This window comes from Thioalkalivibrio sp. ALE9 (genome assembly GCF_000377445.1).
In the GTDB taxonomy this organism is placed as follows: Bacteria; Pseudomonadota; Gammaproteobacteria; order Ectothiorhodospirales; family Ectothiorhodospiraceae; genus Thioalkalivibrio.
The window spans coordinates 1-223,577 of record NZ_KB898125.1 but is presented as its reverse complement, the minus strand read 5'-3'; the positions used below and the strand labels follow the sequence as shown (position 1 = coordinate 223,577).

Sequence of the window (223,577 nt, the reverse complement as noted above, 5' to 3'; positions counted from 1 at the left end):
TGTTCCGCCGTCAGCGGCCGACCCTCGCCCGGTTGCCCCGTGCGCTCCGCCTTGAGTTGATCGACCCAGCGGCGAACGGCCGTCTCGCCTAGATCCTGATCCCGGCATACGACCGAGACCTCCAGACCGTCATCGACCACCATCCGGGCCACGCGCTCCTTGTATTCGCTTGAAAAACTTCGGCGCTTGCGTGCCATGGTTGTTCTCCTCGTCCAGGGGGTATCGTCCCACCTAACGAGGTGTCCACGGAAATTAGACCAGCTCAGTCAACACCCCATCGGCCAGAGGGCTGGCCTCCTACGCGTCGGGGTGCTCGCCCAAGACCTTGGCAATCGCCCGGATGCGTTCGCGCTGTAATGCCTCGCCCAGGGCCTTGCCCTTGTAGCCCTCGGCCATCAGGGCTTGCGGTTGCACGGCCTGCGCGGCGGCCATCGCGCGGCGTACGGCATCGGCCTGCGGGTAGGGCTTGTCTTCCCAGCCGGTGCGCCCGCGGAAATCCGCCTCCACCGCGAGCAGGAAGGGCTCGACGTTTTCCGGGCGGCGCAGGACGTCCAGTCCGTCGACCAGCTTCATCACGGTCTTCGGGCGCAGTTCGAACACGCGATGGACCAGGCCGTGGTAGCGCGCCACGCGCACCGCGAGGTCGCGGTAGCGATTGGGGATGCGCAGGCGTTCGGCCAGGGCGCGGATCAGGTCCGCCCCGCGTTCCTCGTGCCCGTGGTGACTGGGCAGGATGTCGGGGTCGGTCGTGCCCTTCCCGAGGTCGTGCACCAGCGCGGCGAAGCGCACCTCCGGGGCGTCGGACAGGCGGGTCGCCTGGTCCAGGACCATCAGCGTATGCACGCCGGTGTCGATCTCCGGATGGTAGCGCTCGGGCTGGGGTACGCCGAACAGCCGCTCGATCTCCGGGAACAGGATAGCGAGTGCCCCGGCCTCGCGTAGTACCTCGAGGAAGCGCCGCGGTGCGGGGCTCTTCAGGGCCTTCTCGCATTCTGCCCAGACGCGCTCGGGGACCAGCGCGTCGACCTCGCCGGAGGTGACGAGCTCGCGCATCAGGGTCAGCGTGTCGGGGGCCACCTGGAAGCCCCAGGGCGCGAGCTGGGCGGCGAACCGGGCCACCCGCAGCAGACGTACCGGATCTTCGGCAAAGGCCGGGGAAACGTGGCGCAGCCATCGGGCTTCCAGATCTTCCCGTCCGCCATAGGGGTCGATCAGGCGGCCGTCGGTGTCCTCGGCCATCGCGTTGATGGTGAGATCGCGGCGTTCGAGGTCGTCCTCCAGGGTGACCTCGGGCGAGGCATTGAACTGGAAGCCGTGGTAGCCGCGCGCGGTCTTGCGCTCGGTGCGCGCCAGCGCGTATTCCTCGTGGGTCTCGGGGTGCAGGAAGACCGGGAAGTCGCGTCCGACCGCGCGAAAGCCCGCGGCCTCCATCGCCTCCGGCGTGGCACCGACGACGACGTAGTCGCGTTCCGTGAACGGGCGTCCCAGCAGGCGGTCGCGAACCGCACCGCCGACGAGATAGGTCTGCATGGCGGCCCCGGGTTCGCGATCCGGGTCAGCCGCGGCCCGATCCGCGGTTGAGAGTACGCAGTTGCTGCATGCGGGCCTCACGCCCGGCGCCGCCGCCACCCAGATAGCTGGGGGCAATGGATTCGAGCCGGGTCGGGCAGGGCAGTTGCTGCTCGCCGTCGCAGACCGAGTCGATGGTCAGCGAGGCGAAGTTGTCGCGCGACAACGGTTTGCCGGGCACGAATTCGAGCACGCTGGCCTGCAGCTTGCCGGCCCAGTCGGGCAGGCCGATCACCGGGCGCCGGTGACCGGAGACGCGTCCGACGTAGCGCACCAGCTCGGCCAGGGTATAGGTCTTCGGGCCGCACAGTTCAAAGCCCTGCCCGAAGGTATCCGGGTCGTCGAGGGCCTCGACGAAGTGCTCGGCCACATCGCCGACATACACCGGGGCGAAACGCGCCCGGGCGCGGGCCAGGGGCATCATCGGCGAGAACTTCAGCAAAGTCGCGAAGCGGTTCAGGAAGGAATCCTCGGGGCCGAAGATCACCGACGGGCGAAAAACCGTGACCGCCAGGGATTCGCTGGCGAATACCGCCTGTTCCGCCGCGCCTTTGCTGCGCAGGTAGTGGCTGGGGGCGTCGTCCATGTCCGCCTTGAGCGCGCTCATCTGCAGGAAGCGGCGCACGCCCTGGGCCTCGGCGGCCGCCAGGGCCTTCTCGGTCAGCTCGGTATGGGCGGTGCGGAAACCGGCGCCGCTGTGCCCGCGCTCGTTGAGGATGCCGACCAGGTTGATCACCGCGTCCTGCCCCGCGAACACGCGCTCCAGGGTGGCGGGGTCATGGGCGCTGCCTTCGACCAGATCCACCTCGGGGTTGACCAGGAGATCGCGGTGGCGATGCGGACGGCGGGACAGCACGCGGACCTTCAGGCCGCGATCAATCAGTCGGCGAATGATGTGGTGGCCGACGAAGCCCGTGCCGCCCAGCAGGCAGACATTGCGAATCGAATCGATCGACATGGTGGCAAGGTCCTTCCGAAAGCGAATGCGGGACGTCTTATACTCGGGTGACCTGCATTGTTCAAACAAGCCCGTATTTCGGGCCCTGACGCCGAGGCACCGATATGCCCGAACTGACTGCGATCAATCCTGCCACCGGCGAGACCCTCGCGCGCTACCCGCGCATGAACGAGGAAGCGCTGGAGGCCGCATTGTCTCGTGCCGCGAGCGCGGCGCCGGACTGGGCGGCGCGCCCCGTGACGGAGCGCGCCGCGCGCCTGCGCGATCTGGCCGGCGTGCTGCGCGAGGAACGCGAGACCCTGGCGACCACTGCCACACAGGAGATGGGCAAGCGCCTGGCCGAGGCGCGGGCCGAGGTCGACAAGTGTGCCGCCGCCTGCGAGTACTACGCCGAACACGGCCCGGATTACCTGCAGGACACCATGATCGCCTCGGACGCGAGCCGCTCGTTCATTGCCTGGCAGCCGCTGGGGACCGTGCTGCTGGTGATGCCCTGGAATTTTCCCTACTGGCAGGCCTTTCGCCAGGCGATCCCGGCCACGCTGGCCGGCAATACCGTACTGCTCAAACATGCCTCTAACGTTCCTGGCTGCGCCGAACACCTGGAGCGGGTGTTCCTGGCGGCCGGGTTCCCCGAGGGCGTGTTCCGCAATCTGCCGGTGGGCTCCGACGCGGTGGAAGGCATCATCACCGACACCCGCGTGCAGGGCGTCAGCCTGACCGGATCCGAGGGGACCGGCCGCGCGGTTGGGGCGGCTGCAGGCAAGGCGCTGAAATCCTCGGTGCTGGAGCTGGGCGGGTCGGATGCCTTTGTGGTGCTGGCCGACGCGGACCTTGACCATACAGTCGAGCAGGCGGTGCGGGGGCGCTTCCAGAACAACGGCGAGACCTGCATCGCCGCCAAGCGCTTCATCGTAGAGGAGGCCATCGCGGATGCCTTCGTGGAGCGCTTCCGGGCCGCTATCGAGGCCCTGGCCATCGGCGACCCGATGGACGAGGGCACGAACATCGGCCCGCTGGCGCGCGACGACCTGCGCAGTGAGCTGCACGATCAGGTCACCCGCAGCGTGGCCGCCGGGGCCCGCCTGGTCGCCGGCGGCGCGCCGCGTGTCGGCGCCGGCTACTTCTACCCGCCGACCCTGCTGGATGGCGTGGAACCCGGCATGCCGGCCTTCGACGAGGAGACCTTCGGCCCGGTTGCAGCGGTCACCCGGGCGCGCGACGCGGACCATGCCGTCGAGCTCGCCAACCGCTCGCGCTTCGGCCTGGGCGGGAGCGTCTGGACCGCCGACCCGGCCCGCGGCGAGGCGCTGGCCCGGCGGCTGGAATGCGGCTGCGCCTTCGTCAACGGCATCGTCAAGAGCGACCCGCGCCTGCCGTTCGGCGGCGTGAAGGACTCCGGCTACGGCCGCGAACTCTCCGAACTCGGCATCCGCGAGTTCCAGAACGCCAAGACCATCTGGGTCGCTTGATTTGCCCCGCCCGGGGGAGGATCCGCGTCTCCCTAGTGGGCCGGCGCGGTCCTCGGCCGCGCGCGGTAGAGGCCCAGTTCGAGCCGGTTGTGGGGGTCGGCCTGATCACGCTTGGCGATGATGCGGGCGACCAGGGGCTCGTCGCGGTCGAGGAGGTCGGCGGCGAGCTGGTTCTGTTCGCGCGGCAGGTAGCCGAGCTGGTGGTCGATCCAGTCGATGGCAACGGCCTTGTCATCGTGCGGGTTCAGCCGCTCGCGGCGCAGGGTCAGGGCCTGGCCGCGCTTCAACGCATTCCACAGCTTCGGGGCGTCGTGGTGGCGGTAGCCGGCCAGCGGGATGGTCTGCAGCAGTTCCTCGGTGGTGGCGGTGGCGTTGTAGCGGCCGCGCTGGGCGTAGTAGCCGCGCAGTACGGGGGTGCGGCGAGCCTGGCGGTTGGGGGTGTTCGATTGCATGGTCGCGCTCCATCTGGGGGGTTGCGACCTTTGTAGCACCGGGGGTGGCTCACAGAATGAGCCACCCCGGCTAATCGTGTCTTGCGGGCCCCGGGGCGGCCTCCCAGTGCACGGGGTCGCCCCGCCGGATGGTGCCCGGCTCCAGTGGCCGCAGGCAGATGCCGCTGTCCTGGCGCAGGGCGCCGGCGAGGTTGTAGCCGACCACCTGGTTGAGCCAGCCGCAGGGCGGGCGCGGCCGTGTGATGGCAAAACGCACAACACCGATGCGCAAGGTTCCCGCGCGCGGGCTGCGCCGGAGGCCGCTCACCACGAGGTTGCGGCGGTGGTCGCCGGGCGTCGGGGTCGCGGGCTGGTGCAGGCGCCGCGCCCGCCGTGTGGCGCGGTCCAGCTCGGCGCTGCAGATGAGGGTGACGGGGCAGGATTCCACCGTGTGCCAGTGGCCCTGCCCGGTGGCGTAGCGGTCACCGGTCAGGCCCGCTTCGGTGACCTCCACGGCGGCGCACTCGTGCATGGGTGCGCCGGCGCGATCAGCGATCCAGATCGCTTCCAGCCGGCCGGAGACGGTGGCGGCTTTGCGGCGGGCCAGCCAGCGGCGCAGCATCAGGATGAAGCCGCGTATTGCGCAGCGGCCTCGCGCAGCGTGGTGGCGACACGGGTGCGCAGGCTTTCGGGGGCCAGGACCTCGACCCCGGGACCGTGGCGCAGGATCTCCTGGATCAGCTCGGTGGGATCCCCGAAAGGCACCCGCAGGTGGTAGTGGTCGCCCTCGAAGTGGCCGGTCTGGTCCGGGTGCCAGGTCTCGTCCGCGACCCAGCGGGCGTGTTCCGGGGTGAAGCGTAGCACCGCCCATTCCTGTGCGGGGCCGGTGAAGATGCCGAAGGCCGCGCCGGTGTGGGCATCCAGGGTCGCTTCGTCGATGTCGTGGTAGGGGCCATCGGTCGCCCGGGTGGACCGGATGCGTTCCAGCGCGAAGGTGCGCAGGGCCCGGGCCTTTTCGCACCAGGCGATCAGGTACCAGTTGTCGCGGTAGTACAGCAGTCGCTGGGGATGCACGACGCGTTGGGTGGCGGAGTCGCGGGCACGGCCGTGGTACTCGATCGCGATCGGCTGTTCGTCCAGGGTCGCGGCGGCTACGGCCTGAAAGCCGTCGCTGCGGTTGCTGCGCTGGGCCAGGGGCTGGATGCGGATGCGGCGGCGCACGGCGTCCGGCTGGTGCCCGCCGCTGGCGAGCAGCTCCCGGATACGCTCCTTTAATGGCCCCAGTGTGGGCGCCAGCAGACCCGGCTGCACGTCCTCCAGGAGCTGCTCCATGGTCAGGAGCGCGAGCAATTCGGATTCGTTGAACCATAGCCCCGGCAGCTCGAAGGCCGGGACATCCTGTGCGTAGCGGTAGCCGTTGGCCTCCGCGTCGTACTCGATCGGTGCCTGCATGAAGTCGCGCATGTACTCGAGGTCGCGCTTGATGGTCGCGCGCGAGACCTCGAGCGCCTCCATCAGGTGCGCCAGCGACGGCGGCTGGCGCGCCTGGAGCAGGCGGTGCAGATGGAAGATCCGCTCGGCGCGGTTCACGAAGTCAATGCAGGGGTGGACATTTCCGGAACGCTACGTGGAGAACCTGCCCCTTGGCAATGTCACGGGTTTTTTTCGTCGGCTGCGCCGCTCCGGGGCCCTGAGCACAGGTCATTCGTCGAGAGCGGCTGCGAGCGGTGGCGGGCTCGCAAGATGCCCCTTCCGGATGGGGATTGCGGTTGGGACGGTCGTCGCCGTCCGCAGGCCGTTTCATGGACGCGGGCATGTCCGGCCGAGGCGCCGGTGGTCTGCGCTGGACGGTGATACCTTCGAGGCAGGCCTCCAGGATGAGCTCGCGGATCGTTTCGTGGGCCTGGTCGCGGGCCTGCGGTCCGCAGCAATCCGCGGGGGCGATGATCCCCGTCTCCAGCAGATCGCGGAGTTCCTGGCCGCGCCATTCGGCCACGATCCGGCGCGACGGCTCGTCGATGATCCGGAGCGAGGGGTCGGGGTTTTCCAGCCATGCGTCGAGCGTGAACATTGTGCCTCCTAAGAAATGAGAACCATTCGCATTCATAGTCGTCGAGGGAGAGGCGCGAGTCAAGCATTGAATGCGAGCGATCATGAAGATCGGTGGATTTTGTGGGCCGGTCCGCTTTCTCCGGCCCTGCCCGGGGCCGAGGACCGAGGGCCGTCAGTGTCTCCTCGGGGGAGCCTCACGGACTGACTCTGCCAGACGCGCAGCAGATCCGTCCCGGGTCCGACGGGCTTGCGGGTCAGGGGTGGTCGAGTCGTACGAGCAGGCGCTGTTGATCTCCCGCAACCGGCGGCGAGCGATGGACGGCTCCAAGCCCCCCGCACGTAGGTGAACGTTCGCCTTTCATGAGGATCACGGATCCGCTCTCAAGTGCCAAGGGCGGATGGCCTGCAAGAACGCCCTCGTTGTCGCCGCAACGGAGCCGGTCGCGGTTCAGGAAACGGTCGTCTGCATATTCGGTTCCGGGGCCGGTGTAGCTGCAGACCATCCGCAGCACGTTGTTGTCCACGTGAAACAGCGGGCATGGCTGGTGGGCCAGCACTTCGAGCTGGAGGCGGACACTGATCGCATGCGCGACGACGGCAAAGTTGTGCGCCAGGCGCTCCAGATCGTATGCCAGACGATGAACCCTGAACGGTGCCCGGTCGATGGCGCCGTGCAACCGTTCGCGCACCTGGTCCGGTCGGCAGTGGATGTCCAGAATCATCCCGGGGCCGCGGGACAGCAGCGCCCGGGCCTGGTCCCGGAGTTGCGGATCCAGGCTTCGGCGCCAGATCAGCGCGTTCACATCGTGGCGGTGAATGCCCTTGAGCTCGGCGGCGCGGTCGACGAAGCGGTGCCTTGACGGCGCGCGCTCGACCGGGTGCGACGTTCGCGCAGTGTTCATGCGGTTACGTCCGGGCGGGACTCTCGGGTTTCCGGGGCATCCACCTCGGGTTCGGCGGTCTCGGACCCCAGGCGCCAGACCGGGAAGGGATCCGCGTAGCTCAGCCAGCGTTCCGGGCCTTCCAGCATCTCGTCGTCGGTGAGCAGGCAGGCGTCGAGACGTTTGCGCATCGCATCCGCGTCCATGTGGATGCCGATCAGTACAATCTCCTGGCGTCGGTCCCCGAATCGGTCATCCCAGACCGGCGCGATCGCCGTCTCCCACCAGTCTTCGTGGGTGGGGCGCTGCTCCGGGGATACGGCAGCCCACCAGAACCCGGCAGCGTGGTGGGTCAGCGCCCCGCCGGCCTGAGACAATGTGCCGGCCCAGTCGGGGCGCGAAGCCAGCCAGAACCAGCCCTTGCTGCGGATGATGCCAGGCCATTCCTCGTGCAGCAGGGCAAAAAAGCGTTCCGGATGAAATGGCCGATTGACGCGGTATACGATGCTGGAGATGCCGTATTCCTCGGTCTCCGGGGTGTGGCCACCCAACATCTCCTGGGCCCAGCCGGCGGCCTGGGACGCGCGGTCGAAGTCGAAGCGTCCGGTGCCCAGCAGGGACTCCGGCGCGACCTGGCCGTGTGTGGTTTCGATGATTCTGGCGTCCCGGTTAAGGGCGCGCACGACGCTGCGGACGGTATCCAGTTGTTCCGGCGACGGGCGATCCACCTTGTTCAGGACAATGACGTCCGCGAACTCGATCTGATCCACCAGCAGGTCAACGACGGTACGGTCGTCTTCCTCCCCCAGGGATTCGCCGCGGTCGCCCAGAAAATCGCTGGACGCGTAGTCCTGCAGCAGGGCACCTGCATCCACCACCGTGACCATCGTGTCGAGGCGGGCGACATCGTCCAGGGACTGGCCGTCTTCGTCGCGGAAGGCGAAGGTGGCCGCGACCGGCATGGGCTCGGAAATGCCGGTGGATTCGATGACCAGGTAGTCGTACTGCCCGGATTCGGCGAGGCGGCGCACCTCCACCAGCAGGTCGTCCCGCAGCGTGCAGCAGATGCAGCCGTTGGTCATCTCGACCATGCGGGCATCGGTACGTGTGACGGCATCCTGGCCGCCGCGCACCAGGGCGCTGTCGATGTTGACCTCGCTCATGTCGTTGACGATGACCGCGACGCGCAGCCCCGACTGGTTGTGCAGGATGTTGTTCAGCAGTGTGGTCTTGCCGGCGCCGAGAAAGCCGGAGAGGACGGTGACGGGCAGGCGTTTCATGGTACCTCCAGGGAATCGGGATGCCCGGGCGTCGGAATGTGCCCGGATGGAAGGGTTGGGCAGGCTCAGCGCACGAACACGTGTTCGGCCTTTTCCTGGCGTTCCTTGACCTCGATGCAGAGGGTCGCCGTCGGGCGGGCCAGCAGGCGGGGCAGACCGATCGGTTCGCCGCTCACCTCGCAGTAGCCGTAATCGCCGGTTTCGATGCGATGCAGGGCCGCATCGATCTTTCGCAGCAGGCGACCTTCGCGCTCCTGCACCCGCATCGACAGGAGGCGCGACTCCTCCATTGCCGCGCGGTCAAGCTCGTCCGGGGTGCGTTCGTTGTCGCGCAATCCGTCCCGGGCGCCCTCCATGTCAGCCAGGATCTCGTCGCGCATTTCGAGCAGGCGCTCGCGGAAGTACGCGAGCTGGGCCTCGTTCATGTAGGCCGCGGCAGGCATGGCCAGCAGTTCGTCGCGGGTCATGGGGTTCCGTCGGTTGCGATCAGGATGTTATACCATAACGTTTCGATTGCGCCCCGACAACACGGATCGGCCACCGTCCTGTGATGGGGTCGACCCGCCTGCAAAAAGGTGTCTTATGTCCTCTACCTGTGTGTCTCCGGCCTCGCCGGATACGGAAACCTCCGCGACCGATCCGCTACCGGATATTGCCGCGTCGGCTGCTACGCACGCCTCTGCGCTCGACTGGGTGGGTATGGAAGACATCACCCTTCCGCTGTATCTGACCGGCCAGCCAGTGATCGCCCGGGCAAGCGCGGGGGTGAGCCTCGACGACGCGGGCGCGCGCGGTATCCATATGTCACGGCTCTACGGGGCCCTGCGACAGCTGGAGTCTCGTGAGCTGGACCTTGCGCGGCTGTGGGGCGTGCTCGAGGCGTTTCTGGCTTCGCACGATGGCCTGTCCAGCGTGGCCGAGGTCCGTCTGGCCGGGGAGCTGCCGCTGGAAAGGCCGGCCCTGGTCAGTGCGGCTGCGGGCTGGAAGCGCTACCCGTTCCGGATCGCTGCACGGAGCGAGTCCGGGGTGGTGTCCCTGGAGCTGGAGGTTCAGGTGGGCTATTCCTCCACCTGTCCCTGCTCCGCGGCCCTGGCGCGGCAGGCGATCCAGGAGCAGTTCGACCGCGACTTCCCGCGAGCGGCTGTGGATGCGGCAACCGTGCGCGAATGGCTGGGCTGGGCCGAGGGGATTGTCGCGACCCCCCACAGCCAGCGCAGCGAGGCAACCGTCACGGTCGGTCTGGACCCGCTGGTATCGACGCTGCCCCTGCCCGATCTGATTGATCGCGTGGAACAGGCGCTGGGTACCGCCCTGCAAACGGCGGTAAAGCGCGTGGACGAGAAGGCCTTCGCGCTCGCCAACGGCCGCAACCTGATGTTCTGCGAAGATGCCGTACGGCGCCTGGACAGCACCCTGCGCCCGGAGTACTCCGCCCGCGGCTATCGCGTCCAGGTCCGTCACCGCGAGAGCCTGCATGCACACGACGCCGTCGCGCGTCTCGCGCGGATGCACGGCTGACGCCACCGCATTCGTCGTTCCAATCCATGGTAGTCGATCGCGCTTGACACGCGAACGCGAATCGTTATCATTCCTAACTGTAGTCGGTGACCGGCGATGTGGCCGTGTCTCTCGGGACTTCCAATTCGTTGTCTAGCCAGCCGCTTTTGCATGCCAGCCAGACCACCTTGATTCAAAGGTTGTGGCTGATGCGAAACAAGCAAAACCTACTTAATCGCTCGATGGGCGTTGCCCTGTTGGGCCTCGGCCTGATCTCGCCCGTGACAGCGGGCGAACAGGAGGGCCCGCTGCAACTCGAACCGGTTCGCGTCTACGCCGACCGGTTCGGAGAGACGCACAATGAGGGTTCCCCTCAGGCCTCGGTGAAATCCCGCGAACCCTTGCAGCAACAGCAGGCACGTTCCCTCGATGACGTGCTACGAGGCATGCCCGGTGTCACCACCAGCGGTGGCCCACGTACCACGGCGATGCAGCCGGTCATCCGCGGTCTGGGAGACGAGCGGGTGGTCATACGCCAGGACGGTGCGCGCCAGAACTTTCGTTCCGGGCACCGCGGCCGGGTGTTCTTTGATCCCGAGATCCTGCAACAGGTCGAGGTGCTACGGGGACCCGCGTCGACCCAGCACGGTAGCGGTGCGCTGGGCGGGGTGATGAACCTGCGGACCCAGCGCGCAGATGACTTTCTGCACCCGGGTGAAACGCGTGGCGGTAGGGTCACGGGCGGTTACCGGGACCAGGGGCAGGAAACCCTGCTGGCCGGTACCGCAGCGACCCGGGGCGAGCGATGGGGCCTGCTCGGAAGCATTGCACGGCGCAACTCCAGCGACTTCGCCGATGGTCGCGGCGACGATGTGCCGAACACCGCCGACGACATCCTCTCCGGGTTGCTCAACGCGTCATTTCAGCCGCATGAACAACACCGGTTCGAACTGGGCCTGAGCGGCTATCGCAACGACCACGAGATCCCCTCGGCCGCGAACACTGCAAGCGAAGACAACATCGTTGCCCGGAATACCCGCAGCGACACCCAGACACTGGCTTACGAATGGCGCCCGGACGCGGCCTACGTGCGCGAGCTGGATGTTGTTGTTTACCGGACCCGCGTCGACCTGGACGAGACCCGCCTCGAAGACGGTCGGCATGACGAAACCGCGCTGACAACACTGGGTGTCGATACCACGTTTCGCCAGGGCTTTGCGACAGGAGCGGTCGACCATCTTCTCGTGCTGGGAGGCGAGTTGTACAGGGATGACCAGTCGGGTGCGCGCGATGGCCAGGACCGACCACAGTTCCCGGACGCCGAGCAAACCGTGGCCTCCGCGTTCGTGCACCACAGGATGCATCTCGGCGAACGCCTCGAACTCACGCCTGGAGTACGTATTGATCGCTTCACTCAGAAGGCCGCGGGGCAACCGTCACGCAGCGAGTCCGAGACCTCGTGGCAGCTGGCGGCGCGCTACGCACTGAGTGACCGTATTGACGCCTACGCGACCTACGCCGAAGCGTTTCGCGCCCCGTCGCTGACAGAACTGTATGTGGGCGGCCAGCATTTTCCCGGGAATTTTTTCGAGCCGAATCCGGAGTTGCGTCCGGAAACCGCACGCAACTTCGAGGTCGGTGCGACCTACGAGGGGCGCGGCATATTGCGCGACGGGGATCGCCTGCAGGCACGAGCCTCGGCGTACGAGAATCGACTGAGCGACTTCATCGAACAGCGCGTCGTCTTTGATGCGTTCTTCCCCGTGCCGATCGGCCGGACGTTGACCGAGAACGTTCAACAGGCACGCATTCGCGGACAGGAGCTGGAGGTCGCCTATGAGGCCAGTGCTGGCTATCTGAAGCTCGCGGGCTCCCGCCTGCGCGGGATTGATCGCGATCAGCGCACACCGCTGGGGGGTATGCCGGCAGACCAGCTGTCGCTGGAGGCGGGCACGAGCGCATTGTTGGCGGAATGGCTTCTGGGCGGACGGATAACGGCCGTGCGCGCTCAGGACCGTGTTCCGGAGGATGGTGCGTCTACTCCGGGCTACACATTGTTCGATCTATTTCTCAGCTGGCACCCGCAGCATTTCCAAGACGCGGTTCGGGTCGACCTCGGTGTCGACAACCTGACGGACCGTACCTACCGCAATCACTTGTCAGCCCTCAACAGCCCTGGGCGCAACCTGCGCCTTCAGGCGACATACCGCTTCTGATCCCGGGAGGATTGCCATGAATGCCATTACCCCTTTGTATCCACTTCAGGAATCCGCTTCCGAAGCCGCGGTGGAGATCGCGCAGCGTTGGCGGGATTTGAAGGACGCCGAGCCTCACCTTCGAGCGCGCGACGCGGCCGACCGTTTGGGTGTGTCCGAGGCGGAGCTGGTCGCCGCCCGCTGTGATGGGCGGGACATCGTTCGACTGCGCCCTGCCTGGGCGGATTTGTTGTCGGAGCTCGAGTCTTTGGGTCGGGTGATGGCCCTTACCCGCAACGATCATGTCGTGCACGAGAAGCACGGTGAATACATTGGGGCAAAGGTGTTCGGGAACATGGGCTTGCTGGTGAATCCGGACATCGATCTTCGACTGTTCCTGGGTCAGTGGGATCATGTGTTCGCGGTCACCGAGCTCACCCGCAGCGGAGTGCGTAACAGCCTGCAAGTATTCGGGGACGACGGTTTGGCGTTACACAAGATCTACGCTACGGACCGAACAGACGATGCCGCCTGGTCACGATTGATTGGTCGGTTTCGTGCTGCGGATCAGTCGCCGGGCGTTCGTGTGGCGCCGACCCACGCGATTCCCACGGATCCGCCCGATCAGGCCGTGGATGTGGGGGCTCTGCGTGCGCGCTGGGATGGGCTGAAGGACACGCACGACTTCGTCGACCTGCTTCGGCAATTCGGCGTGGGCCGAATGCAGTCGCTCCGCCTGGCGGGGCCGGAGCGGGCCTATCCAGTACAGCGGGATGCGGGACGCATTGTCCTGGAGTACGCCCGGGACGATGCATTGCCCATCATGGTCTTCGTGGGCAACCGTGGACTGGTTCAGATCCACACAGGGTCGGTGTCGAAACTCGTATCCGCCGGGGAGTGGTTCAACGTGCTCGATCCCCGGTTCAACCTGCATGTTCGCATGAGCGCCATCCATTCCGTATGGGTGGTTGCGAAGCCGACGGTGGATGGGCCTGTCCACTCGCTGGAACTGTTCGACGAGCAGGGAGCGCTGTTGATGCAAGTGTTTGGCGAGCGCAAGCCGGGACGTCCTCAGGATCCCCGCTGGCGTGCCTTGCTGGGCGTCCTTGAGCCCTGCAGCGTTAACGAGACCGGCCGTCATGTCTCGTCGTGAGATCCTCCGTTCATTGCTCGCGCTGCTGGCCCTCCCGGCGACCGGAGCCACGGCCGGCCCGCCGGATCAACGCCTGGTGTCGATAGGCGGGGGCGTGACCGAGACAATCTATGCCCTCGGAGAAGGCGGTCGACTGGTTGGTGTGGACACGACCAGTACCTACCCGAAGGCCGCTCGCGCGCTACCGACCGTGGGGTACCAACACACGCTGCCGCTGGAGGGGATCGCAGCTCTCAAGCCCAGCGCCCTGCTGCATGATGGCTCGGCTGGACCGGAGCGCACCCTGCGTCGGCTCGAGCGGCTGGGTATTGACGAGATCGTGCTGCCCGGAGAGCCGAGCCTCGAGGGATTTCGCGCACGCACCCTGCGGCTGGGCGACCTGTTCGGGCGCAGGCTGGAGGCGCAGAACATCATCGACTCGGTCGAGAAAGAGCTTGACGACGTCCGCCGTACGGCCCCCTCCGAGGCGCCTCGGGCGGTATTCATGATGTCCCATGGGGAGGGAGCCTCTGTGGTCGCCGGGCGCGACACCAAGGCGGATGCACTGCTGCGGCTGGCCGGGGCCCGCAACGTGTTTACCGAGTTCGAGGGGTATCGGCCCGTCTCGGTTGAAGCGCTCCTGCAGAAGCATCCCGATGCCGTCCTCACCACCGGCAGCGCCGCCACCGGAGACGTCTTGCGGGGAATTCCGACTCTTGCAGGTGACACGTTGTTCTGGCTGGGTTTCGGGCCGCGGCTGGGGCGGGCCGTATCCGAGGTGGCGGCGTTTCTTCGGGACGCCGTGGCCACTGACACAGGTCGTTCCTCGCCGATCTCATGAGTGCGGTACTGGAACGTGAGGGGGTTGCGGTCGACGGTCAGCCGTCGACCAGCAGCGCGAACCCGGGATCGCGCCAGACTCGCGCGCGCTATGTGACCCTGGCGCTGGTCCCGGCGCTGGGGCTCGTCATGATGATTGGTCTGCTCACCGGCGCCGTGGCGACCTCCCCGCGGGATCTTCTCGCCCTGCTCCCGGGAACCGGAGGCGACGAGTGGACCCGCTACGTGCTGCTGGAAGTGAGGCTTCCGCGTGTGATTCTGGGCGCCCTCGTGGGGGCGGCGCTGGGCGCCAGCGGTGCGGCGTTGCAGGGGCTGTTTCGCAACCCGCTCGCCGATCCCGGATTGATCGGCGTTGCCGCGGGCGCGGCGTTCGCGGCGGTGGCGGTGATCGTGCTCGGGGGCACGGTGCTCGCCCCGCTGGTGGGCTGGCTGGGCATGGCGGCGCTGCCGGTGGCGGCGTTCCTGGGCGGGTTGGTGACTACCTTGATCGTCTACCGTCTGGCCAGTCACCAGGGGCAGACTGCCGTGGCGACCCTGCTGCTGGCGGGTATTGCCATCAACGCGATCGCCGGCGCCGGCACGGGATTGCTGGTGTACATGGCCGATGACCAGCAGCTGCGTACGCTGACATTCTGGAATATGGGGTCCCTTGCCCAGGCGGAGTGGGCGTCGCTGGCCGTAGGGACGGCCTTGGTTGTCCTGGCGTTTATGGCCCTGCCGCTGGCCGCTCGCGGGTTGAATGGCATGATGCTGGGCGAAAATGTGGCGCGTCATCTCGGGTTTTCCGTGCACCGCCTGAAGCTGCTGGTCATCGTCATGGCCGCGCTCGCGGTTGGATCCGCGGTTGCTCTGGCAGGCATCATCGGCTTTGTCGGGCTGGTCGTGCCGCATATCCTGCGCATGGCGATCGGACCCGACCATCGTTACCTGCTCCCGGCCTCTGCCTTGGGTGGTGCCATGCTGCTGGTCATGGCCGATGCCGCCGCCCGGGTGGTGGTCGCCCCGGCCGAACTGCCAATCGGTTTGCTGACCGCGCTGGTTGGCGGCCCGTTCTTCCTTTGGTTGTTGCTGCGCATGCGGGGGCGTTTGGGGTGACCGCCACGGCTCAAAACATCAAGCGTCCCGCGGTCGGCGTGCTGGAAGTATCCGGGGTCTCTGTTCAGGGGCATCGTGGCTGGCGTTTGCAGGATGTCTCGCTGAGCCTGGTGCCCGGTGAAGTCCATGCGGTCATGGGTCCCAACGGAGCCGGCAAGAGCACGCTGCTTTCGGTGCTGTCCGGAACCCTTGAACCGGAGGCCGGCGAGATCCTCTTCGAGCACCAGCCTTTACAGGCCTGGTGTCCCCGGATACTGGCGCGTCGTCGCGGCATCCTGCCGCAGGAGAGTTCTGTCAGCTTTCCCCTGACCGTGTGGGAGGTGGTCGCCCTCGGTCGTCTCCCGCATGCCACGCCGCTGGAGGATCCTGACATCGTGCGTCGCGTCATGCGCCGCATGGACGTTCATCATCTGGCCGCGCAGCGCTATGGCGACTTGTCTGGAGGGGAACGTCAGCGGGTGCAGATGGCACGCGTGCTGGCACAGGTCGCCCGCCCGGTGACGGATCCCTCTGCACCTGTCCTGCTTCTCGATGAACCGTCTTCGGCCTTGGATCTCCGGCACCAGTTCGAGCTGTTCGAGCGGATGCGCGATGAAGCGCTGACCGGCAGCGCCATCCTGGTCATTCTCCATGATCTGAATCTGGCGGCCCGCTATGCGGATCGTCTGACGTTACTACACGATGGTCACGTTGCGGCCCAGGGATCTCCCGGAGAGGTTCTGGACGCCGCAACGCTGGAGCGGGTCTGGGGCGTTCGTGCGCGGGTCACGCCGGTTGATGCGGGTGCTCCGTTGCATGTGCATCTCCTCGGGCCGGCCGACGCCGGTCTCGGGGCAGGTTCGCGTTGACGCTCCGGACCCGGTCTTGACGGCGTCCCCGGTAGTGCGGTTGCTTAATCAACTGCATGTGCCCTCGCGGGTCTCCCGCCCACGCCAGGAACTTTCCCCCTTTGGGCGAATTCTTCACAACGCAGCACTCCCTCACCAACCTCTGTTGCGTCCACTGGCCCGCTTGATCATTACGCGAACGCATTGAACACCTGGGCGAGCTGCGGCGTGGCGCTGCCTGTCCCGCCATATGTTGTTTGCAAGGTCCCGGGATCCGATCACCCCGACTGTGCTGAATCGACCCGCGAGGCCGCGATAACGATGGCGCTCTATCGGGGGCATGCCTTCGCGCACAAAAAAGCCGCCGGATTGCACATCCGGCGGCAATGCTAACGGAGGTTGGAGAGACCAAAGGCAGGAAGTCACCTTTCGTCCTGGCGACACACAGCTGTCCGGGCTGCGCATCTAAATGCGAATCATACGCAAGTGCATTTACATGTCAAGCCTTGGCCTGTGACTTCTTCTCGGTTGCGGGCTGCTGGTCACGCATGGCGCGCGCGGCCTCAACCATTGCTTCCAGCGCTGGACGGACCTCGTCCCAGCTGCGGGTCTTGAGTCCGCAATCGGGATTGACCCATAGCCGCTCGACCGGGATCCCGCGTGCCGCCTTTTCCAGAAGGGTCACCATCTCCTGTACCGTCGGGAGGCGCGGAGAGTGGATGTCATAGACACCCGGCCCGATCTCGTTGGGGTAGATGGATCGCTCGAAGGCATCCAGCAGTTCCATGTCCGAGCGGGCGGTCTCGATGGTGATGACATCGGCATCCAGCGATGCGATGGCCTCGATGATGTCGTTGAACTCCGAGTAGCACATGTGGGTGTGGATCTGAGTCACGTCGGCTACACCGGAGGTGGCGACGCGAAAGGCGCGCGCAGCCCATTCCAGGTAGCGATTCCATTCGCCTCGTCGAAGCGGAAGCCCTTCCCGAAACGCCGGCTCGTCGACCTGGATCACGCCAATGCCAGCGGCCTCGAGGTCGGTGATCTCGTCGCGCAGCGCCAGGGCGATCTGCAGGGCAGTGGCCTCGCGTGACTGGTCATCGCGCTCGAAGGCCCATTGCAGCATGGTCACCGGCCCGGTGAGCATGGCCTTGACCGGCTTGCTCGTGAGGGACTGGGCGTAACGTGTCCAGTCGACGGTCATCGGACTGGGCCGCTGCACATCGCCGTAGATGATGGGGGGTTTCACGCAGCGCGATCCGTAGCTCTGAACCCAGCCGTGCCGGGTAAAGGCATACCCGTCGAGTTGCTCGCCGAAATACTCCACCATGTCGTTGCGTTCGGGCTCGCCGTGCACCAGCACGTCCATGCCGATGTCTTCCTGGAAGCGGATTACGCGAGCGATCTCCTGGCGCATGGTGCGCAGGTAATCATCCCGGGTTAGCTCACCTCGGCGGTAGTCACGGCGCACCCGGCGAATGGTCTGCGTTTGTGGGAACGAACCGATGCTGGTGGTCGGGAATAATGGGAGGTCGAGTGAGCGTTGTTGCAACGGTGCACGCTGTTCATAGGCCAGGGCACGGCGGGCGTCATCCGGGGACAGTCCCGCCACCCGTTCCCGAACTTGCGGAATGCAAGTACGACCGGCGTTCTGGCGGCTGCTATGCACGCGCCGACTGTGTTCCAGCTCTTTGGCAACTGCCGCGCGTCCCTCGGTCAAGCCGCGCTGGAGGGTCGCCAGCTCCGCCAGTTTCTGGCGCGCAAAGGCCAGCCAGCCGCGTACCTCCGTGTCCATGCTGGTTTCCTGTTCCACGTCAACGGGCACGTGCAGCAACGAGCAGGAGGGGGCGAGCCACAGGCGAGAACTGCCGAGGCTGCTGACGGCGGGCTCCAGAGTGTCCAGGCCGGCCTCCAGATTGGTGGCCCATATGTTGCGTCCGTCGATGATTCCCAACGACAGAATCTTGTCCTGCGGCAGCCGGGCCACCAGGGTCGAAACCTCCATCGCGCCGCGCACGGCATCCACGTGGAGCCCCGCTACCGGTAGTTCCAGTGCCAGGTCGCGCTGGCTGCCAAGGGCGCCGAAATAGGTCGTGAGCAAGAGGCGTGGCCCGCCACGGTGGAGACGGTCGTAAGCCGCCCTTAGCGCTGATTGCCACTCGACGGGCAGATCCAGTGTGAGGATGGGCTCGTCGATCTGAACCCAAGAAACCCCCTCTGCGCTGATCCACTCCAGGAGTTCCTGATAGGCCGGGACGAGCCGGTCAAGCAGTTCCAGTGGCTCCCCGTCATCCTTCATCTTCGCCAGGTACAGAAAGCTGACCGGCCCCAGCAGGACGGGCTTGGGCTGCAGACCCATCTCGCGCGCCTCCCGGATCTCCGTTCGTAGTCTGTCCGGAATGGCCGCAAAGGATTGTTCGAGGGTCAGCTCCGGGACCAGGTAGTGGTAGTTGGTATCGAACCACTTGGTCATCTCCAGCGCCGGCACATCGGGCAACGCATCGTTGTGAGAACGACCGCGAGCCATGTAGAAAGCTAGGTCCAGCGGGTGCTCGGCCGCTGCGGCATGGAAGCGCTCCGGCAGAACGCCCAGCGTCAGCATCATGTCCAGCACGTGGTCGTAGAAACTGAAGTCGCCGACCGGGACCTGTTGGATGCCAGCTTCGCGTTGCCAGGCCCAATGACGCTGCCGTAACTCGCGGCCCGAGGTTTCCAGTTGATCACGGCTGATATTGCCGCTCCAGTAGCGCTCAAGAGCCGTCTTCAGCTCGCGACGGGCGCCAATGCGGGGAAAGCCAAGGTTATGGGTGGTGATCATGGATCTATAGACTCCGGGTTGAACACGGCGTCCAGTCTCGTCATGCTTGATGCATGAGTAAAACGATATTTATTCACAGGAACCATGAATCCCACTCATGATCTGTCGGGAGTACTCGAGCTCCGGCATCTGCGGGCGGTTTGCGAGATCGTGCGGTTGGGGAGTGTGACTGCCGCGGCTGATAGCCTCTGCGTAACTCAGTCGGCACTGTCGCATCAGTTGCGCCAGCTTGAAGACCGACTGGGTGTGACCCTCTTCGAACGCCGAACGCGTCCGGTGCGATTATCGGCTGCCGGAGAACGTCTAGTGCAGGCGGCTGACCGGGTGTTGCCCGAGGTCACCGCCGCGCAGCGTGATGTCGTGCAGATCCGCGACGGCGGACGTGGCCGGCTGTTTCTGGTGCTGGAGTGCCACAGCTGCTTTCAGTGGCTGATGCCGGCGGTAGGTGCCTTTCGACGGCACTGGCCGGAGGTGGAGCTGGATCTTACCCTTAGCCATGGATTCACGGCACTGGACGCCCTGCGCAACGGCGATGTGGATGCGGCCGTTGCGGTGGACCCTGTGGATGACCCTGAGCTCGAGTCGGTGCACTTGATGGAGTACGAGAACCTGCTGGTGGTGCCGGCCGGCCACCCGCTCGCTGAACGCGCCTGCCTGGAGCCCGAGGATCTGCGCGGTGAGACCCTGATCACTTATCCGGTCAGCGAGGAGCGCCTGGATATCTATCGGCGCTTTCTGCACCCGGCCGGGGTGGCGGTCCCGCGCCGGACGACCGAGGTTAGTGCGATGCTGCTGCAATTGGTAGCGAGCCGCCGTGGTGTGGCGGTTTTGCCGGATTGGGCCCTGCCCGAGCTGGAGGCGGGGCTCAACGGGGGAGAGAGTGAGCCTGTCGCGACCCGGCGTGTCCGGCTTGGTCGCGACGGCCTGTGGAGCAACCTGGCCATCACGATGCGCCGCGCAGACCGGGAGCGTCCTCACATACTGGATTTCGTCGCTACGGCGCGCGACACGTTGCGCCAGACCCGAGGATAGACGGCGGGGCCCGTGCTACGGCCCGGACGGCACTGACTGAGAGGTGCCTGCCGCGTCGGGCAGGCTGCGATGCCGGTCGGCCATCGGCTCGGCCGTGATCAGGTAATCCGCCCCGTGCCGCAGGCCCTCCTTGCTTCGGGCCAGCGGCAGGGCGGTTTCCCGCAGCGCCTCGATCTTCTGGTGCATGGCCTTTGCCAGGCCATCGTCATTGAAGTGCGACAGCTGGCGCAGGCACAGGTCGAGCTGGCCGTTGACGAAGCGCTCGCGGTAGTGAATCGGGAAATAGCGGACATCCAGAACCCGGAAGCCGGCGATCCCGAGATGGCGCATGACCCAGGACGAAGGGTATTCGCGATAGGGGCGGTTCCCCGCGAGAAGCAGGCAGGCATCCCGCAGGCGGCCGATTTCGCGCACGATGCGGTCGGACTCGGTCTTGGGTTCGGTCAGTACATAGGGTTCCACGCCGACGAGATACAGCCGCTCGCCCACGTGGGGCCGCAGCCGATGCAGCGCGCGGTCCTGCCAGTAGGGCGAGAAGCCCTCGATTGCTCCGATGAAGTAGTCGAGCAGGACGGTGTCGAAACGCTCGCCAAACAGGAGCTGGTCGGACATCCAGTTGCCGACGAGGATGCGATCTTCGCGTCGCCGGCCTTTTCCTGCTGCCTTCTTCACCGTGTTCGCCATCTCCTGCGAGGCCGTGACGGCGGTCCAGCGCTCGGTCTCCAGCGCACAGATCCATTCGATGGATGCGCGTCCGGTGCCGGCATCGAGCACACTTCCCCAGGGTCGGTCGCCCTGCAGCTTCTCGATCGCCTGGAAGATCGGCGAGTGGGTGCCCTGACGCTTCGGCCCGCCGGATGGGGGTACGCCATGGGAGGGTAGCTTCGAGGTCATGGTTCTGCTCCGGGGTGACCTTTTGATCGTTTCAGGGACGTGACATTGCGAGCAGACGTGCCGCCAGGGCGAGGCCGACATTGACCAGGACGAGTACCGGCGCAAACGGCTGATCCAGCGGCAGGCTGACGCTCCAGGCGACCAGGAAGCCCGCGAGGGCCAGGGCCTGGGCCCACAGGAACAACCCGCGCAGATTGCGTGCGAGATAGGCGGCACCCCAGGCGGGCAGGAGCAGCGTGGCGAGGGCGGCGGGCAGCCCCAGTACCATGCTGCCCAGCACCACCGCGGCCACCAGCCAGGCGACCTCCGTGAGGCGCAACCACGCGCGCGGGCTGCGCGTGCCGGGGACGTCGGGGGCGAGCTGTGCGTGTCGCCAGACGTGGTACAGCCCGGGCGCGAGCACGAGGCTGGCCAACCCGAGCACGACCACTGCCCATAGTTCGCGGGGGCCGGCGAAATACAGCTGGCCCTCGGCCCAGGCGGCCGCGGCGAGGCTGGCCTGCGCGAAATTGGCGGCCAGCAATGTCACCGCCGCCAGTCCGGCCAGAAAAACGGCCAGCGGCAGGCGCTCGCGGTCGGGGCTGCGTTGCAGCAGGGCCATCACTCCGGCACCGAGTGCCAGGGCCACGGGCAGCACCGGCCAGTGGACGACCGACGCCAGGACGCCCCCGGCCGCGGCCCACTGCCCGAGTGCCAGGGCCTGCCAGACCGAACCGCGCAGGAACAGCCCGGCTCCGGCCAGCGCAAGTACAGCCGTGACCAGCAGCCCGGAGACAAACGGTACGAACAGCAGGTCACCGAGCATCGAGGTAGTCCGTCAGCGGGTGGTTCTCGGCCCCGACGGCCTGCAGGAACTCGTCGTCGTGGCTTGTCATCACCAATGTCGTATCGGCCGGGAGAGAGGCAATCAGGTCGACCGCATCGCCGCGCACCTCGGCGTCTAGGTGGTTGGCGGGCTCGTCCAGAAGGATCAGGCGTTCCCCTGATGGCCGGTCGGTGCTGCTGTGCAGGGCCGCAGCCAGACGCAGCAATTGCCACTGGCCGCCACTCAGGCGATCGAGCCGGCGATCCAGCAAGGCCTCTACCCGGGGTTGATCGGGCGGGGTGGCGCCCATCGCCCGGAACCAGTCGTGCCCGCACAAGGGCCAGGGGTCCCGCCGGGGGTGGTCCTGCGCCAGCAGGCTGACACGCGTCGCGGGGCCAAGCTGCAGGGTGCCTGCGTGTACCCGAGCCTGGCCGGTCACGGCCTTCAGCAGCAGCGACTTGCCGATGCCGTTCGGGCCGGTCAAGGCCCATCGGGCCCCGGTGGGTACCTCGAGGGACAGCGGGCCCAGCACCGGACGATCAAAGCCGAGGTGTACGGCCTGTGCGTGCAGGACGGTTAGGGGGAGGTGAGGGGGCATGCAGACTCGAACGCGTTGGGAGGGCCTGAATGATATCGGGCCCGGAAAGCTTTTTCCGGGCCCGATCGTGATGAAGGTGTTTCGCCCTGGGTTAGCGTTGAGGCAGCGTTTGCGCCCAGGTGGTCATCAGTTCCAGGTACCCGTCCAGGCTCGAGTCGGCCGGCGGGTCCAGAGGGACGGCATGGCTCGGCCAGCCCAGGTTGCGTTCGAAGAATTCGGCGCCGCGCGGCGGCTGGAATTCGGCGTACAGGACGGTGCCCTCGGTGCCTTCGAGATCACTGACCAGGCTGCGCAGGTGGCGCGCGGTGGGCGGGATGCCCGGGGCCGGCTCCAGGTAGCCGACGATCTCGACCGGCAGCCACTCTTCCAGATAGTCGAGGTCCTCGTGGTAGACCACGATGCGTTGCTCCGGCATGACCTGCTCGGCCAGTGCCTCGGCGTGCGCGCGCAGGCGTTCGGCCGTGCGGTCCGCTCGCTCCATGAAGCTGTCGGCATGGTCCGGGCGCAGTTCGCCCATGCGCTGGCCCAGCGCGAGGGCGAGTTCGGCCATGCGCAGCGGGTCGGCGTTGAAATGCGGGTTGCCCTCGGCATGTACATGCCCCATGTTCGGACCGTCCATGGTGATCGAGCGGCGCAGTTCGACCATGTCCGCCCCGCGGAAGTGGCCCGGTTGTCCAGAGTTGATGGCGCGGTTGCTGGCGCCGCGCTGCGCGGCCGGAAGCCAGCCCTCCTCGAGGCCAGCGCCCAACTCCAGCAGCATGTCGGCTCGGCGCAGGGCCGCCATGAAGCTGGGGCGGGCGTCGAGGTAGTGAGCATCGCGGTCCGGCGGTGCGAGCACACGGACCTCGGCCTCATCGCCGCCGATCTCGCGGGCGATGGCACCGAGGCTGGACGTGGTGGCGACGATATTGAGGCCGGCGACCGCCTGGCTGGGTACCAGTAATAGGGCTGCCAGGGCGATCGTTGCCATGCCCGTGAACAATCGGGTGGTGTTAGAGCGAATCATGCGAAGAAACATGCAGGACTCCTTGGAAAAGGGTTGCGTGTCTGGTGTGTCCTGAAGCCGGCGTATCCGCCGAACATCGGGAGGTGCGTGGGTCCGAGCGGACCCACGCGAGCGAACATCAGAAGCGGTGTGCGCCGTGCGCGCCGAGGGCGACATTCAGTTGCAGCATGAACTCCAGCCCGCGGTCGCGGCGGTCGTGGTCATCAATGAAGTCGTTCTGCGATAGCTGGGCGCGCAGGAACACCGGCTCCACCGGGCGGAAGGTGACCTGGGCGCTGTGCCGATACGAGGTGCCAAAGGACTCGACCTCGAAGTAGTCGTGGCCGTGATGGTGGCTGCCTTCGACCGCGTCATTGGTCAGACCCAGTGCCTCGGTCCGCAGGCCGGCTTCCCAGCGTGGCGCAAATCCGTAAACGGCTTGCAGGTAGAGGCCGTCCTGCTTGGTGGTGAGGCTGCTGGTGCGTTCCCAGTGCATGTGGCTGTGGTGGCCATGGCCGTGCTCGTGGCCGTCGTACTGATCCAGGCTCTGGCGCATGTAGAAGTATTCGCCCTGCAGCGTCCAGTCCCCGTGGCCGTAGGCGCGCCCGGAACTGTACTTGTATACGGCATCCAGTCCACCGAACCAGGCATCACCCTCCAGGCCATGGGCGTGATTGCCGTGATCCTCGGCAATACCGGTCTGGGCCACATAGCCCCCTGAAACCCCGAATTGCACGGCGTGATCGGCTCCAAGATTAGGGCCGAACTTGGCAAAAGCGGTGGTCACGCGCGGTCCGCTCTTCTCCGAGACCGGGAGGTCGCTATCAAAAGCAGCTATACCTTCGTCCTGGTCGCCCTGAAGCAGCTCGACACCCAACTGGGTATACATTTCCGTTGGTGCGACCCAGGTGGCCTGCACGCCGGTGTCTTGCAGGCCGTGGTCGCCAAACAGGTATTCGTTGACCAGCGGGCGATCGACGAAGTCCCAGTCGTGGCCGTGGCGGCTGTTGATGTACCCGATGTCGGACAGGAACTTACCGGCCTTGATCTGGAAGCCGCCAGGCAGGGCACGGGTGGTCAGAAAGGCCTCTTCGACCTCTACATGATCCTCGTCGAAGCCGACCATCAGTACGCCGTCGAAGAGGTCGCCCAGGTTGGCCTCGAAGACCAATTCGCTGTGGCCGAGGTTAAAGCCGTCGTCGAAGCCGTGGTCATGACCATGATCGTGGCCATGGCTATGGCCATGGTCGTGGCCGTCGTCGAAGCCCGCCGGGTCTTGGTTCCCTCGGGTCATTTCGTTGTAGTAGATGCCTTCCAGTATCAGCGAGACGTCCAGCCCCCAGGAACGGTCTTCGGACTGGGCGCTCCATTGCGCGGCAGCGGCCCCGGGGGCGGCGAGGGTCAGGGCGGTGAGTCCGGCAAGGACGGGGCGGGCGTATGGGGCGCGGGACATGTCGAGCTCCTTGTTGCACGGCAGACTGCAGCCAGGATCAGTGGGTCCGCCGATGGAGGTGAGTTGTTATAGCGTAACATCAAGACGTGAACGTTATACAATAACAACCCTGGATTCAACCCCGTTCCAGCCAGTCAGCTTGTGGCGGATCGGTCTCGGGGGAGGCCCGCGCGGGCGAACGCCGCGCGCCAGGGCTCCAGCTTTTCGGTCAGGTTCAGGCGGGCGTTGGCGGGGCTGGTGGAGGGCAGCCGTAGGGCCTCGACGCCCAGGGCGCGGGTCTCGCGGATGCGCCGCGCGCTCTCGGCGCCGTTGTGGATGATCACGCGCAGGCCCGGGGCCTCGCGGGTCAGGCGGGCCAGATCGTTGGGGACCGGTTCGCGGATGGCGCTGTCCAGGCTCCCCTCGCGCGAGCAGGCCCCGTAGACGTCCCAGAGGCCCACGCCGTGGTCGAGCAGGCGCTGGATGCGCTCCGGGTAGTCCAGCTCCGGGAAGGGTTCGCCGAGGATCTGCCCGGCAATGGGCCAGAACTGGTTGCGCGGGTGGGCGTAGTAGGCCCGGGCCTCCAGCGACGCCACGCCGGGAAAGCTGCCCAGCACGACAAGTCGGGTATCCGCTCGCAGGATCGGCGGGAACGCTTCAAGGGTGGCTGAGCCTGCGGTCACAGGAAGGTGGAAGCGAGCGGGCTGAGAGGGTGGGGCGGTGTCAGGCGCGGTCCTGCTGACTCCGACGGCAGTCGCCGCACTGGCCGTGCAGTTCCACCATGCGCGACTCGATGGCGAAGTCCTGTACCTCGGCTTCCTCTTCCAGTGCGCGGCTGGCCGGTTCCGGGGTGTGGAACTCGGTGATCTGGCCGCAGCCGTCGCAGATCATCAACGCGGATTCGTGGCGCTCCCCGGGATGCGAGCAGGCGACGAATCCATTGAGGCTCTCGATGCGGTGGATCAGCCCCTGCTCCAGCAGGAAGGCCAGGGTGCGGTAGACCGTCGGCGGCTTGATGCTGTGATCGTCGGAGGACAGGGCGTGGATCAGGTCGTAGGCCTTGATCACGCCCTCGGTGCGCAGGATCTGTTCGAGGATGCGCCGGCGCTGCTCGGTCAGGCGCGCACCCTGGCGGGCACAGACGCGTTCGGCGTCGGCAAGGGCCTGTTCGATGTCCGGCGTCTGGGTCTCGGCGGCGGCAGTCATGCGCCTAGCATAGCCCAAACACTCATCGCGTCCGTAACCGCCCTGGGCATCAGGCGCATTCGGCATCGGTCGCGGGCTCCGGGTCGGGCTGTTCGGGGCGCGTGGCGTCGGGACGGGCGAAGATCTCGGCGGACCAGCGGGCGCGGTCGGCCGCCGGTTCGGTCTCGCGCGCCACCATGTGCGCGTCCACGGCCGTGATGCGGTGGTCCAGGCCCTCGCCATTGGCGATCTGGATGGCGAGCCCCGGGCGAGCATTGAGCTCCAGGATCAGCGGTCCGCGGTCGGCGTCGATGACCACGTCCACTCCCAGGTAGCCGAGCTGGCTCAGCTCGAAGCAGCCCGCGGCGAGCTCCATCAGCTGGCCCCAGTCAGGAATCTGCAGACCGACGATGCTCTGCTCGCTGTCAGGGTGTTCGCGGCAGGGCTTGTTGTAGCGCACCCCGCCGATGGTCCGGCCGGAGCCCAGGTCGATGCCCGTGCCGACCGCGCCCTGGTGCAGGTTGGCCTTGCCGTCGGAGTCCTGGGTCGGCAGGCGCATCATCGCCATGACCGGGTAGCCGCGATAGACGACCGTGCGGATGTCCGGCACGCCCCGGTGCGAGACCGCGTCGAACACCGAGGAAAAACGCACCCGCTGTTCGATCATGGCGACGTCCGGGCGCCCGCCCAGGCTGTACATCCCTGACAGGATGTTGGAGATGTGGTCGTCCAGCTCGCTCAGCTCCATGGCGCGGCCGCCCGCCCGCCGCGGCCGGTTGCTGCGCCAGCCCTCGATCACCAGGATGCCGTCGCCCGCGGCGCCATGCGCTGGCTTGATCACGAAGCCGTCTTCGTACTCCCGCAGCTGGCGGCGTACGTCGCGGATCTGGCGGTGGGTGCGCACGACCCCGTAGAGATCGGGCACCGACAGGCCGGCATCCAGGGCCAGTTTCTTGGTCTGCAGCTTGTCGTCCACCCGTGGGTAGAAGCGCCGGGAGTTCCAGGCCGCGATGTAGCGGGCATTGCGGGCGTTCATGCCCACGATGCCCTGTTCCTTCAGCAGCTTCGGGCGCACGAAGCGCGGGAACCAGGCCGGCATCAGTCGGGCCTCCGCATCGCGTCCTGGATACGGCCGAAGCGGAACAGTTCCGTCAGGCGGTAGCCGGTGTAACGCCCGAGCAGCAGGGTCACGGCCAGCAGCACCAGCAGCAGTTCCGGGAACACGAACAGCAGGTGCTCCAGCTGACGGTTGGCCATCAGGCCGTAGGCGGCGGCCGCCACGACCAGGCTGCCGATGCCCTGGGTAATGGCGTCGGCCGGCCCGTGCTCCTCCCATACGACCGACATGCGCTCGATGGTCATGGCGAGGATGACCATGGGGAACAGCGACAGCGCCAGGGCCCGCTCGAAGCCCAGTTGATGCGACAGCACGCTGATCCCGAGCATCAGCATGATGACCACGCTGACGACCGCGGCCAGACGGGGCACCAGGAGCAGCCGCAGGTGCTCCAGGTAGAAGCGCACGGCCAGGCCCAGTGCGACGATCAGGGTGAACAGGATGATCCCCGCCAGCAGCTGGGTTTCGCGGAAGGACAGCGCGATCAGCACCGGCATGAAGGTGCCGAAGGTCTGGATGCCGATCACGTTGCGCAGGAACACGATGATCATCGCACCCAGAGGCACCATCAGCAGCACGCGGTAGGTGTTCTGCGTGCCCAGCGGCAGGTTCAGGGTGGAGAAGTCGAGGATGCGGGTGTCCAGGGTGTCGCCGAAGCGCTGGATGGTCGCCAGGGCATCCTGCACCCCGCGCGAGACCGCGAACCGGACCTCGGCGGCCTCGCCATTGGATACCTCGAGCAGCGGGGCGCTGCCGTGCGACCAGACGACTACGTCCGCGGGATACTCGATCTCGCCGGTCTCCGGGTCGATGGGGACCCAGCGCCGGGTGTTGTGGACCTCCAGCCAGGTCTGCGGCTCGATGTCGCGGCGGCCATCGACCAGCCGGAGGGCCGTCACCTGGCGCGCGGGGATCCGCGCGGTGGCCAGCAGTTCGATCAGGGTCTCGGTGCGGCGCGTGCGGTTGTCGTCGCTCTCGATGAACACCGCCGCGTTGGATGCGGGGGCGGCGTTGGCGAGGTCATTGACCAGCACCGAGGCAAAGCTCTGGATATCCGAGGAACGGCCGCGTACGTCGTCGATCAGGGCATCGGCGGCGGAACGGAAGGGCTCGGTCCAGTCGGGTACGGCCACCGGCCCGGGGTACTCCGACTCGGAGCGGTCGTTGCCGTCGCGATAGAGCGTGGCGCGGTAGTAGAGGACCTGTTCACCGCGTGGCTGGCGCGTTGTCCACTGGGCCAGGCGATCCTCGGCCTGGGTAATGGAGTTCAGGCCGTAGCCGCGCGAGACGAAGCCTTCGTCCAGAATGGAGAAATTGGGCAGGCGATGCGGGATGCGCAGCTCCACCGTGGCTGCGCCGCCGGTGGGCTGATAGCGCACCCGTGCCTCCACCTGCCAGGTCTCGGCGGTGGCGTCCGGCTGCAGGGGCATGCCCAGCGCGCTGACCTTGTAGGCGAAGACCCCGAGCCCGACCGCGCTCAGCAGCACGATCAGGATCGGCAGGTGAAAGCGCTTCACTGGTCATCCGCCGCGCAGTCGGGCGCGCGCAGGTGTTTCTCGCCGGAATCGACCAGGATATGGCCGGCCATGTGGCTGCGACCGATCAGGGCCTGATAGGTCAGTGCCGTGCGGTCGATCAGGCTGGTGTCGGCGGTCAGGAGCTGGTTGCCAATGCAGAACTCCATGCGCACGACCGGGCGCTCCTGCGACTCGCCGCTGTGGCGCCGGATACGGACGATCCGTTCGATCGGGCGCTCGAGGGTGATGCGGGCGTCCTCGTCTTCCGGATCGATGATCTCGAAGCGGATCCAGTCCTCGCCGTCCTTTTCGAAGCGCTCCTTGTTCAGTGCGTTCAGCGAGGAGGAGGTCGCACCCGTGTCCATGCGTGCCTCCAGTACGACGTCTTCCTCGACGATCTGTACGTCCTCCACCGTGCCCAGGATGGCCATGGACGGGCCCGATTCGTGGGCCACGGCGGATTGCGCGAGGAACGCCAAGCCGAGCAGCATGGTCGGCAGGATGGAGTGGGTTAAGCTGGAACGACGGGCGGCTGGGGCAGTCACGCAGTCTCCTGAAGGTTACAAAACATCGAAGTCTAGCTGATCATAGTGGTTCACCCCTGTTAAGGGGTTCACAAACCCGCGGCCGTCTTCGTGCCGGCCGGTCACCGCAGTCCAGGAGTCGCCATGCACTGGGTAGTCGATCTCGCCGACCTGACCATGAACGATGTCGCGAAGGTGGGCGGCAAGAATGCGTCTCTGGGGGAGCTGCTCGGACAGCTGGGCGCGGCCGGGGTGCGCGTGCCGGGCGGGTTTGCCACCACCGCGGATGCCTATCGCGCCCTGCTGGCGAAGGACAGTCTGGATGAACGGATCAAGGCGCGCCTGGCGGATCTGGATATCGACGACATCGAGGCGCTGCGCGCCGCCGGGCGCGAGGTGCGCGGCTGGATCGAGCAGGCCGAACTGCCGGCCGAGCTGGAACAGGCGGTGCGCGAACACTACGCGCAACTGGGGGACGAGGTCCCGGTAGCGGTGCGCTCCTCGGCGACCGCCGAGGACCTGCCCGAGGCCTCGTTCGCCGGGCAGCAGGAGACCTTTCTCAACGTGCGCGGCATCGATGCCCTGCTGCAGCGGCTGCGCGAGTGCTTTGCCAGCCTGTACAACGACCGCGCCATTGCCTATCGCGTGCACAACGGTTTCGCCCATGACGAGGTCGCGCTGTCGGCCGGTATCCAGCGCATGGTGCGCTCCGACGTCGGCGCCAGCGGTGTGATCTTCACGCTGGATACCGAGAGCGGCTTTCGTGATGCGGTGTTCATTACCGGGGCCTGGGGCCTGGGCGAGACGGTGGTGCAGGGCGCGGTGAATCCCGACGAGTATCAGGTCTACAAGCCGGCGCTGGCGGCCGGCAAGCGCGCCATCATCGGCCGCACCCTCGGCACCAAGGCGGTGCGCATGGTGCTGACCGGGGATGGCACGCGCACCGAGGACACCCCGGAGGACCTGCGCCAGCGCTTCTGCCTGTCGGATGCCGACGCCGAGCAGCTCGGGCGCTTTGCGGTGGCGATCGAGCAGCACTACGGCCGGCCGATGGACATCGAGTGGGCGCAGGACGGAGAGACCGGCGAGCTGTTTATCGTGCAGGCGCGCCCGGAGACCGTGGAGAGTCGCGTCGAGCTGGGCGCGGGCGAGCGCTACGAACTGGCGCCGCACGAGGCGGAGCCGCTGGTCACCGGCCGGGCGATCGGCGCGAAGATCGGGGCCGGTGTCGTGCGCGTGCTGGATTCCCCGGATGCCATGCACACCATGGAGGAGGGCGACATCCTGGTCGCGGACATGACCGATCCGGACTGGGAACCGATCATGAAGCGCTCCGCCGCGATCGTCACCAACCGCGGCGGGCGTACCTGCCACGCGGCGATCATCGCCCGCGAGATGGGCATCCCGGCGGTAGTGGGCTGCGGCAATGCGACCGAGGTGCTCTCCGACGGGATGCAGGCGACCGTCTCCTGCGCCGAGGGGGATGATGGTCACGTGTATCCGGGCAAGCTGGAATACCAGGTCAAGAAGACCGACATCGGCGAACTGCCGGAGCTGCCGGTCAAGCTGATGCTCAATGTGGCCAACCCCGGCCGCGCCTACGCCTTCTCGCAACTGCCACACGCGGGGATCGGCCTGGCGCGGCTGGAGTTCATCATCAACGGCACCATCGGCGTGCATCCGCTGGCGCTGCTGGACTACGCCGAGGACCCGGATCGCCTGGATCCCGAGGTGCAGGAGCGCATCGCCGAGCGGCTGCATGGATTCGACGACGGCCCGCGCGAGTTCTTCGTGCGCAAGCTGCACGAGGGCATCGCGACGCTGGCGGCGGCCTTCGCGCCGGAGCCGGTGATCGTGCGCCTGTCGGACTTCAAGTCCAACGAGTACGCCCACCTGATCGGGGGGCGCGGCTACGAGCCGCAGGAAGAAAACCCCATGCTCGGCTTTCGCGGGGCCTCGCGCTACCGCTCGGAGACCTTCCGCCCGGCCTTCGCGATGGAGTGCGAGGCCCTGCGGCGGGTGCGCGACGACATGGGACTGGACAACGTGCAGATCATGGTCCCGTTCGTGCGCACCCTGACCGAGGCCGAGGACGTGATCCGGGTGCTGGACGAGGAGGGGCTGCGCCGCGGCGAGAACGGCCTGAAGGTCGTGATGATGTGCGAGATCCCCTCCAACGCGCTGCTGGCGGCGCGTTTTCTCGAGCATTTCGACGGCTTCTCCATCGGCTCCAACGATCTGACCCAGCTGACCCTGGGAGTGGACCGCGACTCCGGACTGGTGGCGGAGTCGTTCGACGAGCGCGACGATGCGGTGAAGGCGCTTCTGAGTATGGCCATCCGGGCCGCCCGGCGCGCCGACAAGTACGTCGGTATCTGCGGCCAGGCCCCGTCCGACTATCCGGAGCTGGCGGCCTGGCTGATGAACGAGGGCATCGAGTCGCTGTCGCTGAACCCCGATTCGCTGTTGTCCACCTGGGAACAGCTCGCACAGGGGCGGGAGCCCGGTAATGGCTGATGCCGCCGCCCAGTGCCCGCAGGTCTACCTGGTTTCGGACGGGACCGGGATCACCGCGGAGACGCTGGCGCGCTCGCTGTTCACCCAGTTTCCGGATGTCGACCCGGCCTGGCACCGACTGCCATTCGTGCAGACCCCCGGCCGCCTGGCCGGCGTGTTCGCCCGGGCCGAGGCCGGTCCGCAGCCGGCCCTGGTGGTCGCCACCCTGGCGAATGCCGACCTGCGGGCCGATCTGCGCCATTGCCCGGTGCCGGTGATCGATGTCTTCGGCGAGCAGGTGGAGCGACTGGAGGGCCTGCTGGGGGTCGCGTCGCAGTCCGTGTCCGGACGGGCCCATGGCATGGGCGACGTCAGCCGCTACGACCGCCGCATCGAGGCGCTGAACTACACCCTGGCCCATGATGATGGCCTGGCCACTCAGGATCTGTCGGTCGCCGACGTCGTGCTGCTGGGGGCCTCGCGTTCCGGCAAGACACCCACCAGTCTCTATCTGGCGATGAACTACGCCCTGTTTGCCGCCAACTACCCGCTGGTCCCGGAGGACCTGCACCAGGGCGATATCCCGCACATGCCCGAAGGGCTGCGGGGGCTCGGCGGTCGACTGGTGGGCCTGACCATTACGCCACAGCGCCTGGCGCAGATTCGCGAGGGGCGCCGTCCCGACAGCCGCTACGCGAGTCTGGCGCAGTGCCGGGCGGAATGCGTGGCGATCCAGGAGTTCTTCGACACCTGGCGGATCCCGCACCTGGACGTGACCGAGCTGTCGATCGAGGAGATCGCCACCCGGGTGCGCGACTGCATGGATGCCCGCCGCGGCGGCTGAGCCGCGCCGGCAAGCCGCACCGGACGCGTCACAGCTTGGCATCCCGCCGGGCTTGCCGGAGAATGGGCGCGGTTAACTCGCTGCACCGCAAGGAGCCCGCATGCCCGCCGCCGGAACCGGACAAGAGATCGCCATCTTCCTCGTCAGCGTTGTCTTCGGGATCTACATCATCCTGCTGATCCTGCGGACGATCTTCGGCCTGGTGCGGGCCGACTACTACAACCCGATCTCGCAGACCATCGTGATGCTGACCGATCCGCCACTGCGGGTGCTGCGGCCGGTGATTCCGTCCGTGGGACGGGTCGATCTCGCCGCGATCGTGCTGATGATCGTGCTCAAGTTCATCGAGATCTGGTTGCGCGTGCTCATCGTTGGCGTGGACGTGGGGCTCGGGCTCATCCTGGCCGTGGCGATCCGCGAGCTGCTGACCACCGTGATCTGGGTCTTCATCATCGCGCTGATCGTCGAGGTGGTGATGAGCTGGATCCAGGCCGGGGGCGGCGGCGCCGCCAACAACCCCATCATGCGCCTGGCCGGGGCGGTGAACCGTCCCATCCTCGGCCCGCTGCGCCGGGCCCTGCCGAACACCGGTGCGATCGATTTTTCGCCGATGATTGCCCTGGTCGGGCTTTATATCCTGCTGATTATCGTCCGCTCTTTCTGAATCCGCCGAGCGGGGGTCGGCACGCGCGCCGCCACCCCCGGTTTCAATCGCAGCAAAAGCGGCTAGACTCGAAGACAGGGGTACCTGAGAGCCTGTCTCCGCAGGGCCCCGCTTTCCCCATCAGGCAAAGGAGTCAGCCATGGCAAGAGTGCATCGGGTCTTCACCGGCTTTCTCGTCGCTTTGGCGGCGGTCGCTCTCGGCAGCTCGATCGCATCCGCCAACGAGGCGGAATTCGACAAGTACGTTGTCCACTACAACGTGATCAACACCACCTTCCTGTCGCCGGAGGTCGCGCGGGCTTATGACGTGCGGCGCAGTTCCAACCGGGCGATGGTCAACGTCAGCGTGATGGAGCGGGGCGAGAACGGTCTGCAGGCGGTCTCCGCCGAGGTCACCGGGTCGGCCACCAACATGAACGACCAGATGCGCAACCTGCGTTTCCGCGAGATCCAGGATGGTGATGCCATCTACTTCCTGTCGGAGGTGACGGTTCGCAGCGGCGAGACCCTCGACTTCGCGATCGATGTCGCCCCGGCGGGCAGCGAACGCGTGCTGCCGGTGCGCTTCTCGCGCGACTTTTTCGTGGACTGAGCCCCGCCCGGGGCCTTCCGAATGATCCCCCGCCCGCCCGGGCGGGGGATCACATCGCCACACTCAGCAGCATCCAGACCCCATACAGCGCGACCCCGCCGCCGGCGATCCGGCGGACCCAGGGGCGGCGCACGAAGGCCGCCAGGCGTGCGGCGAACACCCCCATCAGCAGCAGATTGGGCAGCGTGCCCAGGGCAAAGGCACCCATCAGCGCGGCGCCCTCCAGGGCCCCGCCGGCACCCAGTGACCAGGCCAGCACGCTGTACACCAGCCCGCAGGGCAGCCAGCCCCACAGCCCGCCGACCACCAGGGCCTGCCCGGCGTGGCGCACTGGCAGGAAGCGCCGCCCCAGCGGTTCGATGCGCCGCCACAGCACCCCGCCGGCCTGTTCGAGGCGCGCGAGGATCGGCCACCAGCCGGCGAGATAGAACCCGAGCAGGATCAGGAAGACCGCGGCGAAGCCCTGCAGGATCGCCTGACCGGCCGGCAGGCCGCCCAGCAGACTGGCCCCCAGCCACCCGGCCAGGGCCCCGGCAACGACATAGCTCGCCATGCGCCCGAGGTTGTAGGCCAGCAGCAGGTCCAGCCCCGGCCCGCGGCGACCGTGGCCCATGGAGATTGCGCCGACGATGCCGCCGCACATCCCCAGGCAGTGCACGCCGCCGAGGATGCCCACCGCCAGCGCGGCCAGCAGGGTACCCGGGTCACCCATCAGTGCGTGCCCCGGTCAGTCCGGATCGGCCGCATCGCCCAGCACCTCGTGCTTGGTCCGGATGAAGGTGGCGTGCGGCACGTAGAGCAGGTCCGCGAGGTGCCGGATGACCGCCTCCTGACGCTTGTGCAGGTCGCGGTTGGCCCAGGCGGCGCGCCACAGGGCGCGCAGGATGTCGGCCTTCTGCTCGGCATTGAAGGCCGCATTGACCTCGCGCACCATCGGGTGGATGGAGATCAGCGCGTCGCTCTCCTCCTGTGCGATCTCCAGCAGCGCGTCGGCGGTGTCGCCGTCGAGCCGGAACAGTTCGATCAGGCTGGCGCGTACCGATTCGAGCTCCTCCGCGTGCAGCTCGAAGTCGGCGCGGCAGACCTCCATGATCAGGGCCGCGGCGGCGCGCTGCAGGCGCTGTTCGGGATCGCCCTCGGCGCGATCGCTGCGTTCGGCGCCCAGCAGGCGCTGCCAGTGGCTGCGTAGTTGTTCAATCACCGCGTGGTCTCCGTCTACTCGCGCTGTGCGGTATGGTGCCCGAATGGAATCCGTTCGGCCTGAATCCCCCGATCTCCTCCTGCTCTCCGGCGGCATCGAGAGCAGCGCCCTGCTGGCGCAGTGCCATGCAGCCGGCAAGGTGCTGCGCGCCGTCTGGGTCGACTATGGCCAGCGCAATGCGGCCCGCGAATGGGCGGCGGTGGAGCATCTGGCCGGGGTCTACGGCGCGACGCCCGTCGCGCTGGACCTGCAGTCCCTGCGCGCGGCCTTCACCCGGCGCAACGACTGGGTCGGCCATGTGCCGTTGCCCCAGCGCAATCTGCTGGTGCTGGCGCTGGCGGTCAACCTGGCCGAACACCACGGTGCCGGGCGTATCCTTTTGGCCCTGAACCGCGAGGATCAGGGGCATGGGCCGGGTTCGCAGCCCGGGTTCGTGGAGCAGGTCTCGGCGCTGGCCGGGACCCTGATCCCGCGCCTGCAGGTCGAGGCGCCGCTGATCGAGCAGTCGAAGGCGGAGATCATCGCCACGACGGATCCGCTGGGGATCGACTGGCGCCGCACCTGGAGCTGCCTTCTGGCACAATCGCGCCACTGCGGGCGCTGCCCGCAGTGCCAGGCCCGGCGCGCCGCGTTCGCCGCGGCCGGCATCCCCGACCCGACCGACTACCGCGAAGCACCCCGATGACCGATGCCGCCATTCCCCGCCATGTCTCCGAGCGTCTGGAGATCGCCATCCTCACCGGCGAAACCCTGCAACTGAACTGGGCCGAGCCCGGTTCCAGTCAAGCCTGGTGGGGCAAGGTAACGCCCCGCGAAGTGCGCGAGGCGGATGGTTATCATTGGCTGGATGGCGAGTGCGAAGGCCGGCCGGTGCAGATCCGCCTGGACCTGATCCGCAACCTGCCGACCCCGGTCAAGTAGCCGCCGAATCGCCGGCCCTGTCTCTCGTGGCGGGCAGGCCGGACATCAGATCCGCGAGCGACTCCAGCAGCACGAAGTCCTCCGAGTGCATGGGCTCGCCGCGCTCGTCCGGGTATCGCATGCCGCGCAGCTCTGCGATACCCGCCCCGGCGGCGCTCGCCAGCGCCAGCAGGTTGTCGTCCACCAGCAGGGTGCGCTCCGGGTCATGGGGGGCGACCCGCTGCAGGCGCTCCCAGAACGCGGCCTCTTCCTTCGCGCAATCCAGATCGTGGGCGGAGACGATGGTGTCCAGATGGTCGCCGATGCGGGTGAGCTGGTGCTTGAAGGCGTAGACCTGCGGATGGGCATTGGTCACCAGCACCCGCCGCCGGCCGGCACGTTCAAGGGCGGCCAGCAACGCATTGGCATGCGGTTTCAGGGCGATATGATGGGCCAGTTCGCGTTTCAGGCCCAGGATGTCCAGCCCGGTGAAGCGCGTCCAGTGATCCACGCAGTACCATTCCAGCTTGCCGCGCACCCGCTGCATCTCGTCCTCCAGGCGGCGGCGTGCGCATTCCGGGTCGTCCGGCTGGCAGCGGATGTACTCCCGCGGGATCAGCTCGCGCCAGAAGCGGTTGTCGAAGTGCAGGTCGAGCAGCGTGCCGTCCATGTCGAACAGCACGGTGTCGATGCGACTCCAGTCCACGGCGAGCGCGGGGGCGTGCGGATTTTTTTCGGGGTTTTGCGGGTCCACAGCAGACGGCCACATGATCGAGGGGATTGGTTATGGCTCTCATGGTACCCCAGGTGCGGTTTCTGCCCGCGCCCCTTCTTGCCGCGCTTCTGGCCCTGCCGGGCCCCACCCTGGCGATGGACCCGGATGATCCGGACTACGATCCGCTTGAGGATGATGCCCTGTGGGGCGAGACGGTCTCCCCGGACCAGACCCAGACGACCAGTCCGGAGCTGACGTTCCTGCTGGAGGAGCCGGACCGGACGCCGCATCACCACCAGAATCAGATCCGCATCACGGCCTCCTCCCTGGAGGACGGATGGGCCGATCTGCGCCAGTGCCACAACGATGTGGCGGCCATTCGGCGCATGGTCATTGTGTACAATGAGGCGACCATCGACGAACTCCAGGTCGAGTCCACCCGCAACATCGAATCCGCGCGCGCCGAGGGCGATCGTGTGGATCTGCGCGGGGTGGAGAAGGACGCCGAGGTCTGTGTGACCGCGCGCATGAAGATCGTCGAGCACGAGGGGGACGGCGTCTATCGCCTGGAGAACGGCCCGTTCGTTCGCCGCTTCCTCGACGGCTATTTCCCGATGCGCGTCACCATGGCCGTGAGCTGGGGTGATCTGGATCTACGCCTGGCGGAGACCGAGCCGGCCGAGCAGGACGGGTTCGAGGTGGTGACCTCCGATCACGGGTTCATGTTCGACACCCTGTTCGAGGGCGAACTGCGGACCCTGGTGCGTCTGCGCAACAGCCACTGACCGCCCGGGAGGGCGCATGAGCCGAGACAAGCCGGATGTCCAGGGGCGACGCACGGTCGCCAGCAGTCGCCTGTTCGAGGTGGAAGAGCTGGACCTCGAGTTCAGCAATGGCGCGCGCACCTGCTTTGAGCGCCTGGTCAGCCGCGGCCATGGTGCGGTGATCATCGCCCCGGTGCAGGCCGACCGGACAATCCTCCTGATCCGCGAATACGCCGCGGGCACCCACCGCTACGAGCTGGGTCTGCCCAAGGGACGGATGGAGGCGGGCGAGGACATCCTGGCCGCCGCCAACCGGGAGATCATGGAGGAGGTGGGGCATGCCGGACACCGCCTGACCCACCTGGGCGCGCTGACCGTGGCGCCCGGCTACATGGCCCACCAGACGCATCTGGTGCTGGCCGAGGATCTCTACCCCGAGACCGCGGAGGGCGACGAGCCGGAGGCGATCGAGGTGGTGCCCTGGTCGCTGGACCGCCTGACGGAGCTGGTTGCACGCGAGGACCTGACCGAGGCGCGTTCCATTGCCGCCCTGTACATGGTGCGCGACTACCTCGACGGATAGAGGCCTCCTGGCGCGCGCCGGTGTTCCCCCGGGGCCGCAACCCTGCCAAGCTAGGGGGAATGTTCCGGGAAAACGGGAGTTCCCCATGCATGCTCCGCCGAAGGATGCGGCCCTGACTGCCCTGATGCACGAGGTTTCGAGCCTGGCCGACGCGGCCGGCCACGCCATTCTCGAGCTCTACGAGACCCGTTTCGCGGTCACCGAGAAGGCCGACCACTCGCCGCTGACCGAGGCGGATCTGGCCGCCCACCGTATCCTGGTCGGCGGGCTGTCGGATATCGACCCGGACTGGCCGGTGTTGTCCGAGGAGGGGCAGGACGTGCCCTTCGCGCGGCGTCGGCAGTGGCCGACCTACTGGTTGATCGATCCCCTCGACGGGACCCGCGAGTTCGTGAAGCGCAATGGCGAGTTCACCGTGAACGTGGCGCTGATTCACAACCACGAGCCGGTCCTGGGCGTGGTCTGGTGTCCGGTGCTCAAGCGGCTGTATGCCGGGCACCGCGACGGGGTGGCGATCCGGCGGGACGAAGACCAGGCCCCGCGCACGATTGCGGTCGCCAGCGAGCGCATCGGCACGGATCATCCCGTGGTGGCGGGCAGCCGTTCACACGGGGCGGAACGCCTGAAGCTCGCGCTGGACCGGCTGGGCCCGCACGAGCTGGTCAGCATGGGCAGCTCGATGAAGCTGTGCCTGGTGGCCGAGGGCGCCGCCGATATCTATCCGCGCCTGGGGCCCACCAGCGAATGGGATACCGCGGCGGCCCATGCGGTGGTGCGGGCGGCCGGCGGCCGGGTGACCGACCTCCAGGGCCAGGAGCTTCGCTACAACACGCGCGAGAGCCTGTTGAACCCCGAGTTTCTGGTGTGCGCCGGCAACCCCGACGGCTGGCTGCGCCGCCTGGGATTGCCGGAGGCCTGAGGGAAACTCTAAGCGCGCGCCGCCGCGTCAGGCGGCGCCGTTGGTGCGCGACGGGGCGACCGGCTCCGGCGTGATGTCCCAGATCTCGCGGGCGTAGTCGCGCACCGTGCGGTCGATCGAGAAATACCCCATGCGTGCGACATTCAGGATGGCGGCCTCGGCCCAGGCGGCGCGGTCGGCGTACAGGGTGTCCGCCCGCGCGCAGGCCTCGGCGTAGGCCGCATAGTCGGCGATCACGAAGAAGGGATCTTCCTGGCGCAGGTAGCGACCGAGGTCGGCGTGGGTGCCCGGGTCGTTGCAGGTGAAGAACCCGGACTCGATCATCTCGACTGCGGCGGCGAGGCCCGGCTGGCCGGCCAGTATGGCCTCCGGGGGCGGGCCGTGGCGGCGGTGCTCGACGACCTCGTCGGCGGTCATGCCGAAGATGAAGATGGAGTCCTCGCCCACCGCGTCCCGGATCTCGATGTTGGCACCGTCCAGGGTGCCGATGGTCAGGGCGCCGTTGAGCGCCAGCTTCATGTTGCCGGTCCCGGAGGCCTCGAAGCCGGCGGTGGAGATCTGCTCGGAGACATCCGCCGCCGGGATGATGATGCTCGCCGAACTGACCTCGTAGTTGGGGAAGAACACGCACTTCAGGCGGTCGCCGATGGCCGGGTCATGGTTGACGATGTCGGCGACCTCGTTGATCACCTGGATGATGCCCTTGGCCCGGGCATAACCCGGCGCGGCCTTGCCGCCGAACAGCACCACGCGCGGCGGGATGTCCTCGCCGGCGCGGATGCGGCGGTACAGGTCCACCACGTGCAGGAGTTTCAGCAGCTGGCGCTTGTACTCGTGGATGCGCTTGATCTGCACGTCGAACATGACGTCCGGGTTCAGCTCCACGCCGGTGCGCTCGCGCACCAGGTCCGCCAGGCGCTGCTTGTTCGCGCGCTTCACGTCCATGAAGGCCTTCTGCAGGTCGGCGTCGTGGGCGTAGGGTTCCAGCGCGCGCAGGCGATCCAGGTCGTACTGCCAGTCGTCGCCGATGCGCTGGCCCAGCAGTTCGGTGAGCGCGGGGTTGGACTGGATCATCCACAGGCGCGGGGTCACCCCGTTGGTGACATTCACGAAGCGCTCCGGCCACAGGTTGTAGAAGTCCTCGAACAGGGTCTCCTGCAGCAACTGGGTGTGCAGCGCCGCCACGCCGTTGACGCGGTGCGAACCCACCACCGCGAGGTGGGCCATGCGGACCCGGCGGCCGTGTTCCTCGTCGATGATGGACAGCCGCGCCAGGCGGTCGTTGTCGCCCGGATAGCGGTGGCGTACCTCCTCCAGGAAGCCATGGTTGATCTGGTAGATGATCCCCATGTGGCGTGGCAGTACGCGTTCCATCAGCTCCACCGGCCAGGTCTCCAGGGCCTCGGGCATCAGGGTGTGATTGGTGTAGGCGAAGGTGCGCCGGGTCAGTTCCCAGGCGCGTTCCCAGGGCAGCTCGTGCTCGTCCATCAGCAGGCGCATCAGCTCCGCGACGGCGATCGCCGGGTGGGTATCGTTCAGCTGGATCGCGACCTTGTCGGGCAGGGCGTCGAGGCTGTAGTCCAGAGCCAGATGGCGCTCCATGATGTCCTGCAGCGAGGCCGAGACGAAGAAGTACTCCTGTTTCAGGCGCAGTTCCTTGCCGATCGCGGTGGCGTCGTTGGGGTACAGGACCATCGAGATGGTCTCCGACTCCGCCTTGTCCGCGACCGCGCGGATGTAGTCGCCTTCATTGAAATAGCGCAGGTCGAAGTCGCGGGTGGCCTTGGCCGCCCAAAGGCGCAGGTTGTTCACGTTGCGCCGGCCATAGCCCGCGGTGGGGTAGTCGTAGGCCATGGCCAGGACTTCCTCGCCGTCCTCCCAAGTGTAGCGGGTGGAGCCATCGGGGTGATGGTGCTCGACCACGTAGCCGTAGAAGTGGATCGGATACTTGCGGTCCGAGCGCGGGAACTCCCAGGGGTTGCCGTAGCGCAGCCAGTTGTCCGGGTGTTCCACCTGATGGTAGGGCTCGAACTGCTGGCGGAACATGCCGAACTCGTAGCGGATGCCGTAGCCGTAGCCGGGGTAGCCCTGGGTCGCCAGGGATTCCAGGATGCAGGCGGCCAGGCGCCCCAGCCCGCCATTGCCCAGGGCCGCGTCGTCTTCGAGGTCCAGAATGGTGTCGAGGTCGACGCCGAGATCGGCCATGGCCTGGCGGGCCGGCTCGAGGATGCCCATGTTGCGCAGGTTGGCCTCGAGCATGCGCCCGATCAGGTATTCCAGCGACAGGTAGTAGACGCGCTTGACGTCCTCGTCGGCGAACTGCCGGCGGGTCAGCAGGCGGCGCTCCACCATGCGTTCGCGGATGGCGAAGGCCAGGGCCTCCATCCAGTCGCGTTCGGTGGCCTGGCGCGGGTCCTCGCCGACCACGCGGACCACGGCATCGCGGATCGACTGCCGCAGACCCTCCACATCGTTGGGAAGGTTGGGCAGGTGGGTCACTTCGGGGGCGGCCATCGGGCGGATCTCCAGAAAGGGGGTAGAAGCGCCGCTGCCTGGAATTATCCTTCCCGGGCGACGGCGCGATAGCCGATATCTGTTCGGCAGTATATATCGTCGAAATGAATCTGGTGTACGGCCGCGTAGGCCTTTTTCTGCGCGCTCTTCACGTCGGCTCCGAGGCCGACCACGCAGAGTACGCGACCGCCGGCGGTCACGATGCGACCCTCGGCATCGCGGGCGGTACCGGCATGAAACACGTGGGCGTCGGGATCGGCCTCCACGGCCTCCAGGCCGCTGATGACGTCGCCCTTGCGGTAGTCCCCCGGATAGCCCCCGGCGGCCAGGACCACGCCCAGCGCTACGCGCGCATCCCAGCGGGCCTCGACCGCGTCCAGACGCCCGTCCAGCGCCGCCTCGACCAGTTCGCTGAGGTCCGATTCCAGGCGGCTGAGGATCGGCTGGGTCTCGGGGTCGCCGAAGCGGCAGTTGAACTCCAAGACCTTCGGGTTGCCCGCAGCGTCGATCATCACGCCGGCATACAGAAAGCCGGTGTAATGTTCGCCGTCGGCGGCCATGCCCTGCACGGTCGGTTCGATGACGTCGTGCAGGATGCGCGCATGCAGCGCATCGGTCACCACCGGGGCGGGTGAATAGGCCCCCATGCCGCCCGTGTTCGGGCCCTGGTCGCCGTTGTCGCGCGCCTTGTGGTCCTGCGAGGAGGCCAGCGGCAGCACGTGTTCGCCGTCCACCATGCAGATGAAGCTGGCCTCCTCACCGGTCAGGAATTCCTCGATGACCACGCGGTTGCCGGCCTCCCCGAAGGCGTTGTCGGCCAGCATGTCGTGCACCGCCGCGCGGGCCTCGTCCTCGGTCTGCGCGAGGATCACGCCCTTGCCGGCGGCCAGGCCGTCGGCCTTGACCACAATGGGCGCGCCTTGGGTGGCGATGAACTCCAGCGCGGCCTGTTCGTCCTCGAAGCTGCCGTAGGCGGCTGTCGGGATGTGGTGGCGGTGCATGAAGTCCTTGGCGAAGCTCTTGGAGCCCTCGAGCTGCGCGGCCTTTGCCGTGGGGCCGAAGCAGCGCCGGCCGGCGGTGCGGAAGGCATCCACCACGCCGGCGACCAGGGGTGCCTCGGGGCCGACCACGGTAAACGCGATGGCCTCGCGTTCGGCCAGGGCCAGCAGCGCGTCGATGTCGGTGACGCCGACGTCGATGTTCTCGCACTTGGCCTCGCGCGCGGTGCCCGCGTTGCCGGGGGCCACCAGGACGCGCTCGACGCGCGGCGACTGTGCCAGCTTCCAGGCCAGCGCATGCTCGCGCCCGCCGTTGCCGATTACCAGTACGTTCATCGGGACCTCAGTGGCGGAAGTGGCGCATGCCGGTGAACAGCATGGCGATGTCGTGCTCGTTGGCGGCGTCGATCACCTCCTGATCACGCATCGAGCCGCCCGGCTGGATCACCGCGGTGATACCGGCCTCGGCTGCGGCGTCGATGCCGTCGCGGAACGGGAAGAAGGCATCCGAGGCCATCACCGAGCCGGCGACCTGCAGGCCTTCGTCCGCGGCCTTGATGCCGGCGATGCGCGCGGAGTACACGCGGCTCATCTGGCCCGCCCCGACCCCGATGGTCTGCTGGTCGCGGGTATAGACGATGGCGTTGGACTTGACGTACTTGGCGACCTGCCAGGCGAAGCACAGGTCCTTCATCTCCTGCTCCGACGGCGCGCGCGCGGTCACGGTCTTCAGTTCCACATCGGCCAGGCTGCCGCGGTCCGCATCCTGGACCAGCAGCCCGCCGCCGATGCGCTTGTAGTCCAGGCCCGGGCCAACGCCCGCCGGCGGGATCTCCAGTACCCGGACGTTCTTCTTGGTGGCCAGCGCGCGCAGCGCGCCCGGCGTGATCTCGGGGGCGATCACGACCTCGACGAACTGGCGGCTGACAATCGCATGCGCTGTGTCGCCGTCCAGCGGGCGGTTGAAGGCGATGATGCCGCCGAAGGCCGAGGTCGGGTCGGTCTGAAAGGCGCGCTCGTAGGCCATCAGCTGACTCGGCGCGACCGCCACGCCGCAGGGGTTGGCGTGCTTGACGATCACGCAGGCCCCGGCCTCGAACTGGCGCACACATTCCCAGGCGGCATCGGCGTCCGCCAGGTTGTTGTAGGACAGCGACTTGCCCTGGTGCTGGCGGTAACTGGCCAGGGTGCCGGGTGTGGGCTGCGGATCGCGGTAGAACGCGGCGCGCTGGTGCGGATTCTCGCCGTAGCGCAGGGTCTCGACGCGCTCGAAGGTGGCGTTCAGCTGCCCGGGGAAGGGCGCGGCCTCGCCGTCCTCGTCCAGGGCCGACAGGTAATTGCTGATCGCAGCGTCGTAGCGCGCGACGTGATCGAAGGCCGCGACCGCCAGGCGGAAGCGCAGGGACTGCGGGACCTCCCCGTGGTCGCCGATGGCCGCAACGATCTCGCCGTACTGGTCGGGGCTGGTGGCCACCGCCACGTCACGGTAGTTCTTGGCCGCCGCACGCAGCATCGCGGGCCCGCCGATGTCGATGTTCTCGATGGCATCCTCCAGGCTGCACCCGGGTCGGGCCACGGTCGCCTCGAAGGGATAGAGGTTCACCACCAGCAGGTCGATCGGGGGGATGTCCTGCTCGGCCATCACCGCGGAGTCGATGTCGCGCCGCCCCAGCAGGCCCCCGTGGATGCGCGGGTGCAGGGTCTTGACCCGGCCATCCATGATCTCGGGGAAGCCCGTGTGCGCGGAAACCTCGGTCACCGGAAGGTTGTTTTCGGCCAGCAGGCGGGCCGTGCCGCCGGTGGACAGAAGCTCCACGCCGCGCTCGTGCAGGGCGCGGGCAAGCTCCACGACGCCGGTCTTCTCGGAGACCGACAAAAGGGCGCGCTGGATGGGGCGGCTGGGGGTCATGCGGGGCCTCGGGATCGCTGCAAAAACCGCCATTATATCGAACGCGTGACGCCCGTGGAGGCGGCTTCGACCCGGCCGCGGCACAGCGGGAGGGCTGGGGCTCAACTTGTAATTTTTGCGCAAAACCTTCAGGGTATAAAAACGATTTCGGACACAACGCCCGCGTTCAGACGCAGCGCGAGGCGCCGTAAACGATCCCCGAGCCAGGCGGGATGGGCCCGCCAGACCACGGCTCGGCATCCGGGTAATGAAGAGCCCTCCGGATGTGCAGGATGAACCGGCCAGGCCGGTAGCGGGCGCTGCGAACAACGCGCCCGTTGCATTGCTACCCGAACACCAGGCCTGGCCTGGGCGGATCGGGCGAATGGCGAGACCGCCGGGACATGCGGGGGTCGCGGTTCTCTGCGTTTGCGGGGTGTTGTGCCGACGGATCGGCCGCGGGCCGTCCGTTCACGCTTACGACAGCAGCAAAAGCCAAGAGGAACCAGCATGGCAGCGAACATCAAGAATGATCAGGATTTCGGTGACAAGCCGACCGAACGTCGCGATACCGAGAACTACCTCAACGAGTACACCACCGGTTTCGTCGACAAGTGGGACGACCTGATCGACTGGGACAACCGCGCCAAGAGCGAAGGCACCTTCTTTATCGAGGAACTGAAGAAGCGTGGCGCCAAGCGCGTGCTGGACGTGGCCGCCGGTACCGGTTTTCACTCCGTACAGCTGCGCGAAGCGGGCTTTGACGTGGTGACCGCCGACGGCGCCCCGGAGATGCTCGTCAAGGCCTTCGAGAACGGCCGCAAGCGCGGGCACATCCTGCGCACCGTGCAGGCCGACTGGCGCATGCTCAACCGCGATATCTACGGCCGTTACGACGCCGTGGTCTGTCTGGGCAACTCGTTCACCCACCTGTTCAACGAACATGACCGCCGCAAGGCCCTGGCCGAGTTCTACTCCGCCCTGAACCATGATGGCGTGCTGATCCTCGACCAGCGCAACTACGACACCATCATGGACCACGGCTACTCGTCCAAGCACACCTACTACTACTGCGGCGACGACGTGCAGGTGCAGCCGGCCCATGTCGACGAAGGCCTGGCCCGCTTCCAGTATCGCTTCCCGGATGGCTCCGAGTACTTCCTGAACATGTTCCCGCTGCGCAAGGCCTATGTGCGCCGCCTGATGCGCGAGGTCGGTTTCCAGAAGATCGAGACCTACGGGGACTTCCAGGAGACCTATCGCGAGACCGATCCCGACTTCTTCATCCACGTTGCCGACAAGCGTTATATCGAGGGCGAGGAACGATGAGCGAGAACTACTCCGACGTCGTCGAGACGGCTCGCGACTATTACAACAGCGAGGACGCCGACACCTTCTACAAGATGGTGTGGGGCGGTGAAGACCTCCATATCGGGCTGTACGAGTACAAGGACGAGCCGATCGGCGACGCCAGCCGGCGCACGGTCGCCCATATGTCCGACCTGCTCGGCGAGCCGCAGCCGGAATGGCGCGTGCTCGACATGGGTGCCGGTTACGGCGGTGTCGCGCGCTATCTGGTGGAGAACTACGGCTGCGAGGTCACCGCGCTGAACCTGTCCGAGAAGGAAAACGAGCGCGACCGCGAGATCAACAAGGCGCGCCACCTGGACCACAAGATCACCGTGGTCGACGGCAGCTTCGAGAAGGTCGACGAGCCGGACGCGTCCTATGACGTAGTTTGGTCCGAAGACTCGTTCCTGCATAGCGAGAACGAAAACAAGAAGAAGGTGATTCAGGAGGCCGCTCGAGTACTGAAGCCGGGTGGCTGGCTGATCTTCACCGATCCGATGCAGACCGACGACTGCCCGGACGGCGTGCTGGACCCGATCCTCGCCCGCATCCATCTGGATTCGCTGGCTAGCCCCGAGTTTTACCGTGAGGCGGCCAAGGCAGCGGGTCTGGAAGAGGTCGGTTTCGAGGAGCATTCCAGCCAGATCGCGACCCACTACGGCCGCGTGAAGCAGGAGCTCGAGTCCCGCGAGGACGAGCTGAAGCACTACATCTCGCAGGACTACATCGACCGCATGAAGCAGGGCCTGCAGCACTGGGTCGATGGCGGCAACTCGGGCTACCTGACCTGGGGCATCTTCCGCTTCCGCAAGCCGGCCCGCTAGGTCGCGCTTGCGAAGCAGGGACCGGGGGGCTGGCCGCCGTCAGGCGGGCAGTCGCCTCCAGACCCCGTCCATGCGGCCTTCGAGCGGCTGGAAGCGGGTCTTGTATTCCATCTTCGGCGCCTGGTCGATCCAGTAGCCGAGGTAGACATGGGGCAGACCGAGGCGGTGCGCATGCGCCACCTGGGTCAGGATCGCGAGGGTGCCCAGGCCGCGGCGCGGCTGATCCGGATCGAAGAAGCTGTACATCGCCGACAGCCCCTGCGGGGTGCGGTCGGTGACGGCCACCGCGACCAGCGTGCCGGCCTGGCGGAATTCGATCAGATCCACCGGGCCGTTATGGTGGGCCAGCATCCCCGTGTATTCCTCGCGCCCCATCTGCTCCATGCCCCCGCCCGCGTGGCGGGCGGTCTGGTAGCGCGAGAACAACGGCATGTGCTCGTCGAGATCGGCGGCGGGCCCGGTGCCCGGCTGCTCCGGCGGGCGCCGGATCGCCACCACGAGATCCTGATTGCGGTCCAGGCAACGGCGCTGGCTGCGATTCGGGCGAAAGCTCGCGACCGGAATGCGTACCGGCACGCAGGCGGCGCATTCGGGGCAGTGATGCCGGTAGACAAACTGACCGCTGCGGCGAAAGCCCTCGGCCAGTAGCTGGCCGAAGCGGGCACCGCCCAGGCTGACCGCGGGGTCGACCAGGAGGCTCTGCATCTCGCGGTCGTCCAGATAGGGGCAGGCCTGCGGGGCAGTGATGAACCAGCGGATCGGATGTTCCTGCATGGCGCTATCGTGACATCTCCGTGCACGGGCGCAAACAGGGGCATCCCAGACCGCCACGAGATACCAAAGAGCCTGCCGGAAGGGTGGGCTCCACGGCCGGGATGGAACCCCGGCGTGTACACTCATCCCATTCGAAACCAATGGTGTACGGCACATGACGGCAACACGAAACGATATCGAGAAGGCGCTGAAAGAGCGCATCCTGATCCTGGACGGCGGCATGGGGACCACCATCCAGCTGTACAAGCTGGAGGAGGCCGACTATCGCGGCGAGCGCTTCAAGGACTGGGAGTCCGACCTGAAGGGCAACAACGACCTGCTGTCGCTGACCCGTCCGGACATCATCGAGCAGATCCACAACGACTATCTCGAGGCCGGCGCCGACATCATCGAGGCCAACACCTTCAACGGTACCCGCATCGCGATGGCGGACTACCACATGGAGGACCTGGTCCCCGAGCTGAACCGCGAATCCGCGAAGCTCGCGCGCAAGGCCGCCGATGCCTGGACCGAGAAGACCCCGGACAAGCCGCGCTTTGTCGCCGGTATCCTCGGCCCGACCAACCGCACCGCGTCGATCTCGCCGGACGTGAACGACCCGGGCGCGCGCAACGTCGATTTCGACACCCTGGTCGAGGCCTACAAGGAGGCCGCCGAGGCTCTGGTCGAGGGCGGCGTGGACCTGCTGCTGATCGAGACGGTGTTCGACACCCTGAACGCCAAGGCCGCGATCTTCGCGGTGAAGACGCTGGAAGACGAGCTCGGCAAGGACCTCCCGATCATGATCTCCGGGACGATCACCGATGCCTCCGGCCGCACCCTGTCCGGCCAGACCACCGAGGCCTTCTGGAACTCGGTGCGTCACGCGAACCCGGTCTCCATCGGCCTGAACTGCGCGCTGGGCGCGAAGGAAATGCGCCAGTACGTGGAAGAGCTGTCGCGCATCGCCGATACCCACGTCTCCGCGCACCCCAACGCCGGCCTGCCGAACGAGTTCGGCGACTACGACGAGTCCCCGGAGCAGATGGCCGAGGACGTCGGTCCGTGGGCCGAGCAGGGCATGCTGAACATCATCGGCGGCTGCTGCGGCACGCTGCCGGAGCACATCCGCGCGATGCGCGAGGCGGTGGAGAAGCATCCGCCGCGCAAGGTGCCGGAGATCGCCCCGGCCTGCCGCCTGTCCGGCCTCGAGCCGTGCAACATCACCGACGACTCGCTGTTCGTGAACGTCGGCGAGCGCACCAACGTGACCGGCTCGCGCAAGTTCCTGCGCCTGATCCAGAACGAGGAGTACGACGTCGCGCTGGAAGTCGCGCTGAACCAGGTCGAGGGCGGCGCCCAGATCATCGACATCAACATGGACGAGGGGATGCTGGAGTCGCAGGACGCGATGGTCCGCTTCCTGAATCTCTTGGCTGGCGAGCCGGACATCGCCCGCGTCCCGGTGATGATCGACTCCTCCAAGTTCGAGATCATCGAGGCCGGGCTGAAGTGTGTGCAGGGCAAGGCGGTGGTCAACTCGATCTCCATGAAGGAGGGCGAGGAGAACTTCATCCGGCAGGCCGAGTTGTGCCGCCGTTACGGTGCCGCGATCGTGGTCATGGCCTTCGACGAGGACGGTCAGGCCGACAACGAGCAGCGCCGTGTCGAGATCTGCACCCGTGCCTACAAGCTGCTGACCGAGAAGGTCGGCTTCCCGGCCGAAGACATCATCTTCGACCCGAACATCTTCGCGGTCGCGACCGGTATCGAGGAGCACAACAACTACGGTGTGGACTTCATCGAGGCTACCCGCCGCATCAAGAACGACCTGCCGCACGCGCTGGTCTCCGGCGGCGTGTCCAACGTGTCGTTCTCCTTCCGCGGCAACGAGCCGGTGCGCGAGGCGATCCACGCCGTGTTCCTGTACCACGCCATCAAGGCGGGCATGGACATGGGCATCGTCAACGCCGGCCAGCTCGCGGTCTACGACGACATCGACGAGAAGCTGAAGGAAGCGGTCGAGGACGTGGTCCTGAACCGTCGCGATGACGCGACCGAGCGACTGCTTGACCTGTCCGAGGAGTACAAGGGCCAGGGCGGCGGCAAGAAGGAGGAGAACCTCGAGTGGCGCGAATGGGAAGTCACCAAGCGCCTCGAGCACTCCCTGGTCAAGGGCATCGACACCTACGTGGTCGAGGACACCGAAGAGGCGCGCCAGCAGTACGACCGCCCGATCCAGGTGATCGAGGGTCCGCTGATGGACGGCATGAACGTCGTCGGCGACCTGTTCGGCGAGGGCAAGATGTTCCTGCCGCAGGTGGTCAAGTCCGCCCGCGTGATGAAGAAGGCCGTGGCCCACCTGATTCCGTACATCGAGGCCGAGAAGACCGGCACCGAGAACAACGGCAAGATCCTGATGGCCACGGTGAAGGGCGACGTCCACGACATCGGCAAGAACATCGTCGGCGTCGTGCTGCAGTGCAACAACTTCGAGGTCATCGACATCGGCGTGATGCAGCCGGGCGCCGAGATCCTGAAGGCCGCCAAGGAGCACGATGTCGACGTCATCGGCCTGTCCGGCCTGATTACCCCCTCGCTGGAGGAGATGGCCAACTTCGCCGCCGATCTCGAGCGCGAAGGCATGACCACGCCGCTGATGATCGGGGGCGCGACCACCTCGCGCGCCCACACCGCAGTCAAGATCGAGCCGAACTACTCCGGCCCGGTGGTCTGGGTGAAGGACGCCTCGCGTGCGGTGGGTGTGGCCCAGAGCCTGATCAGCCCCGAACTGCGCGAGAAGTACGCCGCCGAGATCCGCGAGGAGTACGAAAAGCTGCGCGTGCAGAACGCCGGGCGCAAGAAGAAGACCCAGTGGGTCACCCTGGAGAAGGCGCGCGCCAACAAGCCGCAGATCGACTGGTCGAGCTATACCCCGACCAAGCCGAAGGCGCTGGAAACCGACAAGCTGCCGGGCGAGCCGACCGTGCTGCACCCGCATGGCGACGGCTCCGTGCTGCTGCGCTTCGACGACTACGATCTGAACGAGGTCGCCGAGTACATCGACTGGACGCCGTTCTTCCACTCCTGGCAGCTGCACGCCGCCTACCCGCGCATCCTGGATGACGAGAAGGTGGGTGAAGAGGCGCGCAAGCTGTTCAAGGACGCCCAGGAGATGCTGCAGCGGATGATCGACGAGAAGTGGGTCACCCTGCGGGGCGTGGTGGGCTTCTTCCCGGCGAACACCGTCAATGATGACGATATCGAGGTCTATACCGACGAGAATCGCTCCAAGGTGCTGAAGAAGCTGCATCACCTGCGTCAGCAGACCGAGAAGCGCCGGGGTCAGCCGAGCCACTCGCTGGCCGATTTCGTGATGCCGAAGGAGGCTGGCGGTCCCGACTACATCGGGGCCTTCGCGGTCAGTGCCGGTGGCGATGTCGACGCCAAGGCCGCGGAATTCGAGAAGGCCAACGACGACTACCACTCGATCCTCGTGAAGAGCCTGGCGGACCGCCTGGCCGAGGCCTTCGCCGAGTGCATGCATCAGCATGTGCGCCGCGAATTCTGGGGCTATGTCCCGGACGAGTCGCTCGAAAACGAGGACCTGATCGAGGAGAAGTACCAGGGTATCCGCCCGGCCCCGGGTTACCCGGCGTGCCCGGAGCACACCGAGAAGTCCACCCTGTGGGAGCTCCTGCAGCCGGAAGAGAACGCTGGCATGACGCTCACCGAGAGCTACGCCATGCTGCCGGTCTCGGCCGTGTCCGGCTGGTACTTCGCACATCCGGAGTCGCGTTACTTCGGTCTCGGCAAGGTCAACCGCGACCAGGTCGAGGATTACGCGAAGCGCAAGGGCATGTCGTTCGAGGAGGCCGAGCGCTGGCTCGCGCCGAACATTGGCTATGACGACAGCGACGAGGCCAAGGCGGAAGCCAAGGCCGAGCGCGAGGCCCGGACCGCGTAACACCCCGGTCCCGTCTCCGGGCCGACCCGTGCGAGCGGGCGGGTCCGGCAAACTGCGAGCCCCGCATCAGGGAATCCCCGGTGCGGGGCTCGCTTTGTCTGGGTGGCCGCGCCAAACTGTTCGGGTCCGCCCGCAACCGGAGTTCGTGCATGTCCGCCCGTGAACCCGCGATCGACGCCCGACCGGCGATGTTCCGCAATCACCCGTTCGGTTTCATCCTCAGCCTCGTACTGATCCCGGCTTTCGGACTCGGCCTGCTGATCCTGCTGTGGTGGTATCTGCAGACCCGCTCGGTTCGGCTGCGCATCGATGCCGACCAGGTGCATCTCGAGCGCGGTCTATTGTCGAAGTCGCATGTGGATCTGGATATCGGCCAGATCCGCACGGTGAAGGTGGACCAGAGCTTTTTCGACCGCATCTTCCGGGTGGGCCGAATCGCGGTGTACACCACTGGCGACAACCCGGAGTTCCGGGTCACCGGCATCCCCGACCCCAACCGCGTGCGCGAGTACGTGCGCGGTCGCCGCGAGGCCCTGGCATGAGCCGGAGCGATCGCTCCGACAGCCGCCTGGCGCTGCGCATCCTGCTGGGCACCTCGGCGCTGGTCGCCCTGCTGGTGGCCCTGCTGGTGCTGGCGGCGGCGGTCTCCCTGCCGGGGCTGTCGGACTGGGTGGCGCTGACCTTCGACGACGGTATGGGCCTGAAGAACGCCGCGCTGGTCGCGGCCATCGTGTCGGTCCTGATCTCGATCGTGTTTGCCCTGGCCGCCGGCGAGGGCCTGATCGGGGAGCTGCAGTTCATGATCCCCGGCTTTTTCCTGTTCTTCGTCTTCTTCTGGCTGATGCTGGCCTGGATCTTTTGATCCCGGCCGGTGCACCGTGCATCCTGCGTTTCCTTCTCAACCCCCGGAGCCCCGAGCGTGACGACCGACGCGGACAACGAATCCAATCCCCAGCACCACCTCACCCTGCGGCCGACCCGGATCGAGGACTACGAGGACATCCGCGAGATCATGGAGCGGGTCTACCACGACCTGGACGGCGCCTGGAGCGAGGCACAGTTCCGCTCCCAGGTGATGCGTTTTCCCGAGGGCCAGATCTGCATCGAGGACAACGGCAAGGTGGTGGCCGCGGCGATCAGCCTGATCGTCGAATACAAGCGCTTCGGCGATCACCACAACTACTGGCAGATCACCGGCAACGGCTTCCTGACCACCCATGACCCGGACGGCGACACGCTCTACGGCGTGGATATCTTCGTGCATCCGGACTATCGCGGGCTGCGCCTGGGGCGGCGGCTGTACGATGCGCGCAAGGAGCTGTGCGAGAAGCTGAACCTGCGGGCGATCGTCGCCGGCGGGCGCATCCCCGGCTACGAGCAGTACCGCGACGAGCTGACCCCGCAGCAGTACGTGCGCCGGGTGAAGAACCACGAGATCACCGATCCGATCCTGACCTTCCAGCTGGCGAACGACTTTCACGTCCGCAAGATCATCACCAACTACCTGCCGGACGACGAGAAGTCCGGGGCCTACGCCACCCTGATCGAGTGGCTCAACATCTACTACGAGGAGAAGGAGAAGCTGATCGGCGGTAGCCGCTCGGACGTGCGCATCGGCGTAGTCCAGTGGCAGATGCGCCCGACGGTGGATCTCGATGCCCTGTTCCAGCAGGTGGAGTACTTCGTGGATGCGGTCTCCGGCTACCGCGCGGATTGCGTGCTGTTCCCGGAATTCTTCAACGGCCCGCTGATGGGGGCGTTCAATCAGGACTACCCGGCCGAGGCCGTGCGCCGTCTGGCCGAATACACCGAGGCGGTGCGCGAGGAGATGGTGCGCCTGGCGCTGGCCTACAACATCAATATCGTGGCCGGGTCGATGCCCGAATACACCGAGGATGTGCTGCGCAATGTCTCCTACCTGTGCCGCCGCGACGGCACCTGGGACCGCCAGTACAAGGTCCACGTGACCCCCGACGAGGTCTCCTACTGGGGCCTGCAGGGGGGCGACGAGGTACACGTCTTCGATACCGACTTCGGCAAGATCGGCATCCTGATCTGCTACGACGTGGAATTCCCCGAACTGCCCCGGGTGATGGCCGATCATGGCCTGCAGATCCTGTTCGTCCCCTACTGGACCGACACCAAGAACGCCTACCTTCGGGTGCGGCGCTGTGCCCAGGCACGCGCCATCGAGAACGAGTGCTACGTGGTGATGTCCGGCTCGGTGGGCAACCTGCCCAAGGTCGAGAACATGGACATGCAGTATTCCCAGGCGGCGGTCTTCACCCCGTCCGACTTCGCCTTCCCGCATGATGCGGTGGCGGCGGAGGCGACCCCGAACACCGAGATGACCCTGATCGTCGATCTTGACCTGGACAACCTGAAGGAGCTGCGCAACCACGGCTCGGTGCGCAACCTGCGCGACCGCCGACGGGATCTCTACTCGGTCAAGTGGAAATCCAAGCCGGTGTAGCCCGCGCGGACAAAACGTGAACGCGTTCCGGTTGCCCGTTGGCTGCCACTGGCATCGGCGCGCCCGGCAACTTAGTCTTGTGCGTACAGGGAGGACCGGACTCGGCCAGAATGCGGCGGGTGACCGGGGTTCGCGCCGTCGCCAGGCGGGCGCCAGATAGTCAGGGGACAGCATGAGCGACCAGATTCCGGATCCGAAACGCACCGCGATTCTCGTGGTGGATGACTCCAAGGTCATCCGGGTCGCGTTGCAGCGTATCCTGCAGGACCAGCACACGGTCTACGAGGCCGCCGATGGCGAGCAGGCCCTGGAGCTGCTGCAGCAGTATCCGGATATCGGCCTGGTGCTGACCGATCTCTCGATGCCGGGGATCGACGGCCAGGATTTGCTGCTCCGTGTGCGTGATGGCATCGAGAATGTCCCTGCCGATCTCCCGGTGGCGATCGTGACCGGCCAGGAGAGCGACGAGGCCGCCAGCGACGAATGGCGTTCGCTGGGCGCCAGCGCCGTCCTGATGAAGCCGTTCGTGCCGACCCGTGTGCGCGAGGTGGTGGCCGAACTGCTGCCGCCGCCCCCGGAGCCCGCGAGCGCCGGCGCGGACACCGATCCCGCCGAGGCCGCGGCGCTGCGCGAAGAGGTCGAGCGCCTGCGTCGCGAGCTGATGCTGCGCCAGCAGTCCGCCAACGAGCGCGAGGCGCAGAAGGAACTGGAGCGCCTGCGCAATGCCCTGGGCGAGGCCCGCGATGAGTCCACGGCGGCCTTCCAGCGCGCCGAGGAACGCGAGCGCGAGATCGAGACCCTGCAGGCCCGGCTGGAGGAGACCGAGACGGCGCTGGCCGAGGCGCGGGCGCGCGACGAGGAGGCCGCGGCCGCCGGCGAGCAGGCCGAGGCCCGCGAGGCCGAACTGGCCACGCTGCGCGCGCGGGTCGAGGAGCTGGAGGCCGAGGAGGCCGGGGCACCCGCGGCGGCCAGCGAGGCGACCGAGCAACTGCGCAGCCGGGTGCGCGAACTGGAGGGCGAGAACGTTCGCCTGGATCATGACCTGGTCGAGCTGGAGCGCCAGCGCGACGCGGTGCAGAAAGAGCTGCAGGAGGCGCGTGCCGAGGCCGATCGCCTGCGCCGCGAGCGCAATCAGCAGTGCGAGCGGGCGGCCGCCGCGGAGAAGGCCCAGGCGGAGGCGGAGCAGCGCTGCGCGGACACCGGGGACTCGGCGGCGGATCTGGGCGAGCGCCTGGTAGCGCGCGAACAGGAACTGGCCGAGTCTCAGCAGCGCAATCAGGAGCTGCGTGGCCGTATCCGCGATCTGGAACACGCCCTGACCGGACACAGCACCACGGCGGCCGCAGAGCCCGAGCGCCCGGCCGATCCCGAGGGGTCGGTCAAGGCGGAGCCGGAGGACCGCCTGCGCGCGCCAGCGTCAGACACGCCGCACAGGCGTTCCGAGCGCCTGGGGCGCCGGCGCTGGTTCCGGGTGGCCTTCGTGGGAGTGCTGGCGGTTGTGGTCGCCCTGGGTGTGGCGATCTACCTGCGTGGATACTGACGTCGCCGGAGGGCCCGGCGATTCGATGAGTTGTTGGGAGGTGGCGGGCCCGGGTGACCCGGGGCCCGCCGGGGGCATTTCCTACTGGTGGCGGTCGCGCAGTACGCCCAGCAGATGGTTCCAGGAGTCGTGGTCCGCGCGGGCGTCATAGCCCACCGGCATGCCGAATTCCTCGGCAATGGCGTCGGCCCCGGGGTTGGTGAAGCTGTGCTTCACCCCGGAGAATTCCACCACGGTGTAGCGCGCCTCGGCATTCTGCATCTCGTCCTGGAAGCCGGCGATCTGTTCCGGCGGGATCATCGGATCCGCGGTGCCGGTGAAGCTGAGCAGTTCCGCCGTGACCTTGCCGGCCTCGGCCGGGTGCTCGGTCCCCAGGCCGCCGTGGAAGCTGGCCGCAATGTTCAGGTCCATCCCGGCGCGTGCAGCCTCCAGGGCCACAGTGCCACCGAAGCAGTAGCCGACCGCGGAGGGTGCGGCATCGGCCGCCGCATCATGCGCGCGCAGCCAGTCGTAGGCGGCCTGGAAACGGCCCAGCATCAGATCGCGGTTCTCGCGGATCTCGCCGGCGAATTCACCGGCGGTGGAGGGGTGGTCGGCCAGCTTGCCGCTGCCGTACATGTCCAGGGCGAAGGCCGTGTAGCCCTCGCGGGCGAGTTGCTCGGCGCGGTCGCGGGCGTAGTCGTTGTGGCCCCACCACTCGTGGATGACCAGGACCGCCGGATGCGGGCCGTCGCCTTCGGGGTAGGCGAGGTAGCCGGTCATCTCGTCACCGTCGTGGTCGTAAGCGACCTCTTCGGTCTGGATGCCGGCGAAGGCGAGGCCGGGCAGGAGTCCGGCCAGCAGGACGGCGAGCGGCGCGAAAGCGGGTTTGGCGAACATCGAACACCTCCTTGATCGTCGAATCGACTCTCGATAGACCCGGACCCTCGAGTATGGTTCGTTGCCCCGCCGGGTTACAACGATCGGGACAGCCGCTACAGTAGAGACGTCCGGGCCGTGTCAGCGCGCCGGCCCGGGAACAGGACGAGTGGGGCGAAGCGATCGGCGCTTCGCTCCGGCAAGAGGATCCATCCATGTCCGAGCGTTCCGCCAACGATTCCCTGGAGGCCCGGGTCCAGTCGGCCGACAAGCTGCTGGCGATGCCGCAGGTGGTATTCGAGGTCGCGCGTCTTCTGGAGGACGACAACGCGACCGCGGTCCAGATCGCGAACAGCCTGAGCCGCGACCCCGGCCTGGTGGCCCTGGTCCTGCGCATCGCCAATAGCCCCGCCTACGCCCCCGCGCGGACCATCGACTCGGTGGACCGCGCGATCGCGATGCTGGGGCGCGATGCCCTGCAGCGCCTGGTGGTGGCCAGTGCGATCACCCGCGCGACGGCCAGCATCCCCGATCAGGAACGCCTGCCGCTGGAGGTCTTCTGGCGGCATTCCGCCTACTGCGCGGTGATCGCGCGTCAGCTGGCGATGCGGGTGCTGCCACGCCAGGCCAGCGGGATCTTCCTGGCCGGTCTGCTGCATGACCTGGGCAAGCTGCTGCTGTTCTCGCAGTCGCCGGAATCGGCCCATCGGGCCTTCCTCTCCAGCCTGGATGTCGGCGACGGGCTCAGCCCGCAGGGCGCGGAACGTGCCCAGCTGGGGTTTGATCACGCGGAGCTGGGCGGGGCCCTGGCCGAGCACTGGGGACTGCCGGAGCTGCTGGTCGATTGCCTGGCCGGTCATCATCAGCCCATGCAGGCGCCGGAGCGCCACCGCACCGCCGTGATGCTGGTGCACCTGGCCAATACCGGCGCCCATCTGGCCGAGATCGACTCGCGCGACTGGGCCGACGCCCCACCGGTGGACCCGGCGGTCTGGGAGGCCCTGCACCTGGCCCCCGAGGTCCTGCTCTCCGCCGTGGAGGAGGCCCAGCACGAGGTGCTGGCGGTGCAGGACCTCTGCGATCCGGCGCACGACGCGGAGCCGCGCGCGTGAGAGCGTGGTGTGAACCCGCGCCGGCCTCCGGGGTCGGAAGCATTATGTCGATGTCCGCCTGTATCAACCCGGGTCTGCGCGTGTGGTTCGCGGCCGGCTTGCTGTTCCTGCTGGCGGGCTGCGCCGGGGTGCCGGCGACGCTGGCCCCGTTGCCGGCCGCGGCACCGGATCGCGAGCAGGTGCTCGCCGACCCCGAGGCGGTGAAGGGCGAGGTCGTGGTCTGGGGCGGAGTGATCGCGGCCATCGAGAACACCGACGGCGGCACCCGGCTGGAGGTGGTCGCCCGCGAACTGGATCGCCAGGGCCGCCCGCGGGAGGCTGACCGCTCCCCGGGGCGCTTTCGCGCGGTCAGCAGCGGGTTCCTGGACCCCCAGGTCTACGCCGAGGGCCGCGAGGTCACCGTACGCGGCGTCATCCAGGGCATCGAGGAAGGCAGTATCGGTGACTACGCCTATACCTTCGTGACCCTGCAGGCGGATGCGGTGTACCTGTGGCCGCGCCGGCCGCCGCCGTCCGAGCGGTATTATCGCGACCCGTTCTACGACCCCTTCTACGATCCGTTCTACAGCCCCTGGGGCCCGCGTTACGGGGTCTACGGGCGTTATCACCCGCATCCGTGGTACTGGTGAGTATGTCCCGATTCCGGTTTCCCCTGGCAGCCCTGCTGCTGCCCCTGTTCCTGATCGCCTGTGCCTCCGGCCCGCTGGAGGCGCCTGACGACCCGTCCGTGCAGGTCGAACCGCGGGCCGTCACGGCGGACAGCCTGCCCGCCGACGAGCAGGTCTGGGGCGGCGTGATCGCTCGGGTGGACAATCGCGCCGAGGCCACCTTCGTCGAGGTGGTTGGCTACCCACTGACTCGCCAGGAGCCGCAGACCCGGCAGTCCACCACCGGGCGCTTCCGCCTGCGGGTGGACGGTTTCGCTGACCCGGTGGACTATCGCGCCGGTCGCCGCATCACGGGCGTAGGCACGGTTACCGGCGTCGAGGAAGGGTGGATCGGTGAACTGGACTACGTCTTCCCGGTGCTGGATGCCCACTCGGTGCATCTGTGGCCGGAGCCCGACCCGCCGCGTTCATCCGGCGGCGTGCGCTTCGGCATCGGGATCGGTATCGGCCTGTAGCGCGGGACCGGGTCGTCCCGGCGCGCGGGCACAACCATTCGAATTTGTCTGGGAGGTTCCATGCGAGCAGTGGTGTTTGACGAACCCGGCACCGCCGAGGTCCTGCGCCTGGACGAGGTGGCGGAACCGGCGTTGACGGCCCCCGACCAGGTCCGTGTCCGGATGCTGGCCGCCGGCGTCAATCCGGTGGATACCAAGGTGCGCGGCGGCGGCATGATCGTCCCCGGCGCCCCCCGCAACACCCCCGGTTGCGATGGCGTCGGCATCGTCGAGGAATGCGGCAGCGCGGTACACCACGCGCGGCCGGGGCAACGTGTGGCCTTCTGTTTTGGCGGGGTCGGCGCCGATCCGGGTACCTACGCCGAGCAGGTGGTGGTGCCGGAGGCCGCGGTGGTCCCGGTGCCCTCGGCGGTGTCCGATATCCAGGCCGCGGCCCTGCCGCTGACCTGGCTGACCGCGTGGGAGGCCCTGTTCGAGCGGGCCGATCTGCAGCGCGGACAGAGTGTGCTGGTGCATGCGGCGGCCGGTGGCGTGGGCCAGATGGCGGTGCAGATCGCGCGTGCGGCTGGCGCCCGGGTGCTGGGGCTGGTGCGGCGCGACGAGGCCGCCGCCATTGTCACGGCCCTGGGCGTGGATGTCGCCGATCTGCGCAAGCCGGACGCCGGGGAGGCCATTCGCCGGTACACCGATGGCCAGGGCTTCGATGTCGTGCTGGATACCGTGGGGGGCGAGACCTTCCGCGAGGGCCTGGCCCAGGTGGCCTATGGCGGCGACCTGGTGACCCTGCTGGCACCCCCGGCGGATGTCGACTGGAACCCCGCGCGGTTGCGCAACCCGAGTATCAGCCTGGAACTGATGCTGACCCCGATGCTGGAGAACGATCGCCGGCGCCTGAAGCACCAGGGGACCCTCGTGGCCGAGGGCCTGGCCCGGCTGGCCAGCGGGCGGTTGCAGGTCAATGTCGAGGACACCCTGCCCCTGGCCGAGGCGGCCGAGGCCCACCGCCGCATCGAGGCCGGCGGCCGCCGCGGCAAACTCGTCCTGCGCATCCCCGAGTAGGTGTTGGATTTACCACGAAGCACACGAAGGCACGAAGAAAGACAAAGGGCGGATTAACCACGGAGGGCACAGAGTTCACGGAGAAAGGACCGGTGCTTTCAGCTGCGTTGGTTCGGTTCCGCTGTGAGTCTTATGTCCGGTGACCGGCCGCCCTCCAGAGGGCGTTCTCAACCCAAGTAATGCCTTTCTCCGTGTCCTCTGTGCCCTCTGTGGTGCAAGCGCCCTTGACCTTGCCCTTCTTCGTGCCTTCGTGCCCTTCGTGGTGAGATGAATCAGCCCTTGCTAGCCGCCGAAGAGGTGGCTGAAGACGCGGGCGCCGCCGATGTAGGTGCCGGCGGCGGAGCCCAGGGTCGTCAGCAGGAAGACCAGCAGCACGCGCGAGACGCGGTTGCGCCACCAGCCGCGCGGGGTGGTGGTGTCCTGGCGCAGGCTGGCGAAGTCGGAGACCCGGGGCTTGCGCAGGAACAGCTCGGCCGCCGCCGCGACAAAGCCCACCCCGATGGTGGGGTTCAGCGAGGTCAGCGGGGCGGCCAGGGCGGCGGTGAGCACGGTCAGTGGGTGGGCCAGCGCTACGATCGCGCCGATCGCCGCCAGGCCGCCATTGATCAGGACCCAGTCGGTGACCATCTGCACCCCGATGTCCGGGTTGCGCGAGAAGCCGATGGCGAAGCCGGCCAGGATGACCCCGATCACCACCCACGGGATGACCTTCGGCCAGCGCGCCTTGGGCGGGGCCTGGTCGAGCGCCTCGAGGATCGCGTCTGGCGGGGTCAGGTGATCCTCGGCCTGTTCGGCAATCCCGGGCAGGTGCCCGGCCCCGACCACCGCGAGGATGCGGCGGGTGTCCGGGTTGGCCGCGAGCCGGCGCAGGTGGGCGGCCATGTAGTGGTCGCGCTCCTCGATCAGCGTGCGGTAGAGATCCTCGGACTGCTCGGCAAACTCGCTGAAGGTGGACTCCAGCATGTCGCCTTCCTTGAGCCGCTCGATCTCCGATTCGTCGATCTTCTCGCGCGACAGCACCGAGCCGAACAGGCCGCCGATCAGCCCCATGCGCTCCCACCAGCGTACGGCGCGGTAGGTGCGGCGCAGGGTCAGGCCGATGTCGCGGTCGATCAGGGCCAGCGGCAGGCCGCGGTCCAGGGCGCCGTCCATCGCCGCGCGCATCTCGGCCCCCGGCTCGATGCCGTACTGGTCGGCCAGGCGTTGTTGATAGGCGCCCAGCGCCAGGCTGGCGGCGATCATCGGGGCCTGGCCCTTGCGCATCACGCTGAACAGGTCCATGCGGCCGATGGCATCGGGATCCAGCATGGCTCGCTGGCGGCTCTCGCACAGCTCGATGGCGACGCTGTCGAAGGCGCCGGTGTCCACCAGCGCGCGCACCTTGTCGGCGCTGGCGCGCGAGACGTGCGCGGTCCCCAGCACCACGACCTCGGTGTCGCCCAGCTGCAGGACGCGGTGGGGTTCGTCGGCGATCAGTTCCTGGACGGCGGGATTCATGCGTGGCGGGCTCTTGCTCCGGTGGGCGGGCGTATTCTACGGCGAATGCGTGCGGCCCGCAGCGCCGGAAGGGGGCGTTGCGGGGAGGTGGTCAGGGGGCCTCGGGTTCGGCTTGCGGCACGTCGGCGGGCGGGGTCGCCTCGTCGGTCGCGGGCAGGGGTTCCGGCACGCGCAGGCTCTCCAGGCGCTCGATTACCCGCAGGGCGCGCTCGTGGGCGGTGATCAGTCCGGCGTGGTCGGGGGCCAGGTCGAGCCCTTCCTGCCAGTGCTCCAGGGCCTCTTCGATGCGCCCGGCGGAGTAGTGCCCGCGCCCCGCTTCCAGCAGTTCCTCGGCGCGTGCGTCGCGGCGTTCGCGCCATTCCTCGCACAGCACGCGGTGCGCCCGCTGCGCGGCCTGGTCCGGGCCGGAGGCGTCGGCATCGGGGGTGATCTCGCTGCGGCACCAGCGCGCGGCCGTGGCCAGGTCGTCGGCCTCCAGGGCCTGGCGCAGGCGTGCGTTGATGGTGGAGCGCGGGACCTCGTCCTCGACCGCGGGGGCCTCGGCCTCGCGCAGTTCCTGCTCCAGTTCCGCGATGCGCCGCGCGCGTTCCGAGGCGGGTGCCAGGTTCTGGGCCAGGCGCAGCAGCTCCAGGCGTTCCTCACCCTCGGTATCCGCGGCGTAGCCGTCCAGCGACCGGGCCAGGGGGTCGCGGCGCTGGGCCAGGCGGTCGGGATCGTCCGGCAGCTGTTCGCTGCGCCGCACCAGCGGACGCATCACCTCCAGCAGGCGCAGCTGCTGGACCAGGGCGCGGGCCTCGAGGATGTCGTGGCGTTGTTCCAGGGTCTGCAGGCCGACTTGCCGCTGGCGCTCGAGTTGCTCGATGTACTGGCGCCGTTCGCTGGCGGGCGGCAGCTTCTGCTCGGCGTCCTCGAGGATCTCCAGGGCGCGGGCCACGGCGCCCTCGGCCGAGGCGGCGCGCGCCTCGTCCATGGCCGCGGCCGCGGCGGTCTCGGCCGCGCGCTCGATTTCCTCACGGCGCTCGGTCCATTCCGCTTGCGGTTCCGGCTCGTGCTGCTCGATCAGCTCCAGGGCGCGCTGGTAGTCGCCGGCCTCCAGCGCGCGCTCGATGCGCTGCTCCGGCGGGGCGAAGGGGTCCAGGGCCGCGCAGCCCTGGACCAGCAGGACCGCCAGCAGGATGCCCGCGAGCGGGAGGAGGCCGCCGCGTGTGGTCATGCGCGGTCCAGGACCCGGGTGACCGGAACGGCCTCGCTGACGCCGTGCAGCTCGTGGGTGCCCCAGTCTTCGGTGCGGAAGTGTCCCTTCACCTGCTCGTGCTCCATGAATGCGGCGGTCGTGACCAGCCCGCCGGGGGGCGCGACCGTGACCAGGCGGGCGGCCAGGTTGACGGTGTCGCCGACTACGGTGAACTGCATGCGGTCCTCGGCCCCCATGTTGCCGGCCAGCATCTCGCCGGCGTTCAGGCCGATACGGAATTCCACCCGGGGCTCGCCCCGACGTTCGCGCTCGGCATTGATCGAGGCGACGGTTTCCAGCAGGGCCAGGCCGGTCTGCACAGCGGTCAGACGGTGGTTGCCGGCGTCCGTCCCGAGGCCGAAGACCGCCATGGTACAGTCGCCCATGTACTTGTCCACCGTGCCTCCGTGACGGGCAATGCATTCCGACATCGGGCCGAAGAATTCGTTGAGCATCCGGCCCAGGGCCTCCGGGCTGCAGCGCTCTGACAGCGCCGTATAGCCCTGGATGTCGGCAAACAGGACCGAGCCCTCCACCGCGCGCCCGCCCAGCTCGACCCGGTCCAGGTTCTCCAGGATGTCCTGGGCGATGGCGTCCGATACGTAGCGGCGCAGGGCGGCCTCGACCTGGTCCTTGCGCAGCAGGTCGCGCGCCATGTCGTTGAAGGCATCGGTCAGCTGGGCGATCTCGTCCTGGCGCACCATGGGCAGGGGGTTGCCCTCGGCGTCCATCGGCCGGAAGCGCGAGCGCATGCTCTCGGCCAGGCGTTCCAGCGGCCGCACCAGGCGCTTGCTGATGTCGATCGCCAGCAGCAGGCTCAGCAGGAAGACCCCGATGGCCGTGGCAATCCCGGCATTCAGGGTGTTGCGGATGAGTTCCTGCATGGGCGAGGTGTCGATATAGGCCTCGATGTAGCCCACCTGCACATCCTGGAAGAGGACCTCGCGGCGGTACGGTTCCACCGTGGGCGCCAGGGGCCACACGCCGTCGGTGAGAGACTGCTCCGGCGGGGTTCCGGCACGCGCGACCTGGCCGCGATCGATCGCGTAGGCGGCGATGGATTCGACCCGCCCCTCCTCCACCAGCGAGTTCAGCAGGGTCTCCAGGGTCAGGTAGTCCTCCGCCAGCATCAACTCGGCCGAAGTGCGCGCGACCGGCGCCACCGTGATCTCGGCCTGGGCGCGAATCTGGTTGTCCAGCACATTGCTGACCTGGTTCAGCACCACGGCCGACAGGGTCACGATCCCGGCCAGCGTAAGCCCGGCGATGGCCGCCACGATCTTCCATGCGATCGGCAGATAGCGGGGCGTGAAGTCGGCCCCGCCGACATTCAGGCGGGGGCTGACACCGCGCTTGCGCCGCCCGATCACGAGGCATCCTCGCGTGGTGCGAGCCAGGGGGCCAGCCAGGCCCGCCAGTCGGCGAGCAGGGCGGAGGAGCGGGCCGCTACCGCGGAACGCTTGGCCAGGGAGCGACCGAACACCGGGCGGCCCCCGAGGTCGCACATGGCCCCGCCCGCGCGGGCGAGCATCAGTCCGCCGGCCGCGCTGTCCCAGGGGGCCTGTCCGCCATGCAGGTACAGATCGGCGCGCCCGGCCGCCAGCCAGGCCCACTCCAGGGCGCAGGCCCCGAGGTTGCGTTGCGACCGGAACGGGGCATGGCTGGCCAGTTCGCGCGCCAGTGGGGCGTCCAGCCGCTTGTAGTCGACCAGGGCGATGGCGCGTTTCAGCTCCGGGACCGGCGGCCGCCGGGCCGCCGGCGGGGCGGCGGCGTTGAGCTCCAGCGCGGTGTTCTCGGTCGCGGTGAACAGTTCGTCGCGGACCGGGTCGTAGGTCGCCCCGTGGGTGACCCGGTCGCCTGCAATGCGGGCGATGGAGATGGCGAAGAAGGGCATGCCGCCGGCGAAATTGGAGGTGCCGTCGAGCGGGTCCACCAGCCAGAAGGCCGGGGCGGTCTCCAGGACCTGTGCCTGTTCCGCGCGCGCCTGCTCCTCGCTCAACACCGGTTCGCGCTGCCCGTGCAGTCGCAGCAGCTCGCGCACCCGGGCGTCCACCGCGTGGTCGGCCTCGGTGATCACGCTGCCGTCGGCCTTGTAGTCCACGTCGATGCCGGCTTCGAAGCGCGGCAGGAGTTCTTGCTGTCCGATGACGCGCAGACCCCGGGCGAGATCGGAAAAGGGGATGGAGGTGGCAGTCATGCAGCCCTGGCAACGCCGATTGCGGAGTGAGTGAGCCGGATGCGGCCCGGTCGGCCCGGGCGAACTCGGCTACGAATGTGCTTATCATACCGGTCCATGACCGGCTTGATCATAATCCTCGCCCTGGCACTGGTCGCGTTCTACGTGAATGACACCTGGCGGGCCAACGAACGGGCCCGTCGGGTGGGGCGCCAGGCATGCGAGCGGGCGGGGGTTCAGCTACTGGATGCGACCGTCGTGCGCATCGGTCAGCGCCTCACATGGGGCGAGCGCGGCCTGGCCCTGGAGCGGCGCTATCGCTTCGAATTCTCCGCCGACGGGGCGGGTCGCCACCCCGGCGAGATCTCGCTGGAAGGCCGGCAACTGAAGCGTGTGACCCTCGACTGGCCGGATGGCGGGCGGGAGTTCCAGGGGCCGGAGCGCGACGACCCGAGCGCGGGTGGCGCGGCGTGACGCTCAACGAACTGCGTTATGTGGTGGCCGTCGCCGATGCCCGTCACTTCGGGCATGCGGCCGAGGCCTGTCATGTCAGCCAGCCGTCGCTGTCGGTCGCGGTGCGCAAGTTCGAGGAGGAGCTGGGGGTCACGCTGTTCGAGCGCGGCCGGGGCGAGGTCACCGTGACGCCGGCGGGCGAACAGGTCCTCGCGCAGGCGCGGCGCGTGCTGGCAGAGGTGGAGCAGTTGCGTTCGGTTGCGGTGCAGAGCCAGGACCAGCTGTCCGGCCCCCTGCGGCTGGGGGCGATCTACACCATCGGGCCTTACCTGCTGCCGGAGCTGATCCCGGCGCTGCGCGAACGTGCCCCGAACATGCCCCTGGTGATCGAGGAGAACTACACCGGCCGGCTGCGTGAACGGCTCAAGCAGGGCGAGCTGGACGCGATCATCATCTCGCTGCCGTTCGAGGAGCCTGGGGTGGTGACCCTGCCCCTGTACGACGAGCCATTCATGGCCGTGCTGCCGGCGGCGCACCCGCTGAAGGACAAGGATCCGCTGCGTCTGGAGGATATGGCCGATGCCACGCTGCTGATGCTGGGCGCGGGCCATTGCTTCCGTGACCAGGTGCTGGAGCGCTGCCCGGACTGCCAGCGGACCGTAACCGCGGACGGCAGTACGCCACGCAACCTCGAGGGCTCCTCGCTGGAAACGATCCGCCACATGGTGGCCTCGGGGATGGGGGTCACCATTCTGCCGTGTACGGCGGTGGGGGCGGATCGCTATGCCCAGCGCCTGCTGGCCGTGCGGCGTTTCGAGGATCCGGCCCCCAGCCGCCGGGTGGCCCTGGCCTGGCGCGCCAGTTTTCCGCGCCCGGAGGCCATCGAGGCCCTGCGCCGGGCGGTGTTGTCGACCCCCCTGACCTGCGTCGATTTCATCCAGCCCGGCTCGGGTCAGGGCAACCCGGATTGACCCGCCCGCGGCGGGCGGATGTCAGTTGCCGGCCAGTACGCGGTTGCGGCCGGCCTGCTTGGCGGCGTACAGGGCCTCGTCGGCGGCTTGGTAGGCCGACTGCAGAGTGGTATTGGGCCCGATGCCGGCCACGCCGATGCTGGCGGTCACCTTGACCGCGCCATCGCTCTCGAGCGTGGACTGGTCGCCTGCCGTGGCGGCGGTTCGCAGCGCGCCAATGGCCAGGCGGATGCGCTCGGCGCATTCCATCGCACGGCTCAGGTCGGCACCGGGCAGGACCGCCAGGAACTCCTCGCCGCCCATGCGCACGCACAGGTCGGATTCCCGGGTGGTGCTGCGCAGGGTCTGCGCGACCAGACGCAGGATGTCGTCCCCCACGCTGTGGCCGTATTCGTCGTTGATCTGCTTGAAGTGATCGAGATCGATGGCCAGCACCGACAAGGGCCGCCCCTGGCGGCGGCAGTCGGCCAGCCAGCGGGCGCCCTGTTTCTCGAATGCGCGGCGGTTGCCCAGGCCGGTCAGCTCGTCGGCCTCCAGGTTCTCGTTCAGGCGCTTGAAGCGCAGGGCATTGGCAAGCGCCGGAGCGGCCAGGCCCAGCAGGGCCTCGATCAGTTGTTGTTCGTCGTCGCTGAAGCGGCGCCCGCGCATCAGGATCAGCGAGCCCATGGTTTCGCCGTTCGCGCTCATCCCGTATTCGATGCGATGGCGATCCTCGTCGCCGCCGGACCAGGTCTCGTCGCTTTCCTGCAGGATGAAGAACCAGCCGCTGTGGTGAACCTGGGCATGCAGGTGTTCCTGCAGACGGGCGAGGACCGTGCCCAGCTCCAGGCTGGATGACAGCGACTGGACAAACGCCAGGGCGTCAAAGGGGGTGCCGGCATCGCCGGTGGTCTTGCCCTTGGCGGATACCAGTCGCAGGTTGTGGGCGTTCCCGTCGCGGTTCATGGCTGTCTCGCTCGCAAAGATCCTGGGGTCGAAGGTAATGCGAGATCCATGCCATCGATCAAAACAATCGTCGAAACAGTGACTTGTTTGTCCTTTTGGTGTGCGAAAGACGGAATTCCGTCGGATTTTTGCCGCTTCCGGCAGGTGATGGCCGCCCGGACCGGCAAGGGGCGGCAATATCCTGACGCTAGGCGCCTCTCGGATTTGGGCGATCGTCGCGAGCGTTGTGGGAGATCAGTCCCAAATCCGACAGGCTTCTAGTGTCGGCCGCCGAGTCCCGGGCCATGACCGGACTACATGAGCGCGCCCTTCGCTTGCCCTACACTGCGCGGCATGATTCGACTTCAAGATATCGAGTTGCGCCGTGGCCGACAGGTCCTCCTGCAGCATGCCAGTCTGACCGTGCACGCCGGCTGGCGGGTGGGCCTGACCGGTGCCAACGGGTCCGGCAAGTCCAGTCTGCTGGCGGCGCTGCAGGGTGAGCTGAGCCTGGATGCCGGCGAGATCGACCGGCCCGCCGACTGGGTGGTGGCGCACCTGCCGCAGGAGGTCCCGGGGAGCGCGCGTTCAGCCGTGGACTACGTGCTGGATGGCGACGCCGAGTTGCGCGAACTGCAGACACGCCTGGAGCAGGTCGCCGACGGCGCCGAACAGGCGCGCCTGTATGCGGCCCTGGATGCGATCGACGGCTGGACGGCGGACGCCCGGGCGCGGCGGCTGCTGGCGGGGCTGGGCTTTGCGCCGGCCGATGCCGACCGGCCGATGAGCGACTTCTCCGGCGGCTGGCGCATGCGCCTGGGGCTGGCGCGCACGCTGATGACGCGCTCCGATCTGTTGTTGCTGGACGAGCCCACCAACCACCTCGATGTCGAGACCATCCTGTGGCTGGAGGACTGGCTGGCGCGCTACCCGGGGACGGTCATCGTGATCGCGCATGACCGGCGGTTTCTGGATTCCGTCTGTACCCATATCGCGCACATCGAGCGCGGGGGCATCGCGCTCTATGCGGGCAGCTATACCCATGCCGAGGCCAAGCGCGCGGAGGCGATCGCCCAGAGCGAGGCGGCGGCCGCGAAGGTCGCGGCCGAGCGCGCCCATCTGGAGGATTTCGTGCGCCGCTTCCGGGCCAAGGCGAGCAAGGCGCGCCAGGCCCAGAGCCGCCTGAAACGCCTGGAGCAGCTCGACGAGGTCGCCGTGATTCGGGCCGCACGGCCGATCCACCTGGAGATCCCGACCCCCGAGCGTCTGCCGGACCCGCTCCTGGCGCTGGACCATGCCGAGGTGCGCTCCGGGGACCGCACCCGCCTGCATGCGACGAGTTTACGTCTGCGGCCGGAGGACCGGATCGGTGTTCTGGGGCCCAATGGTGCCGGGAAATCGACGCTTCTGACCCTGCTGGCCGGCGAGCTGGCGCCCACCGCCGGCGAGCGCCGGGTCGAGCCGAGCCTGAAGGTGGGCTATTTCGCCCAGCACCAGAGCGAGCAGCTGGATCTGGGCGCCTCGCCCCTCGTGCATCTGCAACGCCAGGATCCGCGCGCCGAGGAACAGCGGCTGCGCAACTTTCTCGGTGGCATGGGCTTTCCCGGGGAGAAGGCGGATGCCCCGGTTGGCCAGTGCTCGGGCGGGGAGCGCGTACGCCTGGTGCTGGCGCTGCTGATCTGGCAGGCGCCTTCCCTGCTGTTGCTGGACGAGCCCACCAACCACCTGGATCTGGATATGCGCGAGGCACTGGCCGAGGCGCTGGAGAACTATGCCGGCGGGCTAGTGGTCGTGGCGCATGATCGCGAATTGCTGGCGCGGGTGTGCGACCGTTTCTGGCGCGTCGAGGACGGCCATCTGAGAGATTTCGACGGGGACCTGGATGACTACGCCCGGGAACTGCAGGCGCGCGAGCGCGAGGCCTTTGCCGCGAGCGAACCCGGCACCGGTGAATCGGCAGCCCGCAGCGCCCCGGCCCCGTCGCAGAAGGAGCGGCGCCAGCAGGCCGCACAGGCACGGGCGGCGCTCAAGCCGCTGAAGCAGCGCGCGGACCGCGCCGAGCAGGAATGCACCCGGGTGCAGGAGCGCCTGGAGGCCCTGGAGGCGGAGATGGCCGATCCTGCCCTTTACGAGGGAGAGGCGGCGGATCGCCTGGCGCAGCTGACCCGCGAGCAGGGGGAGCTGCGTGCCCGGCTGGAGTCGCTGGAGGGCGAGTGGATGGAGGCGCTGGAGGCCCTGGAGGCGGCGCAGGCCGAGCCGACGGAGTGAGAAGCGATTCAAAGACCAACCCTTGAGATCGGGTATTGCGAGGTCTATACAGGAGGGGAATGCACCGGAACGAGGAGTGACCCCATGAATGCACAGGAACTGAATCGTCGCTGTGTCGAGCTCTTTCACCACCCGGATGCAAAGCTGCATTGCTGGCACCCGCGCATGTTCTGGGAGACCCACATGCTGGAGAACCCGAAGCCGGAAGACCTGCAGGAGCCGAAGGTGGATCTGCGCGAACTGGAGGTGATGCTGGCCGAGGCCGCGCACGAGCCCTCGCAGTGCGCCGAGGAACTGGAGCAGGAGGAGCCGGGCCGGGCCACGCTGATCCGTCACATGATGGAGCGCGGCGAGATGCCGCTGCTGCACCGGCCCCACTGATCAGCGTTTTCTGAATGGCTTGGGCCCCCAACGGGGCCCGGGACTCCGGATGCGGCGTCCCGCTTGCCGACCCCGGTGGTCCCGACTGCCGGGGTCTTTTCGTTCGGGGTATCCGTCCGGACCTTCCGGGGCTACTACTGGCGGATGAAATCCGAGAAATACAGTGCGGCGATCCGCGGGGAGCCGGTGATCTCTTCGAGCAATTCGTTCAGCTCGTCCGTGGCCTGGTTGCGCAGATCCTCCCGGGCGCCGCTGCCGGTCAGGCTGTCGGGGCTGCGGCCGCCGAGGATGTGGATCAGGCGGTCGCGTACGGCGGGGATGTGTTCGCGGATGGCCCGGGCATCTTCCAGATTGTGGCCCTCCAGCTGGATGGAGGCCTGCAGGTAGCGTCCGCGATCGGCGGCCTCCATGTTCACGACCACGGGTTCCAGGGTCACGTAGTGGCTGTCCAGATCGTCCACGGCAAGAGCCAGGGGGGCAAGCAACAGCAGGAGAAGCCCCGACAGGGTCGGGGGCAGGAAACGAAGGGGGCTCGAGGTCATGGTGCGTGCTCCGGGGCGGTTTGCGTGCTGGAGGCGATCCAGTCGCCGCGTCGATGCGGCTCCTGACCGAAGTATGCCACCAGGTGATCATAGATGGCGGGCAGCCGCTCGCGCAGCCGCGCGGGCTCGAAGAAGAAGGACTCCACCGCGACCGCCAGGAATTCCTCCGGGGCCGTGGCCGCGTACGGGTCCAGCGGCAGAGCCGACTCGTCGACCGTGCCGGCCTCCACCGCCTCGACAGTCTCCACGAAGCGGTCGAAGGCGCGGGAGAAATCCTCGGTCCAGGCGCGTGTGGACTGTCCGCGGGGGAGCGGGGGGAAGCCGTTGACCTCGCCGTTGCCGGCGTCCAGCACATGGGTCATCTCGTGGACGACCACGGCGCCGTCGCGTTCGACATCATTCCACGACAGGATCACCGGCCCGCGCTCCCAGGCCTCGCCGGACTGGGGCATCGCGCCCTGATGCACGATGCCCGCCTCGTCTACCCACTCGTGTTCCGGCACGAAGGTATCCGGATAGAGGATCAGCGTGCGCCAGTCCCGGTACGGCGCCAGGCCCAGCTCCAGGATCGGGAGTGCCGCGTAGGCCGCGATCACCTGGCACTGCCACGGCTCGGGTTCCGCGGCGATCCCGATGAATTCCTTCTGCGCGAGGATCTGCCCGATCAGTTCGCGCAGCCGGGAGCGTTCCTCCGGTGTGAGGCGGGCGATGAACGGCACCCGCTGGCGCAGGGCCTCCCACTCGTCGTTGTCGAGGTGGACCGCCTCTGGTTCCAGTCCGGCGAACGGTCCCAGCAGGCGGCGGAACAGGCCACGCAGCGGGAATTGCGGTGTCGAGTTCATCGCCCGATCGTCGCATGTTTGGCCGTGTCGCGTCCGCCTGCGGCAAAGGCTTGCCGGTGGCGGTTAAGGATTGCCGCTGAGCGGCCGTTAACCCTCTCGGGAATCCGTCCCGTTGAGGAACATCCATGCATATTGCCGATTATTCCATGCAGTTCTCGAGCCAGCGCCTGGCGCTGGAGGCTACCCGGCGCGAGATGCGCCTGACGGTGCGCGAAGGGGGCGGGGCCGCGCCCCCGGCGGAGCCCCGCCAGGGCGCCGGGCTGCCTGGACTTGTGAGCCCGGGCCGGGGCGAACGGCCGGACCCGGCCTCCGTTGCGGCCCTGCGCGCGCCCTTCGTGGGCGTGGCCCCGGCGGACAGTGAGCTGACGTCTGTGGACCAGCTGCGCACCGAACTGCTCCGGCTGATCCTGGAACGTTTTACCGGGCGCGAGATCCGCGTCGTGGCCCCGGCGGACCTCCGGCCCGACGCGAACGCGGATGCGAACCCGCCGGCATTCCTCGAACCGCCCGCAGCCCGGCCCCCGGGCGCCCCGCGTGCGCCGGGCGGCCTTGCCGTGGCCTGGTCGGTGGAGCAGACCCGGGTGGAGATCGAGCGCACGGCCTTCCAGGCCCAGGGGCGGGTGCAGACGGCCGACGGCAAGACCATCGAGATCGACATTGCCCTGACCATGAGTCGCGAGTTCGTCGAGCACACCCGTATTCAGGGCGGTGTCGATGGCGAACTGCATGACCCGCTGGTGATCAATTTCGATGCCCCGGCGGCGGCATTGACCGAGACCCGTTTCGAATTCGACCTGGACGCCGATGGCTCACCGCAGCAGGTGGCCTTCCTGCAGCCCGGAAGCGGTTTTCTGGCCCTCGACCGATCGGGCAGCGGGCAGGTCGATGATGGCTCCGAGCTGTTCGGGCCGCTGACCGGGGACGGCTTCGCCGAACTGCGCCGCTTCGATCACGACGGCAATGGCTGGATCGATGCGGCGGACCCGGTCTATGACCGCCTGCGCGTCTGGACCCGCGACGCCCAGGGCCGCGATCAGTTGCTGGCCCTGGGCGAGGTGGGGGTGGGGGCGATCTACCTCGGACATGTCAGTACCCCCTTTGACCTGCGCCATGGCGGTGACAACAGCCTGCTGGGCCAGGTGCAGTCGACCGGCGTCTGGGTGGCCGAGGATGGCCGCAGCGGCAGCGTGCAGCAGATCGATCTGACGGCCTGACGGAACGCGGAGGCTCGTTCCTGCGTCGAGGGTTGCATAACGGCTACTCTGTGCTTTCGTCCACTCCCCGCGAGCGACCCGGCGCATGCGATTCGAGACCCTCTTGTGTTGGCGGCGGTCGGACCGACCGCCCCTGAAGCGCCCGCTGCCCGCCACCTGCATGTCGCGGGGGGGCGGCCGCCTGTCCCTGCTCATGATCCTGGCCGTGGGACTGGCCGGCTGTGGGGGCGAGTCTTCCGAAGCGGCTGACGAGCCCGCTGGCGAGGCGGCGACCCCGATCGCGGCGGTGGAGATGCAGCCGCGGGACCTCTCGCGTGAACTGCGACTTTCCGCGCGGGTCGAGCCGCGGGCGCGGGTGCGCCTGGCGGCTCGTACGGATGGCGTGGTCAAGGCGGTCCATGTCGAGGAAGGCGACCGCGTCGGGCAGGGCGATATCCTGGTCGAGCTGGACGTGGCCGAGGAGCGCGCGGAGCTGGCGCGTGCCGTGGCGCACGCCGAGGAGGCGCGGCTGGAGTACGCCCGCAGCGCCGAGTTGCGGGACGAGGGGATTGCCAGCCTCGCCAGCTACGAACGGGCCCGCGCCGCGCTGCGTTCGGCCGAGAGCGAGCAGGCCTTGTGGCAGGCGCGGGTCGACTACGGGACGCTCGCTGCCGGCCGCGACGGCGTGATCACCGAGCGGATGGTGGAGCCTGGAGAGGCCGTCGCGGCGCGCGATGCGCTGCTGGAGCTGGTCGATATTACTACGCTGGTGCTGCGACCCGGGGTGTCCGAGCTGGACGTGCGCGACCTGGTCGTGGGCCAGGACGTGCCCATTCGGCTGGATGCCTTTCCTGATACTGACTACGTCGCCGAGATTCGTCGCATCTTCCCGGCGGCCTCGCCGGATTCCCAGCAGGTGACGGTGGAGATCGCGCTGCCGGCCGAGGCCGCCGACAACGGCGTGCGTCCGGGTAACCTCGCACGCATCCGCATGACCGTTGATGAGCGCCCGAACGCCCTGGCGGTGCCGGCCGCGGCGATCGGCGAGGACGATGACGCGCGCTATGTGTACGTGGTGGTGGATGAACAGCTGGAACGGCGCACGGTCGAGACCGGTGTGACCCGGGGCCCCTGGACCGAGATTACCGAGGGTCTGGAAGAAGGCGAGATCGTGCTGGCGACCAATCCGATCGACATGCGCGAGGGTCAGCGGGTGCGCATTGTCGGCTGGCGGGGCTAGGGCATGGCCGATGCGGGGGACTCCCAGCGCCCACACGGGCGGGTGACCAGCTTCTCCATCCGCCGGCCGGTCGCGATCATGGCGCTGGCCTCGGTGGTGATCGTGCTGGGCATGTTCTTTGTCGACCGCCTGCCGGTGGACCTGCTGCCGCATGTCGAGTACCCGCACATCCGGGTCACGGTGAACCACCCGGGCACCGCGCCGGAGGTCATGGAGGAGCAGGTCACACGAGTGCTGGAGCGCAATCTTGCGGCGACCGAGAACCTGACGCGCATCTACAGCCGTGCCTCCGAGGGGCGCACCAACGTCAACCTGCTGTTCGAGTACGGGACCAATCTCGATCTGGCGTTGCAGGATGCGGCGCGTCACCTGGAGCTGGCGCGCACCCAGTTGCCGGATGATTTCGAATCCCTGCGCCTGTACAAGTTCGACCCGTCGCAGGACCCGATCTGGGAGGCGGGCTTCTCCTCCACCGTGCGTTCCGAGACCGCAGTTCGCGACTGGGTGGAGCACGAGCTGGCCCCGCAGTTGATCGCCATCCACGGGATCTCCTCGGTGGAGGCCTCCGGCGGCCAGCAGCGCGAGCTGGAGGTGATCCTCGACCAGGAACGGGTGCGCGGCTACGGCCTGTCGCTGGCCGCGATCAGCGAGAAGCTGGCGGACGAGAACCGTGAGGTGGCCGGTGGCTGGGTGACCTCCGACACCTTTGATGTGATGGCCAAGACCGAGGGCCTGTTCACTTCCGAGGCGGATGTGCGCAACGTGCTGATCCCGCCGCCGGGGCCGCAGTCGGCGCATGTGCGCCTGGGCGAGCTGGCCGAGGTGCGCGACGGCCACCGCGAGCAGCGCCTGTTCATCCGCCTGGATGGCACCCCGGCCGCGCGCGTGTCGGTGTTCAAGCTGCCGGAGGCCAATACCGTCGAATCGGTGGATGCCGTGCGCGGGACGCTCCAGCAGCTGGAGCGTTCCGGGTTTATCCCCGAGGACATCCAGTGGGAGGTGGTCAGCGACTCGGCCCCGTTTATCCGTGGCGCGGTGTCCTCCGTGGGCACCGCTGCAGTCCTCGGTGGCGTGCTGGCGATGCTGGCGGTGTTCCTGTTCCTCGGCAGTCTGCGCAAAAGCTTCATCATCGGGCTGTCGATCCCGATCGCGCTGATGGCGACCTTCGCGATGATGGGGCTGGGCGGATTGACCCTGAACATCATCAGCCTGGGCGGGCTCGCGCTGGGCGTGGGGCTGCTGCTCGACAACGCGATCGTGATGCTGGAGAACATCTACCGCCATCGTGACAAGCTCGGGAAATCGCCGGAGGAGGCTGCCCATGACGGGGCGGGCGAGGTCGTGTCGGCGGTCACCGCCGGCACGCTGACCAACCTGGCCGCGGTGCTCCCGTTCCTGCTGATTACGGGTATCGGCGCGCTGATTTTCCGCGAGCTGATCCTGACGCTGTCGTTCGCGATCATCGCCACACTGGCCGCGGCGATTACGCTGGTGCCGATGCTGGCGGCCCTGCTCGCGCGCATCCGCTGGGAGAGCGGGCTGGACCGGACCTGGCTGCTGCGCGGCTTCGACCGCGGGGTGCAGGGTCTGCGCCGACGCTACCGGCGCCTGCTGCCGAAGGTGCTGCGGGCGCGCTGGGTGGTGCTGGGCGCCGCCGGGGTCCTGCTGGCCGGCGCGGTGCAGGTCGGCGGGGAGCTGGGCACCGAGTTTCTGCCGCAGGTGGACGATGGTCAGGTCAGCGTGCGCATGGTCCTGCCGCCGGGTACACCGCCGCACGAGACCGATGCCGCCGCCCGCGACATCGAGGCCGCACTCGAGGAGCTGCCGCATGTCGAGAGCGTGTTCGCCATGGTCGGCGGGCATCTGGGGGGTGGCGTGGTCAACGAGCGCCCGGGGACGTCCAATCTCACGGTGCAGCTCACCCCGGCCGGACAGCGTGAAATGACCGCCGGGCAATGGGTGGCCGAGGCACAGGCGGCGATGGACGAACTGGACCTGCCCGGGGCGCGGATTACCGTGCGCCCGCCGCGTATCGACGGGTTGCAGTTCAGCGTGACTGGCGACGACCTGTCGATCGGCGTGGTGGGGGCGGATCTGACCGAGATGCGCACCATCGCCCGCGAGATCGCGGGGCGCCTGGAGGGCATCCGGGGCCTTGAGGGCGTCGAGGTCGGGCGCGAGGACCAGAGCCCGATTCTGCGCGTACACGTGGATCGCGAGCGCGCGGCCGCGCTGGGCCTGCAGGTGGGCACGGTCGGTCAGGCGATCCGCGATGCGGTGGAGGGTGCGGTACCGACCCAGTATGTACGCGATGACCGCGAATACGACTTGCGCGTCCGCCTGCCGCGCGAGGATGTACAGGACACGGCCACACTGGGACGGATGATCCTGTTCCGTGATAACGGCGATCCCGTACGGCTGGCCGACGTGGCCGAGTTCGAGATCGGCGAGGGGCCCGCCCATATCGAGCGCGAGAACCAGAGCCGGGTGGTGCGGGTGAACGGCGATATCAATACCGAGGTCAGCGACGTCGGTTCGGTGATGGCCGAGGTCGAACAGCGTCTGGCCGAGGTGGAGGTACCCGAGCACTACAGTCTGCTGATCGGGGGCGAGTGGGAGACCATCCAGGAGACCCAGCGCGAGATGGCCACCGTCGTGGCGCTGGCGATCTTCCTGGTGCTGGTGGTGCTGGCGGTGCAGTACGAGCGTCTGGCCAACCCGCTGGTGATCGTGGCGGCGGCCCCGCTGTCGCTGATTGGCGTGGTCGCGATCCTGTGGGCCACGAATACGCCGGTCTCCGCGCCGGTGATGATCGGGGCGATCCTGCTGATCGGGGTGGTGGTCAACAACGCGATCCTGCTCGTCGAGTACATCGAACAGGGCCGGCGGCTGCGTGACTTGAGTCCGGCACGGGCGGTAGTGGAAGCCGGCGCGCTGCGCCTGCGTCCGATCCTGATGACCACCCTGACCACGGTGCTCGGCATGCTGCCGCTGGCGATCGGCCTGGGCGAGGGTGCGGAGATCATGCGCCCGCTGGCGCTGACCGTGGTCGGCGGCCTGATCGCCGGGATGATCCTGACGCTGCTGGTGGTGCCCTGCCTGTACCTGGTGGTGAACCGCGCCGCGGAGCGCGTAAAGGGAACGCTGACAACCCGGTCACGTGAGCCCTCGGATATGGGGGCGATCAGTTAGGATGCCCGGCATCCGGAACATCACGAACGACGAGGAGAACGGGATGAGACGCGTAATCGGAAGTGGCGCAGTGCTGTTGGCGATGCTGGCGGGAGGGGTACCCGCGCAGGCCGACGAACTGCATACGGTCGAGCAGCTGAGTCAGGCGCCGGCGGAGCTCGAGGGCGAAGAAGTGCGCCTGGAGGGCATCGTCGGGCGGGTGAACGAGGACATCATGGGCCGCAACTTCATCCACTTCGTGGACGGCACGGGAAGCGAGGGTGATTACATCACCATCACCTCCACCGAGCTGCCCGAGGTGGGCGACCGCGTTTCGGTCACCGGAACGCTGATCCTGGATCGTGACTTCGGGGCCGGCTACACCTATCCCGTGATCATCGAAGGCGCCTCGTTTTCCGAGGAATAGCCGCATGCCGTGATGGTGCATGTTGGAGGACTCCGACATGCACCCTGGCCGCACAAGGGAGTGCGGCTTTCAGACGTCCCATGGAGGGGAGGCGATGTCCATCAAGAACCTGCTGTTACGTTTCATACTGCTCTATTTCTCGCTGACGATCGTCGCGATGTTCGCAATCGCCCATTTCCATCTCGAGCAGTTCGGTACAACGATCGGAATGGGGATTCTGGGCCTGGCGGTGGCGTGGCCCTGCGAGGCCTTTGGACGCAGGAACGGCCGCTATCTGTCGCGCGCCGAGAAGTGGCGGGTGATTGCCGTCATGGTCGCTGTGCTCCTCGGTACGCAGCTTTCCCTGGCCTTCCTGGTGCTGTGGGCCGACGGCACAGTACTGGACAGTTTCATGCTCGCGGTCCTGGGCGTTGTCGCGTTGTTATATGCCGGCTTTGTGGTAGCGATGGTCAATCTCACCGGACGCCACCTGCGCAAGCGCGGTTTGGTCGGGGGAGAAACCGCGGGATAGCCCTACGGCCGGTCAGTCGCCCAGGTGGCGCTTGAGCCACTCGAGGCGCTCCTCTGGCCAGTCCGCGGCCGTGACCGCATGCCAGGCGTCGATGTAGTGCTCGGTGGCGTAGACATGGCCGTAGCCGCGCGGGGCAGCATCGCCGATGGTAACGTCTACCGCCAGTTGCAGCATGGTGACCACCGGGTACCACGTCAGGTCCGCTGACACGTCCGGGCCGCGCGGGTGCTGCATCCACTCGGGCTTGCGGTACAGCGCCTGGGGCTCGAAGAAGGTGACCGGGTCACTGGCGTACTGCAGGTAGACGATGCGCATCGGGCCCCATTCGGCGCCGGGGATATCCAGGTGGTTCTCCTGGTTGGTGAAGCGCACCACCGAGCTGTCGCGAAAGCGCGGCAGCCAGGCCGGGGAGTCCGGCTGGCGCTGGCGCGTGATGTCGCGCCAGGTCTCGCTACGAAACGGCGGGCCGGCCCACAGCGCGCCGGAGAACGGATCGCCGATCACGTCGTACAGATCCGCGGCGCGCTCGGAGTTCAGCGCGCCCAGACTCAGGCCGTAGAGGTACAGCTCCGGGCGGGCGTCCGCCGGCAGCTGCTTCCAGTAGCCGTAGATCTCCGCGAACACCGCCTGGGCCGTCTCGTGGCCGTACTGCGACTCGGCCATCAGCGACAGCCAGCTGGGCAGGTAGGAGTACTGCACGGCCACGGTTGCAACATCGCCGCCGTGCAAATACTCGACCGGCTGGATCGCGCGGTTGTCCACCCAGCCGCGCCCGGTGGGGGTGGCCAGCACCAGCACCGAACGGTCGAAGGCATTGACCCGCAGCATCTCCTGCAGGGCCAGCCGCGCGCGTTCCTCGATGGTCTCGGCGGCATTCAGGCCTACGTAGACGCGGATCGGGTCCAGGGCCTCGCCCGCGGCGAAATCGCGGATTGTGCTGGCATCCGGTGCCTGTCCGACGAAGCGCTGTCCCTGGCGCCCGAGCCCTTGCTCCCAGCTGACCAGCGAGGCCGGGCTGCCCGTACGGAACGTCGCCGTCGGTTGTTCGACCCCCGGGTATTCGCGCACGTCGAACTGCTGGAAGCTGCGGTCCGCGGTGCGCAGGCCGTATTCCAGAATCACCCCGTCAATGACCGCCCAGAACACCCCGGCGGCGACCAGCACACCGATCACGTTCGACAGCCGGCGCGGGATGAAACGGCGCAGATGGCGGGCGAGAAAGCGCACCAGCAGCTGAAACAGCCGTCCGACCGCCAGGGTGGCGGCAAACACCGCCGCCGCGATCAGCCCGAGTCGGATCGGGAAGCCGCCGTCTACCGGCTCCTGCTCCATCAGGGCGCGGATGCTGTTCTGCCACTCGGTGGCCTGCCACAGGAAGATCAGCACGATCAGCACGGCGCCGCCCCCAGCGATGACCACCAGGGTGTTGTGCGTGCGCTCGCCGAATTCCGGCAGCTCCAGATAGGACCACAGCCAGTGGAAGAACACGCCCAGCCCGTAGCCGGCCGCCAGCGACAGTCCGGACAGGATGCCCTGTACGTCGTCGGTACGCGGGATCAGGCTGGGGGTCAGCGACGCGGCAAAGAACAGCGTGGCCAGGATCAGCCCCGGGATCGACAGGGTCCCGAGGATACGGGTGGCCCAGCCGGGCCAGATGAAGCGCCGCAGGCGGGTTTGCAGGCGGGCGACGATGGACATCGCGTGAGCACTTCCTTGATGAACAGAAGGGCTTATCCTGTTCGCCCGCTCGGGCGGGTTCAAGTCTCCACCGTGAGCGCCGGCCTGCTTTGGAACCTACTGGGCGTTGTCGCCCGGGCTGCCAGCGTCGGCGTGGCGAAAGCGGAAGCAGCCCTCGACCATGCGCAGGGCCACGCCGAACAGCGCGACCTGCAGCAGGAGCCCGCCGGTGGCGGCGCCCAGTGCGAGGCCGGTGGCCAGCCCCAGGGCCATCAGCAGCATCAGCAGGGTGGCGGCGAGGCGGCTGCGCAGCCAGCCGCCGACCAGCGCCAGCAATGCCACGAGTGTGCCTTCGAGCATCGTGGGCATGTGCTGCACCAGCACGCCCAGCATCACCACGATGACCCCGGCGAAGACCAGGACCCAGCCGGCCACCCGCGCCAGGCGGCGGGCCTGCTCGGTGTCATGGATGGATTGCAGCAGCAGGAGCAGGTCGGCGCCGGCCCCGGCCCAGTGGCGCGATCGCGATTCGTTCATGTGACCACGGTACTACAGCGCCATGACGCCCGGGTGACAGGATTGGCGCGCGGTTATCGCCGGGTCAGTATCGACTCGAGATCGAAGGCCTCGGTCGCGGTTGCCCCGGACTCGGCCTGTTGCACCGAGCCATGGTCCGACCAGTGCAGCAGGCTGAGGTGGCCCGAGCGATCTTCCACCAGGGCCGTGCAGTGCTCGACCCAGTCACCGTCGTTGCAGTAGAGGATGTCGCCGAACGCCTGGACGTTCGGCTTGTGGATATGGCCGCAGATGCAGCCATCGAAGCCGCCCTTGCGCGCGGCGGTGACGGCGGCATGCTCGAAACGCTGGATGTATTCCCGCGCCGCCCCGCTCACGCGGGTCTTGAGCCAGGCCGACAGGGACCAGTACGGATGCCCGAGGCGGCGTCGGATGGTGTTCAGGTAGCGGCTGCCGCGCAGCAGCAGGTTGTAGCCAAGATCGCCCAGGGCGTGCACCAGGCGGCTGTGGCGTACGAGCCCGTCGAACTCGTCGCCATGCGTTACGCGGAAGCGCCGGCCATCGGCGGTCCAGTGCACCAGTTCGCGTTCGATGCGCACGCCGCGGATCTCCGAACCGACAAAGCCGCGCACCAGTTCGTCGTGGTTGCCGGGGATGTAGATGACCTCGACTCCGTGCAGGGCGAGCGACAGGACCTGCTCGACCACCGCCGCCTGGGTCGCGTCCCAGAAGATGCGCCGGCGCATGGCCCAGATGTCGAATACATCGCCGACCAGTACCAGGCGATCGCAATTGACTTGGCGCAGCAGGTCCAGCAGGTAGTCCGCGCGGCACTCCCGGGTGCCCAGGTGCAGGTCGGACAGGAACAGGCTGCGGCAATCCAGGGTGGCCATCGCGGGCTCCCGCTCGGGGTTTTGCCGAGCATCGCGCATCCGGATGACGTCGCCATGGCGCTGCAGTGACGATTGCGTGATCCGCGGGTGTTAGCCTAGGGCCAGAGGACCAGCAGCCAGATCAGGGTGGCGTTGGCAAAGCCCAGCAGCACGGCGGCCGATCCCATGTCCTTGGCGCGGGCGGCCAGCCTGTGGCGTTCCGGACCGAAGCGGTCCACGGTGGCCTCGATGCCCGAGTTCAGTACCTCGATGATCAGGATCAGGATCAGACTGCCGAGCAGCAGTGCGCGTTCCACTCCGGTATTGCCAACCACCAGCGAGAGTGGCGCCAGGATGACCACCAGGATCAGTTCCTGACGAAAGGCCTCCTCGTGGCGAAAGGTGGCGCGCAGGCCTTTCCAGGAGTACCCAAAGGCCCGCAGGATGCGGGTGATGCCGGTAGCGCCGCCGTTGGCCATGGTCGCTTGGTCCGCTGGAGTGGGAAGGGCCGTCAGCGAGGACGGTCGGCCGCGGTATGCGGGGTGCCGAGCGCGTCGGCCGGGCTCAGCAGATCCTGATACACGGTCAGCAATTGTTCGGCCATACGCCGCTCGCTCCATTCCCGCGCCCATGCGGCGTGGGCTGCGCGCATGGCGCGCTGGCGTTCGGGATCATCGAGGACGCGGGCGACCCGCTCGGCAAACACCGCGGGCTCCTCGGGAGCGACTTCGGCACCGGATGCGTCGGTGAGGATGTCGCGCGTGCCCAGGCGCGCCGTGGAGACCACGGGCAGCCCGCAGGCCATGGCCTCCAGCAGGACCAGACCCTGCGTCTCGGTTGCGGAGGCAAACACGAATGCATGCCCGGCGCGGTAGCAGTCGACGAGCGATGTCTCGCGGTCCAGATACCCGCACCAGTGCAGGTTGTCCTCCAGGCCCATCTGCGCGGCCTGGCGCTGCAGGGCAGCCCGGGCCGGTCCCTCGCCCGCGATCAGCAGCAGGACGCCGGGGCGACGCTCGCGCAGGTGCTGGAGCATCTGCAGCAGAAAGCCGATGTTTTTTTCGAAGGCGATGCGCGACACATGCACCAGCATCTCGCGGCCGGGTGCGATGCCCCGCTCCGCCCGGAACAGGTGGCCGTCGCCTCCGGTCCAGGCCTGTGGGTCGATCCCGGTGGGCAGGCGCACGATGGGCGTCTTGATCCCGTACTCCAGCAGGGCCTGGTGCAACGCGGTCGACGGGGCGATCACCCGGTCGACCGCGTTGCACTGCGCGCGCGAGATGCGCCGCGCCAGCCCCCGCAGCCATTTGGCGGGCAGCCACGGCAGGTAATGCTGCAGATACTCTTCGAAGAAGGTGTGGTAGGTCTCGATGACCGGGACCTGCCAGTCGCGTGCCAGCTTGAGCCCGGCGTAGTGCGCCACGAAAGGGGTGTGGACATGGACCACGTCGGCCCGCTCGATCCCGGCTTCCCGCAGGGAGCGGCGGATGAGGCGAGGCTTCAGGATGCGATCCTCCGGATCCACTACCAGGTAGCGCGACGGGATGCGGATCAGGTCCGGGTCCTGCGGGTCGGGGCCGGGGTGCGCGCCCAGTCCGGGATAGGCCGGCACCACCAGCGTGACGCGATGGCCCAGTTGTCGGAGCTGTGCGCGGAAACTGGCCAGCGAAGTGGAGACCCCGTTGATCCGGGGGAAGTACACGTCGCTCAGCATCAGAATGTGCACGGCTGCACCTTGGGACGAGACTCAAGTTCCGGAGTGTGGACCGGGGGTGTGACGAGGTGATGACGACATTGCGACGGAAAGGTTGCGCGCGCAGACCGCCGGTTCGGGTTTCGGGCAATGTCACGTACCCCCGCCCGATGCGCCTTATTCGGTCGTAGAGGGCTCGGACGATCGCCCCTGTTGCAGCTCGCGCAGGCGTTCGGTGATGCCGGGGTGGTCGAATTCACGCGCGCCGATGGCGCGATAGGCGATGCGGCCCTCGGGGTCGATCACGAAGGTGGTGGGGATGCCGCGCACCGGCCAGGTATCGATCGCGCTGGCCGCGCGGTCCAGCAGCAGGGGAAAATCCACCGGGTAGTCGGCGGTGAAGAAAAAGATGCGATCGGCGTCCTCGCCGACGTTTACCCCGAGTACCACCAGCCCGTCGGGGCCCAGTCCCTCCCATAGTCGCTGCAGGGAGGGCAGTTCGTCCCGGCACGGCGGGCACCAGGTCGCCCAGAAGTTCACGACCACGACGCGGCCGCGGTAGTCGCGCAGGTCGTGTGCATGACCGTCGAGGTCCTCCAGTGTCAGGGGAGGAGCGTCCGGGCGTGGCTCGATCGCGGTGAGGGACTCGGTCGCGGCCGGGGCGGTCATGGCGGCCAGAATCAACAGGATCAGGAGGGTCGCGAGCTTTGGCATGGCGATCATCCTCCCGCCTCGCCGGCGCAGCGCAGGTCGGGCAGCCGCGCCTCGTGGAGCTCCCCGGCCGCGCGCCAGCGCAGGGTCAGATCAAAGGGCGTGCCCGGCGGATGGTCGAACAGGATCATGCCCATCAGCCAGTCGCCGGGTTCGAAACGGTGTTCGCCGGGGAACAGGGCCCAGCGAAAGGCGATGCGGGCGGCTTCGGGGGCCTGCCGTCGGGCCCAGGTTGCCTCCCAGTCCCGGTTCGGGCGCGGGCGGATGAGCCCCTCCGGCCCCTGGCTGCTCCAGTCGTGGAGATTGACCTCGATGGGGGTGTGTGGGCGGTTGTTGCGCAGGATCGCCTGGAAGACGCAGTGCGCCGCAATGAGATCGGCATGTTCGGTCTCGAAGCCGCGTCCCAGGAAGAACGCGCGGGTCTGATCGGGCAGCAGCTGCGCAAGCTCCAGCGAGACGCCATCGCCCTGCCACGTCCAGGTGATCAGGCCGCTGGAGGCGTCCGTGCGAGCCTGCACGGTTTCCGTGGCGCTGGCCGGCGCCATGGGCGTGGCCAGCGCCAGAAGGGCCAGGACGCGGATCAAGGTCTCGCGGGCAACCGATCCATTGGGACCGGGCCGCCTACGGTCCGCCGAGGACATGATCGAGCAGCGCCTCGAAGGCCGGTTCGGCGTTCTTCGCCGCGCGCTCCAGGCTCGGATGCGGCTGCAGGGTGGTCATGAACTTCGGGTGCAGCATGGACAGTTTTGTGTTGCCGTTCTCTTCGTACAGACCGATATGGCCGCAGGGCATCATCGCGCCGACGTGCAGGCCGGCATCCAGGATGTCGGGCCCCAGCGGCAGGTAGCAGACCTTCAGGGCGGTGATGTCGCCACCGGCCAGGCCGAACTCGGCCAGGAAGATCCAGTCCTCCTCGTTCTCCGCATACTCGCGAATGGCCCGGGCCAGGTCCTCGCGGGACTGTTCGCAGTCGCGGATGATGAAGTGATTGTCGGGCTCGGACGCCGCCAACGGGGCGGCCAGGCCCAGCGCAAGGGCGGCGGTGATGGCCAGTGCCAGGGTCGTGATCGGGTGTTGTGCGCTCATGGCAATGCCTCCTTGGGTTGTTATCGGGTGGCCACGTACCAGTTGTTCTGCAGGTCGTGGGCCAGCTGGTGTACGCGGATGTCGCGGAAACCGGCGCGCTGCAGGTAGTCGCGGGCTAGCGGTTCGCCCCACATCGCACCGAGCCCGGGGCCGCCCCGGGCGAGCGATACCGGCATGCAGTGCATGCAGGAGACGGTGTAGAGAAAGGGTGCGAGCGGGTGATCGAGATCGCCCTGGATCTGTCCAGAGCCGCGGATGTCCTGCATCAGGTAGATCCCTTCGGGTACCAGCGCGCGATGGATGCCGCGCAGGACCCCCTGGGGATCGGCCTGGTCGTGGATGGCGTCGAAGGTGGTGATCAGTTCGAAGCTCCGGGCCTCGAGACGGTGCCCCATCTCGGCGGCGTCGGCCTCGATGAACACGACGTTGTCTAGCCCCTCCGCTTTTGCCTCGGCGCGGGCGCGCGCGATGGCCTGTGGCGAGAGATCCAGTCCGGTGAATTCGCTGCGAGGGTAGCGCCCCGCCAGGTGGTTGATGATGCGCCCGCTGCCGCAGCCGACATCCAGCACGCGGATGCCGCGCTCGAGATGGTCGGTCAGGCCCGGCACCAGCGGCAGGATGGCGCTCTCCAGCGAGGACAGGACGGACTGGCCGCTGTCCTCGGCCATGACTTCGTGGAAACGTGTGTAGCGTTCGTAGGGCACGCCGTCACCGGTCTGGAACGCGGTGGCAATCGCATCCTCCACGGCGCCCAGCACTGCGATGTACTGGGCGAACACCGCCAGGTTGTCGGCCGCGGCGGCGCGGGTGAGGCACGTGGCATGCGCCGGCGGCAGGGCAAACCGTGGCCCGGCGGGTTCCACCGTGACGATCCCCGCCGTGGCCATCGCGCCGAGCCATTCGCGGACATAGCGTTCGTTCAGGCCGCTCGCTGCGGCGATTGCCTCGGACGTTGACGGGGGTCGCCCGCGCAGGGCATCGAACAGTCCGGTCCGGTGCCCGAGCGAGAGCATCAGGCACAGCGCACCGTGATTGAGGACCTCGACCAGGTGGCCGGCAAAGGCCTCCACAGCCTGTGGTGACGCAGGGTATTCCGGGTCGGACGGCATGCGGGTGACCTCCGCGATGGCGCCGGGGGTTGGCTTTACCCGGAGCCTAGGCCGTGCGGTGATCCCCCGCGGTCACGGGCTTGCGGTGCGGGGGCGAATCTTGCGGTTGTGCGTCAGGGTGTTTCGGGGCCGTCCGCGCGGGTGATTGGCGGCTCCCCGTACTGATCACGGTAGGCGCCGGGTGCCATGCCGAAGGCCTGCCGGAAGTGGCGGGCCAGTTGTTGCGGGGTGTAGCCGGTGGCCGTCGCGATCTCGCCGATGCTCGCGTGCGACTCGGTCAGCAAGGCGCGCGCCCGCTCCAGACGCAGCTGGGTCAGGTAGCGGTGGGGCGGCTGGCCGTGGGTCTCGCGGAAGGCGCGGGCGAAGTGCCAGGGGGAGAGGTCGCACAGCGCGGCGAGTTCAGCGAGACGGATCGGCTGGTCGAGGTAAGTCTGCATGTAGTCGATGACCTGTGCCGAGCGGTGCGGTGCGAGGCCGCCCCGGCAGCGGTCGGCCGGGGCGGCCTGGCTGGTCAGGCGGGCCAGGCGCACCACCAGTGCGGCCATCATGCTGTCCACGAACACGTGTGCGGCGGGGTCCTCGCGACCCATTTCCTGCCACAGACACTCCAGGCCCTGGGCGATCAGCGGGTCGCTGTGGTGGCGGTTGTGAACGGGGCCGAAATCCAGCGGGTCGTCGGCGGGCCGGTCCAGGCAACGGCGGGCCAGGTCGGCGGGGATGGCGATAAACCGTACCCTCGCCGCGTCCGTGACCCGGCACCAGGGCGTGGCCCCCGGGGCCACGGCCACGAAATCGCGGGTGCGGGTGTGTCCCGAGAAGCGCCCGGCGCCGAGATCGCAGACGTAGCGGAATGGGGCCCCGGACGACTGGCTCAGGACCAGGTCATCGGAGGCCGGGGTGTGGAACAGGCCCGGTGGCTGACGGGTCTCCAGCATGGCGACCGCTGGCGAGGCAGCCGCGCGGGTCTCGCGCAGGTGCGGTCCCCCGTTCCCGCGGGCGTAGTGCTCCAGCATGTTCGGCCATGGTTGCGGCATTTTCTCACCCCGCATGTCCTGTATAGGCCATGCCGGTGCCGCCTGCCAGATTCAGCGGTAGACGCGAACCTCCTGGGCCCAGCCGTCCACGCCGCGATTGGCACAGAACGCCTGGACGTGGCCGTCGGCGTAGCGGATCTCGACGTTGAAACCAGCCCCGGGCGGGTGGTTCAGGGCCACCCGCCGGTGCTCGCCGGGCGCGATCTCGCCCTCGCGAATGCTGGATTCGGACAGGTCGTGCCCGAAATCGAAGTGCACCGCGCGGATGGTCGTGTCGCTGTCATTGTGCAGCGTGACCATCAACGCGCCCTCGGTCGGGGGGCGCTCCACGCCCCAGTGCATCAGCCCCGCACCCATCGCGAGTCCGAGCACGAACAGCCCGGTGGCAGGGGCGCGCAGGGCGTCTACCAGGATCTCGTCCCAGCTGCGGCGTTGTGTGTCCGGTTCCATGCGGCGCCCGATGTCTTGTGTATAAGAAAAACCTAATTTAATAGGACCGGCAGGGCAAGGTCATCCGCGCCTTGCGTGGGAGCCGTCTCCTGATCGGCGTTGCGCGGTTTTCGGGTGCCGGTCGACGGTGCATGTGACCCCGCAGGCGCATTCGGGTATGTTCGCCGGGTTTGATTGGAGCAGGACAGCACGCCCGTGGGAACCGACGAACGCAATCTGCAGGGACTGGTCGCGCAGCTGGCGGAGCGCCTGGCGGGCACCGGCCTGCACGGGCGCATTGGCCTGGAGAAGGAGACCCTGCGCGTCGGCCCGCAAGGGTCGCCAGCCCTGACCCCGCACCCGGCGGCGCTGGGTTCGGCGCTGACCCACCCGAATATCACGACCGACTACTCCGAGGCCCTGCTGGAGCTGGTGACCCCGCCGTTTGACGATGTGCGCGAGACGCTGGGCTTCCTGCATGACCTGCAGGCCTTCGCCGCGGCCAATGTCGGCGACGAGACCCTGTGGTCGACGTCCATGCCCTGCGTGACCGCCGATGACAACGCGATCCCGGTCGCGCAGTACGGCACGTCCAACGCCGGACGCATGAAGACCGTCTATCGCGTCGGGCTGGGGCACCGCTACGGACGCAAGATGCAGGTGATCGCCGGGGTGCACTTCAACTATTCCCCGCGCCCCGAGTTCTGGCCGGCGCTGGCGGAGGTGCTGGGCGAGCAGGATGACCGCGCGTTCCGCGACGAGCGCATGATGGGCATGATCCGCAACCTGCTGCGCTTCGGCTGGCTGGTGCCATATCTGTTCGGGGCCTCGCCGGCCGTGTGCAATTCCTTCCTCGAGGGCCACGGCGCGGTGCTGGAGGACTTTGACGACGACACCTCTTACCTCCCGCATGCCACCAGCCTGCGCATGGGTGACATCGGCTACACCAACCGCAAGGAGGCGGACACCGGCATCAAGGCGGACTACAACTCGCTGGGCGGCTACGTCGACTCGCTGCGCTGCGCGATCAATACGCTCAGCCCCGAGTGGGAGCGCATCGGCGTGAAGGTCGACGGCGAATACCGCCAGCTGAACGCCAACATCCTGCAGATCGAGAACGAGTACTACTCCACCGTGCGCCCGAAGCAGCCGCTGGAGCGCTTCGAGAAGCCCACCGATGCGCTGGAGGCACGCGGGATCGAGTACGTCGAGCTGCGCTCGGTGGACATCAACGCGCAGCACCCGCTGGGGGTGGACGAGACCCAGCTGCGCTTTCTCGAGGTGTTTGCCCTGACCTGCCTGCTGCAGCCCAGTCCTTTGCTGGCGGACGGCGAACTCGACGCGATCGACCGCAACCTGCTCGATGTGGCGCATTACGGCCGCCGCCCCGGCCTCGAGCTGCGCCGGCAGGACGAGCAGGTACTGCTGCAGGACTGGGCGCGCGAACTGCTGGCCCTGATGCGCCCGGTCGCCGCGATCCTCGACCAGGAACTGCCGGGCGACCCCTACCGTAGAGCGCTAAGCGAGCAGTGGGGCAAGGTCGAGCAGGCCGACCTCACGCCCTCGGCGCGCATGCTGGAGGACATGATGGCGCGCGAGGAGGGCTTCTACCGCTACGCCAGCCGCCTGTCCGCGCAGCACCGCGAGGCGTTTCGCTTCAACGGCCCGCTGCCGCGCGCCGAGACGCTGGAGGCCCTGGCGCGCCAGAGCCTGGCGGAGCAGGCCGCGATCGAGGCGGCCGATACCCTGGACTTCGATACCTTCCTTGCCCGCTACTTCGACGGCACGCTGCGCGCCTCCTGAGGGAGACGCTGATTTAATCGCACGTCCGCGTTGGTGCCCCCTGTTTTCCGAGACAAGGCGCGTCGTGCAGCGGGTAGTGGTTCTACCCGCAAGCGGCGCAACGCAGGATCGGGGAACAGGGGGCACCACCCCCACAAGCCATTGAAAGCAGGGGCTCGGCCGCTTTTGCGCGGGAACGGCGTTGCGGTTCCCTTGTGCAGAATGACTGCACGGCAGTCACCGCGCCTTGTTCGCACGCAAAAGCGACTCGAGCGCGGACGTGCGATTAAATCAGCGTCTCCCTGAGCGGCCTATCCCTCAGTCGGTTCGGTATTTTCGAACTATCGGGCGGAAATAACGCGATTTATTTTCGATTTTATCGACAGGATAATCGACCCTATCATCCGTAACCGTGGCGGCTGGACCGCTGCAGAGGGAACCCCATGAGTCTCCTGATCAACGGCGAACTGCGCGAAGGCTGGCTGGAAGAGGAGTCCGACGAGAACGGCGAGTTCGTGCGCCAGGACCAGCAGTACCGCAACTACGTGACCGCCGACGGCTCCGCGGGTCCCCTGGGCGAGGGCGGCTACCCGGCCGAGTCCGGGCGTTATCACCTGTACGTCTCCTATGCCTGCCCCTGGGCGCATCGCGCGCTGATCCTGCGCAAGCTCAAGGGCCTGGAGTCGCACATCGGGTTGTCGGTCGTGCACCACTACATGGGCGATGCCGGCTGGTCCTTCGATGACTGCGACGGCTGCACCGGTGACCGGGTGCACAGCTCACGCTACATGCACGAGCTCTACACCCGCACCGATCCGAAATACACGGGTATCGTAACCGTGCCGGTGCTGTTCGACACCCAGACCGACCGGATCGTGAACAACGAGTCGGAAGACCTGGTGCGCATGTTCAACAGCGCCTTCGACGGCATCACCGGCAATACGCTGGATTTCTACCCGGAGGACCTGCGCGAGGAGATCCACGCGGTCAACGAGCGCGTCTACGAGAATGTGAACAACGGGGTTTACCGCTCCGGGTTCGCGACCAGCCAGAAGGCCTACGATGCCGCCTGGGATCGTCTCTTCGAGACCCTCGACTGGCTGGAGGAGCGCCTGGCACGCCAGCCGTTTCTGGTGGGCGACCGGATCACCGAGGCCGACTGGCGGCTGTTTACCACGCTGGTGCGGTTCGACCCGGTCTACTACAGCCATTTCAAGTGCAATAGACAGCGCATCATCGACTTCCCGGCGCTGTCGGCCTACCTGCGCATGCTCTACCAGCGCCCCGGCGTGGCCGAGACCGTGCGCATGGATCACATCAAGGCGCACTACTACGGCAGTCATCCGATGCTGAACCCCAGCGGCATCGTGCCGAAGGGCCCGGTGATCGACTACACCCGGCCGCACGATCGTCCCCTGGGCGATCTGCCGGCCGCGCTGCGGAACGCCGGTGAAACGTGACGGTCGTTACACTAGGGAAACACTGATTTATCAGCGATTCCGTGCAGTCGCTGAAAAAGCCAGGACTGCTGTATTCAGCGCGTCTAACGGAACGTACAACCCTGGCCCGGTCAGGGGGCACCGCACTGTCCCCTGACCGGGCCGCATTCATGTAGGGGCATCGACAAGTGAAGGCGATTGGCGGGTTTCTGGGACTGGTCCTGGTGGTGGCGGTCGTCGCTGCTGCCTGGTACGCGTTTGGCCCGGAAGCGGGGGATGACGTGGCCAGCGACGCGCCTGCCGCCGAACGCGACGACCGCACGCCGGTGCGCGTTAGCGAGGTCGTCCCGCGCACCTTCGAGACCGTTGTCGAATCCCTGGGTACGGTGCAGGCCAACGAGTCCGTGGTGGTCACCGCCAGCGTCACCGAGCGCGTGGTCGAGGTCCTGTTCGACGACGGCGACACGGTGGAGGCCGGGGATGTCCTGGTCCGTCTTGATGCCGACGAGGAGCGCGCGGCCCTGCGCGAAATCCGTGTGCAAGTGGACGAGGCGCGGCGGGAGCTGGAGCGCGTGCGCGACCGCGTGGCCGATGGCGTGGTCACGCAGCAGCAGGTGGACCAGCAGCGTTCGCGGCTGAACGAGGCGGAAGCACGCCTGGCGGCCGCGGAGGCGCGTGTGGCCAACCGCGTCATCCGGGCCCCGTTCTCCGGCCGTCTGGGCCTGCGTCAGGTCAGCGCTGGCTCCCTGGTCAGTCCGGGGACTGCGATCGTTGAACTCGATGACGTCTCGGTGGTGAAGGTCGATTTCGCGGTACCCGAGCGGCACACCTCGGCGATCCACCTGGGCCTGGAAGTTCAGGGGCGCAGCGCGAATGGCGAGTTCGCGGGGCAGGTCGCGGCTGTCAGCAACCGTCTGGACGTGGCGACCCGCACCCTCACCGTGCGTGCCCTGATCGAGAATCCCGACCTGTTGCTGCGCCCCGGCATGCTGGTGAACATCCGCCTGCCGCTGGACCCGGTCGAGCGCCTGGCCGTCCCGGAGGGCGCGATCCGCCAGGTCGCCGACCAGCACTTCGTGTTCCGGCTGCGTGACGACGACACGGTCGAGCGGGTGCGCATCCGTATCGGGCGACGCGATCCGGGGCATGCCGAAGTGCTGGAGGGCCTGGAGCCGGGGGATACCGTCGTCTCCGAGGGCGTGTCGCGGGTGCGCGACGGCCGCGAGGTACGCGTGCTGCCGCCGCGTGCGCCGGATAATGGCGAGGCCGGGGACGGGGCATGATCATCTCCGATGTCGCCAATCGCCGGCCGGTGCTGGCGATTGTCTTCAATCTGCTGCTGATCACCTTCGGTCTGATCGCCTACGACAGCCTGCCACTGCGCGAATACCCGGACGTGGACCCGCCGGTGGTCACGGTGGACACCATCTACCCCGGGGCCAGCGGCGAGATCATCGAGCGCGAGGTCACACAGCGGATCGAGGACCGCATCGCCGGGATCGAGGGGATCCGGTTTATCCAGTCCTCCAGCGAGGACGGCCGCTCGCGTATCACCATCGAATTCAACCTAAGCCGCGACATCGACGCCGCCGCGAACGACGTGCGCGAGGCGGTTAGTCGCGTGCTGGGCGACCTGCCCGACGAGGTCGACCCGCCCGAGGTGACCAAGGCGGACGCCGATGCCAACCCGATCCTGTGGCTGAACCTCTCCAGCACCACCATGGATGCGCTGGAGCTGGCGGACTATGCCGAGCGCAACCTGATTGATCGCCTGTCGGTGGTGGACGGCGTCGGGCTAGTGCGCCGGGGCGGCGCGCGCAGCTACGCGATGCGCATCTGGGTCGACCGCGAGGCCCTGGCCGCGCGCGAGCTGACCGTCACCGACATCGCCGATGCCCTGCAGCAGGAGAACGTGGAGCTGCCGGCCGGGCGTCTCGATTCGCTGGAGCGCGAGTTCACCGTGCGCGTGGAGCGCCAGTACCGCACCCCCGAAGATTTCGCCGGCCTGGTGCTCAAGCGCGGGGAGGGTGGGCAGCTGGTGCGCCTGGGCGACGTGGCCGAGGTCAATATCGGGGCGGATACCGAGCGCAGCGAGTTCCGCGGCAACGGCGAGGACATGATCGGGCTCGGCATCATCCGCCAGTCCAACGCCAATGTGCTGGAGGTCGCCAATGGCGTGAAGGCCATGGCGGACCGCCTGCAGGACTCCCTGCCGGAGGGCACCTCGCTGGTCACCACCTACGACGAGTCGGTCTTCATCGAGGGGGCGATCCGCGAGGTCTACATCACCCTGGCGGTCGCGACTGCCGCGGTGGTGTTCGTGATCTACCTGTTTCTGGGCAGCTGGCGGGCGACCCTGATCCCGGCGGTGACCGTGCCGGTCGCGATTACCGCCGCGTTCATCGGTATCAGCCTGTTCGGGTTTTCGGTCAACCTGCTGACGCTGCTGGCGCTGGTGCTGGCGGTCGGACTGGTGGTGGACGACGCGATCGTAATGCTGGAGAACATCCACCGGCGCATCGAACGGGGCGAGCCGGGGCTGCTGGCGGCCTACCGCGGTGCGGGCCAGGTCGGGTTCGCGATCGTGGCGACCACCTCGGTACTGATCGCGGTGTTCGTGCCCCTGGCCTTCCTCGACGGCACGGTGGGCCAGCTGTTCACCGAGTTCGCGATCGCCATGGCCATCGCGGTCTTCTTCTCCAGCATTGTGGCGCTGACCCTGGCGCCGGTGCTCTCCGGGCGCCTGATGCACAAGGGCGATGACCAGACCGGTGCCGCCCACTACATCGGCCGCGGCTTCGCGGCGCTGGAGGCCGGTTACGGCCGCGTGCTGGCGAGCGGGCTCAAGGGGTCATGGCTGGTGGTGCCGCTACTGGCCGCGGTGCTGGCCGGGGCCTGGTATCTGTTCGACGAATTGCCCGAGGAGTTCGCGCCGCAGGAGGATCGCGGGTCCTTCTTCGTCCTGGTCGACGGACCCGAGGGGGCGAACTTCGAGTACATGAGCCGCCAGATGGCCGAGGTCGAGGCCCGTATCCAGCCGCTGATCGAGGACGGTCCGATCCGCCGCGCCCTGGTGCGTACGCCACGCGGCTTCGGCGGCTCCGAGCTGATGAATAACGGGTTTGTGATCGCGATCCTGGAGCACTGGGACGAGCGTGACGTGTCCGGTCAGGAGGTGATCGACGAGATCCGCGGCATCATCAACGAGATGCCCGGGGTAGAGGCGCGCGTGGTCATGCGCCAGGGCCTTTCGCGCGGTCGCGTCGGACCGCCGGTGCAGTTCGTGATCTCCGGGCCGGACTACGACCAGCTCGAGGAGTGGGGCGAAATCATGCGCGAGGCCGCCGAAGGCATCGAGGGCCTGACCCGGGTGGATCTCGATTACGAGCCTACCCAGCCACAGCTCAACGTGCGTCTGGATCGCGACCGGGCGGGCGACCTGGGTGTGTCCATGCGCGATGTCGGCCGTACGCTGGACATCGTGCTCGGCGGGCGCGACGTGACCACCTTCGTCGATCGCGGCGAGGAGTACGACGTGATCATCGAGGGCCTGGCCGATCAGCGCCGCACGCCGGGCGATATTGACAACCTCTACGTGCGCTCCAGTTCCGGTGCCATGGTGCCGCTGTCCAGCCTGGTCACCTACGAGGAACAGGCCGGTCCGTCCTCGCTGGAACGCTACAACCGCTCGCGGGCGGTCACCCTGACCGCCGGGCTGCGCGACGGCATGACCCTCGGCGAGGCGCTAGACGCGCTGGACGCGAAGGCTGCCGAGCTCCTGCCGGCCGAGGCGGGCATCGACTACAAGGGCGAATCGCTGGATCTGCGCACCGGCTCGGAGGCGATCCTGTTTGTCTTCGCGCTGGCCCTGCTGGTGGTCTTCCTGGTGCTGGCGGCGCAGTTCGAGAGTTTCGTGCACCCGTTCGTGATCATGCTGACCGTGCCGCTGGCGGTGGTAGGTGCTCTGATCGGCCTGACCGTTACCGGCCAGACGCTGAATATCTACAGTCAGATCGGCATGGTCATGCTGATCGGCCTGGCGGCGAAGAACGGCATCCTGATCGTCGAATTCGCCAACCAGTTGCGCGACCGCGGGCGTGATTTCGACGCCGCGATCATCGAGGCCGCGCGCATGCGGCTGCGGCCGGTGCTGATGACGGCGCTGACCACGGTTGCGGGCTCCATTCCGCTGATCCTGGCCTCCGGGCCGGGCGAGGAGACGCGCTTCGTGATCGGGGTGGCGGTGTTCTCCGGTGTGCTGTTCGCGACGCTGTTTACGCTGTTCGTGATCCCGGCGGCCTACAGCCTGGTCGCACGCGGCACCACCTCGCCGCTGGCGACCACGCGCCGCCTGCACGAGCTGGACGACGAGATCGACGATGTCGACGGCGAGCGCCGCGGGGCCCGCGCCTCCACCGCGCCGCGCGCCGAACCCTGATCACTCGGTGCCTGCTGCCTGCCCTGTTGAGGCTGGTCCTGGTTCGTCATCCGGTGTTTACGGTGCCTTCGGTCCGCCGCCTGCCGTGCGCTGACTCGCCAGCGCGCCGCGAGGTCCTTTCTTGCTTGCCCAAGAAAGTACCCAAAGAAGGGCACCCGGATTTCGCCCGGGAACCTTGCTCCAGGGCTCTCGGGCCGGCGGCGCTGAACTCGCTACGCTGCGCTTCGCTCAGACATCCAGCGCCCCGAATTTATAGAAAACGGGCCGGCCCGAGAGCCCTTCCGCAAGGGGCTCTATACGGGAGGGAAAGGTCAAAACAGAAGGCATCCCAACGCCACGACACAACAACGGCCCTGCCGCCTGAACCCCCCCGGCGCCCGCACCGCGGGCGCGGCACGCTATGGCCGAAGGCCGAGCGTGCCCAAGATGTGCGAAGACCTAGCCTTCATCCACTGGCAAGACCGTCGGGACAGCCGTTGTCTTGACCTTGAGCCCCCCGTTGTCGTCGCGCCGAGCGGAGAGGGTTTTCGCGGGACGATTCAAAATAGAAACGGGGGCGCTGGATGTCTGAGCGGGGCCGAAGGCGCAGCGAGTTCAGCGCCGCCCGCGAAAAGCCTCGGAGCGAGGGAAACCCCGGCCCGCACAGCGGGCCGGGGTCGCGGCAGTCGGGCGTGTTTCTTGGGTACTTCTTTGCACGAGCAAAGAAGTACCTCGCGGCGCGCTGGCGAGTCAGCGCCTGGCATGCGGCGGACCGGAGCCACCGCAAACACCGATGCCGAACCAGGACCAGCCACCGCAAGGCATGCGGCGGACCGGAGGCACGTAAACACCGGGAGACGAACCAGGACCCGCCAATCAGCGATAGCGAAGCCTTCAGCGTTCGTGGCGGCCGTGTGGCGAGGTCAGGCGCGCGCCGGGGCGCGGGCGTCATCACGCCAGAGCCAGAGGATAGCGACGGTCAGTACCGCGATCACCGGCAGCATCGCGAGATTCATCCCGTCCCATCCCAGCGGTCGCAGCAGCGCCCCGGCCAGCAGCGAGCCGGCCGTGACCAGCGTGAAGATGGTCAGGTCGTTCACGCCCTGGACCTTGCCCTTCTCGGTGGCCGTATGCGTGGTCGTCAGCAGCGTACTGCCGCCAATGAACAGGAAATTCCAGCCCACCCCCAGCAGGAACAGCGCCAGCCAGAAATGCGCCAGCGTCTCCCCGTGCGCGGCGATCGCCACGCTGAACAGAACCAGCGCATTGCCGAGCGCCAGGATGCGCGTGATCCCGAGGCGGGTGATCAGATGGCCGGTCACGAACGAGGGGGCGAACATCCCCAATACATGCCACTGCATGACCAGGGCGATCTGGCCCATGTCAAAGCCGGCGTGGCGCATGGCCAGCGGCGTCGCCGTCATCAGCAGCACCATGACCGCATAGCCCAGCGCGGCGGCGGTCAGCGCGACGAGGAAGCGCCCTTGCGGCAGGATCTCGCGCATTGGCCGGGCCGGCCCGCGTTCCTCCGGCGGTGGCGCCGGCACGCGCAGCCAGGCCAGCAGCGTCATCGCCAGCAGCGCCAGGGCGCCGAGGACCAGATAGGGGCCGGCCTCCGGCGTGCCCGGCAACAGGGCCTGGGCGTGGTGGGCGTTCCACGGGCCGAGGAAGGCGGCCACGACGCCGCCGGCCATCACCAGCGAGATCGCGCGCGGGCGGAAGGCGGGGCTGGCGACATCGGCGGCGGCAAAGCGGTAGTACATGGCGAAGGCCTGGTAGGCCCCCAGCAGAAGGTTGCCCAGTACGAACAGCCAGAAGGCCTCGGCGAAGACGCCGGCCGCGGCCAGCACGGCGCCACCGACTCCGCCCACGCTGGTGCCCAGCAGGAAGCCGGTGCGCCGCCCGAAGCGCTTCATGAACAGCGAGGCCGGCAGGGTGGTGACCAGCGTGCCGACCATCATCGCGGCGACTGGCAGGGTGGCCAGGGCCGGATCGGCCGCCAGGCGTTCCCCGACCACGCCGCTCAGGGTCATCACCGTGACCGCGGCGATCAGGAACAGGGCCTGCCCGAGGGCAAGGATCAGGACATTCGCGCGCTCGCGCGGGGTGGTCTGGCCGGGCATAGGAGTCCCTTCAAGGATCGTCCGGGCCGTCATGGCCCGGGGGCGATGCTGGTGTCAGTCGCGTGGATGAAAGTCGAGGACCGCCGAGTTGATGCAGTAGCGCAGCCCGGTCGGCGCCGGGCCGTCGGGAAAGACATGCCCCAGGTGCGAGTCGCAGCGCGCGCAGCGCACTTCGGTGCGTTCCATGCCCAGGGAACGGTCGCGGTGTTCGTCGACGGCACTTTCGTTCACCGGCGCGGTGTAGCTGGGCCAGCCGGAGCCGGAGTCGAACTTGGCGTGCGAGTCGAACAAGGGGGCACCGCAGGCGACGCAGTGGTAGGTGCCGTCGGCCTTGTGGTTGTTGTAGGCGCCGGTGAAGGGGCGCTCGGTACCGCCTTCGCGGGCGATGCGGTATTGTTCCGGCGTGAGGCGTTCGCGCAGTTCGGCGTCCGTCGGGCGATCGGATTGACTCATGCAACCTCCGGGTCGATAGGATTGTCTGCCAACAGACGAGGGTCTGTGGTGATGGGACCCCGAGGAACACCCCGGGTTCTGGGCCCGGACCGAAGACAAGACCGCTGGAGGTGGTCGTGGGCTGTCCCGATTGCGAACGTATTGACCTGCTGCCGGCGGCCTCCGGCACCCTCTATCTGGCGCCGGTTCTGGCGCATACTCGCGCGGCCCTGCGTCAGCGCATGGTAGACGAACGGCTGCCATGTGCCGAGCCGACCTCGGGGATCCTGGCCCTGCCAGTGAAGGGTGCCGGCGGGCTGGGCGAGATGCTGGTGCGCCTGGAGCAGGCCCTGAGCAGCTCGGAGCAGGCCGGTTGCCGCGCGACCTTCGTGCCCGAGGGCGAGGACTTCGGGCTCGGGCATCTGCAGGATACCCACCTGCTGTCCACGCTGATCGCCCGGCACAATGCCCGCGATCTCTCCGCGATCCTGGCCAACGATGCCCTGGACTTCCACTTCCAGCCCATCGTGCACGCGGCCGATCCAGCCGAGGTCTTCGCCTACGAGGCGCTGGTGCGGGCCTCCACGCCGGGTGGCGACCCCATCCCGCCACCGGAGCTGTTCAAGACGGCGCGCAATGCCGAGTTGCTGTTCCATCTGGATCGCTCGGCGCGCATCAATGCGATTCGCCGGGCCAGCGAGCGCGGGATCGGCAGCCGGTTGTTCATCAACTTCAACCCGACCGCGATCTATGACCCGGCCTTTTGCCTGGAGACCACAGTGCGCGAGATCAATTCGCGCCCGGCCGGCCGTGCCGGGCCCAGTGGTTTCGTGTTCGAGGTGATCGAGAGCGATCAGGTCAACGACATCGAACACCTGTCACGGATCGTGGAGCGCTACCGCCGGGCCGGGTTCCAGGTGGCACTGGACGACCTGGGGGCCGGCTACGCCTCGCTGAACATGCTGTCGCAGTTGCGCCCGGATTTCGTGAAGATCGACCGCGAACTGGTCAGCGGTATCGATGGCGACATCTACCAGCAGAAGATCCTCGACAAGATCGTGGAACTGGCCCGCGACCTGGATATTCAGGTGGTGGCCGAGGGGATCGAGACCGCCGACGAATGGCGCTGGCTGAAGGACCGGGTCGACTATTGTCAGGGTTACCTGTTCGCCCGGCCGGCCGCCGAGCCGCCGATGCCGCGCCACCCCGAGTCCGCCTGAGCGCCGCGTGGAGGGGGCCGTGACACGTGCACATCGGGCCCGCTTTCCATAGACTCGGGGTCATGAATCAGCTCCCCCCCGACGCCCGGAATCCGACGCTCGAATCCGCCTATCAGCTGCTGCGCGATGCCGAGGTGCGCTATCGCGGGCGCACGGTCGGCACCGTGGCGAGCCTGGACGAGCGGGCGCCGGCGGAGAACTATGCCGACTGCTTTATCCGCGACTTCGTGCCCTCGGGGCTGGTCTATCTGCTGAACGACGAGCCCGAGGTGGTGCGGGACTTCCTCGCGCTGATCCTGCAGATCCGCGATACGCAGGAGGAGATCGAGGGTCACCGCCGGCTGCCGCGAGTGATGCCGGCGAGTTTCCGGGTGTTCACCGACGAGAACGGCCGCGAGGCCCTGGCCGCGGACTTTGGCGACCGGGCGATCGGACGCGTCGCCCCGGTGGATTCCATGATGTGGTGGGTACTGCTGCTGCGCGCCTACCAGAACCGCACCGGCGACCACGAATTCATCAAGAGCGCGGATGTGCAGCGCGGCATCCGCCTGATCCTCAGCATCTGTCTGCAGGACCGTTTCGAGGTCTTCCCGACCCTGCTGGTGCCGGACGGCAGCTTCATGATCGACCGGCGCATGGGGGTGTTCGGCCACCCGCTGGAGATCCAGGCGCTGTTCTACGGGATGCTGAAGGCCTCACTGGCGATGCTGGAGCCCTGCGACCGGGATTCCGAACTCCTGTGCGAGCAGTCCGCGATCCGTACCCGGCAGCTGTCGGACTACATCCGCCACTACTACTGGCTGGATCTCGAGCGGTTGAACGATATCCACCGCTATCGCACCGAGCACTTCGGCCACGAGTCCGAGAACGCGCTGAATATCTACCCCGAGAGTATCCCCGACTGGCTGGTGGACTGGATCCCGTCGGAGAGCGGCTACCTGGTCGGTAACCTCGGGCCGGGAAGGATGGATTTCCGGTTCTTCAGCTTCGGAAACTTGCTGGCGGTGCTGTTCGGGCTGGCCGACGAGCACCAGTCGCGCTCGATTATGCAGACCTTCGAGCAGCGCTTCGAGGACCTGATCGGGACCATGCCGGTGAAGATCTGCTATCCGGCGATGGTTGGCGAGGAATGGCGTCTGCTGACCGGGTCCGACCCCAAGAATACTCCGTGGTCCTACCACAACGGCGGCAACTGGCCGGCGTTGCTGTGGGCGTTCACCGGGGCCGCCATGCGGGTCGGGCGGCCCGACCTGGCGCGCAGTGTGCACGCGGTCGCGGCCGAGCGCCTGCATCGTGACCACTGGCCGGAGTACTACGACGGGCGCCACGGCCGCCTGGTCGGGCGCCGCGCCAACTATCGCCAGACCTGGTCGGCCACCGCCGTGCTGGTCTCCCAGGGCCTGATCGACAACCCCGAGACCCTGAGCCTGTTCGACAGCCCGGAACCCGAGGTGCCATGAAAAAGACCCAGAGCAAGTCTCGTGATGGCGAAGGCCTTTACCTCGTCCTGATCAGTGTCCACGGTCTGATCCGCGGGCAGGACCTGGAACTGGGGCGCGATGCCGACACCGGCGGGCAGACGCTCTACGTGGTCGAACTGGCGCGGGCCTTGGCCCGCCACCCGCAGGTGGGCCGGGTGGACCTGCTCACCCGCCGCGTGGTCGACAGCAAGGTAGCCGACGACTACGCCGAGCCCGAGGAGGATCTGGGCGACGGGGCCCGGATCGTGCGGCTGGACTGCGGCCCGCGGCGCTACCTGCGCAAGGAAAAGCTGTGGCCCTACCTCGACTGTTTCGCGGACAACGCCCTGGGGCATATCCGCGGCGTGGGCCTGCGCCCGGACGTGATCCACGGCCACTATGCCGATGCCGGACATGTCGCGGTGCAGCTGTCGAACCTGCTGGGCGCCCCCATGCTCCAGACCGGCCATTCGCTGGGGCGGGTCAAGCGCGAACGCCTGCGTGAGAGCGGGATGTCGGATGCCGACATCGAGGCCCGCTACAACATCTCCACCCGGATCCACGCCGAGGAAGAGGCCCTGGCGCATGCGCATCGGGTGATCGCCAGCACCCGCCAGGAGATCGGCGAACAGTACGCCGCCTACGACAACTACCAGCCGGAACGCATGGAAGTGATCCCGCCGGGTACCGACCTGGCGCGGTTTCATCCGCCGAAGCGCGGGGAGCGCAAGCCGGCTATCTGGGCCGAGATCCGCCGCTTCCTGCGCTACCCCGACCGGCCGCTGATCATGGCGCTGTCGCGCGCCGACGAGCGCAAGAACATCCGCGCCCTGGTCGAGGCATACGCCGGGAATGACTGGCTGCGCGAGAACGCCAACCTGCTGATCGTCGCCGGCAACCGTGACGACATTGCCGACCTGGACAAGGGCGCGCGGGATGTCCTGACCGACCTGCTCCTGCGTATCGACCGCCATGACCTTTACGGCCAGGTGGCGTATCCCAAGCACCATGACTCCGAGGACGTGCCCGACCTTTACCGCCTGGTGGCCTCCAGCAAGGGGGTGTTCGTGAACCCGGCGCTGACTGAGCCCTTCGGCCTGACCCTGATCGAGGCGGCCGCCAGCGGCGCCCCGATCGTGGCCACCAACGACGGCGGGCCGGAGGAGATCATCTCGCGCTGCCACAACGGCCAGCTGATCGACCCGCTGGACCCGGAGGGGATCGCCGACGCCATCCAGGGCATCCTGGCCGACCGGCCGCGCTGGCAGCGCTACTCGCGCGCCGGCCTCAAGGGCGTGCGCCAGCACTATTCCTGGGACGGCCACGCCGAGAAATACGTGAAGCTGGTGAAATCGCTGACCCGCGAGGTGCGCCAGGCGCACCATCACGAGCGCCGGGTCTCCGGGCATCTGGCGCAGATGGATCGCGCCGTGATCACCGACATCGACAACACCCTGCTGGGCGACGACAAGGCCACCCGCGCCTTTGTCGCCTGGCTCAAGCGTAACCGCAAGCGGGTCGCCTTCGGCGTGGCCACCGGGCGGCGCATCGACTCCGCCGCGGCGATCCTCGAGGAGCATGGGGTGCCGACGCCGGATGTCTGGATCACCTCGGTGGGGAGCGAAATCCATTACGGCACCAAGCAGACCGAGGATCGTGGCTGGGCGCGTCACATCAGCCATCGCTGGGAGCCGGACCGGCTGCGCGACTGCCTGCGCCAGGAGAAGAATCTGGTCCTGCAGCCGGATGTGGACCAGCGGGCGTTCAAGGTCAGCTTCTTTGCGGAACCCCCCGGGAGTCTGGACGCGGAGACCGTGGAGACGCGGCTCTACCGCGAGGACCTGCACGCGCGGGTGATCTACTCCCACGACCGGTTCCTCGACCTGCTGCCGGTGCGGGCGTCGAAGGGGCTGGCGGTGCGCTACCTGTCCGACAAGTGGGGCATTCCGCTGGAGCACGTGCTGGTCGCCGGCGATTCCGGAAACGACGAGGATATGCTGCGCGGCCGGCTGCTCGGCGTGGTGGTGGGCAATCACCAGCCCGAACTGGAGAGCCTGCGGGGCTTCCAGCGCATCTACTTCGCCGGGGCCACCCACGCCCGCGGCATCCTCGAGGGGATCGAACACTTCGATCTGCTCAACCGCTGCGAAATCCCCACCGCCACCGAGCCCGACGAATAGACCAACTTTTTCACCACGAAGCACACGAAGGCACGAAGAAGGTCAAGGGCGAAAAACCTTTATCACCACGGAGTACACAGAGGACACAGAGAAAGGACGGTTCGGGTGAAACATTTGCGGGGATACGGCCACGCGCTGGAACGGGGTTGAATGCCGCGGAAGTCATCTATGCTGCTGGCGGCCTTTCGATTTTCTCCGTGAACTCCGTGTCCTCTGTGGTAATTAGCCTTTGACCTTGACCTTCTTCGTGCCTTCGTGTGCTTCGTGGTGATATTGATCAGGGGACCGGGAGGAGCAGGGCGATGCCGGTGAGGACGGTGACGACTTCGAAGGCGCGCTTGACCAGGCGGTTGCCGTAGCGCTGGGCCGCCCAGGCGCCGAGGTAGCCGCCGACGAAGCTCCCCACCAGAAGGGCCGGCAGCCAGTCCCACTGCACGGTGCCCAGCGTCCCGAGCATCAACGCCCCGGCGCCGTTCCAGACGAGGCCCACCAGGACCATGGTGTAGGCCACCGCCTGGGTGTAGCTCATGCCGTACCAGCGCACCAGCCACAGGGTGACCATCAGTCCGGTGCCCGAGGCGAGGGATCCGTTCAGCACGCCGATCAGGAACAGCCCGGCGGCCCCGATCAGGGCGTGGCCCCAGGAAAAGCCGATGGTGCGCACCGTCTGCCCCAGTTGCGGGCGGCGCCAGGAGTACCAGCCGAGGCCGATGGTCAGCAGGCCCAGGGCGATCTCGCCGGCCCGTGGCGGGATGCCGAGCACCAGCCAGGCACCGATTAACACCCCAGGCAGACCGGCCAGCAGGATAATGCCTAGGCGCGCGGGCTCGAATGTGCTTTTCTTGAGGTGGCGCAGACCGGCGCCGGCGCCCAGCGCCACCGAGGCGATCTTGTGGGTGGCCAGCGCCACGGGGTAGGGAAGCCCCAGAAAAATCAGGGCGGGCAGCTGCAGCAGGCCCGCCCCGCCACCCGCCAGGGCGGAGAAGCCGTTGGCGACGATGGCGATCAATGCGAGTCCGAGGTGTTCGAGAATGGTCATTTGGGGTGCGTGCAACCGGAAGCGGGAAGGCCTGTGGCAATCGTGGGTGGCCGCGGTGCTGCTGCTGGGGCTGGCGGTTCCGGTACAGGCCGACATCTACCGCTGGGTGGATGATGACGGGACCGTACACTACTCCAGCACCCCGCAGCCGGAGACCAGCCAGCGCGAGCGCCGGATTTACGACTCCGAGGGCCGCATGCGCGAGATCCTGCCGGCCCCGATGAGCGCCGAGGAACGAGCGCAGGCCGCCGCCGAGCGCGAGCAGGCGGAACGCGACCTGGAGGCGACCCAGCGCGCGCGCCAGGACCGTGCCGCGCGCGAGCAGCAGCTGCGCCGTGCCTATGCCTCGCTGGACGAGATCGAGGAGCTGCGCGAACGCCGCGAGCGCTCGATTGCCGGGAATATCCAGCGCAGCGAGGCGCAGGAAAAGACGCTGTTGCGCGAGCGCGAGCGTATCCGGCGGCAGCTGGACGGCGCGAACGAGGGTTCTCCGCTGGCCGACCGTTACCGCGCGGAACTGGAGGAGCTGGACGCCCGTATCGCCCGGGAGCGCCAGTACCGCCGAGGCCAGCGCGACCGGCTGTCCGCGATCCACGAACGCCTGGACCTGGATCGCCGCGACTTCCAGCAGCTGGTCATGAACGGCCGCGAATAGCGGTCGCAGGCATTAATCGTTCTCCTAGCGGCTGATCAGCGTCCCTACGCCCTGGTCGGTCAGCAGCTCCAGCAGGACCGCGTGTTCCACGCGGCCGTCGACGATATGCGTGGCGTTCACCCCGCTGCGCACGGCATCCAGCGCGCAGCGGATCTTCGGGATCATCCCGCCGTGGATGGTCCCGTCGCGGATCATCTCGTCCACCTGCGGGGCCGACAGCTTGGGCAGGAGTTCCCCGTTGCCGTCCAGCACGCCCGGGGTGTTGGTCAGCAGGAAGAGCTTTTCCGCATCCAGCACCACCGCGAGCTTTTCCGCTGCGGTGTCGGCATTGATGTTGTAGGCCTTGCCCTCGCGGTCGAAGCCAATCGGCGCGATCACCGGGATGAAATCGCTCTCGTCCAGGGTATGCACGATCGCCGGGTCCACGCCTTCGACCTCGCCCACATGGCCGAGGTCCACGGTCGGCTGGCCCTCGGCCGCGCCATAGTCGCGTAGCGGGGTGGCGCGGATCATCTGGCCGTCCTTGCCGGTCAGCCCCACCGCGCGCCCGCCGAAGCGGTTGATCAGCGAGACGATCTCCTGGTTCACGATCCCGCCGAGCACCATCTGCACCACGTCCATGGTCTCGCGGTCGGTCACCCGCAGGCCGTTGACGAACTCCGTCTCCTTGCCCAGACGCTTGAGCAGCTCGCCGATCTGCGGGCCTCCGCCGTGGACGACCACCGGGTTCACGCCGACCTGCTTGAGCAGCACGACGTCGCGCGCGAAGGAGGCCTTCAGGTGGTCCTCGGTCATGGCGTTGCCGCCGTACTTGATCACGATGGTCTTGCCCGCGAAGCGCTGGATATAGGGCAGCGCCTCGATCAGGACATGGGCTACGGAATGGGCCGTTTGGGTATCCATGCTGGGTCCGGTTGTCGATCTTTGCAGCGCGGCAGTTTAGCACTGTGCCCAAGAACCGCGGAGGGCGCGCCTTAAAAGATCCGTACCATCAGTATGATTTGACCGGCCGCTAGTACGAGGGTATAAAGCTGCGCGTCATATATATCAACTGAGGCGACACATGCTATCCACCGAGCAAAAAGCGATCATTCAGCAGACCGTACCCATTCTGGAGGCCGGAGGTGAGGCCCTGACCGGGCACTTCTACCGGATCATGCTGCGCGACCACCCGGAGGTTCGGCCCCTGTTCAATCAGGCCCATCAGGCCAGTGGCGAACAGTCCCGTGCGCTGGCGAATGCCGTCTTGAACTATGCCCGCCACATCGATCAGCTGGAGTCGCTGGGCCCGCTGGTGGGGCAGATCGTCAACAAGCATGTATCGCTGCAGGTGCAGCCGGAGCACTATCCGATCGTTGGCGGCTGCCTGCTGCAGGCGATGCGCGAGGTGCTGGGCGAAGCGGTGGCGACCGATGCCGTGCTGGACGCCTGGGCCGCGGCGTACCAGCAGCTGGCGGATATCCTGATCGCCGCGGAGGAGCAGGCCTACGCCGCGAACGAACAGCAGCCCGGGGGCTGGCGTGGCGCGCGCCCGTTCCGTGTCCAGCGCAAGGTTCCGGAGAGCGAGGAGATCACCTCGTTCTATCTGCAGCCGGTCGACGGGCAACCGGTTCCGCCGCACCAGGCGGGACAGTATCTCGGCCTGCGTCTGATGATCGAGGGCGAGGAGCTGCGGCGGAACTACTCGCTGTCGGCCGCCGCGAATGGCGAGACCCTGCGCATCAGCGTCAAGCGCGAGCCGGGCGGTGTCGCCTCGACCTTCCTGCATGACCGGGTGGATGCGGGCGACATCCTTGACGTGTTCCCGCCTGCCGGAGACTTCGTGCTGCGGCCCGCGGACCGGCCGGTGGCCTTCGTGACCGCGGGCGTGGGTATCACCCCGGCGGTCGCGATGACCGAGGCGGCGCTGGCACAGGGCCGCGAGGTCCACTTCGTGCACTGCGCGCGCCACGGCGGCGTGCACGCGTTTCGTGACTGGCTGAATGCTCAGGCCGAGCGCACCGCGAAGCTGACGCAGCGCTACTGCTACAGCGAGCCGCGCCCCAGCGATGCCCCGCACGCGGAGGGCTTTCTGAGCCGCGAGCAGCTCGCCGAGTGGCTGCCGGACAGCCGCGAGGTAGACGTGTATTTCCTTGGGCCCAGACCCTTCATGCAGCAGGTGCGCGCCCATCTGCGCGGGATGGGTATTCCCGACGCGCAGGTGAACTACGAGTTCTTCGGTCCCGCCTCGGCCCTGGAGTAGCGCCTCCTCAGCCCCGGCCCGAGGAGCCGAAGCCGCCCGCGCCGCGGGCGGTCGCCTCGAAGTCCTCGACCACGCGGAATTTCGGTTGGGCGACCGGGACGATGACCAGCTGCGCCAGGCGTTCGCCGACCTCCAGGGTGTAGGCGTTCGCGCCCCGGTTCCAGCAGGAGACCATCAGCGGCCCCTGGTAGTCGGCGTCGATCAGGCCGACCAGGTTGCCCAGCACCAGGCCGTGCTTGTGGCCCAGCCCGGAGCGCGGGAGGATCATCCCGGCATAGCCCGGGTCCTCGATATGGATCGCGAGCCCGGTCGGGATCAGTTCGGCGGCGCCCGGCTCCAGCGTCAGCGGGGCCTCGATCATCGCGCGCAGGTCGACGCCGGCCGAGCCGTCGGTGGCCGGGGCGGGCAGCGGGAAGTCCGCGCCCATGCGCGGGTCCAGGATCTTCAGGTCAATCTCGGGGGCGGGCATACGGGGTCCTTGTCCGTTTCGCATTCGATCAGCGTTGTTCCAGGCGCTCGACGATCAGGTCGATCAGCGCCCGGGCCAGCTGGGTCTTCGGCTGGCTGGGGAGTTGGCGCTCGCCACCCTCCCAGAGGCACAGCAATTCGTTGTCGGGGGTGCCGAAGGCGCGGCCCTCGCCGACCCGATTGGCGGCGATCAGGTCGAGTCCCTTGGCGCGGCGCTTGGCCTCGGCATGTTCGCGCAGGTGCTCGGTCTCGGCTGCGAAGCCGACCAGGAACGGGCGCCGGGGGAGGGAGGCCGCCTGTGTTGCCGCCTCGGCCAGGATGTCCCGGGTGCGCTCCAGCGCCAGGTGCATCACCGGGTCGGATTTCTTGATCTTCTGTGCCTGCGGCTCGGCCGGGCGGTAGTCGGCCACGGCCGCGGCCGCGATCAGGATGTCGGCCTCGGGCAGGCGTTCCATCACCACGGCGTGCATGGCGGCGGCCGTCTCCGTGGCGATGCCCGCGACGCCCGTGGGTACGGCCTCGGCTGTCGGGCCATGCACCAGAGTCACGTGTGCGCCCGCGTCGCGCGCCGCCGCGGCCAGGGCAAAGCCCATGCGCCCGGAGCTGCGGTTGCCGATAAAGCGCACGGGATCGATCGGCTCGAAGGTGGGACCGGCGGTGATCAGTACGTGGCGCCCGGCCAGCGGGGCGTGTGCCGGTTGCAGCAGCTCCCGCGCGATCGCGGCGGGCTCGCGCATGCGGCCCTCGCCCTGCTCGCCACAGGCCTGGTCGCCGCTGTCCGGCCCGATCAGGGCCACGCCACGCTCGATCAGGGTCGAGACGTTCGCCTGCGTGGCCGGGTGGGCCCACATCCGATGGTTCATCGCCGGTGCCAGCGCGACCGGCGCGGTGGTGGCCAGCAGCAGCGTACTCAGCAGCTCGTCCGCCAGGCCCTGGGCGTAGCGGGCGATCAGGCTGGCGCTGGCCGGGGCGACCACGATGCGGTCGGCCCAGCGCGCCAGGGCGATGTGGTCCATGCCGGATTCCGCCTCGGCGTCCAGCAGCTCGGTGCGTACCGGCGCGCCGGAGAGGGCCTGGAAGGTCAGCGGGGTTACGAAGGCGCGGGCGCCGGCCGTCATCACCACGCGCACCTCGCAGTCGGCGCGCTTCAGCTCGCGCACCAGCTCGCAGGCCTTGTAGGCGGCGATGCCGCCACTGACACCGACGAGGATCCTTGGCTTGGAATCGTGTTCCGTCATGCGGCGGATTCTACCCCTTAAGGAGACGCTGATTAATTCGCACGTCCGCGCTCGAGTCGATTTTTCTCGATGACAAGGCGCGGCGAGCGAAGTGTAGCCGAGCTACATAAGCGAGCCGCAACGCCGTCAGCGGGCCAAATCGGCCGAGCCCCTTCGGGGTTGGTGCCCCATTTTCCCCGATCCTGCGTTGCGCCGCTTGGCCGTAGAGTGACTACGGCACTGCGCACCGCGCCTTGTCTCGGAAAAAATGGGGCACCAACGCGGACGTGCGAATTGATCAGCGTCTCCTTAGGTCTTTTCCTGGCGCGCGGAGACGCCGGCGGTCAGGGCATAGCGCATCGCGTCCTCCAGCGACAGCTCCAGCGGTTCGATGCGTTCGCGCGGGAGCATCAGGGTGTAGCCGCCGATCTGGTAACTCATGGGCATGTAGACCGCGACTGTGTCGGGGCCGCCGAGACTGTCCGGAAGACCCGCGAAATCTTCGCGGGTGACGAAGCCGACCAGCTTGAAGTCGGTGCCGGGCAGCTGCACCAGCACGGCCTGGCCGAATTGCTCGTGGATGTCGCCGGAGACCAGGCGCGTGACGTCGCGCACGGTCCCGTGGATGGTCTTGACCACCGGGATGCGCTGCATCAGCCCTTCCAGCCAGTCGAACAGCCAGCGGACCACGTAGGCCTGGAGCAGTACCCCCACGCCGAAGAGCAGGCCGATGCCGGCCAGGATCCCCATGCCCGGGAAGTACAGCAGATCGGGCAGGATGGCCTGCAACAGTCCTCCCAGCACCTCCTCGGCGGTGCTCCCCAGCCACCACAGCAAGGCCAGCGTGATGGCGGCCGGGAGGATGGCGGCCAGGCCGGTCAGGAAGGTTCGAGAGATTCGGCGCACAGCGGGCTCCGTGCAGGGGTATGCTCGGATGCTAACGCATTCGTGCTCGTGGCACGTCGACGACGGGAGCGGGGCGGGGGCGGCACTTTGGCACGTCCGCGCAGTCTATCGAGCGAGGCCGCCGGCACGTCGCCGGGTATGGGGAGTGACGAGATGCAGCGATGGAAGGGAATGAGCCTTTGGCCCCTGGTCCTGGCGATGATGGTGATGCCGCAGGTGGGGCTCGCCGGGTCCTCGGCCGCGGCTGCACCCGGGGACTACGCGATGACCCCGGAGGAGGTGGCGCCCGGGGTCTATGCGGTGATGACGCCGGCGCGGGATTTCCCCAGTCGCGAGAACCTGGGCTGGAACGCGAACATGGCGTTCGTGGTGACCGGTGACGGGGTGCTGGTGTTCGACACCGGCTCCTCCGAGACGATGGGTGTGGCCCTGCGCGAAGCGATCGCCGGGGTCACCGACGAGCCGGTGCGCTGGATCGTGAACAGCCACAGCCATGGCGACCACTGGCTGGGCAATGCGGCCTTTGCCGCGGAGGCGGAGATCATGGCCGGCTCGGCGGCGATTGCGCGCATGGAGGACGAAGGCGAGGGCTGGGTCGAGAACTTCCGCGAGATGACCGAAGGGGCGACTGGCGATACCACGCTGCGGTTGCCCGATACCGCAGTCGATGAGCGCATTACCCGCGACCTCGGCGGGACCGAGGTCGAGATCATCCCGTCCGGGGGCGCCCATTCGCCGGGTGATCTGAGTGTCTGGCTGCCACGGCAGCGCGTCCTGCTGGCCGGGGATGTGGTCTACAGTGATCGCGCGCCTTCTGTGTGGGATGGCGATGTCGCGCAGTGGATCGATCTTCTGGACGAGCTGATCGCACTGGAACCCGCCGTGGTCGTCCCCGGGCATGGCCGTCTCGAGGATGCCGCGACCCTGGAGCGGCTGCAGCGCTATCTGGTCACGCTGTGGGATGCCATTGAGGAAGGCGTGGAACAGGGACTGGCCGACTTCGAGACCGTGCCCCTGGTGCGCGAGCGGATGGGCGATCTGGTCGAGGCCTATCCGGGGTTCGAGGACAAGATCGACCGTTCGGTGGCGACCACCTACCCGGATGTCGAGGCGGCGGTGTTCTGAGACTGCCCGCGGGCGGCTTCAGAACTGCCAGGTGGCATGCAGCGACCCGAACTCGGCCGCGCCCTTGGCCTGGCCGCTGAATTCGCGCGAACGCCACACGTGGGTGTAGCCGATCCGCACGCCGCCCACATGAAAGACCGCGCCGGCGGTGAGTTCGCCAACCAGCGGGTGCTTGTCCACCGAGGGGCCGTCGCGGAACAGTGGGCCGTCTAGGAACAGGTCGTAGGCCATCAGGCGGGTGTCGACCCCGGCGAAGAAATAGCCGCCAACCCTGCTGGTCGGTTCGAAGGTATGCGACCCGGACAGGGCGGGGTTGATCCGTGTCGGGCCGTAGTCGCGCGGGAGGTTGCGCCCGGCCCGCATGATCGCCCCGGCGTTGGCGAAGGTGAACGGGCTGCCGACGGTTGCGCCCCAGTGCGGGGTCAGATCCCAGCCCCAGCCGCTCGCGGCATGCCGCGTGTAGCCCCGTAGCTGGCGCTCGTAGCCCACCATCAGGGTCGGTTCGTTGCCAATCTGGTCGTCCCAGCCCCGGGGTTGCGGAGCGCTGGACCAGCTGTGGACCTCTTTCTGGGTGCGATCTGCCAGGGAGGCCGGCCCCACGGTGCCGAGGGTGACCTGCAGGCGGTCCAGGCGGTCGCCGTGCTCCTCGGCCAGGCTGAAGTTCAGGTACAGCCAGCCCGCGTAGGGGCGGTCGTCCGGGTCCGCGGGCGAGCGTTCGATGTCCTCCGGCGTGTACATGTTCTGGCCCAGGTGGATGGCGGATTTCAGCCTTCCACGCTCCTCGCGCTCCACAAAATAGGGCAGGAAGTCGGCCACGCTTCGCAGCCACGAGGGGACCTTTTCCCCGCTGCGGGTCCAGCCGATGCGCACGCCGTTGGTGTAGTAGCGGTCCTCGCCGGCAAAAAGGTCGTTCTCGAACTCGAAGTGCAGGGCATCCACGCCGGTTTCCGCGCCGGCGGTCGGGCCTGCGGCCGCCAAGCCAAGGGCTGCCGCGGCCAGCAACGCCCGCATCCTGCGGTCGGGTGACCGTCCTCGAGGGGCAATGGCGTTCCGGTATGATTGGCGCATGGACCTCTCCAACCAGATCATCTTCCTGGCCGCGATCGTGTTGCTGGGGAGCATCCTGTCGAGCGTGATCACCTCGCGGCTGGGGGTGCCCCTGCTGCTGGTGTTCCTCGTGATCGGGATGCTGCTGGGCCCGGAAGGCCCGGGCGGTCTGGTCTTCGAGAATATCACCCTTGCGTATCTGGTCGGCTCGGCCGCCCTGGCGATCATCCTGTTCGACGGCGGGATGCGCACACCGGCCCGCAATTTCCGGATCGGGCTGAAGCCGGCGCTGGGGCTGGCCACCGTCGGAGTGCTCGTGACCTCCGGCCTGACCGGGCTGTTCGCCGTGTGGTGGCTGGGCCTGTCCTGGCTGGAGGGCCTGCTGCTGGGGGCGATCGTAGGCTCCACCGATGCCGCCGCCGTGTTCTCCCTGCTGCGCTCGCGCGGGCTGGAGCTGAAAAGCCGCGTCGGGGCCACGCTGGAGATCGAGTCCGGCTCCAACGATCCGATGGCGATCTTCCTGACCATCGTGCTGATCGAACTGCTGCTGATGCCCGATCAGCAGTTCGGTCTGGTGGTACTGGTCGAGTTCATCCAGCAGATGGGCCTGGGTGCGGTGCTGGGCGTCGGGGGCGGCCTGGCCCTGCTGGCCCTGATCAACCGGGTGCCCATGGCCGCCGGGCTTTATCCGCTGTTCGCGATGGCCGGGGCGCTGGCCATCTTCGGGCTTACCGGCCTGGTCGGCGGCTCCGGGTTCCTCGCGGTGTACCTCGCCGGCCTGCTGCTGGGTAACCGCCCGCTGGAGGCCTCGCAGAACATCAAGCGCTTCCACGACGGCATCGCCTCGCTGGCGCAGATCGGCATGTTCCTGATGCTGGGCATGCTGGTGACCCCCTCGGGGCTGCCGCCGGTGGCGCTGGACGCAGGGCTGGTGGCGGCCGTGCTCATCCTGGTCGCGCGCCCGCTGGCGGTCTGGATCTGCCTGTACCCGTTCCACTTTCCCTGGCGCGAGCAGGTTTTCATCGCCTGGGTTGGCCTGCGCGGGGCGGTGCCCATCATCTTGGCACTGTTCCCGCTGCTGGCCGGGCTGGAACTGGCCGGCCACTTCTTCCATGTCGTCTTCTTCGTGGTGCTGATCTCGCTGCTGGTGCAGGGCTGGACCGTCGCGCCCTCGGCGCGCTGGCTGGGCCTGGAGCTGCCACCCACCACGGCGCGGGTGCAGCGCACCGAGCTGGATATCCCCGGCCAGCAGGAGATGGAACTGGTGGGCTATCGCCTGGCAGAGACCACGCCGGTGGTGCGCGAGGCGTGGTCGAACTTCCGCCTGCCGGGCACCGCGCGGGTGGTGGCTCACCTGCGTGACGGCAAGCTGCTGGAGACGCTGGAGTTGCTGGACCTGCACGCCGGCGACCACCTCTACATCATGGTCGCGCCGGCGGACCTGCCGGACCTCGACCGCCTGTTCGTGCCCAAGGACGAGGTGCCGGAGCGCCTCACCGAACGCAGCGTGTTCGGCGAGTTCGCGCTCAATGGCGATGCCCAGCTCGGCGCGGTGGGCATGGCCTACGGCGCACCGGTCCCGCCCGAGCGCCAGGGCGACACCCTCGAGGCCTATCTGCGCCGTGAACTCCAGGCGGAGCCGGTCGTCGGCGACGCCGTCGATCTCGGCCCGATGCGCCTGGTCATCCGCGAAATGGACGGCCCCCGCATTACCCGCGTTGGCCTGAAACTGCTGAAGTAAGCAGGGCCCGGGTGGGCTACTTCTCCAGCATGGCCTTGAGGCCGGCGAGGTGGGCGCGGGCGGTGAGTTGCTGGGTCTCGGGGTCCGGCGGTTTGGCGTCCGGCCAGTCGAGGTGTTCCTCGGGGAGTTCGTCGAGGAAGCGCGAGGGTTCGCAGTCGATGGTCTCGCCGTAACGGCTGCGTTGCTGGGCGTAGGTGATCAGCAGGGTCTGCTGGGCGCGGGTCAGGCCGACGTAGGCGAGCCGCCGCTCCTCCGCGATGGAGTCGTCCTCGACGCTGACCCGGTGCGGCAGCAGTTCTTCCTCGAAGCCGACCAGGCAGACATGCGGAAACTCCAGGCCCTTGGCGGTGTGCAGGGTCAGGAGCTGCACGGATTCGTTACCGTCCTGGGAATCGCGGTTGCGGTCGAGGATGTCCATCAGGCTGATGCGGTTCACGATGTCGGCCAGGTCCATGCCCTGATCATCCTCCGCCTCGTCGTCACCGTATTCGGCGCTGGTGTTGCCGCCGCCCATGCGCCCGACCCAGTCGATGAATTCGCGCACGTTGTCCATGCGCCGGGTGGCGGCACGCGGGTTGGGGCTGTTCTCCAGTAGCCAGGACTCGTAGTCGATATCCTCGATCAGGGCGCGCAGCAGGGCGTCCGGGGCCTCCTCCGCGCCACGGCGCTGGAAGCCGTCCACCCAGTCGGTGAAGCGTTCCAGCCGCGCCTGTGCGCGGGCATCCATGTATTCGGACAGACCGGCGCCGCGTGCGGCCTGCAGCAGCGAGGCCCCGCGCTGGTTGGCGTAGTGGCCGAGCTTTTCCAGGGTCGCCGGGCCGATCTCGCGGCGCGGCACGTTGACCACGCGCAGGAAGGCGGTGTTGTCGTCCGGGTTGGCCAGCAGGCGCAGGTAGGCGACCAGGTCCTTGATCTCGGCCTTCTCGAAGAACGACTGCCCGCCGCTCAGGCGGTAGGGGATGCCCTGTTCGCGCAGGAGCTTCTCGAACAGCCTGGACTGGTGGTTGCTGCGGTAGAGGATGGCGAAGTCGCCCCAGGTCGCATTCAGGCGAAAGCGCCGGCGCATCAGTTCGGAGACCACGCGCGCGGCCTCGGTGTCGGCGTCGGAGCAGCCGATCACCTCGATCTTCTCGCCCTCGCCGAGCGCACTCCAAAGACGCTTCTCGAACACGTGCGGGTTGTTGCCGATCAGCGCGTTCGCGGTATGCAGGATGCGGTTGGTGGAGCGGTAGTTCTGCTCCAGCTTGATCACCTCCAGGCGCGGGAAGTCCTGCTGCAGGCGCGCGAGGTTCTCCGGGCGCGCGCCGCGCCAGGCGTAGATCGACTGGTCGTCGTCACCGACCACCGTCAGGCCGTCACTGACCCCGATCAGCAGGCGCACCAGCTGGTACTGCGCGGAGTTGGTGTCCTGGTATTCGTCCACCAGCAGGTGGCGGATGCGGTCCTGCCAGCGGTTGCGCAGTTCCGGGTCGTCGCGCAGGCAGTCCACCGGGCGCTTGATCAGGTCGTCGAAGTCCACTGCGTTGTAGGCGCGCAGGGCGTCTTCGTAGCGCGGGTAGAGGTTGGCCGCGGCGATCGCCTCCGGGGCGTCGTTCCTCTGGCTTGCCTCGTGCAGCGCCTCTTCCGGGGTCATCAGGTCGTTCTTCCAGCGGCTGATGTGGCCAATCAGGGCGTCGACCTCGGAGCCGGTATCGTCGCGGTAGGTGATCTCGCGCAGCAGCTGCCGGCAGTCACCGGGGTCGAGGATGGAGAAGCCGGGGCGCAGCCCCGCCGCCTGCAGCTCGCGACGCAGGAAGTTGAGCCCGAAGGTGTGGAAGGTGGAGACGTTCAGGCCCCGGGCCTGTTCGCGTGACAGTCGCCCCTGGACACGTTCGCGCATCTCGCGCGCGGCCTTGTTGGTAAAGGTAATCGCCACGATCTGGCGTGCGGCGAGGCCGCGCCGCTCGATCAGGTGAGCGATCTTCTCGGTGATCACGCGGGTCTTGCCGGAACCCGCCCCGGCCAGGACCAGCAGGGGGCGGTCCGTGGTGGTCACGGCGGCCTGTTGTTGGGGATTCAGTTCGGACACCGGGGCGGTCGATTCCTTCGCAGCGGGGCGCGTAAACTAACCCACGATCCCCGATTCATAAAGACAGCAGCGGTGAGGGTAATCCATTGACCAACGGACCGCGTGCCGCGGCATCCGCCGCGGGCCGGGAGTCGCTCCCGATATTGACCCAGTTCGACTTTCATCAGCACCTGATGGATGTCCCGGGGCCGGCGGTCATCCTGTTCACGCGCCAGGGCTGCGGGGCCTGCAAGGTCATGGGGCGGGTCCTGGCGGAATGGCAGGCGGCGGGGGATGCGCCGGCGCTGTTCGAGGTGGATGCCGAGACCGATACCGCCCTGGTGCGGGAGTTCGAGGTCTTCCATCTGCCGGCACTGTTCGTGTTTCAGGCGGGGGCCTATCACGGTCGCCTGGAAGCCCCGCCGCGCCTGCCCCTGTTGCGCGAGGGGCTGGCGGCCGTACTGGCCCAACCGCCCGAGGAGGCGCCGTGAAATCCCCGCACGCCGAAACCGTCACGCCGGACCGGGACTGGTACCCGCCAGCGCAGCGCCTCGACAGCCCGAACCAGGATGAGCGTCCCCCCGGTCAGCAACCGGAACTGATCGTGGTGCACGCGATCAGCCTGCCGCCGGGCGAGTTCGGTGGAGGGCACGTCGCCGAGCTGTTCCAGAATCGTCTGGATCCGGATGCCCACCCCTACTTTGCCGAGGTCGGCGGCCTGCGCGTCTCCGCCCATGTGCTGATCGACCGCGAGGGCCAGGCGACCCAGTTCGTGCCGTTCTCCCGACGCGCCTGGCATGCCGGGGTGTCGCGGTGGCAGGGGCGCGAGCGCTGCAACGACTTCTCCATCGGGATCGAACTGGAGGGGACCGACGAGGACCCCTTTACCCCGGCGCAGTACGCCGCGCTTGCGCAAATGATTGGCTGGGTCCGCGCCCGCTGGCCGGGTATCGGGCCGCATGCGCTGGCCGGCCACAGCGATATCGCCCCGGGACGCAAGACGGATCCGGGCCCCCATTTCGACTGGGCGCGCCTGCGGCAGGAACTGCACGAGGTGAGCGCATGATTGTGGACCTGCTGCGTCACGGCGAGCCGGAGGGCGGCCAGCGTTACCGCGGCCATGGCTGCGACGACCCGCTGAGCGCGCGCGGCTGGAGCCAGATGGAGCGGGCGGTCCGGGGCGAGGAGGAGTGGCAGTATGTGGTCAGCTCGCCAATGCAGCGCTGCCGCGCGTTTGCCGAGCACTACGCCTCCACACAGGACCTTCCGTTGATCCTGGAGCCGCACCTGCGCGAGATCGGTTTTGGCGACTGGGAGGGGCGTACGCGGGTCGACCTGCAGCGGGATCGACCGGAGGAATACTGCGCCTTCTATGCCGACCCGGTGCACGCGCGCCCGGCCGGTGCGGAGCCGCTAACGGCCTTTCGCCGCCGGGTCGAGGCCGGTTTCGATGGGGCCTTGCGGCCGCTGCAGTCCGAACGGGTGCTGATGGTGGTGCATGCGGGGGTTATACGCGCGCTGGTCGGCTGGGTGCTGGGCGTGCCGGACGACCGCCTGTACCAGCTCGATTGCGAGTACGCCAGCCGCACCCGGCTGCATCGGCATCCGACCAGGGGCTGGCGGCTGCTTTACGCCAACCGGGTCTAGGCCCGGTTGTTAGCCGGCCTGGCTGCCGCGCTTGGGGACGGCCTTCACCGACAGGTAGTAGTCGTTGTTCAGGACGTCGATCAGCCGGTCGATGTTCGGATGCTTGCCCGGGTTGGCGCGGGCGTCGTCGGCGTGGCTGCCGTACAGCAGCAGGCCCGAGTTGGCCGCCTTGGGCCCGATGCCGCCGTAATCCAGCGCCAGCTGGTAGTAGATCTGCAGCGACAGGCTCTGGCCGTCCACGTTCTCGATGGTCGCGGTGGGGTTGTAGTCCTCGCCAAACAACTCCAGGCGTTCGATATTGCTGACGTCGGGCAGCTTCTTGGACATGTTCCGGCTCCTCGAAAGAATCGCGGCATTATCGGGGCATGACCCGGCGGCGACAACCAACCCGCGAAGGCGGCAGGGTCGCCCCGGGTCAGCGGCGAATAGGGCGCATGTTAAGCTATGGCCTTTTTTCGAGGGGACACGAACATGTCGCGAAGCGCGTTCATGGAGGCCGCCCAGGCCGCCGCTGATGCCGCCGAGAAGGTGATCCGCCACTACTACGAGGCGGGTGTCGACGTCGAAACCAAACCCGACGACACCCCGGTGACCCGGGCCGACGTGGAGAGCGAACAGGCGATCCGCCAGGTGATCCGCGAGCACTTTCCGGACCACGGCTTCTATGGCGAGGAGACCGGGCAGTCGGACATGGACTCCGACTATGTCTGGCTGATCGACCCGATCGACGGGACCAAGAGCTTCGTGCGGCGCTACCCGTTCTTCTCAACCCAGATTGCGCTCATGTTCAAGGGCGAGCTGATCCTGGGGCTGTCCAACGGCATCCAGTTCGGCGAACGGGCCTGGGCGGAGAAGGGCCAGGGCGCCTTCCTGAACGGCAACCCGATCGCGGTCGAGAAGACCGTCGATCTCGGGCGCGCCTCGCTGTCCACCGGCAACCTCAAGTCCCTGGCGCAGAGCCCCGAGGGGTGGACCGCGCTGGGCGGCATTATGGCCGAGGTCAACCGCACCCGCGGCTACGGGGATTTCTACCACTACCACCTGCTGGCACGTGGCAGCATCGACCTGATCATCGAGTCCGACGTCAACATCCTGGACATCGCCGCACTGGCGGTGATCGTGCGCGAGGCGGGCGGCGTGTTCACCAACCTCTCCGGTGGCGAGCTCGACCTGAAGACCGCGAACGTCCTGGCCGCGGCCACTCCGGAATTGCACCGGACGGCCCTGAACCGTCTCGCCTGGAAGGACTAGCGGCGGGCTGATTGAACCACTGAGGACACAGGGGACACCGAGAAGGGCGGTCTACAGGAAGACGGGAAGATTGGAAGGGGAAAGCCGCGATTGGCTGCAGGCTGGCTGGTGATGCCGCGCATTTCGGGGCGATTATTGGCCAGGCCCTGCATCAGTAACCCGTTGGTTCTTCCAGCTGGCCGTAAATGGTATCCGTCTCGGAAACCGAAGGCATTCTTCCGGCCTTCCTGGCTTCCTTGCTTCCTGTGACCAGAACCGAACGTCAGGTCGCGGCGCCGTTCCCGTTGCCGTTCCCGTTGGCCTCCACCAGCCCGTGGGCGCGCAGCTTTTTGCGCAGGGTGGCGCGGTTGAGCCCGAGCAGGGCAGCGGCGCGGCTCTGGTTGCCCCCGCAGCGCTCCAGCACACTGGCCAGCAGGGGGCGCTCCACCTCGTTCATGACCAGTGCGTAAAGGTCGTGGCTGCTTTGCCCGTCCAGGGTCTCGAAATACTGATCCAGCGCTCGCCGGACCGAGTCCGCCAGCACACAGTCGGACGGGAGTGTGGCCGCAACCGATGCTTCCTGGACGTCCGGGTCCTGTTCGAGTGGCATGTTCACGCTCATGCAGCCTCGCTTGCGATTCCCGTCAGGTGGGCGCGCAGGCGCCGCAGTTGTTCGCTGGCCGTGGGGGCGGCGAGAAGGTCAGCCCGGGCCGCCCGGGTGCGGGCCTCGTCGAGACCCAGACCAAGAAGATACCAGCCCAGGTGCTTGCGCGCGATACGCACACCCTGCGGTTCGCCGTACTGGGTGTGCAGGCCGGTGACGTGTTCCTCGATCAGGGCCAGGCGCGCGGCCAGGGCCGGTGCCGGCGGGATCGCTTCGCCGGCCAGCGCGGCGCGGATCTGACCCGGCAGCCAGGGCTGACCCTGGGCGGCGCGTCCGATCATCACCCCCGCCGCGCCGGTGGTATCCAGTACCCGCATCGCCGTGTCCGGGTCCGTGATGTCGCCATTGGCGAGCACCGGGATGGAGACCGACCGGACGATGCGCGCGATCGCGGTATGGTCCGCCTGCCCGCGGTAGGCATCGGCCCGGGTGCGTCCGTGCACGGTCAGCATCGCGATGCCGCAGGCCTCGGCAATGGATGCGATCTCTTCGCCGTTCATTCGCTCGCGGTCCAGGCCCAGGCGCATCTTCAGCGTGACCGGCACGGTGACGGCCTCCGTGAGCGCCTGGAGCAGTTCGCGCACCCGCTCCGGCTCGCCCAGCAGGGCCGATCCCGCGGCCTTGCTGCAGACCTTCTTCGCGGGGCAGCCCAGGTTCAGGTCGATCACGTCGGCGCCCCGGCGCACGTTCTCCCGCGCCGCCTCGGCCAGCGGCTCGGGTTCGTTGCCCAGCAGCTGGACGATGCGCGGGCGCGGCTCCTGACGGTGGTCCAGCCGGTGGCGGCTCTTGTCGCTGGCCCACAGCCGGGTGTTGGAGGTGACCATCTCGGATACCGCCGCGCTGGCGCCCAGGCGGCGGGCCAGCAACCGGAACGGGCGATCGCTCACGCCGGCCATGGGGGCCAGGAACACGACGGGGTCCGCGAAGTGATGGATTCCGAGCTGCATCTGGGGCTGACGATTGAATCGGGGAAGCCGGGGAGTCTAGCACCTCGAGGCGCCCGCCGCCGGTGGTCAGCGTGCTCGCGCCCCCGGGGTGTGCATGAATCCGTGCTGCCCTTGAACGAGTTGCGGGTCCGGGGTGTCGGGCATAGGTCAGCGGGGCTGGATCTGGATGCCCGTGATGCGGGCATGGGGGCTGGCGAGGCTCAGGCGCAGGGTGGCGGGTTTGTGGGGGGGCATCGGGGCGTCCGCGTCGGTGTAGTCGTTCGGGGTCAGGCGCAGAGCGCCATGGCGCGTGTCCAGCTGGTCGCTCAGATGGATGTCGAGGACGGGCCAGGCCTGCCGCACCGGGCTTTCCAGCTGGAACTGGACGTGCAATGTGCCATCGATACTGGCGAAGAAGTCCGGTGTCGATACCCGGATGCGCTCGGGCGCGCGCAGCGGGTTCCAGACCGGGCAAGGGAGGGTGGCGCACAGCTGGGCGCGAGTCTGGTCCAGGTAATGGTTATGACCCGGTGCCACGGGCGGGAAGGCCAGCAGTTGCGCGCCCAGCAGAACGCTCAGGCCGGCGGCCACGAACAGCCCCGGCCAGACACGGCGTCGGGCGGGGGCGGCCAGGTCCAGAGGGCCCGGGTGGCGTTCGATGTCGATGGCGGTGGCGATGACCGGCGCACTCTCGATCGCGCGGGTGCGAGCGGGCTGCGCGGGAAGGAGCCCCTCCCCCAGGACGCGTTCGCCGGCGCCGCCGATCTCGAGGGCCGGGAACAGATCGAACTCGGCGCCGCAGTTTGTGCAATGCACCCGCCGCTGGCGGATCTTGGACCCGCGGGCGAGGGCGTGGGTGACGCCGCATTGCGGGCAGCGGGCGAGCATGTCAGCGTCCGGATGGCCGTATCTGCGTCCGGTCGAGCGAGAAGGACGGTACCGGCGCGACGATGCCCATGGGTTGGCGTGTTCCTAGGGAAACACTGATCAATGTACACATTCGCGCTCGAGTCGCTTTTGCATGCGAACAAGGCGCGGTGACTGCCGTGCAGTCATTCTGCACAAGGGAGCCGCAACGCTGTGCGCGCGCAAAAGCGGCCGAGCCCCTGCTTTCAATGGCTTGTGGGGTTGGCACCCCAGGTTCCCCGATCCTGCGTTGCGCCGCTTGCGGGTAGAACCACTACCCGCTGCACGACGCGCCTTGTCTCGGAAAACCTGGGGTGCCAACGCGAGTGTGTACATTGATCAGTGTTTCCCTAGCGCCGGCGCCCGCCGAGCAGGGCCCAGCCTTCGCGGCAGTCCTCGACGCCAATGTCAAAGGCATCGGAATAGGCCGCGATGACCTCGTCCGCCTGGCGTTCCAGCAGACCGGCCAGCAGGATACGCGCGCCGGGTTTCGCGGCCCGCGCGAGCTCCGGGGCCAGGTCGATCAGCGGCTTGGCCAGGATGTTGGCCAGCACCAGATCGTATTCCGCCGTCGGGACCGGGTGGTCGGTCAGACCGGTTTCCAGTCGCTCGGGCGGGATGGCGTTGGCATCGGCATTGCTGCGCGTGGCCTGCACCGCCTGCTCGTCGATGTCGATGCCCAGCGCATGCCGGGCGCCCAGCTTCAGGGCCGCGATGGCGAGGATGCCGGAGCCACAGCCGTAGTCCAGCACCTCCTGATCCCGCGGCGGCTGCTGGGCCAGCGCGGCCAGGCACATCGCGGTGGTCGGGTGGTTGCCGGTGCCGAAGGCGAGGCCGGGGTCCAGGCGCACGAAGGTGCCCTCCTCGATGGCCGGCTCGTCCTCCCAGGACGGCACGATCCACAGCGAACTGCCGCAGTGAATGGCGCCGAGGCCGTCGAGGCCGGCGCGCACCCAGTCCTGGTCTTCGATGGGCTGGACCTGGATCGCCTCGGGGGCCTGTGCCTGGCGCTCCAGCGCGGCGGCGGCGAGGTCCGCCTGGGTGGTGTCCGGGAATACCGCCTTCAGGCGCACAGTGGACCACAGTGGGTGGGTGCCCAGTGGGGGTTCGAACAGCGGCTCGTCGGCGGCGTCGAACAGCTCGACGCTGACCGCGCCGAGTTCAAAAAGCGTGTCTTCCAGCGGCTCGGCCTGTTCCGGGCTGATCTGGCATTCGAGTTCGGCAAGGCTCATGGCGTCAGGCTCTGGTGGTTGCGGAAAGGGCTCAGGCCTGTGCCTTCAGCTTCTTCTCGAGGTAGTGGATGTCGGTCTCGCCGCGCTGGAAATTGGCGTCGATCATCAGGTCGTGATGCAGGGCGACGTTGGTCTGGATGCCGTCTACCACGATCTCGCCCAGGGCCCCGCGCATGCGGGCCAGCGCGATCTCGCGGCTGTTCCCGTGGGCGATCAGCTTGCCGATCATCGAGTCGTAGTAGGGCGGCACGGCGTACCCGTTGTAGATGTGGGTATCCATGCGGATGCCCGGCCCGCCCGGGGCGTGGTACTGCTGGATAGTCCCGGGGCTGGGCATGAAGGTGCCGGGGTCTTCGGCATTGATGCGGCACTCGATCGCATGGCCGCTGATGTGCACATCGTCCTGGGTGTAGCCCAGCGGTTCGCCGGCGGCGATGCGGATCTGCTCGCGCACCAGGTCGATGCCGGTGACCTGCTCGGTGACCGTGTGTTCGACCTGCAGGCGGGTATTCATCTCGATGAAGTAGAACGCCCCGTTCTCGTACAGGAACTCGAAGGTGCCGGCGCCGCGGTAGCCGATGTCCTGGCAGGCGCGGATCAGGCGTTCCGCCATGGTCTGGCGCTGTTCGTCGCTGATGCCGGGGGCCGGGGCCTCCTCGATTACCTTCTGGTGGCGGCGCTGCATGGAGCAGTCGCGCTCGCCCAGGCATACGGCGTTGCCGTGGGTGTCGGCCAGGATCTGGAACTCCACGTGGCGCGGGTGTTCCAGGTATTTCTCCATATACAGGGTGTCGTTGCCGAAGCCCTGCTGGGCCTCGTTGCGGGTCAGCGAGATCGCGTTCAGCAGCGCGCCCTCGGTATGCACCACGCGCATGCCGCGACCGCCGCCACCGGCGGCGGCCTTGATGATGACCGGGTAGCCGATCTCGCGCGCCAGGGCCAGGTTGGTGTCCGGGTCGTCGCCCAGGGCGCCGCCGGAGCCGGGTACGCAGGGCACGTTGGCCTCCAGCATTGCCTGCTTGGCGGAGACCTTGTCGCCCATCAGGCGGATGGTCTCGGCGCGCGGACCGATGAAGGAGAAGCCGGAGGACTCCACCCGCTCGGCGAAGTCCGCGTTCTCCGACAGGAAGCCGTAGCCGGGGTGGATCGCGCCGGCATCGGTGACTTCGGCCGCGGCGATCAACGCGGGGATGTTCAGGTAGCTCTCGCCGGAGGCCGCGGGGCCGATGCAGACGGATTCGTCCGCCAGGCGGACATGCTTCAGGTCGCGATCGGCGCTGGAGTGTGCGGCGACGGTGGCGATACCCATCTCGCGGCAGGCGCGCAGGACCCGCAGGGCGATCTCGCCGCGGTTGGCGATCAGAATCTTTTCAAACATGCTCGGACCTGTTGGCAGGGAATCGGAGGGTTCAGCCGATGATGAACAGCGGCTGGCCGTATTCCACCGGGTTGCCGTTCTCGACCAGGATGTCGCGGACCGTCCCCGCCTGGTCGGCCTCGATCGGGTTGAGCATCTTCATCGCCTCGATGATGCACAGGGTCTCGCCGACCTCCACGGTCTGCCCGACCTCGACGAACGGCTTCGAGCCCGGGCTGGGTGCGCGGTAGAAGGTGCCGACCATGGGGGCGGTGACCCGGTGACCGTCCATCTCCGGGGTCGCGTCCGCCGCGTCGGCCGGGGCGGCTGCGGGCGGTGCGCCGGCTGGTGCCGGTGCCGCGGCGGGCAGAGGGGCCGGGGCCGGTGCGGCGACGGCGGTGCCGCTGGCCGAGCGGGTGATGCGGACCGACTCCTCGCCTTCGTGGATCTCGATCTCGTGGATGCCGCTCTCGTCGAGCAGGTCGATCAGTTTCTTGACCTTGCGAATGTCCATGGAAGCCTCTTATTCCTTGATAGCCGCGAGCGCCGCATCGAGCGCCAGCCGGTAGCCAATGACGCCGAAGCCACTGACCAGACCGGCGGCGACATCGCTCAGACGCGAGGTCTGGCGAAAGGGCTCGCGGGCGTGGATGTTGCTGATATGGATCTCGTAGAACGGGATGGCAACACCCAGCAGGGCATCGCGCAGGCTGACACTGGTGTGGGTCAGGCCACCCGGATTGATCAGGATGCGTTGCACGCCCTCGCCGGGGGCGGCATGGATGCGGTCGATCAGGTCGCCTTCATGGTTGCTCTGGAAGCAGTCGAAGGAGGTGTCGGCCTGTTCCGCCCGAGCCCTCAGGTCGGTCTCGATATCCGCCAGGGTCTGCGCGCCGTAGCGCTCCGGCTCCCGCTGTCCCAGCAGGTTCAGATTGGGGCCGTTGAGCAGCAGTATGGACGCCATGGCAGGGGGAATCGGTAGCGATCCTGTCGAGAATGGACGCGATTGCACCGAAAAATGACGGTGCGACGAATGTTCGGGATTTTGCCGCAGGAGGGGTGGGGGTGTCCAGCGCGGAGGGTGCCTTGGGCGCGCCGGTACCGCGCCCGGCGCGGTGCCGGCGTGCGGGTTTCGATCAGTCGGCGGTCAGCGGGAACAGGGTCAGTTCCACCCGGCGGTTCTGCTGGCGGCCCGCCTCGGTGTCGTTGGTGGCGACCGGCTGGTGCGGTCCGAAGCCGATGGTGTGCACGCGCACCGGCTGCACACCGCGGCGGATCAGGGCCTGCCCCACGCTCTGGGCGCGGCGCTCGGAGAGGTCCATGTTGTATTCGACGCGACCGGTGCTGTCGGTGTGGCCGGCGACTTCGATGCCGGTCTGGTCGAACTCCTCCAGGACCAGGGCCACCGAGTCCAGTACATCCTGGAATTCCGGCTTGATGTCGCTGCGGTCGAAATCGAAGGTGATGTTGCTCGGCATGTTGAGGATGATGTTGTCGCCGTCGCGGGTCACGCTGACGCCGGTCCCGCGCAGCTGCTCGCGCAGGGCATCTTCCTGGCGGTCCATGTAGTTGCCGATGGCGCCGCCGGCCAGGGCACCGATGCCGGCCCCGATCATCGCGCGCTGGGTGCGGTTGCGGCTGCTGGTGACGCTGCCGAGCACGGCACCGGTGGCCGCGCCGATGCCGGCCCCGATGGTGGCGCGCGAGACGCGTTCTTCCCCGGTGTATGGATCGGTGGTGGTGCAGCCCATCACCAGGACCAGGGCACTGGTGGCGGCCAGGGCGAGGATGCGTTGCATGGCGGTTCTCCCGTGTTCGTGTGATCCGCAAGGCAGCGGACGTGATGAATCCCAGCTTGCGGTCCGCGGGGTGAACCGTCCATGAATCCGGAGAATGGGTGGGCTATTGGCCGTCGATTTCGTGACGCAGTTCGCTCAGCACCGGGGCGGTTTCGGGGTGCACCCCGCGCCAGATCGCGAAGGCCTCGGCCGCCTGTTCCACCAGCATGCCGAGCCCGTCGCTGCCGTTGCTGCAGCCCGCCGCCTCGGCCCAGCCAAGGAAGCGCTGGGCGCCGGCCCCGTAGACCAGGTCATAGGCCAGGCTGTCCGCTTGAACCAGATGGGCGGGGAGGTCCAGCGCGTCCTCGCCAAGACCGGTGGCCGTAGCGTTGACCACCAGGTCGAAGGGGCCCTGCGGCAGGGTGTCCAGGCCGCAGGCGGACAGCCGGGTGGCCGGGGCGATGTCGCGGAAGACCTCGACGAGCCCCTCGGCGCGGGCCACGGTGCGATTGGCGATGACCAGGGCCTCGGGGCCCCCCTCCAGCAGCGGCTGCAGCAGGCCGCGGGTAGCCCCGCCGGCGCCGAGGATCAGGATGCGCTGGCTGCGCACATCGAAGCCGAGGCGGTCGAGGTCACGGCAGAAGCCGATGCCGTCGGTATTGTCGCCGTGGATCCGGTGGTCGCTGTCGCGCCACAGGGTGTTCACCGCGCCTGCATGCCGGGCGCGGTCGGTCGGCACCCGGGCCAGGGCGAAGGCCTCCTCCTTGAACGGCACGGTGACGTTGAGGCCCTTCAGCCCCTCGGCAAACCACCCGTTGACCTCCTCGGCGAACTGCCCCGGTGTCCCTTTCCGGGCCTCGTAGACGAGGTGCTGGCCGGTCTGTTCGGCGAACAGGGTGTGGATGCGCGGGGACAGCGAGTGGTGGATCGGATTGCCCACCACGGCATAACGATCCGGGCGCGGCTCGCTCATCGCGCCGCGTCCTCCGCCAGCCATTCGGCCACGGCGCGCGCGTAGTAGGTGAGGATCCCGTCGGCCCCGGCGCGCTTCATGCCGGTCAGGGCCTCCAGCACGCAGGCGCGTTCGTCCAGCCAGCCGCGTTCGGCGGCGGCCTTGAGCATCGCGTACTCGCCGGAGACGTGATAGACGAAGGTCGGGCGCTGGAACTGGTCGCGGATGCGGCGGACCACATCGAGATACGGCATGCCCGGCTTGACCATCACCATGTCGGCGCCCTCGGCCAGGTCGAGCGCGACCTCGTGCAGGGCCTCGTCGCCGTTGGCCGGGTCCATCTGGTAGGTCTCCTTGCCGCCCTTGCCCAGATTGCCGGCCGAGCCCACCGCATCGCGGAACGGCCCGTAGAAGGCCGAGGCGTACTTGGCGGAGTAGGCGAGGATGCGCGTGTGCACGTGCCCGCCGTCCTCCAGCGCGGTGCGGATCGCGCCGATGCGTCCGTCCATCATGTCGGAGGGGGCGACCACGTCGGCGCCGGCCGCGGCATGCGACAGCGCCTGCTTCACCAGGGCCTCGACGGTGATGTCGTTCACAACAAAGCCGTCGTCGTCGATGATGCCGTCCTGGCCGTGGGTGGTGAACGGGTCCAGGGCGACGTCGGTGATCACGCCGAGCTCGGGGTGGGCCTGCTTCAGTGCGCGTACCGCGCGCTGGGCCAGGCCCTCGGGGTTCCAGGCCTCGGCGGCATCCAGGCTCTTCTTCTCGCCCGGGACCACCGGGAACAGGGCCAGGGCCGGGATGCCGAGGCGCACGGCCGCGGCCGCCTCCTCCAGCAGCAGGTCGATGCTGACGCGCTCCACGCCGGGCATCGACGGCACCGCCTCGCGTACCCCCTCGCCCTCGGTGACGAAGACCGGCAGGATCAGGTCGTCCGCGCGCAGGTGGTGCTCGCGCATCAGGCGGCGGGAGAAGGCGTCGCGGCGCATGCGGCGCGGACGGCCGGCGGGATAGGGGGCGATCGGTGCGGTCATGCGGGTCGTCCTTGTTGGTGGGTCAGCCGGCGGACTCGGTCAGCCAGTCGCGCGGCTTCAGATAGCGCTCGTAGAGTTCGGCCTCGGGCGTACCGGCTTCCGGCTGGTAGTTGTATTCCCAGCGCACCAGCGGCGGCAGCGACATCAGGATCGACTCGGTGCGCCCGCCCGACTGCAGGCCGAACAGGGTACCGCGGTCGTAGACCAGGTTGAACTCGACATAGCGCCCGCGCCGGTAGAGCTGGAACTGGCGCTCGCGCTCGCCGTATTCGGTCGCGTGGCGACGCTCGACGATCGGGCCGTAGGCATCCAGATAGGCATTGCCGACGCTCTGCATGTAGCCGAAGGCGTGCTCGAAGCCGCCCTCGCTGAAGTCGTCGAAGAACAGCCCGCCGACGCCGCGCGGCTCGTCACGGTGCTTGAGGTGGAAGTACTCGTCGCACCACTTCTTGTGCGCCGGGTAGAGGTGCTCGCCAAACGGGCGACAGGCAGCCTCGGCCGTGCGGTGCCAGTGGATGCAGTCCTCGTCAAAACCGTAGTACGGGGTCAGGTCGAAGCCGCCGCCGAACCACCAGATCGGCGCCTCGCCGGGCTTCTCCGCGATGAAGAAGCGCACGTTCGCGTGCGAGGTCGGTACATACGGGTTGTGCGGGTGGATTACCAGCGACACGCCGGTGGCCTGGAACGAGCGCCCGGCCATCTCCGGACGGTGCGCGGTGGCCGAGGCCGGGAGGTTGTCGCCCATCACATGGGAGAAGTTGACCCCGGCCTGCTCGAAGACCCGCCCCTCGTGCATTACACGGGTGCGGCCGCCGCCGCCGGCCGGGCGTTCCCAGGCGTCCTCCTCGAAGCGGGCCTGGCCGTCCAGGCCCTCGAGGCCCTGGCAGATGCGGTCCTGCAGGCCCTGCAGGTAGTCGATCACGCGGTCGATGGAGACGTTGTCCTGGCTCATGCTGCGTCCCGGTTGATCAGTTGTCGGTATGGGTGTCGGGTTCCGGCGCGCCCCGGAGCCAGGCCCCGGTGCGGGCGTCGCGGATCGCGCTGGGTGCGGTGCGCCCGCCACATTCTGCCTGCAGGATTGCATCGATGCCGGCCCCGAGTTGTGAGGCAACGCAATCCCAGCTGCGGCAGGGCTCCGCGCCCGCGCGGTTGGCGCTGGTGGAGACCAGCGCGCTTTCGGCGGCCGCGCACAGCGCGCGCGTCCCCGGATGGGCGGTGACGCGTACCGCGAGGCTGTCGTGTTCACCGCGCAGTAGCGGCGGGCAGGCATCGGTGACGGGCAGCAGCCAGGTGGTCGGCCCCGGCCAGCTGGCGTCGATCTCGGCGTGGTGCTCGGCCGGCAGCGGCGCCAGCCAGGGCGCGAGGCGCTCCAGCCGGTCGGTGACCACGATCAGCCCCTTGGCGGCCGGGCGACCCTTGATCTCGAGGATGCGATCGATCGCCCGGGGGTTGTCCGGGCGGCAGCCGAGACCAAAGACTGCCTCGGTGGGGTAGGCGATCACGCCGCCGTCGCGCACGCACTGTGCGACGGGTTCGATCTCGGGGGATAGCAACGGGGCGTTATTCGGATCCACGGTCGCCGGAGGGCTGGGCACTCAGGCGGCTGTCGCCGGCGTTGTCACCGCTGTCGGATTTCGCGCCACCGGACTTGGCGGTCGTGGCCTTTTTCGCCGGGGCCTTCTTCGAGGTGGTCTTCCTGGCGGCGGTCTTTTTCGTGCCCGTCTTGCTGGCGGCCTTCTTGGTGGTAGCCGCCTTTTTCGTGGTCGTCTTCTTCGCGGTCGACGATTTGGATGCGGTCTTCCCGGAAGATTTGGCGGTCGACTTGGACGCCCCCTTGCGGCCGCGGCCCTTGCGTTCCGGGGCGGCGGCGATCAGTTCCTGGCACTGCTCCAGTGTCAGGGACTTGGGATCGGTCTCCTTGGGGATCTTGGCGTTCTTGTTGCCGTCGGTCACATACGGTCCGTAGCGCCCGTTCAGCACCTGGATGCCTTCCTCGTCGAAGCTCTTGATGAAGCGCTCGGCGTCCTTTTGCTTCTTCTCGGCGACGATCTCCAGCGCGCGTGGCAGCTCGATGGTCCAGACGTCGTCGTCCGGGCCGAGGGAGGCGTACTTGGAGCCGTACTTCACGTACGGTCCGAAGCGGCCGATGTTCACCATCACCGGCTCGCCCTCGGGCGTCTCGCCGAGGTCGCGCGGCAGCTTGAACAGCTCCAGCGCCTCGTCGAGGGTGATCTTGTCCATCTTCTGCCCGGGCAGCAGGCCGGCGAAGCGCGGCTTCTCCTCGTCGTCCTTGGTGCCGATCTGCACGATCGGGCCGAAACGGCCCAGGCGCACGCTGACCGGGCGCCCGCTCTGCGGATCGGTGCCCAGCTCGCGTGACTGCACGGCCTCGGCGCGGGTGACGTTCTCTTCCTTCTCCTTCACCCGGTCGCGGAAGTCGCCCCAGAAATCCTCCAGCACCGGGACCCAGTCCTTCTCGCCGCGCGAGATCGCATCCAGCTCGTCCTCCAGCTTCGCGGTGAAGTCGTAGTCCACGTAGCGGTCGAAGTGCTGGGTCAGGAAGCTGTTCACGATCCGGCCGGTATCGGTCGGGATGAAGCGCTTGCCGTCCATCTCCACGTACTCGCGTGACTGCAGCGTGGAGATGATGCTGGCGTAGGTCGACGGGCGGCCGATGCCGTATTCCTCCAGCGTCTTCACCAGGCTGGCTTCGGTGTAGCGCGGCGGCGGCTCGGTGAAGTGCTGGTCGGCGGTGACCTCTTCGAGCTGGACCGTGTCGCCCTCGGCCATCTCCGGCAGGCGCTTGTCCTCGTCGTCATCCTGCGCGTCGTCGCGGCCTTCCTGGTAGACCGCGATGAAGCCGGGATCGACCAGGGTGGAGCCGGTGGCGCGGAACTGGTGCCGGCTGTCGCCCGGGACCAGATCGGCGGCCACGGTGTCGAAGGTCGCGTGGATCATCTGGCAGGCGACGGTGCGCTTCCAGATCAGGTCGTACAGGCGGGCCTGGTCGCTGCTCAGGCGCTCGCGCACCTCGTTCGGCAGACGGCGCACCGAGGTCGGGCGGATGGCCTCGTGGGCCTCCTGCGCGTTCTTCGACTTGGTCTTGTACTGGCGCGGGCTGTCGGGGACGTTGTTGGCCCCGTAGCGCTCCTCGATCAGGCCACGAATCTCGCCGATCGCCTCGCCGGCCAGGGCCACCGAGTCGGTACGCATGTAGGTGATCAGGCCGATCGCGCCGGAGCCCAGATCGATGCCTTCATATAGTTGCTGCGCGGTGCGCATGGTGCGCGATGCGGTGAAGCCCAGCTTGCGCGAGGCCTCCTGCTGCAGGGTCGAGGTGGTGAACGGCGCGGCCGGGTTGCGGCGGCGCTGCTTCTTTTCGACCTTGGCGACGCGCAGCTCGCCATTCGCGGCGTCGGTCAGACGCTTCTGGGCGTCGTGCGCGAGCTCGGCGCTGTTCAGGTCGAACTGGTCCAGCTTGTTGCCGTCCAGGTGGGTCAGGCGCGCGGTGAACGGCTGGCTCTGGCGCTCGACCTTCGCATCCAGGGTCCAGTATTCGCGAGGGACGAAGGCCTCGATCTCGTTCTCGCGCTCGCAGATCATGCGCAGCGCCGGGCTCTGCACGCGCCCGGCGGACAGGCCGCGCTTGATCTTGCGCCACAGTAGCGGGGAGAGGTTGAAGCCGACCAGGTAGTCCAGCGCGCGGCGCGCCTGCTGGGCATCGATCAGTGGCTTGGCCAGGTCGCGCGGTTCCTCGATCGCCTGCTGGATCGCCTTCTTGGTGATCTCGTGGAATACGACGCGATGCACGCCGCGATCGTCCAGCAGGCCGCGGTCACGCAACACCTCGTAGAGATGCCAGGAGATCGCCTCGCCTTCACGGTCAGGGTCAGTCGCAAGGATCAGGTCGTCGGATTTTTTCAGCGCCTTGGCGATCGCCTCGATCTGTTTCTCGCTGCGCTCGATCACGTCGTACTTCATGCGGAACCCGTTCTCCGGGTCCACCGCGCCCTCCTTGGGCACCAGGTCGCGCACATGGCCATAGGAGGCCATGACCTGGTAGTCCGGGCCGAGATACTTCTCGATGGTCTTGCCCTTGGCGGGCGACTCTACGATGACGAGGTGCTTGCTCATGTCGCTCGGGACCGTCTCCGTGGCAGCGGGTTCCGTATCGGGGCGATCGCGGTCGTATGGCAGCGACCGGGTTCACGGGCGCTAAAGACTAGAGGAGGAAATGCCCGTTGGCTACCGCGCGCTTTTCGCAAGACGGAGAAATCAGTGCAGATAATCCACGGCCGCGGGGCCGGCATCGTCGCGCATGACCTCTTCCAGGCGGGAATAGGCGATCGCGTCGTCGGGCTGGTTGAACAGCACCATCAGCACCACCCAGCGCAGCTGGTCGAGGTCGATCTCCTCGGCGTCCAGCTCCATTACGCGGTCCAGCACCAGCTCGCGGGTGCCGGCGGTCAGCAGGCCGTTTTGCTCCAGGTGCAGCAGGAAGCCATGGGCCTCGGTATCCAGGCGTTTTTGCTCTTCCGGGGCATAGATCCGCTGGGCGGCGCCGTCGCCGCCGCGCCCGGCCAGGGGGGCCTCGCTCATCAGGCGGTCCAGCCAGCCCAGAGCGCGGTCGATCTCGCGGCGGGCAAAGCCGGCCTCCACCAGGTGGCGTTCCAGCTCCGAGCGGTCCGGCTCCTCGTCGGATTCCTCGTCGATGGTGTGCTCGAAGAGATACATGAGCACATCCAGCACATTCTCGTTCATGATTCGGGGGATCCTGCGTCGAGGCGCTGGTAGCGCCCGTGGTCGAGGGCGGCCACACGGCCATGGAGTTCAAGCAAAACCAGCATGGATGAAAGCTGTTCGATGGTCAATTTGGTGCGTTCGCGCAGGGTTTCCAGCGGGACCGGGTCGAATCCCATCGCGTTCAGTACGCGTTCCTGCTCCGGATCCAGCGGGTCGGAGGCGGGTTCGGCCGCGGCCGGAGGCGCATCGGGCGCGACGCCCAGCCAGTCCGCGAGGTCATCCAGGATCTCCTCGGCCGACTCCACCAGCTGGGCGCCATCGCGGATCAGCCGGTGGCAGCCGCGGCTGGTCGGGCTCAGCACCGAACCGGGGACGGCATAGACCTGGCGCCCCTGTTCGGCAGCCAGCCGTGCGGTGATCAGGGATCCGCTCTTCAGCGCCGCCTCGACGACCAGGGTCGCCAGTGACAGGCCGCTGATCACGCGGTTGCGCTGCGGGAAGTTCCGCGCCAGCGGCCGGGTATCGGTGGGCCACAGCGAGACCACCAGGCCATGGTCCGCGATGCGGTGCGCCAGGCGCCGGTGCTGGGCGGGGTAGATGCGGTCGGGCCCGGTGGCTACGACCGCGATGGTACGCCCGCCAGGCGCGGCCAGGGCGCCTTCGTGGGCGGCGCCGTCGATGCCCCGGGCCAGGCCGCTGGTGACCGTCAGCCCGGCCCCGGCCAGCTCGCGGGCGAATTCCGTGGCCAGGCGCTCGCCCTGCGGGGTGGCCTCACGGCTGCCGACGATCCCCACCTGCGGGCTGCGCAGCAGCTCGCGCGCGCCGTTCAGGTACAGCACCGGGGGCGGGTCGGGGAGTTCCGCCAGCAGGGGCGGGTAGTCGGGGTCGTCCAGACACAGCAATGTGTGCCGGGGGTCGGCATCCAGCCAGGCCTGGTCGGCCTGCGCCCCGGCCTCGCGGGCTTTATGGGCGGTGGTGTCCAGCTTGAGGTCGACGCCCGCGCGCTGCCATTCGGCCGCGGGGGCGGCCAGGGCGTTGCCCGGGGAGCCGAAGGCCTCGACCAGTTGCAGCAGGCGCCGCGGGCCGAGGCCTGGGGTGTTGATCAGTTGCAGCCAGTCCTCGTGCGGGGCGGCTGTCGCGCCGGCATCACGCATGCAGCCTGGCCGCAGGCCCGGTCAGGGGGTACGAACCTTGTCGCCCTCGCGCAGGGTGCGCTCGGCCTCGGTCACCAGCACATAGGACACCTTCTCGAAGGTCTGGAAGACCATGACGGTGCCGACTTCCTCTTCCGGCAGGGTGACCACCTCGTTGGCGCGATCGCTGATCGGGTCGCGGACCTCGCGCCCGGCGGTGAAGGCGGTCAAGACCTGGCCGTTCTCGATGCCGTCGCGTTCACCACGGTTGATGATGGCGGCCTGCAGCTGGCCGATCTGGCTGATGGCGTCGAACAGCGAGATGATCGTGCCCTCGGTACCAGCCGGCGGGCGCCCGATGTCGAACAGCATGTCCTGCTCTTCGGCGTAGGGGACCAGGCGGTCACCGCGGATGGCCTCGCGCTCGCCCTTGCGGATGTCGGCGCGGGCGACGTTGCCCGGCTCGATGATCTCGGCCTCGCCCACCGGCAGGGTGGCTACGCCCAGGTCCTCGCCGGTGTCCGGATCGGTCAGTGCGCCGTCGTGGCGAACGATGTGATAGAGCTCGTAGCGTTCGGTGTCCTCGGCGTTGCGCACGTACACCCGGTCGCCCGGGCCGAAGATCACGCGCTCGTCCTGCGAGGCGAGGATGTAGGGGGCGTTCTCCAGGGTTTCCTCGTCCAGCACCTGCGGGCGGAACATGAACGACTGCAGGGTGGAGATCGGGGAGACGTCCTCGTCGCGCTCCACCACCCGTGCTTCCGGCGACAGGCGATGCGTCGGGCGCACCCGCGGCCCGCCGTCGACCGTGATGCGCGGCCGGCCGTCCACGTAGTGGATGCTCAGCACGTCACCCGGATAGATCAGGTGGGGGTTCTCGATCTCGGGGTTGACCAGCCAGATCTCCGGCCAGTACCACGGGTCCTGCAGGAACATCGCGGAGATGTCCCAGAGGGTGTCGCCCTTCTTCACGACGTAGCGTTCGGGCGCGGATTCGCGGATCTCCGGCTCGGCCTCGGGGGTCGAGCGTTCATCCTGGGCTTCGCGCGCCGGGCGGGCTTCGGCCTGCGCCGTGCCGGAATCGGAGGCGGTCGTTTCGCCGCCGCCGTTCTCGGGTGTGGCCGCGCAGGCGCCCAGCAACAGCGTTACACTGAACAGAATGCCCGGCAGAACGAAGGTCGTGGTGGCCCTGGTCTTGTACATTTGGTGTCCCCTGTCAGGTCCGCGCGCTCCCCGAGCCTTCCTGTGGCCCGGCCCCCAATCGGATGACGCAATTCCGCGGATATTGCGGTCCAACGTTAGCAGAATTGCGACATCTGTACAGTACAAAGTTTGAGGTTTTTTCATGGCCAAGCGTGAAATCCTGCACTTCCCCGACCCCCGGCTGCGGCTGAAGGCCGAGCCGGTCGCCGAGGTGGACGACGAAATCCGCACCCTGGTGGACGACATGTTCGAGACCATGTACGCCGCGCCCGGCATTGGTCTGGCCGCCACTCAGATCAACGTGCAAAAGCGTGTGCTGGTCGCGGATGTCTCCGAGGACCAGAGCGAGCCGCATGCCCTGATCAACCCGGAGATCCTCGAGACCTCCGGTGAGGAGGAAATGGACGAGGGCTGTCTGTCCGTGCCCGGCTTCTACGAGAAGGTGCAGCGCGCCGACCGGATTCGCGTGCGTGCCCTGGGGCGTGACGGCCAGCCCTTCGAGCTGGACATCGATGGCCTGCTGGCGGTGTGCATCCAGCACGAGATTGACCACCTCGACGGCAAGCTGTTTGTCGATTACCTGTCCAGCCTGAAGCGCAGCCGCATCCGAAAGAAGCTGGAGAAGCAGGGCGGGCGCTCCGGAGCCGGTGACAAGACCGCGGTCCCCGCGGTCTGATGGGAGTGGCGGACACGGACGTCGAGTCCCTGCGCATTGTCTATGCCGGGACGCCGGATTTCGCGGTTCCCGCGCTGCAGGCCCTGATCGACGGCGGGCATGCCCCGGTCGCGGTCTATACCCAGCCGGACCGACCGGCGGGGCGTGGGCGCAAGCTGCGTCCGGGCCCGGTCAAGCAGGTCGCCGAGGCCGCCGGCCTGCCGGTGGTGCAGCCGGAGAGCCTGAAGTCCGCCGAGGCCCAAGCCGAACTTGCCGCCTGGCGCCCGGACATCCTGATTGTCGCAGCCTACGGGCTGATCCTGCCCCGCGCCGTACTCGCGATCCCGCCGCTGGGCGGGCTCAATATCCATGCCTCGCTGCTGCCGCGCTGGCGCGGCGCGGCGCCGATCCATCGCGCGATTCTCGCGGGGGACGAAGAGACCGGTGTCTGCCTGATGCAGATGGCCCCGGGGCTGGATGCCGGCCCGGTGCACGCCTGCCGTCGCGTCCCGATCACACCGGAGACCACCACCGGTGAGCTGCACGATGTCCTCGCCCGCGAGGGGGCGGAGCTGCTGGTGGAGCAGCTCCCGACGATTGCCGCGGGTGCCTCCGCACCGTGGCCCCAGGATGATGCGCAGGCCAGCTACGCCCGAAAACTGGAGAAACAGGAGGCCTGGATGGACTGGTCGCAGCCGGCCGCGGCCCTGGATCGACAGGTGCGGGCCTTCAACCCCTGGCCGGTGGCGCAGGCCGGCTGGCAGGGGCAGGCGCTGCGGGTCTACGCGGCGACCCCGCTGGAGGTCGCGGCGAATGCAACGCCCGGAACGATCATGGATGCCGGGCCGGAGGGCGTGGATGTGGCCACCGGCGACGGCATCCTGCGCCTGCGGACCGTTCAGCTGCCCGGCCGCCGCCCGGTCGCGGCGGCGGACTGGGCCCGCAATGCGGACCTGCCCGGCCAAACCCTGACCGGGGCGGTCTGATGGCGGGCAAGCCGAAACGCGTGGTGCCCTCGCGGGTGGATTCGCGCTCGCCGCGTCAGCGCGCGCTGGAGGCGGTGGAGCGCGTAGTGCTGCAGGGGCAGTCGCTGACCCGGGCGGTGGAGCTGGTGACCGAGGGGCTGGCGGCGCGCGATGCCGCCTGGGTGCAGGCGCTCGCCTACACCACCTTGCGCTGGTACCCGCAGCTGGCGGGGCTGGTCGATGGCTTTCTGGATCGGCCGCTGCGCAAGAAGGATGCCGTGATTGGTGTGCTGCTGGCGCAGGGACTGGCCGAGGTGCTGCATTTCGGGACGCGCGATCACGCGGCGGTGCGGGAGACCGCCGAGCTGGCGCGCGAGATCCATCGCCCTGGCGCGGTGGGCCTGATCAACGCGGTACTGCGCCGCGCCCTGCGCGAGCAGGACGAACTGGCGAGCCGGATCGAGGGCGACCCGGTGCTGCGCTATGCGGTCCCGGAATGGCTGCTGGAGGCGATTCGCGATGCCTGGCCGGAGGACTGGGAGACGCTGCTGGAGGCCTCGACCCGCCCCGCGCCGATGACCCTGCGGGTCAACCTGCACCGTGGCAGTCGCGAAGCGGCGCTGGAGGCCCTGTCCGCCGCCGGTATCCCGGGGCGGGCGTACCCGGCGCTGGCCAGCGCGCTGACTCTGGATGCCCCGGTCGATGTGGCCGCCCTGCCGGGGTTCGCTGACGGGGCGCTTTCGGTCCAGGACGCCTCGGCGCAATGGGCCGGGCCGTTGCTGGGGCCGCGGGCCGGCGAACGGGTGCTGGACGCCTGTGCGGCACCCGGCGGCAAGACCGGGCATTTGCTGGAACACGCGGGTGGCGATCTGGATCTGACCGCGCTGGACAACGACCCCGAACGCCTGGAACAGGTGCGCGAGAACCTCGACCGGCTGGGCTATGACGCCCGCCTGGTCGCGGCGGATCTGGACGCCACCGATGACTGGTGGGATGGCGAGCCCTTCGACGCGATCCTGCTGGATGTTCCCTGTTCCGCCACCGGCGTGATCCGGCGTCATCCGGACATCAAGACCCTGCGCCGGGCCGATGACATCCCGCGCCTGGCGGCGGAGCAGACCCGCCTGCTGGCCGGCGCCTGGAAGCTGCTCCGCCCGGGCGGCCGGTTGCTGTATGCCACCTGTTCGCTGCTGTCGCCGGAGAACGAGGCGGTGGTCGCCCCGTTCGTCGCGGCGACCGCGGATGCCCGCGCTCGGCCGCTGGAGGGCGAGTGCGCCATCCCCGGCAGCAAGCCCCGCGCGGCAGGTGTATCGCTGCCGCTGGGGCTCGAGGACGGAGACGGTTTCTATTACGCGCTGCTGGAGAAGCAGGCCCCCTGATGCCGGGGCGTTCATCGTGGCGGGGCGGGCCCCTGACGGCACTGTGCGGGCTGCTGGCCCTGCTGGCCCTGCTGGTCCTGGTGGCGCTGCCGGTGACGGCGAGCGCGGTGGAGATCCGCGCCGCGAATCACATGTGGCTGGATGATGCCACCGTGCTGGTGCGCCTCGATATCGACATGCGCCTGCCCGCGGTGCTGGAGGACGCCCTGGCCAACGGCGTGACGCTGGAGTTCGAGGCGCAGACGCGGCTGGAACGCGGCCGGCGGGTCGGGCGCGATACCCTTGCCAGCGAGACGCGTCGCGTCCAGCTGCAATACTTCGCCCTGAACCGGCACTATCTGGTAACCGCGGTGACCGACGAGCGCATGGACCTGAAACCGACCCTGGGGGATGCCCTGGACCTCGTCGCCCGGCGGCTGGGGCGGCTGCGTCTGGACGAGGTTCCGGATGCGGTGCGCGAGAATCCCGGCGAGTTCGATCTCGCGGCGCGGCTGACGCTGGTGTATTCCGCGCTGCCGCTGCCCCTGCAGCTGGATGCCGGTTTGCGCGGTGATCTGACGACCCGACAGGAGTGGCGGCGATGGTCGCTGGATTAGGGAAGCGCTGGTCAACGTACACGCTCGCGCTCGAGTCGCTTTTGCGCGCGCAAAAGCGGCCGAGCCCCTTGGGGTTGGTACCCCGGGTTCCCCGATCCGGCGTTGCGGCCCTTGCCGGTAGAATGGCTACCGGCTGCGGACCGCGCCTTGTTTCGGAAAACCTGGGATACCAACGCGAGGGTGTACGTTGACCAGCGTTTCCCTAAGAGGCTTCCCGTGGGGGCTCCTCGGCATCGGGCTCCTGTTCGCGCTGCTGCTGACCTCGCTGGTGGTGATGGGCGATGCGGCCCAGAACCAGGCGCGCTTCGAACAGGTGTTCCTGTGGCTGCTGGTGTTCCATGTGGCCGTGCTGGTGGTGCTGGGCGGGCTGATTATCTATCAGCTCGTGCGCATGGCGATCCAGTATCGCCGCGGGGTGCCCGGCAGCCGCCTGACGCTGCGCCTGGTGGCGGTGTTCATGCTGGTGGCCGTGCTGCCGGTGTCGGTCGTCTACTACTTCTCCTTCAAGTTCCTGAACGAGGGGGTGGATTCCTGGTTCGACGTGCGCGTGGAGTCGGCGCTGGAGGATGCGCTGGAGCTGTCGCGCTCGTCGCTGGATCTGCGGGTGCGCCAGCTGGCGACCGAGACCCAGGAACTGATGAGCGACCTCGAGGGGGTCTCGGAAGGCCTGGTTCCGCTGGCGCTGAACGACTATCGCCGCCAGGTCGGGGCGCAGGAGTTGACGCTGGTCGGTTCCAACAACCGCATCATCGCCTCCAGTACCGACAGCCCGATCCGCCGTCTGCCGACCCCGCCGGGCTCCGACATCCTGATGCGGGTGCGCCCGGAGCAGCCGTATTCGCGCCTGGAGCCGCAGTCTGACGGCTCGTTGATCATCCGCGTGGTGGCGACCACCAGTAGCCGCCGTCCGGGCTCGGAGAATCGCATCCTGCAGGGCATCTACCCGGTGGATCCGCGCATGAGTGCGTTGTCGCTGCGGGTCCAGGACGCCTTCGCCGATTACCGCGAGTTCGCCTACCTGCGCGGGCCGATGATCCAGGGCTTTGTGTTTACCCTGTCACTGGCGCTGGCGATCTCGCTGATGGCCGCGCTGTGGGCCGGACTGCTGGTGGCGCGGCGCATGGTGCGCCCGATCTCCGATCTGGTGCAGGGCACGCGCATGGTGGCGCAGGGCGACTACAGCACGCGCCTCGCGGTGCAGCGCGCCGACGAACTGGGCTTCCTGGTGCAGTCGTTCAACACCATGACCCGTACCCTGAACGAGGCGCGCGACGAAGCCGAGCGCAATCGCCGCCTGCTGGACGCCGAGCGCGCCTACCTGGAGAGCGTGCTGCAGCATCTGCGCTCCGGCGTGCTGGCGCTGGATGGCAGTCTGCGCCTGCGCACGGCGAACGCCGCGGCCAGCGAGATCCTGGAATGCGACCTGCAGGGCGCGCGCACCCGGGTGATGTCCGAGCTGGGTGACGAGTGCCCGTTGGTCGCACAGTTCTTCGAGGCGATCAGCGACGCCCTGGTGCGCCAGGAGGCCGAATGGTCGCGTCAGGTGGTCGTCTTTACCCGCAGCGGGCGCAAGGTCCTGATGACCCGCGCGGTGTGGTTGCCGACCTCGGGCTCCAGCCGCGGCCTGCACGCCATCGTATTTGACGACATGACCGAGTTCCTGAAGGCCCAGCGCGACGCGGCCTGGGGCGAGGTGGCGCGGCGCCTGGCACACGAGATCAAGAACCCGCTGACGCCGATCCAGCTCTCCGCCGAGCGCCTCTCCAGGCGCCTGGGCAAGGTGCTGGAGGGAGCCGACCGCGAGGTGCTGGACCGTGCCACCGGCACCATCGTGCAGCAGGTGGAGGCGATGAAGACCCTGGTCAACGCCTTCCGCGACTATGCCCAGGCGCCGCAGCTGGAGCGCGCCTCGGTGGACCTGAACCAGCTGATCCGCGATGTCTGCGAGCTGTACCTCGACCAGGACGGCCGCTCGCGCGTGGATGTCACGCTGGATGCGGAACTGCCGCGGATCCATGGCGACGCCGGGCGCCTGCGCCAGCTGCTGCACAACCTGATCAAGAACGCGCTGGAGGCGGGCGAGGGCCACGAGGACATGGAGGTGCATGTGGCCACTGCCTACCTTGACGACCCGGCGGGTCCGCATATCGAGCTGCGGGTGACCGACACCGGTCCCGGCATCAAGCCGGAGTTCCTCGAACGCATCTTCGAGCCCTACACCACCGACAAACCGCGTGGAACCGGTCTCGGTCTGGCGGTCGCACAGAAGATCGTGGAGGAGCATGGCGGCATGATTGAGTGCCATAATGCGGAATCCGGGCGGCATGGGGCGGTCTTCCGCATCCGCATTCCGGTGGAGCATGGTCCGGTGGTTCACGAGGAGCCCGAATGAGCGAAGCCTACATACTCGTGGTCGACGACGAGCCGGACATCCGCATGTTGCTGCAGGATGTGCTGGAGGACGAGGGCTACCAGGTGGCGCTCGCCGGCTCCGTGGCCGAGGCCAAGGCCCAGCGCCGCAGCCGCCGTCCCGATCTGATCCTGCTGGATGTCTGGATGCCGGACGGCGACGGCATCTCGCTGTTGAAGGAGTGGAGCGACGACGAGGGCCTGCCCTGCCCGGTGGTGATGATCTCCGGCCATGGCAATGTCGAGACCGCGGTCGATGCGACGCGGCTCGGGGCCTACGACTTCATCGAGAAGCCGCTGTCCATCGACAAGCTGCTGATCACCCTGAACAACGCCCTGGAGGCCGCGCGCCTGCAGCGCGAGAACGTGGGCCTGAAACGCCATGCCGGCACCGTGCACGACCCGGTCGGCAGCAGCGCCACCATGGTGAACCTGCGCGACCAGGTGCAGCGCATGGCGCAGCACGATACCTGGGTGCTGATCACCGGCGAGCCGGGGGTGGGCAAGCAGACCTTCGCGCGCCTGCTGCATGCGCGCAGCGCGCGGCGCGAGAGCCCGTTCATCGTGGTCTCGGTGGGTTCGCTGTCCGGCGAGGAGGCGATCGCCGAGCTGTTCGGCAGCGAGCAGGGCGAGCATGTGCGCTACGGCCTGCTGGAGCAGGCGGCGGGCGGCGTGCTGTTCCTCGACGAGGTCGCGGAGATGGACCTGCAGACCCAGGGCCGGCTGCTGCACGCGCTGGATACCCAGCGCATCACGCGCATCGGCGGCAACCAGCCGATCAGCGTGAATGTGCGCGTGATCGCGGCCAGCCAGTACGACCTGGCCGAGGCGGTGGAGCAGGGCCACTTCCGCGAGGACCTCTACTACCGGCTCAATGTCCTGCCGCTGGCGATCCCGCCGCTGCGCGAGCACCCGGAGGATATCCCGGAACTGCTGGAATGCCACATGCGCCACCTGCACCAGCAGGAGGGCCTGCCGGTGCGCGCCTTCCAGCGCCCGGTACTGGAGCGGCTGCAGCAGTACCACTGGCCCGGCAATGTGCGCGAACTGCGCAATCTGGTGCAGCGGCTGATGATCCTGGGCTCCGGCGACGAGATTACCCGCGACGAGGTGGAGCGCACCCTCAGCGGGCAGCCGCAGCGCGCGGAGGAGGTCGGCGAGGGCACAGTGGCCATCCCCGACCTGCCGTTGCGCGAGGCGCGCGAGCAGTTCGAGCGCGAGTACCTGCAGCAGCAGCTGGAGCGCTCCGAGGGCAACATGACGCGCCTGGCGGAACGGGTGGGGCTGGAACGCACCCATCTGTACCGCAAGTTCAAGGCGCTGGGGATCGACCCCAAGCGCGTGAAATCCGATAGCTGAATCCGCTCCGGGACGGGAGGCGCATGAAGCACATCATCATCCTCGGGGCCGGTCAGGTCGGCCAGTCGCTGGCCGAGGCGCTGAGCGCCGACGGGATCGACATCACCGTGGTCGACTATCGCTCCGAGATGCTGGCGGATCTGGAAGACCGCTACGACATAAAAACGGTACACGGCTTCGCTGCGCACCCGTCGGTGCTGGAGGCGGCCGGGGCGCGGGACGCGTCCATGCTGATCGCGGTGACCAATTCCGACGAGACCAACATGGTCGCCTGCCAGGTGGCGTCCACGCTGTTCAATATCGAGACCAAGATCGCCCGGGTACGGGCGCGCGACTACCACGAGACCCCGGCGCTGTTCGCCCAGGACGCGATGCCGGTGGACATGCTGATCTCGCCCGAGGCGATCGTGACCAGCCACATCCAGCGGCTGATCGAGCACCCCGGCTCGCTGCAGGTGCTGGAATTCGCCGAGGGCCGCGTCTCGCTGGTCGGCGTGCGGGCCTACTACGGCGGGCCGCTGGTCGGCCACGAACTGAAGAACCTGCAAAGCGACATGCCCGGGATCCATACCCGGGTGGCCGCGATCTTCCGCAAGGACCGGCCGATTCAGCCGGATGGTTCCACGGTGATCGAGGCGGACGACGAGGTCTTCTTTGTCGCCGCCAAGAAGAACATCCGCGCGGTGACCTCGGAGCTGCGCAAGCTGGAGAAGCCCTACAAGCGCATCCTGATCGCGGGCGGCGGCAACATCGGCGAGCGGCTCGCCGAGACGCTCAGCAAGCGCTACCGGGTCAAGGTGATCGAGCGTGACTCCGAGCGCGCCGACCACCTGGCGCGGACGCTGCCCAGCAATGTGCTGGTGCTGCACGGGGACAGCTCGGATGACCGCTTCCTCGAGTCCATCAACGTTGAGCACAGCGATGTGTTCTGCGCGGTCACCAACGACGACCAGGCGAATATCTTTGCCGGGATGCTGGCCAAGCGCTGGGGCGTGCGCAAGGTGATGTCGCTGATCAATCGTCCCAGCTACGTGGACCTGCTGCAGAGCGGGACCATCGATGTCGCGATCTCGCCGCAGCAGGCGACCATCGGGGCGTTGCTGGCGCGGGTGCGCGAGGGCGGCACCGCCACCGTGCATACCCTGCGGCGCGGCGCGGCGGAGGCGATCGAGACGGTGGTCAACGGCGATGCGCGCACCTCGCAGGTGGTCGGTCGCCGGATCGAAGAGATCGACTTCCCCGAGGGAACGAGCCTGGGCGCGGTGGTCCGCGAGGAGGAGGTCATCATCCCGCACCGGGACACGGTCATCGAGGCCGGCGACCATGTGATCCTGTTCGTGACCGACCGGCGCAAGGTGAAGCAGGTCCAGCGCCTGTTCCAGCCTACGGCACTGTTCTTCTAGGCGGGAGGCGCAGATGCTTCATCTTGCCTCCACCGCCCGGTTGCTGGGTGTTCTGCTGACGCTGTTCAGTCTGGCGATGCTCCCGCCGGCGGCCATCGGCTTCCTGTACGGGGAGGCCACCGCGCTGGTGTTCCTGCAGGCCTTTGCCCTGCTCCTGCTGATTGGCGGGCTGCTGTGGGCCCCGCTGTACCGGATGCGTCAGGAACTGCAGGCGCGCGACGGCTTCATCCTGGTGGTGCTGTTCTGGCTGGGGCTGGGCATCGCGGGCGCGACCCCCCTGTTCCTCGATCCGAGCCTGCAGATCTCCTTTACCGACGCGGCCTTCGAGTCGATGTCCGGGCTGACCACGACCGGGGCCACGGTGCTGAGCGGGCTGGACGACCTGCCGCGCTCGCTCCTGTGGTATCGCCAGCAACTCCAGTGGATGGGGGGCATGGGCATCATCGTGCTGGCGGTGGCCATCCTCCCGCTGCTGGGCGTCGGCGGGATGCAGCTGTTCAAGGCCGAGACCCCGGGGCCGATCCGCGACAATAAACTCACCCCGCGCATCGCCGAGACCGCGCGCAACCTCTGGTACATCTACCTGGGCCTGACCGTGGCCTGCGCGCTGGCCTACTGGGCTGCCGGCATGGATGCCTTCGATGCCGTCGCGCATGCCTTCTCCACCGTGGCAATCGGCGGGTTTTCACCTTATGACGCCAGCATCGGTCATTTCGATTCGGTGGCCATCGAGATCGTCGCCATTGCCTTCATGGTGCTGGCCGGGATGAACTTCGCCCTGCATTTCCTGGTACTGCATCGGGCGACCTGGAAGCCCTACCGGCGCGACGAGGAGCTGCGCGCCTATCTGCTGGTGCTGGGTTCCGCAACGGTGCTGGTGGTTGCCTTCATGCTCTGGAGCGGGTTTACCGATCAGCTCGGGGATGCGCTGCGGCGCGGGATCTTCCATGTCGTGTCCATCGCGACCACCACGGGCTATGCCACGGATGCCTTCTATCTGTGGCCCGGTTTCCTCCCGGTACTGCTGATCTTCCTGTCGTTCATCGGCGGCTGTACCGGCTCCACCGGCGGCGGCATGAAGGTGGTGCGCGTGCTGTTGCTGGCCAAGCAGGGCCTGCGCGAGATCAAGCGGCTGATCCATCCGCATGCGCGGATCACGGTCAAGGTGAACGGCAAGGAGGCACCGGACCGCGTCGTGCAGGCGGTGTGGGGCTTTCTCGCGGCCTACGTGATGGTATTCGTGGTGATGATGCTGGCGCTAATGGCGTCGGGGCTCGATCAGGTCACGTCGTTTTCCGCGGTCGCGGCCACGCTGAACAACCTCGGCCCCGGGCTGGGTGAGGTCGGGCCCAATTTCCAGTCAATCAACGATTTCAGCAAATGGGTTCTCGTGCTCGCCATGCTGATGGGGCGGCTGGAAATCTTTACCGTGCTGGTGCTTCTGTCGCCCGCCTTCTGGCGGCGTTAGCCTGAACGCATCGTTTGACCGGCGGCGCGGGAGGTGCCCCATGAGCGACATGATCGAACGTTTCCAGAACATGCTCGATGGCGGACAGGACTCCGCCATGTTGCGTTTCTCGCTGGGCAACGCCCTGGCGACCGACGGTCAGCTCGAGGCCGCCGTTCCGCACCTCGAGCGCGCATTGGAACTGGACGGCGGGTACTCCGCGGCGTGGAAACTGCTGGCGAAGACGCTGGTCCAGCTCGAGCGCCCCGAGGCGGCGCTGTCCACCTGCGAGCGCGGCATTCGCGTGGCCACGGAGAAGGGCGACCTGCAGGCGGTGAAGGAGATGGAGGTCTTCGCCAAGCGCGCCCGCAAGCAGCAGGCCGCCACGGACGGGCCGGGCGACGGCTCCGGGGGCGCATGAGCGCAGCCGACGACGATCGAAGCCGGAGCGAGGACGCCGGCGCCTACCAGGCCCCGCTGACCGCGGCCCACTTCGCCCCGCGCTACTGGGGCAGCTGGCTGCTGCTGGGCCTGGCGTGGGTGCTGCAGGAATTGCCGCGCCCGGCCGTGCGTGGCCTGGCCCGTGGCCTGGGCCGGCTGATCCGGCGCTTTGCCGGGCGCAGCCGCGCGGTGGCCGAACGCAACCTGGAGCTGTGCTTCCCGCAGCTGAGCCCCGCCGAACGCATGCAACGCCTGGAGGCCTATTACCGCTACCAGGCACAGACCGTGCTGGACTATGGCCTGTTGTGGTTCGGCAAGCCGGGGCAGCATGCCGCGCGTATCCGCATCGAGGGCCTGGAACATTACGAGCGCCTGAGCTCGGCCGGCATCCCGGTGATCATCCTCGCGCCGCATTCACTGGCGCTGGACTACGGCGGCGTGCGCATGAGCCAGATGTTCGATGGCGTGTCCTTCGCCAAGCCGATGAAGAACCCGGTGCTGGAGTGGATCAACCACCGCAGCAGGACGCGCTACTCCGGCGACATCTTCGCCCGCGATCAGGGCCTGCGCCCGGCAATCCGCCAGCTCAAGCGCGGGCGGTTCTTCTATTACCTGCCGGACGAGGACCTGGGCGCCGAGGGCGCCGTCTTCGTCGACTTCTTCGGCGTGAAGAAGGCCACGCTGACCGCGCTGGCCCGTCTGACGCGCATGTCGAAGGCCGCGGTGCTCCCCAGCTTCGCCTGGTACGACCCCGCGGCGGATCAGTACGTGATGCGGCTGTGGCCGCCGCTGGAGGACTATCCCGCCGGCGACGACGAGGCGGATGCCCGACAGATGAACGCAGCCGTGGAACGCGGCATCGAACAGGCCCCCGCGCAGTATCTGTGGTCCATGCGCCTGTTCCGCACCCGCCCCGCCGGCGAGCCGCGCCTGTACCCCGACCGCAAGCGCTGATCACGCGGCGATGCCCGAGGGCGATACGATCCACAAGCTGGCGGCGGCGCTGCGGCCCATGCTCGAGGGGGTGGCGCTTGGCCGGGTCGCCACCCGAGCGCGCCGGGGGGATCCGTTACTGGAACATGGCGTGATGACCGCGGAGGCCGTGCAGGCCCGGGGCAAGCACCTGCTGCTGGACCTGGAGGCGGCGGACGGGCGGCGCTGGCAGTTGCGCAGCCATCTTGGGATGTACGGGACCTGGCACCAGTATGCGCCGGGCGCGGCGTGGCACAAGCCGGCGGCCGGGGCGTGGGCGGTGCTGGGCCTGCCGGATCGCGTGCTGGTCTGTTTCCACCCGCGTGAGCTGCAGTGGCGTCCGCGCGCGGACGGCGCACGGGACGTTCCCCGGCTGGATGCGCGGGTGGGCCCCGACCTGCTGGACCCGGCGATTGACCTGGATGCGGTTGTTGCCAGGGTACGCGATCGTGCCGATTCAGCCCGCCCGATCGTGGATGTGCTGCTGGATCAGTCCCTGGCGGCGGGGATCGGCAACATCTACAAGTCCGAGGTGCTGTTCCTGCAGGGGTGCCATCCACTGCGTCCTCTGGCACAGGTGCCGGAGGCCATGCTGCGCGGGTTGTACCGCGATGCCGAGCGCCTGCTGCGGCGCAATGTGAAGCCGGGGCCGCGGATTACCCGTGAGCGTGCGGAGGCGGGGGCGTTTCTGAACGTCTACGGTCGTCGGGGTGAGCCCTGTCACCAGTGCGGGGCACCGGTCGAATATGCCCGACTGGGCGAGCACCTGCGTGCGACCTACTGGTGTCCGGTCTGCCAGCCGGGGAACCCGTAGGCCCCCGCGGCATCCCAAAAGGATATGAATGATGCACGGCTCCTGGCCGTGCCGCCCAAGTCTCCAGCGGTATCCCGCCCCGCAGGCATCGCATTTTCCAAGGAGGTGAACCATGCAGACGCGCACGATGAAGACGAGCCGCCTCACCCTGGCGCCCGTGCTGGCCGGTCTGGTGATGGCCTGTACCGGATCCTCCGGGGTCTCGGCCGAGGGGCTCGGTGCCGGGGAGCACGGCCTGCAAGCCAGTGTGCTGCATGAGGGGCTTAATCACCCCTGGGCCATTGCGTTTCTGCCGGAGGGCGGGGCCCTGATCAGCGAGCGCCCGGGCACCCTGCGCTGGTTCGAGGACGCCGGGTCCTTCGACGGCCGGGGCGAGTTGGTGTCCGGTGTTCCGGGCGACCTGCAGGCGCGCAATCAGGGCGGCCTGCTGGACCTCGCGCTGCATCCCGACTTCGCCGAGAACCGCTGGCTGTACTTCACCTATTCCGCAGCCGTGGATGGCGGGCTCACCACACGCCTGGCGCGCGCACGTTTCCAGGACGGTGAGCTTCAGGGTGTGGAGACGCTGTTCACGGCCGAGCCGGGCGTCTCCGGGGGGCGCCACTTCGGCAGCCGCATCGTGTTCGATGACGCGGGCTACGTGTATATCAGCGTGGGGGATCGCGGCCAGCGCGATCATGCCCAGGACACCTCGACCCATATCGGCAGCATCATCCGGCTGCATGACGACGGGCGCGTCCCGGACGACAATCCGCTGGTGGATGATGCCGATGCCCGCCCCGAGATCTGGGCCTGGGGGGTGCGCAACCCGCAGGGCATGGTGATGGACCCCGAGACTGGCACCTTCTGGCAGAACGAGCACGGACCGCGCGGGGGCGACGAGGTGAACATCATCGAGCCCGGGCTGAACTACGGCTGGCCGGTCATTACCCACGGCCGGGAGTATGCCGGCGGGCAGGTCGGCGAAGGCCTGACCGAGAAGGAGGGGATGGAGTCGCCCCTGCATCACTGGACGCCCTCCATTGCCCCCTCGGGCATGGCGATCCTGCGCGATCCCGCCTTTGCCGACTGGGACGGCGATCTGCTCGTGGGCGGGTTGGCTCATCAGACCCTTCGTCGGCTGACCTTCGAGGGGCGCGAGCTGGTCAACGAGAGCGAGGTGCTGCCGGATTTGAACCGCCGCGTGCGGGACGTGCGCGTCCACGATGGGGCGATCTACGTGCTTACCGACCACAACCCGGGGGAGCTGATCCGGCTCGCCCCGGCCGACTGACGGAGCCGCCGATGTTCGCCTTTTCCGAGCCGCGCATGCCGACCCCCGAACAGGCCCTGCCCGGGCGCGACGAGCCGATGCCGGTCCCCGAGCGCCACATGGTTCTGGGGACGCCTCTGGCGCCACCGTATCCCGAGGGTATGCGGGTGATCCACTTCGGCATGGGTTGTTTCTGGGGTGCCGAGCGGTTGTTCTGGCAGCAGGAGGGCGTGTATTCCACCAGCGTGGGCTACGGCGGGGGCTACACCCCGAACCCGACCTATCGCGAGGTCTGCAGCGGCCAGACCGGGCACACCGAACTGGTACGGGTGGTGTTCGACCCGCGGAAGGTCTCGCTGGACGCCCTGTTCCGCATCTTCTGGGAGGGGCACGACCCGACCCAGGGTATGCGCCAGGGCAACGATGTCGGCACCCAGTACCGCTCGGCAATCTACACCACCGACCCTGAGCAAACCGCGGCTGCCGAGGCCAGCCGCGAGCGTTTCCAGGCCGCGCTGGACGCCGCCGGGCGTGGGGCGATCACCACCGAGATCGCCGAGGGCCCGGCGCACTACTTCGCCGAGGACTACCACCAGCAGTACCTCGCCAAGGTCCCGAACGGCTACTGCGGCCTTGGCGGCCTGGCCGTGCCCTATCCCACCTAGGTCGAAAGGCGTTTTTTACCACGAAGCGCACGAAGGCACGAAGAAAGGCCAGGTCAAAAGCGATTCACAGGAAGGTTTTAAGACCGGAAGAAGGCTGATGCGACGGCCTCCAGCAGCACGTTGATATGGTGCCTTGAGCGACCGTCACGCACTCGACCCTTCACCTGCAAACCTTCTCTTCTTCCAGACTTCCTGTGAATCGCCTTTCTTCGTGCCTTCGTGTGCTTCGTGGTGAAATCAGGTCTTAGTGTCTGCGGGTGGCGGCCTGGATGAGGGCGCGGAACAGGCGCTGGTGGCGGCGTTTCTGTGGGAGGTATTCGGGGTGCCACTGCACGCCGATGCACCAGTCGTGTTCGGCCTCGATGGCCTGGACCACGCCGGTCGATTCGCGTCCGGCGATCTTGAGGTCCCGCCCCAGGTCATTGACGGCGTGGTTGTGGAGCGCGTTCACGTGGAGCGTCGTGTCGCCCAGGATGTTGGCCAGAAGGCTGCGCGGGTCCAGCTCCACCGGCTTGACCGGCAGCAGGCTGCGGGCCTGCGGGGTTTCCACGTAGAACTCGGCCAGGTCGCGATGCAGGGTGCCGCCACGTACCACGTTGACCAGTTGCATCCCGCGACAGATGCCGAGGATCGGGCGGTGCTCGTCCAGCGCGCGATGGATCAGGGCCTTCTCCAGCCGGTCGCGGTCGGTGTCCAGTACACCGCCATGGGACTGGAACAGCCGGCGCAGTAACCACAGGGCCGGGTAGAATAGATAGCCGATCAGGCGCTGCGACAGGCGTCGCTCCGCCTGCCGGATGGCAGCCGCATCCGGTCCCTCGGGGAGGGTCTCGCCGTAGAGCTCGGGATCCACATCCGCCCCGCCGCCCACCACCAGACCATCGAAGCGCCGGTGACCGCGCGGCTTGCCCGGGCGCAGCCGCAGCGGACGGCCGCCGGCGCGCCAGACCGCGAGCGCTGTAAACAGCCAGGCGGGCCCGCCGCCCTGGTCGGGTCCGGTAATGGCGATCACCGGGCGGCGTGGACGCGGCGGTGCGGTATCGGCCACGGTATCGGTGGTCGTGCGGTCGGGCTCAGAACCAGTCACGGAGGCGCTGGCTCCAGTCGTCGGCCCAGCGGCCCAGGGCCTGGCCGGGGCGTTCCAGATATTCCCGCGACAGGCGCTCCAGGCGTTCCGGGTCCGCCGCCAGGCGCTCGACCTCGACCCAGCCGTTGAACGGCCGCGCGAGGCTCCAGTCCGGGTCGTCGATCTCGCAGTTCGGCAGGCGATAGTGGAAGGCCGGCCGCGGCTTGATCAGTTCGTGCTCCACGGGGGCCGCGTCGATCCGCCCGGGGTCCAGGTGGGCGAACAGCGGCAACAGGTCCAGCGGGCGGTTGCGGGTCGGGTTGTGCGCCAGGTAGGCGTCGATCAGGCCCTCCCGGTCGGGACGAAAGTCCGGGTCCAGCACGTAGCGTACAAACGGGCCGGGGAAAGACCGAATGTAGGGCGACAGGCGCCGCGCCAGGTCGATGGCGCCCGCCGCAGTGAGCACTTCCACCATCAGCAGGAAACTGCGCAGGACTGCCAGAAGCCACTCGGCATCGGTGCGGTGCACCTCGATATTGATCTGCAGCCCGAAGGCATAGAGAAACGAGCGTTCGGTACCCAGTGCGCCGGCCTGCTGCAGGGCGGCGCGCACCCGGTCCAGGCGGGGAAGGTCAGCCGTCGCGATCGGCGGCGCCACGATCTCGTGCGGGACCAGGCGGCCCGCGGCGTCCGCGAGCCAGCGCTCCAGCGCGGCCTCGTCGGAGTCGTCCAGCTCGATGCCCAGGCGCGCGAGGTGTTCGCGGTAGCCGCGGTCCTTCAGTACCCGGGCGTCCAGCTCCAGTTGGAAGTCGCCGACGTCCGTGTCGCGTACGTGGAAGACGAAGGCGTTGTCCGATTCGACGTGGCCCCCGAACTCGCCTTTCACGGTCTCGGCCATCGTCTCCAGCGACACCCCGGCCATCTCGATCTCCACGCCGATGCGTCGGGGCTCGCCATCCGGGTTGGCGGGCCAGGGGAGTTCGTGAAAGGGCTCGCTCATGCGTGTCTCGTAGTGATCGGGAGGCACCATGATAGCGGCTCGGTGTACCTCGTGCGGCCCGGGCAGTAGGATAGGCGCCGACCCACAGGAGCCCGCCGAACCCATGGATCGAATCTATCTGCGCGACCTCGAGATTGACGCCGTTGTTGGCGTCTACGACTGGGAACAGCGCATCCAGCGCCGCCTGCGATTCGATATCGAACTGGCGGCCGATACCCGCATCGCCGCCTACTCCGGCGAGATCGGCGACACCGTTGACTACGAGGCGGTGGCCAACGCCGTGCGTGCCATCGTCACGCGCGAGCCGCATGCCTTGCTGGAATCCCTGGCCGAGGAGATCGCCGAGGCCCTGATGGCCCAGTTCGGCACGCCGTGGCTGCGCATCAAACTCGGCAAGCCCGGTGCCGTGCCCGGCGTGCGCGAGGTCGGCATCGAGATCGAGCGCGGCAGCCTTTCCTCGTAGACCCGCGCCGGCCACGGGGCGCTGTCCCGGCCGGCGCCATCCCCATGCCGTGCTGTGTCGTCGCGAGGCGACGTGGCGATCCGCAGGGCAGGGAGGTGTTCGCCGTGCGTCCCGCATGGCCGCGTGTGCGCTCGCCGCGCCTGTCCCAGCCCCGATTTGCCTCTCCGACCCCGCCACTTGCCGAAGGACTGAACCTTCCTGAATCCCGGACATGGTTCACAGTCCTCGGTCTCCGCACGTTTTTGGTGCGTGTGCACTTTTAGTGCGCACCAAATAAAGGCAAAAGCCCGTGGTTGGGCCGCAACAGGTGTTGCGAAAAGCCGATTTTGCTCCCTTTTGGTACTTGGCACAGCCCGTGCAAGGACCGGGTGTCGACTACGCGACACTCGATTGACCAATCTGGGAGATGACCAACATGAAGAAGTTCACCCGTTCCGCGCTGGCCGCTGCTGTCCTCACCGTAGGCTCCACCGGTGGCGTCGCCTTTACCTCCACCGCCGCCGCGGAGCTGTCCGTGAACATCGGCGCGGTGTCCAATTACTACTTCCGTGGTTTTTCCGAAACCGACGACGGTGCTGCCGTTCAGGGTGGTATCGATTTTGAGCACGACTCCGGCTTCTATGTCGGTACCTGGATGTCCAATGTCGATTTTGGTGATGACACCAGCTACGAGCTCGACCTCTACGCCGGCTTTGCCGATGAGTTCGCCAATGGGTTCGGCTACGACGTCGGTTACATCTATTACGCCTATCCGGATGCCCGAGACGATACCGGTTCCCTGAGTGCCGACTTCGGCGAGATCTATGGTGAAGTCAGCTTCGATACCGGCGTTGTGGGACTGTACGGCGGTATGGCCTACGTCGTTCACGACAGCGATGACTCGGCCCTGGAAGACGACGACATGTACTTCTACGCCGGCCTGGATGTCCCGTTCATGGACGTCTACAGCGCCGGCTTCCTGGTAGGTCGCACCCGCTTCGACGATTCCAGCCTGGACAACTACACCCACTACACCGCCAGCCTGACCCGCGACGCGGGCGACTGGGGCGAGTTCAGCTTCAATCTCGAGTATGTCGACGAGACCGACGAAGACCTGGGCGCCTGGGTGGGCTGGTCCAAGACCTTCTGATTCCGCATTACCGCCTAAAGCAACAGCGGGTCCGCCAGGTGGCGGGCCCGCCCACAGGAGTCTGACATGAAGATGATTACCGCCGTAATCAAGCCGTTCAAGCTTGATGATGTTCGCGAGGCGATCTCGGAGATCGGCGTACAAGGGATGACCATGACCGAAGTAAAGGGTTTTGGTCGCCAGCGCGGTCATACCGAGCTCTATCGCGGTGCCGAGTACGTGGTCGATTTTCTGCCCAAGGTGAAACTGGAAGTGGCTGTCGACGAGAACTTGGTCGATCAGGTGGTCGAGGCCATTTCCAAGTCTGCCAGCACGGGCAAGATCGGCGACGGCAAGATCTTTATCACACCGGTGGAGCAGGTCGTGCGTATTCGCACGGGCGAGACCGGCCCGGAAGCCCTTTAAGGCCTCCGTCTTCCATCGAATGAGGAATTTCAATCATGGAAATTGAACAGCAAGTTGTCGAACTCGCCTACGCAATGGACACCTTTTACTTTCTGGTGGCCGGCGCGCTGGTGATGTGGATGGCCGCGGGCTTTACCATGCTCGAGGCCGGGATGGTTCGCACCAAGAGTGTGGCCGAAATTGCAACCAAGAATATCGCCCTGTATTCGATCGCCAGCATCATGTACATGCTGATCGGCTACAATATTATGTACAGCGACGGCCTGAGCTCCATCATCCCGGGCCTGGGCTTCCTGATCTCGGGCGACAACGCGGTCGCGGACGTACTGGGTAGTGGTGGCGACATCTACTACTCCGATCGTGCCGACTTCTTCTTCCAGGTCGTGTTCGTGGCCACCGCGATGTCGATCGTGTCGGGTGCCGTGGCCGAGCGCATGAAGCTGTGGGCCTTCCTGGCCTTCGCGGTCATCCTGACCGGCTTCATCTACCCGATCCAGGGCTTCTGGAGCTGGGGTGGCGGGATCCTCGACCAGATCGGCTATCTGGACTACGCCGGTTCCGGCATCGTCCACTTCACGGGTGCCGCTGCCGCGCTGGCCGGTGTGCTGCTCCTCGGGGCGCGCAAGGGCAAGTACGGCAAGGATGGCCAGATCAACGCGATCCCGGGCTCCAGCATGCCGCTGGCCACCCTGGGTGTGCTGATCCTGTGGCTGGGCTGGTTCGGCTTCAACGGTGGTTCCGAGCTGAAGGTCTCGGACATCGAGTCGGCCAATGCCGTGGCCGCCGTGTTCGCCAACACCAACCTGGCCGCGGCCGGGGGTGTGGTCGCCGCGCTGATCACCACCCGTCTGGTGTTCGGCAAGGCTGATCTGACCATGGCGCTGAACGGCGCGGTCGCGGGCCTGGTGTCCATCACCGCCGAGCCGCTGATGCCCAGCCCGTTCCTGGCGATGATCATCGGTGCCATCGGTGGCGTGATCGTGGTGTTCTCGATCGTCGCGCTGGACAAGCTGAAGATCGACGACCCGGTCGGCGCGATCTCCGCGCACGGTACCGCCGGTATCTGGGGTGTGTTCGCGGTGCTGCTGTCCAACCCGGATGCGACCTTCGTCGCTCAGCTGGTGGGCCTCCTCGCCATCTTCGTCTTCGTCTTCGTGGCCAGCCTGATCGTCTGGGCCATCCTCAAGGCGGTAATGGGCATCCGCCTGAGCGAAGAGGACGAGGATGTGGGCGCCGACATCGCCGAGTGCGGTCTCGAGGCCTACCCGGAGTTCACCGGGAAGCAATAAACCCTCGTTAACCTGAACCGGGGTCGGGCCACAGGCCCGGCCCCGACATCGTCTCCTCCGACGCCGACAAGACAGTCTCCCAGGACTTGGATGTTGGCCTTTGGGCGCCCCTCACCGGGCGCCCTTTTTTTGGTTCCAGAGCGGTGGGAGCGGGCCCGCCCGCGATGCCCCTGCCCGCGCCGTATAGTGCGATCAACATCCGCAGAGGCAACCCGTCACGGCGGACCGTTCGTCTCGCAGCAAGTAGGCCCTGCCCGTCCGGCCATTCATCCCGCCGCCCCGGCTTCGGTTACGATCGCCATTTCGCCGCACCGGAACCCTGTCGCATGGATCGCCTGCTGGATGTTCGCCAACTGAAAACCGCCCATCTGGGCCCGCTGGATCTGGCGCTTCAGCCCGGGGAGCTGGTGCAGGTCACGGGCGCCTCCGGTTCCGGAAAATCCCTGCTGCTGCGGGCCCTGGCCGATCTTGACCCCAACACGGGGGAGGTGATGCTGAACGGGGAACCGCGAGACGCCATGGCACCGGTCGACTGGCGCCGGCGCGTGGCGTACGTACCGGCGGAGACCGCCTGGTGGGGCGAGCGAGTGGACGAGCACCTGCCAGTGGACTTCGCGCGCGCGGCGGCCCTGCACCTGCTGGAGCAGGTCGCGTTGCCGGAGGCCTCTCTAGGCTGGGAGGTCGAGCGCCTCTCCAGCGGCGAGAAGCAGCGCCTGGGGCTGGTGCGCGCGCTGCTGAACCAGCCGCGCGTCCTGTTGCTGGACGAGCCCACCGCCAATCTGGATCTGGAAAACACCAAACGCATCGAACGCGCGGTACGTGGGTATCTCGCCGAGGAAGACGCGGCAGCGCTTTGGGTCAGTCACGACACCCTGCAGCGTCAGCGCCTGGGCGGCCGCATCCTGACCATCGCCAACGGCAAGCTGGAGGTGACCACGTGGAACTGATCTCGCTTTCCGCGCTGGATTTGTCGCTGGCGGCCTTGCTGGTCGTCGCGCTGGCAGTGCTGACCGTCTGGGCACGCATGGGTCTGGGGCGCAGCCTGCTGATCGCCGGGGCGCGCACCGTGATCCAGCTGCTGCTGGTCGGGCTGATCCTGCAGACGCTGTTCGACCATGCGCAGCTCGGTTGGGTGGCCTTGATGGCGGTGATCATGCTCGCTGTGGCCGGCTACGAGGTGATGGCACGCCAGCAGCGCCGCTTCGCCGGTCTGTGGGGCTATGGCATCGGTGCCGTGACCATGTTCATCTCGGCGTTCGCGGTCACCGTGCTGGCGCTGACCACCATGGTCGGCCCGACCCCCTGGTGGGAGCCGCAGTACGCGATCCCGCTGCTGGGCATGCTGCTCGGCAACACCATGACCGGCATCGCACTGGGGCTGGACCGCCTGACCCAGACCATCTGGCGTGAGCGCCGCACAATCGAGGGCCGGCTCGCGATGGGGGCCTCCTGGAGCGAGGCGGTGACGACCATGCGTCGCGAGGCCGCGCGCTCCGGCCTGATGCCGACCATCAATGCCATGGCTGCCGCCGGCATCGTCAGCCTGCCGGGCATGATGACCGGCCAGATCCTGGCCGGCGCCCCGCCGGTTGAGGCCGTGAAGTACCAGATCCTGATCATGTTCCTGATCACCGCCGGTACCGGCTTCGGCACCCTGGGTGCGGTCTGGTTCGCCTCCCGCCGCCTGTTCGACACCCGCGAACGCCTGCGCCTCGACCGCCTCAAGGCCGGCCGCCACACCTAGTCACGAGCTCAATGCAGCCTACGGCGTGTGTGGCGCCCGTCATCGCGTGGCGTGCAGCGCCGTGACGATCTCCGTGGGTGGCCCCGGCGTTGGCCCGGGCGAGCGTCGGAGGTTTTGTTACGAGATGGCCACGGCCCCTGACGGGGCCTCGCCATGACGTTGAAAAGTACTGTCATCGCGAGGCGTGCAGCGCCGTGACGATCTCCGTGGGTGGCCCCGGCGCTGGCGCGCGATCAGGCGAACAGCTTGCGACGGAAGAACTCCGGGGTGGCACCAGCGGCGCGGTGGATCGCGGCGTTGTAGTAGTGCGTGATAAACGGCAGCTCTTCGGCGGCCTCTTCGCGCAGGAAGGACACCGGGCAGTCCTTCGCGGCGATGGTGCAGGTCCACCAGCCGGAGGGGTAGGTGGCCTGGGGGAAGTGCAGGGTCAGGGCGTCGATGAAGTTCGCCGCGCGCAGGCTGTCGTGCATCGGGCGGATGATGCTGTCGGTGTGCAGTAGCGGCGATTCGCTTTGCTGCACCAGCAGGCCGTCCGGGCCCAGGGCCTTCACGCAGTCCTTGTAGAACGCGGTGGAGAACAGGCCCTCGGCCGGGCCGACCGGATCGGTGGAGTCGACAATGATCACGTCGATGGAGCCGGGGGCGGCGTCCTTCAGGTACTGCACGCCGTCGTCGAACAGCAGTTCGGCGCGCGGGTCGTTGTTGGCATCGCACAGCTCCGGGAAGTACTGCTCGGACAGGCGGGTGACGCGCTCGTCGATATCCACCTGCACGGCGCGCTCGACCTCGTCGTGCTTGAGGACCTCGCGCAGGGTGCCGCAGTCGCCGCCGCCGATGATGACCACGTTCTTCGGGGCGCTGTGCGAGTACAGCACCGGGTGCGACATCATCTCGTGGTAGATAAAGTTGTCGCGGCCGGTGAGCATCACGCAGTCGTCGATCACCATCAGGTTGCCGAAGGCCTCGGTCTCGTAGATCTCGATCTTCTGGTACGGGGTCTGTTCCTCGTGCAGCTTCTGTTTGATGCGCAGGGACAGCGCCATGTCTTCGTGCGGTTCGCTGAACCAGTTGTTGTCGAGTGCCATTGGGCGGCTCCCCTTGCCGGTGCGGTGGACGGTATGATGCGCCGCTATGATAGTGCCCTGTATCCTGCGGGCAACTCTGTTCTTCTCGTCATTGCGAGGAGCCGTAGGCGACGAAGCAATCTCCTGAACGAGGGCAGTGCGCTTGGTTGCCCTGATCGCCCCTGGTGTTCGGGTGGAGATGAAGGCGATTGCCACGTCGCTTCGCTCCTCGCAATGACGGGGCTTTCCTAGCTTTTGAAATCCGGGAACACCATGACCGTCACGCCCTGGAATCTGGATGAGGCCCGCACTACCTACGGGATCGACCACTGGAACGGTGGCTTCTTCGAGGTGAACGCCGCGGGCAACGTGGCGATGCGACGCGCGGACTGGCCGGAGCACCCCGGCGTGGATCTGTACGAGCTGGCGGGCCGCCTGCGCGAGGAGCATGTGGGTCCGCCGGTGCTGGTGCGGTTCCAGGATGTGCTGGACGGGCGCGTACGCCGCCTGGCGCGGGCCTTCGATACCGCCGCGCGCGAGCTGGAGTACGAAGGCGCGTTCACCGCGATCTACCCGATCAAGGTCAACCAGCAGCGCAGCGTGGTGGACCAGATCCTGGCGGCCGGCGATCAGCCGGATGCCGAGGGGCTAACCCCGCGTGTGGGGCTGGAGGCCGGCAGCAAGCCGGAGCTGATGGCCGTGCTGGCGCAGTCGCGCCCGGGTGCGGCGATCATCTGCAACGGTTACAAGGACCGCGAATACGTGCGCCTGGCGCTGATCGGGCGCCAGCTCGGGCATCGCGTGTACATCGTGATCGAGAAGCCCTCCGAGCTGGAGGAGGTGATCCGCCAGGCCGAGGCCATGCAGATCGAGCCGCTGCTGGGGCTGCGCGTGCGCCTGGCCTCGATCGGCAAGGGCAAGTGGCAGAACACCGGCGGCGAGAAGGCCAAGTTCGGCCTGTCGGCGGCGGACGTGCTGGGCATTCTGGAGCGCCTGCGTGGCCTGGGCTGGCTGGACCGGCTGCAACTGCTGCACTTCCACATGGGCTCGCAGATCGCGAACATCCGTGACATCCAGAACGGCATGGGCGAGGCGGCCAGCTACTTCGCCGCGCTGACCGAGGCCGGGGCGGCGCTGCGGGTGGTGGATGTCGGCGGTGGCCTGGGCATTGACTACGAGGGCTCGCGTTCGCGCAACGAGTGCTCCATCAACTATTCGGTGGAGGAGTACGCCCTGAACATCCTGCGTCCGCTCCAGCGCATCTGCGAGGAGCGGGGGCTGGCCATGCCGGAGGTCTTCAGCGAGTCCGGCCGCGCCCTGACCGCGCACCACGCGGTGCTGATCACCAACGTGATCGATTGCGAGCCGGCTCCGGGGGATGGCGATGTCCCGCCCGCGGAGGATGGCGAGCTGCCCGAGATCGCCGCCATGCGCGCCTTGCTGGAGGACGGCGAGCGCCCGGCCTCCGAGATCTATCACGATGCCGCCTATGGCCTGGCCGAGGTGCAGACGCGCTTTGCCCGCGGGATGCTGTCGCTGGTGGACCGTGCCCGCGCCGAGGCGATCTACTTTGCCCTGTGCCAGCGCCTGCTGGCGCGGCCCGAGGCCCTGCCGGCGGAGGTGCACGCGGAGCTGACCGACAAGCTGGCGGACAAGGTCTTCTGCAACTTCTCCGTGTTCCAGTCGATCCCGGACACCTGGGCGATCAACCAGATCTTCCCGATCATGCCGCTGCATCGCCTGGACGAGCGGCCCACTCGGCGCGCGGTGCTGCAGGATCTGACCTGCGATTCCGACGGCCACATCGAGCACTACGTGGAGCGCGAGGGCACGCACACCACGCTTGCCCTGCACCCGTGGAACGACCGCGAGCCGTACTATCTCGGCATCTTCCTGGTCGGCGCCTACCAGGAGATCCTGGGCGATCTGCACAACCTGTTCGGGGACACCGACACCGTAAACGTGGAGCTGCTGCCGGAGGGTGGCTACCGACTGGTGGACCCGGAACGCGGCGACACCGTCGACGAACTGCTCTCCTATGTGCACTTTGCCCCGGATGACCTGCGCCGCGCCTTCCGCGCCAAGATCGACGCCGCCGGCCTGCGTGGCGAGGCTGCGGGGCGGCTGCTGGCCGAGCTGGAACAGGGCCTGACCGGCTACACCTATCTCGAGGACTGAACCCATGCAGTGCTACGTCTACCGCGCAACCCGTCGCGCCGATACCTATGTCTACTTCCCGGAGAAGGACGATTTCTCCGACCTGCCCGAAGGCGTGATGCGCGCCCTCGGCACCCTGGAGTTCGCACTGGAGTTCGATCTGACACCCGAGCGCACCCTGGCCCAGGAAGATCCACAAAAGGTCCTCGCTAACCTCAAGGAGCAGGGCTTCCACCTCCAGTTCCCGCCCCCGGAAGACGAACCCGAGTCCTGACTCTCCGCGCAGCCATGCGCCGCCGAGGTGCTTTGATTACCCCCTGACGGTCATCCCGGAAACCGCGAAGCGGTTATCCGGGATCTCATGCGGTGGGGGCTGCCCGGGCTTCGGGGGCTGTCCAGCCTCGGTCATCCCGGCTCTTCGCTGCGCTGCGGCCGGGATGACCGGGGCGGGGTGGCTGCAGGCGGGGTGCGTTGAGCCAGCAGCGGATGGTGGGCTTCAATCTGGCCTCCACGGCGCCCATGGTGATACATTGTTATAACTTCGGCCGGTTTGTGGGGAGGCCATGAAAACAACTTTGCGACAGATCGGAAACTCCCGCGGCGTTCTGTTACCTGCGACACTGTTGCGCCAATGCGGGATCCGCGACGAGATCGACCTGCGGCTCGAGGGTCACCGGATCGTGATCGAACCGATTACCGAGCCGCGCGCCGGCTGGTTCGACCACTACGACATCGATCAGGACGATGCACCCGAATGGTCCGACGCGCCCTGGGCCGAGGATGCCGAGGAGTGGGAATGGTAGGGCGTCGCGCACCGGTTCGCCGCGGCGACGTCTACTGGGTCAACCTGGACCCTACCGTTGGAACGGAGATCCGCAAGACCCGTCCTGCATTGATTGTCTCCCCCGACGACATGAACGCAGCCTTGCCACGGGTTCTGGTGGCCCCGATCACCAGCAAGGGGCAGCCCCTTGGATGCCGGCCGGAGGTCGAGCTCGCGGGCCGCCCGGCCCGTATTCTTCTGGACCAGATCCGCAGTGTGGACAAGCGGCGTCTGGGGTCCACGCTTGGCTCGATCGAACTCGCAAGCTGGCATCCGCAACTCCTGGAAATGTTCGTCTGACGTTTGTGAGCTGCCATCTGACCAGGCCCTGGGTCGTGCGCGTAGAACAGGACGTTGGTATAGACGAAGACCTTATCGCTCATGCAGCGCGTCCCGATCCGGGCGTTCGCCGCCGAAGTGGCAGCCCTTGTCCAGGGCAGCCAGGGCCGCGCGCTTGGAGCGCTCATACCGTTCGGATCGTTCCACGATGTGCTCCAGTTCCTCCGTCAGCAGCCGGCAGACCGAAGTCGAACGACGGGCTGCGATGACCTTCAGTTCGGTCAGTACCTGCTTGTCGAGGGACAGGGTAATGTTCTGTTTCATGTTGAATCCTCATGGCTCACGTAAAAATGCGTAGCACGAAAACTACGTGCATTCAACGGAGGCCAGTGTGCTGTCAGCGATCAGGTCGGGGGGGGTGCCGTACTGGCTTGGCCACAGGGCTCAGGTGGCCGGTAGTTCCGGGGCGGAATCGCTTTGGCTGGGGGCCGCGGGGAGGCGCGAGGGCGGAGCCTGCGCATAAAACGCGGGAGTCGCAGCGCGGTCACGCATAAGTCTGTATAGTGTCGGCCCTTTTGCCAGTATCCAGAGTTTGTATTCCATGACCGAGAAGCTTCGCAACATCGCCATCATCGCCCACGTTGATCATGGCAAGACCACGCTGGTCGACCAGCTCCTGCGCCAGTCCGGCACCCTCGACAAGCGTGGCGATCACGGCGAGCGGATCATGGACTCCAACGCCATCGAGAAGGAACGCGGGATCACCATCCTGGCCAAGAACACGGCCATCGAATGGCAGGACTACCGCATCAACATCGTGGACACCCCCGGACACGCCGACTTCGGTGGCGAGGTCGAGCGCGTGCTGTCGATGGTCGACTCGGTGCTGCTGCTGGTGGACGCGGTGGATGGCCCGATGCCGCAGACCCGCTTCGTGACGCAGAAGGCCTTCGCGATGGGCTTCAAGCCGATCGTCGTGGTCAACAAGGTCGACCGCCCCGGCGCGCGCCCCGACTGGGCCGTGGATCAGGTGTTCGATCTGTTCGACCGCCTTGGTGCCACCGACGAGCAGCTCGACTTCCCCATTGTGTTCGCCTCCGCGCTGAACGGCTTTGCCGGGCTGGACTCCAGTGTCACCGAGGGCGACATGACCTGCCTGCTGGAGACCATCGTCAAGCATGTCGCGCCGCCGAACGTGGACGCGGATGGCCCGTTCCAGATGCAGGTCTCCTCGCTGGACTACAACTCCTATCAGGGCCTGATCGGCATCGGCCGCGTGAAACGCGGGCGCATCAAGCCGAACACCCCGGTCAAGGTGGTGGACCGCGAAGGCGGCGTGCGCAACGGCCGCATGCTGCAGATCATGGGCTTCCACGGCCTGGAGCGGGTGGAGGTTCAGGAGGCCCGGGCGGGCGACATCATCACCTTCACCGGGATGGACAAGCTGTTTATCTCCGACACCCTGTGCGATCCGAACCACGTGGAGGCGATGGAGCCGCTGACCGTCGACGAGCCGACCGTCAGCATGACCTTCCAGGTGAATACTTCGCCGTTCGCCGGGCGCGAGGGCAAGTACGTCACCTCGCGCGTGCTGCGCGACCGCCTGCAGGAAGAACTCAAGCACAACGTCGCCCTGCGCGTGGAAGAGGGCGAGGACCCGGACAAGTTCAAGGTCTCCGGCCGTGGCGAACTGCACCTGGGCATCCTGATCGAGAACATGCGTCGCGAGGGCTACGAGCTGGCCGTCGCGCGCCCCGAGGTGGTCATCAAGGAAGTCGACGGCGTGAAGCAGGAGCCGTACGAGTCGGTCACCGTGGACGTCGAGGAGCAGCACCAGGGCACGGTCATGGAGAAACTCGGCGAGCGCCGAGGCGAGATGACCAACATGGTTCCGGACGGCAAGGGCCGCGTGCGCCTGGACTTCATCGTGCCGTCGCGCGGCCTGATCGGCTTCCAGACCGAGTTCATGACCGCCACTTCCGGTACCGGCATCCTGCACCATATCTTCGACCACTACGGCCCGTATCAGTCCGGGGCGGTGGCCTCGCGCCAGAATGGCGTGCTGATCGCCAACGCCGCCGGCAAGGCCCTGGGCTTTGCCCTGTTCAACCTGCAGGACCGTGGCAAGCTGTTCATCGGCCCCGGCGAGGAGGTCTACGAAGGCATGGTGATCGGCCTGCACTCGCGCGAGAACGACCTGGTCGTCAACGCGCTCAAGGCCAAGCAGCTGACCAACATCCGTGCTGCCGGGACCGACGAGAACATCCAGCTGACCCCGCCGATCCGCATGACGCTGGAGCAGGCCATCGAGTTCATCGACGACGACGAACTGGTCGAGGTGACCCCGGAAAACCTGCGTATCCGCAAGAAGTTCCTGCTGGAGCACGAACGCAAAAAGGCCTCCCGCGCCGCCGCAACCGCCTGAAGCTAGACCCAAGGCGGAATCAAAAAGCGCCCGGCCGGATCGCATCCGCCGGGCGCTTTTTTACGTCCTGCCCTCTGCCGCCATCCCGGAGCCCGCGCAACGGTTATCCGGGTTCCCCTGCGCCGGGGATTGCGCGGATCCCGGGGTATGTCCAGCGCCGGAGATCCCGGTTCATCGCTGCGCTGCAGCCGGGAGGACGGTGCGGCGTCTGGAAGCAGATGGGCGTCCCTTCCGTTGCCCGCCAGCTGTAGGAGGCGAGCCCTCTCGCCGATCAGGTGCGTCCAGCGCCCCATCGCCCAGAGGGCCGGGCTCCTGCGGGAGACGAGGGCTGCAGCGGCATGTGACCAGGAGGGCTGTTCGAGGAGACGGGTGTCCTCTTTCTTCCAGTTATCCGGGGTCTCCTCCGGCTGGATCGTGCTGCACGAGGTGATCTGGCCTCCGCTCTCATCCGGTGCTATGGTGTTTTGGTGTGCACGATTCAGCCCGTCTGGAGGGCTTCGATGAGCCGATTAACCATCACCCTGGACGACCAGCTGCATCAGGCCCTGAAAGAGGCGGCGGCGCGGCAGCAGCGTTCCATCGCCTCGATTATCGAGGAGAGCCTGGTCTATCGCGGGATTCGTACCCGTAGCGAAGCGCGGCAATTAGTGGCCTCGGCTCGGAAGCGCGCAGCGCTAAGCGAAGAAGATGCCATGGCTCTAGCGCTGGAGGAGACTCGTTCCGAGCGCGGCCGATGAAGCCGTGGACGCTGGTGGTTGACACCAACGTCGTGGTGGCGGGGCTTCTGTCCAGTGCGCCACGCTCACCCGTGTGCCGTGTCCTGGACGGGATGCTGGCGGGACATTTTCCTTTCCTGACTTCGCCTGACCTGATATCCGAATATCGCAGGGTTCTCTTGCGGCCGTCGCTGGTTCGGCTGCATGGCCTTTCGGACTCGCATATCGATGATTTGGTGACCGAACTGGTCGCCAATGCGATCTGGCGTGAGCCGAGCCCCACATCGATTTCGGCTCCGGATGCCGGAGATGCTCACCTGTGGGATCTGCTGGCTTGCCACCCGCGCAGCATCCTGGTGACGGGCGACAAGCTGTTGGTCCAACGGCCATTTGCGCCGGGGCGTGTCGTTACGCCCGAGGCGGGCCTTGAGCTGTTTGAAACGAGCTGATTAGGTGCGCGGGCGCGGTTGTCTGGGGCGCGAGTGGAGTTTGCTATTTTGGGATCGTGATCTCGGGTCCCCGGGCCACGCGATTCTAAACAGCTTCATCCTGGAAACAGCGAAGCGATTATCCGGGGCCTCCATGGGCTTTCGGCGCGTTCGCGGAAGGCGCGGCTGTAGAGTGGCTCCGAACAAAGCTTGTGCGCCAGCTACCAGACCCAACGTATCGGAAAGCCGCGTAAGGCCGAGGAAAACAGCAGGGATGGAGACGAAAAATAAATCTGTCCCCGTTTCCGCTGATAAGCCTACCAACAGTCATCGGCCGGGGTGCGCACACCTTGGTGGTTGACGGTCATGGTGCTGCAGTCTCCGGAGGTCACTCGGCCGCTCTGTCCGGTGGCGGTTATTGTGAATGAGCTTGCATTGGAATTGACGCTCAGCCCGTAGTAGCCCTCTGGCGACTCGTTTGCAATGTTGCAATTCGCGTAACTCATGTTGGATGTATAACAGCGCTCCATGCGCTGCGCTGCTTCCAAAAGGCCTGTTTTGCCATCGGAGATCTGTGCCCTTTCTGCGTAGATCCCGTATGCGGGGAAGGCAATGGCCGCCAAGATCGCGATGATCGCAACCACGATCATGAGTTCGATCAGTGTGAATCCCGTGCGGGTACCTGGACGGGGCATTTTCGTCTCCTTCTTTTCGCGATCGCGGTTTTTTGATCGCGATGTTCGATTCGGCCGTGCTCCCGCAGGGGGGCACGGCCGGCTGGTTAGCGGATTTGAATCCACGAGCGCGGCCGTTGGCCGGCCGTTCCGGGACCACCAATTTCGTCCAGTGAGTCTCCTTCCAGGACGTCGGTGCCACCGATCACTCGGGTGATGCCCCCATCCGGGCTGCGAACGATGGTGGGGGTACCGATAATGCCGCGGCCGGGGTCCACTGCGCTGACCGGCACTTGCTCGCCATTGATCGTGATGGTTTCGCTTTCGTCAAACAGGCCGTCACGGTTGAGATCGAACACGGGATCGTTTGGTCGGCTACCCGTGGCCGCATCGAGCGCAACGATCGACGAAGTACCTCCACCGGCGCAGGGGTCATCGGACGGGGTCAGGGTTACGAATTCCACGCGTCCCCCAATGATCTGGGCGCGCTCGACCACGCGCTCGCCCCGGGGATTGGGATAGTCGAGGTCGATGTACCACCCGTCATGAACGTCGGCGTCGAAATTGTCACCAGTGGTGGTCGCGCGAACGGAAAACCCGCCGATCGATCCCGAACCGATAAATTCGTGGCGCAAGAGGTTGTTTCGGCTGACCGGGGTGGAGATGCCATCGAAGTCTCGGATGCCATAAAAGCTCTGAACTGGCGCGGGGTTCGGCACTTGGTTGTCTGCGTTCTCCAGGTATTTTCCGGTTCCGAAAAGCACAATCGAACCACCATTGGGGTGGCTGCCGACCGTGGGGCGCGCGGTGATCGGCTGAGTCTCGTTATTGGGGCCCGTCGCCAGGAAGAGCGGGTCGCGGTTATTACCCTGGCCAAAGGCCACATCCCACTGGTTGCTGTTGCTGCTGCTCAGGTCAAACTTCCACAGGTTGCCCTTAAGGTCCCCGGCAAATCCGTCCCGGATGATGCCTTCTGCATTGGCGCGGAACGTTGCTTCCGAGAGTCCATTGCCGCCGATGGCGCCGGTTTCGACCTCGGTAATGGCTCCCGATGCCAGGTTGGCGATCATCAGCACGGCCTCGTCGTCATTGCTGCCATAGCCGTTGGCAAAGAGTACCGACCATTGACCATTGGCCGTGCGGGCGACTGTTGGTGCCCCAAACGTATAGCCGAGTGCGTCCAGATCATCTCCAGTGAGTTCCCACAGGATGTTGTCGGCCGAAAAGTCGGTTGGGTCCGTGACATCCAGGGCGTAGAGACCGCGGGCGCCAGCGCCCAGCGTACCAATCAGAACGGTGCGCCAATCGCCCCCAATCTGGGCATGGGCGATCGTTTGCTGGCCATCCACGAAGAATCGATGGCTGTAGTCCGGATCGGCCAGGTTCGGGAGCTTGTCGAAGATTGCGTTCGGGACGTAGGCGAACAACTCTTCGCCGGTTTGCGCGTCGAAGGCATGCAGCATGCCGGCGTTTCCGCCCACGTAGACCACTTCCGGCACATCCTGGTTGTCGGCACGGAACTGTGAGTAGCCAGACAGCTGCGAATATCCGAAATTAAGGGCTGGCCCCTGGAAGGCGGGGTTGGAGTTGACGAAGTCGCCCAGCGGGGTCGAGCGGTTGCGCAGGTCCCCGCCGTTCTGGATTTCGTTGCTCTGGTCCCCGCGCAGATAGGCCAGCAGATCCGGATCGTCGTTCAGAAGGCCCTTCTGTGTGTCACTTAGCCCTTGGTCACCACCCACGCTCTCCCAGGTGAAGCGGATGCCCTCATTGCCGTCGTGCGAGAAGATGTTTCGCTGAGCGGCGCTCGGCAGCATGCTGGCAGCGCTCCATTGCTCGGTGAAGGTGCCCTGACCGAATATGAAGTCGAAGGCCGTCAGGTCGCCCGACCAGTCATTCGAGTTGAATGACGCCTGGAACAGAAGATTCGTGCCGTCCGGCTGGTAGCTGGTCGAGGCAGCGGCGACCGACGAAGCACTCCCGGTGGCCTGCGCGATGATCGCCTCGAAAATCTCCGTCATTGCGGCATCAAGGCTGCTTTCATCCGTTGCGTCGAATGCGGTTCCGGTGCCGCCTGCATCCGCCAGTAGGTTGAGCGGGTTGGCAGGCATTCCGGGAATGCCGGACACGCCAGGCGGTAGCGCAAACCCAACGATATAGGTGTCTACGCCGGTGTCGTTATGGAAGTTCGCAACCGCCCCTCGGGCGTCCTCGAGTGCGCCAGGCAGGTCCGTGCCCAGGCTTGTGCCGTCGGCGGATACGGACGGTAGACCGTCTGTAACCCAGATGGCGGCGTTGATGTCGCAGCTTTCCGGGATGTCTGGAGTATTGATGTTGCCCTGGTTCGAGCCAAAATTGGTCGACTGGCCGAGGAAGTAGTCACGGGCCGTCTGCATCGTCCCTTCCAGTGGCGTCAGGCCGGAGGCGATAAGGGGCCAGTCGGGGTCGGTCATCGGGTTGCCCGTGCCATCCCAGTCGTGGCGCTGCGGCTGCAGCTTGGCGCGGATTGCGTCCCAGTGGTCTGTGTCGACGTTGCCTTCGCTATCGAACCCACCGATCGGTACATGCAAATAACCTAGCCCCGGCGCTTCGGTGTTCCGCCATTCCAGCTGGTTCATCTGCAAGAAGGCCGCGCGTTGCCCCCAACTTGTGATGTTCCTCTGCCGTTGGCTATCTACAAGAAATACCTGAAAGGCTCCGATCCGATCGTCAAACCACAACAGGCTATCGGTGTCCTGCCTCTGTCCGGATCCGGACTGTATGGTCGAATACAGATCCATATTGTCGAAGTCGGCCGTCCCCGAACCTGTACGCCACAGATACAACGTCTCGTCACCTTCCGGCGTTCCCGAGGTGCCGTCCGATGATGTGTCCCACCAATAACCCGGAATTCCGTCGTTGAAGAACATCCAGATGTTGTCATCGGTGGGGTGAGGCACTCGGAATCGTTTATTTGGCGAATCCCATGCCCCTTCAAACGAAGGATCGTAGAAACCAGGATCATCTTGCGTGCTGTAGCGGACGTCGATCGCTCGCTCGACCAGGCGCCAGCGCACCGTGCCGCCCGAGTTGAAGTCATCGCGGGTGTTGCTTGCCGGCATCTGTTGGTATGACATCAGGCCCAGATTGATCTGTCCCTGATAACGGTCCAGAAGGTCCAGCCCCACGCGCTTTACGATGCTTCCCTTGCTGTTCGGGTTGCGTGCACCTGCGGGACAAAGGTCCAGCGAAGGGTCCCGGCTGTAGTCAATATCCGGGTCGAGATCCGGACCAGGCTGGCAGAGAGGGTTGTTGCGGTCCATCGCCAGGCGGCCATCGGGGCTCTCCTGCATGCTTTCGGACGTGTCCGGGATAAAAAGGATGTTCGGCGGGAGCGCGGAGTCCTGCAGAAACAGCGGGGTGTTGGCCAGGTTGATGCCATGCGCCGTGCCCGAGAAGCTCATCATGGCCGCTGCGACTGCAATGGCGACCTTGCGGCGCGACAGGCGTGGCGAGCGGGAGAGGCTTTTATTCAAACGATGTGAGGCCATGGTGTTGATCTCTCGTGTCAAGTTCGTTCCCGGTTGGGCGCGGAATCAGTTCGACCGGACGACGGCTTGAAGAATTACAACCGCATCCTCCGTACCCCCGACGCCCTTCGAGGTGATCCTGAATGCTTCGCCGAACGTCTGGGCGCCAAAGTCTTCGGGACAGACCTGGCCCGGCGGGCAGGACGGACCGGATATATCGAGCCGTTCGATGAAATAGGCAAAGCTCTGTGTCGTACTCACGTCGAGTTCTTCGTCCCATTTTTCGGCGTTGGCGGGCGCGAAATCGACTGGGTTCTGGGCATTGTTCAGGTTTCTCGTGGCATCCCGGAGTCCGCTTTCGGCTTGCTGAAAGGCAATGTTGCGGTCGTGCATGTTGCCCGCCATGCGTTCCTGAAGGACGGTGTTCTGCATGCCGGCAACGGCCAGAATGGTGATTACCAGAAGCAGGATCAGCGCCACGATCAGGGCGGAGCCCGTCTGCCGGGTGCGATCAGGTTTCCGGTGGGGGAAAAAGGAAGGGGCCATGGTCATTCCGTCCTTGCGACTCACTCGAGGAGGTTGCGTGCGGCAATGGTGGTGGTGAACGTCTGGTAAAGACGCCGGTCGGGAGCGTCGAACAGGTTGCCGCCGAAGTAGAGGTTGGAGCGTGCCTCCTCCACGACGTTGTCTTCCGAACCATTGTTGACCAGGAGGTGCACGCGAACGGCCGCTGCGTTTTCCCAGTCTCCTGTGGTCATATCACCGGAGGCTACGTAACGGTCCACGCGCGCATTTCCATTGTCGTCGAGGCCGTACTCGATGCTCATGTCGTAGACGCCTTCAGCGACTTCCCGGGGGTCCGCCGCAGGCGAAAGGCTCTGCCGGAAAAGGCTTGTCCGGTTAGGGTCGGAGGTGCTTTCGCCTACGAAGTAGGTGGTACTCGACAGCGTTAACAATTCAATCGGGCCCACGAACTCGGTGTAGTTTGCCGAAGAGGGTGGCAAATTACCCGGGCCGCCCGGGCTCTGGGAGCGGTTGAGGTTCGCAGCATTTTCGTTGGCATTGTGCTGGAATCGCTCGCAGCTGCCTCCCGTCCTGTCGACGACGAGGACGACTGTGCCCATCGGGATGCCCGCTTCTGCCCCATCGAGGACTATGGGGGGAACGTTGCCTGAGCCATTACCAGCCGCAACGAGATCGCGGTCGGAAGTCCCCATCCGGTTAATTGTGAGTACGTCACCCCGAACGTATCGGTCGGGCAGTGTGCCAGGTGGTGCGGTGAATGCTTGTACGTTGTCGTGTACCGATGGATCGTAGCCGGCGTCATTAACGTTGAGCAGGTTGTTGATGTTTCCACCCGGGCATCCGGCGTAGCCTGCCTGCCGCGCGTCGCGCGCAATGCGCTCGATCGCGAAACGGCCTGTCTCCTGAACGCGGGACATGGCCTCCTGGGTTCGATAGGTCTGCTGGGTGCTGATGAATATGCTGATGGTGCCCCCGATCAGGAGCAGCCCGATCAGCATGGCGACCATCAGTTCCACGAGCGTCAGGCCGCGTACAGTGGTGACCCGGTAGTGCATTCGAGCGGGGCGAGCATTCATATCTCGGTCCTGGTGACGAATTCTTCGACTTCTTCACTCTCGTCTTCGGCGAGGCGATCATTGTCCCAACGGATGCGGATGACGAATTCATCCCCGCTGCGACTGATCTGGGCGCGGCCACTGGGGAGACCGCAGGCAAGGGCCACGCGCCACTCGGTGATGTCGCGTTCTGCCAGGCTGCCCGTGAGGCTTGGCAGGTCGGCAGCGTCGTTGGGGCATGTCACCGCGTCGTACTCGCCGACGTAGGCGTTGTTTAGGGCGTCCTGCCGGTTCGCCCGCATGCGGTCCGTGATGTCATACGCCAGATTGGTCGCTTGAGAGCGAAGTTGGGAGCCATGGTTGGCTTGAAGGGCATTCGCTTGCAGGGCAGCTACGCCGATCAGCCCGATGGACAGTACGAGCAGTGCTACCAATACCTCGATCAAGGTGACGCCGATGGCTCGGCGCTTCGAGTGCTTTGGCGGGATCGGTCTGGCCATTGGAAGATCCTGGTTGGGTCGTCGGCGGTCTTGGCGTGTCAGCACGAGATGCGTTGCACGGACGATCGGCCGCCCGGGCCGACGTAGATTTCGCGGGCGCGTTCGCCTCCGGAGCAGTCCTCGGGTTGAATGACGAAGGCGAATTCGGCGTCATCGTCGTCCGTGTCCATCCGCCCACCGAGGGCATCGAATGCGAGGAAGTCATCGTCCCCGGAAGCGATGATCGTTACCCGCACCGGCAGTTCGGCCCACTCGCGGAGCAGGTCTCCGCCGCAGCCCTCACTGCGAACGACCTGCCAGCCGTCTGCCCATCCGTCACCCAGCGGACATACGGATACCGGCAAGCCTCTCCTGACGGCTTCGCTTCGTGCATAGTTGAAGGCGGTGGTCAGCTCGTTGGCTGCGGTAGTGACACGGTTGTTTTCGATAATGAATCGAAAGCTGGGCACGGCGATCGACACCAAAATCGCAAACACCGCGATGGTGACCATCAGTTCGACGAGTGTGAATCCGTGGGGTCGGGTCATTGGGGTCAGCCGTTCGGGGTTTCCGTGACTCTAGTGATAAGCACGGGGCGGTGGTACTGCAAGGCCCGATCAGTTTAGTGGTCGAATCGCGGCCACGAGCGGTGTCCTCCGCCGTGGCGTCGCCGCCATACTCAACCGGAAGTCCGCCGGGTGGAGCCCGGCCTCAGGTGCAGTCGGTAGTGGCGACTCGGGGGCGGCCGGCGCTACTGATGACGATGGCTCGGCCTTCATCTCCGCTGGAGCAGATCGAGACGGTGCCCATCAGAAGGGCCCCCGATAGGCGTTCGGACTGGCCGAGGGCGTTGTAGGAGATGTGCTGGCTGACGGGCTGGTTGCCGGACACGGTGACATTCGCGCCGGTCCAGGCATTGCCCACGCGCAGGATATGGTCCGGCGCGGTTGGCTGGTCGGTTCGGCCTGGATTGGCGAAGAGGATCCAGCCGGCGTCCCAGGGGGTGCCTGTGCAGGTGGCGCCATCCGTGGAGGTGCACAGCGTGACCAGGCTACCGCGGCGGATGGCCTCGCTGCGGGTCATGTGCAGGGTGGTCAGGAACTGGTTGGTTGTGGTGGTGAGCCGGGTCTGTTCGACGAGGTTGCCGAAGGCGGGTGCCCCGATACCGAGCAGGATCGAAGCCACCAGCAGGGTGACCATCAGCTCCGCCAGCGTGAAGCCACGCGAGCAGGACATGTTCGACTCCTCCCTGAGTCCAAACAAGGGGTGGAGCGTAAAATGCCTGTTTAACCGGTGCAAGCGGCACTGCGCGAGGGCGAACCTCGGGCGTTGGCGCTTGCCTACAGGATGGCGGCGCCGTTGGCAGGGCGCGCTATCGTGTTGACTGTACTGCTGGGTAGTTCGAGCCGCCGGTTGAGGTGGGTGGCGAAGGGGCGCTTGGGTTCAGGCAGGCGATTGCTTCGCTTCACTCGCAATGACGGGCTGCAGCTGGCAGTGGCGGGGTGTCGCGGCTGCTGCGAAATTGAAGGTGTTGGAGGTGAGCAGGCCCATGGTAAAGGATGTGCAGCGGATGGATCAGGCGGATCTGCTGGATCTGCAGCAGCAGGCGGCGCGTGCGGCAAGGCTAGCCGTCACGTTTCGCGACGAGGCCCGCTCTGGGGCGCCGACGCCGGAGCTGCAGGTGATCCCGCCCGGCGAGTTCGAGATGGGTTCGGATGCCTCGGAGTACGGCCATCAGCCGCACGAGGGGCCGCGCCGCTACGTGGCGCTGGAGCGGCCCTTCGCTCTGGGGCGCTACGCGATTACGCGCGAGGAGTGGGAGGCGTTCCAGGCGGCGACGGGCTGGGAGCCCTGGGAGTGGCTGGTGTGGCCGAGTACTCCGCGCATGCCGATCTTCAATATCAAGCCGGATAGCATCCAGCAGTACCTGGACTGGCTGAGCGAGGAGACGGGCAAGCGCTATCGCCTGCCGACCGAGGCGGAGTGGGAATACGCCTGCCGGGCGGGCACGCGCACGCCGTTCGCGTTCGGCGAGGTGGTGGGGTGCCGCGACGTGCACTTCAACTCGTTGTTCCCCTACGAGGAGCGGCGCCAGCGGCGCAAGTGGTACATCCCGGCGTGTTTCCCGCTGTCGCGGCCGCTGGATGTGGGCAGCTTTCAGCCCAACCTCTGGGGGCTGTACGACATGCACGGCAATGTGCAGGAGTTTACCTCCACGCCATGGCATGACAACCATGCCAGCCTGCCGCGCGATGGCGTCTACCGTCGCGATCCGGACAACGAGTGGGTGGTCACCAAGGGCGGTTCCTGGTTCGATGCCGCCGTGAATACCCGCAGCGCCGCCCGGCGCCGCCGCAACATCGACGAGATGGATACCAACCTGGGCTTCCGCGTCCTGCGCGAGCTGGAGGCGTAGGCCCCGGGCTGGCGGTGGCAGGGGCTTCGCGCGTAAGGCGCGCCCCCTGCGGGGAACGGTTCGGCGCTGCGGCGAGGCTTGGGTCTTGTGTAGGAGCCCAGCCCTCTGGGCGATGGGGCGTAGGCCGGGCCCGATCGGCCAGAGGGCTGGCCTCCTACAGTGGGGCGCTGCCCTGTTCCGGTCGGAACAGGTGGATCTCCAGGCCCTCGATGTTCCGATAGTGCCGATCGTTGGCCGTGACGAGTGGCAAGCCCAGCTGTGTGGCGGTCGCCGCAATCAGCGCATCGGCCATCTGCATGTTGTGGCTGAGGGCGTAGGTCTCGACAAGAAAGGTCGCCCTGTTCGAGATAGCTTCGCTTACCGGCTGGATACGTGCATCCCAATACTGCATGGCCTGGCGAAGCGCGCGGAATTCGGTCTGGTCGCGCAGGCCCTGGATGAGCTCCATGTACGTTACGGCGGACACCGTAAATCCGGGCGAGCGGTCGAGCCATTCGCCGGCTTTCTGATTCCCGCGCAGATTCCAGATCAGGACATCCGTGTCCACTAGGGAAACACTGATCAATGTACACGCTCGCGCTCGAGTCGCTTTTGCGTGTGAACAAGGCGCGGCGACAGCCGTGCAGTTATTCTGCACAAGGAAGCCGCAACGCCGTTCCCACGCAAAAGCGGCCGAGCCCTTCGGGGTTGGCACCCCAGGTTCCCCGATCCTGCGTTGCGCCGCTTGCGGGTAGAACCACTACCCACTGCGCGACGCGCCTTGTCTCGGAGAACCTGGGGTGCCAACGCGAGCGTGTACATTGATCAGTGTTTCCCTAGCCTTACTTGAAGTTCCTGGATTGCCGGATCCGGCGGATGTGTTCGTCGACCGAGCCTTGCTGGTCCCGCCAAAGCCCAAACAGAGGATTATGGTCGGCGCGCGTTTGCGGGGCCGAGGTGCTTCGGTATGGGACCAATTTGGCGCGCAGGCGACCTCGATACGTGATTTCGATTTCCTCGCCCCGGTCCACGGCGGCGAGCAGTTCGCGGCTGTGCAGGCGCATATCCTTGGTGGTGGCTTCCATGACGGCCCCCCTTAGTTACACTTTAAAGTGTAACTTGTGCGCGTTGGGAGTCAACAAGCTGGGTTGCTGGCCACGGTCATTTTGATGCGTTTCGCTGCGCTCAACCGCATCCTACGGGGGGCTTCCTGGGTGTAGGGTGCACTGAGCGAAGCGAGCTGCGCCATTGGTTTGCTGCTTACCGTTAAGCGTTATATCCTGTACCCATGATCAGAAGCTTTCGGTGTAGGGAAACCCGGGCGCTGTTCGAAACCGGAAGGAGTCGGCGTTGGTCCGGTATCAGAGCGATTGCGGAGCGCAAGTTGGTCCAGCTTCAAGCGGCGGAGACGCTGCAGGATTTGCGTTCGCCGCCGGGTAATCGGCTGGAGGTCCTGTCTGGAGATCGCGAGGGACAGCACAGCATTCGCATCAACGCCCAATGGCGTATCTGTTTCCGGTGGACGGACGAGGGTGCTGAGGACGTGGAGATCGTCGATTACCACTGAAGGGTTCCCGAAGGAGGTTAGAGCATGACTACAAACGGTATGCGGCCCATCCATCCAGGCGAAATCTTGCGCGAGGAGTTTCTTGCTCCGCTAGGGCTCAGTGTGAACGCGCTTGCCGGGGCGTTGCACGTGCCGACGACGCGCATGAATGACATTGTGCGCGAGCGCCGGGGCGTCTCTGCCGACACGGCCATGAGGCTGGCGCGTTATTTCGGTACTTCCGAGCGTTTCTGGCTGAACCTGCAGGTTGAATACGAACTGAGGCGCGCCCAGATCGAACTCGCTGACCGCGTGCGCAGCGAGATCGAACCTCGCGCTGCGTGACCACGATTGTGTTGGGTCGCTGAGCGCAGCGAGCCGCGCTGTTGGGCGCTGGGGTGGCTTACAGCCAGCGGGCGAGCCACAGGCGCAGGCGCAGTTCCAGAGGCGGGGCGTAGCCTTGCTTGCGGAAGACGATCTCGCCGTCGGGGTTGATGATGAACGTGGCCGGGACGCCGCGAACGTTGTAGCGCGCGGCCAGGGCGCCGTCCGGATCGTTGATCACGGCCAGTTCGCGCTCGCGTTCGTTCAGGTGCTCCAGCACCTCCTCCGGCGTGCCGGACTGCATGGCGACCGTGAGCACCGGGTGGCTTTGCGACAGGCGCACGATCTCGCCTTCCTCGAGGCGGCAGATCGGGCACCAGGTGGCCCAGAAGTGCAGCAGCATGGGTTCGTCCGCGTAGTCGGCGAGCGTTACCGGCGTACCATCCAGTAACTGGGCCTCGAACTCGGGTGCCGGGCCCTCGACCATGTCGCGCGCCATCCAGGCGCGCACGACCAGAAAGATCACCAGCGCCAGGCCGATCTGGATGCCCCAGGACAGCGCGCGGCGGCGGCCGGAGGGCTTCGGGCGTTTCGGTTTCTCGGGCGTGGTCTCGGTCAACGGATCATCTCGGCTTGTCCGGGGCGAGCGCGGGTGCCGCGTTTTTTCGGGCCCTTGCGCACCGCGATGCGTACCAGTTCGTCCTCGTCGTCCATCAGTCGTTCCCGCTGGGCCTCGGTGAGCAGCGGGTTGCGCGCGACGAAGTAGCGCAGGTTGGGGTCGCGATCGTTCACGCAGGCCTCGACCTGGTCCGGGGTCAGGTCCGGGCGTTTGGCGCAGTTCAGGCGTACGGTCTGGTTGGGGTCGGCCAGGAGCAGCGCGACTTCCTCCGGCGTCAGGTCCATACGCCGGGAGAAGTACGCCTTCACCTGGGCGTGCTGGTCGCGGACCAGCAACGGTCGCCAGCGCTCGTCAAGCGCTCCGGAGAGGGCCAGGTCCATGCGCTCTTCGAATGACAGCGCCTTGTATTGGCGGGTGAGCTCGTCCATCGGGAGGGCATTATAGGCGCGCTGCTTGGGTTACGCGGGCACGCCCCCACAATTTGCAGGAACGACAGCACGCCGGGGCCTGTCGTACCATAAGCAGACGATAATCTTCTCCGACTGCTTCGGAGAGCGAGGGATCATGAACGCACCCGTAGCCGACAAGCCGCTTTACCACGTGCCGAGCACGGCCCACGTGACGGCTTCGCTGCACGCGTTGACCGATGCCCAGCGCGACGAGCTGGTGCGCCGCATCAAGCGCCTGCTGATCGAACGCAACGCGGTGCTGGTGGCCCATTACTACGTGGACGAGTCGCTGCAGCGGCTGGCGGACGAGACCGGTGGTTGTGTGGCCGACTCCCTGGAGATGGCGCGTTTCGGCAAGGAGCACCCGGCCGAGACGCTGGTGGTCGCCGGGGTGCGCTTCATGGGCGAGACGGCCAAGATCCTGAGCCCGGAGAAGCGCGTGCTGATGCCCACGCTGGAGGCCGAGTGCTCGCTGGATCTCGGCTGCCCGGCCGACGAGTTCGCGAAGTTCCGCGCCCAGTACCCGGACCACACGGTGGTGGTGTACTCCAACACCTCGGTGGACGTGAAGGCGCAGGCCGACTACGTCGTCACCTCGAGCATTGCCGTCCCGCTGGTCGAGCACCTGCGCGACCAGGGCAAGAAGGTCCTGTGGGCCCCGGACAAGCACCTGGGCGACTACATCCGCCGCACTACCGGCGCCGACATGGTGCTGTGGGACGGCTCCTGCGTGGTGCACGACGAGTTTCGCTCCTGGGCGCTGGAGGACCTGCGCGGCCGCCACCCCGGTGCTGCGGTGCTGGTGCATCCGGAGTCCCCGCGCGAGGTGATCCATCAGGCCGATGTGGTTGGCTCCACCAGCCAGCTGATCGCGGCGGTGAAGGAGCGCCCGGAACAGGAATTCATCGTGGCGACCGACAAGGGCATCTTCTACAAGATGCAGCAGGCGGCGCCGGGCAAGACCCTGATCGAGGCCCCCACCGGCGGCCACAGCGCCACCTGCACCAGTTGCGCCCATTGCCCGTGGATGGCCATGAACGACCTGGTCTCGCTGGCCGACACGCTGGAAGACACCGCGGAACCCGCGAAGAACGAGATCTTCGTCGACGAGACCGCGCGCCAGAAGGCCCTGGTGGCCACGCAGCGCATGCTCGATTTCGCCGCCGAACACCGCAAGGCCACCGCCGGCGACGCCTGACGAGGTGTCTTGTAGGAGCCTGCTTGCAGGCGAAGCCCCTGCCCGCGCCCGACTCTGGCGAACATGACATTCGCGGACCCGTTTGCTCCAGCATTGGTCCGATAACGATACACTTCGTCGATACATTCTCTGGTCGTCTGCGCAGGAGGCCATCATGAGCGAGTTGCAACGCATCACCTTTGATCCGGAAATCTGCGGTGGACGCCCTTGCATCCGCGGCACCCGGATGCGAGTGCGGGATGTCCTTGACCTTCTGGCGGCAGGGGCCTCGCGGGAGGAAATTCTGGAGGACTACCCCTACCTGACGGGCGAAGACATTACCGAGGCGTTGCGGTTTGCCGCGCGTCAAACGGATCACCCTGTTCTTCACGTCGCCTGAATGCGCTTCCTGGTCGACGCTCAGCTGCCGCCGGCCCTTGCGCGTTGGCTCGTTGACCAGGGTGTTGCGGCCGAGCATGTTGCGGATGTCGGACTTCTTGAGGCTTCCGATAAAGAAATCTGGGCGGAAGCTCTCCGAACGGGGGCCGTCATCGTGACCAAGGATGAGGATTTCGCCGTGTGGCGCTCCGCGGACTCGGGGGCCTATCCAGCCGTCGTCTGGCTTCGAATCGGAAATACCCGGAAAGCGGCCTTGCTCGAATGGTTCAAGCCGCTTCTACCTCGCGTGCTCCGGGCGCTGGAGAACGGCGAATCGCTGATCGAAGTCGACTGAGCGAGCGGCCCCTCGCTGAGCGAGTCCTGACACCACGTCTACTCAGGTGGAGTTGAAGTTAGCGGTCGTTCAGCCAGGCGGCCCACTGGGAGTGGGTAGAGACGTCCACGCCGTCGGCCTTCGCGGCCTGTTGCAGGTGGGTCTGCAGGTCGGCCATCAGTTCGGAATCCATCAGATCGGGCTCCAGGGTGAGCTGCGCATGCAGCGTGCTGTAGACGAGCTTGAGTTCATTTACCGGGTACTGCGACCAGTCGAGGTGGGCCATGGCGTCCGTTCTCCGTTTCCATCAGTTGAGTTATAGCCTGAGGGTGGCCTGCGGTGCCATTCAAAAGCACTTGCCAGGGAAACGTTGATTAATGTACACGCTCGCGTTGGCACCCCAGGTTTTCCGAGACAAGGCGCGGTGTGCAGCCGGTAGTGGTTCTACCGGCAAGGGCCGCAACGCAGGATCGGGGAACCTGGGGTGCCAACCCCGAAGGGGCTCGGCCTCTTTTGCGTGGGAACGGCGTTGCGGTTCCCTTGTGCAGAATGACTGCACGGCAGTCACCGCGCCTTGTTCGCACGCAAAAGCGACTCGAGCGCGAGCGTGTACATTGATCAATGTTTCCCCGGGGTGCGGAGATGTTTAAGCGCCGGGCACGTCTGCTGGTGGCGTCGGAACGCCCGGACGGGCGTGCCGCGCGCGTGGCGGAGCTGGCCGCGGCGGCCGAGTTCGAGGGCTGGATCGAGGTACGTCCGGCGCGCGCGATGTGCGCGCTGACGGATGATGACCTGGCCTGGGCCGATTTGCTGGTGGCGGTCGACACCGCCGCCGCCCGCGCCATGCCCGAACATCGGCCCGCGACCTGCCGCCCGAAATACTGGCGCTTGCCCGCCGAGACCGGCGCGGAGCTGGATCTGCAGGCCTTGGAGGCCTTGCGTTGCATGGTTGGCGGGATGCGTATGCTGGCGCGGGTGGATGCCGAAGACGCCTGAGGGCTTGCGTCTGTCCGTCCCGTCCGGGGCACTGGAAGTCGCCGACATGGCCCCGCATCCCGGCCGTAGCGAAGCTAAGAGCCGGGATCTGCGGTAGTTGCTGTGGCCTGGCGTATTGAGATCCCGGATAACCGCTGCGCGGTTTCCGGAATGACGACGAGAGGGATGGTCGGGGTGCCCGGGCGTGATCGCGAGGGATGCGCCTGGGGTTGTCCCGGCCGATCGCCACGGCGCTACGCGCCTCGCGATGACTGTGTTGCGCGTAGTTCGTGTCATGGCGAGGCTCCGTCAGGGGCCGTGGCCATCTGCGGACGCAACCGCTGAGGGTTGCCTGGCTCGGCGTCGGGGCTGTCCACGCGGCTCGCTGCTGCACGTCACGCGATGACGGGTCAGTTTTCCCTGTGGCCTCCTAGTCGGGGGTGTAGGGCGTCGGTGCGCGGGCGTGCAGCTGGGCCAGGTGGTCTTCGTAGAGGGTCCAGATGCGCGGCGCGATGGCGCCGCGTGTACCGGGGTAGGTGAGGCGGTCGGGGTTGAAGCTGATCAGGCGTTCGATCTCGGTGCAGCGCAGCTCCTCGTTGATCACGTTGAAGATCAGGATCTGCGTGCCCCGGTCGGCGATGGGCAACAGGGCGCCGATGATGCCGGTGTCGTTCAGTCCGGGCTCGCCGCGGGCGTCGCCGAGCTCGGCGGGGGGGCGCACCAGCGTCCCCAGCAGTTCCTGGTAGGCCTGATCACAGGCGTAGCAGATCTCGGGCGCGCGCAGCCCCTGCACCCGGGCGCAGGCCTGCTGCACGGTGGTGTCGGGCAGGGCCATGCGCTCCGGTGGAATCGGGATGCGGTTCGATTCGCCATTCGGCAGCAGGCGCGGTACCGCCTCCTGACAGGACGGGCATCGCCAGGTGGCGATGCGGGGGCCGTCGATTACGTTGCTGGGAGACATCTGGCGACCCTCATCCGGGGGTTCGGGGCGGCATGCGGCGCGCGGTAGCGAACGCCTGGGTTGCTGGCTGATGAGGGCGGGGCCATTCGCGGGCAGGCTCGCTCCCACAGGGGCGGGCCCACCGGTCCAGCCCCCTGGGTCGTCCTCGTTTCAAGCGGGCCTCCTGTTCAGCCGAAGTAGTCCGGTTCGTTACCGGGGCGCCACTTGATATTGCAACCGAGGCTGGGGTGCTGCGGCTCCGGTGCCGGCTGGCCGGCGAGCAGGGCATCGCTGGCGGCGCGCAGGTCGCGGCCGGTGACCGGGGTGTCGGAACCGGGGCGGGTCTCGTCGAACTGGCCGCGGTAGAAGAGCTTGCGCTCGGCATCGAACAGGTACAGGTCCGGGGTGCAGGCCGCGTGGTAGGCCTTGGCGACGGACTGGTCCTCGTCGAGGCAGTAGGGAAAGTTGTAGCCGAAGCGACGGGCGTCGTCCTTCATCTTGTCCGGGGCATCGTCCGGCACCGCCTGGATGTCGTTCGAGTTGATCGCGATTACCGCGATGCCCTTGTTCGAGTATTCGCGACCGTAGCGCGCGAATTCGTGGCGGATCAGCTGCACGAACGGGCAGTGATTGCAGATGAAGGCGATCATGTAGCCTTTCGCGTCGGGGAAGCTGTCGAGGCTGACGTTTTCGCCGGAGACGACGTCCGGCAGGGAGAAGTTGGGTGCCTCGGTACCGAGTTCGATCATCTGCGAGGGGGTGCGGGCCATGACTGCTCCAGTGGTCGGATTTGCGACAATTATACGGCGTTGGCCGGGGATGCTTGAAACCTTCCCACCGCGACCGCAATCTTTGAACAATACCTGAGCAATGGAGTAGGGAATATGGGCTGGGTGACCGGTGTCGTACGGGAGCGCAAGCAGTGGACGGACCGCCTGTTCTCGCTGCGCGTGGATGCCGAGGTCGAGCCGTTCAAGGCGGGGCAGTTCAACCGCCTGCGCCTGGAGATCGACGGGGAGATGGTGGGACGGCCGTATTCGTACGTGAACGCCCCGGGCGAGACCCCGCTGGATTTTTACCTGATCACCGTGCCGGACGGCCCATTGTCCAACCGCCTGGTGCAGCTGGAGCCGGGTGATCAGGTGGAGCTGATGCCGCGCGCGACCGGTTTCTTTACCCTGGACGAGCTCCCCGACAGTCGCGACCTGTGGCTGTTGTCCACCGGTACCGCGCTGGGTCCGTTCCTGTCCATCCTGAAGACGGACACCCCGTGGGAGCGCTTCGAGAATATCCGTCTGGTCCACGCGGTGCGCCAGGCGGAGGAACTTACCTACCAGGACACCATTCGGGAGTTTCAGGAGCGCGACGCGAAGCGGTTTCAGTACATCCCGTTCGTCAGTCGCGAGCCGTTCCCCGGGGGGCTCGAAGGGCGGGTGCCGGCCGCGATCGCCGAGGGCCGGCTGGAACACCACGCGGGCCTGAAGATTACCCCGGAGCATTCGCAGGTGATGCTGTGCGGCAACCCGGCCATGGTGCAGGACACGACCGCGATCCTGAAGGAGCGCGGCCTGGCGAAGAATCGCCGGCGCAAGCCGGGGCATATCACCACCGAGAACTATTGGTAGGCCCGGGGCTTTTTGGATTCGGGCCGGCCCTCTCGCCCTGCGCTCGCGAAGATCGCCCAAACTCGACAGGCTCCCGGGGCCATGTTGTAGGAGGCCAGCCCTCTGGCCGATGGGGTTTTGCCGGCGCCTGATCGGCCAGGGGGCTGGCCTCCTACGGGCTGTGGCTTGCGCTGGGGCTAGTCCAGCAGGTTCGCCGACCAGGCGCGGATCAGGCCCGCCACGTAGCGGGTGTGTTCCGGTCGCGAGAGCAGGTGGTCGGCCTGGTGCAGGGCGACGAAGCTCTTGGGGTGCTGCGCCTGCTGGAAGATCTTGCGGGCGTGATCCACGCTGACCACCGTGTCGCCCGGTGCGTGCAGCAGCAACAGCGGCCGCTGCAGGGTGTCGAGTGCGTGGTCCAGGGTCGGCTCCTCGATCGACTCGATGAAGGCGCGGCCGATCTCCACGGGGCGTCCGCCGATGTTGATCCGGGCGGAGCCCTCACGCCGGATCTCGTCGGCCGTGTCCCCGAACAGGTGGGCGACGTGGCCGGGCCGGCTGGGGGCGGCAATGGTGACGACGCCGTCCAGCGTCTCGCGCTGCGCGCCGACATGGATCGCCATGGCCCCGCCGAAGCTGTGACCGACCAGCAGGTTGGTGTGCCGCCCGGTGAAGGTCTCCAGCGCCTCGAGCGCCGAGTGGAGGTCCTCGCAGTAGGTCTCCAGCGTGCTGTCGCGGAACTCGCCCTCCGAGTCACCCAGGCCCATGAAATCGAAACGCAGGGTGGCGATGCCTTCCTCGGCGAGGGCGCGCGCCAGCCGTACCGTCGCCGGGAAGTCCTTGGAACAGGCGAAGCAGTGCGCGATGCAGGCCTGACCGCGAATGGCATCGGCCTCGGGTGCGACCAGTACGCCGCCCAGACGGGGGCCACGCGGGGTCTGGATGGTTAAGGGGGTGTTGTGGATCGCCATCGAGCAGGCTCCTGAAGGGCGGCTATGGTCCCGCCGGGGACGGTCTGCGATCATACGGGTTTGAGGATCCGAATGGCCATGCGGGATTCTTCCGCCATGCGGCCACCACTTCACGGGACCACTGGGGGCCGGCTTGGAAACCGAAAGTCAGATTCGCGCACGCTTGGCCGAGCTGGAGGCCGAACACCGCGCCCTGGATTCCGCCATCGGCGTGATGCACGAGCAGGCCGCACCCGACATCTTCGCCATCCAGCGCCTGAAGAAGCGCAAGCTGCAACTGAAGGACGCGATCCAGCGCCTGCGCAGCCGGCTGATCCCCGACCTCAACGCCTGACCCGCCTTATTCACCACGAAGCACACGAAGGCACGAAGAACGGCAAGGTCAAGATCGGTTAAACCACAGGGGACACAGAGCGCACAAAGAAGGGCAGGATTTTCAAGCTCTATCAGGCGAGTGGAATGTGTTGATTCAGGGGAAACGGACTCGGCTGAGCTGTTTCAAGTTACGGCTGCAATTTACAGCGCTCCGCCGAACCCACCCTTCGCTTTTAACATCATCACCGGTTTTCTCCGTGCCCTCTGTGGTGCACACGCCCTTGACCTTCTTCGTGCCTTCGTGGGCTTCGTGGTGAGCAAAAAAAACGGCGCCCGGAGGCGCCGTTCGAGTGCGTTCCGTGACGGAACGGCTGGGGTCAGCCCCAGATGTCGCGGGTGATCCCGGCGTACCAGGCCCGGGTGTACTGCGCCTCGCGGCTTCGGAAGCTGGAGCTGGCGCCCGACGGGCTGACGCCTCCGGCGCCGGAGACCCCGGCCATCGCGCCGTCCTGGTACTGGTAGACCGCGGCCACGCTGATCGCGTAGTCCGGGGTGACCAGGCTGTAGCAGGTGTTGGCGGAGGAGGGGTTGATCGGCTCCTGGCCGGACAGTTCGCGCACGACCGCGGCCGCGACGATCTTGCCCTGGTTGTTGGCCGAGTGGCCGGACTTGGGCATGGCGCCCGCCACGCTGGCATCCCCCAGGACGTAGATGTTGTCGTCCATCTCCGACTTGAAGGTGAGCTGATCCACCGGGACCCAGCCCTCGTCATTGGTCAGGCCCACGTCGTGGGCGATCTGGCCGGCGCGCTGGGCGGGGATGAAGTTCAGCACGTCGGCACGGACGCGTTCGAAGCCGCTGTCGGCCAGCACGGTCATGTTGTCGACATCGATTTCCTCGGCGCGACCGCCCTCCGAGCCGGCGCGCCATTCAATCATGTCGCCGTAGTGCTCGGCCCAGCCTTCCTCGAACAGGCCCTGCTTGGAGAAGCCATCCTTCGGATCCAGGATGATGATCTTGGAGCGCGGCTTCTCCTGCTTGAAGTAGTTCGCGACCAGTGACACCCGCTCGTACGGCCCCGGCGGGCAGCGGAACGGGTTCGGCGGGGCGACCATGACGAACACGCCGCCGTTCGGCATGTTTTGCAGCTGGGAACGCAGCAGCTCGGTCTGCGAACCGGCCTTCCAGGCGTGCGGGACACGGTCGGCGTCGGCCTCGGAGATGCCGGGCATGTCGTCGTAGCGGAAATCGATCCCCGGGGACATCACCAGCTTGTCGTAGCTCATGCTGTCGCCGCCGGCCAGGCGCACGCTGCGCGCGGAGGCGTCCACCGCGGTCACCCGGTCCTGGACGATCTCGATGCCGTAGTCATCCCGCAGGGTGTCGTAGCCGTGGGCGATGAAGTCCATGTCCGCGAAGCCGCCGATCACCCAGTTGCTGCCATAGCAGGTGTGGTAGGTGGCGTTCGGCTCGATCAGCGTCACGCGCATGTCGGGCGAGAACTGCTTGATGTATTTCGCGGCGGTCGCGCCGCCGGAGCCGCCGCCCACGACCACGACGTGAGCCTTGTCGGCCCCGCGCATGCCGTTGGCTGCACAGCCAATGCCAGCGAAGGCCGCGGCACTGCTGATGCCGGCGACCTTCAGGAAATTGCGTCGAGTAAAGTCATGCATGATGTGATTCCCCCTGATCAGAAGCGGCTGAAGTAGCCGGCCATCGCTTCGATTTCCTCGTCGGTGTAGCCCTTGGCGTGACGATCCATGATCGTCGCGTCACGGTCACCGTCGCGGAATGCCCTCATCTGGCTCTCGATGACTGCAGCGGGAATACGGTTCAGCTCCGGGACACCCTCCTCGGCGCCGGCCGCGTTGTGGCAGGCCTTGCAGGAGGCGGCCATCAGCTGGCCCCGGGTGATTTCGTCGTCGGCAAGGGCCTGGGTAGCAGTGCCCGCCATCGCTAGCGAGGCGGCAAGCCCCACCAGGTACAAATGCGATTTCTTCATTGGAACGGACTCCTCCGTTAGAAGTGGCTTTTTGCGAGCGACAGCTGTGGAGTACTGCCTTCATCCTCGGGCCCGGTGTGGTGATCCGGGTTGTGATTTGCGCCACCGGGTTCGAGCCCGGTAGTTGCGCCTGATCGCGAAAACCAACGATCATGGAGACCGTATAGCACACAAAAAGCGCCTTTTCGATACATCGCAGAGGCATCTGCCACCAGGAGGAGTGCCATGACAGGGGAACGGCGTCGTCATCCACGGATCCCGATGACGGTCGAGGTCGTGGCCGAGTGCGAAAGCGGGGACACGGTGACCCTGACCACCAACGACATCTCCGGCGGCGGAGCCTTCCTGCAGTGGGACGATCCGGAAAACGCCTGTGTGGGGCACCTGATGAAGCTCGCATCGGATGACGAGTTGATGCTCCAGGTCTTCGGCATGCTCGGGGATGGCGGCGAGGCGCCGCGCGTGAAGGCCCAGGTGGTGCGGGTGATGGACGGCGGCATCGCCGTGCGCTTCGATCCCGAGGAGCTCGAATAGGGGTTGCCCCGATACCCGAGGCGGACGCGCTAGTCCTCGCGCTCGATCTGTTCCAGGCCCGCGGCCCACTCGTCGGCGATCATCGGGTTCGTCAGCAGCCAGTGCACGGTGTCCGCGCTCCAGTCGTCGCGGGCCTCCTGCAGTGCGGTATCCCAGTCCGTGACTGCGTAATCCCCGCGCCCGACGCCGCTGAGCGCCTGCAGTTCCGCCTGTTGCTCCGGGCCCAGGTCGCGCAGCGTGCCCTCCAGCTCCTGCAGGGTCAGGTCGCTGGCGTGGTCGGCCAGCACCTGCAGGGCCCAGTCGTCGTCACTGCCCTCGGAGCCGGTATCCGGGAAGACCACGTCCTCCTTGGCGTGGAACTCGCGGGCGGCCTGGATCAGCCGTTCCAGGGTCTCGCCGGGGATGCCAAGGGAGACGGCCATCGTCTAGTGGGACGGGGTCCGCTCCTGGGCGAGGACCCAGGGCGCAGCCACGATGGCGGTGAAGATCGGATCGTTCGCGGCCCAGCGCCGGGCATCGTCATCCGAGGCGCGGGCGACCTGGTCATTGGCTAGCCATTCGCTGACCTGATGCGTGGCGTCATCGCGGAAGGCGCGGGCCACCTCGATCAGGTCCAGTTCCGGTGCCACGCGGATCACCACGCCGCGGGCGAAATGCGGCATGAGCTCCTTCCACGGCAACGGACCGGCCTCTTCTTCCAGGGGGATCTCGGGTTGTTCGGCAGGGGCGTCTTGCATGACGGTTCCGGTCGGTTTCAGATAGGGTTCAGGCTAGGCCGATACCCTTGCATCTTCAAGACCTTTCCACGCAAATCCCCGGAGGATGCGCCACCATGCGACCCACGCCGGATCTCCAGCCCGGACACCGCGAGCGGCACCCGATGCGGCGTCGCTCGGGCCCGGTGCGGGCGCTGGCCATGCTGTTCCTGGTCGCGCTTCCGGCACAGGCGCAGTTCAATACCGACGACCCCGAGGCCGCGGTCTGGGACCTGGACGAGGCCGTCGCCCAGATCGAGGCACATTACCCGGGGCGGGTCCTGCATGCCCGCGAGGATGTCAGCCGCTACGGGGCGCGCCTGTTCGTGATCCGGATCCTGACCAACGACCAGCAAGTGCGTACCCTGCGCATCGAGGAAGGTACGGAAGTGGAGCTCCCGGAATGAATCTGCGCGTGGTACTGATCGAGGATGACGTTGCCCTGCGCAACCAGATCGGCGAGGAACTGGACCGCAGCGGCTGTCGCGTGGATACCGCCTCGGATGGCGAGACCGGATTGTACCTGCTGACCGAGTACCACTGCGATATCGCCGTGGTCGACCTTGGCCTGCCCGGCATGGATGGCCTCGACGTGATCCGCAAGGCGCGCGAGTCGAAGCCGCGCCTGCCGATACTGATCCTGACCGCGCGCGACCGCTGGCAGGACAAGGTCGAGGGTCTGGAGGCCGGCGCCGATGACTACCTGGCCAAGCCCTTCCATATCCAGGAACTGCTGGCGCGCCTGCGCGCCCTGGCGCGCCGCAGCCTGCAGTCTGGCCAGGAGCGGCTGCACTTCGGCCCGCTGGTGATCGATACCGCCGGCGACGAGGTCTGGTTGAATGGCGAATCGGTGACCCTGACCACATTCGAGTACCGCCTGCTGATGACCCTGGTGCGCCAGCCCGGCCGGGTGCTGAGCAAGGACGCGCTGGCGGACTACCTGTACGACCACGACGAGGACCGCGAGAGCAACGTGATCGAGGTCCTCATCGGTCGCCTGCGTCGCAAGCTGGATGCCGATGGCAGCCTGGGGCTGATCGAGACCCTGCGCGGGCGCGGCTACCGCTTTGCCCGCGAACCCGACCCCGCCCCGGAAAACGAGTCGGACAGCGCCCGATGATCCACCCCGAGGCCGCCCGGTCCGCATGAAGGCGGCCCTGCGCAAGCTGCGCGGCAGCCTGGTCCTGCGCCTGGCGGGGGTCACGGCCGTCACCGTGCTGATCTTCTCGCTGCTGACGGCCTGGGTGCTGGAGGCGGCCTTTCGCGACAATGCGGCGGACGCGGTGGAGACCCGGCTGGAGGCGCAGGTGCTGCTGCTGATGGGGCTGGCCGAGGTGATCGGGCCCGCGGATGTGCGGGTCCCCGAGATGCTCCCCGAAAGCCGGCTGCAACTGCCGGTCAGTGGTCTTTATGCGCGCATCCTCGGCGAGGAGGGCCAGACCCTCTGGCGGTCGCCCTCGACGGTGGGCGTCTCGCTGCGTGGCTGGTCGGAGGACGAGTACTTCAGCTTCAGCCTGCCCGTGCAGTGGGAGCTGGAGGGCGACCAGGTGGGACTGACCTTCCAGATGCTGGAGGACCGCGAGGCCTTCAATGAACAGGTCGAACAGTACCGCGTAAGCCTGTGGCAGGGGCTGGGCGCGATGACCCTGTCCATGATCCTGGTGCTGTCGCTGGCGCTGTGGTTCTGGGGGCTGCGCCCGTTGCGCCAGGTGCGGCGCGACCTGGACGCCCTGCGCCATGGCGACCACGCCCGTCTGGGCGGGTACTATCCCACCGAGGTCCGCGCCCTGACCGGCAGCATCAACGACCTGGTCGAGTTCGAGCGGGCCCGCCTGGCGCGCCAGCAGAATGCCCTGGCGGACCTGGCCCACAGCCTGAAGACCCCGATCTCCGCGCTGCGCCTGAACCTCGAGAGCGCGCGACCGGACCCGGACGACATGCAGCACCAGGTCGACCGGTTGCAGGGGATCGTCCAGCACCAGCTGAATCAGGCGCAGCGGCTGGGGCCGGCCCCGTTCCAGGCTGCCGAGCCGCTGGCGCCGATCATCGAGCGAACCGGCCAGGCGCTGGGACGGCTCGCCGCGCAGGAGGGGGTGACGCTGGAGACCGACCTGGCCCCGGGCTGTGCCCTGCGCATGGACGGTGGCGCCATCTTCGAGTTGCTGGGCAATACCCTGGACAACGCCATTCGCCATGCCACCAGCCGGGTGCGGGTCACGACGCGCTGCCAGCCCGGCGAGGTGATGCTGATCATCGACGATGACGGTCCGGGTATCCCGCCGGCCGACCGGGCCCGGGTGCTGGAGCGCGGCCAGCGCGCGGACACACGCGGCGGGCAGGATGCCGACCGGGATACCGGTCAGGGGCTCGGGCTCAGCATCATCCATACCCTGGTCACCGACCACCGCGGGACGCTGTTCATCGAACAGGCCCCGGATCTGCACGGGGCCCGCATCCGCATGGTGTTCCCGGGGGGCTGAATCGACTTACCGGGGTGCTATCCCGCAACAGCCGGTTCGCGCGGATCAGAGTCCCAGGCCTTCCATCGGCAGGCTCGGTGTTTCGCCCAGCACTCCGGCCCGCACCAGTGCCGCCGCCCCGCAGGCAAAGGTCCAGCCCAGGTGTCCGGATCCGGTGTTTAGGTGCAGGCCCGTGATGGCGGTGGGGCCGAGGATCGGTGTGCCACGGGCACTCATCGGGCGCAGTCCGGTCCACGGGGCCATCGTCTGCGGGTCGAAGTTCGCGGGCAGGCCGGTCAGGGTGCGCCGGCACTGATCGAGGACATTCGCCGCGCGCTCGATGTTCAGGTGGCGGTCGCGGCCGGCAAATTCGGCGGTACCGGCCAGGCGCAGGCGCGCCCCCAGCGGGGTCATCACCACCTTGTTGGCGTCATCGATCAGCGGCAGATTCAGCCGGCAGTCGGCGTCCATCGGCAGGGTCAGCGAATAGCCCTTTACCGGGGCGACGGGCAGATGCAGCCCCAGCGAGCGCAGGAGGTCCGGGGCGTGGTAGCCGTTGGCGACCACGCAGGCATCCGCCGCGATCGGCCCTTCGGAGGTCTCCACCGAGTCGATGCGGCCACGGTGGGTGCGCAGGCGTCGGACGGTGACGTTCGGGTAATAGCGGATGCCCCGGCGCTGTCCGATTGCGAGCAGCTGCTCGGTGAACCGTGCCGCGTCGCCGATCGCATCCCCGGGGAAGAACAGCCCGCCGCACAGGCGGTCGCGGACCGGGGCCAGTGCCGGCTCCTCCGCGATGATCCGCTCCACGTCCCAGTCCTCGAAGCGCACATCCTCATCACGCATCGCCTCGCTGGCGGCACGGTTGTGGGCCTGGCTGGCCGGATCCTGGAACAGCTTCAGGATGCCGCAGCGGCGAAAGTCGAAGTCCAGCCCCTCGCTCGCCAGTTCCCGCTGCAGGCGGTCGATCTCCCGGAGCGAGAACGCGGCCAGGCGGGCATTCAGGCGGGTGTGCTGCTCGAACAGTGAGCGCCGGCTGTGCCACAGGAAGCGCAGGCCCCAGCCGGCCAGCCCCGGCAGGGCGCGCGGACGAAGCAGCAGCGGCGACTCCGTGCGCCCGAGAAAGCGCAGCAGGTCCAGCCCGACGCCGGGGGTGTTCCAGGGCTCGGCATGGCTCGCATGCAGCATGCCGCCATTGGCCTGGCTGCAGCCGGTGGCGGGGGCGGGGCCGGCATCCACCAGCACGACCTCGGCCCCGGCCTCCCGCAGGTACCAGGCGGTGGTCACGCCGATCACGCCGGCCCCGATCACGACTACGCGCATCCGTTGCTTCCTCTGTCCAGATTGCTTATTGGCCGCTTGCCAGTCGTTGGATCACGTCGGTGTATTCGCGTTCCAGCCGTTTCGGCGACACCTTCTCGCGCGTGCCCAGTTCCTGGGCGAACTGCGAGACGCGAAACTCCTCGATGCGGTAGCGAAAGGCGAGAACGTCCGGGTGGTCCGGTGCCCGTGCGATCAGCTCCTGTGCCTGCTGCCACAGCGGCTCGACCGCCACGCGTCGGGCGCGGTCCTTGTCCGGGGCCTGGGTCAGGCGTTCCAGGCGCTTGTCGATTGCCTGCAGGTAGCGCGGCAGCTCGGGCAGCACGGTGTGCGGGGTGCGCAGCAGGAAGTCGGCCGGGACCAGCGCCTCGAGCTGCCCGCGGATGTCGCGCGCGGCCTCGATCCAGGACAGCGGCAGATCCCCCTGCAGCCGCGTGCGCAGGTCGTGCCAGTGGCGCAGGATCTCGGCGGCCAGGCGGGAGAGCTCCATCACCGTGGGCGAGAACTCGGGCAGGCTGGCCTCCAGGCGCTCTTGAAAGTTCTCGGCATCGCGCGGCCACGGCTCGGCCAGGAACACGCGGTCGGCCGCCGCCTCCAGGATCTGGTCGCGCAGGGCCTCGCAGCTGCCGAGTGTCGAGTAGTTCAGGCAGGCGCGTTCGATCTCCGGGAGCTGGCGGCGCAGGTCACGCGCGGTCTTGCGCGCGCCCAGCAGGAACAGCCGACGCAGGCCCGCGCGGTGCGCCCGCGCGGCCCGCGCCGGGTCCGGTTCCAGCTCCAGCGAGACGGTATCGCCACGATCGACCAGGATCGGGAAGGCGCGCAGTTGCGCCCCCTGGTGGTCGAACTCGACGCTCTCCGGCAGCGCGCCGAAGTCCCACTCGGTGATGCCCTCGCGGGTGATCTCGTCCGGGCGGCTGGCGTCGAAGTGGGCCTCGGCGCTGTCGCCCAGCCGGCGCTTCAGCGCGGCCAGGTCACGGCCGCTGGCCTGCTCATTGCCTTCCGGGTCGAGGATGCGGAAGCGCATCACCAGGTGTGGCTCCAGGTTCTCCGGGCGCCAGGCATCCAGCGGGATCTCGGTGCCGGTCATCGCGCGCAGGGCCTCGGCCAGCGCCGGGATCAGCGGGCCCTGGCGGTGTTCGATGCGCGCGAGCGCAGCCTGCGCGAAGTCCGGCGCGGGCACGAACTGGCGGCGCAGGCCCTTGGGCAGGCTCTTCAACAGGGCGGTCACGCGCTCCTCCAGCAGCCCCGGCACCAGCCAGTCGCCCAGCCAGTCGGGCACCGCGTTCAGCGCGGCGATCGGGATGGTCACGGTCACGCCGTCGTCTGGCTGACCGGGCTCGAAGCGGTAGGCCAGCGGCAGGCGCAGGCCCTCGACCTCCAGATGGTCGGGGTAGGCCCCTTGCGGGAGCGCGGTGTCCGGCTCGTTCAGCAGTTCCGCACGGTCGATCCGCAGGGCGTCGGGGTCCCGCTTCTCGGCCTTGCGCGCCCAGGTCTCGAAGCTTGTGCCGTCGGTGATGTCTTCCGGCAGGCGGGCGTCATAGAAGTCGAACAGGCGATCCTCCTCCACCAGCAGGTCGCGCCGGCGCCCGCGCGCCTCCTGCTCGGCGATCTCGGCCACGGCCTCGCGGTTGGCCTGTACCCCCTTCGAGCGGGTGCGCAGCTCGCCGCCGACCAGGCCCTCGCGGATCATGATACGCCGCGCCTCGGCCGGGTCGTGTCTTGCGAAGTCCACCGGCTTTTTCGGGGCGACGACCAGGCCGTACAGGGTGATGCGGTCGAAGGCCCCGACGCGTCCGCTGCGACGCTGGAAGTGCGGCTCGAAGATATGGTGCTTGAGCAGATGCGCCGCCGCGGCCAGGATCCAGTCGGGCTCGATACGGGCATTGTCGCGGGCGTAGACACGGGTGGTCTCGGCGATCTCCGCACTCATCACCCAGGCGGGTTTCTTCTTCGCCAGGACCGATCCGGGGTGGATCTGGAAGCGGCGGTTGCGCGCGCCGAGGTAGTCGCCGCGCTCGGTCTTCTGTCCGATCTGGCTGACCAGTCCGGTCAGCAGCGCGCGGTGCACGGGCTCGGCGTCGGCCGGTTCGTGGTTCGGCTTCAGGTCCATCTCGCGGGCTTGGCGCAGCAGCTGCACGCGCAGTTCCTGCCACTCGCGCATGCGCAGGAAATTCAGGAAGTGCTCGCGGCACCAGCGTTTGAGCGCATTCGAGCCGAGATCCTCGCGCGCGGTGTGCCAGGCCTCCCACAGCCGCAGCATGCCCATGAAGTCGGAGCCCTCGACCTGAAACTCCCGATGGGCCTGGTCCGCCGCCTGGGTGGCCTCGGCCGGGCGTTCGCGCGGGTCCTGCAGCGACAGGAACGCGGCGATAGTCGCGGTCTCGGTCACGCAGCCGTGGTCGGCCCCGGCCAGCAGCATTGCACCGTGGCGCGGGTCGATGGGCATGCGTGCCAGCTGGCGGCCGCGCGGGGTGATGCGCCCGCGCGCGTCCACCGCACCCAGCTCCTCCAGCAGGCGGTAGCCGTCCTTGACCATGCGTGGATCGGGTGGATCCACGAACGGGAACTGGCGCGGCTGACCGAGCTTCAGCGCGGCCATCTGTAGGATCACCGAGGCGAGGTTGGAGCGCTGGATCTCCGGGTCGGTGAAGGGCGGGCGCAGGTGGTAGTCGTCCTCCGCGAACAGCCGGATGCAGATGCCGGGGCCCAGTCGTCCGCAGCGCCCGGCGCGCTGGTCGCAGGCGGCCTGCGAGATCGGCTCCAGGCTCAGGCGTTGGACCCGCGAGCGCCAGGAGTAGCGCGAGACGCGGGCCAGACCCGAGTCGATCACGAAGCGGATGCCGGGGACGGTCAGCGCGGTCTCGGCGACGTTGGTGGCGAGCACGATGCGCCGGCCGGCGTGCGACTGGAATACCCGCGACTGCTCGCGCGCGGACAGGCGCGCGTACAGTGCCAGGACCTCGGTGTCGGCGCGCACCTGGCCGCGCAGGGCCTTGTGGGCGTCGCGGATCTCGCGCTCGCCGGGCAGGAATACCAGGATGTCGCCGGGGCCGGCGCGCTCGCATTCGGCCACCGCCTCGCGGATGCCGTCGAAAAGGTCGCGCTCGCCGCGACCGGCGTCTTCGTCCTCGTCGGCCGCGTCTTCCGGCTCGATCGGGCGGTAGCGCAGCTCCACCGGGTAGGTGCGTCCGGCCACGGTCAGGATCGGGGCGTCGTCGAAGAACGCCGACAGCCGCTCCGGGTCCAGCGTCGCGGAGGTGATGATGATGCGCAGCTCCGGGCGTTTCTTCGATAGGCGCTTGAGCACGCCCATCAGGAAGTCGATGTTCAGGCTGCGCTCGTGCGCCTCGTCGACGATCAGGGTGTCGTAGGCGCGCAGCTCCGGGTCATGCGCCAGCTCGGCAAGCAGCATGCCGTCGGTCATCAGCTTGACCCAGTTGTTCGGCCCGGTCTGGTCGGAAAAGCGCACCTTGAAGCCGACGGTGGAGGTCTTCTCACCCCCCAGCGTGGTGCCCAGTTCCTCGGCGATGCGGCTGGCGACCGAGCGCGCGGCGATGCGGCGCGGCTGGGTGTGGCCGATCAGCCCGGTCTCGCCGCGCCCGGCCTCCAGGCACAGCTTGGGTAGCTGGGTGGTCTTGCCGGAGCCGGTCTCGCCGCACAGCACCAGTACCGGGTGTTCGCGGATCGCGGCGACAATGCGCTCGCGCTCGGCGTGGATCGGCAGGTCGCCGGCATAAACGGGCTGGGGGCGCAGGCGGGCGCGTTCGGCGTGGCCCCCTTCGGCGTGGTCCAGGCGCTCGGCGAGGGTGTGAGCCAAGCGATCGCAGGGCTGGCCGCGCTTCTGGCGCTGGCGGGCCCGGCGCAGCAGGTCCGTGAGGTCCTTGCGTTCGGGGCCGGCGGGCAGCGCCTCGATACGGGCAGCGAGGGCGTCGAGATCCGGTGCGGGGGCCGGTTCCACGGTCAGCCCTGGTAGCGCAGACGCAGGGCCTCGATGTTCTCGGTGCGCAGGCGCTCCAGCGCCTGGCGCACGCGGTCCTCGTCACTGAACGGGCCGAGGTACACGCGGTACCAGGTATCACCCTGGATCTCGACCTCGTGCACCTGCGGGTCGAGGCCCAGCAGGGTCAGGCGGGCCTTCATCTCGTCGGCCTGGGCGAAGCGGCGGAACGACCCGGTTTGCAAGACCACCGGCTCCCCCTCGCTGGGGGATGCGGCGGGCGGCAGGGTCGGGGCAGGGGTGTCGCGCTCGGACTCTGGTACGCGGATCTCGTCCTCGGGCAGCAGCTCGTAGTAGCGAAACCGCGGTTCGTCGTCCGACGGTACGGTGTCGCGCTCCACGGGGGCCGGGGTCGGGGCCGGAGCGGCGGTCTCGGCTCCCGGGTCGCCGAACAGCGCGCCCAGGTCCGGTGAGCGGTCGGCCCCCTGCAGGTACAGCACGGCGGCAATGCCCAGCCCGATCAGCAGGCCGATCAGCATCCACACCCAGCCGGGGATCGGTCGCGCGGCCTTGCGCGGGGTGGACTTGCGACGGGTCTTGCGGGCCTGGGCCATGGTCTACATCCGTTCCGGGGCGGTCACGCCCAGCAGGCGCAGGCCATTGTGCAGCACCTGCTTGGCCCCGGTCAGCAGGGCCAGGCGTGCGCCGATCACGGCGGCATCCTCCGCGTTCAGGAATGGCACCGCGTTGTAGTAGGCGTGAAAGCCGGCTGCCAGCTCGCGCAGGTACTGGGCGATCTGGTGCGGTTCGCAGGCCTCGGCGGCCGCCGCGATCACCTCGGGGAAGCGGTCCAGGCGATCCAGCAGGTCGTCTTCCTGCGGCTCGGTCAGGCGCTCGGACAGCCCGGTGTCGTCCAGCGCGCTGGCGGCATGGCCGCGCTCGGCCGCAGTGCGCAGCACGCTGGCGATGCGCGCGTGGGCGTACTGGATGTAGTACATCGGGTTGTCGTTGGACTGCGACTTGGCCAGGTCCAGGTCGAAGTCCAGGTGCTGGTCGCAGCGGCGCTGCACATAGAAGAAGCGAGCGGCATCCGATCCGACCTCGTCGCGCAGCTCGCGCAGGGTGACGAACTGCCCGGCGCGGGTGGACATCGGCAGGCGTTCGCCCCCGCGGTAGAGGATCGCGAACTGCACCAGCAGCACGTCCAGGCGGTCGGCCTCCAGGCCCAGGGCCTGCAGGGCGGCGCGCACGCGCGGGACGTAGCCGTGGTGGTCGGCGCCCCAGATGTTGATCACGCGCTCGAAGCCGCGCTGGAACTTCTCGCGGTGGTAGGCGATGTCGGAGGCGAAGTAGGTGTAGTCGCCGTTCTCGCGGCGCACCACGCGGTCCTTGTCGTCGCCGTAGTCGGTGGAGCGGAACCACAGGGCCCCGTCCTTCTCGTACAGCGCGCCGTGCGCCTCGAGATCCTGCACCGCGGCATCGATCGCGCCGGAGTCGGCCAGGCTGCGCTCGGAGAACCAGCACTGATACTCGACCCCGAACTCGCGCAGGTCGTCGCGGATGTCTTCGAGGATGGCGTTCAGGCCGCAGTCGAACACCGTGCGGTACAGCTCCGGGCCCAGCAGCTCGCGGGCGCGGGCGATCACCGCGTCGATGTAGATCTCCTTGTCGCCACCGGCCGGCTCGTCCGGTGGGAGGTCGCGGGTGACGGCCTCGGTCGCGTGCACGGCCTGTTCGCCGATCTGTGCGGTCAGGGCCTCGGCGACCGGGTAGATGTAGTCACCCTGATAGCCGTTGGCCGGGAACGGGACCTGCACCCCGTGCTGTTCCAGATAGCGCAGCCAGACGCTGGCGGCGAGGATGTTCATCTGCCGCCCGGCGTCGTTTACGTAGTACTCGCGGGTGACATCGAAGCCGCAGAAATCCAGCAGGTCGGCGACGGTGGCGCCGAACGCCGCGCCGCGGCCGTGGCCGACATGCAGCGGGCCGGTGGGGTTGGCGGAGACGAACTCCACCTGCACCGGGCGACCGCCGCCCACGCTGGAGCGGCCAAAGTCGGCGCCCTGGGTGGCGATGCGGCCGAGCACCAGCGTGCGGGCATCCGCGGCCAGGCGGAAGTTGATGAAGCCGGGGCCGGCGATCTCGGTGGCGGCGAGACCGGGTACCTCGGGCATTGCGGCGCTGAGGGCCTCGGCGAGGTCACGCGGTTTGCTCTTGGCCGGGCGCGCGAGCTGCATCGCGAGGTTGCTGGCAAAGTCGCCGTGTTCGCGGTCGCGGGCGCGCGTGACCTGCACCTCGACACCGTGATCGGCGGGTACACGGCCATCGGCCACCAGGGTCTCCAGGGCGGCCGCGAGGGCCTCGGTTAGGGTGTCTTTCAAGAGGGGCTCGATCCGTCGTGTAAAAAGGGCCGCATTCTAACCCGGAAGCGGCGCACGTGCCGCCCCGGCGCCTGCCGCGGGAACGGGTCAGGCGAGCGAGACGGGGTCGATGTCGATGGCGATGCGGGTGCCGCGCGGCAGGTCGTCGGCCTGCCAGGCGTGGCGCGCCTGTGCGAGGCCCTCGTGCAGGGGGTTGCGGCGCGTGGACTGCAGCAGGATCTGTTCGCGGAAGCGGCGGTTGACGCGATGACGCGGCGCGGGGGCCGGGCCCAGTACCCGCAGGCCCTCGGTCGCGGCGCTGCGCAGGTGGGTGGCGACGCGCTCGGCATGGCGGCGGGTGGTCTCGGCATCGCCGGCCTCGACCCGGACCAGGGCCAGGTGGCCGTGGGGCGGCAGCTCGGCGGCGGCGCGTTCTTCCAGCAGGGGCGCGACCATTGCCGGGTAGTCGGCGGCATCCAGGCCGCGAATCAGGGGGTGGTCGGGATGCCCGGTCTGGAGCAGCACGCGACCGCCGCCGGAACCACGCCCGGCGCGGCCGGCGGCCTGCACGATGAGCTGGAGGGTGTTTTCCGTGGCGCGCAGGTCGACGCTGAACAGGCCCTGGTCCACGTCGATCACACCGACCAGTCCGACCTGGGGGAAGTCGTGGCCCTTCGCCAGCATCTGGGTGCCGACCACGATCGCGGCATCCAGCTGGCGGATACGGTCCAGTGCCGCCTCCAGCGCGCCCTTGTGACGGATGCTGTCGCGGTCCAGGCGGATCAGGGGGGTGGTCGGGAAGTGCCGCGCCAGGGCCTGTTCCAGCCGCTGGGTGCCGAGGCCGCGCTGCGCCAGAGGCTCGCCGCATTCCGGGCAGCGCTGGGGGCGCGGTTCCTGGTGGCCGCAGAGGTGACAGACAGCGCGCGGGTTGTGCGCGTGAATGGTCAGCCGGGCATCGCAATCCGGGCACTCGGCCACCCAGCCACAGGCGTCGCAGGCCAGTACGCGGGCGAAGCCGCGGCGGTTGAGCAGCAGAAAACACTGGTGGCCGGCCGCCAGGGTCTGCTGCATGGCGTCGAGCAGCGGGGCGGTCAGACCCTCGTCCGGGAGGTGTACGCGCGTGTCCACGGTCTCGACGGCGGGTGGGCGGGTCCCGTCCGGGCGTGTGGTCAGCCGGGCGTGGGCGTAGCGGCCCGTGGTGGCCGCGTGCAGGCTTTCCAGGGTCGGGGTGGCGGAGCCCAGAACCACCGCGGCCTGCTCCAGCTGGCCGCGCTTGATCGCCAGGTCGCGCGCGTTGTAGCGGAACCCGTCCTGCTGTTTGAAGGCGCTGTCGTGTTCCTCGTCGACGATGATCAGGCCGAGGTCGGGCAGCGGGGTGAAGAGGGCCGAGCGGGTGCCGACGACGATGCGGCGCTGGCCCTGGCGGGCGGCCTCCCAGGCGCGCAGGCGTTCGCCCTCGGCCAGGCCGGAGTGGAGCAGGGCGACCTGCCCGGGAAACCGCTGCTGGATGCGCGCGCTCAGTTGCGGGGTCAGGGCGATCTCGGGGATGAGGAACAGCACGGCGCGCCCGCCTGCCAGCACGCGCTCGGCCATCTGCAGGTAGACCTCGGTCTTGCCGCTCCCGGTCACGCCCTCCAGCAGCAGCGGTGCGCCGGTCCCGGGCGTCAGGGCCTCCACGGCCGCGCGCTGGTCGGGGGTCAGATCGTGGTCGCTGGTGGTCGGCGGTGGCGGCTGTGTCGGGTCGGGCGTGATCGTCTCCAGCCAGCCACGCGCCTCATAGTCGCGCAGTTCTCGCGGGGCCAGCTGCAGGCCGGTCGCGGCGGCCAGGGTGGCGCGATCCAGGGCCGTGGCCGCGTGTCCCGGCTCCAGGGCGCGGAGGACCGCCTGCTGGCGCCGACCGCGCGCGAGGCCGTCGGCCAGGGCGCGGGTGCCCTCGGGGGTGATCCGCCACAGGGTTTCGGGGGTGAGGGCCGGCAACGGGTCGCCGTGGCGCAGGGCCGGTGGAAGCGCCCCCAGCAGGGCCTCGCCCAGCGGGTGATGGTAGTAGCGGGCCCCGAATCGCAGGAGCTCCAGCAGGCGGGGCGAGAGGAGCGGTTCGCTCTCCGGGGCCTCGTTCACCGCCCGCAGGCGTGCGGGCGGCACGTCGCTGGTGGTCGCCAGATCGACCACCAGCCCGACCGTGGAGCCGCGGCCGAAGGGCACGCGCACCCGCTGTCCGGGCGTGAGCGACAGGTCTTCGGGGATGCGGTAGTCAAACAGCCGATCCAGGGGGCGATCCAGCGCGATGCGGGCGATTCGGGGCGCGACGGGCATGGGTCCAGTTTACTGCGTCGGGGCCCGGGAAGGGGGAGTCGGTTGCCTCAGGGCGGATCGGGTTGTTATCCACAAAAGCTGTGGATAACTCTGTGGGTGAAACGGGGGGAAGGGCCCTAAATGCTTGTTACTGCTGGGGGCGTCTTGGATTGGCCAAAAATCGACCAGAAGCCAAAAGAACCGAATAAACAGTTAGTTATGAGCTTTATATGAAACGGAGTGCGCGCTCTGTGTGCTAAGCGGCCGTTAGTTTCATCGCTTGTGGGTAGTCTGTACAGGGTGTGTACAATTGTGACGCCGTCCCGGGGGTTCATCGAGCCTTGAGGAAGCACTGATTCATACGCCCGCAAAAGCAACTCGAGCGCGAGTGTGTACATTGAGCAGTGTTTTCCTGGCCAACAAAAAACCCGGCACCGCGAGGCGGTTGGCCGGGTTTCGGTGGCGGGACCCGTATCCGGATCTCGCATTTGGGGCGGGCTACTAGCCGAGGGCCTTGACCGATGCCACGAGTTCGGCGGCCACCTTCTGGCCGTCGCCGTAGAGCATCTGGTTATTGTCGGCGTAGAACAGGTGGTTCTCGATGCCCGAGAAACCGGAACCCTTGCCGCGCTTCACGCAGATGACGTTGTGGGCCTGGTCGGCGTTCAGGATCGGCATGCCGTAGATCGGCGATTCCGGGTTGGTCCGGGCCACCGGGTTCACGACGTCGTTCGCGCCGATCACCATCGCGACATCCGCGGTCTTGAACTCCTCGTTGATCTCGTCGAGGTCGAAGATGATGTCGTAGGGCACGCCGGCCTCGGCCAGCAGTACGTTCATGTGCCCGGGCATGCGGCCCGCGACCGGGTGGATCGCGAACTTCACGTCCACGCCGCGCTTCTGCAGCAGCTGGGTGAATTCCCAGATCTTGTGCTGCGCCTGCGCGACGGCCATGCCGTAGCCCGGCACGATGATGACCTTCTCGGCGTAGGCCATCATGATCCCGGCATCGTTGGCCTGGATCTCCTTCATCGTGCCTTCGATCTCTTCCTCGGCGCCGCCGGCGGAGCCGCCGAACTGGCTGAACAGGATGTTCTTGATCGGGCGGTTCATCGCCTTGGCCATCAGCTGGGTGAGCAGCGTACCGGCCGCGCCGACCACGATACCGGCGATCATCAGCGCCGGGTTGTCGAGCACGATGCCCTTCAGGCCGACCGCCAGGCCGGTCAGGGCGTTGTACAGCGAGATGACCACCGGCATGTCGGCGCCGCCGATCGGCAGCGTCATCAGGATGCCGAAGGCCAGCGCCAGGACGAAGAACAGCAGCAGCGTCGCCGAACCGATCTCGCCGCCGCCGGTGGCCATCAGGAAGCCGAGGATCACGGTGATGGCAAAGATCGCGATGTTTACGACCTGCTGGCCAGCGAAGGTGAAGGTCTTCTTCATCAGGCCCTGCAGCTTGGCGTAGGCCACCAGCGAGCCGGAGAAGGCCACCGAGCCGATCAGCGAGCCGGTCACGGCGATCGCCAGGCCGGTGTTGCTGACGGTTTCCGGGGTCGCCTGCAGCAGGTAGATCGCGCCGATGCCGGCCGCGGCGCCGCCGCCCATGCCGTTGTACAGCGCGATCATCTGCGGCATGTCGGTCATCGCGACCTTCTTGCCGCTCCACCAGGCCAGCGCACCGCCGATGGCGATACCCAGGATGATCAGGGTGTAGTTCACGCCGCCGGAGATCTCCGGATGCACGAAGGTCACGAGCGTGGCGATCACCATGCCCACGCCGGCCCAGATGATGCCCGGCCGCGCGGTGGTCGGCGAGGACATCTGCTTGAGGCCGACGATGAACAGTACCGCCGCCGCAAAATAGGCGAGGTTGATGATCATGCTCATGCGTTATCTCCCTTCTTGTCGTCCTTCTTGCTGGTCTTGAACATCTCCAGCATGCGTTCGGTGACGACGTAGCCACCCACGGCGTTGCCCGCGGCCAGGATCACGGCGACAAAGCCGATGGCCTGTTCCAGCGGGGTCGTGGCATGGCCCAGTGCGACCATGGTCCCGACCAGCACGATGCCGTGGACGAAGTTGGAACCGGACATCAGCGGGGTGTGCAGGATGACCGGCACCTTGGAGATGATCTCGTAGCCGGTGAAGGCCGCGAGCATGAAGATGTACAGCGCGATAAAGCCTTCGATGATCATGAGTTCGCTCCCTTCAGGGCCTCGCGGGTGGCCTCGTGCACGATCTCGCCGTCGCGGGTCAGCACGCTCTTGGCGATGACCTCGTCATCCCAGTCCGGCTGGAACTCGCCGCCCTCGGCGATCATCGGCGTGAGGAAATTGAGCAGGTTCTTGGCGTACATCTCGGAGGCATGCAGCGGCACCTGCGAGGGCACGTTCAGCGGGGCATGAATGGTCACGCCCTTGTGCTTGCTGGTCTTGCCCGGCTTGGACAGCTCGCAGTTGCCACCGCCCTCGGCCGCCAGGTCGATGATGACCGCGCCCGGCTTCATGCCCTCGACCATGTCCTTCGGGACCAGTTTCGGCGCGTCGCGACCGGGGATCGCGGCGGTGGTGATCAGCACGTCGGCCTTGGAGATGAACTCGCCCAGGGCATCCTGCTGCTGTTGCTTCTCTTCCGCGGTCAGTTCGCGGGCGTAGCCGCCTTCGCCCTCGGCGGAGACGCCCAGATCGAGGAACTTCGCACCCAGCGACTCGACCTGCTCCTTGGTGGCGGAGCGCACGTCATAGGCCTCGACCATCGCGCCCAGGCGCTTGGCCGTGGCGATCGCCTGCAGCCCGGCCACGCCGGCGCCGATCACGATGACTTTGGCCGGGCGGATGGTGCCGGCCGCGGTGGTCAGCATCGGGAAGAAGCGGCAGGACAGATCCGAGCCCATGATCGCGCCCTTGTAGCCGACCACGGCCGCCTGCGAGGACAGCACGTCCATGCTCTGGGCGCGCGAGATGCGCGGGATCAGCTCCATCGCGAAGCTCAGGATCTTGCGCTCCTGCATCGCCTTGACCACGTCCGGATTGCGGTGGGCATGGAACAGGCTGACGACGGTGGAGCCCTCCGGCAGCTGGTTGACCTCTTCCACCGTCGGTGGGGCCACGCGGACCATCAGGTCCGACTGGCCGTAGGCCGTCTCGGTATCGACCACGGTGGCCTTCTCGTAGGCCGTGTCCGGGAAATGGGCATTGGAGCCGGCACCCTTCTCCAGCTGCACGGTGACGCCCAGATCGCTGAACTTGGCCGCCACCGTCGGATCCAGGGCCACGCGACGTTCGCCGCTGGCGGACTCCTTGGGAACGGATAATTTGATTGCCATGCGCTCTCTCCCCGGGCCAAACGTCCCGGTACTCCCCTGGGACGATCAGCCGCGCTCGCGGGTGGTGAAATCGGATGCGGCACGCCTGAAGCGGGCATGCCGCACAAAAAACGACCCGCGAGTGTAGCGGAATCGCCCCCGTGCTTAAACCGTGTCCTGCGCTTGCAGGGTCTTGTTCCGGGTCGCGGAGCGTACGATACCTCGGGTCATGGCGTTGTAATTGCTTTGTTCTCGAAGGCTGTTTATTGTTTTTCCGGTCAGTGTTGCGCTGAGGGAGACGCGGGCGTGCGATTCAATCAGCGTCTCCCAAAGGGGGCATGGATTTGTTCACTCGACCCCGCGTGAGCAAATCCGTGTTTCCTTGAGACGGGACGGGTCATGTTGCCGAACGAGCATCAGGTCCTGCGCACGGACGCCGCGGGCATGCCGCTGGAGTGGATCGGCCTGGAGCAGGCCGTGCGCCTCTACTACACCGAGCAGGTGGCCTACACCTGTGGCAGCCCGCTTTATCGCATGCGCGGCGGCATCAACGCCCGCACCGGGCTGCAGTCGCGGGTCGAGGTCAACTCGATCGTCGCGACCCATGGCACCCGCCAGTCCCGTTTCAACAACTACATCCCTCCGCTCAACAACACCACCCTGTTCCGCCGCGATGCCCATCTTTGTCTGTACTGCGGCCAGCATTTCTACGAACGCGACCTGTCGCGCGACCATGTGACCCCCATCAGCCAGAACGGCGAGGACACGTGGACCAACGTGGTCACCGCCTGCAAGCGCTGCAACAACCACAAGGCCGGGTTCACGCCGGAAGAGGCCGGGATGCAACTGCTGGCCATCCCGTTCACGCCAACCCACGCGGAGTACATCTTTCTCAAGGGCAAGCGCGTGCTGGCCGACCAGATGGAATTCCTGCAGGCGCACTTCCCGCGCACCAGCCCCCTGCGCGGCCGTCTGGGCTGAACCGGCGCTGGCTGCCCCCGGGTCGCCGGCGCGCTATCCTTGACCGCTGAACCAAATGGCGCTGCGCCACTCCGACAGGGAGTCAGCGTCCCCTCATGTCGGCAAGGAGCACCATGAAGTACTTCGGAGAAGCGGATTATCGTCACGGCCAGGCGCGCGACGTCGGCGTATTGCTGACCAACCTCGGCACGCCGGACGAACCCACCGCGCCCGCCCTGCGCCGTTACCTGAAGGAATTCCTCTGGGATCCGCGCGTGGTCGAGGTCCCGCGCCCGATCTGGTGGCTGATTCTCAACGGCATCATCCTCAACATCCGTCCGAAGCGCTCGGCCGCCAAGTACGCCACCGTGTGGACCGACGAAGGTTCGCCGCTGCTGGCGATCTCGAAGCGCCAGGCCGAGGGTGTGCGCCGCCGCCTGGCCGAGCAGGCAGGGGAGGAGATCCCGGTTGCGCTGGGCATGCGCTATGGCAACCCGTCGATCGCCGCGGGGCTGGACGAGCTGCGCCGCCAGGGCGTGCGCCGCGTGGTCGTGCTGCCGCTGTACCCGCAGTACTCGGCCAGCACCAGCGGCTCCACCTTCGATGCCGTCGCCGATGTGCTCAAGGGCTGGCGCTGGGTGCCAGACCTGCAGTTCATCGCCGCCTACGACGCCCAGCCCGGCTACATCGAGGCCCTGGCCAGCAGTGTGCGCGAGCACTGGCAGGAGCACGGCCAGGCCGACCGCCTGGTGATGTCCTTCCACGGCATCCCCAAGCGCTACCTGCTGCAGGGCGACCCCTACCACTGCCTGTGCCATGCCACCGGGCACAAGCTGGCGCAGGCGCTGGGGCTGAATGACGACCAGTGGCAGGTCACCTTCCAGTCGCGCTTCGGGCGCGAGGAGTGGCTGCAGCCCTACACCGACAAGACCATGGAGGCCCTGCCGGGGCAGGGCGTGCGCTCGGTGGACGTGATCTGCCCCGGTTTCTCCGCGGACTGCCTCGAGACGATCGAGGAGATCGGCGACGAGAACCGCGAGATCTTCCAGGAGGCCGGTGGCGAGCGTTTCCACTACATCCCGGCCCTGAACGACCGCGCGGATCACCTCGATTTCCTGACCGGGCTGCTGCACCAGCACCTGGCGCCGTGGCTCAACGACCCGGACAACGCCCCCGAGGCGCGCGCCGCCGCCCGCGAGCGCGCGCTCGCGCTGGGCGCCAAACAGTAACGTGGCGAAGGCCGGGGCGATGGACGGACCCGTGATGGCTGAACGGGAGCCGGGCGAGATCGAGATCGGCGCCGTGATCATTGGCGACGAACTCCTCAGCGGCAAGCGCCGGGACCGGCACCAGGCGCACCTGACCGAGGCGCTCGCCGAGAAGGGCCTGGAGCTATCGTGGATTCGGATCGTGGGTGACAACGCCCGCCTGTTGGTGCAGACGTTCCGCGAAACCCTGGCAAGCGGAGCCGAGGTGTTCAGCTTCGGTGGTATCGGAGCAACCCCGGATGATCGCACCCGCGCCTGCCTGGCCGAGGCGCTGGGGCGACCGCTCCAGCGCCATCCGGAATTTGTCGATCTGCTGGAACGCCGCTTCGGTGACGAGGCCTATCCGCATCGTATCCGCATGGCCGAATTGCCCGAAGGCGCCAGCCTGATCCCGAACCCGATCAACGGTGTGCCCGGGTTTCGCTGCGAACGGCATTATTGTGTACCCGGATTTCCTGCCATGGCCGAGCCCATGGCGCGCTGGGTGCTGGACCAACGCTTCCCCCAGCGCAACGCGGAAGCAGGTTCAGTGGAAGAGAGCCTGATCCTGCAAAACACCACCGAGAGCTCGCTGGTGCCGGTGCTTGAGGCAATAGAGGCCGCATTCCCGGACCTGCGTATTTCCTGCCTGCCGCGCATGGATCGCGACGCGCCGCGGGTCGAATTGGGCGTACGCGGTCCCCGCGCCCGCGTCACCGAAGCCCATGCACGGCTACGCCAGACTTTGATCGAAGCGGGCTTCTTGGCCCGCTGAGTCCTGGAGAGGTGCGCGATTCAATTCGCGTTTCCCCGATGGTCGGCGGGCTGCCGACCCTTGCCGCACTTGTCATCATGCACCTCGTATTTTCGGATTTGAGCGCCCCGTCGTGGGGCGCGTTCGCCCTTACGTGATGCACGGGGTCCGTGTCGCCGCCTGGTTCCCTTTCCCTCTGAACCAATAAGCCCTCTTCGAAACAGCATCTTAACCCCCTTTCTCGATGCCCCCGGGGCATTGGCATGGATGCTGCAAACACTTCCAGGCGTAAGAACACGTCAGAACAAGTTGAGTCGTGGCGTTACCAATCAATCCATTGGGCAAGACCTGATGGCCTCGAGGGAAGGGGTTTCAAATGACGAACAAGACTGTTCCGGTAGCAGACGAGACGGTGGAGAGTGCTCCTTCCGCGCCCGACAACCCGACGTCGACGGCCCCGGCAGCAGATACCGCGCCTTCGTCACAGGAAGCGCCTCGAGCGGGTGCGTCCTTGTCTGGTGGAGCGGGTGACGCTTCTATCGGCGAACGCCTGAAGGCATTAAGCGCTACCTGGTGGGCACGCTACAGCGTCCGGATGATCTCGGTGGTGGTGCTGATCGGTCTCTGGCATCTGGCCTCCGTCAATGACTTCCGACTGCTCCTCAACTTCGAAAATGTACCTCGGCCCGGGGTTGTAGGCGCGGTGCTGCTGGATCTGTTGTCGTCCGATACTTTCTATCGGCATATCGGTGCCAGCGTCGAGCGCGTCGCCATCGCCTTTGGGTTAGCCACCGTCTTGGGTGTCGCCCTTGGTGTATTCATGGGCCGCAATCGTTTTGTGGAGGATGTCTTCTCTCCCTACGTGGAGATCTTCCGGCCCATCCCGGCGGTGGCCTGGATCCCGCTGGCGATCCTGATGCTCCCTACAGAACAGAGCAGCATTATTTTCATTACCTTTCTCGGGGCCTTTTTCCCGATCGTGCTGAACACCATGCACGGGGTTGATCAGACACCCAAGGACCTCGTGCGGGCCGCCCGCGCTCTGGGCGCTTCCAGTACCTCGATTCTGATTCATGTCGTCCTGCCGGCGGCGCTGCCCAGCATCGTGGCGGGCATGGCCATTGGTATGGGCATCGCATGGTTCTCGCTGCTGGCAGGCGAGATCATCAGTGGCCAGTACGGGATCGGCTACTTCACCTGGAGTTCCTACTCATTGATTCAGTACCCGCAGATCATTGTCGGGATGGTAACGATCGGCCTCCTGGGGACCCTGTCCACGCTGTTGGTGCGCTATGGCGCCCGGCCGTTCCTGCGCTGGCAGCGTTAGGACCAGCCGCACCTCTTTCGGATCATGCTAAGCAACGGGATAGCACAATGAGAATTGGAAATTTCTGGGCCTTTGGCGAAGGGCCCTCACGCAAGAAACCCGCACCGGGTGGGGCGCTGGCGGGTCGTGCCGAGGCAGGCCGAGTGCAGATCTCCGATGTGTCCATCGAGTTCAACACCAATGGCCGCCGTAACCTGGCGGTGGATGGAGCGAATCTGGAGATTGAGCCGGGCGAATTCATCTGTCTGCTGGGGCCTTCGGGTTGCGGCAAGTCGACCTTGATGAATGCGGTGGCCGGCTTCGTCGCGCCCACGGCGGGGCGTGTCGAGGTGGATGGCAAGCGCGTGCGCGGGCCGGGGCCGGAGCGCGGCATGGTGTTCCAGCAGCACTCGCTGTTCCCCTGGAAGAGCGTGCGCAAGAACGTCGCCTTTGGCCCCCGCATGGCCGGTCACTCGAGGACCGAGTCCGACAGTATCGCGCGCACCTTCCTCGGGATGGTGGGGCTTTCGGCTTACGGCAACCACTTTCCGGCGCAATTGTCCGGGGGGATGCAGCAGCGGGTCGGCATCGCGCGCGCCTTGGCCAATTACCCTGACGTATTGCTGATGGACGAGCCGTTTGGGGCGCTCGATGCCCAGACCCGCTCGATGATGCAGCAAAACCTGGTGGATCTGCGCCAGGAGTTCCACACCACCATCGTGTTCGTCACACATGACATCGAGGAGGCTGTGTTCCTGGCGGACCGGATCATCGTGATGAGCGCGAGTCCGGGCCGGTTGATCAAGGATATCCGCGTCGACATCCCGCACCCGCGCACCCACGAGGTAGTGACCGAGCCCCGATTCGTCGAGCTGAAAAAGCAGTGTCTGGACCTGATTCGGGCCGAGACGACTCGGGCATTCGAGCAGCAGGGGCGGTCGGTCTAGAGCCGAACAGCTACTGGATCCTCTTACACCTCATAACTTGTTATGATAGGCTAGTACATATGATCGATACGCACCGCCAAGCAGGGCTTGCAAGCACGGGACTCCCGCGTCCCGTGAGCCGGTCTGGCGGATCCGGGTCGCTCTACGGCTGGGTCCGCGACAGTCTGCGTCGCGAGATTCTCCAGGGAGTGCGCGCGCCAAACGAACGACTGGCCACCGAGAAGGAGCTGATCGAGGCCTTTGGGGTCAGCCGGATCACCGTGCGCAGGGCGCTTCGCGAGTTGCGCGCAGAAGGTCTGGTGGTAACCGCGCAGGGGCGCGGAATATTTGTCGCCCGCCCGCGGGTGAGCCAGGAGCTGCGGCGCATGGAGGCCTTTGGCGAGACGGTGACCCGTCAGATAGGTGAGGCCGATGTGCGCCTGCTTTCCATGCAGGAAATGACGCCGCCATCGCGGGTGACGCGCGAACTGGGGCTAGCGCCCGAGGACTCGGTCACCCGCATTCGCCAGGTGCAGTGCTTGCGGTCGGAGCCGGTCATGGTCAGTGAGAGCTTTCTGCCGCTGGCCATTGGGCGGCGCATATTCAGTCGCGATCTCACGGCGGACACCTTGTCCGTACTCAAAAATCGCCTGGGCCTCAGGGTGCGGAGTGCCCGTATCGAAATCGAGGCCTGTCACCCGGAGCCAGGGGTACAGGAAGCACTGGCGCTTCCGGTGGAGGCCCCGGTCCTGAAACTCATCCGTGTCTTTCTCGACCGCAGCGGTCGTGCCTTTGACGTGGAGTGTCTGTCGTTCCGCGAAGACACCTTCAACTGCAAGTTCCGTACGGATCCCAATGAGGAGTACCTATGAAAGTCAGCGAAATCGAAACAGTCGAGATGGATGTCCTGGTGATCGGCGGCGGGACCGGCGGTCCTCTGGCGGCCGTCACCGTCAAGGAAGAGAACCCCGAGCTGGATGTCATGTTGCTGGAAAAGGCCAACGTGAAACGTTCCGGCGCGATTTCCATGGGGATGGACGGCCTGAACAACGCCATCATCCCGGGTCGGGCCACGCCCGAGCAGTATGTAAAGGAGATCACCACGGCGAATGATGGCATCGTCCATCAGAAGGCGGTCCTGGCCTATGCCGAGCGTTCCTACGACATGATCCAGAAGCTGGACTCCTGGGGTGTGCACTTTCAGAAGGACGAGACCGGCGATTACGACGTGAAGAAGGTCCATCACATGGGTAGCTACGTGCTGCCCATGCCCGAGGGGCACAACGTCAAGAAGATCCTGTACCGGCGCCTGCGCCGTAACCGGGTGAAGGTGGAAAACCGTTACCAGGCCACCCGCCTGCTGAAGGATCGCGACGGCAAGATCGCCGGCGCCTTTGCGGTGAACACCCGGACCTCCGAGCCCATGCTGATCCGTGCCAAGGCCGTAATCATGGCAACGGGTGCGGCCGGGCGTCTTGGCCTTCCCACCTCCGGCTATTTGTACGGCACCTACGAGAACCCGACCAATGCGGGCGAGGGGCACGCGATGGCCTATCACGCCGGCGCCGACCTGACGAACCTGGAGTGTTACCAGATCAACCCGTTGCTGAAGGACTACAACGGTCCGGCCTGTGCGTACGTGACCGGCCCGTTGGGCGGCTACACCGCGAATGCCCAGGGCGAGCGCTTCATCGAGTGCGACTACTGGTCGGGCCAGATGATGCTGGAGTTCTACCGCGAGCTGGAAGGGGGCAAGGGCCCGGTCTACCTGAAGGTGGATCACCTCGCCGAGGAGACCATCCAGGAGATCGAGACGGTCCTGCATACCAACGAACGCCCGTCGCGCGAACGCTTCCATGCCGGGCGCGGTACCAACTATCGCGAGCACATGCTGGAGATGCACATCTCCGAGGTCGGTTTCTGCAGCGGCCACTCGGCTTCCGGGGTGTGGATCAACGAACACGGCGAGACCACCGTGCCGGGCCTTTATGCGGCCGGCGACATGGGCTCGGTGCCGCACAGTTACATGCTCGGTGCATTCGTGTACGGCCAGATCTGCGGCGAGAGCGCGACGCGTTACGTCAGTGACTGGACTGACGCACCACTGGACGAGTCGCTGATTGCCGCAGAACTCGAACGCGTGATGGCACCGCTGAATGCGGAAGACGGCATTCCGCCGGAGCAGATGGAATACAAGGTGCGCCGCCTGGTGAACGACTACCTGCAGCCGCCCAAAGTGACCAAGAAAATGGAGATCGGACTCAGCCGCATCCTGCAGGTGCGCGAGGACCTGGCCAGGCTCCACGCCCGGGATCCCCACGAACTGCTGCGGGCCCTCGAGGTGCATGCGATTGTCGACTGCGCCGAGATGGCGGCGCGCGCCTCCATGGCACGCAAGGAGTCCCGGTGGGGGTTGTACCACTACTCCATCGACCACCCCGAGCGCGACGACGAGAACTGGTTCTGTCACAGCCGCCTGTACAAGGGCGAGGACGGAACCATGTGCACCGGTACGCGCCCGGTGGACCCCTACATCATCCCGCTGGATGACGACGAGCTGTCGGCCTATCAGTCCATGCGGATCGAAAACACCGACGAAGTCGCCGCCGAATAAAGGGGAAGTGACATGCCTGTAGCGAACCACAAGACGACTGTCCCGGTGGTCGTCGATGAAGAAAAGTGCATCGCCGACAAGGGGTGCCGGGTCTGCATCGACGTCTGCCCGCTGGATGTCCTGCTGATCGACGAAGTCACGGGCAAGGCCCATATGCATTACGACGAATGCTGGTACTGCATGCCGTGCGAGAAGGACTGTCCGACCGACGCGGTCACCGTGAATATCCCGTACCTGCTGAGCTGAAGGTGAACCCGATGAGCCAATACAACGACCCCGAACTGCAGGACATTGCAGACAAGCTGGCCTCCAACGATGTGGAAATGCGCCGAGTGGGGGTGCTTGCCCTGGTGGACAGTGCCGAACCTGAAGCCGCTGATCTGCTGACAATGGCCCTGAAGGACCCCGACCCTTCGGTCCGCCGCGAGGCGGCCAAGGTGGTCGACGAGTTCGAATCCGCCGACATTGCGGATGCCTTGCTGGCAGCCCTCAGCGACAGCGACGAAGCGGTCCGCAACGCTGCAGCACACGCCCTGGCGGACCTGAAGGATACCGATGCGGCGCAGCCGTTACTCGGTGCGCTGAAAGGCAGCGACGATCCATTTGTCATCGTCGGGGTGCTGGGGGCCCTCAAGCCTATGCGGCTTGCCGAGAGCTGCGAACCGGCTCTGGCCTTGCTTCAGCATGCGGATGCCGCCGTGCGTCGTGAGGCGGTATCCGTCCTCGGATGGCTGCGTTCCCCGGCGAATCTTCCGGTCCTGATCGAGCGGGCGCGCGAAGACGCCGACCCGGACGTGCGGCGGGTGGCCGTGAGCGCCCTGTCGTACGGCGATCCGGACTCGATTGGCGATGCCCTGCTGGCCGGGTTGCAGGACGAGAATTGGCAGGTCCGAGCCGAAGCGGCCTCCATGATTGGCAAGCTGCGACTGCGGTTGGCCCTGCAGAGTCTGATCGAAGGCACGCGCGATTCCTTCTGGCAGGTACGTGAGAAGGCCGTTGAGGCCCTGGGCACTTTGGGTGACCCGAAGGCTGTGGAGGCAGTGGGCGTGTGCACCGACGACCCGGTGTCGAACCTGCGCAAGGCCGCGGTTGGCGCCCTGGGCGAGATTGGGGATGCCAAGGCGCAGGCGTACGTGGAAAGCGCGATGGACGACCCGGATCCCGATGTCCGCAAGACCGCCCTTTGGGCCCAGTCGAAGCTGCGCGTGGCGAGCTGATTCGCCGCGTGCTTCACCGAGAGCGACACGTCGCCATACGGAGGCAACCGTGACTTACGTAGTGAACGAGAACTGTATCCGGTGCAAGTACACCGATTGCGTCGAAGTGTGTCCGGCGGACTGCTTCCACGAGGGCCGCAACATGCTGGTGATTGACCCGGTGGAGTGCATCGACTGTGACCTGTGTGTGCCGGAATGTCCGCCCGAGGCGATCCAGCCGGAAGGTGAGTTGGCCGAGGATCAGAAACATCTCCTCGACTTGAATGCCGAGCTGGCGGCTATCTGGCCGCTAATAACGTCGGCAAAGGACCCGCTGCCCGACGCGGAAGAGTGGATCGAACGTTCGGGCAAGCTGGCCGAGCTGGAGCGCTGATTCGTTATGTCTCGCCTTGTCATTACAAGCTGGGTAACGCGTGGCGCCTTTCTCGGGGCTTGGCTGGCCGGCGTGGCCTCCATGCTGGGTGCGCGTCCGGTGGACGACCCGGATAACCCCCTGTTGTGGCCGCCGGTCACCACCCTGGTGATCGAGGAAACTGTGCTCGCCGAACTGGCTCGCACCTGTCCCGTGGAGGGCGGCCCGCTGGCCGCCGGAGGGCGCGCGTAATGAGCATGCAACCGCCGAAGGAGATCCGCCTGCAGGGGCAGGCCGGCGAGGTTCAGTTTTGCTGGCCGACCGGCGAGGTTACCTGCAAGCGTTTCGAGGCATTGCGGCTGGCGTGTCGCTGCGCCCATTGCACTCTGGCCCGGCGTCGGGACGAACCGGTGACAGACGCCACTCAAGTGGACGTGGTCGACATCGTTCCGTTCGGGGTCAGCGGGGTGCGCTTCGTGTTCTCCGATGGTCACGAGCAGGGCATCTATCCGTGGCGCTATCTGTGGGAGATCAGCGCGAGGGCCCCGGCCCATTCAACCAATGATGGAAACACAACCCGACTCGAATCTGGGAGGTAGACCCCATGGCAGCCTGTGACCCACAAGAAGTGCTGAGCGTGCACCACTGGAATGACACGTTGTTCAGCTTCAAGACCACGCGCGACCCGGGCCTGCGCTTCGAGAACGGTCATTTCGTGATGATCGGTCTCGAGGTGGAGGGCAAGCCCCTACTGCGGGCCTACAGCATCGTGAGCCCGAACCACGAGGAATACCTCGAGTTCCTGAGCATCAAGGTTCCGGACGGCCCGTTGACCTCGCGCCTGCAGCACATCAACGAGGGTGATCAGCTCCTGGTAAGCCGCAAGGCGACTGGCACGCTGGTGATCCACGATCTGCTGCCGGGCAAGAACCTGTATCTGTTCGGCACGGGCACCGGCCTCGCACCCTACATGAGCATTATCCGCGACCCGGAAACCTACGAGCGATTCGAGAAGGTGATCCTGGTCCACGGCGTGCGCTACAAAAGCGAGCTGGCCTACCAGGAATATCTGACCGAGGAGCTCCCGAACCACGAATACCTCGGCGAGCTCGCGCAGGAGCAGTTGCTCTATTACCCGACGGTCACGCGCGAGGACTTCGTTCACCAGGGCCGCATCACGGACCTGATCGAGAACGGCAAGATGGCTGAAGACCTCGGTCTGCCGCAGCTCGACCCGGAACAGGACCGCGCCATGATCTGTGGCAGCCCGGCGATGCTCGAGGACCTGTCGAACCTGCTGGATCAGATGGGCTTCACCGCCTCGCCCAAGACGGGCGTGCCGGGTGAGTACGTGATCGAGCGGGCCTTTGTCGAGCAGTAGTCCGGCGGCGCCGACTGAGCGGGAGATCACCATGGAACGCGAGCAGATCGAGATGGATGTGGTCATCGTCGGTGCGGGGCCTGCGGGCCTCGCGGCCGCGATCCGGCTGCGCCAGTTGGCGCAGGACCAGGGCCGGGACGATCTCTCGGTCTGCGTACTGGAAAAGGGGCCCGAGGTCGGGGCGCATATCCTTTCCGGTGCGGTGATCGATCCGCGCTCGCTCGACGAATTGATCCCCGACTGGCGCGATCTCGGAGCGCCGTTGAAAACGTCCGCCGTGGATGATCACTTCCTGTTGCTGCGCGAGCATGGAAGCCTGCGGCTGCCCACTCCCGGCGCACTGCGTAACGAGGGAAATTATGTGGGCTCGCTGGGCAACCTGTGCCGCTGGCTGGGCGAGCAGGCGGAGGCACTGGGGGTGGATATCTACCCGGGCTTCGCGGCGGCCGAAGTGCTGTACGACGAACAGGGTTCCGTGCGCGGTGTGGCCACCGCGGACACCGGCTTGCAGCCGGACGGTACGCCCGGCCCGCAGCACGAGCCCGGTGTGGAGATCGTGGCCGGGCGAACCCTGCTGGCGGAGGGCTGCCGTGGATCGTTGAGCCAGCAGGTGATTGCCGCCTACGAACTGGATCGAGATGCCGATCCGCAGACCTACGGTATTGGCATCAAGGAGGTCTGGGAGGTGGATGAAGCCGTCCACCGGCCGGGCACCGTGGTGCATACCGTCGGCTGGCCCCTGGACGCCAGAACCTACGGCGGCGGCTTCCTGTACCACTTCGACGAGCGCCGCGTGTCCGTGGGGTTCGTGGTCGGGCTCGATTACGCCAACCCGAACCTCTCGCCTTATCAGGAGATGCAGCGGTTCAAGACCCATCTGGAGATTCGCCGCCATCTCGAGGGCGGTCGCCGCCTGTCCTATGGTGCGCGGGCCTTGGTCGAAGGAGGGGTGCAGTCCTGCCCTAAGCTGGAATTCCCCGGCGGGATGCTGGTGGGGGATGCCGCGGGCCTGCTGAACGTGGCGCGCATCAAGGGCACCCACACCGCCATGAAGTCCGGGATGCTGGCGGCGGAGGCGGTGTTCGAGCATTGGGCGAAGGCATCAGAGCCGGCGGCGGCTACTGGCGTGGACCGGGCGCTGGCGGATTCCTGGGTCTGGTCCGAGCTTCGGCGCGCGCGCAATATCCGCCCCGCCTTCGCCCGCTGGGGATTGTGGGGCGGGCTGGCGTATGCCGCGGCAGACACCTATTTGTTCGGTGGTCGTGCGCCATGGACGTTCTCCCAGCACGCGGATCACGAGCAGCTGCAGCGCAAGTCGGAGGCCTCGCCCATCGAGTATCCGGCGCCGGACGGGGAGCTCACGTTCCCGCTGTTGTCGTCGGTGCATCTGTCGAACACCAATCACGACGAGCACCAGCCCTGCCATCTGCGGCTGCGTGATCCCGATGTCCCCATCCAGGTGAACCTGGCCGAATTCGGGGCGCCGGAGACACGCTACTGCCCAGCCGGGGTGTACGAGATTGTCGATGGCGACCAGGGGCCGCGCCTGCAGATCAACGCAGCCAACTGCGTGCACTGCAAGACCTGTGACATCAAGGACCCTACCCAGAATATCCAGTGGCAGGTACCGCAAGGCGGCGAGGGCCCGATCTATTCGGGCATGTAGGCCGCATCGAGGCCGATTGCCGGGCCGCAAAGTCAACGGGAGTGAATGCGATGAAAGTACTGGTCGGCGTAAAACGCGTGATCGATTACAACGTGAACATCCGCGTGAAGTCGGATGGGAGCGGTGTCGAGACTGAAAATGTCCGGATGTCCGCCAATCCCTTCGACGAGATTGCGCTGGAGGAGGCCGTACGCCTGAAAGAGGCTGGCATCTGCAGCGAATTGCTGGCGGTGACGGTGGGTGACGAGGCCAGTCAGGAGGTTCTGCGCAGCGCCCTGGCAATGGGCGCGGACCGCGCGATCCGGATCGATGTGCCGGAATCGCCGCAGCCCCTGAACGTGGCCGCGTTACTGGCCGCGGTCGCGCGCGAGGAAGCCGTCGACCTGGTGCTTCTTGGCAAGCAGGCGATCGACGATGACGCCAACCAGACCGGGCAGATGACCGCTGCATTGCTCGGCTGGCCCCAGGGTACCTTCGCGTCCGAGTTGACCATCGAAGAGGGCCGGGCGCGGGTAGCACGCGAGATCGATGGCGGGCAGCAGACCGTTGAACTGGACCTGCCTGCCGTGGTGACAGCGGACCTGCGACTCAACGAGCCCCGGTTCGTGAAGCTGCCCGCGATGATGAAGGCGAAGAAACGCCCCATCGAGGAGCGCACGCCCGAGGCCCTGGGCGTGGATATGCGTCCGCGGGTGGAGCGGGTCAAGGTTTCCGAGCCCGTTCCCCGCGAGGCGGGTGTGAAGGTCGCGGACGTGGACGAACTGCTGGACAAGCTGCGCAACGAAGCGGGGGTGATCTGAGATGGCGAACACGATACTGGTTGTAGCGGAGACGGCAGGGGAGACACTGGCCGCCAGCACCTTGTCCACCCTGACGGCCGCCCGCGAACTGGACGGTCCCATCGACGTCCTGGTAGCGGGTGCACGCCCCGCGGCGGCGGCCGAAAGCCTCGCCTCGATGGCCGGGGTCCGCCGTGTGCTGGTTGCCGAGGCGCCTCATCTGGCAGGCGGCCTTGCTGAGGATCTTTCCGGGTTGGTGGCTGGACATGTCGAGCACTACAGTCATGTGCTGGCGCCCGCCACCACGTTCGGGAAAAACCTGCTCCCCCGGGTGGCGGCGCTGGTCGACATCCAGATGGTCTCGGATGTCACCGTGATCGAGGACGCGGAGACGTTCGTGCACCCGATCTACGCGGGCAATGCCAACGAAACCTTGCGAGTGCTGGAGCCGCACAAGTTGCTGACCATACGCCCGACTGCGTTCGCCAAAGAGGTAGTGGGCGGCGGTGAGGCCCAGCTTGAACGCATTGACGTCGGTGAGACCCTGGCCCAGTCCCGCGAGGTCGAACTCCAACTCGACGAGTCGGACCGGCCGCAACTGGAATCCTCCGGGATCGTCGTTTCCGGGGGGCGAGCCTTCGGCAGCCTGGAGAAATTCCGTCTGCTGGAGGAACTGGCAGCGGATCTGAACGCCGCCGTGGGCGCCTCGCGGGCAGCCGTGGATGCCGGTTATGCCCCCAACGACTGCCAGGTGGGACAGACCGGCAAGGTGGTCGCACCGGAGCTGTACATTGCGGTGGGCATCTCCGGCGCCATTCAGCACCTCGCCGGCATGACCGGATCCAAGGTCATCGTCGCCATCAACAAGGACCCGGATGCCCCGATCTTCGGCGTGGCCGACTACGGCCTGGTCGGCGACCTGTTCGATATCCTGCCGGAGCTCCACGAGAAGATCCGGCAGCTGCGAAGCGAGCCGGCACCCGGTCTGGCAGAAGCTTGAGTCGTGTCCTGGCGGGGTAACCGGCGCGTACAGTGGCGGTTACCCCACGGGATCGGTTACGAACGATCGATCTCGAATCGATACTTGAACGAGTCGCCACTGAAAAACAGAAACTCGTAGTCGATGGGCCGTCCGGAGCGATCGTGGGTTAGACGTTCCACCTGCAGAACCGGGTCGGCTGCCGACAGGCCCAGCTCCTTCTGTACTTCGTTGTTCGCGAGCCCGGCATCGATGCTGATGTTGGCTGCACCCAGCGGGATGCCCGAGAGGTTCTCCAGGATCGGGAAGATGTCGCCCGAAAGATCCTGATTGAACAAGGGGCGCCCCACATCCAATGGGAAATAGCTGATCTCCAGTGAAACCGGCACCCGGTTCAGGTAGCGCACCCGCTTCACTTCGACCACCGAGCCGCTTGTTGCACCCCCGAGGTCGAGTGCGTCGCGCACATTCTTGGGCGGGACCATTTCTTCGATTGAAACCACCCGCGCCGTTGCTTCGTAGCCCTGGGCCGCCATGGCCTCGCCAAAGCCTTCCAGGCGCCGCACGTTCTGCACCGCCTTCGGCTTGCTGACAAAACTGCCCTTGCCCTGTGAGCTGAAGATCAGGCCTTCGTTGTGCAGGTCACGCAGTGCCTGACGAATGGTAATGCGGCTGACGCCGAACCGTCGGGTGAGTTCGCTCTCGGATGGGAGCTTCTGGTGCGGCTGGTAGGTGCCGTCGAGGATCCTTTGGCGCAATGTTTCCTTGATCTGGACATACAGGGGCTGCGGGGATTCCTGAAGCGTTTGGCGGTCCGGGGTGCTGGATTCCATGGGCGCGTCTCGTTCCTCGATTCAACTCATCATATCGTGTCATAGAAGGAGTGAGATGGGTAGGGGAACGGACGGTTTGGCTGAGCGAAGTCGGCCGCGGGGTGCCGAATACGGCAGGTGTATTGCTTGTCATGATTGCTGGCGTTCACAGCCGTTATCCGGCACTCCAATCGCGCAGGGATTCCCCAGGTTGGGGCGGTGACGGGCATGGCGGCGGAAGCCGAGGTATTCCTTATTGAAGAATAAAACTCAAGGAAAACAGAAAGGTGCGGATTGTTTTCCCTCGATTGCGGAGTGCGGCACGGAATCTGCTGCGTATCCGGTAGATCAGTCATGGCCTGTTAGTACAGGCAAGTCCCCGAGCCGGGTCTAGTCGGCTGATCAAACGTTGGATGCGCCATTTTGGCGGACACTTAATTTTGGGAGAAGAACCATGCGTTGGAAGCCAATCGTTGCCGGTGTAGCAATCGCGGCCTTTTCCGGGGCCGCGGTGGCCGAGACGATCCAGATCCGGGTCGGGCACCAGAGTCAGGTCACCAATACGGTATCGGGCGGGGTCGTCATCGAACGCCTGCGTCTATTCGAGGAACACTTGCCAACCGATGGCAGATACGAAGATGTCGATTTCGTCGTCCAGTACGCCGACTTCGACTCCGGTCCGCCGATTACCAACCGAATGATCGCCGGGCAGCTCGAGTTCGGGGTCATGGGCGACTACCCGCTAATCGTGAACGGCGCGACCTTCCAGAATACTGGTCGTGCCGAGTCCTTGTTCGTTGCCATGACTGGGTACAACGCCCGCGGTACGGGTAATGGCATTGTGGTTCCAGTCGATTCCCCTGCGCAGAGTCTGTCGGATCTCGCCGGCCAGCAGCTTTCGACGCCGTTCGGCAGTGCCGCCTGGGGTATGACCCTGGATGCGCTGAGCCAGGCCGGTATCCTGGATGACATCCAGCTTCGCGACCAGGGGCCACCGGTCGGGGTAGCGAATATCCGTACGGGTAACATCGATGCTCATTCGAACTTCACCCCGTGGTCCGAGGTGATGGAGTATCGCGGGTTTGGCCGTAAGGTCTTCGACGGTAGCGAAGTCGGCCAGCCGACGTTCCATGGGACCGTGGTCCGTGACGACTTCGCGGAAGAGCATCCGCGTGTGGTTGAGGCGTACATTGCAGCCACGATGGAGGCGCAGGACTGGATCATGGAAGACCCCATGCGGGCGGCGACCAAGCTGGAAGAGTGGACCACGATCGAGAAAGAGGTCCTGTACCTGTACTTCAGCGAGGGCGGCATTACGTCGGTCGATCCGACCCTGAAACCCGAGTGGGTGGACGCGCTGAAGTATCACCATGCGACGCTGCAGCGGGAGCGTTCGGTCCCCGAACTGGACTTTGACCGCTGGGTGGACGACAGCTTCGTGCGAGCCGTCTACGAGGCTCAAGGCAAGGACTACGAGGAGCAGCTGGGCAAGATCACCCGATCCGAACCGGGCGCGCCCGGACTTCCGCCGGCCGAGGTCTGGTTCGCCGAAGAAGGCATTATCAAGTACGACTCCATTGGCGAGATGCTGGCCGCGGTCGAAGAGGTCGAGGAGTCAGGTTCCGACGAGGTTCGTGCGACGTATGTCTACGACCACGGCACGGGCCTCAAGCTGTTCGGCCACGTGGCGTCGTTCGTGGAAACCGAGGACGACTACGTCGCGTTCATGCGGGCCGGTGACGCCGAGGAATATGCCAGCGAGAACGGTGGCACCACTGTCGAACTGGCCGCCCTTCGTTACTAGGGTTCTATCCATGTAGCGGGTTATCCGACTCGCTTGTCTGAGGAAGCCATGGCCGCTCCGATCGGCCATGGCTTTTTTCCTGAAACGGGGCCGGCTGTCGCATTCGCAACGATGAAGCCGAGGGAGCAATCCAGCCTCTGTGCCCCACTGAACTCGCGGTGCGATTTTCGGCACCATGCCCTGCTCGTCACGCAACCGCTCGGGTTGCTCGGCCACCGCCGCCTCCCTCGGGGTATGGATGCATCGCATCCTCCTGTCAGATAGAAGGAATCCGACGCCGATGCCGGTGCGCTTAGCAACGCTGATGTCAGTAGCGCTCGTAGCGTTCGCCGCCAATTCCATCCTGACGCGTGCCGCGTTCACCTCGACGTCCATTGATCCGGTCAGCTTTACCGCGATCCGGCTTGTCTCCGGAGCGATCATGCTGTGGCTGATCGTTCGGGCCCAGCCGACCCTTCCAGAAGGACGGGGCAGTTGGGGGTCAGCGCTCGCACTCTTCGTGTACGCCATCGGGTTTTCGTTCGCCTACATTTCCCTGACCGCGGCGACCGGAGCGCTGCTGCTGTTCGGCGCGGTCCAGGTGACCATGGTCAGTTGGTATCTGGCGGCCGGCGCACGATTGACGTCTCGCCAATGGATAGGCTTCGCCCTGGCTTTAGCAGGACTCATCTGGTTGCTGTCGCCCGGGCTCTCGGCACCGTCCCCGATTCCTGCTGCATTAATGATCGTGGCCGGCTTCGCTTGGGGTGTCTACACGCTGCGGGCGAGTGGCAGTGGCGATCCGACCCGGGTCACGGCATCCAACTTCCTCCTGGCGAGCTTGCCTGCGCTGGTCCTGGCGGTGGCTTTCAGTCCAGGCGCCGTCGTGGACATTCCGGGTGCACTACTGGCCGCGGCGTCGGGCGCCCTGGCCTCCGGTCTGGGATATGCGGTCTGGTACGCCGCGCTCAAGCTCATTCGGACCTCCACCGCTGCGGTTGCCCAGCTGAGCGTGCCGGTGATCACCGCCATTGCAGGGATCGGCCTCCTCGCGGAGCCGTTGACCCTGCGTCTGGTGTTCGCCGGCATTGTCGTGTTGGGTGGTATTGCGCTGGTGGTCGTAAAGCCGAAGAGCTGAAGACCGATGTTCGGCAACGTCGGAGAACGCGACGTCAGGCGGCATTGGATCTGCCGATGACGTCCTGGCTCAGGAAAATCGGAATGACCTCGTCGGCGGTTGTCATTATTTCGCCCCGTTCTGGTGTATAAGCAAGTCTTTTATTGGATAGCGCGTTGGCAGGGGGCCTCGGCGCTTTCGACCCGCCGTTCCGGCGGCTGCCGCATACCGAACACGGTAGGCGTCTCAAATTACTGATCGCGCATCCCCGTGCGATGTTGGATGAGGCTACAAGGGCTTGAAAACTGAACTGGTGATCCCCGCTCCCGAGAGAACCACTCCGCCAAGCACGGTGTCCGGGGCTGTACTTCCTGCGGCAATGCTGGGGGAGGGGGCACTCGGAGATACTTCCGTTCCCGACTGGTTGTATGGGCTCGGCGCTGGCGAGCCCGTGGTCTGGCCCGATTTCCTGCCAGCGGACACGGTCGATGCGCTGCATGACGAGGTCTACGCGCTGCGTGATGCCGCGCAGCTGGCGCAGGCGCGGATCGGTCGGGGGGGCGAGCGCCATCGCGACCGGGCCACCCGCGGTGACTGGATCCACTGGCTGGATGGTGCCAGCCCGGCCCAGCAGGCATTTATGGAGCGCCTGGATGCGATCCGGCTGCAGGTGAGCCGGTCGCTGATCCCGGGATTGTTCGAGACCGAATCGCACTTTGCCCTGTACCCGCCAGGCACCCATTACGCCCGGCATGTGGATGCCTTCCAGGCCGGTAACTGCCGCCGGCTGTCACTTGTGTTCTACCTCAACCGCGACTGGCACGAGCAGGACGGCGGCCAGCTCGCGATCTATGACGATGCCGGCCGTGAGTGCCAGCGCATCCAGCCCACGGCCGGCACCCTGGTGATGTTCCTCAGCCAGAGCGTGCCGCACGCGGTCCTGCCCACGCGGCGCTGGCGCGCCAGCATCGCCTCCTGGATGCGCGTGCGCGAGCTTGCCAACCCGTTGTCCAGTCTCGACCGCTTCTGAAGGCCCCGGGCCTGGGTCGCGCCCCCAGGGGCGCGCTGGCGAACTGACCAGCCTTGCCCAGGCGGGTTGCTGCAACGGGGCAGTCGGCTTGCGGTGATGCACTGCGTCTGGCCTCTTGGTCGGTTGTGCGAGTGGAAAAGGCCCAACCGGTCACGGGAGCGAACCCAGTCCTGTGACCGGTTTCAGGTTTTCCCTGTCCGCCATCCGTCTATTCCTCCATCGACTCCGACCAACTGGCTAGACTTGTACCGGACGTTACTGGCTGAAGGGAGGCTGCGATGAACAAGATTGGCAATTTTACGCGTTTGGTGGGTTTGGGGATCGCGACTGCGGGGCTCGTTGCCTGCGGTGGCGGCAGTAGTGACGGGAGCAGCAGCGGTGGCGGCACCGGACAGATGAGTCTGGCCGTCACGGATGCACCGGTCGATTCGGCCAGCCGGGTGGTGGTCCGCTTCACCCATGTCGAGCTACAGCCCTCCGACGGCGAGCGCATTCGCATTGATTTGGGTGAGGACGAATCCGTTCGCGAGATCGATTTGCTCGCGCTGCAAGGCGAAGACTACGAGTTCCTTTTCGAGGATGAAGAAGTCCCCGCAGGTGATTACGAATGGATCCGTTTTTATCTGGAACCCGAAGAGGGCGCCAGTTCACCCCCGCTTTCCAATTTCGCGACCAGCTCGTTCATCGAGTTCGTGGATGACTACCGCGAGAATCTGACCATCCCCGGCGGGCTGCAAGCAGGATTGCAGCTGTCCAGTGGTTTCAGCGTCGCGGACGGTGAGGAGGTGTCGTTCACCGTCGACTTTGACCTGCGCAAGGCAATCCGCGAAGACCCCCAATTTGAGGGCTACCACCGGATGCGGCGCTCGTTGCGCCTGGTGGACAACCGCGAAGCGGGTGCCATCACGGGAACCGTGGATCCAGACCGCCTCCCTGCGGACTTCACCTGCGAGGAGCGTGAAGAGGGGCTGCACGCCTGTCCGGGCGCGGCGGTTTATGTTTTCGAGGGTCTCGATCGGGAGCCGCGCGATCTCCGTGATGACGACGACGATGCGGTCACCACGGCCAATGTCCATTACCGCCATGTCGAGGCGACCGGTGACTGGGAGTACCGCTACACCGCAGGCTTCCTGGAGGCAGGCGACTATACGGTGGCGCTGACCTTCCAGGCCGACGAAGACGATCCGGAGGCCGCCACGCCCATCGACTTTGTCGATCAGGCCAACGCCGAAGTCGAGGCAGGCGAGACCACGGAAGTGAACTTCTAGGTCCGGTTCTCCGTTGTGCAGGACAGGGAAGGGGCCTCGGCGATCGCCCTGGGCCCTTTTTTTGGGCGCGAGGCCCGGTCACGGGCGCGATCCACGAAGCGGCTGGTCACGCGGAGCTTCATGTGACTCCGGGTAGATCGGAGACCCACTGGCGCGAGTGAAGCGTGCCGTCAATAGGAAGCAGGACTAAATGATAGGCAGGTCTACAGGGAGAAGCCTCCGTCGGTGAAGGGGCGCCAGGCGATTTCGAAGTCGAGGCCGGTGCGGTCGCTGTCCAGCAGAAATGTCTCACCGGCTCCATGCCGGGGCCATTCGCCACAGGCGTCCGCGCCGGAACAGATCTGTCCCTCACCCGCGATATTGGTGCCGGCAACGACGCGATAGTCACCCGCGGGTACCCCCTCGAAACGGTAGTGGTAGGCCCCGTGTGCCGGTTCCAGTGTGGTCTGCGCGACGACGCGGTCGTCCCGGTCAAGCAGCAGTACGTACACCTGTCCCACCGTGTCGCGTTCCGGGGCGCGCTCGGCGACCTGGATGCCGATCGGGATGTCCCGCTGGTCGCCTCCTTCCGCAGTAACGCGAACGCGGGATTCGTAGTTCCCGGGGGGCAGGGTGTCGCGCTGTCCCTGGGCGCGGTACAGGCCTAGGCCGTCTTCGGTTACGTCGTGTGGCTGGAGGGTCGCCCAGGGAGCCTGCGGGCTGATGTCCTCGATCCGCAGCGCGCCATCGCCCCCGTTGCGTAGCCGAAGGTCCAGGCGGGTTCCGGTGAACCCGAAGTCCAGGACGTTCGGGGTCGCCGAGATCCGGGGCGCCAGTTCTCCCGCGCCGGCACGAGCCGCGATCGCCTGGACGGCTCGATATGCGTCGATCTCGCCCCAGCCGGTCTCCGGGTCCCATCCCTCGGGTCTCAGGTCTCGGGTCAGTTCGCCTGCTTCCAGCAACTCCAGGAGTAACCCAGGCGAGAGTTCCGGGTTGATCCCACGGCCCAGTGCCAGGACGCCGGACACGACCGCCGTGGACATTGAGGTGCCCAGGAGGAATTCGTAGTCCGATTCAAGCGTTCCAGACGGGCTCTCCTGCACCCAGGTGCTCAGGATGCCGTCTTCACGTGGACAGGAACCACCCCCGGGGGCCACCAGGTCCAGACGGGGACCGTAGTTGCTGTACCAGGCGCGTTCGGAATTGCGGTTAGTCGCGCCCACCGCAACCACCGATTCGTATGCCGCGGGGTAGCCGACCTCTGCGCGGCCATCGTTGCCCGAGGCCGCGATCACCAGGATGCCGAGCTCGCGCACCTCCTGAAAGAGTTCGTCGGCCACCTCGCTGTACCCGCCGCCGCCAAGGCTCAGGTTGATGATGTCGGCCGTCTGTTCGGGCACGGTTCCGGAATCGTTCTCGAGCCCGGCCGCGTAACGAATCCCCTGGAGCGTATCGTTCAGGGTCCCGGTGTTGTTCAGTGTCCATACGGGCAGGAGATCGACGCCCCAGGAGATACCGGCGACGCCGAGACTGTTGTGGCTGGTCGCCCCGATGATTCCGGTCACGTGCGTACCATGCCAGGAACGCTCTTCGTCGCAGGTGCTGTCGGCCGGGTCGCAGGCAAACCGCTGCGTGGGGAATAGTCGGTCTGCGTCCAGGTCCTCGTGCTCGCGATAGACACCGGTATCGATGACGGCCACGACCACCTCTGCGTCCGGTGCCTGGCCGGTGGTGATGTCCCAGGCCTGCGGCAGGTTGATGGCCTCGTGGAACCATTGCTGGTGCCAGCGGGGATCGTTCGGTGTGAGCAGGGGCTTGAGCCGGTAGTTGGGCGAGGCCGAGGCGATGTCCGGTTGCGCCCGCAGCGCCTTGATGACGCGCAGGGTGTCATGGCGGGCGGCGTGGTCCGGGGTCTTCCAGCCCAAAGCGGGCGAGATGGACGGTGCGGAAAGGCCCAGGGTGCTGATCACCGCTTCCGCGTGGCCCTCCGGGATCCGCCAGAGCTGCTCCCGCCCCGGCGCCCCGGAGACTTGCTGCAGGCCCATGTCGGCGGGAGTTTTTACCAGCGCGGAGGGGCGAATCTCACGGGTTCGGCGCACCAGGACTTCCCCAGGCACGAAGTCATCCGCGACACGCAGGCTTGCCGCATGCAGCGGATCCAGCATGGACGAGGTGTCCAGGCGCAAACGGTACGCCGACTGTCCCGAGAAGGCCTTCACTTCCACGAAGTACTCGCCTGGCTCCGGGACGACCACGCGCTCGAAGCCGTCGAGACCAATGGAGGCATCCACCAGCCTCCCGTCTTCATTGATCAGGTACAGGTCCAGATCGGCCCGTGCGGGATCCGGGAACTCCAGCAAGGCCTGGTCACCCGCTTCGAACTCGGCCACGAACACATCAGTCGGGTCGTCCTGTTCGTCCACGAAGCCGCCAATGATGGCGGGCATGCGCACCGGCTGTGCTGTGGTGAGACGGTCATTGCCGGAGCTCGGGCTTTCGGGATCGTTTGTATCCGAATCCACATGATGCAGGGCTTGCACCTCGATGCTGCCGGCGACGACAAATCCCTCGCCCCCTGCGCTGGACGACCCGCCGCCCCCGCAACCGGTCGTCAGCAGCGCTATCCCGAGTACCCAGGCAAGCCCGATCTGGCGTATCCGGCTGTTCGCCTTGTTTCGAGGGAGAGAGATGCGGCCGCAAGTTGCTTGGTGTGGAGGATTCACTTGGATGTTTCCTGAACGTATCTTCTGGATACCCGGTGGTTAGGCGGCATGGTTCCGTTGCTGCGAGGCAAGGAGTGTACTTGGGTTACGCGTTGCCCGAACAGGCAAGGTTGGACTCGCCGACTCCCTGTGCGCCGCACAGGGCTGTCCGGACAAGGGGCTGTGTCCTCGCCGATCACCCGGCGGGCGGCAATCCCGCCAGTATGGGTTGTGTGCGTCAAGTTGTGCAGAAGTGAGTGGGCCATGTTCGGTTGGTCGGTATGGCTCAGGCGGCCTCGGCCTGCCTCAGCAGGATCTTCTTGTGCTCTTTGAGCAGATCCATGTTCAGGTAGCGGTTGTCCTCCAGCCAGCCTTCGTGGATTTCGACGGCCAGGGCCCGTACCAGGCGTAGACAGCTGTGGGTGTTGGGGAAGATCCGGACCACCCGGGTCCGGCGCCGGATCTCCTCGTTCAGCCGCTCGAGCATGTTGGTGCTCTTCATGTGCTTGTGATGGGCCCGCGGCAGGCGGTAGAACGTCAACGTCTCCTGGATGTTGTCTTCCACCCAGTCGCACAGGCGGGGATACTTCGCCTGCCAGCGCTCCAGCCAGGCCGCCAGATCGCGCTGGGCCTCGGTCAGATCCCGGCGGTCGTAGAGCCAGCGCAGCTCTTGCAGGCAGTCGTCGTCGGCCTTGCGCGGCAGGTGGTCCAGGGCGTTGCGCAGGAAGTGCACATAGCAGCGCTGCCATACCGCTTCCGGGAGGATCTCCAGGATGGCCCGGCGCAGCCCTGCGTGCTCGTCGCTGACCACCCGTTCGACCCCGTTCAGCCCGCGCTCGCGTAGCCGCTCCAGGAAGGCGCGCCAGCTGCTCGCGCTCTCGCGACTGGCCAGCTCCACCCCCAGCACCTGACGCCGGCCCTCCCAGTTGACACCGATAGCGATCAGTACCGCCTGGGACCGGATCACACCGCCCTCGCGGACCTTCTCGTAGCGCGCGTCCAGGATCAGATAGGGGCAGGGCTCCTCCAGGCGCCGCGACGCGAACTCCGCCAGGCGGCCGTCCAGCCCCCGGTTGATGGTCGAGATCGCCGAGGCCGAGAACCCGTGATCGCACAACTCCTCGGTGATGGCCTTGACCTTGCGCGTCGACACGCCCTGGACATACATCTCCATCAGGGCCGAGACCAGCGCCTTCTCCGAGCGCTGATAGCGCTCGAACAGGCTGGTGGAGAACTGGCCGTTGCGGTCCCGGGGGACCCGCAACTCCAGCTTGCCCACGCGCGTGATCAGGGTGCGCGGGTAGTACCCGGCCCGGTAGCCCAGGCGGCCCTCGGTGCGCTCGCCCGGTGCCGCCTGGAGCTGGTCGCTCATCTCGGCCTCCAGGACCTGCTGGACCGCCTCGCGCACCAGCGTGCGCATCAGTTCCTCGTCTGTCCCCAATAACGCTCGCAGTGACGTGCGATCCGCAGTAGCCTGGCTCTTGTGAGTGGTCATGGTCTCGCCCTCCTTGAGGGGTTCCGGTGGTCGCTAACCAACCCGAATACCATGGCCGCTC

Annotated in this window: 218 protein-coding genes; 111 read left to right on the top strand and 107 right to left on the bottom strand. The window is 67.1% G+C overall.

Features of this window, described 5'->3' with window-relative positions; genetic code table 11:
- The 3 genes from D106_RS14265 to D106_RS0107960 all read right to left on the bottom strand — a co-directional run.
- Window positions 1-197, bottom strand: a 197-nt coding sequence (locus D106_RS14265; protein WP_018879749.1) for a transposase, incomplete at its 3' end; no start/stop codon positions are given.
- Window positions 198-297: 100 nt separating this feature from the next.
- The gene (locus D106_RS0107965) at window positions 298-1,530 is read right to left on the bottom strand and encodes a multifunctional CCA addition/repair protein (protein ID WP_018879748.1); all 1,233 of its coding nucleotides are present in this window, start codon (window positions 1,528-1,530) and stop codon (window positions 298-300) included.
- A 25-nt stretch (window positions 1,531-1,555) separates the two neighbouring features.
- Entirely contained in the window at window positions 1,556-2,527 is a 972-nt protein-coding gene (locus D106_RS0107960; RefSeq protein WP_018866682.1) for a complex I NDUFA9 subunit family protein, read from the bottom strand.
- A gap of 104 nt (window positions 2,528-2,631) precedes the next feature.
- Here D106_RS0107960 and D106_RS0107955 point away from each other — a divergent pair, with 104 nt between their 5' ends.
- Window positions 2,632-3,999, top strand: a complete 1,368-nt coding sequence (locus D106_RS0107955) for an NAD-dependent succinate-semialdehyde dehydrogenase (protein WP_018879747.1) — start codon at window positions 2,632-2,634, stop codon at window positions 3,997-3,999.
- 32 nt (window positions 4,000-4,031) lie between these two features.
- On the opposite strand, the gene D106_RS0107950 is transcribed toward D106_RS0107955, so the two are convergent.
- The 7 genes from D106_RS0107950 to dksA all read right to left on the bottom strand — a co-directional run bounded on the left by D106_RS0107950 (window position 4,032) and on the right by dksA (window position 9,110).
- A complete protein-coding gene (locus D106_RS0107950; RefSeq protein ID WP_018866684.1) occupies window positions 4,032-4,451 on the bottom strand; it encodes an HIRAN domain-containing protein in 420 nt (139 codons plus the stop codon).
- A gap of 70 nt (window positions 4,452-4,521) precedes the next feature.
- Window positions 4,522-5,052, bottom strand: coding sequence for an MOSC domain-containing protein (locus tag D106_RS0107945; RefSeq protein ID WP_018879746.1), 531 nt, complete (start codon window positions 5,050-5,052; stop codon window positions 4,522-4,524).
- A complete protein-coding gene (locus D106_RS0107940; protein WP_018879745.1) occupies window positions 5,052-6,020 on the bottom strand; it encodes a YafY family protein in 969 nt (322 codons plus the stop codon). The genes D106_RS0107945 and D106_RS0107940 overlap by 1 nt, the downstream gene beginning before the upstream one ends.
- 4 nt (window positions 6,021-6,024) lie before the next feature.
- Window positions 6,025-6,501 carry a hypothetical protein gene (locus D106_RS0107935; RefSeq protein WP_018879744.1) on the bottom strand — a complete coding sequence of 159 codons (477 nt, stop codon included), beginning with the start codon at window positions 6,499-6,501 and terminating at the stop codon, window positions 6,025-6,027.
- A 235-nt stretch (window positions 6,502-6,736) separates the two neighbouring features.
- Window positions 6,737-7,384, bottom strand: a complete 648-nt coding sequence (locus D106_RS14755) for a DUF1826 domain-containing protein (protein ID WP_081620069.1) — start codon at window positions 7,382-7,384, stop codon at window positions 6,737-6,739.
- Window positions 7,381-8,643, bottom strand: coding sequence for a zinc metallochaperone GTPase ZigA (zigA, locus tag D106_RS0107925; RefSeq protein WP_018879743.1), 1,263 nt, complete (start codon window positions 8,641-8,643; stop codon window positions 7,381-7,383). Before zigA ends, D106_RS14755 begins: the two co-directional genes overlap by 4 nt.
- 65 nt (window positions 8,644-8,708) lie before the next feature.
- Window positions 8,709-9,110, bottom strand: coding sequence for an RNA polymerase-binding protein DksA (dksA, locus tag D106_RS0107920; protein ID WP_017940914.1), 402 nt, complete (start codon window positions 9,108-9,110; stop codon window positions 8,709-8,711).
- Window positions 9,111-9,225: 115 nt separating this feature from the next.
- Between dksA and folE2 the strand changes: the two genes are divergently transcribed.
- From folE2 to D106_RS0107890, 6 genes are all read left to right on the top strand, one after another.
- Window positions 9,226-10,161, top strand: coding sequence for a GTP cyclohydrolase FolE2 (folE2, locus tag D106_RS0107915; protein ID WP_081620068.1), 936 nt, complete (start codon window positions 9,226-9,228; stop codon window positions 10,159-10,161).
- 188 nt (window positions 10,162-10,349) lie between these two features.
- Window positions 10,350-12,356 carry a TonB-dependent hemoglobin/transferrin/lactoferrin family receptor gene (locus tag D106_RS0107910; RefSeq protein WP_155986335.1) on the top strand — a complete coding sequence of 669 codons (2,007 nt, stop codon included), beginning with the start codon at window positions 10,350-10,352 and terminating at the stop codon, window positions 12,354-12,356.
- Between the two features lie 16 nt (window positions 12,357-12,372).
- Window positions 12,373-13,488 (top strand): hemin-degrading factor, encoded by a 1,116-nt coding sequence (locus D106_RS0107905; protein ID WP_018879740.1) that lies wholly within the window; start codon window positions 12,373-12,375, stop codon window positions 13,486-13,488.
- Window positions 13,475-14,308, top strand: a complete 834-nt coding sequence (locus tag D106_RS0107900; RefSeq protein ID WP_018879739.1) for a hemin ABC transporter substrate-binding protein — start codon at window positions 13,475-13,477, stop codon at window positions 14,306-14,308. The genes D106_RS0107905 and D106_RS0107900 overlap by 14 nt, the downstream gene beginning before the upstream one ends.
- Window positions 14,305-15,402, top strand: a complete 1,098-nt coding sequence (locus tag D106_RS0107895) for an iron ABC transporter permease (protein ID WP_018879738.1) — start codon at window positions 14,305-14,307, stop codon at window positions 15,400-15,402. Before D106_RS0107900 ends, D106_RS0107895 begins: the two co-directional genes overlap by 4 nt.
- Window positions 15,399-16,250 carry a heme ABC transporter ATP-binding protein gene (locus D106_RS0107890; protein WP_231372870.1) on the top strand — a complete coding sequence of 284 codons (852 nt, stop codon included), beginning with the start codon at window positions 15,399-15,401 and terminating at the stop codon, window positions 16,248-16,250. Before D106_RS0107895 ends, D106_RS0107890 begins: the two co-directional genes overlap by 4 nt.
- A 478-nt stretch (window positions 16,251-16,728) precedes the next feature.
- Here D106_RS0107890 and metE read toward each other — a convergent pair whose 3' ends face one another.
- Window positions 16,729-19,047, bottom strand: coding sequence for a 5-methyltetrahydropteroyltriglutamate--homocysteine S-methyltransferase (gene metE / locus D106_RS0107885; RefSeq protein WP_018879736.1), 2,319 nt, complete (start codon window positions 19,045-19,047; stop codon window positions 16,729-16,731).
- A gap of 84 nt (window positions 19,048-19,131) precedes the next feature.
- Here metE and D106_RS0107880 point away from each other — a divergent pair, with 84 nt between their 5' ends.
- Complete coding sequence (locus tag D106_RS0107880; RefSeq protein ID WP_081620067.1) at window positions 19,132-20,079, top strand: LysR family transcriptional regulator; 948 nt, start codon at window positions 19,132-19,134, stop codon at window positions 20,077-20,079.
- 15 nt (window positions 20,080-20,094) lie between these two features.
- Here the strand turns inward: D106_RS0107880 and D106_RS0107875 are convergent, their stop codons facing one another.
- From D106_RS0107875 to D106_RS14260, 10 genes are all read right to left on the bottom strand, one after another.
- Entirely contained in the window at window positions 20,095-20,973 is an 879-nt protein-coding gene (locus D106_RS0107875; RefSeq protein ID WP_018879734.1) for a class I SAM-dependent methyltransferase, read from the bottom strand.
- A gap of 31 nt (window positions 20,974-21,004) precedes the next feature.
- Window positions 21,005-21,778, bottom strand: a complete 774-nt coding sequence (locus D106_RS0107870) for a metal ABC transporter permease (protein ID WP_018879733.1) — start codon at window positions 21,776-21,778, stop codon at window positions 21,005-21,007.
- A complete protein-coding gene (locus D106_RS0107865) occupies window positions 21,768-22,376 on the bottom strand; it encodes an ATP-binding cassette domain-containing protein (RefSeq protein ID WP_026280624.1) in 609 nt (202 codons plus the stop codon). Before D106_RS0107865 ends, D106_RS0107870 begins: the two co-directional genes overlap by 11 nt.
- A gap of 91 nt (window positions 22,377-22,467) precedes the next feature.
- Window positions 22,468-23,346 (bottom strand): metal ABC transporter substrate-binding protein, encoded by an 879-nt coding sequence (locus tag D106_RS0107860; protein ID WP_231372869.1) that lies wholly within the window; start codon window positions 23,344-23,346, stop codon window positions 22,468-22,470.
- Window positions 23,347-23,500: 154 nt separating this feature from the next.
- A complete protein-coding gene (locus tag D106_RS0107855; RefSeq protein WP_018879730.1) occupies window positions 23,501-24,814 on the bottom strand; it encodes a hypothetical protein in 1,314 nt (437 codons plus the stop codon).
- A 134-nt stretch (window positions 24,815-24,948) separates the two neighbouring features.
- The gene (locus D106_RS0107850) at window positions 24,949-25,476 is read right to left on the bottom strand and encodes a DNA-deoxyinosine glycosylase (RefSeq protein WP_028484211.1); all 528 of its coding nucleotides are present in this window, start codon (window positions 25,474-25,476) and stop codon (window positions 24,949-24,951) included.
- Between the two features lie 40 nt (window positions 25,477-25,516).
- Window positions 25,517-25,999: a Fur family transcriptional regulator gene (locus D106_RS0107845; RefSeq protein ID WP_018866697.1), complete on the bottom strand. Its 483-nt coding sequence runs from the start codon at window positions 25,997-25,999 to the stop codon at window positions 25,517-25,519.
- A gap of 49 nt (window positions 26,000-26,048) precedes the next feature.
- The gene (locus D106_RS0107840) at window positions 26,049-27,077 is read right to left on the bottom strand and encodes an alpha-L-glutamate ligase-like protein (RefSeq protein ID WP_018879728.1); all 1,029 of its coding nucleotides are present in this window, start codon (window positions 27,075-27,077) and stop codon (window positions 26,049-26,051) included.
- The gene (locus D106_RS0107835; protein WP_018866699.1) at window positions 27,077-28,612 is read right to left on the bottom strand and encodes an inactive transglutaminase family protein; all 1,536 of its coding nucleotides are present in this window, start codon (window positions 28,610-28,612) and stop codon (window positions 27,077-27,079) included. The genes D106_RS0107840 and D106_RS0107835 overlap by 1 nt, the downstream gene beginning before the upstream one ends.
- A complete protein-coding gene (locus D106_RS14260; RefSeq protein ID WP_051074887.1) occupies window positions 28,609-29,103 on the bottom strand; it encodes an ATP-dependent zinc protease in 495 nt (164 codons plus the stop codon). Before D106_RS14260 ends, D106_RS0107835 begins: the two co-directional genes overlap by 4 nt.
- Before the next feature lie 177 nt (window positions 29,104-29,280).
- On the opposite strand from D106_RS14260, the gene ppsA reads away from it, so the two are divergent.
- From ppsA to D106_RS0107810, 4 genes are all read left to right on the top strand, one after another.
- Window positions 29,281-31,653, top strand: a complete 2,373-nt coding sequence (ppsA, locus tag D106_RS0107825; protein ID WP_018879727.1) for a phosphoenolpyruvate synthase — start codon at window positions 29,281-29,283, stop codon at window positions 31,651-31,653.
- Window positions 31,646-32,476, top strand: coding sequence for a pyruvate, water dikinase regulatory protein (locus tag D106_RS0107820; RefSeq protein WP_018866702.1), 831 nt, complete (start codon window positions 31,646-31,648; stop codon window positions 32,474-32,476). The genes ppsA and D106_RS0107820 overlap by 8 nt, the downstream gene beginning before the upstream one ends.
- Window positions 32,477-32,576: 100 nt before the next feature.
- Window positions 32,577-33,140, top strand: coding sequence for a YggT family protein (locus D106_RS0107815; protein ID WP_018866703.1), 564 nt, complete (start codon window positions 32,577-32,579; stop codon window positions 33,138-33,140).
- 139 nt (window positions 33,141-33,279) lie between these two features.
- Window positions 33,280-33,732: a DUF4426 domain-containing protein gene (locus tag D106_RS0107810; RefSeq protein ID WP_026280623.1), complete on the top strand. Its 453-nt coding sequence runs from the start codon at window positions 33,280-33,282 to the stop codon at window positions 33,730-33,732.
- 49 nt (window positions 33,733-33,781) lie between these two features.
- Here the strand turns inward: D106_RS0107810 and D106_RS0107805 are convergent, their stop codons facing one another.
- Entirely contained in the window at window positions 33,782-34,444 is a 663-nt protein-coding gene (locus tag D106_RS0107805; RefSeq protein ID WP_018866705.1) for a sulfite exporter TauE/SafE family protein, read from the bottom strand.
- A 15-nt stretch (window positions 34,445-34,459) separates the two neighbouring features.
- The gene (locus D106_RS0107800; protein WP_018879725.1) at window positions 34,460-34,933 is read right to left on the bottom strand and encodes a TerB family tellurite resistance protein; all 474 of its coding nucleotides are present in this window, start codon (window positions 34,931-34,933) and stop codon (window positions 34,460-34,462) included.
- Window positions 34,934-34,976: 43 nt separating this feature from the next.
- On the opposite strand from D106_RS0107800, the gene D106_RS0107795 reads away from it, so the two are divergent.
- Both D106_RS0107795 and D106_RS0107790 read left to right on the top strand, forming a co-directional pair.
- Window positions 34,977-35,618: a 7-cyano-7-deazaguanine synthase gene (locus tag D106_RS0107795; RefSeq protein WP_018879724.1), complete on the top strand. Its 642-nt coding sequence runs from the start codon at window positions 34,977-34,979 to the stop codon at window positions 35,616-35,618.
- Window positions 35,615-35,854 (top strand): hypothetical protein, encoded by a 240-nt coding sequence (locus D106_RS0107790; RefSeq protein WP_018876886.1) that lies wholly within the window; start codon window positions 35,615-35,617, stop codon window positions 35,852-35,854. The genes D106_RS0107795 and D106_RS0107790 overlap by 4 nt, the downstream gene beginning before the upstream one ends.
- Here the strand turns inward: D106_RS0107790 and D106_RS0107785 are convergent.
- The gene (locus tag D106_RS0107785) at window positions 35,847-36,539 is read right to left on the bottom strand and encodes an HAD family hydrolase (protein WP_018879723.1); all 693 of its coding nucleotides are present in this window, start codon (window positions 36,537-36,539) and stop codon (window positions 35,847-35,849) included. The two genes, D106_RS0107790 and D106_RS0107785, sit on opposite strands and share 8 nt — an antisense overlap.
- An 80-nt stretch (window positions 36,540-36,619) precedes the next feature.
- Between D106_RS0107785 and D106_RS0107780 the strand changes: the two genes are divergently transcribed.
- From D106_RS0107780 to cysQ, 3 genes are all read left to right on the top strand, one after another.
- Window positions 36,620-37,333 (top strand): alpha/beta hydrolase, encoded by a 714-nt coding sequence (locus D106_RS0107780; RefSeq protein ID WP_081601992.1) that lies wholly within the window; start codon window positions 36,620-36,622, stop codon window positions 37,331-37,333.
- 16 nt (window positions 37,334-37,349) lie between these two features.
- A complete protein-coding gene (gene nudE / locus D106_RS0107775; protein WP_018879722.1) occupies window positions 37,350-37,895 on the top strand; it encodes an ADP compounds hydrolase NudE in 546 nt (181 codons plus the stop codon).
- A gap of 85 nt (window positions 37,896-37,980) precedes the next feature.
- Window positions 37,981-38,814 (top strand): 3'(2'),5'-bisphosphate nucleotidase CysQ, encoded by an 834-nt coding sequence (cysQ, locus tag D106_RS0107770; RefSeq protein ID WP_018878486.1) that lies wholly within the window; start codon window positions 37,981-37,983, stop codon window positions 38,812-38,814.
- Window positions 38,815-38,841: 27 nt separating this feature from the next.
- Here the strand turns inward: cysQ and D106_RS0107765 are convergent, their stop codons facing one another.
- From D106_RS0107765 to purH, 3 genes are read right to left on the bottom strand one after another with little or no spacing between them, the layout of a single operon-like run.
- Entirely contained in the window at window positions 38,842-41,328 is a 2,487-nt protein-coding gene (locus tag D106_RS0107765; protein WP_018879721.1) for a glycogen/starch/alpha-glucan phosphorylase, read from the bottom strand.
- 44 nt (window positions 41,329-41,372) lie between these two features.
- Window positions 41,373-42,662, bottom strand: a complete 1,290-nt coding sequence (purD, locus tag D106_RS0107760) for a phosphoribosylamine--glycine ligase (protein WP_018879720.1) — start codon at window positions 42,660-42,662, stop codon at window positions 41,373-41,375.
- Between the two features lie 7 nt (window positions 42,663-42,669).
- Window positions 42,670-44,235 (bottom strand): bifunctional phosphoribosylaminoimidazolecarboxamide formyltransferase/IMP cyclohydrolase, encoded by a 1,566-nt coding sequence (gene purH, locus D106_RS0107755; protein ID WP_018878484.1) that lies wholly within the window; start codon window positions 44,233-44,235, stop codon window positions 42,670-42,672.
- 489 nt (window positions 44,236-44,724) lie between these two features.
- On the opposite strand from purH, the gene D106_RS0107750 reads away from it, so the two are divergent.
- Complete coding sequence (locus D106_RS0107750; RefSeq protein WP_018866715.1) at window positions 44,725-45,543, top strand: class I SAM-dependent methyltransferase; 819 nt, start codon at window positions 44,725-44,727, stop codon at window positions 45,541-45,543.
- A complete protein-coding gene (locus D106_RS0107745; RefSeq protein WP_018876893.1) occupies window positions 45,540-46,388 on the top strand; it encodes a methyltransferase domain-containing protein in 849 nt (282 codons plus the stop codon). Before D106_RS0107750 ends, D106_RS0107745 begins: the two co-directional genes overlap by 4 nt.
- Before the next feature lie 39 nt (window positions 46,389-46,427).
- Here D106_RS0107745 and D106_RS0107740 read toward each other — a convergent pair whose 3' ends face one another.
- Window positions 46,428-47,162: an arginyltransferase gene (locus D106_RS0107740; RefSeq protein ID WP_018879719.1), complete on the bottom strand. Its 735-nt coding sequence runs from the start codon at window positions 47,160-47,162 to the stop codon at window positions 46,428-46,430.
- Window positions 47,163-47,316: 154 nt separating this feature from the next.
- Between D106_RS0107740 and metH the strand changes: the two genes are divergently transcribed.
- The 5 genes from metH (at window position 47,317) to D106_RS0107715 (ending at window position 55,121) form a co-directional block, all read left to right on the top strand.
- Window positions 47,317-51,108, top strand: a complete 3,792-nt coding sequence (gene metH / locus D106_RS0107735) for a methionine synthase (protein WP_018879718.1) — start codon at window positions 47,317-47,319, stop codon at window positions 51,106-51,108.
- A gap of 149 nt (window positions 51,109-51,257) precedes the next feature.
- Window positions 51,258-51,650, top strand: a complete 393-nt coding sequence (locus tag D106_RS0107730) for a PH domain-containing protein (protein WP_018876895.1) — start codon at window positions 51,258-51,260, stop codon at window positions 51,648-51,650.
- Window positions 51,647-51,970, top strand: a complete 324-nt coding sequence (locus D106_RS0107725) for a hypothetical protein (protein ID WP_018878480.1) — start codon at window positions 51,647-51,649, stop codon at window positions 51,968-51,970. The genes D106_RS0107730 and D106_RS0107725 overlap by 4 nt, the downstream gene beginning before the upstream one ends.
- A 57-nt stretch (window positions 51,971-52,027) precedes the next feature.
- Window positions 52,028-53,581, top strand: coding sequence for a bifunctional GNAT family N-acetyltransferase/carbon-nitrogen hydrolase family protein (locus D106_RS0107720; RefSeq protein ID WP_018879717.1), 1,554 nt, complete (start codon window positions 52,028-52,030; stop codon window positions 53,579-53,581).
- 172 nt (window positions 53,582-53,753) lie between these two features.
- Window positions 53,754-55,121 carry a response regulator gene (locus D106_RS0107715; protein WP_018879716.1) on the top strand — a complete coding sequence of 456 codons (1,368 nt, stop codon included), beginning with the start codon at window positions 53,754-53,756 and terminating at the stop codon, window positions 55,119-55,121.
- Between the two features lie 81 nt (window positions 55,122-55,202).
- Here D106_RS0107715 and D106_RS0107710 read toward each other — a convergent pair whose 3' ends face one another.
- On the bottom strand, window positions 55,203-56,000 hold the full coding sequence (locus D106_RS0107710; protein ID WP_018866723.1) for a dienelactone hydrolase family protein: 798 nt from the start codon (window positions 55,998-56,000) through the stop codon (window positions 55,203-55,205).
- 194 nt (window positions 56,001-56,194) lie between these two features.
- On the opposite strand from D106_RS0107710, the gene D106_RS0107705 reads away from it, so the two are divergent.
- Genes D106_RS0107705 through D106_RS0107690 form a run of 4 tightly spaced genes read left to right on the top strand, consistent with a single transcriptional unit; the run spans window position 56,195 to window position 59,273 of the window.
- Window positions 56,195-57,091 (top strand): HDOD domain-containing protein, encoded by an 897-nt coding sequence (locus D106_RS0107705; protein WP_018866724.1) that lies wholly within the window; start codon window positions 56,195-56,197, stop codon window positions 57,089-57,091.
- Between the two features lie 44 nt (window positions 57,092-57,135).
- Complete coding sequence (locus D106_RS0107700; RefSeq protein WP_018879715.1) at window positions 57,136-57,720, top strand: Slp family lipoprotein; 585 nt, start codon at window positions 57,136-57,138, stop codon at window positions 57,718-57,720.
- Between the two features lie 2 nt (window positions 57,721-57,722).
- Window positions 57,723-58,214 (top strand): Slp family lipoprotein, encoded by a 492-nt coding sequence (locus D106_RS0107695; protein ID WP_018879714.1) that lies wholly within the window; start codon window positions 57,723-57,725, stop codon window positions 58,212-58,214.
- Window positions 58,215-58,274: 60 nt separating this feature from the next.
- Window positions 58,275-59,273, top strand: a complete 999-nt coding sequence (locus D106_RS0107690) for a zinc-binding dehydrogenase (protein ID WP_026280352.1) — start codon at window positions 58,275-58,277, stop codon at window positions 59,271-59,273.
- A gap of 282 nt (window positions 59,274-59,555) precedes the next feature.
- Here the strand turns inward: D106_RS0107690 and D106_RS0107685 are convergent, their stop codons facing one another.
- The 4 genes from D106_RS0107685 to D106_RS0107670 all read right to left on the bottom strand — a co-directional run bounded on the left by D106_RS0107685 (window position 59,556) and on the right by D106_RS0107670 (window position 64,201).
- Entirely contained in the window at window positions 59,556-60,770 is a 1,215-nt protein-coding gene (locus D106_RS0107685) for a TraB/GumN family protein (protein WP_018866728.1), read from the bottom strand.
- A 91-nt stretch (window positions 60,771-60,861) separates the two neighbouring features.
- On the bottom strand, window positions 60,862-61,983 hold the full coding sequence (locus D106_RS0107680) for a hypothetical protein (RefSeq protein WP_018866729.1): 1,122 nt from the start codon (window positions 61,981-61,983) through the stop codon (window positions 60,862-60,864).
- Window positions 61,980-63,374: an adenylate/guanylate cyclase domain-containing protein gene (locus D106_RS0107675; protein WP_018879713.1), complete on the bottom strand. Its 1,395-nt coding sequence runs from the start codon at window positions 63,372-63,374 to the stop codon at window positions 61,980-61,982. The genes D106_RS0107680 and D106_RS0107675 overlap by 4 nt, the downstream gene beginning before the upstream one ends.
- Window positions 63,371-64,201 (bottom strand): inositol monophosphatase family protein, encoded by an 831-nt coding sequence (locus D106_RS0107670; protein WP_018879712.1) that lies wholly within the window; start codon window positions 64,199-64,201, stop codon window positions 63,371-63,373. The genes D106_RS0107675 and D106_RS0107670 overlap by 4 nt, the downstream gene beginning before the upstream one ends.
- 96 nt (window positions 64,202-64,297) lie before the next feature.
- Between D106_RS0107670 and D106_RS0107665 the strand changes: the two genes are divergently transcribed.
- Window positions 64,298-64,654: a DUF3301 domain-containing protein gene (locus D106_RS0107665; RefSeq protein ID WP_018879711.1), complete on the top strand. Its 357-nt coding sequence runs from the start codon at window positions 64,298-64,300 to the stop codon at window positions 64,652-64,654.
- On the top strand, window positions 64,651-65,604 hold the full coding sequence (locus D106_RS0107660; RefSeq protein ID WP_018879710.1) for a hydrogen peroxide-inducible genes activator: 954 nt from the start codon (window positions 64,651-64,653) through the stop codon (window positions 65,602-65,604). The genes D106_RS0107665 and D106_RS0107660 overlap by 4 nt, the downstream gene beginning before the upstream one ends.
- A gap of 21 nt (window positions 65,605-65,625) precedes the next feature.
- On the opposite strand, the gene D106_RS0107655 is transcribed toward D106_RS0107660, so the two are convergent.
- Window positions 65,626-66,549 carry a GGDEF domain-containing protein gene (locus tag D106_RS0107655; protein WP_018879709.1) on the bottom strand — a complete coding sequence of 308 codons (924 nt, stop codon included), beginning with the start codon at window positions 66,547-66,549 and terminating at the stop codon, window positions 65,626-65,628.
- A 333-nt stretch (window positions 66,550-66,882) separates the two neighbouring features.
- Here D106_RS0107655 and D106_RS0107650 point away from each other — a divergent pair, with 333 nt between their 5' ends.
- Together D106_RS0107650 and D106_RS0107645 are read left to right on the top strand one after the other, a co-directional pair.
- Window positions 66,883-68,796 (top strand): ABC-F family ATP-binding cassette domain-containing protein, encoded by a 1,914-nt coding sequence (locus D106_RS0107650; protein WP_018879708.1) that lies wholly within the window; start codon window positions 66,883-66,885, stop codon window positions 68,794-68,796.
- Between the two features lie 84 nt (window positions 68,797-68,880).
- Window positions 68,881-69,177: a hypothetical protein gene (locus tag D106_RS0107645; RefSeq protein ID WP_018866736.1), complete on the top strand. Its 297-nt coding sequence runs from the start codon at window positions 68,881-68,883 to the stop codon at window positions 69,175-69,177.
- A gap of 134 nt (window positions 69,178-69,311) precedes the next feature.
- On the opposite strand, the gene fliL is transcribed toward D106_RS0107645, so the two are convergent.
- Window positions 69,312-69,719: a flagellar basal body-associated protein FliL gene (fliL, locus tag D106_RS0107640; protein ID WP_018876905.1), complete on the bottom strand. Its 408-nt coding sequence runs from the start codon at window positions 69,717-69,719 to the stop codon at window positions 69,312-69,314.
- Window positions 69,716-70,561 (bottom strand): zinc-dependent peptidase, encoded by an 846-nt coding sequence (locus tag D106_RS0107635; RefSeq protein WP_018879707.1) that lies wholly within the window; start codon window positions 70,559-70,561, stop codon window positions 69,716-69,718. Before D106_RS0107635 ends, fliL begins: the two co-directional genes overlap by 4 nt.
- Window positions 70,562-70,686: 125 nt before the next feature.
- On the opposite strand from D106_RS0107635, the gene D106_RS0107630 reads away from it, so the two are divergent.
- The 5 genes from D106_RS0107630 (at window position 70,687) to D106_RS0107610 (ending at window position 77,103) form a co-directional block, all read left to right on the top strand.
- Window positions 70,687-71,775: a hypothetical protein gene (locus tag D106_RS0107630; protein WP_018879706.1), complete on the top strand. Its 1,089-nt coding sequence runs from the start codon at window positions 70,687-70,689 to the stop codon at window positions 71,773-71,775.
- Between the two features lie 160 nt (window positions 71,776-71,935).
- A complete protein-coding gene (locus D106_RS0107625; RefSeq protein ID WP_018879705.1) occupies window positions 71,936-72,994 on the top strand; it encodes an efflux RND transporter periplasmic adaptor subunit in 1,059 nt (352 codons plus the stop codon).
- Between the two features lie 3 nt (window positions 72,995-72,997).
- On the top strand, window positions 72,998-76,186 hold the full coding sequence (locus D106_RS0107620; RefSeq protein WP_018879704.1) for an efflux RND transporter permease subunit: 3,189 nt from the start codon (window positions 72,998-73,000) through the stop codon (window positions 76,184-76,186).
- 43 nt (window positions 76,187-76,229) lie between these two features.
- On the top strand, window positions 76,230-76,592 hold the full coding sequence (locus D106_RS0107615; RefSeq protein WP_026279231.1) for a hypothetical protein: 363 nt from the start codon (window positions 76,230-76,232) through the stop codon (window positions 76,590-76,592).
- Window positions 76,593-76,686: 94 nt separating this feature from the next.
- Window positions 76,687-77,103, top strand: coding sequence for an ABZJ_00895 family protein (locus tag D106_RS0107610; RefSeq protein WP_026280622.1), 417 nt, complete (start codon window positions 76,687-76,689; stop codon window positions 77,101-77,103).
- 12 nt (window positions 77,104-77,115) lie between these two features.
- On the opposite strand, the gene D106_RS0107605 is transcribed toward D106_RS0107610, so the two are convergent.
- The 11 genes from D106_RS0107605 to D106_RS0107555 form a co-directional block, all read right to left on the bottom strand.
- On the bottom strand, window positions 77,116-78,801 hold the full coding sequence (locus D106_RS0107605; protein ID WP_018879702.1) for an alpha/beta-hydrolase family protein: 1,686 nt from the start codon (window positions 78,799-78,801) through the stop codon (window positions 77,116-77,118).
- A 96-nt stretch (window positions 78,802-78,897) separates the two neighbouring features.
- The gene (locus D106_RS0107600; RefSeq protein ID WP_018877119.1) at window positions 78,898-79,317 is read right to left on the bottom strand and encodes a hypothetical protein; all 420 of its coding nucleotides are present in this window, start codon (window positions 79,315-79,317) and stop codon (window positions 78,898-78,900) included.
- 53 nt (window positions 79,318-79,370) lie between these two features.
- Window positions 79,371-80,189: a UDP-2,3-diacylglucosamine diphosphatase gene (locus tag D106_RS0107595; RefSeq protein WP_018866746.1), complete on the bottom strand. Its 819-nt coding sequence runs from the start codon at window positions 80,187-80,189 to the stop codon at window positions 79,371-79,373.
- A gap of 95 nt (window positions 80,190-80,284) precedes the next feature.
- The gene (locus D106_RS0107590) at window positions 80,285-80,647 is read right to left on the bottom strand and encodes a diacylglycerol kinase (RefSeq protein WP_018879701.1); all 363 of its coding nucleotides are present in this window, start codon (window positions 80,645-80,647) and stop codon (window positions 80,285-80,287) included.
- A gap of 32 nt (window positions 80,648-80,679) precedes the next feature.
- Window positions 80,680-81,882: a glycosyltransferase gene (locus tag D106_RS0107585; protein WP_038035715.1), complete on the bottom strand. Its 1,203-nt coding sequence runs from the start codon at window positions 81,880-81,882 to the stop codon at window positions 80,680-80,682.
- A gap of 156 nt (window positions 81,883-82,038) precedes the next feature.
- Window positions 82,039-82,584 (bottom strand): TlpA disulfide reductase family protein, encoded by a 546-nt coding sequence (locus D106_RS0107580; RefSeq protein WP_018879700.1) that lies wholly within the window; start codon window positions 82,582-82,584, stop codon window positions 82,039-82,041.
- A complete protein-coding gene (locus tag D106_RS0107575) occupies window positions 82,581-83,156 on the bottom strand; it encodes a hypothetical protein (protein WP_018879699.1) in 576 nt (191 codons plus the stop codon). Before D106_RS0107575 ends, D106_RS0107580 begins: the two co-directional genes overlap by 4 nt.
- 37 nt (window positions 83,157-83,193) lie before the next feature.
- Window positions 83,194-83,658 carry a DUF302 domain-containing protein gene (locus D106_RS0107570; protein WP_018879698.1) on the bottom strand — a complete coding sequence of 155 codons (465 nt, stop codon included), beginning with the start codon at window positions 83,656-83,658 and terminating at the stop codon, window positions 83,194-83,196.
- A 20-nt stretch (window positions 83,659-83,678) separates the two neighbouring features.
- Complete coding sequence (locus D106_RS0107565) at window positions 83,679-84,767, bottom strand: methyltransferase domain-containing protein (RefSeq protein WP_026279233.1); 1,089 nt, start codon at window positions 84,765-84,767, stop codon at window positions 83,679-83,681.
- A gap of 113 nt (window positions 84,768-84,880) precedes the next feature.
- Window positions 84,881-85,801: a helix-turn-helix domain-containing protein gene (locus D106_RS0107560; RefSeq protein ID WP_026280621.1), complete on the bottom strand. Its 921-nt coding sequence runs from the start codon at window positions 85,799-85,801 to the stop codon at window positions 84,881-84,883.
- 51 nt (window positions 85,802-85,852) lie between these two features.
- Complete coding sequence (locus D106_RS0107555) at window positions 85,853-86,251, bottom strand: hypothetical protein (protein ID WP_018866753.1); 399 nt, start codon at window positions 86,249-86,251, stop codon at window positions 85,853-85,855.
- 195 nt (window positions 86,252-86,446) lie between these two features.
- On the opposite strand from D106_RS0107555, the gene gshA reads away from it, so the two are divergent.
- From gshA to D106_RS0107535, 4 genes are all read left to right on the top strand, one after another.
- Window positions 86,447-88,033, top strand: a complete 1,587-nt coding sequence (gene gshA, locus D106_RS0107550) for a glutamate--cysteine ligase (RefSeq protein ID WP_018866754.1) — start codon at window positions 86,447-86,449, stop codon at window positions 88,031-88,033.
- Window positions 88,034-88,455: 422 nt separating this feature from the next.
- Window positions 88,456-89,472, top strand: coding sequence for a glutathione S-transferase family protein (locus D106_RS0107545; RefSeq protein ID WP_018879695.1), 1,017 nt, complete (start codon window positions 88,456-88,458; stop codon window positions 89,470-89,472).
- A gap of 167 nt (window positions 89,473-89,639) precedes the next feature.
- Window positions 89,640-90,734 (top strand): efflux RND transporter periplasmic adaptor subunit, encoded by a 1,095-nt coding sequence (locus D106_RS0107540; RefSeq protein WP_018879694.1) that lies wholly within the window; start codon window positions 89,640-89,642, stop codon window positions 90,732-90,734.
- On the top strand, window positions 90,731-93,889 hold the full coding sequence (locus D106_RS0107535; RefSeq protein ID WP_018879693.1) for an efflux RND transporter permease subunit: 3,159 nt from the start codon (window positions 90,731-90,733) through the stop codon (window positions 93,887-93,889). Before D106_RS0107540 ends, D106_RS0107535 begins: the two co-directional genes overlap by 4 nt.
- A gap of 902 nt (window positions 93,890-94,791) precedes the next feature.
- On the opposite strand, the gene D106_RS0107530 is transcribed toward D106_RS0107535, so the two are convergent.
- Window positions 94,792-95,991: an MFS transporter gene (locus D106_RS0107530; RefSeq protein ID WP_018879692.1), complete on the bottom strand. Its 1,200-nt coding sequence runs from the start codon at window positions 95,989-95,991 to the stop codon at window positions 94,792-94,794.
- A gap of 54 nt (window positions 95,992-96,045) precedes the next feature.
- On the bottom strand, window positions 96,046-96,444 hold the full coding sequence (msrB, locus tag D106_RS0107525; RefSeq protein ID WP_018879691.1) for a peptide-methionine (R)-S-oxide reductase MsrB: 399 nt from the start codon (window positions 96,442-96,444) through the stop codon (window positions 96,046-96,048).
- 116 nt (window positions 96,445-96,560) lie between these two features.
- Here msrB and D106_RS0107520 point away from each other — a divergent pair, with 116 nt between their 5' ends.
- The 3 genes from D106_RS0107520 (at window position 96,561) to D106_RS0107510 (ending at window position 101,283) form a co-directional block, all read left to right on the top strand.
- The gene (locus D106_RS0107520; protein ID WP_018879690.1) at window positions 96,561-97,643 is read left to right on the top strand and encodes an EAL domain-containing protein; all 1,083 of its coding nucleotides are present in this window, start codon (window positions 96,561-96,563) and stop codon (window positions 97,641-97,643) included.
- Between the two features lie 62 nt (window positions 97,644-97,705).
- Window positions 97,706-99,103: a glycoside hydrolase 100 family protein gene (locus D106_RS0107515; protein ID WP_018876633.1), complete on the top strand. Its 1,398-nt coding sequence runs from the start codon at window positions 97,706-97,708 to the stop codon at window positions 99,101-99,103.
- A complete protein-coding gene (locus D106_RS0107510; RefSeq protein WP_018879689.1) occupies window positions 99,100-101,283 on the top strand; it encodes an HAD-IIB family hydrolase in 2,184 nt (727 codons plus the stop codon). The genes D106_RS0107515 and D106_RS0107510 overlap by 4 nt, the downstream gene beginning before the upstream one ends.
- Window positions 101,284-101,560: 277 nt before the next feature.
- On the opposite strand, the gene D106_RS0107505 is transcribed toward D106_RS0107510, so the two are convergent.
- A complete protein-coding gene (locus tag D106_RS0107505) occupies window positions 101,561-102,322 on the bottom strand; it encodes a sulfite exporter TauE/SafE family protein (protein WP_018865447.1) in 762 nt (253 codons plus the stop codon).
- Between D106_RS0107505 and D106_RS0107500 the strand changes: the two genes are divergently transcribed.
- A complete protein-coding gene (locus D106_RS0107500; RefSeq protein ID WP_196799339.1) occupies window positions 102,315-102,977 on the top strand; it encodes a DUF4124 domain-containing protein in 663 nt (220 codons plus the stop codon). The genes D106_RS0107505 and D106_RS0107500 overlap by 8 nt on opposite strands.
- Window positions 102,978-103,001: 24 nt before the next feature.
- On the opposite strand, the gene argB is transcribed toward D106_RS0107500, so the two are convergent.
- On the bottom strand, window positions 103,002-103,880 hold the full coding sequence (gene argB, locus D106_RS0107495) for an acetylglutamate kinase (RefSeq protein ID WP_018865449.1): 879 nt from the start codon (window positions 103,878-103,880) through the stop codon (window positions 103,002-103,004).
- A 160-nt stretch (window positions 103,881-104,040) separates the two neighbouring features.
- Between argB and hmpA the strand changes: the two genes are divergently transcribed.
- Complete coding sequence (gene hmpA / locus D106_RS0107490) at window positions 104,041-105,219, top strand: NO-inducible flavohemoprotein (protein WP_018879688.1); 1,179 nt, start codon at window positions 104,041-104,043, stop codon at window positions 105,217-105,219.
- Between the two features lie 7 nt (window positions 105,220-105,226).
- On the opposite strand, the gene dut is transcribed toward hmpA, so the two are convergent.
- The 3 genes from dut to D106_RS0107475 all read right to left on the bottom strand — a co-directional run bounded on the left by dut (window position 105,227) and on the right by D106_RS0107475 (window position 107,810).
- Complete coding sequence (gene dut / locus D106_RS0107485; RefSeq protein WP_018879687.1) at window positions 105,227-105,688, bottom strand: dUTP diphosphatase; 462 nt, start codon at window positions 105,686-105,688, stop codon at window positions 105,227-105,229.
- A 28-nt stretch (window positions 105,689-105,716) separates the two neighbouring features.
- A complete protein-coding gene (gene coaBC / locus D106_RS0107480; protein ID WP_018879686.1) occupies window positions 105,717-106,925 on the bottom strand; it encodes a bifunctional phosphopantothenoylcysteine decarboxylase/phosphopantothenate--cysteine ligase CoaBC in 1,209 nt (402 codons plus the stop codon).
- A gap of 288 nt (window positions 106,926-107,213) precedes the next feature.
- Window positions 107,214-107,810: a DUF502 domain-containing protein gene (locus tag D106_RS0107475; protein WP_018878624.1), complete on the bottom strand. Its 597-nt coding sequence runs from the start codon at window positions 107,808-107,810 to the stop codon at window positions 107,214-107,216.
- A gap of 171 nt (window positions 107,811-107,981) precedes the next feature.
- On the opposite strand from D106_RS0107475, the gene D106_RS0107470 reads away from it, so the two are divergent.
- Window positions 107,982-108,935: an MBL fold metallo-hydrolase gene (locus D106_RS0107470; RefSeq protein ID WP_018876629.1), complete on the top strand. Its 954-nt coding sequence runs from the start codon at window positions 107,982-107,984 to the stop codon at window positions 108,933-108,935.
- 18 nt (window positions 108,936-108,953) lie between these two features.
- On the opposite strand, the gene D106_RS0107465 is transcribed toward D106_RS0107470, so the two are convergent.
- Entirely contained in the window at window positions 108,954-109,946 is a 993-nt protein-coding gene (locus D106_RS0107465) for a lipid A deacylase LpxR family protein (protein ID WP_051074886.1), read from the bottom strand.
- Between the two features lie 55 nt (window positions 109,947-110,001).
- Between D106_RS0107465 and D106_RS0107460 the strand changes: the two genes are divergently transcribed.
- Window positions 110,002-111,723 (top strand): potassium/proton antiporter, encoded by a 1,722-nt coding sequence (locus D106_RS0107460; protein ID WP_026280333.1) that lies wholly within the window; start codon window positions 110,002-110,004, stop codon window positions 111,721-111,723.
- A gap of 16 nt (window positions 111,724-111,739) precedes the next feature.
- Here D106_RS0107460 and D106_RS0107455 read toward each other — a convergent pair whose 3' ends face one another.
- On the bottom strand, window positions 111,740-113,791 hold the full coding sequence (locus D106_RS0107455) for a UvrD-helicase domain-containing protein (protein ID WP_018879685.1): 2,052 nt from the start codon (window positions 113,789-113,791) through the stop codon (window positions 111,740-111,742).
- 143 nt (window positions 113,792-113,934) lie between these two features.
- Here D106_RS0107455 and D106_RS0107450 point away from each other — a divergent pair, with 143 nt between their 5' ends.
- From D106_RS0107450 to D106_RS0107440, 3 genes are read left to right on the top strand one after another with little or no spacing between them, the layout of a single operon-like run.
- A complete protein-coding gene (locus D106_RS0107450) occupies window positions 113,935-114,261 on the top strand; it encodes a thioredoxin family protein (protein ID WP_018876625.1) in 327 nt (108 codons plus the stop codon).
- On the top strand, window positions 114,258-114,836 hold the full coding sequence (gene ampD, locus D106_RS0107445; protein WP_018876624.1) for a 1,6-anhydro-N-acetylmuramyl-L-alanine amidase AmpD: 579 nt from the start codon (window positions 114,258-114,260) through the stop codon (window positions 114,834-114,836). Before D106_RS0107450 ends, ampD begins: the two co-directional genes overlap by 4 nt.
- Window positions 114,833-115,417: a histidine phosphatase family protein gene (locus tag D106_RS0107440; RefSeq protein WP_018879684.1), complete on the top strand. Its 585-nt coding sequence runs from the start codon at window positions 114,833-114,835 to the stop codon at window positions 115,415-115,417. The genes ampD and D106_RS0107440 overlap by 4 nt, the downstream gene beginning before the upstream one ends.
- A gap of 9 nt (window positions 115,418-115,426) precedes the next feature.
- Here D106_RS0107440 and D106_RS0107435 read toward each other — a convergent pair whose 3' ends face one another.
- Window positions 115,427-115,744: a DUF2322 family protein gene (locus D106_RS0107435; protein ID WP_017942594.1), complete on the bottom strand. Its 318-nt coding sequence runs from the start codon at window positions 115,742-115,744 to the stop codon at window positions 115,427-115,429.
- 162 nt (window positions 115,745-115,906) lie between these two features.
- On the opposite strand from D106_RS0107435, the gene D106_RS0107430 reads away from it, so the two are divergent.
- A complete protein-coding gene (locus D106_RS0107430; protein WP_018879683.1) occupies window positions 115,907-116,668 on the top strand; it encodes an inositol monophosphatase family protein in 762 nt (253 codons plus the stop codon).
- A gap of 262 nt (window positions 116,669-116,930) precedes the next feature.
- Here D106_RS0107430 and D106_RS0107425 read toward each other — a convergent pair whose 3' ends face one another.
- The 16 genes from D106_RS0107425 to D106_RS0107350 all read right to left on the bottom strand — a co-directional run bounded on the left by D106_RS0107425 (window position 116,931) and on the right by D106_RS0107350 (window position 132,575).
- On the bottom strand, window positions 116,931-117,269 hold the full coding sequence (locus D106_RS0107425) for a helix-turn-helix domain-containing protein (RefSeq protein ID WP_018158446.1): 339 nt from the start codon (window positions 117,267-117,269) through the stop codon (window positions 116,931-116,933).
- Window positions 117,266-118,258 carry a tRNA dihydrouridine synthase DusB gene (gene dusB, locus D106_RS0107420; protein WP_018876621.1) on the bottom strand — a complete coding sequence of 331 codons (993 nt, stop codon included), beginning with the start codon at window positions 118,256-118,258 and terminating at the stop codon, window positions 117,266-117,268. The genes D106_RS0107425 and dusB overlap by 4 nt, the downstream gene beginning before the upstream one ends.
- Before the next feature lie 147 nt (window positions 118,259-118,405).
- Window positions 118,406-119,125: a DUF3426 domain-containing protein gene (locus tag D106_RS0107415; protein WP_018879682.1), complete on the bottom strand. Its 720-nt coding sequence runs from the start codon at window positions 119,123-119,125 to the stop codon at window positions 118,406-118,408.
- A 368-nt stretch (window positions 119,126-119,493) separates the two neighbouring features.
- Entirely contained in the window at window positions 119,494-120,375 is an 882-nt protein-coding gene (prmA, locus tag D106_RS0107410) for a 50S ribosomal protein L11 methyltransferase (protein ID WP_018876619.1), read from the bottom strand.
- A gap of 31 nt (window positions 120,376-120,406) precedes the next feature.
- Window positions 120,407-121,753 carry an acetyl-CoA carboxylase biotin carboxylase subunit gene (accC, locus tag D106_RS0107405; RefSeq protein ID WP_017942601.1) on the bottom strand — a complete coding sequence of 449 codons (1,347 nt, stop codon included), beginning with the start codon at window positions 121,751-121,753 and terminating at the stop codon, window positions 120,407-120,409.
- Between the two features lie 31 nt (window positions 121,754-121,784).
- Entirely contained in the window at window positions 121,785-122,246 is a 462-nt protein-coding gene (gene accB, locus D106_RS0107400; RefSeq protein ID WP_018865465.1) for an acetyl-CoA carboxylase biotin carboxyl carrier protein, read from the bottom strand.
- A gap of 9 nt (window positions 122,247-122,255) precedes the next feature.
- Window positions 122,256-122,696, bottom strand: coding sequence for a type II 3-dehydroquinate dehydratase (aroQ, locus tag D106_RS0107395; protein ID WP_018865466.1), 441 nt, complete (start codon window positions 122,694-122,696; stop codon window positions 122,256-122,258).
- A 172-nt stretch (window positions 122,697-122,868) separates the two neighbouring features.
- Window positions 122,869-123,531 carry an OmpA family protein gene (locus D106_RS0107390; protein WP_018865467.1) on the bottom strand — a complete coding sequence of 221 codons (663 nt, stop codon included), beginning with the start codon at window positions 123,529-123,531 and terminating at the stop codon, window positions 122,869-122,871.
- A 103-nt stretch (window positions 123,532-123,634) separates the two neighbouring features.
- The gene (gene aroE, locus D106_RS0107385; protein ID WP_018879681.1) at window positions 123,635-124,483 is read right to left on the bottom strand and encodes a shikimate dehydrogenase; all 849 of its coding nucleotides are present in this window, start codon (window positions 124,481-124,483) and stop codon (window positions 123,635-123,637) included.
- Complete coding sequence (hemB, locus tag D106_RS0107380) at window positions 124,480-125,496, bottom strand: porphobilinogen synthase (protein WP_018879680.1); 1,017 nt, start codon at window positions 125,494-125,496, stop codon at window positions 124,480-124,482. The genes aroE and hemB overlap by 4 nt, the downstream gene beginning before the upstream one ends.
- 22 nt (window positions 125,497-125,518) lie before the next feature.
- On the bottom strand, window positions 125,519-126,448 hold the full coding sequence (gene hemF / locus D106_RS0107375; RefSeq protein WP_018879679.1) for an oxygen-dependent coproporphyrinogen oxidase: 930 nt from the start codon (window positions 126,446-126,448) through the stop codon (window positions 125,519-125,521).
- A gap of 16 nt (window positions 126,449-126,464) precedes the next feature.
- A complete protein-coding gene (locus tag D106_RS0107370; protein ID WP_026280620.1) occupies window positions 126,465-127,070 on the bottom strand; it encodes an L-threonylcarbamoyladenylate synthase in 606 nt (201 codons plus the stop codon).
- Window positions 127,057-129,630: a DNA topoisomerase I gene (locus tag D106_RS0107365; protein ID WP_018879677.1), complete on the bottom strand. Its 2,574-nt coding sequence runs from the start codon at window positions 129,628-129,630 to the stop codon at window positions 127,057-127,059. Before D106_RS0107365 ends, D106_RS0107370 begins: the two co-directional genes overlap by 14 nt.
- Window positions 129,631-129,771: 141 nt before the next feature.
- Window positions 129,772-130,257 (bottom strand): DUF494 family protein, encoded by a 486-nt coding sequence (locus D106_RS0107360; protein ID WP_018876613.1) that lies wholly within the window; start codon window positions 130,255-130,257, stop codon window positions 129,772-129,774.
- Window positions 130,254-131,393: a DNA-processing protein DprA gene (gene dprA, locus D106_RS0107355; RefSeq protein WP_018865474.1), complete on the bottom strand. Its 1,140-nt coding sequence runs from the start codon at window positions 131,391-131,393 to the stop codon at window positions 130,254-130,256. Before dprA ends, D106_RS0107360 begins: the two co-directional genes overlap by 4 nt.
- Before the next feature lie 21 nt (window positions 131,394-131,414).
- Window positions 131,415-132,575 carry a LysM peptidoglycan-binding domain-containing protein gene (locus D106_RS0107350; protein WP_018879676.1) on the bottom strand — a complete coding sequence of 387 codons (1,161 nt, stop codon included), beginning with the start codon at window positions 132,573-132,575 and terminating at the stop codon, window positions 131,415-131,417.
- A gap of 142 nt (window positions 132,576-132,717) precedes the next feature.
- On the opposite strand from D106_RS0107350, the gene def reads away from it, so the two are divergent.
- From def to msrA, 13 genes are all read left to right on the top strand, one after another.
- Window positions 132,718-133,251 (top strand): peptide deformylase, encoded by a 534-nt coding sequence (def, locus tag D106_RS0107345; protein WP_018865476.1) that lies wholly within the window; start codon window positions 132,718-132,720, stop codon window positions 133,249-133,251.
- Window positions 133,251-134,216: a methionyl-tRNA formyltransferase gene (gene fmt, locus D106_RS0107340; RefSeq protein WP_018879675.1), complete on the top strand. Its 966-nt coding sequence runs from the start codon at window positions 133,251-133,253 to the stop codon at window positions 134,214-134,216. Before def ends, fmt begins: the two co-directional genes overlap by 1 nt.
- The gene (gene rsmB, locus D106_RS0107335) at window positions 134,216-135,574 is read left to right on the top strand and encodes a 16S rRNA (cytosine(967)-C(5))-methyltransferase RsmB (RefSeq protein ID WP_018879674.1); all 1,359 of its coding nucleotides are present in this window, start codon (window positions 134,216-134,218) and stop codon (window positions 135,572-135,574) included. The genes fmt and rsmB overlap by 1 nt, the downstream gene beginning before the upstream one ends.
- Window positions 135,574-136,170, top strand: coding sequence for a DUF4390 domain-containing protein (locus D106_RS0107330; protein ID WP_018879673.1), 597 nt, complete (start codon window positions 135,574-135,576; stop codon window positions 136,168-136,170). The genes rsmB and D106_RS0107330 overlap by 1 nt, the downstream gene beginning before the upstream one ends.
- Before the next feature lie 187 nt (window positions 136,171-136,357).
- A complete protein-coding gene (locus D106_RS0107325; RefSeq protein WP_018879672.1) occupies window positions 136,358-138,562 on the top strand; it encodes an ATP-binding protein in 2,205 nt (734 codons plus the stop codon).
- Entirely contained in the window at window positions 138,559-139,938 is a 1,380-nt protein-coding gene (locus D106_RS0107320; protein WP_018879671.1) for a sigma-54 dependent transcriptional regulator, read from the top strand. Before D106_RS0107325 ends, D106_RS0107320 begins: the two co-directional genes overlap by 4 nt.
- A 23-nt stretch (window positions 139,939-139,961) precedes the next feature.
- Window positions 139,962-141,341, top strand: a complete 1,380-nt coding sequence (trkA, locus tag D106_RS0107315) for a Trk system potassium transporter TrkA (protein WP_018879670.1) — start codon at window positions 139,962-139,964, stop codon at window positions 141,339-141,341.
- Window positions 141,342-141,354: 13 nt separating this feature from the next.
- Window positions 141,355-142,809: a TrkH family potassium uptake protein gene (locus D106_RS0107310; protein WP_018879669.1), complete on the top strand. Its 1,455-nt coding sequence runs from the start codon at window positions 141,355-141,357 to the stop codon at window positions 142,807-142,809.
- 40 nt (window positions 142,810-142,849) lie between these two features.
- Window positions 142,850-143,209: a tetratricopeptide repeat protein gene (locus D106_RS0107305; RefSeq protein ID WP_018865484.1), complete on the top strand. Its 360-nt coding sequence runs from the start codon at window positions 142,850-142,852 to the stop codon at window positions 143,207-143,209.
- Entirely contained in the window at window positions 143,206-144,183 is a 978-nt protein-coding gene (locus tag D106_RS0107300) for a lysophospholipid acyltransferase family protein (protein ID WP_018879668.1), read from the top strand. The genes D106_RS0107305 and D106_RS0107300 overlap by 4 nt, the downstream gene beginning before the upstream one ends.
- A 10-nt stretch (window positions 144,184-144,193) precedes the next feature.
- Entirely contained in the window at window positions 144,194-145,015 is an 822-nt protein-coding gene (locus D106_RS0107295; RefSeq protein ID WP_018865487.1) for a DNA-formamidopyrimidine glycosylase family protein, read from the top strand.
- 112 nt (window positions 145,016-145,127) lie between these two features.
- Window positions 145,128-146,288: a PQQ-dependent sugar dehydrogenase gene (locus tag D106_RS0107290; RefSeq protein ID WP_018879667.1), complete on the top strand. Its 1,161-nt coding sequence runs from the start codon at window positions 145,128-145,130 to the stop codon at window positions 146,286-146,288.
- Window positions 146,289-146,299: 11 nt separating this feature from the next.
- Window positions 146,300-146,932, top strand: a complete 633-nt coding sequence (gene msrA, locus D106_RS0107285) for a peptide-methionine (S)-S-oxide reductase MsrA (protein ID WP_018879666.1) — start codon at window positions 146,300-146,302, stop codon at window positions 146,930-146,932.
- Window positions 146,933-147,176: 244 nt separating this feature from the next.
- Here the strand turns inward: msrA and D106_RS0107280 are convergent, their stop codons facing one another.
- Both D106_RS0107280 and D106_RS0107275 read right to left on the bottom strand, forming a co-directional pair.
- Entirely contained in the window at window positions 147,177-148,019 is an 843-nt protein-coding gene (locus D106_RS0107280) for a gamma-glutamyl-gamma-aminobutyrate hydrolase family protein (protein ID WP_018879665.1), read from the bottom strand.
- Window positions 148,006-149,028 carry an amidoligase family protein gene (locus D106_RS0107275; RefSeq protein WP_018879664.1) on the bottom strand — a complete coding sequence of 341 codons (1,023 nt, stop codon included), beginning with the start codon at window positions 149,026-149,028 and terminating at the stop codon, window positions 148,006-148,008. The genes D106_RS0107280 and D106_RS0107275 overlap by 14 nt, the downstream gene beginning before the upstream one ends.
- Before the next feature lie 73 nt (window positions 149,029-149,101).
- Here D106_RS0107275 and folB point away from each other — a divergent pair, with 73 nt between their 5' ends.
- The 6 genes from folB to fetB all read left to right on the top strand — a co-directional run bounded on the left by folB (window position 149,102) and on the right by fetB (window position 154,028).
- Window positions 149,102-149,461 carry a dihydroneopterin aldolase gene (gene folB, locus D106_RS0107270; RefSeq protein ID WP_018865492.1) on the top strand — a complete coding sequence of 120 codons (360 nt, stop codon included), beginning with the start codon at window positions 149,102-149,104 and terminating at the stop codon, window positions 149,459-149,461.
- Between the two features lie 415 nt (window positions 149,462-149,876).
- Window positions 149,877-150,590, top strand: a complete 714-nt coding sequence (locus tag D106_RS0107265) for a TorF family putative porin (protein ID WP_026280619.1) — start codon at window positions 149,877-149,879, stop codon at window positions 150,588-150,590.
- 66 nt (window positions 150,591-150,656) lie between these two features.
- On the top strand, window positions 150,657-150,995 hold the full coding sequence (locus D106_RS0107260; protein ID WP_012981610.1) for a P-II family nitrogen regulator: 339 nt from the start codon (window positions 150,657-150,659) through the stop codon (window positions 150,993-150,995).
- A gap of 35 nt (window positions 150,996-151,030) precedes the next feature.
- Entirely contained in the window at window positions 151,031-152,284 is a 1,254-nt protein-coding gene (locus D106_RS0107255) for an ammonium transporter (RefSeq protein ID WP_018876598.1), read from the top strand.
- 326 nt (window positions 152,285-152,610) lie between these two features.
- Window positions 152,611-153,231 carry an ATP-binding cassette domain-containing protein gene (locus D106_RS0107250; protein ID WP_018879662.1) on the top strand — a complete coding sequence of 207 codons (621 nt, stop codon included), beginning with the start codon at window positions 152,611-152,613 and terminating at the stop codon, window positions 153,229-153,231.
- Window positions 153,222-154,028 (top strand): iron export ABC transporter permease subunit FetB, encoded by an 807-nt coding sequence (fetB, locus tag D106_RS0107245; protein ID WP_018879661.1) that lies wholly within the window; start codon window positions 153,222-153,224, stop codon window positions 154,026-154,028. The genes D106_RS0107250 and fetB overlap by 10 nt, the downstream gene beginning before the upstream one ends.
- A gap of 233 nt (window positions 154,029-154,261) precedes the next feature.
- Here the strand turns inward: fetB and speE are convergent, their stop codons facing one another.
- Complete coding sequence (gene speE / locus D106_RS0107240; protein ID WP_018865497.1) at window positions 154,262-155,113, bottom strand: polyamine aminopropyltransferase; 852 nt, start codon at window positions 155,111-155,113, stop codon at window positions 154,262-154,264.
- Between the two features lie 252 nt (window positions 155,114-155,365).
- On the opposite strand from speE, the gene speA reads away from it, so the two are divergent.
- From speA to D106_RS0107220, 4 genes are all read left to right on the top strand, one after another.
- Window positions 155,366-157,270 carry a biosynthetic arginine decarboxylase gene (gene speA, locus D106_RS0107235; protein ID WP_018879660.1) on the top strand — a complete coding sequence of 635 codons (1,905 nt, stop codon included), beginning with the start codon at window positions 155,366-155,368 and terminating at the stop codon, window positions 157,268-157,270.
- Between the two features lie 4 nt (window positions 157,271-157,274).
- The gene (locus D106_RS0107230; RefSeq protein ID WP_018878593.1) at window positions 157,275-157,523 is read left to right on the top strand and encodes a YcgL domain-containing protein; all 249 of its coding nucleotides are present in this window, start codon (window positions 157,275-157,277) and stop codon (window positions 157,521-157,523) included.
- Window positions 157,524-157,872: 349 nt separating this feature from the next.
- Window positions 157,873-158,052: a hypothetical protein gene (locus D106_RS14255; RefSeq protein WP_018865500.1), complete on the top strand. Its 180-nt coding sequence runs from the start codon at window positions 157,873-157,875 to the stop codon at window positions 158,050-158,052.
- Window positions 158,046-158,372, top strand: coding sequence for a type II toxin-antitoxin system PemK/MazF family toxin (locus D106_RS0107220; RefSeq protein WP_018865501.1), 327 nt, complete (start codon window positions 158,046-158,048; stop codon window positions 158,370-158,372). Before D106_RS14255 ends, D106_RS0107220 begins: the two co-directional genes overlap by 7 nt.
- A gap of 72 nt (window positions 158,373-158,444) precedes the next feature.
- Here the strand turns inward: D106_RS0107220 and D106_RS0107215 are convergent, their stop codons facing one another.
- The gene (locus tag D106_RS0107215; protein WP_018865502.1) at window positions 158,445-158,675 is read right to left on the bottom strand and encodes a hypothetical protein; all 231 of its coding nucleotides are present in this window, start codon (window positions 158,673-158,675) and stop codon (window positions 158,445-158,447) included.
- Between the two features lie 277 nt (window positions 158,676-158,952).
- Between D106_RS0107215 and typA the strand changes: the two genes are divergently transcribed.
- The 3 genes from typA to D106_RS0107200 all read left to right on the top strand — a co-directional run bounded on the left by typA (window position 158,953) and on the right by D106_RS0107200 (window position 161,941).
- A complete protein-coding gene (gene typA / locus D106_RS0107210) occupies window positions 158,953-160,776 on the top strand; it encodes a translational GTPase TypA (RefSeq protein ID WP_018876572.1) in 1,824 nt (607 codons plus the stop codon).
- A 500-nt stretch (window positions 160,777-161,276) separates the two neighbouring features.
- Window positions 161,277-161,513: a ribbon-helix-helix protein, CopG family gene (locus D106_RS0107205; RefSeq protein WP_018879659.1), complete on the top strand. Its 237-nt coding sequence runs from the start codon at window positions 161,277-161,279 to the stop codon at window positions 161,511-161,513.
- Window positions 161,510-161,941 carry a putative toxin-antitoxin system toxin component, PIN family gene (locus D106_RS0107200; protein ID WP_018141465.1) on the top strand — a complete coding sequence of 144 codons (432 nt, stop codon included), beginning with the start codon at window positions 161,510-161,512 and terminating at the stop codon, window positions 161,939-161,941. Before D106_RS0107205 ends, D106_RS0107200 begins: the two co-directional genes overlap by 4 nt.
- Before the next feature lie 296 nt (window positions 161,942-162,237).
- On the opposite strand, the gene D106_RS0107195 is transcribed toward D106_RS0107200, so the two are convergent.
- The 7 genes from D106_RS0107195 to D106_RS0107165 all read right to left on the bottom strand — a co-directional run bounded on the left by D106_RS0107195 (window position 162,238) and on the right by D106_RS0107165 (window position 169,395).
- A complete protein-coding gene (locus tag D106_RS0107195) occupies window positions 162,238-162,615 on the bottom strand; it encodes a type IV pilin protein (RefSeq protein ID WP_018879658.1) in 378 nt (125 codons plus the stop codon).
- Window positions 162,616-162,701: 86 nt separating this feature from the next.
- Window positions 162,702-166,037 carry a PilC/PilY family type IV pilus protein gene (locus D106_RS0107190; RefSeq protein ID WP_018879657.1) on the bottom strand — a complete coding sequence of 1,112 codons (3,336 nt, stop codon included), beginning with the start codon at window positions 166,035-166,037 and terminating at the stop codon, window positions 162,702-162,704.
- Window positions 166,038-166,166: 129 nt separating this feature from the next.
- On the bottom strand, window positions 166,167-166,646 hold the full coding sequence (locus D106_RS0107185; RefSeq protein WP_018879656.1) for a PilX N-terminal domain-containing pilus assembly protein: 480 nt from the start codon (window positions 166,644-166,646) through the stop codon (window positions 166,167-166,169).
- Window positions 166,647-166,666: 20 nt separating this feature from the next.
- Window positions 166,667-167,701, bottom strand: a complete 1,035-nt coding sequence (locus tag D106_RS0107180) for a PilW family protein (RefSeq protein WP_026280617.1) — start codon at window positions 167,699-167,701, stop codon at window positions 166,667-166,669.
- The gene (gene pilV / locus D106_RS0107175) at window positions 167,698-168,180 is read right to left on the bottom strand and encodes a type IV pilus modification protein PilV (RefSeq protein ID WP_018879654.1); all 483 of its coding nucleotides are present in this window, start codon (window positions 168,178-168,180) and stop codon (window positions 167,698-167,700) included. Before pilV ends, D106_RS0107180 begins: the two co-directional genes overlap by 4 nt.
- A 38-nt stretch (window positions 168,181-168,218) precedes the next feature.
- Window positions 168,219-168,707 (bottom strand): GspH/FimT family pseudopilin, encoded by a 489-nt coding sequence (locus D106_RS0107170; protein ID WP_018879653.1) that lies wholly within the window; start codon window positions 168,705-168,707, stop codon window positions 168,219-168,221.
- Between the two features lie 163 nt (window positions 168,708-168,870).
- Entirely contained in the window at window positions 168,871-169,395 is a 525-nt protein-coding gene (locus tag D106_RS0107165; protein ID WP_018879652.1) for a GspH/FimT family pseudopilin, read from the bottom strand.
- A 313-nt stretch (window positions 169,396-169,708) separates the two neighbouring features.
- On the opposite strand from D106_RS0107165, the gene D106_RS0107160 reads away from it, so the two are divergent.
- Window positions 169,709-170,575 (top strand): SUMF1/EgtB/PvdO family nonheme iron enzyme, encoded by an 867-nt coding sequence (locus D106_RS0107160; RefSeq protein ID WP_026280615.1) that lies wholly within the window; start codon window positions 169,709-169,711, stop codon window positions 170,573-170,575.
- Between the two features lie 154 nt (window positions 170,576-170,729).
- Here D106_RS0107160 and D106_RS0107155 read toward each other — a convergent pair whose 3' ends face one another.
- Window positions 170,730-171,122: a type II toxin-antitoxin system VapC family toxin gene (locus D106_RS0107155; protein ID WP_018879650.1), complete on the bottom strand. Its 393-nt coding sequence runs from the start codon at window positions 171,120-171,122 to the stop codon at window positions 170,730-170,732.
- 274 nt (window positions 171,123-171,396) lie between these two features.
- On the bottom strand, window positions 171,397-171,639 hold the full coding sequence (locus D106_RS0107150; RefSeq protein ID WP_018879649.1) for a type II toxin-antitoxin system Phd/YefM family antitoxin: 243 nt from the start codon (window positions 171,637-171,639) through the stop codon (window positions 171,397-171,399).
- Window positions 171,640-171,842: 203 nt separating this feature from the next.
- Here D106_RS0107150 and D106_RS0107145 point away from each other — a divergent pair, with 203 nt between their 5' ends.
- Both D106_RS0107145 and D106_RS0107140 read left to right on the top strand, forming a co-directional pair.
- The gene (locus D106_RS0107145) at window positions 171,843-172,121 is read left to right on the top strand and encodes a type II toxin-antitoxin system RelE/ParE family toxin (protein WP_081601303.1); all 279 of its coding nucleotides are present in this window, start codon (window positions 171,843-171,845) and stop codon (window positions 172,119-172,121) included.
- Window positions 172,122-172,145: 24 nt separating this feature from the next.
- Complete coding sequence (locus D106_RS0107140) at window positions 172,146-172,445, top strand: HigA family addiction module antitoxin (protein WP_017926225.1); 300 nt, start codon at window positions 172,146-172,148, stop codon at window positions 172,443-172,445.
- 58 nt (window positions 172,446-172,503) lie between these two features.
- On the opposite strand, the gene D106_RS0107135 is transcribed toward D106_RS0107140, so the two are convergent.
- Together D106_RS0107135 and D106_RS0107130 are read right to left on the bottom strand one after the other, a co-directional pair.
- Window positions 172,504-173,043, bottom strand: a complete 540-nt coding sequence (locus tag D106_RS0107135) for a protein disulfide oxidoreductase (protein WP_018879648.1) — start codon at window positions 173,041-173,043, stop codon at window positions 172,504-172,506.
- Window positions 173,040-173,471, bottom strand: coding sequence for a hypothetical protein (locus tag D106_RS0107130; protein ID WP_018876557.1), 432 nt, complete (start codon window positions 173,469-173,471; stop codon window positions 173,040-173,042). Before D106_RS0107130 ends, D106_RS0107135 begins: the two co-directional genes overlap by 4 nt.
- A gap of 136 nt (window positions 173,472-173,607) precedes the next feature.
- Here D106_RS0107130 and nadA point away from each other — a divergent pair, with 136 nt between their 5' ends.
- From nadA to D106_RS0107115, 3 genes are all read left to right on the top strand, one after another.
- On the top strand, window positions 173,608-174,690 hold the full coding sequence (gene nadA, locus D106_RS0107125) for a quinolinate synthase NadA (RefSeq protein ID WP_018879647.1): 1,083 nt from the start codon (window positions 173,608-173,610) through the stop codon (window positions 174,688-174,690).
- Window positions 174,691-174,844: 154 nt separating this feature from the next.
- Window positions 174,845-175,069: a DUF433 domain-containing protein gene (locus D106_RS0107120; RefSeq protein WP_018865525.1), complete on the top strand. Its 225-nt coding sequence runs from the start codon at window positions 174,845-174,847 to the stop codon at window positions 175,067-175,069.
- Complete coding sequence (locus D106_RS0107115; RefSeq protein ID WP_018865526.1) at window positions 175,070-175,402, top strand: DUF5615 family PIN-like protein; 333 nt, start codon at window positions 175,070-175,072, stop codon at window positions 175,400-175,402.
- A gap of 58 nt (window positions 175,403-175,460) precedes the next feature.
- Here D106_RS0107115 and D106_RS0107110 read toward each other — a convergent pair whose 3' ends face one another.
- Complete coding sequence (locus D106_RS0107110; RefSeq protein WP_018865527.1) at window positions 175,461-175,667, bottom strand: hypothetical protein; 207 nt, start codon at window positions 175,665-175,667, stop codon at window positions 175,461-175,463.
- 356 nt (window positions 175,668-176,023) lie between these two features.
- On the opposite strand from D106_RS0107110, the gene D106_RS0107105 reads away from it, so the two are divergent.
- The gene (locus tag D106_RS0107105; protein ID WP_018879646.1) at window positions 176,024-176,377 is read left to right on the top strand and encodes a hypothetical protein; all 354 of its coding nucleotides are present in this window, start codon (window positions 176,024-176,026) and stop codon (window positions 176,375-176,377) included.
- Between the two features lie 409 nt (window positions 176,378-176,786).
- On the opposite strand, the gene D106_RS0107100 is transcribed toward D106_RS0107105, so the two are convergent.
- On the bottom strand, window positions 176,787-177,317 hold the full coding sequence (locus D106_RS0107100) for a hypothetical protein (RefSeq protein ID WP_018879645.1): 531 nt from the start codon (window positions 177,315-177,317) through the stop codon (window positions 176,787-176,789).
- Between the two features lie 167 nt (window positions 177,318-177,484).
- Window positions 177,485-178,066 (bottom strand): thioredoxin family protein, encoded by a 582-nt coding sequence (locus D106_RS0107095; RefSeq protein WP_018865530.1) that lies wholly within the window; start codon window positions 178,064-178,066, stop codon window positions 177,485-177,487.
- 114 nt (window positions 178,067-178,180) lie between these two features.
- On the opposite strand from D106_RS0107095, the gene D106_RS0107090 reads away from it, so the two are divergent.
- A complete protein-coding gene (locus D106_RS0107090; RefSeq protein WP_018879644.1) occupies window positions 178,181-178,921 on the top strand; it encodes a ferredoxin--NADP reductase in 741 nt (246 codons plus the stop codon).
- A 176-nt stretch (window positions 178,922-179,097) separates the two neighbouring features.
- Here D106_RS0107090 and D106_RS0107085 read toward each other — a convergent pair whose 3' ends face one another.
- A complete protein-coding gene (locus tag D106_RS0107085; RefSeq protein ID WP_018879643.1) occupies window positions 179,098-179,868 on the bottom strand; it encodes a S9 family peptidase in 771 nt (256 codons plus the stop codon).
- 133 nt (window positions 179,869-180,001) lie between these two features.
- Between D106_RS0107085 and D106_RS0107080 the strand changes: the two genes are divergently transcribed.
- Window positions 180,002-180,202 carry a YdcH family protein gene (locus D106_RS0107080; RefSeq protein ID WP_017942660.1) on the top strand — a complete coding sequence of 67 codons (201 nt, stop codon included), beginning with the start codon at window positions 180,002-180,004 and terminating at the stop codon, window positions 180,200-180,202.
- 358 nt (window positions 180,203-180,560) lie between these two features.
- Here D106_RS0107080 and D106_RS0107075 read toward each other — a convergent pair whose 3' ends face one another.
- Window positions 180,561-181,856 (bottom strand): NAD(P)/FAD-dependent oxidoreductase, encoded by a 1,296-nt coding sequence (locus tag D106_RS0107075; protein ID WP_018876550.1) that lies wholly within the window; start codon window positions 181,854-181,856, stop codon window positions 180,561-180,563.
- Between the two features lie 17 nt (window positions 181,857-181,873).
- Window positions 181,874-182,185: a c-type cytochrome gene (locus D106_RS0107070; RefSeq protein WP_018879642.1), complete on the bottom strand. Its 312-nt coding sequence runs from the start codon at window positions 182,183-182,185 to the stop codon at window positions 181,874-181,876.
- 225 nt (window positions 182,186-182,410) lie between these two features.
- On the opposite strand from D106_RS0107070, the gene D106_RS0107065 reads away from it, so the two are divergent.
- Window positions 182,411-182,719 (top strand): PilZ domain-containing protein, encoded by a 309-nt coding sequence (locus tag D106_RS0107065; RefSeq protein ID WP_081618392.1) that lies wholly within the window; start codon window positions 182,411-182,413, stop codon window positions 182,717-182,719.
- Window positions 182,720-182,748: 29 nt separating this feature from the next.
- Here D106_RS0107065 and D106_RS0107060 read toward each other — a convergent pair whose 3' ends face one another.
- On the bottom strand, window positions 182,749-183,141 hold the full coding sequence (locus D106_RS0107060; protein ID WP_018865536.1) for a DUF3775 domain-containing protein: 393 nt from the start codon (window positions 183,139-183,141) through the stop codon (window positions 182,749-182,751).
- Window positions 183,142-183,144: 3 nt separating this feature from the next.
- A complete protein-coding gene (locus D106_RS0107055; RefSeq protein ID WP_018878102.1) occupies window positions 183,145-183,456 on the bottom strand; it encodes a DUF2288 family protein in 312 nt (103 codons plus the stop codon).
- 95 nt (window positions 183,457-183,551) lie between these two features.
- Between D106_RS0107055 and D106_RS0107050 the strand changes: the two genes are divergently transcribed.
- From D106_RS0107050 to D106_RS0107040, 3 genes are read left to right on the top strand one after another with little or no spacing between them, the layout of a single operon-like run.
- Complete coding sequence (locus tag D106_RS0107050; RefSeq protein WP_026279137.1) at window positions 183,552-183,881, top strand: PepSY domain-containing protein; 330 nt, start codon at window positions 183,552-183,554, stop codon at window positions 183,879-183,881.
- On the top strand, window positions 183,878-184,594 hold the full coding sequence (locus D106_RS0107045; protein ID WP_018865539.1) for a response regulator transcription factor: 717 nt from the start codon (window positions 183,878-183,880) through the stop codon (window positions 184,592-184,594). The genes D106_RS0107050 and D106_RS0107045 overlap by 4 nt, the downstream gene beginning before the upstream one ends.
- A gap of 25 nt (window positions 184,595-184,619) precedes the next feature.
- Window positions 184,620-185,954, top strand: a complete 1,335-nt coding sequence (locus tag D106_RS0107040) for a HAMP domain-containing sensor histidine kinase (RefSeq protein ID WP_018865540.1) — start codon at window positions 184,620-184,622, stop codon at window positions 185,952-185,954.
- A gap of 45 nt (window positions 185,955-185,999) precedes the next feature.
- Here the strand turns inward: D106_RS0107040 and D106_RS0107035 are convergent, their stop codons facing one another.
- From D106_RS0107035 to D106_RS0107000, 8 genes are all read right to left on the bottom strand, one after another.
- Entirely contained in the window at window positions 186,000-187,256 is a 1,257-nt protein-coding gene (locus D106_RS0107035) for an FAD-dependent oxidoreductase (protein ID WP_018879641.1), read from the bottom strand.
- Between the two features lie 25 nt (window positions 187,257-187,281).
- Window positions 187,282-191,211, bottom strand: a complete 3,930-nt coding sequence (hrpA, locus tag D106_RS0107030) for an ATP-dependent RNA helicase HrpA (RefSeq protein ID WP_018879640.1) — start codon at window positions 191,209-191,211, stop codon at window positions 187,282-187,284.
- 2 nt (window positions 191,212-191,213) lie between these two features.
- The gene (locus D106_RS0107025; protein ID WP_018879639.1) at window positions 191,214-191,804 is read right to left on the bottom strand and encodes an SPOR domain-containing protein; all 591 of its coding nucleotides are present in this window, start codon (window positions 191,802-191,804) and stop codon (window positions 191,214-191,216) included.
- Between the two features lie 3 nt (window positions 191,805-191,807).
- On the bottom strand, window positions 191,808-193,571 hold the full coding sequence (argS, locus tag D106_RS0107020) for an arginine--tRNA ligase (RefSeq protein ID WP_018865544.1): 1,764 nt from the start codon (window positions 193,569-193,571) through the stop codon (window positions 191,808-191,810).
- Between the two features lie 87 nt (window positions 193,572-193,658).
- Entirely contained in the window at window positions 193,659-195,863 is a 2,205-nt protein-coding gene (locus tag D106_RS0107015; protein ID WP_018879638.1) for a primosomal protein N', read from the bottom strand.
- Window positions 195,864-196,343: 480 nt separating this feature from the next.
- The gene (locus tag D106_RS0107010) at window positions 196,344-197,732 is read right to left on the bottom strand and encodes an NAD(P)(+) transhydrogenase (Re/Si-specific) subunit beta (protein WP_018865546.1); all 1,389 of its coding nucleotides are present in this window, start codon (window positions 197,730-197,732) and stop codon (window positions 196,344-196,346) included.
- Window positions 197,729-198,040, bottom strand: coding sequence for an NAD(P) transhydrogenase subunit alpha (locus D106_RS0107005; RefSeq protein ID WP_017942675.1), 312 nt, complete (start codon window positions 198,038-198,040; stop codon window positions 197,729-197,731). The genes D106_RS0107010 and D106_RS0107005 overlap by 4 nt, the downstream gene beginning before the upstream one ends.
- Window positions 198,037-199,170, bottom strand: a complete 1,134-nt coding sequence (locus D106_RS0107000; RefSeq protein ID WP_038035506.1) for an NAD(P) transhydrogenase subunit alpha — start codon at window positions 199,168-199,170, stop codon at window positions 198,037-198,039. The genes D106_RS0107005 and D106_RS0107000 overlap by 4 nt, the downstream gene beginning before the upstream one ends.
- A gap of 378 nt (window positions 199,171-199,548) precedes the next feature.
- On the opposite strand from D106_RS0107000, the gene D106_RS0106995 reads away from it, so the two are divergent.
- The 16 genes from D106_RS0106995 to D106_RS0106915 all read left to right on the top strand — a co-directional run bounded on the left by D106_RS0106995 (window position 199,549) and on the right by D106_RS0106915 (window position 213,351).
- Window positions 199,549-200,130 (top strand): HNH endonuclease, encoded by a 582-nt coding sequence (locus tag D106_RS0106995; protein ID WP_018879637.1) that lies wholly within the window; start codon window positions 199,549-199,551, stop codon window positions 200,128-200,130.
- Between the two features lie 113 nt (window positions 200,131-200,243).
- On the top strand, window positions 200,244-201,338 hold the full coding sequence (gene hemH / locus D106_RS0106990; RefSeq protein ID WP_018879636.1) for a ferrochelatase: 1,095 nt from the start codon (window positions 200,244-200,246) through the stop codon (window positions 201,336-201,338).
- A 34-nt stretch (window positions 201,339-201,372) separates the two neighbouring features.
- Window positions 201,373-202,131 carry a molybdopterin-binding protein gene (locus D106_RS0106985; RefSeq protein WP_018879635.1) on the top strand — a complete coding sequence of 253 codons (759 nt, stop codon included), beginning with the start codon at window positions 201,373-201,375 and terminating at the stop codon, window positions 202,129-202,131.
- 355 nt (window positions 202,132-202,486) lie between these two features.
- Complete coding sequence (locus D106_RS14250) at window positions 202,487-203,437, top strand: ABC transporter permease (protein ID WP_038037370.1); 951 nt, start codon at window positions 202,487-202,489, stop codon at window positions 203,435-203,437.
- 143 nt (window positions 203,438-203,580) lie between these two features.
- Window positions 203,581-204,363, top strand: coding sequence for an ATP-binding cassette domain-containing protein (locus D106_RS0106970; RefSeq protein WP_018879633.1), 783 nt, complete (start codon window positions 203,581-203,583; stop codon window positions 204,361-204,363).
- 59 nt (window positions 204,364-204,422) lie between these two features.
- Window positions 204,423-205,214: a GntR family transcriptional regulator gene (locus D106_RS0106965; protein ID WP_018879632.1), complete on the top strand. Its 792-nt coding sequence runs from the start codon at window positions 204,423-204,425 to the stop codon at window positions 205,212-205,214.
- A complete protein-coding gene (locus D106_RS0106960) occupies window positions 205,211-206,956 on the top strand; it encodes a fumarate reductase/succinate dehydrogenase flavoprotein subunit (protein WP_018879631.1) in 1,746 nt (581 codons plus the stop codon). The genes D106_RS0106965 and D106_RS0106960 overlap by 4 nt, the downstream gene beginning before the upstream one ends.
- Before the next feature lie 12 nt (window positions 206,957-206,968).
- Window positions 206,969-207,202 carry a ferredoxin family protein gene (locus D106_RS0106955; RefSeq protein ID WP_017942684.1) on the top strand — a complete coding sequence of 78 codons (234 nt, stop codon included), beginning with the start codon at window positions 206,969-206,971 and terminating at the stop codon, window positions 207,200-207,202.
- Between the two features lie 11 nt (window positions 207,203-207,213).
- Window positions 207,214-208,173 carry a HEAT repeat domain-containing protein gene (locus tag D106_RS0106950; RefSeq protein ID WP_018865556.1) on the top strand — a complete coding sequence of 320 codons (960 nt, stop codon included), beginning with the start codon at window positions 207,214-207,216 and terminating at the stop codon, window positions 208,171-208,173.
- A 49-nt stretch (window positions 208,174-208,222) separates the two neighbouring features.
- Window positions 208,223-208,546 carry a ferredoxin FdxA gene (gene fdxA, locus D106_RS0106945; protein WP_026280613.1) on the top strand — a complete coding sequence of 108 codons (324 nt, stop codon included), beginning with the start codon at window positions 208,223-208,225 and terminating at the stop codon, window positions 208,544-208,546.
- A 6-nt stretch (window positions 208,547-208,552) separates the two neighbouring features.
- Window positions 208,553-208,777, top strand: a complete 225-nt coding sequence (locus D106_RS0106940; RefSeq protein WP_026279139.1) for a hypothetical protein — start codon at window positions 208,553-208,555, stop codon at window positions 208,775-208,777.
- Window positions 208,777-209,124, top strand: coding sequence for a gamma-butyrobetaine hydroxylase-like domain-containing protein (locus tag D106_RS0106935; RefSeq protein WP_018865559.1), 348 nt, complete (start codon window positions 208,777-208,779; stop codon window positions 209,122-209,124). Before D106_RS0106940 ends, D106_RS0106935 begins: the two co-directional genes overlap by 1 nt.
- Window positions 209,125-209,129: 5 nt before the next feature.
- The gene (locus tag D106_RS0106930; protein WP_026280448.1) at window positions 209,130-209,906 is read left to right on the top strand and encodes a ferredoxin--NADP reductase; all 777 of its coding nucleotides are present in this window, start codon (window positions 209,130-209,132) and stop codon (window positions 209,904-209,906) included.
- A 31-nt stretch (window positions 209,907-209,937) separates the two neighbouring features.
- Window positions 209,938-211,572: an electron transfer flavoprotein-ubiquinone oxidoreductase gene (locus D106_RS0106925; protein ID WP_018879629.1), complete on the top strand. Its 1,635-nt coding sequence runs from the start codon at window positions 209,938-209,940 to the stop codon at window positions 211,570-211,572.
- Window positions 211,573-211,622: 50 nt separating this feature from the next.
- The gene (locus tag D106_RS0106920; RefSeq protein ID WP_018865562.1) at window positions 211,623-212,372 is read left to right on the top strand and encodes an electron transfer flavoprotein subunit beta/FixA family protein; all 750 of its coding nucleotides are present in this window, start codon (window positions 211,623-211,625) and stop codon (window positions 212,370-212,372) included.
- Window position 212,373: 1 nt separating this feature from the next.
- A complete protein-coding gene (locus D106_RS0106915) occupies window positions 212,374-213,351 on the top strand; it encodes an electron transfer flavoprotein subunit alpha/FixB family protein (RefSeq protein ID WP_018865563.1) in 978 nt (325 codons plus the stop codon).
- 56 nt (window positions 213,352-213,407) lie between these two features.
- Here the strand turns inward: D106_RS0106915 and D106_RS0106910 are convergent, their stop codons facing one another.
- Window positions 213,408-214,163: a GntR family transcriptional regulator gene (locus D106_RS0106910; RefSeq protein WP_018879628.1), complete on the bottom strand. Its 756-nt coding sequence runs from the start codon at window positions 214,161-214,163 to the stop codon at window positions 213,408-213,410.
- 433 nt (window positions 214,164-214,596) lie between these two features.
- On the opposite strand from D106_RS0106910, the gene D106_RS0106905 reads away from it, so the two are divergent.
- The 4 genes from D106_RS0106905 to D106_RS0106890 all read left to right on the top strand — a co-directional run bounded on the left by D106_RS0106905 (window position 214,597) and on the right by D106_RS0106890 (window position 219,340).
- Window positions 214,597-215,946 (top strand): ABC transporter substrate-binding protein, encoded by a 1,350-nt coding sequence (locus D106_RS0106905; protein ID WP_018879627.1) that lies wholly within the window; start codon window positions 214,597-214,599, stop codon window positions 215,944-215,946.
- A gap of 280 nt (window positions 215,947-216,226) precedes the next feature.
- The gene (locus D106_RS0106900; protein ID WP_018879626.1) at window positions 216,227-217,063 is read left to right on the top strand and encodes a DMT family transporter; all 837 of its coding nucleotides are present in this window, start codon (window positions 216,227-216,229) and stop codon (window positions 217,061-217,063) included.
- Window positions 217,064-217,493: 430 nt separating this feature from the next.
- Window positions 217,494-218,072: a 2OG-Fe(II) oxygenase gene (locus tag D106_RS0106895; RefSeq protein ID WP_018879625.1), complete on the top strand. Its 579-nt coding sequence runs from the start codon at window positions 217,494-217,496 to the stop codon at window positions 218,070-218,072.
- A gap of 278 nt (window positions 218,073-218,350) precedes the next feature.
- Window positions 218,351-219,340 (top strand): DUF4382 domain-containing protein, encoded by a 990-nt coding sequence (locus tag D106_RS0106890; protein WP_026280612.1) that lies wholly within the window; start codon window positions 218,351-218,353, stop codon window positions 219,338-219,340.
- Window positions 219,341-219,543: 203 nt separating this feature from the next.
- Here D106_RS0106890 and D106_RS0106885 read toward each other — a convergent pair whose 3' ends face one another.
- Window positions 219,544-221,859 (bottom strand): S8 family serine peptidase, encoded by a 2,316-nt coding sequence (locus tag D106_RS0106885; RefSeq protein ID WP_018879623.1) that lies wholly within the window; start codon window positions 221,857-221,859, stop codon window positions 219,544-219,546.
- Between the two features lie 448 nt (window positions 221,860-222,307).
- On the bottom strand, window positions 222,308-223,516 hold the full coding sequence (locus D106_RS0106880; RefSeq protein WP_026280611.1) for an IS256 family transposase: 1,209 nt from the start codon (window positions 223,514-223,516) through the stop codon (window positions 222,308-222,310).
- Between the last annotated feature and the right edge of the window lie 61 nt (window positions 223,517-223,577).

Excerpts from the sequence above, each read along its gene's own strand:
- D106_RS0107965 (WP_018879748.1), bottom strand. The coding sequence starts at position 1,530 with ATGCAGACCTATCTCGTCGGCGGTGCGGTTCGCGACCGCCTGCTGGGA.
- D106_RS0107960 (WP_018866682.1), bottom strand. The coding sequence starts at position 2,527 with ATGTCGATCGATTCGATTCGCAATGTCTGCCTGCTGGGCGGCACGGGC.
- D106_RS0107955 (WP_018879747.1), top strand. The coding sequence starts at position 2,632 with ATGCCCGAACTGACTGCGATCAATCCTGCCACCGGCGAGACCCTCGCG.
- D106_RS0107950 (WP_018866684.1), bottom strand. The coding sequence starts at position 4,451 with ATGCAATCGAACACCCCCAACCGCCAGGCTCGCCGCACCCCCGTACTG.
- D106_RS0107945 (WP_018879746.1), bottom strand. The coding sequence starts at position 5,052 with ATGCTGCGCCGCTGGCTGGCCCGCCGCAAAGCCGCCACCGTCTCCGGC.
- D106_RS0107935 (WP_018879744.1), bottom strand. The coding sequence starts at position 6,501 with ATGTTCACGCTCGACGCATGGCTGGAAAACCCCGACCCCTCGCTCCGG.
- D106_RS14755 (WP_081620069.1), bottom strand. The coding sequence starts at position 7,384 with ATGAACACTGCGCGAACGTCGCACCCGGTCGAGCGCGCGCCGTCAAGG.
- zigA (WP_018879743.1), bottom strand. The coding sequence starts at position 8,643 with ATGAAACGCCTGCCCGTCACCGTCCTCTCCGGCTTTCTCGGCGCCGGC.
- dksA (WP_017940914.1), bottom strand. The coding sequence starts at position 9,110 with ATGACCCGCGACGAACTGCTGGCCATGCCTGCCGCGGCCTACATGAAC.
- folE2 (WP_081620068.1), top strand. The coding sequence starts at position 9,226 with ATGTCCTCTACCTGTGTGTCTCCGGCCTCGCCGGATACGGAAACCTCC.
- D106_RS0107910 (WP_155986335.1), top strand. The coding sequence starts at position 10,350 with ATGCGAAACAAGCAAAACCTACTTAATCGCTCGATGGGCGTTGCCCTG.
- D106_RS0107905 (WP_018879740.1), top strand. The coding sequence starts at position 12,373 with ATGAATGCCATTACCCCTTTGTATCCACTTCAGGAATCCGCTTCCGAA.
- D106_RS0107900 (WP_018879739.1), top strand. The coding sequence starts at position 13,475 with ATGTCTCGTCGTGAGATCCTCCGTTCATTGCTCGCGCTGCTGGCCCTC.
- D106_RS0107895 (WP_018879738.1), top strand. The coding sequence starts at position 14,305 with ATGAGTGCGGTACTGGAACGTGAGGGGGTTGCGGTCGACGGTCAGCCG.
- metE (WP_018879736.1), bottom strand. The coding sequence starts at position 19,047 with ATGATCACCACCCATAACCTTGGCTTTCCCCGCATTGGCGCCCGTCGC.
- D106_RS0107880 (WP_081620067.1), top strand. The coding sequence starts at position 19,132 with ATGAATCCCACTCATGATCTGTCGGGAGTACTCGAGCTCCGGCATCTG.
- D106_RS0107875 (WP_018879734.1), bottom strand. The coding sequence starts at position 20,973 with ATGACCTCGAAGCTACCCTCCCATGGCGTACCCCCATCCGGCGGGCCG.
- D106_RS0107870 (WP_018879733.1), bottom strand. The coding sequence starts at position 21,778 with ATGCTCGGTGACCTGCTGTTCGTACCGTTTGTCTCCGGGCTGCTGGTC.
- D106_RS0107865 (WP_026280624.1), bottom strand. The coding sequence starts at position 22,376 with ATGCCCCCTCACCTCCCCCTAACCGTCCTGCACGCACAGGCCGTACAC.
- D106_RS0107860 (WP_231372869.1), bottom strand. The coding sequence starts at position 23,346 with ATGGCAACGATCGCCCTGGCAGCCCTATTACTGGTACCCAGCCAGGCG.
- D106_RS0107855 (WP_018879730.1), bottom strand. The coding sequence starts at position 24,814 with ATGTCCCGCGCCCCATACGCCCGCCCCGTCCTTGCCGGACTCACCGCC.
- D106_RS0107845 (WP_018866697.1), bottom strand. The coding sequence starts at position 25,999 with ATGACTGCCGCCGCCGAGACCCAGACGCCGGACATCGAACAGGCCCTT.
- D106_RS0107840 (WP_018879728.1), bottom strand. The coding sequence starts at position 27,077 with ATGCCGGCCTGGTTCCCGCGCTTCGTGCGCCCGAAGCTGCTGAAGGAA.
- D106_RS14260 (WP_051074887.1), bottom strand. The coding sequence starts at position 29,103 with ATGCTGCTCGGCTTGGCGTTCCTCGCGCAATCCGCCGTGGCCCACGAA.
- ppsA (WP_018879727.1), top strand. The coding sequence starts at position 29,281 with ATGCACTGGGTAGTCGATCTCGCCGACCTGACCATGAACGATGTCGCG.
- D106_RS0107820 (WP_018866702.1), top strand. The coding sequence starts at position 31,646 with ATGGCTGATGCCGCCGCCCAGTGCCCGCAGGTCTACCTGGTTTCGGAC.
- D106_RS0107815 (WP_018866703.1), top strand. The coding sequence starts at position 32,577 with ATGCCCGCCGCCGGAACCGGACAAGAGATCGCCATCTTCCTCGTCAGC.
- D106_RS0107810 (WP_026280623.1), top strand. The coding sequence starts at position 33,280 with ATGGCAAGAGTGCATCGGGTCTTCACCGGCTTTCTCGTCGCTTTGGCG.
- D106_RS0107805 (WP_018866705.1), bottom strand. The coding sequence starts at position 34,444 with ATGGGTGACCCGGGTACCCTGCTGGCCGCGCTGGCGGTGGGCATCCTC.
- D106_RS0107795 (WP_018879724.1), top strand. The coding sequence starts at position 34,977 with ATGGAATCCGTTCGGCCTGAATCCCCCGATCTCCTCCTGCTCTCCGGC.
- D106_RS0107790 (WP_018876886.1), top strand. The coding sequence starts at position 35,615 with ATGACCGATGCCGCCATTCCCCGCCATGTCTCCGAGCGTCTGGAGATC.
- D106_RS0107780 (WP_081601992.1), top strand. The coding sequence starts at position 36,620 with ATGGCTCTCATGGTACCCCAGGTGCGGTTTCTGCCCGCGCCCCTTCTT.
- nudE (WP_018879722.1), top strand. The coding sequence starts at position 37,350 with ATGAGCCGAGACAAGCCGGATGTCCAGGGGCGACGCACGGTCGCCAGC.
- cysQ (WP_018878486.1), top strand. The coding sequence starts at position 37,981 with ATGCATGCTCCGCCGAAGGATGCGGCCCTGACTGCCCTGATGCACGAG.
- D106_RS0107765 (WP_018879721.1), bottom strand. The coding sequence starts at position 41,328 with ATGGCCGCCCCCGAAGTGACCCACCTGCCCAACCTTCCCAACGATGTG.
- purD (WP_018879720.1), bottom strand. The coding sequence starts at position 42,662 with ATGAACGTACTGGTAATCGGCAACGGCGGGCGCGAGCATGCGCTGGCC.
- purH (WP_018878484.1), bottom strand. The coding sequence starts at position 44,235 with ATGACCCCCAGCCGCCCCATCCAGCGCGCCCTTTTGTCGGTCTCCGAG.
- D106_RS0107750 (WP_018866715.1), top strand. The coding sequence starts at position 44,725 with ATGGCAGCGAACATCAAGAATGATCAGGATTTCGGTGACAAGCCGACC.
- D106_RS0107745 (WP_018876893.1), top strand. The coding sequence starts at position 45,540 with ATGAGCGAGAACTACTCCGACGTCGTCGAGACGGCTCGCGACTATTAC.
- D106_RS0107740 (WP_018879719.1), bottom strand. The coding sequence starts at position 47,162 with ATGCAGGAACATCCGATCCGCTGGTTCATCACTGCCCCGCAGGCCTGC.
- metH (WP_018879718.1), top strand. The coding sequence starts at position 47,317 with ATGACGGCAACACGAAACGATATCGAGAAGGCGCTGAAAGAGCGCATC.
- D106_RS0107730 (WP_018876895.1), top strand. The coding sequence starts at position 51,258 with ATGTCCGCCCGTGAACCCGCGATCGACGCCCGACCGGCGATGTTCCGC.
- D106_RS0107725 (WP_018878480.1), top strand. The coding sequence starts at position 51,647 with ATGAGCCGGAGCGATCGCTCCGACAGCCGCCTGGCGCTGCGCATCCTG.
- D106_RS0107715 (WP_018879716.1), top strand. The coding sequence starts at position 53,754 with ATGAGCGACCAGATTCCGGATCCGAAACGCACCGCGATTCTCGTGGTG.
- D106_RS0107710 (WP_018866723.1), bottom strand. The coding sequence starts at position 56,000 with ATGTTCGCCAAACCCGCTTTCGCGCCGCTCGCCGTCCTGCTGGCCGGA.
- D106_RS0107705 (WP_018866724.1), top strand. The coding sequence starts at position 56,195 with ATGTCCGAGCGTTCCGCCAACGATTCCCTGGAGGCCCGGGTCCAGTCG.
- D106_RS0107700 (WP_018879715.1), top strand. The coding sequence starts at position 57,136 with ATGTCGATGTCCGCCTGTATCAACCCGGGTCTGCGCGTGTGGTTCGCG.
- D106_RS0107695 (WP_018879714.1), top strand. The coding sequence starts at position 57,723 with ATGTCCCGATTCCGGTTTCCCCTGGCAGCCCTGCTGCTGCCCCTGTTC.
- D106_RS0107690 (WP_026280352.1), top strand. The coding sequence starts at position 58,275 with ATGCGAGCAGTGGTGTTTGACGAACCCGGCACCGCCGAGGTCCTGCGC.
- D106_RS0107685 (WP_018866728.1), bottom strand. The coding sequence starts at position 60,770 with ATGAATCCCGCCGTCCAGGAACTGATCGCCGACGAACCCCACCGCGTC.
- D106_RS0107680 (WP_018866729.1), bottom strand. The coding sequence starts at position 61,983 with ATGACCACACGCGGCGGCCTCCTCCCGCTCGCGGGCATCCTGCTGGCG.
- D106_RS0107670 (WP_018879712.1), bottom strand. The coding sequence starts at position 64,201 with ATGACTGCCACCTCCATCCCCTTTTCCGATCTCGCCCGGGGTCTGCGC.
- D106_RS0107665 (WP_018879711.1), top strand. The coding sequence starts at position 64,298 with ATGACCGGCTTGATCATAATCCTCGCCCTGGCACTGGTCGCGTTCTAC.
- D106_RS0107655 (WP_018879709.1), bottom strand. The coding sequence starts at position 66,549 with ATGAACCGCGACGGGAACGCCCACAACCTGCGACTGGTATCCGCCAAG.
- D106_RS0107650 (WP_018879708.1), top strand. The coding sequence starts at position 66,883 with ATGATTCGACTTCAAGATATCGAGTTGCGCCGTGGCCGACAGGTCCTC.
- D106_RS0107645 (WP_018866736.1), top strand. The coding sequence starts at position 68,881 with ATGAATGCACAGGAACTGAATCGTCGCTGTGTCGAGCTCTTTCACCAC.
- fliL (WP_018876905.1), bottom strand. The coding sequence starts at position 69,719 with ATGACCTCGAGCCCCCTTCGTTTCCTGCCCCCGACCCTGTCGGGGCTT.
- D106_RS0107635 (WP_018879707.1), bottom strand. The coding sequence starts at position 70,561 with ATGAACTCGACACCGCAATTCCCGCTGCGTGGCCTGTTCCGCCGCCTG.
- D106_RS0107630 (WP_018879706.1), top strand. The coding sequence starts at position 70,687 with ATGCATATTGCCGATTATTCCATGCAGTTCTCGAGCCAGCGCCTGGCG.
- D106_RS0107625 (WP_018879705.1), top strand. The coding sequence starts at position 71,936 with ATGTCGCGGGGGGGCGGCCGCCTGTCCCTGCTCATGATCCTGGCCGTG.
- D106_RS0107620 (WP_018879704.1), top strand. The coding sequence starts at position 72,998 with ATGGCCGATGCGGGGGACTCCCAGCGCCCACACGGGCGGGTGACCAGC.
- D106_RS0107615 (WP_026279231.1), top strand. The coding sequence starts at position 76,230 with ATGAGACGCGTAATCGGAAGTGGCGCAGTGCTGTTGGCGATGCTGGCG.
- D106_RS0107610 (WP_026280622.1), top strand. The coding sequence starts at position 76,687 with ATGTCCATCAAGAACCTGCTGTTACGTTTCATACTGCTCTATTTCTCG.
- D106_RS0107605 (WP_018879702.1), bottom strand. The coding sequence starts at position 78,801 with ATGTCCATCGTCGCCCGCCTGCAAACCCGCCTGCGGCGCTTCATCTGG.
- D106_RS0107600 (WP_018877119.1), bottom strand. The coding sequence starts at position 79,317 with ATGAACGAATCGCGATCGCGCCACTGGGCCGGGGCCGGCGCCGACCTG.
- D106_RS0107595 (WP_018866746.1), bottom strand. The coding sequence starts at position 80,189 with ATGGCCACCCTGGATTGCCGCAGCCTGTTCCTGTCCGACCTGCACCTG.
- D106_RS0107590 (WP_018879701.1), bottom strand. The coding sequence starts at position 80,647 with ATGGCCAACGGCGGCGCTACCGGCATCACCCGCATCCTGCGGGCCTTT.
- D106_RS0107585 (WP_038035715.1), bottom strand. The coding sequence starts at position 81,882 with ATGCTGAGCGACGTGTACTTCCCCCGGATCAACGGGGTCTCCACTTCG.
- D106_RS0107580 (WP_018879700.1), bottom strand. The coding sequence starts at position 82,584 with ATGATCGCCATGCCAAAGCTCGCGACCCTCCTGATCCTGTTGATTCTG.
- D106_RS0107570 (WP_018879698.1), bottom strand. The coding sequence starts at position 83,658 with ATGAGCGCACAACACCCGATCACGACCCTGGCACTGGCCATCACCGCC.
- D106_RS0107565 (WP_026279233.1), bottom strand. The coding sequence starts at position 84,767 with ATGCCGTCCGACCCGGAATACCCTGCGTCACCACAGGCTGTGGAGGCC.
- D106_RS0107560 (WP_026280621.1), bottom strand. The coding sequence starts at position 85,801 with ATGCCGCAACCATGGCCGAACATGCTGGAGCACTACGCCCGCGGGAAC.
- D106_RS0107555 (WP_018866753.1), bottom strand. The coding sequence starts at position 86,251 with ATGGAACCGGACACACAACGCCGCAGCTGGGACGAGATCCTGGTAGAC.
- D106_RS0107545 (WP_018879695.1), top strand. The coding sequence starts at position 88,456 with ATGAGTCTCCTGATCAACGGCGAACTGCGCGAAGGCTGGCTGGAAGAG.
- D106_RS0107535 (WP_018879693.1), top strand. The coding sequence starts at position 90,731 with ATGATCATCTCCGATGTCGCCAATCGCCGGCCGGTGCTGGCGATTGTC.
- D106_RS0107530 (WP_018879692.1), bottom strand. The coding sequence starts at position 95,991 with ATGCCCGGCCAGACCACCCCGCGCGAGCGCGCGAATGTCCTGATCCTT.
- msrB (WP_018879691.1), bottom strand. The coding sequence starts at position 96,444 with ATGAGTCAATCCGATCGCCCGACGGACGCCGAACTGCGCGAACGCCTC.
- D106_RS0107515 (WP_018876633.1), top strand. The coding sequence starts at position 97,706 with ATGAATCAGCTCCCCCCCGACGCCCGGAATCCGACGCTCGAATCCGCC.
- D106_RS0107510 (WP_018879689.1), top strand. The coding sequence starts at position 99,100 with ATGAAAAAGACCCAGAGCAAGTCTCGTGATGGCGAAGGCCTTTACCTC.
- D106_RS0107500 (WP_196799339.1), top strand. The coding sequence starts at position 102,315 with ATGGTCATTTGGGGTGCGTGCAACCGGAAGCGGGAAGGCCTGTGGCAA.
- D106_RS0107505 (WP_018865447.1), bottom strand. The coding sequence starts at position 102,322 with ATGACCATTCTCGAACACCTCGGACTCGCATTGATCGCCATCGTCGCC.
- argB (WP_018865449.1), bottom strand. The coding sequence starts at position 103,880 with ATGGATACCCAAACGGCCCATTCCGTAGCCCATGTCCTGATCGAGGCG.
- hmpA (WP_018879688.1), top strand. The coding sequence starts at position 104,041 with ATGCTATCCACCGAGCAAAAAGCGATCATTCAGCAGACCGTACCCATT.
- dut (WP_018879687.1), bottom strand. The coding sequence starts at position 105,688 with ATGCCCGCCCCCGAGATTGACCTGAAGATCCTGGACCCGCGCATGGGC.
- coaBC (WP_018879686.1), bottom strand. The coding sequence starts at position 106,925 with ATGACGGAACACGATTCCAAGCCAAGGATCCTCGTCGGTGTCAGTGGC.
- D106_RS0107470 (WP_018876629.1), top strand. The coding sequence starts at position 107,982 with ATGAGCCTTTGGCCCCTGGTCCTGGCGATGATGGTGATGCCGCAGGTG.
- D106_RS0107465 (WP_051074886.1), bottom strand. The coding sequence starts at position 109,946 with ATGCGGGCGTTGCTGGCCGCGGCAGCCCTTGGCTTGGCGGCCGCAGGC.
- D106_RS0107460 (WP_026280333.1), top strand. The coding sequence starts at position 110,002 with ATGGACCTCTCCAACCAGATCATCTTCCTGGCCGCGATCGTGTTGCTG.
- D106_RS0107440 (WP_018879684.1), top strand. The coding sequence starts at position 114,833 with ATGATTGTGGACCTGCTGCGTCACGGCGAGCCGGAGGGCGGCCAGCGT.
- D106_RS0107435 (WP_017942594.1), bottom strand. The coding sequence starts at position 115,744 with ATGTCCAAGAAGCTGCCCGACGTCAGCAATATCGAACGCCTGGAGTTG.
- D106_RS0107430 (WP_018879683.1), top strand. The coding sequence starts at position 115,907 with ATGGAGGCCGCCCAGGCCGCCGCTGATGCCGCCGAGAAGGTGATCCGC.
- D106_RS0107425 (WP_018158446.1), bottom strand. The coding sequence starts at position 117,269 with ATGAGCGTGAACATGCCACTCGAACAGGACCCGGACGTCCAGGAAGCA.
- dusB (WP_018876621.1), bottom strand. The coding sequence starts at position 118,258 with ATGCAGCTCGGAATCCATCACTTCGCGGACCCCGTCGTGTTCCTGGCC.
- D106_RS0107415 (WP_018879682.1), bottom strand. The coding sequence starts at position 119,125 with ATGCTCGCCCGCTGCCCGCAATGCGGCGTCACCCACGCCCTCGCCCGC.
- prmA (WP_018876619.1), bottom strand. The coding sequence starts at position 120,375 with ATGAGCCTTGCCGAACTCGAATGCCAGATCAGCCCGGAACAGGCCGAG.
- accC (WP_017942601.1), bottom strand. The coding sequence starts at position 121,753 with ATGTTTGAAAAGATTCTGATCGCCAACCGCGGCGAGATCGCCCTGCGG.
- accB (WP_018865465.1), bottom strand. The coding sequence starts at position 122,246 with ATGGACATTCGCAAGGTCAAGAAACTGATCGACCTGCTCGACGAGAGC.
- aroQ (WP_018865466.1), bottom strand. The coding sequence starts at position 122,696 with ATGGCGTCCATACTGCTGCTCAACGGCCCCAATCTGAACCTGCTGGGA.
- D106_RS0107390 (WP_018865467.1), bottom strand. The coding sequence starts at position 123,531 with ATGCAACGCATCCTCGCCCTGGCCGCCACCAGTGCCCTGGTCCTGGTG.
- aroE (WP_018879681.1), bottom strand. The coding sequence starts at position 124,483 with ATGAGCGAGCCGCGCCCGGATCGTTATGCCGTGGTGGGCAATCCGATC.
- hemB (WP_018879680.1), bottom strand. The coding sequence starts at position 125,496 with ATGACCGCACCGATCGCCCCCTATCCCGCCGGCCGTCCGCGCCGCATG.
- hemF (WP_018879679.1), bottom strand. The coding sequence starts at position 126,448 with ATGAGCCAGGACAACGTCTCCATCGACCGCGTGATCGACTACCTGCAG.
- D106_RS0107365 (WP_018879677.1), bottom strand. The coding sequence starts at position 129,630 with ATGAGCAAGCACCTCGTCATCGTAGAGTCGCCCGCCAAGGGCAAGACC.
- D106_RS0107360 (WP_018876613.1), bottom strand. The coding sequence starts at position 130,257 with ATGAACGAGAATGTGCTGGATGTGCTCATGTATCTCTTCGAGCACACC.
- dprA (WP_018865474.1), bottom strand. The coding sequence starts at position 131,393 with ATGCGTGATGCCGGCGCGACAGCCGCCCCGCACGAGGACTGGCTGCAA.
- D106_RS0107350 (WP_018879676.1), bottom strand. The coding sequence starts at position 132,575 with ATGTACAAGACCAGGGCCACCACGACCTTCGTTCTGCCGGGCATTCTG.
- def (WP_018865476.1), top strand. The coding sequence starts at position 132,718 with ATGGCCAAGCGTGAAATCCTGCACTTCCCCGACCCCCGGCTGCGGCTG.
- fmt (WP_018879675.1), top strand. The coding sequence starts at position 133,251 with ATGGGAGTGGCGGACACGGACGTCGAGTCCCTGCGCATTGTCTATGCC.
- rsmB (WP_018879674.1), top strand. The coding sequence starts at position 134,216 with ATGGCGGGCAAGCCGAAACGCGTGGTGCCCTCGCGGGTGGATTCGCGC.
- D106_RS0107330 (WP_018879673.1), top strand. The coding sequence starts at position 135,574 with ATGCCGGGGCGTTCATCGTGGCGGGGCGGGCCCCTGACGGCACTGTGC.
- D106_RS0107320 (WP_018879671.1), top strand. The coding sequence starts at position 138,559 with ATGAGCGAAGCCTACATACTCGTGGTCGACGACGAGCCGGACATCCGC.
- trkA (WP_018879670.1), top strand. The coding sequence starts at position 139,962 with ATGAAGCACATCATCATCCTCGGGGCCGGTCAGGTCGGCCAGTCGCTG.
- D106_RS0107310 (WP_018879669.1), top strand. The coding sequence starts at position 141,355 with ATGCTTCATCTTGCCTCCACCGCCCGGTTGCTGGGTGTTCTGCTGACG.
- D106_RS0107305 (WP_018865484.1), top strand. The coding sequence starts at position 142,850 with ATGAGCGACATGATCGAACGTTTCCAGAACATGCTCGATGGCGGACAG.
- D106_RS0107300 (WP_018879668.1), top strand. The coding sequence starts at position 143,206 with ATGAGCGCAGCCGACGACGATCGAAGCCGGAGCGAGGACGCCGGCGCC.
- D106_RS0107295 (WP_018865487.1), top strand. The coding sequence starts at position 144,194 with ATGCCCGAGGGCGATACGATCCACAAGCTGGCGGCGGCGCTGCGGCCC.
- D106_RS0107290 (WP_018879667.1), top strand. The coding sequence starts at position 145,128 with ATGCAGACGCGCACGATGAAGACGAGCCGCCTCACCCTGGCGCCCGTG.
- msrA (WP_018879666.1), top strand. The coding sequence starts at position 146,300 with ATGTTCGCCTTTTCCGAGCCGCGCATGCCGACCCCCGAACAGGCCCTG.
- D106_RS0107275 (WP_018879664.1), bottom strand. The coding sequence starts at position 149,028 with ATGGTGCCTCCCGATCACTACGAGACACGCATGAGCGAGCCCTTTCAC.
- folB (WP_018865492.1), top strand. The coding sequence starts at position 149,102 with ATGGATCGAATCTATCTGCGCGACCTCGAGATTGACGCCGTTGTTGGC.
- D106_RS0107265 (WP_026280619.1), top strand. The coding sequence starts at position 149,877 with ATGAAGAAGTTCACCCGTTCCGCGCTGGCCGCTGCTGTCCTCACCGTA.
- D106_RS0107260 (WP_012981610.1), top strand. The coding sequence starts at position 150,657 with ATGAAGATGATTACCGCCGTAATCAAGCCGTTCAAGCTTGATGATGTT.
- D106_RS0107255 (WP_018876598.1), top strand. The coding sequence starts at position 151,031 with ATGGAAATTGAACAGCAAGTTGTCGAACTCGCCTACGCAATGGACACC.
- D106_RS0107250 (WP_018879662.1), top strand. The coding sequence starts at position 152,611 with ATGGATCGCCTGCTGGATGTTCGCCAACTGAAAACCGCCCATCTGGGC.
- speE (WP_018865497.1), bottom strand. The coding sequence starts at position 155,113 with ATGGCACTCGACAACAACTGGTTCAGCGAACCGCACGAAGACATGGCG.
- speA (WP_018879660.1), top strand. The coding sequence starts at position 155,366 with ATGACCGTCACGCCCTGGAATCTGGATGAGGCCCGCACTACCTACGGG.
- D106_RS0107230 (WP_018878593.1), top strand. The coding sequence starts at position 157,275 with ATGCAGTGCTACGTCTACCGCGCAACCCGTCGCGCCGATACCTATGTC.
- D106_RS0107220 (WP_018865501.1), top strand. The coding sequence starts at position 158,046 with ATGGTAGGGCGTCGCGCACCGGTTCGCCGCGGCGACGTCTACTGGGTC.
- D106_RS0107215 (WP_018865502.1), bottom strand. The coding sequence starts at position 158,675 with ATGAAACAGAACATTACCCTGTCCCTCGACAAGCAGGTACTGACCGAA.
- typA (WP_018876572.1), top strand. The coding sequence starts at position 158,953 with ATGACCGAGAAGCTTCGCAACATCGCCATCATCGCCCACGTTGATCAT.
- D106_RS0107205 (WP_018879659.1), top strand. The coding sequence starts at position 161,277 with ATGAGCCGATTAACCATCACCCTGGACGACCAGCTGCATCAGGCCCTG.
- D106_RS0107200 (WP_018141465.1), top strand. The coding sequence starts at position 161,510 with ATGAAGCCGTGGACGCTGGTGGTTGACACCAACGTCGTGGTGGCGGGG.
- D106_RS0107195 (WP_018879658.1), bottom strand. The coding sequence starts at position 162,615 with ATGCCCCGTCCAGGTACCCGCACGGGATTCACACTGATCGAACTCATG.
- D106_RS0107190 (WP_018879657.1), bottom strand. The coding sequence starts at position 166,037 with ATGATGAGCTTCTCGGGCACGGCGCATGGCATCAACCTGGCCAACACC.
- D106_RS0107185 (WP_018879656.1), bottom strand. The coding sequence starts at position 166,646 with ATGGCCCCTTCCTTTTTCCCCCACCGGAAACCTGATCGCACCCGGCAG.
- D106_RS0107180 (WP_026280617.1), bottom strand. The coding sequence starts at position 167,701 with ATGAATGCTCGCCCCGCTCGAATGCACTACCGGGTCACCACTGTACGC.
- pilV (WP_018879654.1), bottom strand. The coding sequence starts at position 168,180 with ATGGCCAGACCGATCCCGCCAAAGCACTCGAAGCGCCGAGCCATCGGC.
- D106_RS0107170 (WP_018879653.1), bottom strand. The coding sequence starts at position 168,707 with ATGACCCGACCCCACGGATTCACACTCGTCGAACTGATGGTCACCATC.
- D106_RS0107165 (WP_018879652.1), bottom strand. The coding sequence starts at position 169,395 with ATGTCCTGCTCGCGTGGCTTCACGCTGGCGGAGCTGATGGTCACCCTG.
- D106_RS0107160 (WP_026280615.1), top strand. The coding sequence starts at position 169,709 with ATGGTAAAGGATGTGCAGCGGATGGATCAGGCGGATCTGCTGGATCTG.
- D106_RS0107150 (WP_018879649.1), bottom strand. The coding sequence starts at position 171,639 with ATGGAAGCCACCACCAAGGATATGCGCCTGCACAGCCGCGAACTGCTC.
- D106_RS0107145 (WP_081601303.1), top strand. The coding sequence starts at position 171,843 with ATGATCAGAAGCTTTCGGTGTAGGGAAACCCGGGCGCTGTTCGAAACC.
- D106_RS0107140 (WP_017926225.1), top strand. The coding sequence starts at position 172,146 with ATGACTACAAACGGTATGCGGCCCATCCATCCAGGCGAAATCTTGCGC.
- D106_RS0107130 (WP_018876557.1), bottom strand. The coding sequence starts at position 173,471 with ATGGACGAGCTCACCCGCCAATACAAGGCGCTGTCATTCGAAGAGCGC.
- nadA (WP_018879647.1), top strand. The coding sequence starts at position 173,608 with ATGAACGCACCCGTAGCCGACAAGCCGCTTTACCACGTGCCGAGCACG.
- D106_RS0107120 (WP_018865525.1), top strand. The coding sequence starts at position 174,845 with ATGAGCGAGTTGCAACGCATCACCTTTGATCCGGAAATCTGCGGTGGA.
- D106_RS0107115 (WP_018865526.1), top strand. The coding sequence starts at position 175,070 with ATGCGCTTCCTGGTCGACGCTCAGCTGCCGCCGGCCCTTGCGCGTTGG.
- D106_RS0107110 (WP_018865527.1), bottom strand. The coding sequence starts at position 175,667 with ATGGCCCACCTCGACTGGTCGCAGTACCCGGTAAATGAACTCAAGCTC.
- D106_RS0107105 (WP_018879646.1), top strand. The coding sequence starts at position 176,024 with ATGTTTAAGCGCCGGGCACGTCTGCTGGTGGCGTCGGAACGCCCGGAC.
- D106_RS0107100 (WP_018879645.1), bottom strand. The coding sequence starts at position 177,317 with ATGTCTCCCAGCAACGTAATCGACGGCCCCCGCATCGCCACCTGGCGA.
- D106_RS0107095 (WP_018865530.1), bottom strand. The coding sequence starts at position 178,066 with ATGGCCCGCACCCCCTCGCAGATGATCGAACTCGGTACCGAGGCACCC.
- D106_RS0107090 (WP_018879644.1), top strand. The coding sequence starts at position 178,181 with ATGGGCTGGGTGACCGGTGTCGTACGGGAGCGCAAGCAGTGGACGGAC.
- D106_RS0107085 (WP_018879643.1), bottom strand. The coding sequence starts at position 179,868 with ATGGCGATCCACAACACCCCCTTAACCATCCAGACCCCGCGTGGCCCC.
- D106_RS0107075 (WP_018876550.1), bottom strand. The coding sequence starts at position 181,856 with ATGCATGACTTTACTCGACGCAATTTCCTGAAGGTCGCCGGCATCAGC.
- D106_RS0107070 (WP_018879642.1), bottom strand. The coding sequence starts at position 182,185 with ATGAAGAAATCGCATTTGTACCTGGTGGGGCTTGCCGCCTCGCTAGCG.
- D106_RS0107065 (WP_081618392.1), top strand. The coding sequence starts at position 182,411 with ATGACAGGGGAACGGCGTCGTCATCCACGGATCCCGATGACGGTCGAG.
- D106_RS0107060 (WP_018865536.1), bottom strand. The coding sequence starts at position 183,141 with ATGGCCGTCTCCCTTGGCATCCCCGGCGAGACCCTGGAACGGCTGATC.
- D106_RS0107055 (WP_018878102.1), bottom strand. The coding sequence starts at position 183,456 with ATGCAAGACGCCCCTGCCGAACAACCCGAGATCCCCCTGGAAGAAGAG.
- D106_RS0107050 (WP_026279137.1), top strand. The coding sequence starts at position 183,552 with ATGCGACCCACGCCGGATCTCCAGCCCGGACACCGCGAGCGGCACCCG.
- D106_RS0107045 (WP_018865539.1), top strand. The coding sequence starts at position 183,878 with ATGAATCTGCGCGTGGTACTGATCGAGGATGACGTTGCCCTGCGCAAC.
- D106_RS0107040 (WP_018865540.1), top strand. The coding sequence starts at position 184,620 with ATGAAGGCGGCCCTGCGCAAGCTGCGCGGCAGCCTGGTCCTGCGCCTG.
- D106_RS0107035 (WP_018879641.1), bottom strand. The coding sequence starts at position 187,256 with ATGCGCGTAGTCGTGATCGGGGCCGGCGTGATCGGCGTGACCACCGCC.
- D106_RS0107025 (WP_018879639.1), bottom strand. The coding sequence starts at position 191,804 with ATGGCCCAGGCCCGCAAGACCCGTCGCAAGTCCACCCCGCGCAAGGCC.
- D106_RS0107015 (WP_018879638.1), bottom strand. The coding sequence starts at position 195,863 with ATGCCCGTCGCGCCCCGAATCGCCCGCATCGCGCTGGATCGCCCCCTG.
- D106_RS0107010 (WP_018865546.1), bottom strand. The coding sequence starts at position 197,732 with ATGAGCATGATCATCAACCTCGCCTATTTTGCGGCGGCGGTACTGTTC.
- D106_RS0107005 (WP_017942675.1), bottom strand. The coding sequence starts at position 198,040 with ATGATCATCGAAGGCTTTATCGCGCTGTACATCTTCATGCTCGCGGCC.
- D106_RS0107000 (WP_038035506.1), bottom strand. The coding sequence starts at position 199,170 with ATGGCAATCAAATTATCCGTTCCCAAGGAGTCCGCCAGCGGCGAACGT.
- D106_RS0106995 (WP_018879637.1), top strand. The coding sequence starts at position 199,549 with ATGTTGCCGAACGAGCATCAGGTCCTGCGCACGGACGCCGCGGGCATG.
- hemH (WP_018879636.1), top strand. The coding sequence starts at position 200,244 with ATGAAGTACTTCGGAGAAGCGGATTATCGTCACGGCCAGGCGCGCGAC.
- D106_RS0106985 (WP_018879635.1), top strand. The coding sequence starts at position 201,373 with ATGGCTGAACGGGAGCCGGGCGAGATCGAGATCGGCGCCGTGATCATT.
- D106_RS14250 (WP_038037370.1), top strand. The coding sequence starts at position 202,487 with ATGACGAACAAGACTGTTCCGGTAGCAGACGAGACGGTGGAGAGTGCT.
- D106_RS0106965 (WP_018879632.1), top strand. The coding sequence starts at position 204,423 with ATGATCGATACGCACCGCCAAGCAGGGCTTGCAAGCACGGGACTCCCG.
- D106_RS0106960 (WP_018879631.1), top strand. The coding sequence starts at position 205,211 with ATGAAAGTCAGCGAAATCGAAACAGTCGAGATGGATGTCCTGGTGATC.
- D106_RS0106955 (WP_017942684.1), top strand. The coding sequence starts at position 206,969 with ATGCCTGTAGCGAACCACAAGACGACTGTCCCGGTGGTCGTCGATGAA.
- D106_RS0106950 (WP_018865556.1), top strand. The coding sequence starts at position 207,214 with ATGAGCCAATACAACGACCCCGAACTGCAGGACATTGCAGACAAGCTG.
- D106_RS0106940 (WP_026279139.1), top strand. The coding sequence starts at position 208,553 with ATGTCTCGCCTTGTCATTACAAGCTGGGTAACGCGTGGCGCCTTTCTC.
- D106_RS0106935 (WP_018865559.1), top strand. The coding sequence starts at position 208,777 with ATGAGCATGCAACCGCCGAAGGAGATCCGCCTGCAGGGGCAGGCCGGC.
- D106_RS0106930 (WP_026280448.1), top strand. The coding sequence starts at position 209,130 with ATGGCAGCCTGTGACCCACAAGAAGTGCTGAGCGTGCACCACTGGAAT.
- D106_RS0106925 (WP_018879629.1), top strand. The coding sequence starts at position 209,938 with ATGGAACGCGAGCAGATCGAGATGGATGTGGTCATCGTCGGTGCGGGG.
- D106_RS0106920 (WP_018865562.1), top strand. The coding sequence starts at position 211,623 with ATGAAAGTACTGGTCGGCGTAAAACGCGTGATCGATTACAACGTGAAC.
- D106_RS0106915 (WP_018865563.1), top strand. The coding sequence starts at position 212,374 with ATGGCGAACACGATACTGGTTGTAGCGGAGACGGCAGGGGAGACACTG.
- D106_RS0106910 (WP_018879628.1), bottom strand. The coding sequence starts at position 214,163 with ATGGAATCCAGCACCCCGGACCGCCAAACGCTTCAGGAATCCCCGCAG.
- D106_RS0106905 (WP_018879627.1), top strand. The coding sequence starts at position 214,597 with ATGCGTTGGAAGCCAATCGTTGCCGGTGTAGCAATCGCGGCCTTTTCC.
- D106_RS0106900 (WP_018879626.1), top strand. The coding sequence starts at position 216,227 with ATGCCGGTGCGCTTAGCAACGCTGATGTCAGTAGCGCTCGTAGCGTTC.
- D106_RS0106890 (WP_026280612.1), top strand. The coding sequence starts at position 218,351 with ATGAACAAGATTGGCAATTTTACGCGTTTGGTGGGTTTGGGGATCGCG.
- D106_RS0106880 (WP_026280611.1), bottom strand. The coding sequence starts at position 223,516 with ATGACCACTCACAAGAGCCAGGCTACTGCGGATCGCACGTCACTGCGA.